We start from the raw sequence: 226900 nt of genomic DNA on the forward strand, positions 1-226900 counted from the left end.
TGGAAGTGAAGCAGAAAATCTCGGCCATGCACACGGTCCTGGACAGCGCGCTGACGCCCCAGGAAAATCTTTTTTAAACACCGGACCAAACCTGCTGCGCGTCGCGACTTGCGGCCTGCGATGCTCTCTGTGCATTCGCACAGTTGCGCTTCTCGACCACGATTCACTTCCGCTCGCTACGGTTTTGTTCGGTGTTATTAATTGGATTTTAAGCGGATACGGTACGATTTGTCTTTGCGATGCGCGATCAAAGGAGTAAACTTGCGTCTACCCTGCGGTGTTCGCGATTGCCATATATTCCTTGAACCATTTATGCGCATCGGTTGCGAATTTTGTTTGATGGGAGTGAGCGTCGCTCGTTCGACGAACCCGAAATTGAACTAACGTGACCACCTTGAACCGTTTGGTTCGGGATGCCGGCATAGCGGCACAGGCGGGGCCCAATTTGCAGTACAAAGAAAACGGTTGCAGCATCATGCTCAACCGTTTTTTTACGCCTGTTGCTTTTGATAGGGAGTGAACATGAAACAATACTGGCTGATGAAGTCCGAACCCGATGAAGTGAGCATCGACGACCTGATGGCCGCGCCCGCGCACACCATGCCCTGGTTCGGCGTGCGCAACTACCAGGCGCGCAACTTCATGCGCGACGGCATGCGCGTGGGCGACGGCGTGCTGTTCTACCATTCCAGCTGCCCGCAGCCGGGCGTGGCGGGCGTGGCCGAAGTGGCCAGTGCGGCCTATCCCGATCACAGCCAGTTTGAAGCGGGCGGTAAATATTTCGATGCCAAGGCTACGCCGGAACAGCCGCGCTGGATCAGCGTCGATGTGCGGGGCGTGAAGAAGACGGCGCTGCTGCCCCTGTCCGAGATGCGCCAGATGCCGGAGCTGGAAGACATGCTGCTGCTGAAGAAGGGCAGCCGCCTGTCCATCACGCCCGTGACGCCGGCGCAATGGAAGGTCATTACCGGCAAGCTGAAGGCCTAGTTCAGGCCGAATCCTCGATCCGGTTGCGGCCGTTCTGCTTGGCCCGGTACAGGGCCTGGTCGGCGGCCGCCAGCAGCTGTGCCGGCGTTTGAGCACCGTCGCTCAGGGCCAGGCCGATGCTGGCCGTCACCAGGCCGCCGCGCGACGGCGCGTGGGCGATGGCGGCAGCGGCGATCGCTTCCTGCATCTTGTGCGCCACGGCCAGCGCGCCCGCGCGGTCGGTGGCGGGCAGGATGGCGGCAAATTCCTCGCCGCCGAAGCGCCCCACCAGGTCGCTGGCACGGGGCAGCGCCGAATTCAGGGCCGCCGCGATCTGCACCAGGCAGGCGTCGCCATACGGGTGGCCGAAGGTGTCGTTGAGGCTTTTGAAGAAATCGATATCGATGATCAGCAGCGCCAGCGCTTGCTGGTTGCGCGCGGCGCGCTGCCACTCGGCCTGCAAGGCCTGGTCCAGGCAGCGCCGGTTGGCGATGCCCGTCAAGCCATCCGTCAGCGACAGCTTTTCCAGCTTGTCGTGCGCCGCCCGCAAGGCCAGTTCGCTTTGCATGTAGCGGCTTTGCAGGGTGGCCGAACGCAGCGCGTGGACGGCCAGCGCGACAAACAGGGCGCTGGCCGCCAGGTAGAAATGCTCGCGCAGCACGACGAATCCCAGACCCAGCAGGGCCGCCGTGAAGAAGATGGGACTGAAGTTGTCAATCAGCAAGGTCAACGGCCGCGGCGGCCGCGCCTCTTCCTCGCCCGGCTGCACGTGCATGGCCAGCACCGCCAGCAGCAGGAAAGGCAGGCTGGGCAGTATCTCGCTGGGGCCGGTTTCGGCCAGCGCATGCAGGGTCAGGTAGTTATAGGCGCCCGCGCAGGCCGCGTAGCACCACAGGAACACGCTGAGCAGCAGGTAGAAACGCCCTTGTGCCCCATCGCGGCGGTGCGCCAGCAGGCGCAGCGAGGCGCAGCAGGCCAGCACCAGGTTTTCCACGTTGTACGTCGTCACCAGCAGGCTGGCGGGTATCGGCGCGATCGAGCGCTGGTCGAAGGGCGAGACGGAAAAGATGGCTGTATAGGTCAGGTAGGCGGCCAGCAACACTTGCACGGCGTCCAGCCATTGCAGGGTGCGCGAAGGGTGGCGGTCGCTGACCGAGGAAATGGCCAGCAGCAAGGGCGCGCCATACATGAAGTAGGCAAAATCGGAGAAATACGTCGTGTCGGAAGCCACATGGCCGCTCAGGTCTTGCCAGGCGGACAGCGCCATGCCCCCGCTCCAGAACAGCATGGCGGCCGCAAACAGGCCCCAGCCCGTGCGCACGACGCCGGGCGCGCTCAGGCAGGCGTTGCGGCAGCAGGCGGCCAGCGCCAGCAGCGGCGCCGTCACGCCGAACAGATAGCTGACGGCGGGACCGTGCTTCCCGGCCCAGGCCGTCAAGGCCAGCTGCGCCAGCACATAGCCGCCCGCCAGCGCCAGCCAGAATGTCGTGGTCTTCCTCGCAAATTGCATGGATGGGACTCCCCGGCTCGAATTGCCAACACAGCATGAATGCATGCCCTGCTCTTGCTGCAGGGTAAAGCGATCATCGCGCTATCGCAAGCGAAGATTCATTCCGCAAGGAAATTATGCTGCTTTGAGGGAAAGGTTGCCAGGGGAGCGAGGATGGCGCGCCTGTCTGGAGCGCCATCGGGGGGAGCGGCGGTTTACGTGTTTGCCGGGCGGGTCTTGGTGGGCGGCGTGCCCATCACCTGGCTTTTATATGCCCACACGAGCAGCGCGATGGCGCCGACGATCATGGGCAAGGACAGCATCTGGCCCGACGTGATCGGTACGCCCAGCCACACGACTTCCCAGTCCGGCGTGCGGAAGTATTCCGTGAAGAAGCGCGCGCAGCCGTACAGCAGGGTGAACATGGCGCCCACGGCCATGCGCGGACGCTGCTTGCGCGCATACAGCCACAGGATGATGAACACGAGGATGCCGTCGACCAGCATCTGGTAGATGGGCGACGGGTGCACGGGATACGGAATGCCCGGCCATTGCATGGCCCAAGGCAGGGTGTCCGGCGCGATGCGGCCCGGCAGTTCGGCGTTGATGAAGTTGCCCAGGCGGCCGGCCGCGTAGCCGAGCGGCACCAGCGGGGCGATGAAGTCGAGCACGTCGAACAGGTTGCGGCCCGCCTTGCGGCTCCACAGGTACATGGCCAGGATGACGCCGAGGAAGCCGCCATGGAAGGACATGCCGCCATGCCACACCATGAAGATCTCGAGCGGATTGTGCATGAAGTATTCGGGGCGGTAGAACAGCACCTCGCCCAGGCGCCCGCCGATCACCACGCCCAGCATGCCGTAGAACAGCATGTCGTCGAGGTCTTCCTTCTTCCAGCCCAGCACGGCGATGTGCGGCTGCTTGATGCGCACGCGGCCCAGGATGATGAACAGGGCAAAGGCCAGCACATACATCAGGCCGTACCAGTGCACGGCGAGCGGGCCGATCTGGATGGCAATCGGATCGGGCATCGGGTGTATCAGCATGGGGTTTCTTTCTTTGTTTAAAGCTAAGGTTGCGTAGTATGGCGGCGCTGGCGGTTTTTTGCCTTAGCGGCCACTTAATTTAAGGGGCAGTACCGCCGATCTGCTTGCGCAGCAGCGCCAGAAAGCCCTGCAGCACGGCGGACGGATTGTCGCGGCGCCAGGCCAGGCCCGTTTCCACCAGCGGCGTAGCGTCCTGCAGCGGCCTGTATTCTACGCCCGGGCGCATCAGATTCGATACCGATTGTGGCACAAGCGCGATGCCCATGCCAGCCGAGACGAGGCTGACGATGGTTTGCATCTGGATCGCTTCCTGGCCGATCTGCGGCGTGATGCCGGCCGCGCGGAACACGCCGAGGATGGCGTCGTGCAGGGCGGGCGAGATCGCGCGCGGGAAGATGATCAGGGGCAGCGCCGGCAGGTCGCGCAGGCGCACGGGCCCTGGCGCCGTCAGCATGTCCAGGCCGGACGGCGCCGCCAGCACCAGCGGTTCGGCCAGCACGGGCAGGTAGTCGAGCGCCTCCTTCGATTTTTCGGGCAGGGGCGGGATCAGCAGGCCCGCATCCGTGCGCCCGGCCAGCAGTTCGTCCAGCTGCAGGTCGGACGTGGCTTCCTGCAGCGCGATCTGCACCTGCGGATAGGCCGTGCGGTAGGCGCGCAGCAAGGGCGGCAGCACGCTGTAGTCGGCCGAGGACACGAAGGCCAGGCTCAGACGGCCCGCTTCGCCCTGCGCGGCCCGCTGCACCAGCGCGGGCAAATCGTGCGCCTGCGCCAGCATCCGGCGCGCCTCGGGCAGCAGGGCGCTGCCGGCCGGCGTCAGCTGCACTTCGCGGCGCGTGCGCACGAACAGGGGCGCGCCCAGCAAGTCTTCCAGGGCCATGATGGTTTGCGACAGCGGCGGCTGCGTCATGTGCAGGCGCGCGGCGGCGCGGCCGAAGTGCAATTCCTCGGCGACGGTGACGAAATAGCGCAGCTGGCGCAGCTCAAGATTCATATGCGTTTCCATGTGGAATAAGTCCTGTGATACATAAAACGACTCACAGACACGTGCATCATATATTTGACAGTGGGGCGCGCGCAAGGCAATCTGGCGTACCCCCACTGCACGCAGGGTTTTGCCCAGGGCTCCCCGCCGCAGTCAGGCATCATTCATTTCTTGGAAGGTCCCCATCATGCCGCAATACCGCTCCCGCACCACCACCCACGGCCGCAACATGGCTGGCGCCCGCGCCCTGTGGCGCGCCACCGGCATGAAGGATGGCGACTTCGACAAGCCGATCATCGCCGTCGTCAACTCGTTCACGCAATTCGTGCCCGGCCACGTGCACCTGAAGGACCTGGGGCAGATGGTGGCGCGCGAAATCGAAGCGGCCGGCGGCGTGGCCAAGGAATTCAACACCATCGCCGTCGATGACGGCATCGCCATGGGCCACGGCGGCATGCTGTATTCGCTGCCTTCGCGCGACCTGATCGCCGACTCCGTCGAATACATGGTCAACGCCCACTGCGCCGACGCCATGGTGTGCATCTCGAACTGCGACAAGATCACGCCGGGCATGCTGATGGCCGCCATGCGCATCAATATCCCCGTCGTGTTCATTTCCGGCGGGCCGATGGAAGCGGGCAAGGTCGTCAAGGTCGTCAACGGCGCGCAGAAGATCATCAAGCTGGACCTGGTCGACGCCATGATCAAGGCGGGCGACAGCACGGTGTCCGATGCCGACGTGGCCGAGATCGAGCGTTCGGCCTGTCCGACCTGCGGTTCCTGTTCCGGCATGTTCACGGCCAATTCGATGAACTGCCTGACCGAGGCGCTGGGCCTGGCCCTGCCCGGCAACGGCACCATCCTGGCCACGCACTCGGACCGCCAGCAGCTGTTCCTGCGCGCCGGCCGTTTGATCGTCGACCTGGCCAAGCGCCACTACGAGCAGGACGACTATTCGGTGCTGCCACGCTCGATCGCCACCAAGGCCGCGTTTGAAAACGCGATGGCGCTCGACGTCTCCATGGGCGGCTCGACCAACACCGTGCTGCACTTGCTGGCCGCCGCGCACGAGGCGGAAGTGGCATTCACGATGGCCGACATCGACCGCATTTCGCGCAAGGTCCCATGCCTGTGCAAGGTGGCGCCGATGACGGACAAATACCATATCGAGGACGTGCACCGCGCGGGCGGCATCGTGGGCATCCTGGGCGAACTGGCGCGCGCCGGCCTGCTCAACACGACCCTGCCGACCATCCACGCACCCACCCTGGCCGACGCCATCGCGCAAAACGACATCATGTGCACGGACAATCCGGCCGTGCATGAACTGTTCCGCGCCGCGCCGGGCGGCGTGCCCACGCAGACGGCGTTCTCGCAGTCCGAGCGCTTCGCTGCCGTCGACACGGACCGCAGCACGGGCTGCATCCGCGACAAGGCCCACGCGTACTCGCAGGATGGCGGCCTGGCCGTCTTGTACGGCAACCTGGCGGAAAAGGGCTGCATCGTCAAGACGGCGGGCGTCGATGAAAGCATTTTGAAATTCTCGGGCAAGGCACGCGTGTTTGAAAGCCAGGATTCCGCCGTTGAAGCGATTTTGGCTGATACCGTGCATGAAGGCGACGTCGTCATCATCCGCTACGAAGGCCCGAAAGGCGGCCCCGGCATGCAGGAAATGCTGTACCCGACGTCGTACATCAAATCGAAGGGCCTGGGCAAGGCGTGCGCGCTGTTCACGGACGGGCGCTTCTCGGGCGGTTCCTCGGGCCTGGTGATCGGCCACGCATCGCCGGAAGCGGCCGAAGGGGGCGCCATCGGCCTGGTGGAAGAGGGCGATTTCATCGACATCGACATCCCCGAGCGCACCATCAACCTGCGCGTGACCGACGCCGAACTGGCTGCGCGCCGCGCCGCCATGGAAGCGAAGGGCGATGCAGCGTGGCTGCCCGTCAACCGCGACCGCTACGTATCGCAGGCGCTGCAGGCGTATGCGGCGCTGACGACGTCGGCCGACCGGGGCGCCGTGCGCGATCTCTCCCAGCTGAAGAAGCAGAAACGCTGATTTGTTGCATAAGTGCGACGGCCGGCCCCGTTTGACTGGACGGGGCCGGCCGTCGTTACATCACCTTACAAACAACATGGTCATGGCCGCGCAGTTGGGGCAGAATAGGACTGCCTGCTGACTACATTGCGTTACTACATTGAAACGCTTGATCTGGGCTCGTGGTGCATCTGCGGAAACACAGTAAAATGCCGCAGGAAGTAACTTTGGAGAAAAGACAATGAAACGTTTTATGTTGGTGAGTGTATTGGCCGTGTCGGCCCTGGCATCGCAAGCAGCGTTGGCCAATCCTGACCTGGCGAAAGCAAAGAACTGCATGGCATGCCACGCAGTGAGCACGAAACTGGTGGGCCCGGCGTTCAAGGACGTGGCTGCCAAGTATGCCGGTCAGAAAGACGCGGAAGCCAAGCTCGTGGCGAAAGTCATGAAGGGCGGTTCCGGCACTTGGGGCGCGATCCCGATGCCAGCCAACCCGCAAGTGAGCGATGCGGAAGCCCACACCCTGGTCAAATGGGTACTGGCACAGAAATAATCTGTGCCGTAGTACCTGCAATTAGCGCGCCGGCAATCCCGGCGCATTTTTTTTGTCCGCCGCCTTTTGCAGATTGCCCATGCCCTCCAGTGTCGCCCGCACCGCCTCGTCGAGCGGCGTATGCGGCTCCTGCCCCAGCACGGCCAGCAGTTGCGCGTTGTCCATGGACAAGGGCGTCTGCCATAAATAGCGCATCTCGCGCATTTCGCGCAGGGTCGCCACGAACGGCGACGCCAGCGCCACCAGCCACCACGGAAAGCGCCGGATGACGGGGCGCGTGCCCGACGCCTGTTCCACCACGCGGGCAATCGCCCCCGTCATTTGCTCGCCGTCGTGGTCCCAGTGGCCCGCCATGTGAAAGCGCGCAAACGGCGGCAGGGCGACGCGCATGGCCAGCAATTGCACCATCGTGCGCGCCACGTCGGGCAGGTAGGACCACTGGTGGCCCACGCCGGGCGCGCCCGGATACAGGATGCTGCGCACGGGCTGGCCAGGCTTGACGAGGCCCTGCGAAAACCAGTTATTGCCGGCGCGGGGACCGAAGAAGTCGCCCGCCCGCACGATCAGGACCCTGGCGCCCTGCGTGGCGGCCCGTTCCAGGCGCGCTTCCAGTTCCACGCGGATGGCGCCCTTGCGCGTCAGCGGGCGCTGCGGCGCGTCTTCCGCAAGTAAGTCTTCCGATGCGGGGAAGGCGTCGGGGCCGAAGTTGTACACGGTGCCCGGCAGCACGATAGTGGCGCCTTCGGCAATCGCTGCGGCGATGGTATTGTCCAGCATGGGCAGCACCAGCTGGCCCCAATGTCGGTAGCCGGGCGGGTTGACGGCGTGCACGATGACGGCGCAGCCCCGGGCTGCCGCCAGCACGTCCGCGCGCGACAGCGCATCGCCGCGCAGCCATTCGATGCGGTCGCCCCGCGGCGGCGGCGTTTCTCCCCGCGTCAGGGCGCGTACCTGCCAGCCCGCCGCCAGCAACTGGCGCACCATCTCGCCGCCGATGCCGCCCGTGGCGCCCAGTACCAATGCCGTGTTTTTCGTGTTTTCCATCCTGACCTCCGTGTGGTTGATGGCGCCAGTATCTGCCGCGCAAGGCTAATTGGGAATTGACGAACATCGCGTACAGGCTATACATTTATGTATGACTACCGCCATCGCCTGGGAATACTACCGTTCGCTGCTGGCCGTGCTGAGGCACGGCTCGCTGTCCGGCGCCGCCCGCGCGCTGGGCATCACGCAGCCCACTGCGGGCCGGCATATCGCCGCGCTCGAGCAGGCGCTGGGCGCGACCCTGTTCACGCGCTCCCAGTTGGGCTTGCTGCCCACGGAAGTGGCACTGGCACTGCGGCCCCATGCGGAAACCATGGAGCATACGGCAGCCCTGATGGAGCGGGCCGCCAGCAGCCAGGGGCAGGGCGTGGCCGGCGTGGTGCGCATCGCGGCCAGCGAGGTGGTGGGCGTGGAAGTGCTGCCGCCTATCCTGGCCCGCCTGCGCGCGCGCCATCCGGGTTTGACCATTGAATTGGTATTGAGCAATAAAGTACAGGATTTGCTGCGCCGGGAAGCGGACATTGCCGTGCGCATGCTGCGTCCCCGCCAGGAGCAGCTGGTGGCGCGAAAGGTGGGCGACATCGAACTGGGCCTGCATGCGCACGCAGACTATCTGGCGCGGCACGGCACGCCGCTGGCATTGGCGGACCTGGCGCACCACGCCGTCATCGGCTACGACGAGGCGAGCCCTTTCGTGCGCAACGCGGGCGCGGCCTTTCAGGGATTTGCGCGGGAAAACTTTGCCTGGCGCAGCGACAGCGACCTGGCGCAGCTGGCCCTGCTACGGGCGGGCGCGGGCATCGGCGTGTGCCAGGCGGGACTGGCGGCGCGCGATCCATCGCTGCGGCGCGTGTTGCAGCAAGCGTTTTCGCTGCCCATGGAAACGTGGGTCACCATGCATGAGGACTTGCGCGGCAGCCTGCGCTGCCGCGCCACCTTCGACGCGCTGGCCGAAGGGTTACTGGCTTACGTAGCCGGACAGCAAGAACCGTAGCGACCGGATGTGAGTTGTGGCCGAGAAGCGGAGCTGTGCGAATGCACAGTGAGCATCGCAGGCCGCAAATCGCGCCGCGCAGTAGGTTCTATTATTTGACCACTTCCATCTTGGTCTTCTTGCCATCGCGATACGTGAACAAGGTCAGCGCGCCATCCTTGATGTCGCCGTTGGCATCGAACGCAATCGGGCCCGTCACGCCCTGGTAGTGCACCTTGGCCAGGAAGGGCAGGTAGACGGACGGCTTCGACGATTTGGCGTCGGCCATGGCGGTGGCCATGGTCATCACGGCATCGTAGACGTAGGGCGCATACAGCTGCACTTCCATATTGTATTTCTGCTTGTAGCGGGCGCGGAAATCGTCCATGCCTTTTTGCTGCGCGCCCGTCACGCCGCCCGCTTCCGCGCAGGTGACCATGTTTTCGCCCACGGCGTCGCCCGCCAGTTGGCCCAGCGGTTCCGTGCACAGGCCGTCGCCGCCCATGAACTTGGCCTTGATGCCCAGCGCCTTCATCTGGCGCAGCATGGGGCCGCCCACGGAATCCATGCCGCCAAAAAAGATCAGATCGGGATTTTTTGACTTGATGCTGGTGAGAATGGCATTGAAGTCGGTCGCATTGGCATTGGTAAATTCCTTGCCGACGATTTGCACGCTAGGCGCCGCCTTCTTGGCGCCCTTGACGAACTGCTCCGCCACGCCCTGGCCGTAGGCCGTGCGGTCATCGATGACGGCGATTTTCTTCGCTTGCAGCTTGCCCACGGCATACGCGCCCAACGTCCCCCCCAGCTTGTTGTCGTTGGCCACCACGCGGAAGGCCGTGTTGAATTTCTGCTGGGTATAGGTCGGGTTGGTGGCGGCCGGCGAAATCTGCGGAATGCCCGCATTGAAGTAAATGCGCGAGGCGGGTATCGTCGTGCCCGAATTCAGGTGGCCCACCACGCCGTTGACCTTGGCATCGACCAGTTTTTGCGCCACGGCCGTGCCCTGCTTGGGATCGGCCGCGTCATCTTCGGGGACCAGCACGAATTTCACGGCCTTGCCGTCGATCTTGAAGCCTTTGGCGTTCAAGTCCTCGATGGCCATCTTGGCCGCGTTCTCATTATCCTTGCCCAGGTGGGAGCTGGCGCCAGAGACCGGGGCGACGTGGCCGATCTTGATGATTTCCTGTGCGCCCGCATGGCCGGCAAAGGCGAGGGCGAGGGCGAGAGGAAGGACTTTGGTCTTGAGCAGCATAAACATTCTCCAATGGATAAAGATACGGCGGCGTCTCGTGAAAACCGCTTCGAGGGGCGGTACGTGTGAAGAAGGTACAACAAAAAACAGGCGGCGCAAAGCCGCTTTTCGGGCTTTTTGCATTTTGTCGCAACAATCACCAAAGTGAGGCGCGATGCACCGATTTCGCAGGCGCGAGCGCACCAAAGAATGGCGTTGCAAGGGGGAAGGGTGTAAGAAAATCTGCGTTCTTCTACCCCAAAACGACATCCGGGGTCAGACCCTGAGGGTCTGACCCCAGCCGTTCGCTGTTTGGGGGTAAAAGTGAGGGGATTACAGCGAGGGGATTACGGCGCCGGCGGGTGCAAGTGCCCCAGCTCATGGCTCACCGCATGCGCGACGATCTGTTCCAGCGATTGCTGCAAGTCTTCGCGCAGGGCACCGCGCATGCCGATCAGGGCATTCTGCAGGGCCGTCTGCAGGACGTGGGCGATGCGCTCTTCCAGCAGGTGGTCGATCTTGCCCTGGACTTGATGCAGGATGCGCTGCGTCAGCCGCTGTTCGATGGCGTCCCAGTCGGGCTGCACGACGCTGGGCGGCAACGCTGGCGCTTGCCCGGCAGGCGGCGCTGCCGGGACAGGGGCCGCCGCCGGCACAACGGGTACCGCGGGCGCCGGCTCCGGCACATCCGGCCCCAGCAGCACCTCCGTCAGCAGGGGGATGCCCTGGTCGAATGGCTGCTGGCTCATGTCTTACCTGCAACGAAGTGGGTCGGCTGCACGTCCTGCTGGCGGTAGTGCAGGAAGCGCTGGCGGCCCGCCTGCGCATCTTGCTCATCCATGGAGACGATTTCGAAGACGCGCTGGAACTGCGCATAGTTGGCTGGCGGCAACTGCGACAGGTTGACGAGGATGTCGTGGTGCGGCACCTCCGCCGTCCCGTCATCGGTGAGGATGATGGGCGTCTGCGCCGCCAGCGGATCGCCGGCCAGCACGTGCGGCAGGAAATCCGTGGCGGAAAACGTCCACATGGCGCGGTTCAAGGCGTCGAGCTGGGCGCCGTCTTGCGCCAGTACGACCACCTTGTTGCCGGCCATATAGGCCTTGCGCGCCAGGCGGCAGGCGTAGGCCAGCTTGTCCGGCACGTTGCTGTGAAAATCGACGCGGCTCATGGCGGACTCAGGCGGCCATGCCGCTGTGGCGCAGCAGGGCGTCGATCGACGGTTCGCGGCCGCGGAAGGCCGTGAACGATTCCAGCGCGGGGCGCGAGCCGCCGACGGACAGGATTTCCTGCAGATAGCGCTTGCCCGCTGCCGTGGTGGCGGCCGGTCCCAGCGCGCGGGCTTCCTCGAACGCCGCATAGGCGTCGGCGGACAGCACCTCGGCCCATTTGTAGCTGTAGTAGCCGGCTGCGTAGCCGCCCGCGAAGATATGCCCGAAGGCATTCTGGAAACGGTTGAAGGCAGGCGGGATCAGCAGCGCGAACCTGGCGCGCACGCCGTCGATCAGCTGCTGCACGCTCTGGCCCGTGGCCGCGTCGTAGTCGTAGTGCAGATGCATGTCGAGCAAGGAAAACTCCACCTGGCGCAGGGTTTGCAAGCCGGACTGGAAATTCTTGGCCGCCAGCATCTTGTCGTACAGCGCGCGCGGCAGCGGTGCGCCCGTGACGGCATGGGCCGTCATGTGTTCGAGCACTTCCCATTCCCAGCAGAAGTTTTCCATGAATTGCGATGGCAGTTCCACGGCATCCCACTCGACGCCGGCAATGCCCGACACGCCCAGTTCGTCGACCACCGTCAGCATGTGGTGCAGGCCGTGGCCGAACTCGTGGAACAGGGTGATCACTTCATCGTGGGTGAACAGCGCTGGCTGGACTTGGCCGTCGACGACGGCCGGCTGCGTGAAGTTGCAGGTGAGATAAGCGATCGGCGTTTGCACGTGGCCAGCATCGGCGCGGCGGCCGCGCGCGTCGTCCATCCAGGCGCCGCCGCTCTTGCCCGCGCGCGCATACAGGTCCAGGTAGAACTGGCCCACCAGCTTGCCGTCGCGCTCGATGCGGTAAAAGCGCACGTCCGGATGCCAGACGGGCGCTGTATCGAGCTTGATCTCGACGGCAAACAGGTTCTGGATCTGGCGGAACAAGCCGTCGATCACCTTGTGTTCAGGGAAATACTGTTTCACTTCCTGGGCCGAGAACGCGTAGCGGCGCTCCTGCAGCTTTTCGGAGGCGTACGGCACGTCCCACGCCTGCAGCTCGGCGATGCCCAGTTCTTCGCGCGCGAACTGTTTCAGTTCGGCCAGGTCCTTTTCGGCGAACGGACGCGCGCGTTTGGCCAGGTCTTCCAGGAAAGCGATGACCTGTGCGGGCGACGTGGCCATTTTCGACACCAGCGACACTTCGGCGAAATTGGCGTAACCGAGCAGTTTTGCCTCTTCTTCGCGCAATTGCAACAGGGTGACGATGTTGTGCGTGTTGTCCCAGTCGTCTTTTTTGCTGAAGGCCTCGCCCTGGTCCGACGCCTTGGTGGCGTTGGCGCGGTAGATGGTTTCGCGCAGCGCGCGATTGTCGGCAAACTGCAGGATCGGGTAATACGAGGGGAAGTGCAGCGAAAATTCATAGCCTTGCTTGCCTGCCTTGTCGGCGGCGGCGCGCGCGGCGGCCTTCACGTCGTCGGGCAGGCCGGCCAGTTCAGCTTCGTTCTCGACCAGCAACTTGTAGTCATTGGTGGCGTCGAGCACGTTTTCGGAAAAGCGCGTCGACACGGCAGCGTGCTCTTCCTGGATGGCGCCAAAGCGCTCTTTCTTGTCTTCGGGCAACTCGGCGCCGCCCAGGCGGAAGTCGCGCACGGCATTGTCGACGATGCGCCGGCGCGCGGGCGACAGGCTGGCGAAATCGGCGCGCGCCTGCAGTTGCTTGTATTTGCCGAACAGGATTTCGTTCTGGCCCAGTTCGGTCCAGAATTCCGTCACCTTGGGCTGGTTCGCATTGTAGGCGGCGCGCAGTTCGGGCGTATCGACCACGCTGTTCAAGTGGTTGACGATGCTCCAGGCGCGGCCCAGGGTTTCGGCGATCTGGTCCTGGGGCGCGACGAAATTGTCCCAGCTCACTTCTTCCATGGGCGCTTCCAGCTGCGCCACCGTGGCGCGCGCCTGTTCCAGCAAGGTGTCGATGGCAGGCGTGACATGCTCGTGCGTGATCGCGTCGAAGCGTGGCAGGCCGGAAAAATCAAGCAGGGGATTGGTATTCATCGTCGGTTCGTCCATTCTGTCTTCATATATGGAGCGCCTGAAAAACGTTCAAGGCATGGCGCGGTGCTGAAGGCAGTACGAATAGTACGGCGAGGCACTGCAACGCAGCCATGGACGTTTTCTCAGGTGCTCCTCTTAAATGCGCTCTGCGGCCTCGACGGTATTCATCAGCAACATGGTAATCGTCATCGGCCCCACGCCGCCCGGTACGGGCGTGATGTGGGAGGCGATGTCTTTCACTCCGGCAAAATCCACGTCGCCGCACAGCTTGCCGTCATCGTCGCGGTTCATGCCCACGTCGATGACGATGGCGCCCGGCTTGACCATGTCGGCCGTCAGGGTGTTGCGGCGGCCGACGGCAGCCACGACCACGTCCGCCTGGCGCGTGTACAAGCCCAGGTCCGGGGTCGCACTATGGCAGATGGTGACGGTAGCGTTCGCTTGCAAGAGCAGCAGGGCCATCGGCTTGCCGACGGTGTTGCTGCGGCCGATGACGACGGCGTGCTTGCCGCGCAAGTCCACGCCCGTGCTTTCGATCAGTTTCATGCAGCCATACGGCGTGCACGGGCGGAAGCCGGGCAAGCCCGTCATCAGTTCGCCGGCGCTCAGCACGGAGTAGCCGTCCACGTCTTTCGTCGTGGCGATCGCTTCGATGACCTTGTGCGGGTTGATGTGCTTGGGCAAGGGCATTTGCACGAGGATGCCGTGGATGGCCGGGTCGGTATTCAGGCTGGCGATGCGTGCCAGCAAGTCCGCTTCGGACAGGTCCGCTTCATATTTTTCCAGCACCGAGTGAAAACCCACGTCGCCGCACGCCTTGACCTTGTTGCGGACATACACCTGGCTGGCCGGGTCTTCGCCGACGAGAATCACGGCCAGGCCGGGCTGGGTGCCCTTGGCTGTGAGGGCGGCGGCGCGGGTGGCGATTTCGCTGCGCAGTTTTTGGGAGAGGGCGATTCCGTCGATCAGTTGTGCTGGCATGGTAGGGAGGCTGAGAGCTGTGGGAGGAGAAAGTCAAATTATAAAGCCGGGCGGCGCAAAGGGGCGGTTTTGGCGCCAATCCGTTAAGTTAAGCAGTGCTATGCATTTAAAAGCGCAAGGCTTAACAACAGCGGGCCAGAGACGCGGGCCTGAGAAAATGCCGATGGCGGCGTTGCAGCTCCTTGCCGTACTGGCGTACTGTCTGCGTCGCTGCGCCTTGCCCTCGACATTTTTCAGGCCCGCTTGGCTCGGTATGCCTGTGCGGACGACTGGGGTGGTAATTCGGTTTGCTGATGTGCTCGTAGAGCAGGGGCGGCCAGGGTATGCAAGTTTTCCGGTTTCGCCGCTATTTGCTACTCTGCACATCCTAGTTTCCGGGCGGAATTTGCGGCACTGCAGCATAAATTTCATAGGGTAATTTCACAATGCGAAATGCTATATCGTAATTTGAAAAATAGTAAATACGCTGTTAGAATCCCCACACTAAACCGACTTAATAGTAAATAATCAGCGAAATACCGTCCGACAGCGATCCGGAAAATCGGGGTGGGGCGCTCACAAAGGAGACTCAACAGATGTCAGCTCAACTGAACCAGGTAACGACACAGATCGGCACCGACCCGGATATGCAGGAAACCAAGGAGTGGCTGGACGCGCTCGAAGCCGTACTGGAAAATGAAGGTCCGGAACGCGCGCATTACCTGATGGAGCGCCTGGTTGACCTGGCCCGCCGCCGCGGCGCCCAGATTCCATTCTCCAGCACCACCGCCTACGTCAATACCATCCCTACCAAACAAGAAGCACACTGTCCCGGCAACCTGGAATACGAAGAGCGCCTGCGCTCGTGGATGCGCTGGAACGCCATGGCCATGGTGGTCAAGGCCAACCGCGCCGACGGCGACCTGGGCGGCCACTTGTCCTCGTTCGCGTCGCTGGCGAACATGCTGGGCATCGGCTTCAACCATTTCTGGCATGCGCCAACGGCCGACCACGGCGGCGACCTGCTGTACATCCAGGGCCACTCCTCGCCCGGCGTCTACGCGCGCGCCTTCCTCGAAGGCCGCTTGACGGAAGAGCAAATGCTGAACTTCCGCAAGGAAGTTGACGGCAAGGGCCTGTCCTCGTACCCGCATCCGAAGCTGATGCCTGACTTCTGGCAGTTCCCGACCGTGTCGATGGGCCTGGGCCCGCACATGGCGATCTACCAGGCGCGCTTCCTGAAGTACCTGCACGCACGCGGCATCGCCAAGACCGACAACCGCAAGATCTGGGCGTTCTGCGGCGATGGCGAGATGGACGAGCCGGAATCGCTGGGCGCGATCGGCCTGGCCGCGCGCGACATGCTCGACAACCTGGTCATCGTGGTCAACTGCAACCTGCAGCGCCTGGACGGCCCTGTGCGCGGCAACACCAAGATCATCCAGGAACTGGAAGGCGAATTCCGCGGCGCCGGCTGGAACGTCGTCAAGGTCATCTGGGGCCCGGGCTGGGACGCCCTGCTGGCACAGGACAAGGAAGGCATCCTGCAGCGCGTGATGATGGAAACCGTCGACGGCGAATACCAGAATTACAAAGCGAAAGACGGCGCCTACGTGCGCAAGCACTTCTTCGGCAAGCATCCGAAGCTGCTGGAAATGGTTGCCAACATGACGGACGACGACATCTGGCGTCTGACCCGTGGCGGCCACGATCCGCACAAGATCTACGCGGCCTTCAAGATCGCCCAGGAACACAAGGGCCAGCCGACCGTCCTGCTGGTGAAAACCATCAAGGGCTACGGCATGGGCAAGTCGGGCGAAGCGCGCAACACGGCGCACCAGACGAAAAAACTGGACGACGAAGCCATCCGCGAAATGCGCGACCGCTTCTCGCTGCCGATCCCGGACGACAAGCTGGCCGACATCCCGTTCTTCAAGCCTGCCGACGATGCGCCGGAAATGGTCTACCTGCACGAGCGCCGCAAGGCCCTGGGCGGCTACCTGCCGCAGCGCCGCCAGAAGTCGGAAGAAACCCTGCCCGTGCCTGGCCTGGACGCGTTCAAGAACGTGCTCGAAGCCACGCCTGAAGGCCGTGAAATCTCGACCACGCAAGCATTCGTGCGCGTCATCTCGACCCTGCTGAAAGACCCGAACCTGGGCCAGCGCGTCGTGCCTATCCTGGTCGACGAGTCGCGTACCTTCGGCATGGAAGGCCTGTTCCGCCAGATCGGCATCTACAACCCGAAAGGCCAGTTGTACGAGCCGGTCGACAAAGACCAGGTCATGTACTACCGCGAAGACAAGGCTGGCCAGATCCTGCAAGAGGGCATCAACGAAGCGGGCGGCATGAGCTCGTGGATCGCCGCGGCGACGTCGTATTCGACCAACGACCGCATCATGATCCCGTTCTACACCTTCTACTCGATGTTCGGCTTCCAGCGCATCGGCGACCAGGTATGGGCTTCGGCCGACATGCGCGCCCGCGGCTTCCTGATGGGCGGCACGGCTGGCCGTACGACCCTGAACGGCGAAGGCTTGCAGCACGAAGATGGCCACAGCCATATCTTCGCCGCGACCATCCCGACCTGCATGCCGTACGATCCGACCTTCAGCCATGAAGTCGCCGTCATCATCCAGGACGGCCTGCGCCGCATGATCGCCAACCAGGAAGATGTGTTCTACTACATCACGATCATGAACGAGAACTACGCCCAGCCAGGCATCAAGCCAGGCCAGGAAGAAGGCATCCTGAAAGGCATGTACAAGCTGCAGGAAGGCCCGGCGGACGCCAAGCTGCGCGTACAGTTGATCGGTTGCGGCACCATCCTGCGCGAATCGATCTTCGCCGCCGAATTGCTTGCCAACGACTGGGGCGTGGCTGCGGACGTGTGGTCGGCGCCGTCGCTGACCCTGGTGGCCCGCGATGGCCAGGATGCGGAACGCTGGAACATGGTCAACCCGTCGAAAGAGCAGCGCGTGCCGTACGTGACGTCGCTGATGCAGGACACGGATGGCCCGATCGTCGCCACGACCGACTACATGCGCGCGTTTGCAGAACAGATCCGCGCCTTCATGCCGAAGGGCCGCACTTATAAAGTGCTGGGCACCGATGGCTTTGGCCGCTCGGACAGCCGCGCCAAGCTGCGCGAGTTCTTCGAAGTGAACCGTTATTATGTCACCGTGGCCGCGCTCAAATCGCTGGCTGACGAAGGCAAGATCGACGTGTCGGTGGTGGAGCAGGCGATCGCCAAGTATGGCATCGACGCCAACAAACCGAATCCGGTGACCCAGTAATCGTTGTGCGGACCCGATGATGCCAGGGCGGTGCGAAAGTGCCGCCCTGGCGTGTGTGCGGGTCCATCTGACAAATAAAATAACGGAGCAAGCTATGAGCATTGTGGAAGTCAAAGTCCCGGATATCGGCGATTTCAAGGAAGTCGAGATCATTGAACTGATGGTCAAGCCAGGCGATACGGTCAAGGTCGACCAGTCCCTGATCACGGTCGAATCGGACAAGGCCAGCATGGAAATTCCATCGAGCCACGCCGGTGTCGTCAAGGAATTGAAAGTCAACGTGGGCGACAAGATCGCCGAAGGCTCGCTGGTCCTGCTGCTGGAAGTGGCGGACGACGCCTCGGCCACGGCTGCCCCTGCGGCCGCACCGGCGCCAGCCGCTGCCGCCCCTGCACCGGCTGCCGAAGCTGCCCCTGCGGCCGCGCCAGCCGCCGCCCCTGCCGGCGCGCCGGCCCTGGTCGAAGTGACCGTGCCTGATATCGGCGACTTCAAGGAAGTCGAAGTCATCGAACTGATGGTCAAGGTGGGCGATGCGATCAAGGTCGACCAGTCGCTGCTGACGGTCGAATCGGACAAGGCCAGCATGGAAATCCCATCGAGCCACGCCGGTATCGTCAAGGAATTGAAGGTCAAGGTCGGCGACAAGGTCGCCAAGGGCTCGCTGGTGCTGGTCGTTGAAACGACCGGTGGCGCTGCCGCTCCTGCTGCAGCACCTGCCGCCGCACCGGCGCAAGCTGCCGCCGCGCCAGCTGCTGCCGTCGCGTCGGCGCCGGTCGCCGCTGCTGCCCCGGCGCCAGTGGCCGCCGCCCCTGCCGTCAATGGCAAGCTGGCGCACGCATCGCCGTCGATCCGCAAGTTCGCGCGCGAACTGGGCGTGGACCTGGCCCGCGTGGGCGGTTCCGGTCCGAAGGGCCGCATCACCCAGGAAGACGTGCAGAACTTCGTCAAGGGCGTGATGTCGGGCGCCGTCGCCGCGCCGAACGCTCCTGCCGCCAAGGCCGGTTCGGGTGTGGGCCTGGACCTGCTGCCATGGCCGTCGCTGGACTTCAGCAAGTTCGGCACGACCGAACTGCTGCCGCTGTCGCGCATCAAGAAAATCTCGGGTCCGAATTTGCACCGCAACTGGGTCATGATCCCGCACGTCACGCAGTTCGACGAAGCGGACGTGACGGACCTGGAAGCGTTCCGCGTCGACACCAATGCGGCCAATGCGAAGAACAAGGATGCGGCCAAGCTGACCATGCTGGCCTTCGTCATCAAGGCGTCCGTCGCCGCGCTGAAGAAATTCCCCGCGTTTAACGCTTCGCTGGATGCCAAGGGCGAAAACCTGATCCTCAAGCAGTACTACAACATCGGCTTCGCGGCCGACACGCCGAATGGCCTGGTGGTGCCCGTGATCAAGGGCGCGGACCAGAAGTCGGTCTCGCAGATCGCCCGCGAAATGACGGAACTGTCCTTGCAGGCACGCGAAGGCAAGCTGAAACCGGCCGACATGCAGGGCGCCAGCTTCACGATTTCGTCCCTGGGCGGCATCGGCGGCACGCACTTCACGCCTATCGTCAATGCGCCGGAAGTGGCCATCCTGGGCCTGTCGAAAGCCTCGATCAAGCCGGTATGGGATGGTAAGGCCTTCCAGCCGCGCCTGATGATGGGCACCTCGCTGTCCTACGACCACCGCGTGGTCGATGGCGCGATGGGCGCGCGATTCTCCGTGTACCTCGGCGAAGTCCTGGCCGACATGCGCAAAATTCTGCTGTAAGGAGCGATTGATGAGCACAGTAGAGGTAAAAGTACCGAATATCGGCGACTTCAAGGAAGTCGAAGTCATCGAACTGATGGTCAAGGTGGGCGATACCATCAAGGTGGACCAGTCGCTGATCACGGTCGAATCGGACAAGGCCAGCATGGAGATTCCATCGACCCACGCGGGCGTCGTCAAGGAATTGAAGGTCAAGGTCGGCGACAAGATCGCCGAAGGCAGCGCGCTGCTGGTGGTGGAAGCGTCGGAAGGCGCGGCTGCTGCTCCGGCTGCTGCCGCTGCGCCAGCTCCGGCCGCAGCACCTGCCGCCGCTGCGGCCCCGGCACCGGCGGCCGTCGCCGCCATCCCGGCCGGCAATTACAGCGGCCAGGTCGACATCGACGTCGACATGATGGTGCTGGGCGGCGGTCCTGGCGGCTATTCGGCGGCGTTCCGCGCGGCCGACCTGGGCATGTCCACGGTGATCGTCGAACGCTACGCGACCCTGGGCGGCGTGTGCCTGAACGTGGGCTGCATCCCGTCGAAGGCGCTGCTGCACGTCGCTTCCGTGATCGACGAGACGGCGCACATGTCCAACACGGGCGTGACGTTTGCCAAGCCGACCATCGACATCGACCAGGTACGCAAGTACAAGGAAGGCGTGATTTCGAACATGACGGGCGGCCTGGCCGGCATGGCCAAGGCGCGCAAGACGCAAGTGGTGACGGGCGTGGGCCAGTTCCTTTCCGCGAACCACATCGAAGTGACGGCCAATGACGGCACGAAGAAGGTCGTGCAGTTCAAGCAGGCCATCATCGCCGCCGGTTCGTCCGTGGTGAAACTGCCTTTCGTGCCGGAAGATCCGCGCATCGTCGATTCGACGGGCGCGCTGGAATTGCGCCAGATCCCGAAACGCATGCTGGTCATCGGCGGCGGCATCATCGGACTGGAAATGGCAACCGTGTATTCGACCTTCGGCGCGCGCATCGACGTGGTCGAAATGATGGATGGCCTGATGCAGGGCGCGGACCGCGACGCCGTCAAGGTGTGGCAGAAGTTCAATGAAAAACGCTTCGACAACATCATGACCAAGACCAAGACGGTAGCCGTCGAGGCACTGCCGGAAGGCATCAAGGTCACGTTCGAAGCAGCCGAAGCGGGTGCCACGGCACCGGCGCCGCAAGTCTACGACCTGGTGCTCGTCGCCGTGGGCCGCAGCCCGAACGGCAAGAAGCTGGCCGCCGACAAGGCGGGCGTGCAAGTGACGGACCGCGGCTTCATCAACGTCGACAGCCAGATGCGCACCAACGTGCCGAACATCTTCGCCATCGGCGACCTGGTGGGTCAGCCGATGCTGGCGCACAAGGCCGTGCATGAAGCCCATGTGGCTGCCGAAGCGGCCGCCGGCCAGAAGTCGCACTTCGACGTCAAGGTGATCCCTTCGGTCGCCTACACGGACCCGGAAGTGGCATGGGCCGGCATCACGGAAGACGAAGCGAAAGCCAAGGGCATCAAGGTCGAGAAGGGCCACTTCCCGTGGGCCGCTTCCGGCCGCGCCGTGGCCAATGGCCGTGCCGAAGGCTTCACCAAGCTGCTGTTCGATGCGGAGACGCACCGCATCATCGGCGGCACCATCGTCGGCACGCATGCGGGCGACATGATCGGTGAAATCGCGCTGGCCATCGAGATGGGCTGCGACGGCACCGACATCGGCAAGACCATCCACCCGCACCCGACCCTGGGCGAGTCGATCGGCATGGCCGCCGAAGTGTACGAAGGCGTGTGCACGGACTTGCCGCCGCCGCGCAAGCGCTGATAAAGAGTCAATTTTCAGTACAAAAAACCCGCAAGCGATTGCGGGTTTTTTTCATCCAGCACATCCGCTGTGGCGCCATCGTCGGCACGCATGCGGGCGACAGATGACGATGTGGCGGCGAGATCGCGCTGGCCATCAAGGAAGGGCGACGGCACCGGCATCGGCAAGACCATCGACCCGCACCCGACCCTGGGCGAGTCGATCGGCATGGCTGCCGAAGTGTACGAAGGCGTATGCACGGACTTGCCGCCGCCGCGCAAGCGCTGATAAAAAGTTAATTTTCAGTACAAAAAACCCGCAAGCGATTGCGGGTTTTTTATTTCCCTTGATCCTGGCAAGGTAAACCGCAGATGCAGCGTGGCGTATCCGCCCTATGTGAAAATTGGTGAGTATTGCCGTATGGAAAAAGTGGCAGAATGGAGGTCTGTAACCATGTTTTGCTTTTTGCTTCAACAGAAGCGTGTGATTTTTCCAGGAATGTTGCCAGCGTGGGTTTCGGTCAAGTTCCGCTGTACTGAGAGAGTTTTGCAACAATGAAAAAGTTTACCGCCCTTCATATTGCCGATGTCCGTCTGCGTCGGGCTGATGAGCAAGAGCAAGCCGTGATGCTGCATGCCTTGTACCAGGATGTGGCCGCTATCCTGGCCGCCGGCAAGCAGATCGATGCGATTTTCTTCACGGGCCAGCTGGTGGCGCCCGACGCCTGCGCCGGCACGACGCCCGTGTATGTCTATGAATACTTCCTGCGCCCCCTGCTGCAGGCGGCCAGCTTGCCCGGCGCGCGTTTCTACCTGGTGCCGGGCAGCCGCGTGCAGGGTGTGGCGGCCGCGGCGCTGGGCAATGCCGGTTTCAGCTTTTTCTCCGCCGATGAGCACGCCAGTGCCGAGCAGCGCGCGCACTACAAGAATATCCACGCCGTCTTCCATGGCCACCAGCATACGGGCGATGCCAGTTCGCTCATGAAGTCGCTGGGCATCCTGTTCAAGAGCAATCCTGGCAGCCTGTACGGTACGCATGGCCAGATGGCGGCGTTTTCCGTGCTCGAGTTCGGCACAGGCGCGGCCGATGGCGACGCGGCAGGCACGCAGTGGACCGTGTCCCTGCGCGAGTTCGACGAAGTGAGCAAGAACTTCGCCCTGTCGGTGCTGTACACGCCGAATGGCCAGGAAACGGGCCAGGTGGATGCCGAGTATGTGTTTGCCACCCTGCTGCCGGAACTGGCAGCCGAGTCCGCCTATTTCGATGGCTTGCTGGGCAGGGCGGGCGTGCCGCCGCGCGCGGACGCCGGCACGGCTGCCGATGCGCGCGAATTCCTGATCGAGCTGGCATTCGTGATGTTCGAAGCCAAGACGATGTTCCTGGGCGAGGCGGAACTGGAGCGTTTTGCCAGCGATTATTGTGGCGTGAAGGGCTGGACCATGGGGGCCGGGGACTGGCTGGCGCCGCTGTATGCGCACGGCTTGCTGCTGCGCGCCGATAGGCAGGTGGCGTTTGCCTTCGATTATTTCCGCACCTATTTCCTGGCGCAGCGCTTTGAAACTTCGTTCGACCTGATGCGCTATGGTCCGCAACGGTATGATGGCAGTGAGCCTTCACTCAGCCTCGAAGGCCCGTCGGCAGCCCAGCCTTTCCTGCGTGCGCTGGGCTTGGGCGATGGGCGTGCCGAAACGGTGTTGCAGGAAGCGGGCAGCCACCCTGGCTGAACCGCGCGTCAGTTCCCGAGTGGCTGGTGCAGGGTGCCGCGCAGGAACAGGTCGAGGCTGACCGCCACCTTGGCGCGCAGTTGCGCCACATCTGGTTGCGCCTGCGGCGGGAACAGCAGGCGCGACATCTGATCTCCCAGCAGGCAATTGAGCAGGTGCAGCGCCAGCATGGACGGCGTCAACTCGGCGCGGAACAGCGGCGCGATGTCGGGGCGGCTGAAAAACTTGACCAGCATCTCGCGTGTCTGTCCCGGTCCCACCTTGTAGAACGTTTCCGCCAGTTCCGGGTGCGTGGCCGCTTCGGCCACCACCATGCGATTGAGGCGGATGGCGGCCGGCATCGTAACGAGCTGCACGAATAGCAGGCCGAACTCGCCCAGGATGGTGGGCAGGGGCCGCATATCCGTTTCCAGCGCCGGCATGGTCGAGAAGTAGGCGGCGCGGCGCAGTTCCACCACGGCATTGAACAAGCCTGACTTGCCGCCAAATTTCACATAAATCGTGCGCACGGCCACATGGGCTTCGCGAGCGATCATTTCCAGGCTGACCTTTCCATACCCTTTTTCCAGAAACAGGCAACCGGCCGTGTGCAGCAGGTTTTCCATGCGCGCCTCCATGTCGGCTGCGCGCGGGCGGCCGGCTGGCTTGCCGCAGCAGGAAAGCTCCTGGGCGGCATCGCTGGATTCTTTATCGGTTGGCAAGGTATCGCTGAGGCCGGGATCGGGCATGGTCTGGGTCTCTTTATAAGTTGGAAGGTAAGTGATGGCTCACACTGTAGTGCAAATTAAAATGAAATGCAATCGTTTCATTTCTTGACTTTGGCTTTTCTTTGACCAATAATGAACCTATATCATTTCATTTTCGGAGCGAGTATGTCCAACCAGCCAGGCCAAGCAGAGCACAAGGTGCTTAGCGCCGTCCCACCCGCGGCCCCAGCCGCACCTTCCACGCCCGCCGCTTCCGCCAGCTCCGCCCCGCCGAACAACCGCGTGAAAATCATCGCCGGCCTGATCGTCCTCGTCGCACTGGGCGCCGGCGCGCGCATGTGGTACCGCAGCCACTATTTCGTGGAAACGGAAAACGCCTATGTCTCGGGCCACGTGCATCCCGTGTCGGCGCGCATTTCCGGCGTCGTCACCAAGGTTTTCATCGATGACAATCAAATGGTGAAAGAGGGCGACGTGATCGCCGAACTCGATCCCTTCGACCAGCGCGTGAAGACCGAACAGATCGCCGCGCAGATCGCCAGCGCCGAGCAGCAAGTGCTGCAGGCTGACGCGCAGATCGCGCAAGTGCAGGCGCAAGCGAGCGCCGCCCAGGCGCAAGTGGCGCAGGCGGACGCGCAGCTGCTGCGCGCGAAACAGGATGCGGAGCGCTATGGCCAGCTGTACACGAGCCAGATGAAAGCCGTCTCGAAAGCGGAAGTCGATGCGGCCAATGCGGCCCGCTCCAGCGCCGTGGCCGACCTGGCCGCCCGCCGCGACAGCGCATCGGCCGCCAAGGCGCAGATCGGTGCGGCGCAAGCTGCGCGCGACGTGGCCAAGGCCCAGGTAGCTGTGCTGCGCGTGCAATTGAAGGACGCGGAACAGCAGCTGCAATACAACCGCATCCTGGCTCCCGTCGCCGGCCGCATCGGCAAGCGCAACGTGGAAACGGGCATGCGCGTGCAGCCTGGCCAGCAACTGACGGCCATCGTACAGGACAACGTCTGGGTCACCGCCAACTTCAAGGAAACGCAGCTGGCCGACCTGCACCGCGGCCAGAACGTGCACGTGACGATCGACGCCATGCCGGGCAAGAAACTGGTGGGCACGGTCGACAGCTTCGCGCCTGCCTCGGGCGCGCAATTCGCGCTGCTGCCGGCCGATAACGCCACCGGCAACTTCACGAAGATCGTCCAGCGCGTGCCGGTGAAGATCGTCTTCCAGCCGGCAGACATCAAGGCCATGAACGGCCGCCTGGTGCCGGGCATGTCGGTGATCGCCGAAGTGGAAGTGAACCAGCCCGCGTCGGAAAATACGCAGCGCCACGCCGCCGCGCCAGCCGCTCCAGCCGTGCAGACCGCCGCCCGCTAAGCTTCCATGAGCAGCCCTTCCACCACACCGGCGGCATCGCCGGCGTTTCCCGTGATCAGCGAGAAAGTCTCCGGGCGTACCTGGCTGGCCGTCGCCGCCGGCATGCTGGGCGCCTTCATGGCGGTGCTCGACATCCAGATCACGAACTCCTCGCTCAAGGATATCCTTGGCTCGCTGTCGGCCACCCAGGAAGAGGGCTCGTGGATTTCCACGGCCTACCTGGTGGCGGAAATCATCGTCATCCCGCTCACCGCGCTGCTGGCGCGCGTGTTCGGCCTGCGCACCTACATGATAGGCACCACCGCTTTCTTCCTGCTGTTCTCCACGCTGTGCGGCACGGCCTGGAACCTGGAAAGCATGATCGTCTTCCGCATGCTGCAGGGCTTCACGGGCGGCGCCCTGATCCCCATGGCGTTCACCCTGGTGATGCTCAAGCTGCCCGCCTCGAAGCGCGCCGTCGGCATGGCCATCTTCGGCCTGACGGCGACCCTGGCGCCGGCCATGGGCCCGACCCTGGGCGGCTACCTTTCCGAGCTGTATGGCTGGCCCTCGATCTTCTACATCAACTGGGTGCCGGGCGTGCTGCTGATCGCCGGCATGATCTACGGCCTGGACAAGGAGCCGATGAAGCTCGAGATGTTCTGGAAAGCGGACTGGCTGGGCATCTTCTTCATGGCCCTGGGCCTGGGCTGCCTGACCATCTTCCTGGAAGAGGGCAATTCGAAGGACTGGTTCGACTCGGGTTTCATCATCACCTTCGCCGCACTGGCCCTGGTGGGCATCCTGGGCTGGGTCGTCACCAGCGCCACGCGCGCCGAACCGTTCGTCAACCTGGGCCTGTACGGCCAGCGCAACTTTCTGGTCGCCACCGTGCTGTCGGCAGTGACGGGCATGGGCCTGTATGGCTCGGCCTTCCTGCTGCCCCTGTTCCTGGGCCAGATCGCCGGCTATTCGCCCATGCAGATCGGTGAAGTCATCATGTGGGTGGGCTTGCCGCAGCTGTTCATCATGCCCTTTGTCGCCAAGCTGTCTTCCAAGGTGGACAACCGCATCCTGTGCTCGTTCGGCCTCTTGCTGTTCGGCGGTTCGTGCATGATGAATGCGTACATGGATGCGTCCACCGGCTACGATCAGCTGCTGTGGTCGCAGGTGGTGCGCGCGCTGGGCCAGCCCTTCGTCATGCTGACCCTGTCGAACTTCGCCATGAAGGGCATCGCGCCGAAGGACATGCCGTCCGCATCGAGCCTGTTCAACATGACGCGCAACCTGGGCGGCTCCATCGGCATCGCCCTGCTGGCCACGGCCCTGAGCACGCGCGAGCACTTCCACTCGCAGCGCCTGGGCGAAGCGATCAATGCGTATTCCAGCGCCACGCAGCTGCGCATCGACCAGCTGACGTCCTCGTTCATGGCCAAGGGCTATGACGCCGTCACGGCCGGCAACCAGGCCTTGCAGGCGATCGACGGCATCGTGCGCCGCGAAGCGTACGTGATGGCCTACAACGATGGCTTCTTCCTGATCGGCGCCATCCTGCTGGCCTGCATCGTGCCCTTGTGGCTGGCCGACAAACTCAAAGCCCCCGGTGGCGGTGGCGGCGGTCATTGACCGCCAACGCAAGCCCTTAAAGAACAAGAAGGTATACACCATGCAAACAGTATTGACGAAAATCGCGCTGGCCGCTTCCCTTGCCGTGGCGCTGTCCGCCTGCGGTACCGTGGGCCAGGATTTCACGGCCCCGGCAAATGTGGCCGGCATCGACAACGCCTCGTTCCGCCACGGCGCGGCCACGGCCGACGCCGCGCAGCTGCCGAAAGAGTGGTGGAGCATCTACGGCGACGCCACCCTGGACCGCCTCGAGCGCAGCGCCCTGCAGGACAATCCCAGTATCAAAGCGGCGGGCGAACGCCTGCTGCAGGCGCTGGCGCAAAGCGGCACGGCGCGCGCCAACCAGGGCCCGAGCGTGAACGTCAGCACGGGCATCTCGAACTCGCGCACGTCGGCCAACACCTCGCAGGGCCTGGCCCTGGGCAACCGCTCCATCAGCGGCAATAATTTTTCCGTGGGCGGTACGCTGTCGTACGAAGTCGACTTGCTGGGCCGCGTGAAACGCCTGGTCGAAGCGGCTGATGCGCAGGCGCTGGCGGCGCAGGCCGACCGCGATGGCGTGCTGCTGATGCTGTCGGCGCAAGTGGCCAGCAACTACTGGCAGCTGCGGGGACTCGATGCGGAAATGGCCATTTTGAATGGCGCGCTCGACACGCGCCGCGAATCGGCGCAGCTGGTCGAGGCGCGCTTCAATGCGGGCCTGACGAATGAGCTGGATCTGGCGCGCGCGAAAGTGGAACTGTCGAACGCGCAAGCCGACCTGCATGAAGTCAAGCGCCAGCGCAACCAGCTGGAAAACAGCCTGGCCACGCTGACGGGCAAGCCGCCATCGGCGCTGCAATTGCCGGTGGCCGCCGAGCCTTCCAGCTTGCCGCTGCCCCCGGCCATTCCCGTCGGCTTGCCGGCCAGCCTGCTGGCGCACCGCCCCGACCTGATCTCCAGCGTGGCGAACCTGCGCGCGGCAAACGCGCAGGTGGGCGTGGCCGAAGGCGCGTTCTATCCGTCGCTGCAATTGACGGGCAATTTCGGCTACGCGTCGGAAAAGCTGCGCGACCTGGCGCAGGGCGGTTCGCGCCAGTTCAGCTTTGGCCCGCTGGCCCTGTCGCTGCCCATCTTCGACGGCGGCCGCAACCAGGCCAACCTGGATTTGAGCAAGGCGCGCTATGGGGAAGCCGTGGCGAACCACGAAACGAAGCTGCTGACGGCGCTGCGCGAAGTGGAAGACGCCCTGTCCGACGTGGAGCAGCGCCAGTTGCAGGGCGATGCCCAGGCCCTGTCGCAGGCAGCGGCGGCGCGCGCCTACCTGGTGGCGCGCACGCGCTACGAGCGCGGCATCTCGACCTATCTTGACGTCACCGATGCGCAGCGCAGTTCGCTGGCAGCGGACCGCGCCGCCGTGCAGATCAAGACCCAGCGTCTGCTGGCGACGGTGGCCGTGGCCCGCTCCCTGGGCGCCGGCTGGCAGCCGGACGGCGAACTGGCGAAGCTGGCAAAGGCCCACTGAGTTCTCAGTTACGTGAGCGTGGCCGGCGGCGGTGTCGCCGCCGGCCCGTAGCGTTCCAGCATGAAGTCGATGAAGGTCGTCAGCTTCGGCGTGGGCTGGCGGTCGCGCGGATACAGCAGGTGCATCAGGCGCGGCGCCGGCACGTAATCGCGCAGCAGCGGCACCAGCCGTCCCGCCGCGATATCGTCGGCCAGCAGAATTTCCGCCTGCATCACGATGCCGAAACCGTGCAGGGCCGCCATGCGCAGGGCCTGCCCATTGTTCGAACGGAAGCGGCTCTCGACCGCGGCGCCATCGTGGCGCGCTTCCTTGCCGCTCAGGCGCCAGCGCATGTGGCGCGACCACTGCATGAAATCCACGCATTCGTGCCGCGCCAGATCGTCGGGCGTGCGCGGCGTGCCGTGTTTCGCCAGATAGTCGGGCGAAGCGCAGATCACCATCGCGTAATGCTGCAGGGGCCGCGCCACCATGCCGGAATCCTCGAGCGCGCCGATGCGGATGGCCGCATCGAATCCTTCCTCCACCAGGTCCACCATCCTGTCATTCAGATTGAGCTCCAGGCTCACGTCCGGGTAGGCCGCCAGGTATTCGGCCATCAGCGGCGCGATGCGTTCGCTGCCGAAGGACACGGGCGCCGTGATTTTCAGCTTGCCGCGCGGCGTGGCCCGCATCGCTTCCGCGCCCGTTTCGGCGGCCGCGATCTGCGCCAGGATCTGGCGGCATTGCTCCACATACTGCTGGCCGATTTCCGTCAGGCTCTGCCGGCGCGTGGTGCGCGCCAGCAAGCGCGTGCCCAGTCGCTCTTCCAGCTGCCGGATGTGCTTGCCCACCATCACGGGCGAGATGCGGAAGGTGTCGGCGGCGGCCGTAAAACTGCCCTGGTCGACGACGGAGACGAAGATTTCCATGCTGCGCAATTTATCCATACGCTTCGATTGCAAATTGTGGGTTAGTAATCTTGTAAATTCTAGCGTATTTATTCCTTTTTGGAAGCGGCGCATACTGGCTCCATCGTTCAACCCCAGACAAGGAAGCAGCATGAAAATCGTCATCATCGGTGCCAGCGGCACCATCGGCACGGCCGTCGCCGCACAACTGGCGCAGCGCCATGAAATCATCGCAGTGGGCAGCCGCAGCGGCACGCACCAGGCCGACATGGGCGACATCGCGCAAGTACGGGCCCTGTTCAAGCGCATCGGCAAGGTCGACGCCGTCGTCGTCACGGCCGGCAAGCTGCATTTCGGCCCCCTGGCGGAATTTACGCCTGAACAATTCCAGCTGGGCCTGGACAGCAAGCTGATGGGCCAGGTCAACGTGGCGCTGGTGGCGCAGGAATACCTGAACGACGGTGGCTCGATCACCCTCACCAGCGGCATCGTGGCCGAACAGCCCATCCGCTTCGGCGCGGCCGCCAGCATGACGAATGCGGCCGTGGAAGGCTTCGTGCGGGGCGCCGCCATCGAACTGGCACGCGGCGTGCGCATCAATGTCGTCAGCCCCACGGTGCTGGAAGAGTCGCTGGAGTCGTATGGCCCGTTCTTCTACGGCTTCGAACCGGCCGCCGCCAGCCGCGTGGCGCTCGCTTACAGCCGCAGCGTGGAAGGGGCGCAGACGGGGCAGGTGTACAGGGTCTGGTAAGCCGCTTGCCATGCCATGGGGCAGGTGGGACAATCGCAGGCTGAACAAGGAAGCGGCCGCGCCGTGATGGTGCGGGGCGCTTGCTTGCTGTGAACCATACACCGAGGCCCCATGAAAAACATCCTGATTCCCCTGCTGATGGCTGCCGCCGTCGGCAGCGCCTGCGCCGCGCCGCAAGCGGCAACGCCAGCCACCGCCGCGCAACTGACGGCCATGAGCGCCCGTTACGCGCCCGTCGAGCTGACTGCCGACACCACCCACCTGTCCGCGGGCGACCGCCAGGCCATCGCCAAGCTGGTCGAAGCGGCCAAGCTGGTCGACGTGCTGCAGCTGCGCCAGCGCTGGTCCGGCAATGAAGCCCTGTGGGCCGCCTTGAAGAAGGACAAATCAACGCTGGGCCAGGCCCGCCTGAATTATTTCTGGATCAACAAGGGCCCATGGTCCGTGCTCGATGCCCACGCCTCGTTCATGCCGGCCAGCTATGCAGGCATCGCCATTCCCGCGCACAAGCCGGAAGCGGGCAATTTCTATCCGCCGGGCGCCACCAAGGCCGGCCTGGAAACGTGGATGAACGGCCTGTCGGCGGACGACAAGCAGCAGGCGCAATGGTTCTTCACGACCATTCGCGCGGGCAAGGATGGCAAGTACCAGACCGTCAAGTATTCGGACGAGTACAAGGTGGAACTGAAGCAATTGGCCACGCTGCTCGACGAGGCGGCGGCCGCCACGGACAATGCGTCCCTGAAGAAATTCCTGACCCTGCGCGCCAAGGCTTTCCTCGACAACGACTACCTGCCGTCCGACTTTGCCTGGATGGACCTCGACTCGCCCGTCGACATCACCATCGGCCCGTACGAAACGTATAACGACGAGCTGTTCGGCTACAAGGCCGCGTTCGAGGCGTATGTGAACATCCGCGACCAGGCGGAAACGCAGAAGCTGAACTTCTTCGCCAAGCACATGCAGGAGCTGGAAGACAACCTGCCGCTCGATGCCCAGTACCGCAACCCGAAAGTGGGCGCGCTGGCGCCCATGGTGGTGGTCAACCAGGTGTATGGCGCCGGCGACGGCAACATGGCCGTGCAGACGGCCGCCTACAACTTGCCCAATGACGAGCGCATCATCAGCGCGCGCGGCTCGAAGCGCGTGATGCTGAAAAACGTGCAGGAAGCCAAGTTCAAGGCTACCCTGACGCCGATCTCGAAACTGGTGCTCACGCCCGAAGCGCAGCAGGATGTGGATTTCAATTCCTTCTTCACGCACATCCTCGCGCATGAAATCATGCACGGCCTGGGCCCGCATGCCACCGTCGTCGACGGCAAGCCATCGACGCCGCGCCAGGACTTGAAGGAAGCGTATTCGACCATCGAAGAAGCCAAGGCGGACATCACGGGCCTGTACGCGCTGCGCTACATGATGGACAAGGGCCAGCTCAACGACACCCTGGGCCAGGGCGACGTGGCCGAGCGCAAGCTGTACAACACCTTCCTTGCCTCCGGTTTCCGCACCCTGCATTTCGGCCTGACGGATTCGCATGCGCGCGGCATGGCCATCCAGATGAATTACATCCTCGACAAGGGCGGTTTTGTCTCGCTGGGCGACGGCAAGTTCGGCGTCGATTTCGGCAAGATCAAGCAAGCCGTGATCGACCTGGACCGTGAATTCCTGACCATCGAAGCGACGGGCGACTACGCGCGCGCGAAAGCGCTGATGACCAAGTACGTGGTTATCCGTCCTGACGTGCAGGTGGCGCTCGACAAGATGAAGGCCGTGCCGAACGATATCCGCCCGGCATTCGTCACGGCGCGCGCGCTGGACCAGGCGGCGAAGAAATAACTGCCTTGCTGGCTATTGTCAGTGTGAAAAGCCGGTGCTTGCACCGGTTTTTTTTCGCCTTTTTTTCTGAAAAGTTGCCAGTTTTTCCTTGCGGAAATATCTTTGCCGCTTACTCTGCAATGGTTGCTTTCCGCTTTCCTCTAGCCCGCCGATCCCATGCCGAATCGCCTCTTGCTGATGAGTTTGCTCATCGCTCTCTCTCCCTTTCCCGCCGCGGCCGCCGCCAGGCTCACGGATCTGGAAAACCGCTGGCTGCAGGCGGGCCAGCCCGTCATCGCGTTTGCGCGCGCGCAAGGTTTGCCCATCGATATCATCGTGCAGCCGCAGGACGCGCCCGGCGCCGTGCCGCTGGCGCTCGGTTACGAAGCCGGGCGCTGCAAGCTGGTGCTGTCGCTGCGCGGCAATGCGCAGGCGGAAGGCGTCTTGCAAGAGGTCTTGCCTGCGCGCCGGGGCGTGATGATGGAAGCGATGATGGCGCACGAGATCGGCCATTGCCAGCGCTATGCGCAGGGCGACTGGCATGCCTTGCCACGGGGCTTTGTCGAGCCGCCCAGCATGCAGCGTGGCAAGCAGGCACAGCTGGCGCAGGAGCTGCGCGAGACGCGCCGCGAAGAGGCGTATGCGGACCTGGTGGCCCTGGCCTGGATGCATGGGCGCCACCCCGGGCAATACCAGGAGGTGCTGGCCTGGATGCGCGGCGTGCGCGCCGGCGGCGACAGCGCGGGCGCTTCGCACGCCACGCAGGCATGGCTGGCGCTGGCCGATGGCGACGGCGCATTTGATGGGTCTGCTTCACCATTTGAACAGGCGCAAGTATTGTGGCGGAAGGGCTTGAGCGGCGACAAATAAACGCTGATTTATGCCTGGATGGCCTGTCAGCGTGTGCTGTCGCACGGAGCTTTGCGGCGGGCAGGGGTCTAATCTGGGCATCAACTAACCAGAGAGGAACCATCATGAACAAAATGATCGCACTCATGCTGGCCGCCAGTGCCAGCGCCTTGCTTGCCGCCACGCCCGCGTATGCGCAGGATGCCTCATACAAGAGTTTGACGGACAAGGCATCGGCCGACTACAAGCAGGCCAAGGCCGCCTGCGACAGCCACAGCGGCAATGCAAAAAAAGTCTGCGTGGAAGAAGCCAGGGTGGCGCGCGCCAAGGCCGATTCGGACGCCGTGGCCCAGTACCGCAACACGCCGCGCGAACTGGGCAAGGCCCGCAAGGATGTCGCCAATGCCGAGTATGACCTGGCCAAGGCCAAGTGCGGCGACCGCACGGGCGCTGATAAAACTACGTGCATGAACGATGCCAAGGCGGCGAAAACGGCCGCGCTGGCCGACGCCAGCACGGGCGCCAGGGCCGGCACCAACGTGGCGCAGAATCCGCCCGCCACGACGAAGGAAAACTGCGACGCCATGGATGCGACGGCCAAGGCTGCCTGCGTGACGCGCAATGCGGCCAGCAGCACCAAGACGGCCATGTCCGACTCCGTCATCACCACCAAGATCAAGGCAGACCTCGTCAAGGACAATGACTTGAAAGCGCTGGACGTGCACGTGGAAACGGTCAACGGCGTCGTCATGCTCAGCGGCTTCGTGCCTTCCCAGGCGCAAGTGAAAAAAGCGGCCGACCTGGCCCGTGGCGTGGAAGGCGTGACGGACGTGAAGAATGGCTTGAAAGTGAAGTAATGGAAGGGGGCGGACCCGCCGGCGGCATGCCTCCCGGTGGGATGCATTGCGATCACGCAGCGACTGCCCCCGTTTCAACCGCCTGACGCCAGGACGGGAGCCGCACGCAGCAGCGCGGCTCCCATTTTTTGATTGTATAAATTACGATCATCATATAACATGGAAAAAAGCCCGCCACCTGGTGGTGCCTTGGTATTCTTTTTTCATGAGGGCAGCATGCTTTCCTATCCTTTTTCGCAATGGCTGGACCGGCGCGGCATCCACTTTGCCTGGGTCATCGTCGCCATCACCTTCCTCACCGCCTTGACCTCGTCTGCAGCGCTGGGCTTGCCCGGGGCGCTGATGCAGCCCTTGAGCCGCGAGTTCGGCTGGGATGCCGAGCAGATTTCTTCGGCCCTGGCCGTGCGCTTCGTGCTGTTTGGCTTGATGGGGCCGTTTGCGGCCATCCTGATGGAGCGCTTCGGCTTGCGCAATATCATCTGCCTGGCCCTGGGCCTGATCGCCGCCGGCATGCTGCTGGCCACGCGCATGACGCAGTTCTGGCACCTGGTGGCCCTGTGGGGCATCTTGCTGGGGCTCGGGTCGGGCATGACGGCGCTGGTCTTGAGTGCCGTGGTGGCGAACCGCTGGTTCGAGACGCACCGGGGCCTGGTGGTGGGCGTGCTGACGGCCAGCTCGGCCACGGGCCAGCTGCTGTTCCTGCCCGTGGGCGCCTGGCTGATCGAGCATTTCGGCTGGCGCACGGCCGTCATGCCCGTGTTTGCCAGCTGCGCCATCGTCGCCTTGCTGGCCTTCCTGTGCATGCGCAACCGGCCGCAGGACGTGGCCTTGCGTCCGTATGGCGCCGACCCGGCCACGCCCCTGGAGGCGGCGCCGGCGGCAAAGATGACGTTTGCCACGCCGTTCGTGATTCTGCGCAGCGTGGCGGCGAACCGCACCTTCTGGATATTGTTCGGCACGTTTTTCATCTGTGGCCTCAGCACCAACGGCTTGATCCAGACGCATTTCATTTCGCTGTGCGGCGACTCGGGGCTGTCCGCCGTGCCGGCCGCGTCCGTGCTGGCCATGATGGGGGCGTTCGACCTGTTCGGCACGATCCTGTCGGGCTGGCTGTCGGACCGCTATGACAACCGCAAACTGCTGTTCTGGTATTACGGCTTGCGGGGCTTGTCCCTGTTCTGGCTGCCGTATTCGGAATTCACCCTGTACGGCCTGTCGCTGTTCGCCATGTTCTACGGCCTCGACTGGATCGCCACCGTACCGCCCACCGTGAAACTGGTGGGGGCCACGTTTGGGCGGGAGCGGGCGGGCATGGTGTTTGGCTGGATCTTCGCGGGCCACCAGCTGGGCGCCGCCGTGGCCGCGTATGGCGCGGGCCGCATCCGCACCCTGATGCTGACCTACAACCCGGCCCTGTTCGCAGCCGGCGCCGCCTGCCTCGTGGCCGCGCTGATGGTGCTGGCGATCCAGCGCCAGAAGGCGGCCGCACCCGCTGCCCAGCCTGCATGAAAAAAGCCAGGTCCGTGTGAGCGGAGCCTGGCTTTTTCAAGAACGCCTCAGAACACGTTCAGGGCAAGGCGCATTGCCGAAGGCAGTACGAATAGTACGACTAGGCAATGCAACGCCGCCACGGACTGTTCTGTGGTGTTCTTATTTCAAGTATTTGGCCAGCCAGCCTTCCACTTCGCTATAGAAGAAGCGGCTGTTCTCGCCCTTCAAAATCCAATGGTTTTCGTCCGGGAACACCAGCAATTTTGCCGGGACGTTCAGGCGCTGTTGCACAGCAAAGTTCATCAAGGCATTGTTGGCCGGCACGCGGTAGTCGAGTTCGCCCACGGTGATCAGGATCGGCGTGGTAAAGCCCGTGCCTTTTTCGTGGTTGCCCGCTTGCATGACGGGGCTTTGGTCGCGCCACACGGGCAGGTTCGACCAGACGGGGCCGCCTGCATTCGTTTCACGGCCGAAGCCGCCATCGCTGGTGCCCCACTGCATGATCAAGTCCATTTCGCCCGCGTGCGAGACGATGGCCTTGTAGCGCGTGGTGGTCGCCTGCAGCCAGTTGGCCAGGTGGCCGCCATAGCTGGCGCCGCCGGCGGCCAGTTTCGTGCTGTCGATAAAGGGATACTTCTTGATGGCTTCATCGACACCCTGGTTGACTTCGTCGCCGGGGCCCTTCAATGGGTCGAACTGAATCGAGCGCGCAAATTCCTCGCCATAGCCGGTGGAGCCCTTGTAGTCTGTCAGCAGTACGACATAGCCGGGCTTGGCCAGCAAGTGATAGTTCCAGCGCAGCACGAATTGGTCGCGCCACATGCTGGCCGCGCCGCCGTGGATGACGGTAAACAGCGGGTATTTCTTGTTCGGGTCAAAGTTGGCCGGCTTGACGAGCATATTGTGGATCTGGCGGCCGTCGGCCGTGGTGAACCAGAAGTGTTCGGGCGCTTGCCAGTCGATCTTGCTTGCCTTGTCCGTATTGAAGGCCGTCAGGCGTTTCGGCTGCTTGCCGTTGAACGCATAGATTTCCGGCGGGTTGATGGCGGATTCCCACACGCCCACCAAGGCCTTGCCGCCGCTGCTCAGCGAATTGATGGTACCCGTCGGCAAGGATGGTTCCTCGCGCACGTCGCCGCCGCTGGCATCGATCGAGTACAGCTTTTCCAGGCCCGCATGTTCATAGCTGAAGATGACGCGCTTGCCGCCTTCGGGCAGCACGAAGCGCGAAATTGAACGGTCCAGCTTGGCCGTCAGGATCGTTGGCGCAGGGTTGCTCATCGGCCAGGCAAAGCTGGCCAGGCGCTTCACGTCATATACTTTGCCCGGCGTTTGCGCGTCGCTCAGGGCAAACAGGGTCTTGCCATCGGCGGCAAATTTCAAGGAACCGTAGCTATGCTTGTCCTGCGTCAGGCGCTGCGCTTCGCCGCCGGCCACTGGCAGCAAGTACAGCTGCGAAACCACGGCTTCGCGCTGCGCCGCATCGCGGTTGGTGGCCGCGTTGAAGACGACGGCCTTGCCGTCCGGCGTCCAGACGGCGTCCAGCGATTGTCCCTCGTCGCCCTGGCCGCCGCCAAAGCCCGGCAGGGTGACCAGTTGCGTGCCCGACAGGATGTCGCGCGGCGTGTTTTCACCTTTCGTATCAGGCTGCACATCGACGATGAACAACCGCACCTGCTTGTCGGTCAGCCACTTGTCGAAATAGCGGGGCGCCGTCGTTTCATACGAACGGGCGCTGTACTTGCGGTCCTTGCGCTCTTTCGCGCTTTGCTTGACGTCGGCTTCCGTCTTGTTGCCTGGATAGATGTCGCTGATGAACAGCAACTGCTTGCCGTCCGGGCTCCATTTCGGCATGCGCGCGCCCAGGGTCAATGACGTCAGGCGCTGCGCTTCGCCGCCGCTGGCCACGTCGAGGCGGTAGATCTGGCCCGCGTCATCGCCGTCGCGCTTGGCGACGAACACCAGCTGGCGGCTGTCCGGCGACCAGGCCACGGCGCCTTCGCCGCCCTTGGAAAACGTCAGGCGGCGCGGGGCGCTGTCGTCAAGCAAGGACTTGATCCACAGGTCAGACCATTGGTCTTGGCTAGAGTAGGCGCTGTCGACAACGGAAAACACGGCCCACTTGCCGTCCGGGCTGGCGACGGGCGCGCCCACCCGTTTCATCAGCCACACGTCTTCATGCGTAATGGCGTGTTTGGCATTGGCTTGCGTGGCGGCAACTGGCGATGCCGGCGTGGTAGCGGCGGCATGGGCCAGCGAGGCGCAGGCTGCTGCGATCAGCAGGGAGCCGAGGGAACGGCGAAGACGGGGTAGGGTCATGGGCGTGGTCCGGGAAGTGAAAAAAGTACAGCGGGCAACATTATTGCCCATCGTTTCCTCCGCTGCCAAGGCCGTGTACCGTAACTTACCAGGCGGGACAGCCACGTATCGGGCGGGCGCGCCATGGCCGATCAGTTAAACTTGTTCTTTTACTGACGCTGGCGCTGGCCGACCATGAAATTTAGTCTACCCTTATTGAAAACGTTCCTGCTGGGCGCGAGCTGCCTGCTGGCCGCCCCGGTCTTTGCCGCTGCCGCCGCCCCGTACCCGAATACCAGCGCCATGGGCGTGGGCCACGCGGAAAGCACGGCCTGGTATGCGGGCTGCCTGAAGGTCAAGGATGCGGCGCCACCGCCGGCCGACCTGCCGGCGCCATCCGCCGTGGCGGCCTTGCAGCAGTGCCAGGCGACGGACCTGTATTACGATACCAAGAGTATGTCCTCGGCCAAGCCGGCCGACTGGCGTCCCGTGCGCCATTGCGCCATGGCCACGCACAACAGCGCCGTGCTGATGATGTTGTACCAGAATGGACAGGGCGTGCAGAAAGAGCCGCAGCTGGCGCTCAAGTATGCGTGCAGCATCGATGCGGCGCCGGCCGAGATGCAGGGCCGCATCGAGCACTTGCAGCAGATCAATGCCAGCGGGCGGGGCATGATCGACTTGTGCGACGACATCACCAGCGGCTACATGATGGGTGTGTGCAGCGCCATCGATGCGCGCCAGAAACAGCGCGTGCGCACGCAGGCGACAGGCAAGGCCAGCGACGCCATGCCGGCCGCGGCGCAGGCATCGCTGCAAAAGCTGCAGGCGGCCGTCAGCAAGTTTGCCGACGCGCGCGCGGCCAATGAAACGGATTTGAGCGGCACGGCGCGCGCCGCCCTGAGCATTGCCGCCCGCACGGCCGAACTCGATCTGCTGGCGCGGGACGTGCGCGAATACGAAGGAGGCAAGTTGCCGCCGGCCCTGTCGAAGGCGCAGCTGGCGGCGCTCGACAAGGAGCTCAACGCCATCTACGGCAAGCTGATGAAAAAACCGGCGGAACCCTATGCGGGCGCCGTGGGCAAGGATGGCATCCGCGCCACTCAGCGCCTGTGGCTGGCATACCGCGATGCCTGGATCAGCTTTGGCGCCGTGCGCTATCCGTCCGTCACCAGCGACACCTGGGCCGGCCTGCTGACGGCGCGGCGCAATGCACAACTGCAAGATTTGCTGGGGAATTAAGGCATGCGCGAAGCCTATTATCACGAAGATGATTTTTGCATGATTGAACTGCTGCCATTGGATAACTTGCAGCACTGCCTGAGCCAGATGGGCGAGCAGCAGGCGTTTGCCGATGCGCACCGCAGCGGCGCCGGCTGGACGGACATGTACGTGATCGAGGCACCGCCGTCGCCGCTGTCCGCCCTGGGCATGACGGCCGGGCAGCTGCGGCTGGCGCTGGCCGATGTCTTGCCGCCCTACGACGCCGTCTACACGGGCTACGGCAGTTACCGCGTGGCATGCAAGAATGTGCTGGCCTTCGGCGGCGACGGCACGGAAACCCTGTTTGCCGGCCTGGACGACAAGGGCATCGTGTGCGAGCTGTGGTGCAGCGACGGCATGCCCGGGCTGATGCTGCTGCCCCTGAAGGAACAGTTGCTGCTGGCGGACTGGGGCGCGGGGTTTGCCTGCCCGCTGGCCGATGGGGAACTGTTTGCCCGGTATCTGCAGGAATACGAACTGGGCTAGCGCTTATTCGCAGGCGATGGCGTTCGGTTGCGCCACTTTGACGACCGACGCCAGGCGCGCCATGTCGTTGCCGTCGCCTTGCTCCACATACGGTTGATACGTATCAATGATGATGCGCGCGCGGGCTTGCCAGCCGCAATTGTCGGCCTGGCGCGCAGGCACGCGCAGCAAGCGCCGCGCCTCGGCATCGTTGCTGAAGCAAAACCATGCATCGTGCGTGGGGGCAGGGCGGGGCAGGCGCCCCCACTGCGCCTTGTCGGGCGCGAAACAGACGCGCTTGCCGATGATCTCCAGGCTCATCTCGTCCGTGCGCGCGCTGTACTGGCCGTCGAGCACGATGGGCGATTGCGCCTGCGCTTGTCCCGGTAGCTGGCATAGCAGCGTGCCGACGGCGTAGGCCAGAGCCAGCCAGGCTTGTCTGTTTTTAGCGTGGGGTTGCTGTAAATGGTTCACGGTAGGTGGGCGATAGAAAGTATGAATCAGGCGGGTAAGGTGGCCGCGGCAGGTTTGGCGGCACCCCGCCGCAGGGTAGCGATACTTCAGTATAGCGTTTTTGATATTCTGTAGTTGTACATGCGCGTGTCCGATCCGTGACCCGTCAATGGTCTTCCAGAAGCGCGCCATGCTTGCGCCAATGCGCGTCAATGCGCATCGAGGCTTCCGGTGTAAATATATCCGTGCAGTTAATGATGGACACCACATCGAACTGATCGAGGAAGTAGCGGGCATTGTCGGTAGCTTGCTTGTCCGGATTAAATAATTTTTGATCCTCCGGCCCCCCTTTTATGATAAAGCCCAGATCAGTGCGCATGCTGATCTCATCATCGAGTCCATGGCAGATATTTTTCGTGGTGGTGATTTCGATATAGCAACGTTCCAGAGATTGCACGAAGGCGACGGAAGTCAGGTCCTTGCGCATGAAATTTTTATATTTTTTCATGAGCTGCGGAAGAAGCTCAATGGAGGTGATTCCATTCTTGCCCGTTTGTACGGCGCGTAGGGCCGCGTCCTTGTTCGTTTGCTCTACGGTCGCTTCCCATTTGTTTTTGCTGGCTTTGAGTTGGTCTTTTGTAATACCCAGGGTTAGTCCCGAACTGTGATGCGCGAGGTCATGGTCGTTCGGACATAGCACGATCAGATTCGCATAGCTATTGTCCTGGCTGATTTCGTATTCCTCGATGTGATGCACCACGTAGGCTACGCCCTTGTTGCCTTTGCACATACTGCAGACATAGTTGCTGTTGTCGAGAAGGCGGAACAGGGTGTCAGCAGGAATTTCTGTCCGCATCAGGGCTTGCTTGAGAAATTTCGCTTCAGCCTGACTGAAACCATAGGTATCGATCAGACTTTTCTGGCTGATGGCTCTGGTACTTGTGACGGTCAGGCCCGCAGTGACGGCTCTTTGCGCCAAATCTGACGCCACTCCATATTGCAGGAATTTTGCTACCTTACTCATTGCATCTCCGGTTGTCATGTCTCGGCAAAAAAATATGCGTGCGGCGCAGGATTGCCTGGGAGGTGTTCCCTCATGGTTTGCTTGCGGTAGTCTTAACTTACAAGATATGTGTGTTGATGGCAATTGCTGGTGTGTGCCGGGCGAGTGGTGCGCATGGTGTGATCGCACATGCGCGGAGGCGAGGCAGGCAAGCCGGATTGGAGCGGGGGATTTGTTGACTGCAGGTAGGCCTGATGCAAAAAAGCCAGGCTCAAGGCCTGGCTTTTCTGGTACTGCGCATTCGTGGTAGGCCGTGCGGGATTCGAACCTGCGACCAACGGATTAAAAGTCCGCTGCTCTACCAGCTGAGCTAACGACCCGAAAGAGGCCGCATTATATATCAGTTGAAAAAGAATGCAAAGCATTCATGCGAGAAAGTGCAAGCCCGCTAATGCAGGGCTGCCGTGAGCTTCAGCACTTCGTCGATGCTGGTCGTGCCGTCGACGATCTTGCGCGCGCCGGCGATGCGCAGCGGCGTCATGCCGTCGAGGATGCTCTGGCGGCGCAGCGCGTGCAGGTCGGCGCCTGCCTTGACCAGCTGGCCGAACGTTTCCGTCACGCTCAGCAGTTCATAGATGCCGGCGCGCCCCAGGTAGCCGCTGTGCCGGCACTGGGGGCAGCCGACGGCGCGGTACGTGGCTTCCGGCCGTTCCAGCTGGCCGCCCGTCAGGCGCTGCCAGGACGCGGCGCCCGGGGCAGCGTCCGGCTGCTTGCAGCCCGGACACAGGCAGCGCAGCAGGCGCTGCGCCAGCACGCCGACCAGGCACGCTTCCAGCAGATAGGCGGGCAAACCCAGTTCCAGCAGGCGCGTGACGGCCGAGGGCGCATCGTTGGTGTGCAGGGTCGACAGTACCAGGTGGCCCGTCAGCGCCGCCTGGATGGCCATCTCGGCCGTGGCCAGGTCGCGGATTTCGCCCACCATGATGATGTCGGGATCTTGCCGCATCAGCGCCCGCACGCCGTCGGCAAACGACAGTTCGATGCCGGCCTGGGTCTGCACCTGCATCTGGTTGAAGGCCGGCTCGACCATTTCGATGGGGTCTTCCACCGTGCACACATTGACTTCGCTGCCAGCCAGCGCCTTCAAGGTGCTGTACAGGGTACTGGTCTTGCCCGAGCCCGTGGGGCCCGTCACCAGCACGATGCCGTGCGTGCGCGCCGTCAATTGCCGCCAGCGTTCGGCGTCCGCGGGCGGAAAGCCCAGCTCGGACAGGCTCCTGACGGCGATTTCCGGGTCGAAGATGCGCATGACGAGCTTTTCGCCGAAAGCCGTGGGCAAGGTCGACAGGCGCAGCTCGATTTCCTGCCCCTGCGCGTTGCGCGTCTTGATGCGGCCATCCTGGGGGCGGCGCTTTTCCACCACGTCCATGCGCCCGAGCAATTTGATGCGCGCCGTCATGGCCAGCAAGACCACGGGCGGCAGCTGGTAGGCCTGGTGCAGGCGGCCGTCGATGCGCAGGCGCACGAGGCCCGCGTCGCGCTTCGGTTCCAGGTGGATGTCGGACGCGCGCTGGGCAAACGCGTATTGCCATAGCCAGTCGACGATGCGCACCACGTGCTGGTCGTTGGCGTCGAGGCTGGCCTTGTTGCGCCCCAGCTCCACCAGCTGTTCGAAATTGTGGCGCAGCGCCAGGTCTTGCGTGGAGGCCTGGCGGGCCACCTTGACGGAACTGGCCAGGCTGAAAAATTGCGCGATGGCATCGGCGATGTGCAGCGGATTGGCGATGACAAGGCTCAGCTTGCGCGGCGCCAGATTCCCCAGCTGCGCCTGCCAAGCGAGCGCGTAGGGCTGGGCTGTGGCGATGACGATGCGGTCATGCGTGTTTTCCACGGGCAGGATATTGAAGCGGGCCGCATAGCCGGCCGTCATGACGTCGGCCACCTGGCTGAAATCGATGTGCAAGGGATCGATGCGCAGATACGGCAGGCTGGCACGTTGCGCCAGCCACGCGCACAGGGTGTCGAGCGTCAGCGCGCCGTGGGCGATGCTGCATAGCGGATGCAGGGCAGGCGCCGGCAGCAGGGTGGCCTGCGCGCCGATGGCGGCCGCCTGCGCCGCATCGAGCAAGCCGTCTTCCTGCAGCCAGGCCAGCAGTTGCGGCAGTTCCAGCGGCGTGTCGGGAGAAGAGGGCGGGGAAGCGGGCATGGCCGGTGCCTTTCAGGGCTGCCGGCCTTGCATGGACGTGCCGGCGGTTACAGGGTGCTGGCGATGCCCTTGACCCAGGTCTTGGCGGGCAGCTTGGTCTCGGCGACGATCTGTTTGGCCCGTTCCAGCAGGACGGCTTGCGCTTCGGCATCGAGTGCCACTTTCGTCTTGAAAGCGATCGCCACCACGTTCCCATCATGGACTTCCGGCAGGCAGATCACCTGTTCAAACGCAAACTTCATCGCCTTGATGTTCTTTGCGTAGCTGGGATGGTCGCCAAACAGGTTGACCGTCATGATGCCGTGCGGCGCCAGGCAGGCGCAGCAGGCGGCATAGAACTCGGCGCTGTCGAGCACGGGACCGCGCGCCGTGGCGTCGTACAGGTCCACCTGCAGGGCGTCCAGAGTGCCGTGCTTGGCCTCGTCGTTGACGTAGTCGAGCGCATCCATCTCGCGCACGTGCAGGCGCTCGTCGTTGGGCGGCAGCTTGAACATCGATGCGCAGATGGTGATGACGGACGGGTTCAGTTCGATGGCCTCGACCTGTGCCTGCGGGAACTGGCGGTAGCAGAACTTGGTGAGCGCGGCCGTGCCCAGGCCCAGCTGGGCGAGGCGCTGCGGTTGCTCGATCCACAGCATCCACGCCATCATCTGCTGCGCGTATTCGAGTTCCGGCCAGTCCGGCTTGCGGATGCGCATGGCGCCCTGCACCCATTCCGTGCCGAAATGCAGATAGCGCACGCCATCCATTTCCGATAGGGTGACGGGGGCATAGCGGGGCTTGCGCGCAGGGCGCGAGGATTCGACTTGTTCGATGGATTTTCGTTTGATAAGCATAAGGCGGCCTGAAAGTGTGCCGCATTATAGCCCGCGCCGGGGCGCCATAAAAAATGCCGGCCCCATGGGAACGACTGGGACCGGCATTTTAAATTACTGTGCAACGACGCGCAGCAGCTGATGTCAGGCCTTACTGTTGAGCAGGCTCGATCGAGACGCGCAGGCGGATGCGCTCGCCCGGATCGTAGGACATGATGCTCGTGTAGTTGCGGCCGCGGTAGTCGTACGTGACCTGGTAGCCATTGTTGCGCGATTCCCAATGGTCGACCTGGCGGCATTGCTTGACGGCTTGTTCCTGCACGCCGCCCTGGTAATTGTTCTGGTTGTCGACGCGGTCGCCGACGACGGCGCCGGCAATCGCGCCAGCCGCGGCTGCGGCCGTGCGGCCATTGCCGCCGCCCACCTGGCTACCGAGCAGGGCGCCGGCGATGCCGCCCACGATGGAGCCGCCCGCGCTGCGCTGTTGCGGCGGCGCCTGCACTTGCACGTATTCCGTACGGCATTCCTGGCGTGGACGATTGATCTGTTCCACTTGCGGCACGACGCGCACGACCTTGCCGAAATCTTCAAAGTCGGCGGCCTGGGCGAGTGGCAATGCACCGATACAAAGGGCTGACATCATCAATTTGGCTTGCAAGTTCATTTCTAACCTCATTATGTAGAGAATCTTTCAGGGTATTTTTTACAACTTGGGACTATAGTAATCCCGCCAGCCTGCGGCAAGTGTTTCGCGTGGCAACAAAATGTAACAGCCCAAGCCCCTTGCCCCACAGTCTGTAACATGCACTTTCAATCGATACAAGATGTTGAAATGACTTGAAACCGGCGGTTTGTAACAAATCTTGCGTTTGACATCATATTCGGGTTGATTCATACAGGACAACACGTTACCCTAATACGCGTATGGCTTATATAAAATCGCACTGAATCGCATAAAAGTTGATACAGATCGAATCACCGCGTGCGCATTGACCCGCGTGCGGGGATGCAATAAGACGAGCAGCTAGAACAGATCCATACATAACAGGTCGATTTGAGGGAAAAATGAGTTTGTTACTAACCGTGCCGCCCAACCTTGTCCAGTCCATCCGTGCCTTTCGCGTGACCGAATTACAAGACGAGGCGATCCGTCTCGGGCAGCACTTTTTATATGCGCATTGCAACGCTGGACAGACCAAACAACAAGTCATCGGCATTATTGCAGAAGCATTCCTGTTTCCGAAGAATCTGGCGAAGAATTTCGATGCCCTGCGCCTGTGCCTGACGGACACCATGTACAAGGCGGGTCCGCAAACGGGTTTCCTGGTGGTGCTCGAGCAATTGCCAAATACGCAAAAATTCGACAAGGAAGCGCGCGAAATCCTGCTCGACGTATTCCGCGACGCGGCCGACTACTGGGCCGAGAAGAAAGTCCCGTTCCGCGTCTTCTATTCGTTCGAGTAAATACTTACTCTTGCCGCGGCGCCGTCAAACCGGCATGCCGCGCAGGAAAAAACCGGCATCGCCGGGCGGCTGCGGCGCGCCGGCGCTCATGTTGCGCCGCAACAATAATACCGGCCTTTCTAGATTCGCATCGCCATAGCGGGTACAATGCGCGCTATGAAAAATATCGTTATCCTCATTTCCGGACGCGGCAGCAACATGGAAGCGGTCGTCCGCGCGGCGCAAGCCGAGCAATGGCCAGCCCGTATTGCCGCCGTCATCAGTAACCGGGCCGACGCCCAGGGATTGATTTTTGCCGCGGAACATGGGATAGCGACGGCAGTCGTTGCCAACAAGGATTATGCCAGCCGCGAACAGTTCGATGCGGCGCTGCAAGCCGTGATCGACGGCTTCGCCCCCGACCTGGTCGTGCTGGCCGGTTTCATGCGCATCCTGACGCCGCCCTTCGTCGACCATTACGCGGGGCGCATGCTCAATATCCACCCGTCGCTGCTGCCGCTGTTCCCGGGCATGGCGACACACCGCCAGGCGCTCGAGGCGGGCGTGACGGAACACGGCGCGACCGTGCATTTCGTGACTGCCGAGCTTGACCATGGCCCGGCCGTGGCGAGCGCGACAGTCCCCGTCTTGCCGGGCGACACAGAAGACAGCTTATCGGCGCGCGTGCTGGTACAGGAACATCTGCTTTACCCGCGCGCCATCCGCCTGTTCATTGACGATAAACTGTCAGTCGAGCATGGCCAGGTCCGCGTGGACCCTCAATAAAATATTACAGGAAGAATAACAATGAGATTGCCACCAGCGATACTTGCCAATGCTGAAGAAGTATTGCGCGAAATTTTACGTTTCACGGCCCCGGCCGACACCACCCTGTCGCGCTATTTCCGCGACCATCCGCGCCTAGGTTCGCGCGAACGCGGCGCCATCGCCGAAGGCATTTATGCCGTCCTGCGCAACAAATCGTTCTTCACGGACTTCGCCGAAGCGGGCAGTGGCCCCACCATGCGCCGCCTGACCATCCTCGGCCTGGCCGAAGCGGTGGGCGCCGACTCCCTGGGCGGCCTGACGGAAGAAGAAGTGGAATGGCTGGAACGCATCACGCAGATCGACCGCAGCCTGATGCCGGCGAACATGCGCGCCAACATGCCGACCTGGCTGTTCGACAAGCTGATCGCACAGTTCGGCGAAGCGGAAACCATGAAGCTGGCCGATGCGCTGAACGCGCCGGCGCCGCTGGACTTGCGCGTCAACTCGCTCAAGGCCACGCGCGACGACGTGATGCTGGCCCTGGCCGAAGCGCCTATCCTCAGCACGCCGACGCCGTATGCCCCGCTGGGCTTGCGCGTGATCAAGAAGCCATCGTTGCAAAACCTGCCCCTGTTCCAGAGCGGCGCCATCGAAGTGCAGGATGAAGGCAGCCAGATCCTGTCGCAGATCGTCGGCGCCAAGCGCGGCGAGATGGTGGTCGATTTCTGTGCCGGTGCGGGCGGCAAGACCCTGGCGCTGGGCGCGCTGATGCGCAACACGGGCCGTCTGTACGCGTTCGACGTGTCGGAAAAACGCCTGGCCAAGCTAAAGCCGCGCATGGCCCGCAGCGGCCTGTCGAACGTGCATCCGGTGCAGATCGCGCATGAGCGCGATGCCAAGATCAAGCGCCTGGCCGGCAAGATCGACCGCGTGCTCGTCGATGCACCGTGCAGCGGCCTGGGCACCTTGCGCCGCAATCCGGACGTGAAATGGCGCCAGCAGCCGAACTCCATCGTGGAACTGCAAGCCAAGCAGGCCGCCATCCTGGCCGGCGCCGCGCGCCTGGTCAAGGGCGGCGGCCGCCTGGTGTACGCCACCTGCAGTTTCCTGAACGAAGAAAACGATCAAATTGCCGAGCAATTCCTGGCCGCCAATCCCGACTTCACCCTGGTGCCGATGCACAAGGTGCTGGCCGAGCAGAAGATCGAGCTGGAAATGGGCGACTATCTGAAATTGTTGCCGCACCTGCACCAGACCGACGGCTTCTTCGCCGCCGTGTTCGAGCGCAAGGTCATGCCGAAAAAAGTCTACGCCGATGAAAAGCCGGCCGACGACGTTGACGCCGACCAAGCCGAGTAAGCCGTCACCGGCCGCCGCTGCACCTTGCAGTGGCGGCTTTCAATGCCGCCAGCCCGCCTGGCGGCATGGGCCTAGCCCCTCCGTATCACCTCCGTCCCACCTTTCGGACCGCATCCGCCATGAATGAAACCCCGCTGCTCAACCTGATCACTGATTTTGTCAATGATTTCCGTCAACCGGCCATCCTGTGGCAAGCGCTGGTCATCGTCGCCTGCCTGGCCTTGAGCTGGCTGCTGGTGCGGCAGTTGCGCGTGTTCCTGCACAAGCGGGCGGAAGCGGCCACGGTCCCGGCCACGCCGGAAACCTTGCAGCGCACGGATAGCTTTATTCGCATCCTGACGCCCGTGCTGGCGGCCATGCTGCTGGGCATTGCGCAACATTTCCTGGCCAAGTTCCAGTCCGTGAACCTGCTCAGTATTGCCATTCCCCTGTGCACGTCGATGGCGCTGGTGCGCTTCGGGTTCTATGTGCTGCGCCGCATTTTTGCCCGTCACGGCGACATCAGCCCCACCATGTTGTTGCTGGAAAAGATCTTTACCGTTGTGGTGTGGGCCGGCATGGCCCTGTATATCACGGGCCTGTGGCCGGAACTGCATGAATTCCTGGAAAGCATCGTCGTGCCGCTGGGACGCAACAAGGTGTCCGTGGCTGCCATCTTGCAAGCCGCGATTTCGGTGGCCGTGCTGCTGGTGCTGGCCATGTGGGCGGGCACCTCGCTCGACGAGCGCCTGATGAAAATGCAGGGTCTGCACACCTCCCTGCGCGTGGTGCTGTCGCGCATGGGCCGCGCCGTGCTGATCCTCGTTTCTGTGCTGGTCAGCCTGTCGCTGGTGGGCATCGACCTGACGGTGCTGTCCGTGTTTGGCGGCGCCTTCGGCGTGGCGCTGGGCTTTGGCTTGCAAAAGATCGCCGCGAACTTCGTGTCCGGTTTCATCATCCTGCTGGACCGCAGCCTGACCATCGGCGACATGATTACGGTGGGTCAATTCACGGGCAAGGTCACGCAAATCAATACGCGCTATACTGTGTTATTGGGTGGCGATGGCGTGGAATCCATCGTGCCCAATGAAATGCTGATTTCCGGCGGCGTGCAGAACATGTCGCTGAGCAACCGCATGGTCTGGCTGTCGACGGCCGTGTCGGTTGGCTATGAAACGGATCTCGATGTCATCTTCCCCTTGCTGGAAGCGGCGACGGCCAAGGTGCCGCGTGTGTCGCAAAGCAATCCGCCATCGGCCACCCTCGTGCGTTTCGGCGCCGACGGCCTCGATGTGCAGATCGGCTTCTGGATCGCGGACCCGGAAAACGGCACCGGCGGCGTGAAGTCGAATGTGAACCGCGCCATCTGGCGCACCTTGCAGGAACATAAGGTCACTGTACCGTTTCCGCAACGCGAATTGCGTATTGTTGGTACGCCTCCTGCCCCGCTCGCTGGCGCGGCAGACGGTGAGTCCGCGCCCTCCGGCACCCAGCCTTAACCTCGCTGCCTGCCTCCGTTTTTGCCTGACCGCACCCATTAGGGCGTACAATCACGCCTAAAATTAACTCTGCCGGACCTCCAGAGTCACTGGAGCGACCGCGCGCTTGCCCTGTCCACTTGGAGTAGTAGTAATGACATTGAGTTCCGTTTTACACGACGTTTTGCAGTTCATGGCAACTGGCATTACCGATCTGTCCGCATGGCAAGTTTTCCTCTACACCATGGTGGTCACGCATATCACGATCGCCAGCGTCACGATTTACCTGCACCGCCACCAGGCCCACCGGGCGCTGGAATTGCATGCGATTCCCAGCCATTTCTTCCGTTTCTGGCTGTGGCTGACGACGGGCCAGGTCACCAAGGAGTGGGCAGCCATCCACCGCAAGCACCACGCCAAGTGCGATACGGAAGAAGATCCGCACAGCCCCGTGACGCGCGGCATCAAGAAAGTGTTCTGGGAAGGCGCCGAGCTGTACCGCGCTGAATCGAAGAACATGGAAACCATGGCCAAGTATGGCCACGGCACGCCGACGGACTGGATCGAGCGCAACCTGTACACCAAATACAGCTGGCTGGGCGTGGTCTCGCTGTTCGTCATCAATTTCATCCTGTTCGGCGTGATCGGCATTTCCGTGTGGGCCGTACAGATGATGTGGATTCCGATTACCGCAGCCGGCATCATCAACGGCATCGGCCACTACTGGGGCTACCGCAACTATGACTGCGCGGACGCGGCCACCAACATCATTCCCTTCGGCATCCTGATCGGCGGCGAAGAGTTGCACAACAATCACCACACGTATGCAACGTCGGCCAAGCTGTCGTCGAAATGGTATGAAATCGATATCGGCTGGGCGTATATCCGCGCGCTGGAAATGCTGGGCCTGGCCAAGGTGAAGAAGCTGGCGCCGGAACCGAAGTTCTCGCACGGCAAGCTGGAAGCGGACTTCGAGACCTTGCAATCGGTCATCGCCAACCGCTACGACGTGATGGCCAAGTATGCGAAATCGATCAAGCATGCCTGGAAGGAAGAGCTGGAGCACCTGAAGCACAAGGCCGAGCTGGAAAAGCGCTTCCTGAAATCGTCGCGCAAGCTGATGCAGCGCGAGCCGGGCAAGCTGGCCGATGCGCATCACGAGCAGCTGTCGGAATTGTTCCAGCACAGTAAGGCGCTGGAAACCATGCACCACATGCGCGTGGAACTGGGCGCCATCTGGGAGCGTTCCCACTTTACGCGCGAGCAATTGCTGCACAAGCTGCAAGACTGGTGCACGCGCGCCGAAGCGTCGGGCATCAAGTCGCTGCAAGACTTTTCACTGCGCTTGCGCAGCTATGCTTGATCGCGTGTTGATTTGAAACAGTGGCTCCGCTTGCGGGGCCATTTTTTTTGCCCTGGCTGGTTTGCTAAGATAGTAATTGTATGAAATACTTTCCTTGTAAATTAATCAAAATAGGAAAGTTTGCATGTTAATGTTGATGCGAAATGCAGTAATGGGATGTGTCGTTCTGGCGGCGCTCGCCGCATGTGGTGGCGGTTCCTCTTCGCCAGAGCCGATGAATCCCAATCCTGGCAATCCGAATCCCCCTCCCGTTGGGAAAAGCAGTCTCACGCTCAGCGGTACGGCGGCAACCGGTCTGGCGATCGTCGATGCATCGATTCAGGCGAAATGCCAGGCGGGCAGTGCGCAAGTGCTGAGCGGTCCCGATGGCACTTATAAAATGGAGATTGTCGAAGGAAAATTTCCTTGCGTTTTACAATTGACGACACCCGTCACTGGCGTCAGGCTGCATTCCGTCGTCGTAGGGACGGGCAATGCGGCAACGGTCCATATCACGCCACTGACCGACATGCTCACCGCACGGTTGTTTGGCCGCGATGTGGCTGGTTTGTTCCCGAACGTTGATGCGGCCTCGCTGGTCAATACGATCAATGCAGCCAATGTGCTTGCCGTACAGGCAGATGTGACCGCGCTACTGCAAGACCGGTTCAATATCAGCTTCTTGCAGGATTTTATAGGCGCGCCATTGAGGGCGGCCACCGCAGCCGACAAGGCAGGAGGGGATGCGCACGACAAGTTGCTCGATAAGGTCAGCGCTTATTTTAATCCCGTTCAGCTTGGACTGATTAACAAGGCGCTGGCATCGACTCAAACCGTTGCTGATATAAAAAAGCTGCTCGTTGAACTCAAGGCCGCACCCGTCGCCAATGCTGGCCTGCCGCAGGCGGTCGCAACGGGGGCGACAGTATTGCTCGATGCCAGTGCCAGCCAGGCCGCACCCGGTGTCGTGCCGAATTTTCGCTGGAAAATTATTGGCAAGCCGGCCACAAGTGTGGCGGAGTTGAGCTTGGCGAATACGGCGAAGCCAAGCTTTGTCGCGGATAAGCCCGGAAGCTACATGTTCAGTGTTATGGTCGATTATCCCGGCGAGCGTTATGCCAGCAGTGCCGTTGTTGAGGTAACGGCGCAGCTGGATGCGCCTTACCAGACCACGCCAGCCGTCAGCGGCGCGCCGAATGGTGGCGTGTATGGAGAATACTGGAAGCTGGAATTTAGCGGGACGAATACCGGTTTTTGCGACGTGCTGTCGGTCTCTCCCTCTGGCAGCAGCTATACGCCGGGTATGTGTATTTCCAACGGCAAACTGCTGGGCGACTTTGCACTGCACGGCGACGTGGAAAAAACTGGAAGCGTCACGCTGAATATGCAGGTCAATCCGCATCTCCCCGAAAGTACGCAAACTGCCGCCATCTTTCGTGGCGTATTCAGGCAGGACGGGACCGGAGCGGGAACCTGGGGCATTCCAAACAGTGCTGCAAACGGTGCCTGGACCGCAACGCGCTATATTGGCCGGCAGACCTATCGCAGCGTGACACTGGCAAATCCCGATGCGGGCTCATTCGCCTCAGGAGCCGATGGCGCGGCAGGTGTCTGGCGGCGCCCATCGACGAAAAACTATCCCGAATTCGCATTGATATTGCCCAATGGTGAAACGGCCTGGCAAACCGACTCGCCATTTTCAAGCGGGATGGTGCATGTATTTGGCGAGTTCCTCAGCGACGGTGCTACGTGGCAGCTTGGTAATAAGAGCACGGTTCATACCTCCACGTCGATTCAGGGCGTTCAGGCATCTGGCAGCATCGTGCCGAAAACGCGCATTGTGGGCACCATGTCTGCCGCTGCTGGCAAGACGGTGACCTTGTCCTTTGATTCTTATAGTATCGAGAATGCGCTGGCGTTGAGCCTGGCCGATATCAGCGGCACCTACGTTGCTGGCGGCGCCAGTTACATTGCGCCAGACGGCAGCATCAGCGGTACGACAGAGGCTGGCTGCCGGATCCAGGGGCGTATTGCCCCCGTTTCTCCCGATTCGAAGGCCAACCTGTTTCGCCTGAAGCTGACATTTTATGGCCCTGCGTCCAACCCGGCAGCGTGCTACGAAACGCAAATGGGGCCGGACTATGACGGTTATGCATTCATGACGGTATCGGAGGGCGAGCGCTATTTCTATACCTTGTTAAGGCCAAGCGGTGTACCTGTCGGCTATGCCACGCCAGCCGGTTTCTATCCACGCTATATTCTGGGCACGAAGATTCGCTAGCATCGGACTGCGGGGGGGGGAGGGGGGCGTACAGCGTATGTCCCCGCTTCGATGCGCGGTAGCTGCAGCCTGAGCGATTGGGCAATAAAAAAACCGCTCATCGGAGCGGCTTTTTCATCAGAGAACACAGTATCAATTACTTGATCTTGGTTTCTTTGTACGTTACGTGCTTGCGTGCTTTAGGATCAAATTTCATGATCTCCATTTTCGCAGGCGTCGTACGCTTGTTTTTGGTGGTCGTGTAGAAGTGACCCGTACCGGCGGTCGATTCTAACTTGATTTTGTCGCGGCCTGATTTTGCCATGATAGCTCCCTTATTCTGCTAATTAGACTTTTTCGCCACGAGCGCGCATATCGACCAATACGGCGTCGATGCCGACTTTATCGATGACGCGCAGACCGGCGTTGGACAAACGCAGGGAGACCCAGCGGTTTTCAGATTCAACAAAAATACGACGATTCTGCAAGTTAGGCAAAAAACGACGTTTGGTTTTGTTGTTTGCATGGGAAACATTGTTGCCGACCATCGGCTTCTTCCCAGTGACTTGGCAAACACGTGCCATGGCGCACTCCTTAAAGATATTCCAAATTGGAAAAACGAGAGTATATCCAAAATAAGCCGATTTATCAATGACTTGCGAAAAACAATTGTGTCATGTTGTATTGAAATAATTTAACAATTTGACTTTTCCCATTCTTCATAGGGGAAGGCACTGGTAAACGGCGCTGTTTACTGCTAGATAAGTGTCCCGCCAGCGTCACGTATGTCCTTGTTTACACATGGTTAACTGTTGCCGGGCCGGCGCCGGCCTAGATCTGGCCGTGTTCCGCGAACGAGTGCACTTGCCGGCCGGCCACGACGAAATGGTCGAGGATGCGCACGTCCACCAGCGATAGGGCTTGCACCAGCGCGCGCGTCAGCAGCAAGTCCGATTCGCTGGGCTCGGGTGTGCCGGACGGGTGGTTGTGTGCCAGCATGACGCTGGCCGCGTTGTGCAGCAGCGCCTGCTTGACCACTTCACGCGGATATACGCTCGTGTGGGTGAGGGTGCCGCGAAACATTTCCCGGGTCGCGATCAAGCGGTTCTTGACGTCTAAAAACAACACGTGAAACGCTTCATGCGCGAGGTTGCCCAGGGTCAGGCGCAAATAATCTTTGACGGCGTGCGGCGAATTGAGGGCCTGGCCCGTCTGCAAGTCCTCGATGATGGCGCGCCGCGCCAGTTCCAGCACGGCTTGCAGCTGGGCAAACTTGGCGCTGCCCATGCCGTGTACGGCGGAAAAACTCACGAGGCTGGCGCCAAACAGGCCCCGCAGGGAACCGAAGTGCTCGACCGTGTCGCGCGCCAGCTCCACGGCGCTCTTGCCGCGCACGCCCGTGCGCAGGAAGACGGCCAGCAATTCCGCGTCCGACAGCGACTGCGCGCCATCCTCGATCAGGCGTTCGCGCGGCCGTTCGCCGGCCGGCCAATCCTTGATGCCCATGCTGCCTCCCGTTCGCGCCCGGCTGGTCGTGGCGCCTGCCGACGATTGTCGCGCCTTCCCCGGGCGGCCATGCTGCGCTAGCTCGTCTTCACTGTAAATCGTAGTAAAAAAACAAAAGCCAAGATGCCCGGCCCACGCATTTTCAGGCGCTATCATTTGCCTGTCGTTGCACTTCATGCAAGTTGTAGCGGCGGGGAGTCAGGGCCCTGAACTCAATGTCTTCCACTTGTCTTACAGGAGTCGTCATGCCTTATATCAAAGTTATCAATGGAGTCATGCAAGAGTTCAACGCCGCCGGCGTCAACACGGGCAAGGTCAGCGGCATCGGCCTCAATGCGCACGCGTATCTGGAACACCGCAACTGGAGCGTTTCCGCACCGCTGACGCCGGACGTGAACAATCCCGATTACAGCACCGATTTTCCGTATCTTGCGGCCAACGGCTTCAAGTACCTCCAGGTGATGCTGGCGCCTTTCAACGGCAAGGATGGCGGTTGGAACTGGGGCGAGGTCGTTGGCAAGCCCGATTTCGCAAGCGACAACACGCTGACCGCACTCAATATCAAGCCAGAATACTGGGCCGCGATCCAGGCGCTGCTCGATTGCGCGCTGGCCAATGGCATCGGCATCATCGCCTGCCCATTCTGGAATCCCTACGCCGTGCCGCAACTGGTGGGCGAGGCGGGCCCTGCGGGCGCTACAAAAGACGAGCAGGCCGTCGCCGCGCGCGTTGCACTGGCCAATCCGCAGTCGAAAACGCGCCGCTACATGCGTGCTTTTGCGCAGGCTTTTGCGCAGCACTACAGCAACCACGCCGGCATCGCCGCCTGGATGGCAGCGCAGGAACTGAAGGGCGTGACGAAGATGAGCTTGAGCGTTTGTCGGGAAATCATCCAGGAGACGGCGCAATTGCTGCGTGATAACGATGGCCTGGCGCGCATGATTTCTTCCGGTAACGCGGGCATTGCCCATACTTCGCCCCGTCAAGGCTCCTTGCAGCAATACGTCACGGAAACCCTGCCATTGATGAATCCAGCCCCGGTCGACTGCCTTTGTGAAAACCTGTTTCCGGGTAATGAATATGTGAGCAGCGCCCTGGACAACAGCGCGGATCTGCCGGCCGACTTTGTCTCGTCTTCGCTCGCTTACCTGCAAGTGATGCAGCGCGCGGCCAAGGCCTTGGGCAAGCCGTATTACCTTGGCAGCTTTTGCCTGTCGGAAAAGCAGGAGCAGGCGTTGCAAGATACCGAACGGCAAGACAACTTGCACGCGTTGCTGAGCGCCATACGCCGTACGGGCGTGCAACTGGCATGCTATTGGGACTGGAACGGCGGCAAGTCCATGCAGGACGACGGCCTGAACCTGGTGGAGACACCGGCCTACAGCAACGGACGCAAGCCCGTCTGGGACGCCTTGCGCGGCGACGACGCCGTCCGTCAGGCGCCGCCCACGCCTTGCTCCGGCGTCAAGAAAACCTTGCAGTTCCAGCCTGGCCTCCTGCTCACCGTGCCGTCATCCGTGCGCTACGAGAGCGCCGATTTTTCGCTGTCGTATTGCATCCGGCAGCAGGCGTTTTCCACGATGGTGGGCCGGGGCGGGGCGTTTGTCGCGCGCCAGGCGAACCTGAAAGGATGGACGCTGCTGACGCAGGATATCCAGACGTTCCTGTTCCTGCGCAACAGTGCCGGCGCGGGCTTCAATAACAATGGTCACGGCGTGAACGTGGATAGCGCCAACCGCTGGTTTCGCTGCACCTACACCGTCAAGCATGATGGTTCCATCAGCCTGTACGTCGACGATTTCCTGATGTCGCAGGGCAGCAAGATGGCAACGCCATTCGTGCAGGCCATCGGCGCGCCCCTGGTGATCGGCCGCACCGTGGATGCGCTGGAGCAGGGTGCGCCCGCCTGGCAGTTGTCGGACGTCATCCTCTACGACCGCGTGCTGACGCCCAAGGAAGTGTATGACTATGGCCAGTACGGCATCGTGCACCGGCCCGTGGGGCGCTGGAAGCTCGATGGCAACCTGGAAGACAGCTCCGGCTTCGGCAATCATGCCAGCACGGCGGGCGGGTTGACGTACGTCAACGTCTGATTCGTTGATTCGCCGCCGGATGTGTTGCGCGGCCATGTTTTTTGACAAAAGCATGGCCGCGCCGAGATGGCATGGGGCGCGCTGGCTCAGGGTGGCTTACAATATCGTTTTGCACCAGTTACTTGAAAACTACTATGTCCAACGAGCAACCAGCAGTCGTCACCGAAGCGGCTTATCTCACCCTGCATTATCGTCTTGCCACTGTTGACGGTACTGACATTGTCACGACCTTCAGCGGCAATCCCGCGACCTTGATGCTGGGACAGGGCCAGCTGGCGCCGTTCCTCGAGCAGCGCTTGCTGGGCTTGCCTGAGGGCACGCACCAGACGTTCGAGCTGGCTGCCGGCGAAGGCTTCGGCGAACGCAATCCCGAGCTGGTGCAGTCCGTTTCGCGCGCTACCCTGGACGAAAATTCCGTGCCGGGCGCCGACTACAAGATCGGCGACTTGGTCGACTTCGCCGCGCCGGGCGGCGGCCGCTTTGCCGGCGTGCTGCGCGAAATGCGCGAGGACTCGGCCCTGTTCGACTTCAACCATCCGCTGGCTGGCCAGCCGCTGCGTTTTGAAGTTAAGCTCATTTCGGTGCTGTGAAGGAATAGCGATGGATAAAGAACTGTTACTGGCCCAGCCCCGCGGCTTCTGCGCTGGCGTCGACCGGGCGATCGAGATCGTCGAACGCGCCTTGCAGCAATTTGGCGCACCGATCTACGTGCGCCATGAAATCGTCCACAACGCCTATGTGGTGGCGGACTTGCGCAACAAGGGCGCCATCTTCATCGACGACCTCGATGATGTGCCTGCTGGCAATACGCTCGTGTTTTCTGCCCATGGCGTGTCGAAAGCCGTGCGCGCCGAGGCGGAATCGCGCGGCCTGAGCATTTTTGATGCCACGTGCCCGCTCGTCACCAAGGTGCACATGGAAGTGGGCAAGATGCGCCGCGAAGGCCGCGAGATCATCATGATCGGCCACGATGGCCATCCCGAGGTGGAAGGCACGATGGGTCAGGCCGACATGGGCATGCACCTGGTGGAAACGCTTGATGATGTGGCGAAACTGCAGGTTGCCAATCCGGACAGCGTGGCCTATGTTTCGCAAACAACGTTGTCAGTTGACGACACTCGCGACATTATCGAGGCCCTGAAGCAGAAATATCCGAATATCGCCGAGCCGAAAAAAGGCGACATCTGCTACGCCACCACCAACCGCCAGGAAGCCGTGAAATTCATGGCGCCGCTGGTGGAAGTGGTGATCGTCGTGGGCAGCCCGAACAGCTCGAATTCGAACCGCCTGCGCGAAGTGGCCGACAAGATGGGGACGCCGGCCTACATGGTCGACAATGCCTCGCAAATCGACCCTGCCTGGCTGGAAGGCAAGCTGCGCGTGGGTGTGACGGCCGGCGCCTCGGCGCCCGAGGTGCTGGTGCAAGCCGTCATCGACCGCTTGAAAGAGTGCGGCGTGAAGAGCGTGCGCCCGCTCGACGGCGTGCAGGAAGCCGTCACCTTCCCGATGCCGAAAGGCCTCGATGGCATCAAGCGCGACGTCGCCTGAGTCTGCATGGCTGCTGAGTATCGATGAAATAGTTACCTCAAAACCGAATTTAATTCGGAAATGATCGATTTATTCCAAGCTTAGTTTTTGCAAAAGATCGTTATGATTGCCTCAAGCTTGAATATGTTGTCGTTATGACTAAGCAAGGGTGCGCCCGTTTTTAGTGCGTGCACCATGCTGGTGAGAACGGTCCAGGGATGGCACTGCAGGAATTCTTCCTCCGGTGCCGTTTTTGTATCAGCGACCCATGTTCTGGTGGAAGTTGTTCCCGAAAAATGCATATTTGATAGGGCAATCATGGATACATTCATCCAGCAGATCATTAACGGCTTGGTGCTGGGCAGCATGTATGCCTTAGTCGCCCTCGGTTACACGATGGTGTATGGCGTCTTGAATCTGATCAACTTCGCCCACGGCGACGTACTCATGATCGGCGCCATGGTGGGCTTGACCATCCTCAAGCTGCTGGGCATTTATGTACCGGACTGGCCCGGCTACCTGAAACTGGCCACCGCCATCCTCGGCGCCATTCCCATCTGTATTCTGGTCAACATCATCATCGAGCGGGTCGCCTACCGCCGCCTGCGCAACGCCCCCCGCCTCGCCCCCCTGATTACCGCCATCGGCGTCTCCATCCTGCTGCAAACCTTTGCCATGATGATCTGGACGCGCAATCCCTTGCCCTTCCCGCAATTGCTGTCGACCGACCCCATCAACATAGGGGGGGCCGTGATTTCGCAAACGCAAGTGCTGCTGCTGGCCCTGGCCGCCCTGTCGATGGGGGGATTGGTGTTGCTGGTGGAAAAAACGAAAATGGGCCGCGCCATGCGCGCCACGGCGGAAAACCAGCGCGTGGCGGGCCTCATGGGCGTCGATTCCGACAAGGTCATCGTGGCCACCTTTGCCATCGGCGCAGCGCTGGCGGCCGTGGCAGGCGTGATGTGGGGCGCCAACTATGCGTCCATCCAGTTTTCCATGGGGGCCATCCCCGGCCTGAAGGCGTTTTGCGCGGCCGTGCTGGGCGGCATCGGCAATATCTATGGCGCCATGCTGGGCGGTATCTTGCTGGGCATTATCGAGAGCCTGGGCGCCGGCTATATCGGCGACATCACGGGCGGTTTCCTGGGCAGCCACTACCAGGATATCTTTGCCTTCGTCGTGCTGATCATCGTGCTGACCCTGCGCCCGTCCGGCATCATGGGCGAACGCGTAGCCGACCGTGCCTGATGTGAAACTGGGAGATTAAATCATGGCACTACTCGATTTCGACGCAAAAAAGAATCCCGCCAAGGCCTACGCCGGCATGCTGGGCCTGGCCGCGCTGCTGATGGTGTTCCCGTTTTTTGCCGCCCAGTTCGGCAACTCGTGGGTACGCATCATCGACATGGCCTTGCTGTACATCATGCTGGCCCTGGGCTTGAACATCGTCGTCGGCTTTGCCGGCCTGCTCGACCTGGGCTACATCGCCTTCTATGCCGTCGGCGCCTACCTGACGGCCTTGCTGGCGTCGCCCCAGTTCGCCATCCTGCTCGAATCGGTGGTGAATCAATATCCGGTGCTGGGCGAAACCCTGGTGCAACTGATGGGGCCGGAAATCCGCGAAAACGGCATCCATTTGTCGATCTGGCTCATCGTGCCGCTGGCCGCGGCCGTGGCGGGCCTGTTCGGCGCCCTGCTGGGCGCGCCCACCCTGAAATTGCGCGGCGACTACCTGGCCATCGTGACCCTGGGCTTTGGCGAGATCATCCGCATCTTCATGAACAATTTGAACGACCCGATCAATTTCACGAATGGGCCGCAAGGCATCAATTTGATCGATCCCATCCGCATCTTCGGCGTCAACCTGGCGGGCGAGGCAGGCACCAACAGCACCGTCGTGGTGGGCGGTTTTTCCATGCCGTCCGTGAACGCCTATTACTTTTTGTTCCTGTTCCTGTGCATCGCCGTCGTGTTCGTCACCAAGCGGCTGCAGCATTCGCGCCTGGGCCGCGCCTGGGTGGCCATCCGCGAAGACGAGATCGCCGCCAAGGCCATGGGCATCAACACGCGCAACGTCAAACTGCTGGCCTTTTCCATGGGCGCTTCGTTCGGCGGCGTGGCCGGCGCCATGTTTGCCTCGTTCCAGGGCTTTGTCTCGCCGGAATCGTTTTCCTTGACGGAATCGATTGCCGTGCTGGCCATGGTGGTGCTGGGCGGCATCGGCCATATTCCCGGCGTGATCCTCGGCGGCGTGATCCTTGCCTCGATACCGGAAGTGCTGCGCCATGTGGTGGAACCGGCCCAGCAGGCGCTGTTCGGCCATGTGGTGATCGAGGCGGAAGTGCTGCGCCAGCTGCTGTACGGCCTGGCCATGGTCTTGATCATGCTCAACCGTCCTGCCGGCTTGTGGCCATCGCCGAAGCACGAAGACCGGCCCGACCACGACGTCGACCAGCCGAACAAGTCAACCGGCGTCGTGTCCGCTTAAGGGAGGATAGTATGAGCGAACAGATCATTCTCAATATCGCCGGCGTGAACAAGCGTTTCGGCGGCTTGCAGGCGCTCACCGACGTGGGCATCACCATCCGGCAAGGCCAGATCTACGGCTTGATCGGGCCGAACGGCGCCGGCAAGACGACGTTTTTCAACGTGATCACGGGCTTGTACCAGCCCGACACGGGCACCTTCGAGCTGGCCGGCAAGCCGTATTCGCCGTCCGCGCCGCACAAGGTGGCCAAGGCGGGCATCGCCCGCACCTTTCAGAACATCCGTTTATTTGGCGACATGACGGCGCTGGAAAACGTCATGGTGGGGCGCCATGTGCGTTCGCACCAGGGCGTGTTTGGCGCCATCTTCCGCCACAAGGCGGCGCGCGAGGAAGAGGCGTCCATCCGCCGACGGGCCATGGAGCTGCTCGATTTTGTCGGCATCGCCCAGTTCGCCAACCGCACGGCCCGTTTCCTGTCGTATGGCGACCAGCGGCGCCTGGAAATCGCCCGCGCGCTGGCCACCGATCCGCAACTGCTGGCGCTCGACGAGCCGGCGGCCGGCATGAACGCGACGGAAAAGCTGGCCCTGCGCGAGTTGCTGGTGAAAATCAAGGCCGAAGGCAAGACCGTGCTGTTGATCGAGCACGACGTGAAACTGATGATGGGACTGTGCGACCGCATCACGGTGCTCGAGTATGGCAAGCGCATCGCGGAAGGCTTGCCGGCCGAAATACAACAAAACCAGGCCGTCATCGAGGCTTACCTGGGGGGATCGCACGCATGAGCAATATATTGAAGGTGGCGGGCCTGCACGTGGCCTACGGCGGCATCAAGGCGGTGAAAGGCATCGACCTGGAAGTGAACGAGGGCGAGCTGATCGCCCTGATCGGCGCGAACGGCGCCGGCAAGACGACGACCTTGAAAGCCATCACGGGCACTTTGCCTGAATGCAAAGTCGAAGGCACGATCAGCTACCTGGGCGAGTCGCTCAAGGGCACGAAGTCGTTTCACCTGGTGGAAAGAAAGCTGGCCATGGTGCCGGAAGGGCGGGGCGTGTTTACGCGCATGTCGATCCGCGAAAACCTGATGATGGGGGCTTACACGCGTACGGATGCGAGGGGCGTCGAGGAGGATATCGCCCGCTGGTTCGACGTGTTTCCCCGCCTGAAGGAACGGGCCGCGCAGATGGCCGGCACGCTGTCGGGCGGCGAGCAGCAGATGCTGGCCATGGCGCGGGCACTGATGAGCCATCCGAAGCTGCTGCTGCTCGATGAGCCATCGATGGGCTTGTCGCCCATCATGGTCGAGAAAATCTTCGAGGTGATCCGCAAGGTCTCGTCCGAAGGCATCACGATCTTGCTGGTCGAGCAGAATGCCCGCTTGGCCCTGCAGGCGGCGCACCGCGGCTATGTGATGGATTCCGGCCTGGTCACCATGGGCGGCAACGCGGCCGCCATGCTGGACGACCCGCGCGTGAAGGCCGCGTATCTGGGGGAGTAGGAAGGTGCGGGAAGCTTGCGGGCATAAAAAATGCCCCAGCTGGGCTGGGGCATAATGGCATCCGTCGGGGAAGTGCGGGATGGACGCCTGGAGGAGCTGGTAACAGCAGCCGCCGCAGCGGCCGTTTGGTAATTACTTGGCGGCAGCGCGCGGCACGACTTTTTCAGCTGCTTGCGTGAACTGGTTCACGGCCGATGCCAGGTTCGCTTCGATGGCTTCGACGGCTTGCTTGCTGGTTTTCGAGAATTGCTCGTAGCCTGCATTGGCGTTGCCGATGGCGCTTTTCAGGATGGCAACAGCGTTTTCCGAACCGGCTGGGGCATTCTTGGTGACTTCTTCCACCAGCGAAATGACTTTGCGGTTGGTTTCAGCGATTTGCGATTCAGCCGCTTTGCTGAATTCAGCTTGCGTGCCGGACGTGATGGCAGCCAGGTGGCGGCCGTAGGCGATGGCTTTTTCGGCGCTAGGCTGGGCTTGAGCGGCGCTCAGCGAGAAGAATTCTTGTGGATCTTTTGCCGACAGCAATTGCTTGGCGGCGGCGGTCGATTCTTCCAGGGTTGCCTTGGCAGCGGTCAGGTTCAGTTCGACGATCTTTTCGATGCCTTCGAAGGCCTTGCCCGTCAGCGACGAGAACAGGGCGAATTGGGCTTCCAGGTTGGCTTTGGTAGCGGACGAAAATTGCTCAGGAATTGAAAACATATAAATCTCCAAAAAATCGAAATCTGGTTAATTTGATGCTGCGTGTACCGTTTGGGAAAGCAGGTGAATCTAAATTTTTCAAGCTGAACAAGAATTGTGCAACGCAACAAACCCTATTCTACGGTTAAAAAAAACGAAGTCAAGCGATTCTTGTGCGATGCAACAATTGAATAGATTTGGGTCAAAAGCCATTGTTTCTAAAGAGAAATATTTGATTTCTGAGTGTTAATGGTTTAGCCCTAAACCATTATTTCCCCGCCTTTCAGGACGGGTGCGGCGCAGCATGCTAGACTTTGGCTCCCGCACCGGCGCACCGCCCCGGTGAGTATCCGTTTCCCGAGTCGATACCATGTCCAATCTTCCCGCCGCGGCTGGCGCCAGCGGCCAAGCCCCCAAAGCTTCTTTCCTGACCACCGTGGCGCCGATGGCCTTGCCCGCTTTCTTCGTGTTGTTATGGAGCACAGGTTTTATCGTGGCCAAGTTCGGCTTGCCATACGCGCCGCCGCTGACCTTTTTGCTGCTGCGCTTCCTGGGCGTGCTGGTCATTTTGCTGCCGCTGGTGCTGATCTTGCGCGCGCCGTGGCCCGTGGGGCAGTTCCGCCAGATCGCCGTGGCCGGCATTTTGATGCAGGCCGGCTACCTGGCCGGCGTCTGGTGCGCCATCAAGCTGGGCATGCCGGCCGGCCTCTCTGCGCTAATCGTCGGCATGCAACCCGTGCTGACGGCCTGCGCCGCGCCCCTGATCGGCGAATCCGTGCGCCCGCGCCAGTGGCTGGGCCTGTTCTTTGGCTTGCTGGGCGTGGCGTTGGTGGTGTACGCGAAGATCAACCTCGTGGGCCTGACCGTGGAAAGCGTGCTGCTGTGCGTGTTCGCGCTGCTGTCGATGACGGCCGGCACCATGTATCAAAAACGCCACTGCCCGCAGTTCGACTTGCGCACGGGCACGGTGGTGCAGTTTGCCGCCTCCATCGTCGTGGTGTTGCCATTTGCCCTGTATTACGAAGGGCTGGACCTGCATTTCAGCAATGTGCAATGGACGGCGAACTTCATCGGCGCCCTGCTGTGGTCGGTACTCGTGCTGTCCATCGGCGCCATCTTCCTGCTGTTTGCCTTGATCCGCCGCAGCGACGCGACGAAAGTGACGGGCTTGCTTTACCTGACGCCGCCCACGACGGCCGTGATGGCCTGGCTGATGTTTGGCGAAGCCTTTAATATGCTGGGCATCGCCGGCATGCTGGTGGCCGTGGTTGGCGTGGTATTCGTGGTCAAGAAATAGCGCATGACAGTCAGTCGAGAACAAGCAGGAGAGCAGGGCAGTGAACAAGCAAGCATCTGAAACACCGTCGGCGCAGCAAGCCGTCGACGCCGTCATCGTGTCGCGCCGGTCGGTGCGCGCCTTTTTGCCCACGCCGGTGGCGCAGGACGACATCGCGCGCATCCTGGAAGTGGCGGCGCGCGCGCCCTCGGGCGCCAACATGCAGCCGTGGAAAGTGTATGTGCTGTCGGGCGAAGCGCGCCTGCGCCTGTCGCGCCGCATCCTGGCTGCCTACGCCGCGCCCAAGGCACCCGATGCGCCCGCGCGCACGGCGTCGTATACTTATTACCCGCGCCAGTGGACGGCGCCATTCATCGAGCGCCGCCGCAAGATCGGCCTGGACCTGTATCAGCTGCTGGGCCTGGAGCGGGGCGACACGGCGGGCATGGCGGCCCAGCACGGACGCAATTTCCAGTTTTTCGATGCGCCCGTGGGCCTGATCTTCACCATCGAACGCGTGCTGGAACAGGGTTCCTGGCTCGATTACGGCATGTTCTTGCAAAACATCATGCTGGCGGCCCGTGCGCGGGGCCTCGATACCTGCCCGCAAGCGGCCTTCATCCATTACCATGACATCATCCGCGACGAACTGGGCGTGCCGGCCAGCGAAATGGTGGTGTGCGGCATGGCCCTCGGCTATGCCGACCCGGACAAGATCGAGAACCGCCTGAGCACGGAACGCGAGCCGCTGGCCGGCTTTGTTAAATTCATGGACAAATAGACATTGCCGCGATCGGCACAGGCAAACAGCTGGTTAAGGATGAGCTTGTTTGCTGATCGCCAACGATTTGTATTCCATTGCTGCAATAAATACTGTCCTAACTGTTAAATAGGCTTGCGATTGCTCTGCATTTCGCTACACTGCAATAAGGCAACAGCTTCACGGGGAATTATCGAATGGCTAAGTTTAAACTTGCGCTGGGTGTCCTGGCTTCCCTGCTGTTTGCGCTGGCGCCGGCTGCGGCCGTGCACGCCAAGGACGCGAACGGCAAATCCTCAGCCTCCAAGAAACACAATACCAAGAAAGTCAAAGTCGTGCTGCGCAAGGGCGCGACGGCCACGCCGCGCGAAAAGACCGTGCGCCGGGTCGTCATGGTGCGCGGCAAGCGCAAGGTCATCTATCAAAAAGTCAGCAGCGTGGCCGTGCCCATGGCGGCACCGATGCCCACCATGGGCGACCTGGCGGGCCTGAACCTCACGCGCGATCCGCTCGACCTGAAGTCCAGCGTGGCGCTGGTGCTGGACCAGGCCAATTCGGAAGTGCTGTTTGAAAAGAATTCCAATGTCGCCTTGCCCATCGCCTCCATCACCAAGATGATGACGGGCCTGGTGGTGGTCGAAGCGCACCAGGACATGGATGAAGTGCTGACGATCACGGACGAGGACGTCGACCGCGCCAAGTTCAGCAGCTCACGCCTGAAAGTGGGTTCGCAGTTGACGCGCGCCAATATGCTGCACATCGCCCTGATGAGTTCGGAAAACCGCGCTGCCTCGGCCCTGGGCCGCAATTATCCGGGCGGCTTGCCCGCGTTTGTCGATGCGATGAACAGCAAGGCGCGCCAGCTGGGCATGATGGATACGCATTACGTCGATTCCAGCGGCTTGTCGAAAATGAACGTGGCCAGCGCACGCGACCTGGGCAAGCTGGCCATGGCCGCATTCCGCCATCCGCTGCTGCGCGAGTACTCGACGGACCCGAAAGCCATCGTGGAAGCCAGCGGCCAGCCCATGCAGTTTGGCAATACGAATCACCTGGTCGCCAATCCCGGCTGGGAGATCGGCTTGCAAAAGACGGGTTTCATCAATGAGGCGGGACGTTGTCTAATGATGCAGGCCGTCATCGAAGGACGGGCCGTGATCATGGTCTTCCTCGATTCCAAGGGCAAACAGTCGCGCACGGCCGATGCAGGACGCATGCGCAAGTGGCTGGAGGCACTCAAGCCTGCCAACATGAGTCTGCCCGGCGGTTAATGCACAAGGCTATCGTTACGACGCCTGACAAAACCGTAGCGAGCGGTAGTGATTTGTGGCTAAGAAACGCAACCGTACTCTGTACGGGGGCGCCGAGCCGGTGAGCATCGCAGGCCGCAAAGCGCGCCGCGTAGCAGGTTTGGTCAGGCGTTCTCAGTCTTGGGGAATGAATCCCAAGGTCACGGAAATCTGGTTCGCCGTCTCGACCAGGTCCACCAGCCACTCATCCTGCAAGCGGTCGGCCGGTGCCGAGATCGACAGGCCGGCAATCAGCTTGCCGGAGTCGTCGCGGATGCCGGCGGCCATGCAGCGCACGCCCAGTTCCAGCTCTTCATTGTCGCGCGCATAGCCGCGTTCGCGCACCAGGCTCAGCTCGCGCTCGAGCTTTTGCAGATCCGTGATGGAATTCTTGTTGTGCCCGGCCAGGCCCGTGCGCGTGGCGTAGGCGCGGATGGCTTTCGGCTCGTCCACGGACAGGAACAGCTTGCCCGTCGAGGTCAGGTGCAGCGGGCCGCGCCCGCCGATGGCGCGCACCACCTGCATGCCCGAGCGCTCGGAAAAGGCGCGGTCGATGTAGACGATCTCGTCGCCCTGGCGCACGGACAGGTTGATCGTTTGCTGGGTTTTCTTGTGCAGCTGGCGCATGAAGTCCAGCGCCGCTTCGCGCACGCTGAGGCGGCTTTTCACCACATTGCCCAGTTCCAGCAGACGCATGCCCAGCCGGTAGGTGCCCGGTTCGATGCGGTCGACAAAGCGCGTCAGCACCATGTCGTTGAGGATGCGGTGCGCCGTTGAAGGGTGCAGCCCGGAAACTTTCGACAATTCCTTCAGGCTGACCGGGTCGGAATATTTGGCCAGGGCATCGAGCAGGGCGACCATGCGTTCGATCACCTGGATCGTCGTCTTCGGGGCAGCGACCGGTTCAATTTTCATGATGGATTTGGTGCAATGCAGTATTCATGCATCTTTATACCATGATGTGAAAAAATAGTGAAATGTTCCGAGATATTCAGCGAAAAAATTGTCACAATTCCTATTTCGGCCCCCATAATGTGAGCATCGCACTCGCTGGACACGTGGAAAACTATGCAACCTGTAAATGAATTCAAGAGTAAAAGTGGCTTGAAACGGATTTTTTCCGCCTTTTTCTACTCGCTCGATGGCTTGAAGGCGGCCTGGCGCGATGAACACGCGTTTCGCCAGGAGCTGGGCCTGTTCGTCGTCGGCACCGTGATCGCCTTGCTGCTGCGTATCTCCGCCTTTGAAAAACTGGTGCTGATCGGCGTGCTGCTGCTGGTCCTGATCGTCGAACTGATCAATTCCGCGCTGGAAGCCGTGGTCGACCGCATTTCGCTGGACCGCCATCCGCTGTCGAAAAACGCCAAGGACTTCGGCAGCGCCGCCGTGCTGCTCACCTGCATCCTGGCCTTCGCCACGTGGGCCGTCGTATTATTTAACCGTTTCTATTAACCGTTTCTATTAACCGCTTTATCTCCGTTGCGCGCCGTCCATATGCGAAAAATGTATATCAAACGGCGAAACGCTTCGTTCTCTTTACGGCCGTTGCGCCGTAATCTGGTGGCTCTGAAAGTTCAACCACACGGGGATCTTAGATGCTGTCGAAAAAAATCATCATTGCCGCCGCCATCAGCGCGTTTGCCATTCTGCAAACGGCGCAGGCTGCCGATATCACCCTGCTCAACGTGTCGTATGACCCGACGCGCGAGCTGTACCAGGATGTGAACACGGCATTTGCCAAGGAATGGAAAGGCAAGACGGGCGACAACGTCAAGATCAAGCAATCGCACGGCGGTTCCGGCAAGCAGGCGCGCGCCGTCATCGACGGCCTGGAAGCGGACGTGGTCACTTTGGCCCTGGCCTATGACATCGACGCGCTGGCCGAGCACAAGCTGCTGGCGGCCGATTGGCAAAAGCGCCTGGCGCACAACAGCTCGCCGTACACCTCGACCATCGTGTTTCTCGTGCGCAAAGGCAATCCGAAAGGCATCAAGGATTGGAACGACCTGATCAAGCCGGGCGTCTCCGTTATCACGCCGAATCCGAAAACCTCGGGCGGCGCCCGCTGGAACCACCTGGCTGCCTGGGGCTACGCGCTGCGCCAGCCGGGCGGCAATGAAGCGAAGGCCAAGGATTTCCTGGGCAAACTGTACAAGAACGTGCCCGTGCTCGATTCCGGCGCGCGCGGCGCCACCACCACGTTCGTCGAACGGGGCATCGGCGACGTGCTGATCGCCTGGGAAAACGAGGCTTACCTGGCCGTCAAGGAACTGGGCCCGACCAAGTTCGACATCATCACGCCTTCCGTCAGCATTCTGGCCGAGCCGCCCGTCGCCGTCGTCGATAAATTTGCCGACAAGCACGGTACGCGCAAGGTGGCCGAGGCTTACCTGAACTACCTGTACACGGACGAAGCGCAAGACATTATCGCCAAGAACTACTACCGTCCGGCAACGGACAAAGCGGCGAAGAAATACGCGTCCCAATTTGCCAAGGTCAACCTGTTCACGATCGAGCAAGTGGCGGGCGGCTGGACGGCCGCACAGAAGGCGCACTTTGCCGACGGCGGCATCTTCGACCAGATCTATCAGCCGAAGTAATCTTCACCGGCAGGCGGCAACGCTTGCCGGAATCGATCACGCAAGGACACATCATGGCGCTGCGCAGCTTTTCCGATTACCGGGTATTGATCGTGCCGGGCTTGCATAACAGCGGTCCCGAGCATTGGCAAAGCCGCTGGCAGCGCCTGTATCCGCAATTCGAGCGGGTCGAGCAGGATGACTGGAACGCTCCCGACCTGGCCACCTGGTCGGCGCGCCTGGACCAGGTGCGGCGCCAGGATGCGCGCCCGACCCTGATCGTCGCCCACAGCTTCGGCTGCCTGACGACGGCGCACAGCCTGGCCCGCGACCCGCAGGGCGTGGCCGGCGTGCTGCTGGTGGGACCGGCCGATCCGGACAAGTTCGGCGTGGCGAAGGCCTTGCCGCAAAAGCGCCTGCCTTGCCCCGGCATCCTGATCGCCAGCCAGACGGACCCGTGGATGACGGCCGAACATGCGGCCCAGTGGGCACGGCGCTGGAATTGCAAGTATATTGATGGCGGTGCGCTGGGCCATATCAACGCCGAGTCGCGCCTTGGCGACTGGGTCTACGGCCAGGCGCAGCTGCAAACGCTGTTTGATCTGGCGCAAAGCGACAAGCGCCACCGTCAGGCAGCCTGATACGACGAACATTCCGCTACACAAACCTCACAAGGAGATCACGATGACTTTACGCCTGGGCGATGTCGCCCCTGATTTTGAACAAGACAGCTCGATCGGCCCGCTCAAGTTCCACGTGTGGGCTGGCAATTCCTGGGTGGTGCTGTTTTCCCACCCGGCCGACTTTACCCCCGTGTGCACGACGGAACTGGGCTTGACGGCCAAGCTCAAGCCGGAATTCGACAAGCGCAACGTGAAGGCCATCGCCCTGTCCGTGGACGCGGCCGAGTCGCACAAGAGCTGGATCAAGGATATCGAAGAGACGCAGAACACGGTGGTGGGCTTCCCCATCATCGCCGACGTCGACAAGAAAGTGTCGGTGCTGTACGACATGATTCACCCGGAGCAATCCGTCACGGCCACCGTGCGTTCCGTGTTCATTATCGACCCGAACAAGAAAGTGCGGCTGATCCTCACGTATCCGCTGAGCACGGGCCGCAACTTCAATGAAATCCTGCGCGTCATCGACGCCCTGCAATTGACGGACGGCTATACCGTGGCCACGCCCGGCAACTGGAAAGATGGCGACGACGTCATCATTCCATTGACCGTGCAAGACCCGGACGTGATCAAGCAGAAGTATCCGAAGGGCTTTACGGCTGCCAAGCCATATTTGCGCCTGACGCCGCAGCCGAACAAATAATTGCACCGCAAGAACGGGGTCAGTTGCTTCGCATTCCCCCTCGTGGTCTGACCCCAGCATTTGTCTCGGGTATGAATATGTCTAAGAAGCAAAAACGCACCTGTCCGGTGCGTTTTTTTTCGCCCGTGCCATTTGCTGCCAAGTATGCAAAATCCATCTAAGCAAATGAGAAATGGTTAGTTCTTTTTATAACGATTGCATGTGAATATTGCAGTCTATAACTCAAAAATGTAATAAGAAGGAGTTTCTATGTCTGCAGTATCAGCATCAGCAGCGCCGCTCAAGGCGCGCGGCGCGCCGTTTCGGGTCATGCCGGGGTTTAAGCTGTCACTGGGCTTCACGCTCTTTTATCTGGCCCTGATCGTTCTCATTCCGCTGTCGTCGGTATTCCTGAAAACCTTCACCATGACGTGGGACGCCTTCTTCAGCGCCGTCACGTCCGACCGCGTGATGGCCTCGTACCGGCTGACGTTTGGCGCCTCGCTGATCGCTGCCCTGCTGAACGTGGTGTTCGGCGGCATCCTGGCCTGGGTGCTCGTGCGTTACAAATTCCCCGGCAAGCGCATCATCGACGCGCTGGTCGATTTGCCGTTCGCCTTGCCGACGGCCGTGGCCGGCATCACCCTGACGGCCCTGTATTCGTCGAACGGCTGGTTTGGCCAGTTCATCGAGGGCGTGCTGGGCATCAAGGTGGCGTTCACGCCGCTGGGCGTGGTGGTGGCGCTGACCTTCATCGGCTTGCCCTTCGTCGTGCGCACCGTGCAACCGGTGCTGGAAGACGCGGAAAAGGAACTGGAAGAAGCGGCCGCCAGCCTGGGCGCCAATTCCTTGCAAACGTTTATCCGTGTCATCTTCCCCACCATCCTGCCCTCCTTGCTGACGGGCTTTGCGCTGGCGTTTGCCCGCGCCACGGGCGAGTACGGCTCCGTGATCTTTATCGCCGGCAATATGCCAATGGTGTCGGAAATCACGCCGCTGTTCATTATTACCAAGCTGGAACAATACGATTACGCGGGTGCCACGGCCATTGCCGTGGTGATGCTGGTGGTGTCCTTCCTGCTGTTGTTGACGATTAACCTGCTGCAAGCATGGACGCGCGGAAAGGCGAAGAAATCATGAGTACGAATATTACTGCCGTCGCCAGCGCGGAAGATGCGCTGCCCAAAGCGGCGCGCCGTTTCGAGCCGAATGTCGGTCCCGTCGTGCTGGAACCGCTGTGGGTGCGCACGGTCCTGATCACCGTCGCCTTGTTGTTCCTGACGGCGTTCCTCATCGTGCCCCTGGTAGCCGTGTTTGCGGAAGCCTTCAAGAAGGGCTGGGAAGCGTACATCGCGGCCATCATCGATCCGGATGCGATTTCCGCCATTAAATTGACCCTGATCACGGCCGCCATCGCCGTGCCGCTGAACCTGGTGTTCGGCGTGGCTGCCTCGTGGTGCATCGCCAAGTTCGACTTCCGCGGCAAGAGCATCCTGCTGACCCTGATCGACTTGCCGTTTTCCGTCTCGCCCGTGATTTCCGGCCTGATCTATGTGCTGATGTTTGGCGCCCAGGGCTGGTTCGGTCCGTGGCTGCAGGCGCACGACATCAAGATCCTGTTTGCCGTGCCCGGCATCGTGCTGGCCACCATCTTCATCACCTTCCCGTTTGTGGCGCGCGAGCTGATCCCGCTGATGCAGTCGCAGGGCAGCGAAGAGGAAGAGGCCGCCATCGTGCTGGGCGCCTCGGGCTGGAACACCTTCCGTCGCGTGACCTTGCCGAACATCAAGTGGGGCTTGCTGTATGGCGTGATCCTGTGTAACGCCCGCGCCATGGGCGAGTTCGGCGCCGTGTCCGTGGTGTCCGGCCATATCCGCGGCGAAACGAACACCATGCCGCTGCAGGTGGAGATTCTGTACAACGAGTACAACTTCGCCGCCGCGTTTGCCGTCGCCTCCCTGCTGGCCCTGCTGGCCCTGGTGACCCTGGCCCTGAAAGCCTTTATTGAGTGGCGTTTGAACGAGAGCAACGCCGACGATTCCGCCTTACGTTCCACGGAGCACTGATCATGACCATCGCAGTTAAAAACATCCACAAGCGCTTCGGCGATTTCGTCGCCCTCGACAATATCTCGCTGGACTTTCCCGCCGGCGAACTGACGGCCCTGCTGGGCCCGTCCGGTTGCGGCAAGACCACCTTGCTGCGCATTATTGCCGGCCTCGAACATCCGGACAGCGGCCAGGTGCTGCTCGACGCGGAAGATGCGTCGAACCGCCACGTGCGCGAGCGGCAAGTGGGTTTCGTGTTCCAGCATTACGCGCTGTTCAAGCACATGACGGTGTTCGAGAACGTGGCATTTGGCTTGCGCGTGAAGTCGCGCAGCGAGCGCCCGTCGGAAGACCAGATCCGCCGCAAAGTGAAGGATTTGCTGGAACTGGTGCAGCTGGACTGGCTGGCCGACCGCTATCCGCCGCAATTGTCGGGCGGCCAGCGCCAGCGCATCGCCCTGGCGCGCGCCCTGGCCGTCGAGCCCCGCGTGCTGCTGCTGGACGAACCGTTCGGCGCCCTCGATGCCAAGGTGCGCAAGGAATTGCGCCGCTGGCTGCGCCGCCTGCACGACGACTTGCACGTCACCAGCATTTTCGTCACGCATGACCAGGAAGAAGCACTGGAAGTGGCGGACCAGGTGGTGCTGATGAACAAGGGCACCGTCGAGCAGCTCGGTTCGCCCGAGCAAGTCTACAACCACCCCGCGTCGCCGTTCGTGTATGGCTTCCTCGGCAACGTCAACCTGTTCCACGGCCGCGTGCATGACGGCGTGATGGCCACGGGCGACGCCAGCTTCGAGGTACCCGATTACGCGGGCGTGAGCGACAGCAAGGGCACGGCCTATGTGCGTCCGCACGACCTGGAAATCGACCGCTACACGCAGGGCGCGGAAGGCATCGTCGTGAAACTGAGCCGTGCCCATGCCATCGGCCCGCTGGCCCAGCTGGACTTGCAGCGCGTCGATAACAGCGAACTGATCGAAGCGGTGATGTCGAACGAGCGTTTCAGCCATCTGCAGCTGAAAGAGGGCGAGACCCTGATCGTGCGCCCGAAACGATTACACGTGTTCGTCGAACCGACAAGAACCTAAAGGCTGGAACCAATATGAACTTTCAACAACTGCGATCGATCCGCGAAGCGGCCCGCCGCGGCTATAACCTGACGGAAGTGGCCAACGCCCTGTTCACGTCGCAGCCGGGCGTGAGCCGGCAGATCCGCGAACTGGAAGACGAGCTGGGCGTGGTCATCTTCGAGCGCAACGGCAAGCGATTGACGGGCTTGACGGAACCGGGCAAGGGCATCCTGAAAATCGTCGACCGCCTCTTGATCGAAGCGGAAAACCTGCAGCAGGCCAGCCTCGAATACAGCGGCCAGACCAGCGGCACCCTGTCCGTGGCGGCCACGCACACGCAGGCCCGTTATGCGCTGCCGAAAGTGGTGCAGGGCTTCCGCGCCGCCTTCCCCGACGTGCGTATTGCGCTACAACAAAGCGCGCCCGAGCACATCGCGGAATGGGTGTTGTCGGGCAAGACCGATATCGGCATCGCCACGGAAGGCTTGAGCCAGTTCCCCGACCTCGTGTCGTTCCCGTGCTACCGCTGGAGCCATCTGATCGTCGTGCCGGACGGCCACCCGCTGCTCGAGCATTCGCCCATCCGCCTGGAAGACCTGGCGAAATATCCCTTGATTACCTACGACAAGGGTTTCACGGGCCGTGGCCATATCGACGATGCGTTCGCCAAGGCGGGCGTGGCCACCGACATCATCCTGACGGCCATGGATTCGGACGTCATCAAGCAATACGTGGCGCTGGGCCTGGGCGTGGGCATCGTCGCGTCCATGGCCTTCGACCACGGCCGCGACAAGGGGCTGCGGGCCGTGGAAGCGTCGCATCTGTTCGCCACTAACACGACGCGCCTGGCCGTGCGCCGCGGCGCCTACCTGCGCGCGTATGCCTACGAGTTCATCCTGCAACTGGCGCCGGATCTGACGCGCGAAGACATCGACCGCGCCATGGCGGGCGAAGAGCCGCTTTAAGCTGACGCGAGCGCGGCCCGCTGCGCGCGCGTCAGGCTGGCCACGGCGCGCGCGTGGGAATCCTGCAGCAGTTCCAGCAGGTAATCGGCGGGGAAGCGCGCCACGTCGACGATGGTCACCCAGTGAAAGCGGCCCATGTAGCGGGCCGGCTTGACGCCCGGCATGTCCGTCAGTTCGATGAAGCGCTCGGCGCTGGCGCGCAGGCTGAAGCGCCACTGCTCGGGGGCGCTGGTCTTAAAATAGGCAAACTTCTTGCCGCTCACTTCATACACGAGGATGTTCGACGGCGGGCCGTACAGCACGGCTTGCGCGCCGGGCAGGGCCGCGCAAACGTCTTTCAGTTCATCACTTGTCATTCGTCAACCGCCATGAATTGTTGGGTGTTATGGTCGAAGGCATAGGCCGCGCCGGTGGGAGCGTCCAGCAGCGCAATGAAACGGTCATCCACGCTGAGCACGGCGCCCAGCGACACGAGGGCCACGTTGGCGCTGTCGTTGATGTAGTCGTCGCTTTCGTCGTTGGCCGTGAAGCGCCAGCCGCTGTCGTCGGCGGTGTCCGGTTCCTCGCGGTACAGGTAGCCGACGGGCGCGCCGTCTTCCAGCACTCTTTTCGTGACGAAGCACAGGCCCGCGTAGCGGTTGACGAGGTTATCGTCATCGTCGTGCTGCGTATTGATGATGTGGCGTGCCGCGAAGGCGATGGGGTCTTGCGCGTGCAGGTCGCGGATGTAGCCGGGCGTGTTGTCGAGCTTGCCCGTGAATTGGCCGCCGGCGTCCACCGTATCGACCAGCACCCACATGCGCTCGGCGCCCGGCGCGTGCGGATCGTCGCTGTGGAAGGCGAAGATCAGCTTGACCACGTCGCCGGGGCGCACCTGGGCGATGGCCTCGGGCGGCGATTTATAGAAGGTGTAGGGATGGCGCGCCGCCAGTTCGGCTGCGTCGGCCAGGTGCCAGCTGGGCATGGTGATCCGTCGTCAGGAAAGAAAGCCCATGGTAGCCGATTGCACGCCTGAAAGCACGCCGCGCGCGCAAGCCGTATGATGGCCGTTCCCCCTCTCACACAAGGACAGGCATGACGGACGCAACGATCCCCCATTTACCCCTCAACGATGGCCGGCGCATCGCGCAGATCGGCTTTGGCACCTGGCCGCTCGACGATGCGCAGGCGGAGACGGCCGTGCAGGCGGCGCTGGCCTGCGGCTACCGCCTGATCGATACGGCGGCCCGCTACGGCAATGAAACGGGCGTGGGCCGCGGCATCGCCGCCAGCGGTCTGCCGCGCGGCGAGGTGGCGATCACCAGCAAGCTGCGCGGCAGCGAGCACGGTTACGAGACGACCTTGCGCGCCTTCGACGCCACCATGGCCGCGCTGGGCACCGATTACCTCGACCTGTACCTGATCCATTGGCCGCTGCCCATGCGGGACCTGTATGTGGACACGTGGCGCGCCTTCGTGCGCCTGCGCGAGGAAGGGCGCATCCGCTCGATCGGCGTATCGAATTTCCAGCCCGCGCATATCGAACGCCTGCTGGCGGAGACGGGCGTGCTGCCCGCCGTGAACCAGCTCGAGCTGCACCCGGACTTCACGCAGGCGGCCTTGCGCGCCTGGCATGCGCGGCAGGGCATCGTCATCGAGTCATGGAGTCCGCTGGGACGCGGCGCGCTGCTGCAGGACGCCACCGTGCTGCGCCTGGCGCAGAAGCACGGGCGCTCGGCCGCGCAAATCCTGCTGCGCTGGCATGTGCAGCACGGCCTGGTGGCGATCCCGAAATCGCAGGACCCGGCGCGCATGGCACAAAACCTGGCCGTCTTCGACTTTGCCCTCGACGGTGACGACCTGGCGGCGCTGGCGCTGCTCGACGGCGATCATCGCCAGGGCGGCGATCCCGATACCAACGACGAACGGTAAACGAAAAAAGGGAGGCGCGAGGCCTCCCTTTGCATTGCTGCGGCAGCGCTTACCAGCTGTAGCCGGCCTTGGCGTAGTAGTAGCGGCCGTTGAAACCGTTCGGCGCGAAGATGCTGTAGGGCTGCGTGCCGTTGACGTTCAGGTTGCCGTTGCTGGTCACTTGCGCCGGGTAGCGGTTGGTGACGTTGTCGATGCCGGCCACCAGGCGCCAGTTCTTGTCCAGCTTCACGGAACCGGACAGGTCCAGCACCCATTGCGGGTCATACGTCTGGTCCAGCTTGACGTCGTTTTGCGGCACGGTGAAGCTGCCGTAGCGCGTCACGACGCCGTGCGCATTCCAGATGCCGAAGCTGTAGTCGGCGGCCAGGCTGAACTTGTCCTTCGGCGACGCCACCGTGATGCGGTCGATGCTCTGGCGGTCGATCAGTTTCAGGTTGTTGGCCGTCAGGATGGCCGGATTGTCGGCGATTTTTTGTACCGTGCTCTTGTTGTGGTTGTACGCCGCGGTGAGGTCCAGGCGGTTCTTGTCCTGCAGGTCGATGCGGTAGGTGCTGACGATGTCCACGCCTTCCGTGCGCGTATCGACGGCGTTGGTGAAGTAGCGCGCCGCGCCCACGGGCGTGCCTTGCGCCGCCAGCTGGCTCTTGAGCTTGTCGTTCAGCGCCAGGTTGGCCGAGAACAGGATGCGGTTGTCGATGTCGATGCGGTAGGCGTCGATGCTGGTGGTGAAGTTGCGGTTGGGCTGGAACTGCAGGCCCAGGCTGTAGTTGCGGGCCTTTTCCGGTTTCAGGTCCTGTGCGCCGAGGGCGCGCGCCTGCGGCGTGTTGACGGCAAAGGTGCCCGTCTCGATGGCCGTATTGGTGCCATTGACCACCTGGAAGTTGGTGGTGGTGATGGTGTAGTACTGCTGCGCCAGCGACGGTGCGCGGAAGCCGCTCGACACGGTGCCGCGCAGGGACAGGGCGTCCGTGAACGCGTAGCGGGCCGAACCCTTGGCCGAGGTGGTGCTGCCGAAGTCGCTGTAGCGCTCATGGCGCAAGGCCACGCCGCCGGACAGATTTTTCGTCGCTTCCGCTTCCAGGTTTACGTAGATCGATTCGTTGTGGCGCGAATGGCTGCCTGCGTTGGCAGGACGGAAGCCGGCAAAGCCTTGCGAGCCGCCACCCGTGTACGACGCTGCGTCGCCGGCGCCGATGCTGTATTTCTCATGGCGCGCTTCGGCGCCCACGGCTACCGTCAGCGGGCCGGAGAAGGCGGCGACAGGGAATTCGCGCGCCGCATCGAGGTTAAAGACGGTCTGCTCGTTTTTCAGCGAACCGGCATAGAAATGCGTGGGGCTGTTCGCGCCCAGCGACTGGTTGACCGTGTTGTCCAGGTCCAGCTCGAACTTGTTGCTGCCGTAGTTCAGGCTGGCATCCCAGCGCCAGCCGGCCGCTTCGCCGCGCAAGCCCGTGACGAGGGACTGGTCCGTCAGCGTGCTGTTTTGCAAAGGCAAAAAGCCTTCCGGGAAGAGCGGCGTGCGCTGCACGAACAGCTTCGCATTGTTCGGGTCCGGGATCAGGGCCGTGCGCCACGTGGCGGCGGCCGAGGTGTCGCGCTTGCCGTAATTGCCGAAGGCGTACCAGTCCACACTGTCATTGATGCGGTATTCGCTGTTGAGGAAAATCGTCGCCGGCTTGCTTTCCGGGTCGCCATAGCGCTGGTTGACCTTGCCATAGCGCGGTTCCAGCGGATTGCGGAAATCGGCGCCGGCGCGGTTGGTCGGATCGCGTTCCGCCACTTCGGCCGAGACGCGCACCCAGCCGTCGTCGCCCAGCTTGAAGCCGGCCGAACCCTTGATGGACTTTTGCTTGCCGTCGCGTTCCTGCGTCTGGCCATAGCCCACTTCGATATCGCCGCCGGCCGCGCCTTTTTTCAGGATGATGTTGATCACGCCGGCAATCGCGTCGGAGCCGTACTGGGCCGCGGCGCCGTCGCGCAGCACTTCCACGTGGTCGATGGCGGCCAGGGGAATGGCGTTCAGGTCGACGGGCGCCGAGCCGCGGCCCAGCGAACCGTTGACGTTGACGACGGCCGAGGTATAGCGGCGCTTGCCGTTCACCAGCACCAGGGTCTGGTCGGGCGACAGGCCGCGCAGCTGGGCCGGACGCACGGCGTCGCTGGCGTCGGCGCCTGTGGCGCGGGCAAAGTTCAGCGATGGCAGCAGGCGCGCCAGCACGGTGGCCAGTTCGGCCGAACCCGTGCTTTGCAGGTCGCGCGAGGTGAGGATGTCGATCGGCGATTCGGAATCGATGGTGCGGCGGTTCTTGGCGAAGGTGCCGGTGACCACCACCGATTGCAATTCGCCTTCGGCCGGCAGCTCTTGCTGCGCTTGCGCCTGCATGGGCAGGCTGAAGCAGGCGATCAGGCTGGCGGCGATAACGGTTTTCACGGGCAGGGCGGGAAGCTGGGAGCGGACAGTGCTTGAACTCATCGACGATATCTCTTCGGTTAGGGGATGCACGGACCATGGCGGTCCGGTGATGAAATCAGATTAACAGCGGGCACGTGGCGTGCTTACGAATCCTTATGTCTATCGATATGCAATAAATATCTGATACACGTAGAAATGACGCGAGTAGCGCATATGGCCTCGTTTCCAGCATACGACCGGGCATGGCAAGGCTGCAATGCTGCACAGCAGTAAATTGCCAGCTGTTGTATAAATACGACTATCTGCGATGAGAGTGGGTAGCCTGGCGGCGGCGTGCGCCGCCAGGCGGTGGGCGGCTACTGGCCCGGATTGGGTATCTGGGCGTGGATGGCGTCGACGGCCGCCACCAGTTCCGGCGACAGCGTGAGCTGGTGGGCGTCGATATTTTGTCGCAACTGTTCGACGCTGGTGGCGCCGATGATGGTCGAGGCGACGAACCAGCGCGTATAGCACCAGGCCAGCGCCAGCTGCGCCGGCGTCAAGCCATGCGCGCGGGCCAGCGCCGCATATTGCGTGGCCGCTTCGATGGTGGCGGGGCGCACGTAGCGGGGACTCCAGCCGGCGGGGAAGCGCGTCAGGCGGCCCTGGGCTTGCGGATCGTCGATGTATTTCGCCGTCAGCTGGCCGAATGCCAGGGGGCTGTAGGCCAGCAAGCCCACATTTTCCCGGTGGCAAGTCTCGTCCAGCAAGCTCGTTTCGAAATGGCGCGCCGTCAGGTTGTACAGGTTCTGGATCGAGGCGATGCGGGGCAAGCCTTTCAGCTCGGCCTGCTTGATGAACTCGCACACGCCCCACGACGATTCGTTCGACACGCCGATGTGGCCGATCTTGCCTTCGTCGACCAGCTTGCCCAGCACGGCCAGGGTGTCTTCGATGGCGACCGAGGCGTGCTCCTTGCGGGGGTTGTACACGCTGGCGCCGAAGATGGGCAGGTTGCGGCTGGGCCAGTGCAGCTGGTACAGGTCAATGTGCTCCGTCTGCAGCCGGCGCAGGCTGTCTTCGACGGCGGCGCGGATGTTGGCCGCGTCGTGGTTCGTCTTGCCCTTGCGTATCCAGTGCATGCGCGAGTTCGGCCCGGCCACCTTGCTGGCCAGCACGATGTCGCCGCGCCTGCCGCTTTTCTTCAGCCAGCTGCCGATATGGCGTTCCGTGCTGCCCTGCGTCTGCGCGCTGGCCATCACGGGATACATCTCGGCCGTGTCGATGAAGTTGATGCCCCGTTCCAGCGCGTAATCGAGCTGGCTGTGCGCTTCGGCTTCCGTGTTCTGTTCGCCGAAGGTCATCGTGCCCAGGCAGATCCGGCTCACTTCCAGGCTGCTGGCGCCCAGCTTGATCTTTTCCATGCGCCGTCCTTAGCGTGCCTGCTTGCCGCGCAGCGCGCGCGCGCAATCCTTGATCAGCGCGGGACCGGCGTAAATCAGGCCGCTGTACAGCTGCACCAGCTGCGCGCCCGCCTCGAACTTGGCCACGGCGTCGCTGCCCTGCATGATGCCGCCCACGCCGATGATGGGCAGCGCGTCGCCCAGTTCCGCCTTCAGCAGGCGGATCACATTGTTCGACAGTTCGAACACGGGCGCGCCGGACAGGCCGCCCGCTTCCGCGCCGTGCGGCATGCCTTCCACGGCGCTGCGCGACAGGGTCGTGTTGGTGGCGATGACGCCGTCGATCTGGTGGCGCGTGAGCGACTCGGCGATGCTTTTCACCTGTTCGCCATCCATGTCCGGCGCGATTTTCAGGGCCAGCGGCACGTAGCGTTTGTGCTTGTCCGCCAGGCGCGCCTGGGCATCTTTGAGCTGCGACAGCAGGGCGTCGAGTTCCGACGCGCCCTGCAGCTGGCGCAGGTTTTTCGTGTTCGGCGACGAGATGTTCACCGTCACATAGCTGGCGTAGGGATAGACTTTTTCCAGGCACAGCAGATAGTCGTCGGCCGCCCGCTCGATGGGCGTGTCGGCGTTCTTGCCGATGTTCAAGCCCAGCACGCCGGCGCGGTCCTGGTAGAACTTCGACGCCTGCACGTTGGCGACAAACGCGTCCACGCCGCCATTGTTAAAGCCCATGCGGTTGATGATGCCCTGCGCCTGCGGCAGGCGGAACATGCGCGGTTTCGGGTTGCCCGCCTGTGCGCGCGGCGTGACGGTGCCCACTTCGATGGAGCCAAATCCCAGGTCGGCCAGCGCGTCGATGTAGGCGCCATCCTTGTCCAGGCCGGCGGCCAGGCCCACGGGATTGGGAAAGGTGATGCCCATCACCGTGCGCGGGTCGGCTGCCGGTTTGCCGGCCAGCTTCGTCAGGCCCAGCGCGGCGGCGCGTTTCAGGGCGGGCAGGGTGAGATGGTGGGCCGCTTCGGCATCCATCGAAAACAGCAGCGGGCGGGCGAGGGAGTACAGGAATTTTTCAGACATGGGGCGCTTTGAGTAGGTGTGCGGGCCGCCGGGAACGGCTGGCGGCGCGCGGAATAAGTGCCGTATTTTACCGTGTTCCACGCAGCGGTCGGGTGTATAGTTCTTGTTGGCTAAATGCAATATTGATCCATTGATAATCCGCATCCGGCCTTGGACTTTCCTGTTTCTTCTCTGTTCTGTTTACTTCATAAGCGAGACATCGATTGAAAAAGACACGCATCTTGACGGCCATCGCAGCCGCCAGCGCACTGCTGCTGAGCCACCCGGCCCTGGCACTGCCCAATACGCAAGACACCCGCATGCTGAGCGAACCGGCCGTCTCCAGCCGCCACATCGCCTTCATCTATGCGGGCGACCTGTGGCTATCGAACCTCGACGGCGGCGGCGCGCGGCGCCTGACCTCGGACCTGGGCGACAAGTCCAACCCCGTCTTCTCGCCCGACGGCAGCCTGATCGCGTATAGCGCGAACATCGACGGCAATGTGGACGTGTACGTGATCGCGGCGGCGGGCGGCGTGCCGCGCCGCCTGACCTTCCACCCGGGCGCGGACCTGGCGCAGGCCTTCACCCCCGATGGCAAGGCCGTGATGTTTACCTCTCCGCGCGCCGCCTTCAACAACCGCTTCCAGAAGCTGTTTACGGTGCCGGTGACGGGCGGCGTGGAAACGCAGCTGGAAATCCCCAATGCCTCGCGCGCCGCCTATTCGCCCGACGGCAAGCGCATCGCCTACAACCCGCTGGCGCCCGCCTTCAAGCAGTGGAAGCGCTACCGTGGCGGCACCAATTCCTGGCTGTGGCTCTTCTCGTCGGCCGACAAATCCATCGAAAAAATCCCCCAGCCCACCACGCGCTCGAACGACGTCGACCCCATGTGGCTGGGCGATACCGTGTACTTCCGCTCGGACCGCAACGGCGAATTCAACCTGTTTGCGTATGACGTGAAGACGAAGGCCGTGCGCCAGCTGACGCAGCACACGGATTTCCCCGTGCTGAACGCCTCGGCGGCGAACGGCACGATCGTCTACGAGCAGGCCGGCTATTTGCACGCCTTCGATATCGCCAGCGGCCAGGCGCACAAACTGGCCATCGCCGTGGCCAGCGACCTGGGGCAGACGCGCCCCCGCTGGGTCAAGAACGCGAAATACATCCGCGATGCGTCGATCTCGCCCTCGGGTGCGCGCGTGGCATTCGAGTACCGGGGCGAGATCGTCACCATCCCCGCCGACAAGGGCGACGTGCGCAACCTGACGCAGACGGCCGGCGCCCACGAGCGCACGCCCATCTGGTCGCCCGATGGCCGCTCGGTCGCGTATTTTTCGGACGAGTCGGGCGAGTATGAATTGCACGTGCGTTCGCAGGACGGCAAGGGGGCGGTGAAGAAACTCAAGCTCAATGGCAGCGGCTTCTATGACAATGCCGTCTGGTCGCCCGACAGCAGGAAGATCGCGTTTGCCGACAATGGCTGGAGCATGTACGTGATCGACGTCGGCACGGGCAAGGTGCAAAAAATCGCCACGGAGCCGATGTATGGCGTGGACAAGAGCATGCGCGCCTCGTGGGCGCCCGACTCGCGCTGGCTGGCCTACACGCTCAATTCGCCCACCTACACGCGCAGCGCCTATATCTATTCCGTCGAACAGAACAAGTCGATGCCCGTGACCGATGGCTTGTCCGACGTGGCCCAGCCCGTGTTCGACAAGAGCGGCAAATACCTGTACTTCTTCGCCTCGACCAATGCGGGGCCCAGCAACAACTGGTTCTCGCAGCAGAACGAAGACAACCTGGTGACGCGCACCGTGTGGATGGCCGTGCTGCGGCGCGACTTGCCGTCGCCGCTGATCAAGGAAAGCGACGAGGAAAAGGCGGCCGGCGCGGAGAGCCGGAAGGAGTCGGCCAAGGCCGAAGCCGAGTCGAAAAACGATGCGAAGAACGAACCGAAGATCGATCCGAAGACGGGCCGCGACGACCCGAAAGTCACGGTGGCTCCCGTGGCGCCGATTGCCATCGATTTCGACGGCATCGCCACGCGCATCGTCGACCTGCCGCTGCCAGCCGCGCAGTTTTCCAACCTGACGGCCGGCGCTGCGGGACAGATCTTTCTGCTGCGCGAAAGCGATGGCAAGAAGGCCGTGCAGCGCTTTGATTTAAAGGAGCGCAAGGCGGAAACGGTGGTGGCGGAGGCGGACGATTTCGAGGTCTCGGCCGATGGCAAGAAGCTGCTGTACCGCCAGAAGGACAACTGGGCCATGGGGTCGGCCACGGGCAAGCTGCTGGCGCCGGGCGAGGGCAAGATCAAGGTCGATGCCATCGAAGTGAAAGCCGATCCGCGCGCCGAGTGGACGCAGATTTTCAATGAGGTGTGGCGCATCAACCGCGATTATTTCTATGACCCGGGCATGCACGGCGTGGACTGGAAGGCCATGCGCGACAAGTACGCCGTCTTCCTGCCCGAGCTGTCCAGCCGCGCCGACCTGAACCGGTTGATCCAGTGGATGTGCAGCGAGCTGGCCGTGGGCCATCACCGCGGTGGCGGCGGCGACGATTTCATCGAGGCGAAGAAGGTGCCGGGCGGGCTCCTGGGCGCCGATTACGAGGTGAGCGACGGCCATTACCGCTTCAAGAAGGTGTATGGCGGCTTGAACTGGAATCCCGCCCTGCGCGCGCCGCTGACGGAGCCTGGCCTGAACGTCAAGGCGGGCGAATACCTGCTGGCCGTCGACAGCCGTCCTTTGCTGCCGCCGACGAATCTCTACAGCGCCTTCGAGAACACGGCCGGCAAGGCCATCGACCTGACCGTGGGGCCATCGGCCGACGGCAAAGGCGCGCGCACGATTACCGTGGTGCCCGTGCCCACCGAGGATGCCTTGCGCAACCGCGACTGGATCGAAGGCAATATGCGCAAGGTGAATGCGGCGACGGGCGGCAAGGTGGCCTACGTGTACGTGCCCAATACGGCGGGCCTGGGCCACACCTACTTCAAGCGCTACTTCTTCCCGCAGGCGGACAAGCAGGCCATCATCGTCGACGAGCGTTTTAATGGCGGCGGCAGCGTGGCCGATTACTACATCGAGATCCTGCAGAAGAAGGAAATCGCCTGGTGGACCATGCGCTACGGCGCCGACATGAAGACGCCGTCGGCTTCCATCCAGGGGCCGCGCGCCATGCTGATCGACGAGACGGCCGGTTCGGGCGGCGACCTGCTGCCGTGGATGTTCCGCAAAAACAACATGGGTCCGCTGATCGGCAAGGCGACCTGGGGCGGCCTGGTGGGCATCCTCGGCTTCCCCGTGCTGATGGATGGCGGTTTCATCACGGCGCCCAACCTGGCGTTCTGGACGCGCGAGAACGGCTGGGGCGTGGAAAACGAAGGCGTGCCGCCCGATATCGAAGTGGAACAAACGCCGGCCGACGTCATTGCCGGGCGCGATCCGCAGCTGGAAAAGGCGATTGAGGTGATCCAGGCCGAGCTGGCGAAGAACCCGCCCGTGCGGCCTGCGCGTCCGGCGTTTCCGGACAAGAGCAAGTAGGTCGGATCAGGGGCGATGAAGGGCAGGGGGCAGACCCTCTCGATTGTTAGCTCCGAGCTTGGCGCTAACGCTCGCGGGGGTCTGACCCCGGCATTACATGCTGGGTTTGATTTACATCACCACCCACTGCCCCTTGATGCGCGCTTCCAGGGGCTTGAAGTTGATCTTGTAGGCCATTTTCGGGCTTTGCGCGATCCAGTAGCCCAGGTAGATGTAGGGCAGGCCCAGTTCCTGCGCCTGGGCGATTTGCCACAGCACGTTGTAGGTGCCGTACGAGGCGCCCGCCACGTCCGGGTCGAAGAACGTGTAGACGGACGACAGGCCATCGGCCAGCACGTCGATGATGCTGACCATGCGCAGGATGCCTGCGGCATCGCGGAATTCCACCAGGCGCGTATTGACCCGGCTTTGCAGCAGGAATTGCGCGTACTGGTCGCGGCTGTCCTGGTCCATGCCGCCGCCCGCATGGCGCGTGCTCTGGTAGCGCAGATACAGTTCGTAGTGCTCGTCGAGGAAGGACAGGCTGGCCACGCCCGCCTGCAGGTCGGCGTGCCGGTTCCACGCGCGGCGCTGGTTGCGGTTGGGCGTGAAGGACTGCGCCACCACGCGCACGGGAATGCAGGCCTGGCAGCCGTCGCAGTACGGGCGGTAGGTAAAAATGCCGCTGCGGCGAAAGCCGTTGCGCACCAGTTCCGAATACACGTCGCTGTTGATCAGGTGCGAGGGCGTGGCCACCTGCGAGCGGGCCTGGCGGTCGTCCAGATAGCTGCACGGGTAGGGCGCCGTCGTGTAGAACTGCAGGGTGGCAAACGGTAGTTCGTTCAGGTGCGTCATGCTGATCCTGTCTGGTCTGTCCGCGGCAATGAAGGTCTGCCTGAAGATATCATAGCTTTTTTATGCGGATGGCGCAGCTCGCCAATCGGTGATTTGCGCTGCTTCAATAGCGACGCGTACGTGGGCCAGGAAGCGCGCGCGCGAAATGGGCGCCGCGCCCAGCGAGGCCAGGTGTTTTGTTTCCTGCTGGCAGTCAATCATGGCCACGCCGCGCGCCTTCAAAAAGCGCACCAGCTGCGCCAGCGCGATCTTCGAGCCATCCGTGACCCGCGCGAACATCGATTCGCCATAGAACATGCGCCCGATCGATACGCCATACGCGCCGCCTACCAGTTCGCCATCGAGCCACAGTTCCGACGAGTGCGCGTAGCCCAGCTTGTGCAAGCCCGTGTAGCCGGCGATGATCTCGTCCGAGATCCACGTGCCCGGGCCATCCTTGCGCGGCGCCGCGCAGGCGCGCATGACGGCTTCGAAGTCGCCGTCGAAGCGCAGCTGCCAGCGCCCGTCCGTGGCGGCGCTGCGCTCGACCCTGCGCAGCGCCTTGGCCAGGCTGTCGGAGACCTTGAAGTCTTCCGTCATCAGCACCATGCGCGGATCGGTGCTCCACCACAGGATGGGCTGGCCTTCGGAAAACCAGGGGAAGATGCCGCGCCGGTAGGCGTCGAGCAGGCGCGCGGGCGACAGGTCGGCGCCGGCCGCCAGCAGGCCGGGCGCCTCGTCGGTCAGCGCGCGCGAAACGTCGGGAAACGGGGTGTGGATGTCGAGCCAGGGAATCATGCTGTGTCGGCGTGGACGGGGTCAGGAAGCTTGCTCGGCATCCGTGCGCGCCATCGGGCGCGTGATGTCGCCCGTATGGAAACCGTAGCTGCCGCCTTCGCGGATTTTCACGCGGTCGGCAAAGAACAGTTCCAGGGTGGCGCGGATGGTGGGGAAGGCCAGGTCATCCCAGGGAATCTGCGCTTCCGTAAACAGCTGCACTTCCAGGCTTTCGATGCCGGGCGCGAAATCGAGGTCGCGCAGGCGCGCCAGGTAGAACAGGTGCACCTGGTGCACGCGCTGCACGTTCAGCAGCGAAAACAGGGGGCCCAGTTCGATATGCGCGCCCGCTTCCTCCACCGTTTCGCGCTCGGCCGCGTCGGACGTCGTTTCGTCGTTTTCCATGAAGCCCGCCGGCAGGGTCCAGTAGCCCAGGCGCGGTTCGATGGCGCGCTTGCACAGCAAGACCTGCAGCTGTCCATCCTCTTCCCAGACGGGGATGGAGCCGACCACCATTTTCGGGTTCTGGTAATGGATGGCGTCGCAGTTGGCGCAGACATAGCGCGGACGGTTGTCGCCTTCCGGAATGGACAGGCTGACAGGGTGGGCGCATTCGGAGCAGAATTTCATGGGCGGGCTTAGGAAAAGAATGATGTCTAGTGTAACGCTTACTGTACACCGATTGCGTGCGGCGTGGCGTGACGGGCGGACACTATGCCAAGCGGCAATTGGGCGGATTTTTAATTAAATGGTTCTATTGCAGCGGAAGTTGAGATAGCTATTGCCTAAGCCACCTGTTTTCCCTTATAATTCTTGTGCGGGGTGGAGCAGTCTGGCAGCTCGTCGGGCTCATAACCCGAAGGTCACAGGTTCAAATCCTGTCCCCGCAACCAATACCGAAAGCCGCCGACTCTTGCAAAAGACCGGCGGCTTTTTCATTTCTGCCGGAATTTACCCAGCGGCCAACTCCGGCAGGCGGGGCAGGAATGACATTGTCAAATCATGCCCTTTACGCCGCGCAACAATTTGGTATATAATTCTTGTGCGGGGTGGAGCAGTCTGGCAGCTCGTCGGGCTCATAACCCGAAGGTCACAGGTTCAAATCCTGTCCCCGCAACCAATTCGAAACCGCTGGTTCCTCGCAAGAGGGCCAGCGGTTTTTTCTTTTAGGGGGCGATATCCTCTGTCAATTGGCGCGCATACACGACCAGCCGCAAGTGGCGGTCCGCATCGATGGTCAGCGAGGTGTGTTCATAGGCCAGTTCCGCGCCGTCGACGTGCAGGCGGCGCACGCCGGCGCACGGTGCGTGCACGTCGTGGCGGCGCCACCACTGCTTGAATTCCGGCGATACTTTTTCCAGTTCTTCCACCAGCGCGTGGATATCGGCTTCCTGCGTGGCGCGTGCGTAGTCGCGGCGAAAGCTCGACAGTATCAGCGGCGCCTGCTCTTCCCAGCCGATGAAGCGTGAGCGCAGCAGCGGATCGGTAAACAGCAGCCACAGCAGATTGCGCCGCGCCGGCACATGCGCGCCGAAGCCGAACAGGGCATCGGCGCCACCATTAAACGCCAGCACGTCCCAGCGCAGGTTGAGCACATACGCCGGATGCGCCAGTTCGTGCATCAGGCGGCGCACCATCGGCGGCACCACGCAATACGTCTTGCCCTCTTCGGCCGGCGGACGCGCATGCGCCAGCAGGAACAGGTGGCGGCGCTCGCCCGCGTCCAGCTTCAGCACTTCGGCCAGCTTGTCGAGGAAGGCGCTGGAGACGCCGATGTCGCGCCCCTGCTCCAGCCAGGTGTACCAGGTCAGCCCCACGCCGGCCAGCGCCGCCACTTCCTCGCGGCGCAAGCCCGGGGTCCTGCGCCGCCCGCCGCCGGGCAAGCCCACGTCTTCCGGGGACAGCCGCGTGCGGCGCGCCTGCAGGTAGGCGGCCAGTTCGTGGCGGGTACGGGCCAAAGTGCGCATGGTGCGGTATTTCCTGTGAGTCTGTTGCTATCAGTAATAGCATAAACAGTTAAATTGTAATTGTTTATATTGTATTCCAGAATGCCTGTTTTCTTCCTGAAGGCTGCTCCATGCTTGATTCTTCCTCTCCCAGCGGCCCTGACGTGGCCGCCACCGCCGCGCTGCCCGCCACCGTCTACCTGATCGCCGTGGGCGCGTTCGCGCTGGGCATGGCCTCGTATGTGACGGCGGGCTTGATGCCGATGATTGCCAGTGCCTTTGCCGTTTCCGTGGCGATGGCCGCGCAGCTGGTGACGGCGTTTACCCTGGCCTATGGCCTCGGTTCGCCGCTGCTGGTGGCTTTGCTGCCGGCGCGCGCGCAGCGCTCCGGCCTCTTGATCGCCCTGGGCGTGTTCGTGCTGGCGAACGGGGCCAGCGCGCTGGCGCCCGGCTTCAGCAGTTTGCTGGCATGGCGGGCCATCGCCGGCATCGGTGCGGGCGTCTACCTGGCGCTGGGCATTGCGGCCGCGGCCGGCGTATCGGCGCCGCAGCAGCGGGGCAAGGCCATCGGCGCGATCATGGGCGGCATGGCGGGCGGCACGGTGCTGGGCGTGCCCCTGAGCCTGTTGCTGGCGCAGCAGCTGGGCTGGACCGCGGCCCTGTGGCTGGTGGCCTTGCTGGGCGCGCTGGCGCTGGCGGGCTTGCTGTGGAAGCTGCCCGCGCTGCCTGCCGCATCGTCCGCGCCGGCCATCTCGCTGCGCCGCAAGCTGGCCTTGCTGGCCGACGGCCGGGTGCTGGCCATCCTGCTCGTGTCCCTGCTGGCGGCCATCGCCAGCCTGGGCATGTACACCTTCATCGCGCCGCTGCTGGCCTGGTCGGCGCAGGACGCAGCAATGTCCAGCACGCCCTTTCTGTGGGCCTGGGGCGTGGGGGGGATCGTTGGCAGCGTGCTGGTCGGGCCATGGGCGGACAAGGTGGCGGCGCCGAAGCTGACCCTGTTCATCCTGGCGCTGCTGGCGCTGGCCTTGTGCGCGCTGCCGCTGGCGGCCGGCTGGTCGGCGTGGCTGATGCTGGCGCCCATCGTGCTGTGGGGCGCGGCTGGGTGGGCCCTGCAAGTGCCGCAGAACCAGCAACTGCTGGCCGTGCGCGCGCGGCAGGGCGACGGCAACCTGGCCATCGCCCTCAACGAATCGGCGTTGTACCTGGGCAGCGCCATCGGCGCCGCCACGGGCGGGGTGCTGCTCCTGCTGGACTGGCCCATGTGGTTGCTGGGGGCCAGCGCCGCCCTGGTTGCCGCCGCCGCGCTGCTGCTGCAGTCCGGCCTTGCGCGCCGCAGTTAGCGCTTCTTCGCCAGTTGCATGCCCACGGGCAGGGCGCGGATGCGCTTGCCCGTGGCGGCGAAGATGGCGTTGCACAGGGCGGGCGCGATGGGCGGCGTGGCCGGCTCGCCTACGCCGCCCAGCTCCATGTCCAGGGTGCCCGGCACCAGATGCGTGTGGATCGCGCGTGGCGCGTCGGCGGCCCGCAGTACGGCGTAGTCGTGGAAATTGCTTTGCTCGACCCGGCCATTCTTGAAACTGATCTCGCCGCTCATGGCCAGGGACAAGCCCATGATGCAAGCGCCTTCGATCTGCGAGCGCACGCGGTCCGGGTTGATCTGCGGTCCGCAATCCATGGCGATATCGACGCGCGGCACGATGACTTCGCCGGCCGCGTTGATTTCCACTTCGATCACGGCCGCCACATAGGTAACGAAACTGTAGGATACGGCCAGGCCCAGTCCCCGCCCCTTGGGCAGCTTGCGGCCCCAGCCCGCCTTGGCGGTCGCCAGCTCGATCACGTGGCGCATGCGGCTGATGTCGACCGGATACTTCGCCGGGTCTTCGCCATAGTTCCAGCCGTCGGACAGGTCGGAAGGGTTGATCATGCGCGCCGGTCCCAGGAGCGCCAGCAGGTAGTCGCGGTGGTCCTTCTTCGCCGCGTGCGCCAGTTCGGCCGTGAACGACTGGATGGCGAAGGCATGCGGGATGTTCGACACGGAACGGAACCAGCCGATGCGCGTATGGGCCGGCACTTCTGGCACCTCGACGCGGATGTTCGCGATCGCATACGGCACGTTGATGGCCGACATGCCCAGCTCGAACGGCGCCTGCTTGTTCGCGCCGGCGGCAAAGGTCGAGGTGATGGTGGGCGCCGCCGTGCGGTGCAGCCAGGCCGTCGGCATGCCTTGCGCGTCCAGCGACGCTTCCAGCCGTTCGACGGATACCGTGTGCAGGTAATCGTGCTGCAGGTCGTCGTCGCGCGTCCACGTCAGCTTGACGGGCGCGCCATCCATGGCTTTCGACAGTAGCGCCGCCTCGACGGCGAAATCGGGTTTCGATTTGCGCCCGAAGCCGCCGCCCAGCAGGGTCACGTGGACGGTCACGTCGTCATACGCCAGGCCCAGGGCCTTGGCCACGTTGCTGCGCGTCGCTTGCGGCGCCTGCACGCAGGCCCACACTTCGGCCTTGCCGTCGGCGATGCGCACGGTGGCTGCGGGCGGCTCCATGGTGGCGTGGGCCAGGTGGGGCAGATAGTATTCGGCGCTGAACTTGCGCGCGGCGGGAGCGGCGGCCAGGGTGGCCACCGTCTTGCCCTGGTCGCGCGCCGGGCTGGCCGGCTGGCGCACGGCCGCTTCCAGGGTCTTGCGGAAGGCGGCCGAATCGTAGCCGCCGTTCGGGCCATCTTCCCATTCCAGCACCAGCGCTTCGCGGCCCTTGATGGCGGCCCAGGTGTTCCTGGCGATGACGGCCACGCCGCCCAGCGGATTGAACATGGCCGGCGGCGGACTGCCTGCCAGTTCGACGATGCGCAGCACGCCAGGCACCTTCAGGGCCGCCGTCTTGTCCACGCTTTTCAGCTTGCCGCCAAACACGGGCGGACGGGCGATGACGGCATACGCCATGCCGTCGAGGCGCGTGTCGATGCCGAAGTGGGTATTGCCCGTGACGATGTCGTGCAGGTCGATGCCGCGCGTACTGGTCTGCCCGATGTAGCGCAGCTCGCCCGCCGTTTTCAGGCTGATGCGCGCGCGCGGCGGCACCGGCAATTTGGCCGCTTCCCCGGCCAGCGCGCCGAACGACAGCGAACGCCCGCTGGCCGCGTGCACGACCGCATGGTTGACGGCTTTTACCTCGGTGACGGGCACGTCCCAGCGCACGGCGGCCGCCGTTTCCAGCATCAGGCGCGCCGTGGCGCCCACGTGGCGCATGGCGCGGAACGAGTGGCGCATGCTGCGCGAACCGTCCGTATCCTGGCTGCCGTAGCGCGCTTCGTCGGCGGGCGCCTGCTGCACGCGCACCTGCGCCCAGTCGGCGCCCAGTTCGTCGGCCGCCACCATGGGCAGGCTGGTGCGGATGCCCTGGCCCATTTCGGAGCGGTGCGCCACGATGGTGACGATGCCGTCCGCGCCGATCGACAGGAAGACCAGGGCGTCGTCGACCACGCCGCCGGCCATCTTATCGCCGCCGTATTTGACGGCGTCGGCCGCCATCACGAGGCCGGAAGGGCCGGCCACCAGGGTCAGGCCGGCCAGTGCGCCGGCGGCCTTGAGCCAGCTGCGCCGCGCAGGCGAAGCGGGGGAGGACAGCGTGTCGAGAGTGCTCATTTGGCCGCTCCTTTGGCGTTGATGCTGGCCGAGGCCTGCTTGATGGCCGCGTGGATGCGCGTGTAGGTGCCGCAGCGGCAGATATTGCCGCTCATCGCTTCGCGGATCTGCTGGTCGTTCGGTTTTGGGGTCTTGTGCAGCAGCGCCGTGGCCGACATGATCTGCCCCGCCTGACAGTAGCCGCATTGGGGCACGCCGTGCTCCTGCCACGCCTGCTGCAGCGCCAGGCCGACGTGGTCTTCACCCACCGCTTCGATGGTGGTGATGCGCTTGCCGGCAGCGGCCGACATGGGCGTTACGCAGGAGCGGATGGCTTCGCCATCGAGGTGGACGGTGCAGGCGCCGCACAGGGCCATGCCGCAGCCGAATTTGGTGCCGGTCATGCCCAGTTCGTCGCGCAGGGCCCACAGCAGGGGCGTGTCTTCAGGCAGGGCAAGGTCATGCTGCTTGCCATTGATGGTCAGGGTCGTCATGTTTATTCCTCGGAGTGGGGTGGTGCGAAGAAGCGTGACGGCCGTCCGTCAGGCGGATTGGCGCATCAGTATGGGATGGTAGCACCAGCCGGCATGCGCTGCAGGTCAGGCCAGCACATGCCGGCACAGGTTCTTCTATACTGCGGGTCCAGACAGGGAGAATTTTTTATGGAACACGTCACACCGGCAGCAGGCTTGCCCGATATCCTCGCTCCCGGCTTGCAGGTGGTTTTTTGCGGCCTCAATCCCGGCGTGGATGCGGCGGCGGCCGGCCACCATTTTCTCGGCCGCGGCAACCGCTTCTGGCCCGTCTTGCACCTGGCCGGCTTCACGCCGCACCTGGTGGCGCCGCAGGACGATCGAAGCGTGCTCGGTTTCGGACTGGGCCTGACGGCGGCTGTCGGGCGTCCGACCCGCCGCGCGGACCAGGTGGAGGAGGACGAATTCGCACAGGCGGAGGCGGGCCTGCTGCACAAGCTGGCATGGGCGCAGCCCCAGTGGATCGCTTTCCTGGGCAAGGCCGCCTACGCGGCCATGACGGGAAAACGCCGACTGGACTGGGGCGAACAGCCGGAACGCTTCGGCGGCGCGCGCGTGTGGATACTGCCCAACCCCAGCGGACTCAATCGCGGCTATTCAAAGGAACGGCTGGTCGACGCCTATGCGGAACTGCGGCGCGCTCAGATGGCGTCCAGCTGACGCGCGCGCAGGCGCGGCGTGACGAAATCGAGAAACGCGCGCAATTTCAACGGCAGCGGCGCCTGGCCCTTGTGCAGCAGGCTGACGGACAGGGGCGCCGCTTCGAACGGTGCGAGCACGATGCGCAGCGCGTCGCTGCGCAGGGCGTCCATGACCTGATACGACAGCACGCGGATCACGCCCACGCCCAGGGTCGCGGCGGCAATCGCCGCGTCCACCGTGTTGACGGCCAGCCGCGCATGCACGGGCACGGACTGCGCCGATTTGCCCGTGCCGAAGACCCAGGCGCGCCGCGATTCCAGCACTTCAAAACTGATGCAGTCGTGCGCGGCCAGGTCACCCGGCGCGAGCGGCACGCCATGCGCGGCCAGGTAGCCGGGACTGGCGCAGACGACGCGGCGCACCGTGCCGACGCGCGTGGCGATGAAGCTGCTGTCGGGCAGGTCGCCGATGCGCACGGCCACGTCGACCTGCTCGTCCATCAGGTGCACGACGCGATCGGTCAGCACCAGCTTGATCTCGATTTCCGGATACTGGGCGAGAAACTCCGCTACCACGGGCACGATGTGCAGGCGCCCGAACACGACGGACGCGGTGACCGTCAGCTCGCCTTTGGGCGCCACGTATTCGCCCGTTGCCGTGCGCTCCGCTTCCGCGATCTCCTCGAGGATGCGGCGGCATGCGGCCACGTAGGAACCGCCCGCCTCCGTCAGTGCCAGCTGGCGCGTCGTGCGGTGCAGCAGGCGCGTGCCGAGGTGCGTTTCCAGCGCCGCCACCTTGCGGCTGACGGTGGCCAGCGGCATGCCGAGATGGCGCGCGGCGGCCGACAGGCTGCCCGCGTCCACCACCGCCAGCAGGATGGTCATGGATTCCAGCCTATCCATGGAGCGTTGCCATGTAAATCCTATCAAATTATGGAAGAATGATTTTCAATCTTATGGGATTCTCTTTGCTGGTGCAAGTACGTAAGCTGGTCTCCTTCGCCGCGGCATGTTGCCGCGCCACCCTGAAAGGAGAGCGCCATGCGCCCCACGCCCGTTTCCGCCACGCCCGTTCCCCCCGCGCCCGTTCTTCCCCTTGAGACGCCTGCCGCGGCGCCTGCGCCGCGCGGCAAGATCCTCATCATGGCCGTCATCGCCGGCGCCGTGATCACCAACATCTATTGCACCCAGCCGATCCTGCCCTTGATCCAGGCGGACCTGGGAGTGGGTCTGGCGGCCGTCGATCTCGTCGCCGGTGCTGCGCTGCTGGGTTTTGCGACGGGGCTGGCCTTGCTCCTGCCGCTGGGTGACCGTTACGACCGGCGCAAGCTGGTGCTGGGCCAGATCGCGCTGGCCTTCGTCTGCGCGCTGGCGGCGGCGCTGGCGCCCGGCATCTGGGCATTGATCGGGGCGTCGTTTGGCCTGGGCATCGTCAGCTGCGTGCCGCAGCAACTGGTGCCGTTCGCCGCGCTGATGTCGCCGCCCGGCGAGCGTGGCCGCTCCGTGGGAACGGTGGTTGGCGGCATCATGGTGGGCATCCTGCTGGGACGCACGGTAGCCGGGGTGGTGGGCGAGGCCTGGGGCTGGCGCGCCGTCTACGCCATGGAAGCGGCGTTCATGGTGCCCGTGTGGATCGCGGCCGCCGCCCTGCTGCCGCAAGGCAAACCCGGCACGCAGCTGTCCTATGCGCGGCTGCTGGCGTCGCTGTGGCCGCTGGCCCGCGACCATCGGCCCATCCGTGAAGCCATGCTGGTCCAGTCGCTGTTGTGGGCTTGCTTCAATGCGTTCTGGGTCAACCTGGCGTCGCTGCTGGCCAACGGTCCATGGCACCTGGGCAGCGCCTGGGCTGGCGGCTTCGGCATCATCGGCGCAGCGGGCGCGCTGGCCGCCACCCTGGGAGGCCGGTTTACCGACAAGCTGGGACCGCGCAGTGTCGTCTGCGCCAGCATCGGCATCGTGACGCTGGGCTACCTGCTGCTGGCGGGCGCCGAGTCTTCGCTGATCCTGCTGGTGGCCGGCGTCATCGTGCTCGACATCGGCGTGCAGGCGGGCCTCGTATCGAACCAGACGCGTGCCTTTGCCGTCGATCCGGCCGCACAGGGCCGCATCAACAGCCTGTACATGACGGCCACTTTTCTCGGCGGCGCCGCCGGCGTGGCGGCCAGCGGCTGGCTGATGACGCACTTGGGCTGGACGGGCGTGGCCGCCTTTGGGCTCGTCCTGTGCCTGTGCGCCAGCCTGATCCACCTGGCCGGCTGGCGCGCAGCGGCGCCGCAATAGCGCTTATCCGTGGCTCAGCGATGTGCTTCCAGCTGCGCATACACGGCGTCGGCGATCTTGCCCAGCTCGGCTTTCGGCAGCCTGGCCGACAGGGCGTAGCCCATCTGGCCATCGATCCAGTAAAACACGCCCAGTTCCTTTTCCTGCGTGTAGCGGAACGCCGTTTCCTGCCGGCCGGCCCGCTCCCTGGCCACGTACAGGGTCAGGCGCTTGCCGCTGCCATCTTCGTACATGAACTGCGCTACGGGGCCGTCGCCGTCGCCGGGCAGCAAACGCCCGCCGATCAAGCGGTAGCCGAGCGGCGACAGCACGGGCGGCTGCAGGGTGCTGCCCAGGCGTTTCGACAGCCATTGCACCAGGTGCGCCTCCTGCTCGACGCCCACTTCCACGGGGTGGCGCACTTCGGGCGTGTAGACGGCGTGGGCGATGGCGGCGCTGCGCGCCAGGGCCAGGGGGCTGGCGCTGGCCGTCCGCAGGTCGCCGCCAGCGTCGCCGTCGCCGCGCAGCAGCCAGCCGCCCATGCCGCCGGCGAGCAGCAGCACGACGGCGGCCGCCGCCTGCATGGCGGGGCGGCGCCATGCACCGTTCGCGGCCGGCGGGCTTGCCGCCTGCAGCAGCGGGGGCGGCACGGCGTCGTCCAGCACGGGGTCGAACAGGGCGCGCAATTGCCGGTTTTGCTCGCGCCAGGCAGCCACCCTGGCAGCGTCCTGCGGATGCGCGTGCAGGTAGGCGTCGACGGCCGCGCGCTCGCCTTCCGGCAGCACGCCGTCGGCCAGGGCGTGCAATTGCGCTTCGCTGATGGCTTGCGTTGTCATTTCACGACTTTCAGGGTGGGTGGGCCGCTGCCCTGGCTACCGGCAGGGCGGCCATCGAGCAGGGTGCGCAGCTTGTCGCGTCCGCGCGACAGGCGCGACATCACGGTGCCGACGGGGATGTCCAGGGTGGCCGCCACCTGCTCGTACGGCATCTGTTCGAGCGCGACGAGCAGGATCACTTCGCGCTGCCCCAGCGGCAAACGGGCCAGCGCCGCATCCATTTCGCCGATGGCGATGGCTTGTCCCGGCGCGCGCTCGGGCGCGGGCAGCACGGCGTCGTCGTCGAGCTCCTGCAGCGCCAGGCCGGGGCGGCGCAGCTGATCGACGTGCAGGTTGTGCATGATGGAAAACAGCCAGGGACGCATCCCGGCGCCCCGCTGCCATTGCTCCAGCCGGCGCCAGGCCCGCTCCACGGTATCCTGCACCAGGTCGTCCGCGTGCACTTCACCGACCAGCGCGCGCGCATAGCGGCGCAGGCCGGGCAGGCACGCTTGCAGCAGGCGGCTGTCGTCAGGCACGGTCATGGCGGCGCGGCGGCAGGCGGCAGGCGGCTTACGGCTTGACGACGTGCCACACGTTCTTGAAGTTGTCGCCGGCCGCGTCGCCCGGCTTCTTGTCTTCCTTGTACAGGTACAGCGGTTTGCCCTTGTAGGTCAGCTGCATGGCGCCGTTGTCTTCGCGCTTGATGCTGCCGTACGGGGCGGCGGGCGAAGCTTCGGTGGCGATGACGGCGGGCCAGGCCACCAGGCAGCCGCCGCTGCAGGCGCTCTTGCCGCTGTCGGCGACATCCTTGTCGAATACATACACGGTCATGCCGCTGGCGTTGACCAGCATGCCGTTGGCGGGCATGACGTCGGCGGCGAAGGCGAGCGGGGCGGACAAGGCGGTGAAAAGGGCGGTGGCGGCAAAGGTGGTGGTCAGGCGCATGATGGTCTCCTTGAGGTTTTGGGGGCTTGCAAGGGATAGACGCGTGCCGCCCGCCGTTTATTCCACCGCTTGCGAATTATTTTTTTCCGGCGCATGCAGGCTGGCCCACAGGTGGGCGGCGGCCATGGTGCGGTGCGGCGCATACTGGCGCAGCCACTGCTCCGTACGCGCCATGTCCGGCTTGCTCTCTTCGCCGAGCAGTTTTTGCAGGGCGGCGCGGATGGCCACGTCGCCGTGCAGCGAGCAGTCGGCGTAGCCGTAGCCGCGCAGCAGCGCGTAATTGACGGTCCACGGGCCGATGCCCTTCACGGCCAGCAGCGCCTGCGAGATGGCCGCCACGTCGCCGGACGGGGGCAGCTCCAGCGACAGGGCTTCCTCGTCGACCAGGCGCGCCAGGCGCAGCACGGTTTCCGCCTTGGCGCGCGAGAATTTGCGGCTGGTCAGTTCTTCCACGGACAGGCGTGCCACGTCGCGCGCCTCCGGGTAGCACCACAAGCCGCTGCCGTGCCGGCGCCCCGCCTGCACAATGAAGCTGCGGCGCAGGGAAATGGCGAACGACAGGTTGATCTGCTGGCCGATGATGGCCCAGGTCAGCGCCTCGAACGGGCTGGCCGACTGCACGATGCGCAAACCGGGATTGACGCGGATCAACGGCGCCAGCAGCGGGTCGCCGGCGGCCAGCAGCGCGAACGGCTGCGGGTCGATGCGCAGGCCGAGGATATTCAGGAGGGCGCCGTGCAGGGGCGTTTGCAGGCCGGCGAAGCCATCGTCATTGCCGTCGATATCTGCCTGGCAGATGGCGGTATCGTCCGTGAAGGCCACGTCCAGTACGACGGGCACGCCGGCAAGCAGGATGCCCTTGCGCAGGCCAGTCGGCGTGACCTGTTCCGCCACGGCTTGCGTATCCCGGCCGTGGAAGGCGATGACATCGTCGCGGCGGTAGCCGGCGGGCAGGGGGAGGGTCCAGTGCAGCAGGGTCATGGCGGGCCAAAGTCAGGGAAGGTATCAGGGGGGCGATGCTGGCGCATCCCGTTTCTTGCTTTCGGCCTAGCGCGCGCAGATATCGGTGCCGGGAGGGCTCAGGGCCGCCGCGTGCTGGATCTGCAGCGCGTCGGGCACGCCGTTCTTGACGGCCGTCAGCTCGGCCAGGATGGAAATGGCGATTTCGGCCGGCGTCTTGCTGCCGATGTACAGGCCGATGGGGCCATGCAGGCGCGCCAGCTGTTCCGCGCTGACGTCGAACTGCAGCAGGCGCTCGCGGCGCCTGGCATTGTTGGCGCGCGAGCCGATGGCGCCCACATAAAAGGCCGGGGATTTGAGCGCTTCCATCAGGGCCAGGTCGTCGAGCTTGGGATCGTGCGTGAGGGCGACGACGGCGCTGCGGCTGTCGAGCTTTAATTCCAGCACCAGGTCGTCGGGCATGGCATGCAGCAGGGGCACGCCCGGCACGTTCCAGCCGCTGCGGTATTCCTCGCGCGGGTCGCAGACGATGACGTGGTAATCCATGGCCGTGGCGATTTGCGCCACGAAGCGCGACAGCTGGCTGGCGCCGATGATCAGCAAACGCCAGCGGGGGCCATGCTGCGTGGTGAGTACGCCATCTTCCAGGACCAGCACGGCGCCCGGCACGGCGCGCTGCAGGGTGACGGCGCCGCTGCGCAGGTCGAGGCGGCGCTCGACCAGTTCATGCGCTTCCAGGCGCGCCAGCAGTTCTGCCACGCGGCTGCCCGCATGCAGCGGCTCGATGGCCAGTTCGATGGTGCCGCCGCAGGGCAGGCCGAAGCGGTGCGCCTCGTCGGCGCTGATGCCGTAGCTGACGATTTCCGGCAGCGTGCGCACGATACCGTGCACGCGGACGGTGTCGATCAGGTCATCTTCGATGCAGCCGCCGGAGACGGAACCGACGACCGTGCCATCGTCGCAGATGGCCAGGGTGGCGCCCACGGGACGGGGGCTGGAGCCCCAGGTCTTGATGACGGTGACGAGTTCGCAGCGGTGCCCGGCAGCGAGCCAGGCGGCGCTGGTTTTCAGAACTTCTAGGTCGATGCTGTCCATGGCGGGCACGGGTTGCATGCCGCATGTTTGCGGCAAAGTATGGAATAGTATTCAAGATTGTGGATATACTACCTGTTCCACCACCCTGCGGAGAATTTTCATGTCAAATGAAGTCAAGACGCAAGAAGAGGGTATTCCCAAGTTCGGCAAGCTGCTCGTTGTCCTGTTTCTTGCCGTGGTGTTCTGCGGCGCCCTGACCTGGATCATGGGCACCTATTTCCCGAACTTCCCCGGCACCTGAGCAAACCTGCTGCGCGTCGCGCTTTGCGGCCTGCGATGCTCACCGTACTGGAGTACGGTTGCGCTTCTTAGCCACAAATCACTGCCGCTCGCGACGGTTTGGTCAGGCGCCTCCCTTTGTCAGGATTAAGGCTTGAGTGGTTTCTTGGCCGCCTGCTTGGCGCGCACGTCGGTGACGGCGCGGTTGATGGCCGCCATGCGCGAGTTGGTGCCCGGGTGCAGGGCCGTGTAGCCGTTGGCCACCGTGGCCGGCACTTGCGTGGCCAGGCGCTGCCAGAAGCTGGCGGCGTTGTCGACGTTGTAGCCGGCGCGCGCCAGCAGGTAGATGGCCAGGGTGTCGGCTTGCACGTCGAGTTCCTGCGGCATGGCCTTGATGCCGGCGGCGCCCGTCAGCATCGATACGTCGGGCTGCACGGCGCCCAGGCTGTCGATGATGCTGCCGGCCGTGCCGGCGGAACGCTGGCTGCGCGCGTGGTCGAGGATGTTGTGCGCCATTTCGCGGGCGATCACGAAGGCGATGCCTTCGTCGTTTTGCGCCGCATTGACCATGCCGCGCGTGAGCATGATGCGCGCGCCGTCCGAATACGCGTTGACATTGTCCGCATTGCCCAGGGCGACGCGGAAGGCGCAGGCGCGCGTGACGGGAATCTTCAGGTCCTGCTGCTGGCCGTCGCGGGCGATGGTCATGTTCAGGCTGGCGCTCTTGGACGCCAGCGGGCCGACGATGGCGCCGAACGGGCCTTCCGCCTTGGGACCGGCGGGCAGCGGCTTGCCTTCCGCAGCCACCAGGCCGTCGCCCTTGCGCAAGCCGGCGCGCGCGGCGCCGCTGCCCGGCAGCACGCCCGATACCTGCATCTGTTCGCCGTAGCCGAGCGCCGCCTGCGCCGCATCGGCATAGATGCCCGGATACGAGTATTTGTTCTGCGCCGTGAAGCCCAGCAGGTTGCGCGCATACGTCTTGCACAGGTCCGCATTGTTGATCAGCAGGGGCGCCGAGACTTTCGACAGGCGGTCCTGCAGCGCCACCATCTTCACCAGTTCTTCCTGCGCCGCCTTCTGCTGCGCCGTCAGGGCCGGCGCGTCGGGCGCCGGCACCACGTTGAACGGGCCGCTGACATGCGTCGCCGGCGTCGTGCAGCCGGCCAGCAGGGCCGCGCCGGCCAGCAGGAGGGGAGTGGCCAATCGGCGCAGCGGAGTTGGGGCTGAGATCAGATGGCGAAAACCTGGCATGGACTATTCCTTCTTGTAACGCCTGACAAAACCTGCTGCGCGGCGCGATTTGCGGCCTCCGATGCTCACTGTGCATTCGCACAGCTCCGCTTCTCAGCCACAACTCACATCCGCTCGCTACGGTTTGTCAGTCGCTGTTAATGTTTGCCGGTGCTGCCGAAACCGCCAACACCGCGTTCGCTGTCGCCGAATTCCTCGACGACGTTAAAGCCCACTTGCAGCACCGGCACGATGATGAGCTGCGCCAGGCGTTCCATGGGGGTGAGCGTGAAAGCGCTCTGGCCCCGGTTCCAGGTCGATACCATCAGCTGGCCCTGGTAATCGGAGTCGATCAAGCCTACCAGATTCCCCAATACGATGCCGTTTTTGTGGCCCATGCCGCTGCGCGGCAGGATCATGGCCGCATACGAGGGGTCGCCGATGTGGATGGCCAGGCCCGTGGGAATGAGCACGGTCTGGCCCGCTTCGATGGTGATGGCTTCGTCGATGCAGGCGCGCAGGTCCAGGCCGGCGCTGCCTGGGGTGGCGTAGGCCGGCAGCAGTTCCTGCATGCGGGCGTCGAGGATCTTGATGTCGATATTTTTCATTGAAACTAAAGCGTATAAAAAAGGGTTATTTGAGCAGAGAGTTCCTGGCGAGCCGCTTCGAGATTTCCGAAATCAGCTGGCGCGCCAGGTTCAGTTTCGAGGCGCGCGGCAGCACGGTATGGCCCTCTTCGTCGAACAGGATGATGGTGTTGTCGTCCTGGCCAAACGTGTTTTGGCCGATATTGCCGACCAGCAGGGGAATGCCTTTTTTCTCGCGCTTGGTCGAGCCGAATTCCACCAGGTTTTCCGATTCGGCGGCAAAGCCCACGCAGTACGGATAGCCGGCCAGGTTGGTGCGGGCCGCCACGGTGGCCAGGATGTCGGGATTTTGCACGAACTGCAGTTCGGGCACGGAGCCGTCAGCCTGCTTTTTCATTTTCTGTTCGCTGGCGTTGGCCACGCGCCAGTCGGCCACGGCGGCGACGGCGACGAAGACATGCTGGCCGTCCACGTGGGCCAGCACCGCATCATGCATCTGCTGCGCGCTTTGCACATCGATGCGGCGCACGCCGAACGGCGCGTCCAGCGCAGTGGGGCCGGAAATGAGCAGCACCTCGGCGCCCGCTTCGCGCGCCGCGCGCGCCACCGCATAGCCCATCTTGCCCGAGGACAGATTGGTGATGCCGCGCACGGGGTCGATGGCTTCGAAAGTGGGACCGGCCGTGACCAGCACGCGCTTGCCCGCCAGGACTTTCGGCTGGAAGGCGGCGATCAGCTCCGTCAGCAGCTGTTCCGGTTCCAGCATGCGGCCCAGGCCAACTTCGCCGCACGCCTGTTCGCCGGCAGCCGGGCCAAACAGCTTGATGCCGTCGTCGCGCAGCTGCTGCACATTGCGCTGCGTGGCGGGGTTCTGCCACATTTCCACGTTCATGGCGGGCGCCACCAGCAAAGGCAGGTGGGAGGGGCGGGCCAGGCACAGGGTCGACAGCAGGTCGTCGCACACGCCGTGCGCCAGCTTGCGCAGGAAGTCGGCCGAACACGGCGCGATCAAGATCGCGTCCGCATGGCGCGTCAAATCGATATGCGCCATGTTGTTGGCTATGCGCGCATCCCACTGGCTCGTGTGCACGGGGTGGCCGGACAGGGCCTGCATCGTCACGGCCGTGATGAAGTGGCTGGCCGCATCCGTCATCACCACCTGCACCGAGGCGCCGGCCTTTGTCAGCGCGCGGCACAGTTCCGCCGCCTTGTAGCAGGCGACGCCGCCCGAAAGTCCCAGGACGATTTTTTTGCCGGACAATTCCATGCCGTTCTCCCGCTTGTTTATTTGTTTACCCGGCGCAGTTCATCGATGATGAACAGGGCCGCGCCGATGCAGATGGCGCTGTCGGCGATATTGAAAGCGGGGAAATGGCCCCAGCTTTTCCAGTGAAAGTCGAGGAAATCGACCACGTGGCCGTAGATCAGGCGGTCGATGGCGTTGCCCAGCGCGCCGCCCAGGATCAGCGACAGGGCCCAGCAGAACATGCGCTGGCCCGCGTGCTTTTTCAGCAGATAGATGATGTAGATGGCCGCGCCCAGGGCGATGGCGGTGAAGAAATAGCGCTGCCAGCCACCCTGGTCGGACAGGAAGCTGAACGCGGCGCCCTTGTTATACGCGAGCACCAGGTTGAAATACGAGGTGATGACCATCTCCTGCGCATAGCGGAAGGTTTTCAGGATGGTGATCTTGGTGATCTGGTCGAACAGGATGACGATGGCGGCAATGCCCAGCCAGGGCACCAGCGACGCTGAGGACGACGATTTCGATGAAAAACGGTTTTTGGTGGCCATATTTTTCCAGGGAAGATAATGCCGCCGCCTGGCAGCAGGCGGCGGTGGGACTGATAGCATACAACGGCGGGCTAAATCGTAGCGTGCGGCAGTGGTTTGTGGCCGGGAAGCGCAGCCGTACCGCAGTACGGTGCGCATCGCGGGCCGCAAACCGCGGCGCGCAGCAGATCCTGACGCCGCTGTCTAGGCGAAGCGGCGAACCTCGCCCTTGCCAAACAGGTTGCTGACGCAGCGGCCGCACAGGGTGGCATGCGCGGCGTCCGTGCCCACGTCGCTGCGGTAGTGCCAGCAGCGCTCGCACTTCGGCGCTGTCGACGCGGCCACGACCACCTCTTCGGCCGCTTCGTCGGCCACTTCGGCCACCGTTGCCTGCGAGGTGATGAAGACGAATTTCAAGTCGTCGCCCAGGGTCGTCAACAGCTTGTACTTCATCGGCGCGGCCTTGATCGTCAGCTCCGCCTGCAGCGAGGAGCCGATGGCGCCCGAGGTGCGCAAGTCTTCCAGCTGCTTCGTCACGTCCGTGCGCACGGCGCGCAGGGCCGTGTATTTCTCCAGCAGGCCGGCCGCGTCCGGGACTTCCGGCAGCTGCCACCAGGTTTGCGTGAAGATGGTTTCATCGCTGGCGGCATACGCTTCCGGTCCGGCGAAGACGGCCCATGCTTCTTCGGCCGTGAACGACAGGGCCGGGGCCATCAGGCGCAGCAGGCTTTGCGTGATGTGCCACAGGGCCGTCTGCGCCGAGCGGCGCGCGTGCGACGTCAGGCCGGAGGTGTACAGGCGGTCCTTCAGGATGTCCAAGTAGAAGCCGCCCAGGTCTTCCGAGCAGTACGTCTGCAGCTTCGACACCACCGGGTGGAATTCGTAGCGCGCGTAGTTGTTCTCGATCTGCTGCTGCAGCGACGCCATGTTGGCCAGCGCATAGCGGTCGATTTCGAACAGTTCGGCCACCGGCACGGCGTCCGTGGCCGGATTGAAGTCCGAGGTGTTCGCCAGCAGGAAGCGCAGGGTGTTGCGGATGCGGCGGTACGATTCCGTCACGCGCTTGAGGATCTCGTCGGAGATCGACAGCTCGCCCGTGTAGTCGGTCGAGGCGATCCACAGGCGCAGGATGTCCGCGCCCAGGGTGTCCGAGATCTTTTGCGGCGCCAGCGTGTTGCCCAGCGACTTGGACATCTTCTTGCCTTCGCCATCGACCGTGAAGCCGTGCGTCAGCAGGGCTTTATATGGCGGACGGCCGTTCAGCATCGACGACACCAGCAGCGACGAGTGGAACCAGCCGCGATGCTGGTCCGAGCCTTCCAGGTACAGGTCGGCTGGGAATTGCAGCTGCGTCGAGTGCGAGCCGTGCGCCTGCGGGCCGCCCAGCACCGTCTGGTGCGTGGCGCCGGAATCGAACCACACGTCCAGGGTGTCCTTGTTCTTCGCGTAGATGGCCGCTTCGTCGCCGATCAGGTCTTTCAAGTCCAGCGCCTGCCAGGCCTCGATGCCGTCCTTCTCGATCAGTTTGGCCACTTGCTCCAGCAATTCCGGCGTGCGCGGATGCAGGTCGCCCGTTTCCTTGTGCACGATGAAGGCCATCGGCACGCCCCACTGGCGCTGGCGCGACAGGGTCCAGTCGGGACGGTTGGCGATCATGCCGTGCAGGCGTGCCTGGCCCCAGTCCGGGAAGAACTCGGTGTCGGCGATGCCTTGCAGTGCCGTCTCGCGCAGGGTCGCGCCGCCGTCCTTCGGCGTCACGTCCATGCCGGCGAACCACTGCGAGGTGGCGCGGTAGATGATCGGCGTCTTATGGCGCCAGCAATGCATGTAGCTGTGGTCGAACATCTTGACTTCGAACAGCGCGCCCGCTTCGCGCAGGGCGGTGCAGATCGGCTTCGACGCTTCCCAGATGGTCATGCCGCCGAACAGCGGCAGGGTGGAGGCGAACTTGCCGTCGCCCATGACGGGCTTGATGATGTCGTCGTCCTTCATGCCGTGCGCCTTGCACGAGATGAAGTCGTCCAGGCCGTAGGCGGGCGCCGAGTGCACCACGCCCGTGCCGCTTTCCGTGGTCACGTATTCGGCCAGGTACAGGGGCGACAGGCGGTCGTAGAACGCATCGCTGGCATGCAGCGGGTGGCGGAAGCTGATGCCGGCCAGGGCTGCGCCGTCGCAGGTGGCGATGGTCGTGCCGTCCAGCTTGAAGCGCGCCAGGCTGGCCACGACCAGGTCCTGCGCCAGGATCAGCAGCAGCGGCTGGCCATCGCGCTCGGCTTTCACCAGCGCGTACTTGACTTCCGGGTGCACGTTCAGCGCCTGGTTCGACGGGATGGTCCACGGCGTGGTGGTCCAGATGACGATGAAGCCGTTATCGGTCGGCAGCGATGGCAGGCCGAAGGCAGCCGCCAGTTTTTCCGGCTCGGCGAACTTGAAGCCGACGTCGATGGCAGGATCGCGTTTTTCCGCGTATTCCACTTCCGCCTCGGCCAGCGCCGACTGGCAGTCGAAGCACCAGTTGACGGGTTTCAGGCCGCGGTAGACGTAGCCTTTTTCCAGCAGCTTGCCCAGCGCGCGCAGTTCGTCCGCTTCGTTGCCGTGCGCCATCGTCAGGTACGGGTTGTCCCACTCGCCCAGCACGCCCAGGCGGATGAAGTCCTTCTTCTGGCGCTCGACCTGCACGTTGGCGTAGGCGCGGGCCTTTTCCAGCACTTCGGCCGTCGGCAGGTTCTTGCCGTGCAGTTTTTCGATCTGGATCTCGATCGGCATGCCGTGGCAATCCCAGCCCGGCACGTAGGGCGCATCGAAGCCGGACAGCGAGCGCGACTTGACGACCATGTCCTTCAGGATCTTGTTGACGGCGTGGCCCAGGTGGATGTCGCCATTCGCGTACGGCGGGCCGTCATGCAGGATGAATTTCGGACGGCCGGCAGCTGCCTTGCGCACGCGCTCGTAGATTTTCTTGTCTTGCCATTGCTGTACCCATTGCGGCTCGCGCTTGGCCATGTCGCCGCGCATGGGGAACGGGGTTTCCGTCATGTTGACCGGATATTTGCTTTCAGGCTTCTTGTTCTGCTTGGGCGTGGCTGGCTTGTTTTGATCGGACATAATCTTCTTTAATGATATTGAATGGTTTGCGGCGGCAGGAGCCGCCAGGCGGCGGAGTTGGCCGGCGTCAAATTCGGTCGGTGGCCGTAATGGCACCGCTGCGCTGTTCGAAATAAGCGCGCGCCTGGTTCGAGTCGCGCTCGATGGCGGCCGTCAGGGTGGGCAGGTCGTCGTACTTTTCTTCGTCGCGCAGCTTTTCCAGAAACTCCACGCGCACCAGCTTGCCGTAGCAGGACTGGGCGAAATCAAACAGATGCACTTCCAGCAAGACGCGGCCGCTGTCGTCGACCGTGGGGCGCACGCCCAGGCTGGCCACGGCGGGCAGCGGCTGCGGCGCCAGGCCGTGCACCTGCACGATGAAGACGCCGGACAGGGCGGGGCGGTGCGCCACGCGCAGGTTCAAGGTGGGGAAACCCAGGGTGCGGCCCAGCTTCTGACCGTGGATCACATGGCCGGAAATGGCGTACGGGTGGCCCAGCAACTGCGTCGCCAGGGGGAAATCGCCGGCAGCCAGGGCCAGGCGCACGGCGGAAGACGAGATGCGCGTGCTGCCATTCATCACCGTCGGCAAGGTTTCCACGTGGAAACCATACTTTCGGCCCGCTTCCTGCAGCATGGCCACGTCGCCGGCACGCCGGGCGCCATAGCAGAAATCGTCGCCCACCATCAGCCACTTCACGTGCAAGCCGTCGACGAGGACTTTTTCCGTGAATTCCTGCGGCGTCAAGGCGGCGAACTGGGCGCTGAAGTGCTCGACGACGACGCGGTCGATGCCGGCGTCGTCCAGCGATTGCAGCTTGTCGCGCAGGTTGGCGATGCGTTGCGGCGCCTTCGACAGGTCGCCCGCGCGCTGCGCGAAGAATTCGCGCGGATGCGGTTCGAACGTCATCACGGCCGCTTCAATGCCGAGTTCGGTCGCCGCGCCGCGCACGCGCGCCAGCAAGGCTTGATGGCCGATGTGGACACCGTCAAAATTGCCGATGGTCAGAGCGCAAGGCGCTCGTGCCTGGGCATTGGGAAGTCCGCGGAATACCTTCATAGGAATCTGATGAAAAACTGTGCCAAAAGGGGGATTATACGGACTGTTTCAGGGATGCACACCCGGCAGGGCGGGCGCAGGGCGAATTTCACTGCTGAAATAACAAAAAGCGTTGCCAGCGGGTGAGCTGGCAACGCTTCAGTGCTGATTCAATGCACTCTCAACGTCGAACCCGGGTGCGGCAAGCAGCCGCCGCCTGGGTCCGATGTCGATTACTTGTTCATCAAGGTCCAGTAACGGGCCAGGTCAGCCGCGCCATCCGTACCCTTGACGGCCTTGAATGCCGTCGTGGCATTGGCTTTCTTGCCAGCGTGAATGTAAGCGATGCCCAGGTGCAGCTTGGCTTCTTCCGGATACTTGGCAGTGCCCAGTTTCACGGCATCGTTCATCAAGCCCAGGCCCTTGTCGGCCTGGCCGTCGTAGACCAAAGCAAAGCCCAGCTTGCTCAAGCTGTCGGCGTCCTTGTTCTTCACGTATTCCGCTTCCGACTTGGCAGCGCTGGCTTTCAGGTCAGCCTGGGTTTTCAGGGCCAGGTCTTTCAGGCGCTGGTGACGCGGCGCATCGGCGCCCGTGCCCAGCACGCCTTTTTTGTAGCCCTGGTCGATGATGCTCAGCGCTTCACCCGGATTGCCTGCTTGCAAGGCCAGCTGGCTGATTTCCATGTATTCGGACGGCTTGGTGAACAGGCCATTGGCCAGGCGCAGGCGCTGTACGTCCAGGCCCAGGCGTTGCGAGAAGCCAGGCTTGCCCGAAACGCGGTTCAGCAGGTCGGCCCAGTAGCTGGTCTTTGGATAGCTGCCAGCCAGTTTTTCCAGGGTGGCCACGTAGCCGGCCTTGTCGTTCTGCTTCAACTGGATGTTGGCCAGCATTTGCAGGCTCGCTTCCGAGTTGCCGCCGCGTGCTTGCAGTTCTTTCGCTGCCGCCGCGTAGTTGCCGCTCGAATAGTAGGCCTGGATCAGGTAGTCGCGCGTTTGCTGATCGTCCTTGTCTTTCAGAGAGCGGTTGAACCAGGTGATGGCGTTCGGCCAGTCCTTGGCGCGGTAGTACATGCCGGCCAGGCCTTGCGTGAATTTGGGGGATTCGGCGGCGCTCAGGCGGCCCGAATTGATGACGGCTTCAAAGGCCTTGATGGCGGCACCGGTATCGCCGGCGCCAGCAGCGGCCGAAGCGCGTACGCGTTCGATCTGGTAGCTTTCAAAGGCAGTCTTGCCGCCGACGCTGTCAGCTTCGCGCAGCTTGGCCAGCGCTTCCTTGTTTTTGCCGCTGCTAGCGAGTTTCTGCGCTTCTTGCAGTGGCTTGCCCACTTCGGCACGCACGGTGTCCGCGGCGTATGCCAGCGAGCCCAGGCCGATTACGGGAGTTGCTGCGGTAAAACCGATAGCGGCCATGACGAGGCCGAGATGAGCGAGACGAAACTTGGACATAAGAAAGTCTTTCAGTAAAAAGCGAATAGGCAGGAAGTCCTGCCTATTCGGATGTAAAGAGAACCTGATTGCTGCAGCTTACTGGAATTGTTCGTTGCCGACCAGACCGATTTTGGTCACGCCCAGACGCTGCGCCGACGCCATCACACCGGCGACGACTTTGTATTCCACCAGCTTGTTCGGACGCAGATGCACTTCCGGCTGGTCTGCTTGCGCAGCAACGTTGCTCAGCTTGGCTTCCAGCGAAGCGCGGTCAGGAATGACCTGATTGTCCCACAGGATCGTACCGTCAAAATCGACATCGATGGTGACGACCACTGGTTCGGTTGTCGGTGGCGGCGGGGTGCCGACCGGCATGTTCAAGTTCACCGAGTGGTTTTGCTTAGGAATCGTGATGATCAACATGATAATCAGCACCAGCATCACGTCGATGAGGGGCGTCATGTTCAGTTCCATCATTGGTTCCGGATCCGCGCCTGCTGCGCTTCCCGAACCGACATTCATACTCATAGTGTTTCCTTTAAGAAGTCCAACGAAGCACCGGGCGAAACTACCGCCCGGTCAGCTTCCGGCAGTGACATCCCCATGTTGCCGGGACGTCGCTGCCAGTTGCTATCAGCCCTTGTCAGGTGGTTCGGTGATGAAGCCGACCTTCTGGATCCCGGCACGTTGGGTCGTGTAAATAACCCGGCCGATCGATTCGTAGCGTGTTTCTTGGTCGCCACGAACGTGTACTTCCGGCTGCGGTACTTTCACTGCTTCAACTTTAAGATAATCGAACAGTTCGTTCGTGTCTTTCAGTTTGGTCTGGCCCAGGTAGATCTCGCCGTCCTTGTTAACAACGATGTTAACGTTCTCTGGTTTGGTTTGCAGGGCTTGATTGGCCTCAATCGGCAGATCGATTTTCTGCAGCTTGAGGACAACCGGACTCGTGATCAAGAAAATGATCAGCAAAACCAACATGATGTCGACGAGCGGCGTCGTGTTGATTTCTGACATTACTTGATCTTCATCTCCGCTGTCGGAGCCGACGGACATCGACATGATTCTTATCCGATCTTTTTAGCGCCGGCAGCACGGCCAGCTTCGCTGGTCGACATTACGCCGGAAACCAGAACCGAGTGAACGTCGGCGCTGAACGAGCGGATGTCTTCCATTGCGGATTTGTTACGACGAACCAGCCAGTTGTAACCCAGAACGGCAGGAACGGCGACCAGCAGACCGAAAGCGGTCATGATCAGTGCTTCACCAACTGGACCTGCAACTTTGTCGATCGATGCGTTACCGGTCATGCCGATAGCGGTCAGCGCGCCGTAAATACCCCAAACGGTACCGAACAGACCGATAAACGGTGCGGTCGAACCAACGGTTGCCAGGAACGACAGGCCATCTTGCAGACGCGATTGGACTTTGTCCGAAGCGCGCTGGATCGACATCGTCACCCAGGTCGACAGGTCGATCTGTTCCAGCAGGGCGCCGTCATGGTGAGCCGTTGCTTTGGTGCCCGATTCAGCGATGAAGCGGAATGGCGAGCCTTCGCTCAGGGTTGCCGAACCAGCAGCGATCGAAGGAGCTTTCCAGAATTTGGAAGCGGCTTCTTTGGCTTGCTTGAAGATCTTCATTTGATCCAGCAGTTTCGTGATGATGATGTACCAGCTGCCGATCGACATGATGGACAGGATGATCAGGGTAGCGCGTGGCACGAAACCGCCGTCCCATACTGCGGACAGGCCGAACGGGTTGTGCACTTCTTCGGTTTTGGCTGGAGCGGCTGCGTCAGCGGCTGGAGCTGCTGCGTCTGCTGCTGGAGCGGCTGCATCTGCGGCAGCTGGTGCTGGTGCAGCGTCTGCCGCAGGAGCCGAAGCGGCAGCCGATGCTGGCGCGTCAGCGAATGCCGGTGCTGCTACCAGAGCGGTAGTAGCGGTGACGGACAACAGAACCGCGGCAAAAAATGCGGACAAACGGGTATTCTTAAACATGCTTCCTCCAAAATTAAAAATAACAGATCGCTGAACGTAATGACAACGAAATCATGGTGTGAGACAGGGGATAACTGTCTCGGGTTTTAATCCAGCGACCAAACGTATTGCATTTGCTGCCAGCCTTGTTCCGGCTTGCCGTCTACTGTTGCCGGCTTAAATGTACAGCGGCTGATACCTTGCACCGCAGCTTTGTCCAGGTCTCTGAAGCCGCTGGACTTCACGATCTTCGAATCAGCGACCTTGCCGTCTACACCGATCAGGAACGACAGTGTCACCACACCGGTTTCCTCATTGCGCTGCGACGACTTTGGATAAGCCGGTTTTTCGCAGACACTGAAGTCAACCACGGCCGGCGTACGCACCGATTTGGCTGGTCCAGGAGTTGGCGCAGGCTGTGCAGGCGGTGCTGGCGGTGCCAATACATTCGTGGCTGGCTTCACAGCAGTCGTATTTGCAATCACGTTCTGTTGTGGTGGCGGCTGCTGCACGTTCACCTCGACTGGCGGAATGAATGGCGGCGGTGGCGCCTTCATTTCTGGCGGCGGTGGTGGCGGTGGAAGATCCTTCGGTGGAGGCGGTTTGACTTCCTCGATAATCTTGGTTTCAACCGGTTCCATCATTTTGGTAACTAACCGCTTGCCCAAGCCCGTCGCGATCCCGTAAGCCGCGAGAACGTGCAGCAGGACAACGACAGTTATGCCTGTGTAGTTCTTGGGACTTTTCTCGTTCGAAAAATTCATGCCTGCTTTCTCCAAATACCATCTCTTGTCTTGCAACTGAACCCCAAAATGACGACACAAAGCTCCAGCCGTATCCGGGACGTCGCCGAATTATACATACGAATTCTTTATTTTACACAGATTTTTAACGCCTAAAACCGGTTAAATTTTTGGCGCTTTTGCGCCCTGAAAACGTACTTGCTTATGTCATCTTTGCACGCTTTCGGACATAAAAAAAGGCGGTCTTATCTGTTTTTTACAGCCGTTTTGGGCTACTACTGCTAAGTTCTTCCATGTGCCCATATGGCGGAATTATATTTCGTGATATTCAATATGGAAACTGCTAAATTTGGAGGAAAATCTTTCTTTTTGGAAATGTTTTGCCTCGGAACCAGACCACTTAGCCTTGCACACGCACCAAACGGGTGCGAAAGGAACTTCATCCAGGTCAAAAAAGACGGCCCCGGCGGCCGTTTTGACGCCGCCAGGCCATATTGAATTCCTATGTAGGCATAGGATGCGCTTATATTCTTGCTAAAATTCTTGCCAAGAAGATCATGTTATGGCCGTGCCGGCGGATCGTCGCGCCGGTTGCGCTTCTCGCGCCGGCAATTCAAGGTGCCCAGGACCACGCCCTCGGGATCGACCGTATCGAGGTGCACATCGAAGCCCCATAGCCTTGCCACGTGTTTGATCACTTCCGCCGCCTGCTGGTTCAATGGACGGCGCTGGAATTGGGTATGGCGCAAGGTCAGTGCGCGGTCGTCGCGCGTATTGACGGACCAGACCTGGATGTTGGGCTCGCGGTTGCCCAGGTTGTACTGCTCGGCCAGCTGCTGGCGCACGTAGCGGTAGCCGGCATCGTCGTGGATGGCGGAAATGGCCAGTTTCTCATTCTTGTCGTCGTCGAGCACGGCAAAGAAATGGAATTCGCGGATCAGCTGGGGCGACAGGTACTGGGCGATGAAGCTTTCATCCTTGAAATTGCGCATGGCAAAGTCCAGGCTCTTGCGCCAGTCGGTGCCGGCCATGTCGGGGAACCAGGCGCGGTCTTCGTCGGTCGGGTGCTCGCAGATGCGGCGGATGTCGCTCATCATGGCAAAACCGAGCGCATACGGGTTGATACCGCTGTAATGGGGACTGTCGATGGGCGGCTGGTAGACCACGTTGGTATGGCTTTTCAGAAACTCCATCATGAAGCCGTCACCCACCACGCCTTCGTCATACAGCTGGTTGAGTATCGTGTAGTGCCAGAACGTGGCCCAGCCTTCGTTCATCACCTGGGTTTGCCGCTGCGGATAGAAGTACTGGGATATCTTGCGCACGATGCGCACCATCTCGCGCTGCCAGGGTTCCAGCAACGGCGCATACTTTTCAATGAAGTACAGCAGGTTTTCCTCGGGTTCGGGCGGAAAGCGGGGCGCCGCCTTGCGCTGTTCGCCGTCGTCCTCGTCCTCGTCGCGCCGGGGCAGGGTGCGCCACAGCTGGTTGATCTGCGACTGCACGTATTCTTCGCGCTCCTTCTGGCGCGCATATTCCTTGGCCATCGACAGTTTCGCGGGGCGCTTGTAGCGGTCCACGCCATAGTTCTGGATGGCGTGGCAGGAATCGAGCAGCAATTCCACGGCGTCGACGCCATGGCGCTGTTCGCATTCGCTGATGTAATTCTTGGCAAACACCATATAGTCGATGATGGCGTCCGCATCCGTCCAGGCGCGGAACAGATAGTTGCCCTTGAAGAAGGAGTTGTGGCCGTACGCCGCATGCGCGATCACCAGCGACTGCATGGTCAGGCTGTTTTCCTCCATTAAATAGGCGATGCACGGGTTCGAGTTGATGACGATCTCGTAGGCCAGGCCCATCTGCCCCCGCTTGTAGCTTTTCTCGGTCGACAGGAAATGCTTGCCGAACGACCAATGGTTGTACGAGACGGGCATGCCGACCGAGGTGTAGGCATCCATCATCTGCTCGGCCGTGATGATTTCCAGCTGGTTCGGATAGGTGTCGAGGCCGAACTGTTTCGCCACCCGGCGGATTTCCTCGTGGATTTGCTCGATCAGTTCGAACGTCCATTCCGACTGCTCGGGCAGGGCGTTCGGATGGCGCAGGCGCACGAACGGTTCGCCCGGGGTGTTGCTGGCGCGGTCAAAGGCTGCACTCATCATTTCACCTGTTTCTTGAACAGTTCGCGGAAGACCGGGTAGATATCGGCCGGCGTGACGATCTTTTGCATGGCGAAATGGGCGTGGTGGTCGAGCACGCCCGCGTACTGCTCCCACAGGTTTTGCTGCGGGCCGTCCGTGATCTCGACATAGGTGTAGTACTGCACCTTGGGCATGATGGTGTTGATCAGCAACTGGCGGCACAGCACGGAGTCGTTGTCCCAGTTGTCGCCGTCGGACGCCTGCGCCACATAGCTGTTCCACTGCCCGGCGCCATAGCGTTCGTCGATGATGGTATTGAGCAAGTGCAAGGCGGAAGACACGACGGTGCCGCCCGACTCGCGCGAATTGAAGAATTCATGCTCGCTCACTTCCGCCGCGGCCGTATGGTGGCGGATGAAGACCACCTCGATCTTGTCGTAGGCGCGCTTGAGGAACAGATACAGCAGGATGAAGAAGCGCTTGGCCGTATCCTTGCGCGACTCGTCCATGGAACCGGACACGTCCATGATGCAGAACATCACGGCTTGCGTCATGGGCTTGGGCACCTTGATGCGGTTGCTGTAGCGTAAGTCGAACGGGTCGATGAAGGGGATGGCCAGCAGGCGCGTGTGCAGGTGGTGGATCAAACGGCGCAATTCCACCACGAGGGGATCGCTGTCGGGCACGCCTTCGTGCAGCAGTTCGGCCAGCTCTTCCTCGGCGCGCGCCAGTTGCTTGCGGGCGCCGCCGCCGACGGCGATGCGTCGGCCCAGCGCGCCGCGCAGGGAACGCAGCACATGGATGTTCGATGGCGTGCCCGACATATTGTAGCCGGCGCGCTGGTTCTTGAACTCCGTCGTGGCCGTCAGCTGGGTTTTCACCATGTGCGGCAACTCCAGGTCCTCGAAGAAATAATTCATGAATTCTTCGCGCGACAATTCGAAGATGAAGTCGTCTTCCGTCGTCTCGTCGCTATTGCCCGCCTTGCCCCGTCCGCCGCCACCGCCACCTTTCGGGCGGGCGATCTGGTCGCCTTTCAGGTATTCCTTGTTGCCGGGATTGACCACTTCCCATACGCCGCCATGCGCGTGGCCGAACGCGGGTTCGCCCACGTCCTTGACGGGGATGCTGACCTTCTCGCCATTCTCGACGTCCGTGATCGAGCGCCCCTTGATGGCGCGCCCCACGGCATCCTTGATCTGGCCCTTGTAACGCCGCAGGAAACGCTCGCGGTTGACGGCGGATTTGTTCTTGCTTTGCAAGCGCCTGTCGATGAGGTATGTCAAAGGGTGCCTCCTTGCTTCTCGTCTTGCGCGCCCCGCCCGTCGCCGGACGGGAGCGCGCCCGCTGTCCGCGCTAGGATGACTTGCGTACGCGCAAGTACCATTCGCATAACAGGCGTACCTGCTTGGCCGTGTAGCCTTTTTCCACCATGCGGGCCACGAAGTCGGCGTGCTTGTTGGCATCGTCGGCGCTGGCCTTGGCATTGAAGGAAATCACGGGCAGCAATTCCTCCGTATTCGAAAACATTTTCTTCTCGATCACGGTGCGGAACTTTTCATAACTGGTCCAGGCGGGATTCTTGCCGCCGTTCGACGCCCGCGCGCGCAGCCCGAAATTCACGATTTCATTGCGGAAGTCTTTCGGATTGGAAATGCCCGCCGGCTTCTCGATCTTCTCGAGTTCATTGTTCAGCGATTCGCGGTCGAAGCTTTCGCCCGTGTCCGGATCGCGGTATTCCTGGTCCTGTATCCAGAAATCGGCAAACGTCACGTAGCGGTCGAAGATGTTCTGGCCGTATTCCGAATAGCTTTCCAGGTAAGCCGTCTGGATCTCCTTGCCGATGAATTCCACATAGCGCTGCGCCAGGTGCTCTTTTATATAGGAGAAGTAGCGCTGCTCGAGTTCCGGCGCGAACTGCTCGCGCTCGACCTGCTGTTCCAGTACATATAATAAGTGCACAGGATTGGCGGCCACTTCGGAATTGTCAAAGTTGAACACTTTCGACAGGATCTTGAAGGCAAAGCGCGTCGACAGCCCGTTCATGCCCTCGTCCACGCCCGCGTAATCGACGTATTCGTGCATGGACTTGGCTTTCGGGTCCGTATCCTTGAGGTTTTCGCCATCGTAGACGAGCATCTTCGAGAAGATGCTGGAGTTTTCCGGGTCTTTCAGGCGCGACAGGATGGCGAACTGCGCCATCATGCGCAGGGTGCCGGGCGCGCACGGGGCCTTGACCAGCGAGGAGTTGGCCACCAGCTTGTCGTAGATCTTGATTTCATCGGACACGCGCAGGCAGTACGGCACCTTGACTATATAGATACGGTCAAGAAACGCCTCGTTGTTGCGGTTGTTCTTGAACGTCTTCCATTCCGACTCGTTCGAGTGGGCCAGGATGATGCCGTCGAACGGAATGGCGCCGAAACCTTCCGTGCCCTTGTAATTGCCTTCCTGCGTGGCCGTCAGCAAGGGGTGCAGCACCTTGATGGGGGCCTTGAACATTTCCACGAATTCCATCAGGCCCTGGTTGGCCAGGCACAGGCCGCCCGAATAGCTGTAGGCGTCCGGGTCGTCCTGCGCATAGTCTTCCAGCTTGCGGATGTCGACCTTGCCCACCAGCGAGGAAATATCCTGGTTGTTTTCATCGCCCGGTTCCGTTTTCGAGATGGCGATCTGTTTCAGCACGGATGGATAGCGCTTGACGACGCGGAACTGGTTGATGTCGCCATTGTATTCATGCAGGCGCTTGACGGCCCACGGGCTGGGGATGTTGCGCAGGTAGCGGCGGGGGATGCCGTAATCCTCTTCCAGGATGGTGCCGTCCTCTTCCTCGTTGAACAGGCCCAGCGGCGATTCGTTGACGGGCGAGCCTTTCAGGCAATAGAAGGGCACGTGTTCCATCAGCGACTTGAGCTTTTCCGCGATCGACGACTTGCCGCCGCCGACAGGCCCCAGCAAATACAGGATCTGCTTGCGTTCTTCCAGGCCTTGCGCCGCGTGGCGGAAGTAGGAGACCACCTGCTCGATGACTTCCTCGGTGCCGTAGAACTCGCGGAAGGCGGGGTAGATCTTGATGATCTTGTTGGCGAAGATGCGCGACAGGCGCGTATCGTTGCGCGTGTCGACCAGCTGCGGCTCGCCGATGGCGGCCAGCATGCGTTCGGGCGCGCTGGCATACGTCAGCTTGTCCTTCTTGCACAGGGCCAAGTACTCGGTGAGCGACATTTCCTCTTCGCGGGTGCGCTCGTAGCGTGCTGCATAGTTATCAAAAATGGTCATGTCAATGTCCTTTAATGTAAACCTGAACTGCCAGTCACCATGGCCGCCCGCCTGCCACTCGCCTGGGCTTGCCGTCTGAACTTTTCCTGTACCCCGTATCGATTTTTATTGTTGTTTCAAGCCCGGCTGTCTTTGCGAGTCCGGATTGCCCGGACCAAAAAACTGGCGCTTGATGCCGTGTGCTGACGTGGCCAGCCGGCTTTTTTTCACTGTTGATAGCGCTTGTTGCACCTACTTTTACCCCATGAAATTTATTATTGCTCTAAAGGATCAGGAAGTCAAAAGATATGTCAGCATATCCTTAATACTTGTTTGTAAATTGTTGATTTAATTGGATAAAACATCAAATTTTCCAGCGATTTCAATGAACCTTTTTGTGCCTTTTTAACCATCATACGACAATTCGCTGGTGCGTGCCGGTGCCGGCCATGGCGCTGCCGCAGCCAGCGCCGTGGCGCCCGGGCGCCGGTGAGGCGGGCCATCTTGCGCTAAGATGCCTGCATGTTTGATGGCCCTGTGCGCCCCGCGCGCCTGCCAGCATTGTTATCGACACCCTATAAGGAACACCCATGATGAACCCACAATTGCGCGCGATCGTACGCGGCATGCCGAAGGCCGAGCTGCATATCCATATCGAAGGCTCGCTGGAACCGGAATTGATTTTCGCACTGGCCGAACGCAATGGCGTGCCACTGGGCTATGAATCGGTGGAACACTTGCGCGGCGCCTATGCTTTTACGGATTTGCAGTCTTTTCTCGACATTTATTACGCTGGCGCAAGCGTGCTCTTGAAAGAGCAGGATTTCTACGACATGACGCGCGCCTACCTGCTGCGCGCCGAGGCCGATAACGTCTTGCACACGGAAATATTCTTCGACCCGCAAACGCACACGGCGCGCGGCGTGCCCATCGCCGACGTGATCAACGGCATCTACCGCGCCTGCCAGGACAGCCCCGTCAGCGCGGCCCTGATCCTGTGCTTCCTGCGCCATTTGAGCGAAGCGGAAGCCATCGAGACCCTGGAAGACGCCTTGCCGCACCGCGACAAGTTCATCGGCATCGGCCTCGATTCCTCGGAAGTGGGCAACCCGCCCGAGAAATTCTCGCGCGTGTTTGCCCGCTGCCGCGAGCTGGGCCTGCACCTGGTGGCCCACGCGGGCGAGGAAGGCCCGCCTGCCTACATCCGCACGGCGCTCGACGACCTGCAAGTCGAACGCATCGACCACGGCGTGCGCTGCCTGGAAGACGCGGAACTGACGGCCCGCCTGGCGCGCGAACAGGTCGCGCTGACCGTGTGCCCGCTGTCGAACACCAAGCTGCGCGTGTTCGACCAGATGCATGACCATAACCTGGTGCAACTGCTCGACGCGGGCCTGCTGGTGACGGTGAACTCGGACGATCCCGCGTATTTCGGCGGCTACATGAACGACAATTTCGACGCCATCTTCGATGCCTTGCCGCTGGGCCTGTCCCACGCGCAGCGCCTGGCGCGCAACGGTTTCATTGCCGCCTTCCTGCCGCAGGCGCAGAAAGACGCTTTCCTCGCGACCGCCGATGCGTATTTCGCGCAGCACGCCGCCGCCCACGGCAGCGCGCAGTAACTCAGTAACTCTATAAAGACCCGCCGCCCATGCTCCGCCTCTCCCTGAAAATGACCGGACGCGACTGGCGCGCCGGGCAACTGCGTTTCCTGCTCGTCGCGCTGATCGTGGCCGTGGCGGCCCTGTCGGCCGTGGGCTTTTTCGTCGACCGCCTGCGCGCGGGCCTGAACCGCGACGCGCACCAGCTGCTGGGCGCCGACCTGGTCATCAGCGCCGACCAGCCCGTCAATGCGGCATGGCGGGCCGAGGCGCAGAAGCGCGGTTTCATCCTGGCCGACACGGTGACGTTTCCCAGCATGGCGCAGGCGGGCGAGGGCGAACAGTCGCTGTCGCAGCTGGCGTCCATCAAGGCCGTCTCGCCCGGCTACCCGCAGCGGGGCAAGCTGAAAATCACGACGAAGCCGAGCGAGGCGCAGGATGCCGTGGGCCAGCCCACCAGCCTGGTGCCGGCGCCGGGCACCGTGTGGGTCGATGCTGCCATCCTCTCCAGCCTGAAGGCAAAGCTGGGCGACACCCTGACCCTGGGCGACAAGGCATTTACCGTCACGCAACTGATCGCCAGCGAACCGGACCGCGGCGCCTCGTTCCTGAATTTCGCTCCCCGCGTGATGCTGCCCTTGAGCGATTTGGCCGCCACGGCGCTGGTGCAGAACGGTTCGCGCGTGTCCTATCGCTTGCTGCTGTCGGCGCCGCCCGCCAAGGCGGCCGAGCTTGCGCAATATCAAGGCTGGCTGGAAAGCCAGATCAAGACGCAGGCCATCAAGGGCGTGCGCATCGAATCGCTGGAATCGGGCAGCCCGCAGATGCAATCGACCCTGGACCGCGCCGACCGTTTCCTGTCCCTTGTGGGCTTGCTGTCGGCCATGCTGGCTGCCGTCGCCGTGGCCATGGCGGCGCGCCGCTTCATGCTGCGCCACCTGGACGCCTGCGCCATGCTGCGCTGCCTGGGCCTGACGCAAAACCAGGTAACGGCCATGTACGTGATCGAATTTTTGCTCGTCGGCCTGGCCGGCAGCGTGGTGGGCGTGGCCGTGGGTTTCGGCGGCCACCTGGTATTGCTGGAATTGCTGGGCAAGCTGGTGCAGAGCGACTTGCCGCCCGTCTCCATGTTGCCCGCGCTGCAAGGCGTGGCCACCGGCATGCTCTTGCTGTTGGGCTTTGCACTGCCGCCGATTCTGCAGTTGCGCAATGTTCCCCATAACCGGGTCATCCGCCGCGAACAGGAGCCGCCGCAGGCGCTGGCCCTGGCCACCTACGGCCTGGGCATTGCCGCCTTCGTCGTGCTGCTCTTGTGGCAGGCGGGCGACGTGAAGCTGGCCTTGCTGACGGCGGCCGGCTTTCTGGGCGGCTTCGCCCTGTTCGGCCTGGCCGGCTGGCTGGGCATCAAATCGCTGAAAACCCTGCGCGGCGCCTTCAACCACCAGGGCTGGCGCTTTGCCGTCACGTCCTTGCAGCGGCGTCCGGGCGCCACCGTCATCCAGGTGGTGTCGCTGGCCCTGGGTCTGATGGCCTTGCTGCTGCTGACGGTGGTGCGGGGCGACTTGATGGTGGCCTGGCGCAACGCCACGCCGCCCGATGCGCCGAACCGTTTCATGATCAATATCCTGCCCGAGCAGAAAGACCCGATTGCCGCGCGCCTGGCCCAGGCCGGCGTGGCCAACGCGCCTTTGTATCCGATGATACGGGGGCGCCTGGTGGCTGTGAACGGCAATGCCATCACGGAAGAGACCTACCAGGACGACCGCGCCAAGGGCCTGGCCGACCGCGAATTCAACCTGTCGACGATGGCCGCCATGCAGGAAGAAAACAAGCTCGTTGCCGGCAAGTGGTTCAGCAATGCAGCGGGCGCACCTGCCGAAGCGTCGGTGGAGGAGGGCATCGCCAAGACCTTGAAGCTGAAGCTGGGCGACAAGCTGCGCTTCGACATCGCGGGCCAGCCCGTGGAGGCGGCCATTACCAGTTTGCGCAAGCTGGAATGGGGTTCGATGCGCGTCAATTTCTTTGTCATCATCAACCCGGCCGCCATGGCGGACACGCCGCAGACGTGGATCACGGCTTTCCACCTGCCGCCCGCGCAGGCAGACCTGGGCAACGCCCTGCTGCGCGACTATCCGAACCTGACGGTGGTGGACGTGGGCGGCGTGCTGAAACAGATCCAGGGCGTGCTGGACCAGGTGGTGACGGCCGTGGAATTCCTGTTCGCCTTCACCCTGGCGTCGGGCTTGCTGGTGCTGTATGCGGCCCTGATGGGTTCGCAGGACGAGCGCACGCGCGAAGCGGGCCTGCTGCGCGCGCTGGGCGCCACGCGGCGCCAGCTGGCGCAGGCGCAGCTGATCGAATTTTCGCTCGTGGGCGCCCTGGCCGGCTTGCTGGCGGCCACGGGCGCGGCCGCCATGGGCTGGGCCCTGGCCACCTACCAGTTCAAGTTTGCCTGGAGCTTCGCCCCCGGCGTGTGGGCCTTCGGCCTGCTGGCCGGCGCCCTGTGCGCGATCGCCGGCGGCTGGCTGGGCTTGCGCAATGTCTTGAAGCATCCGCCGCTGCAGACCCTGCGCGAAGGCTGATGTACCGACTACGCGCTGACGCTGTCGCCCGCACCTGCGCGCAGAAATTGCGCGTAGGACATGACCGGCTGCCCCAGCTGGTGCGCGGGCACGTCGAACAGGGCCCAAAAGTAGGTCACGCGGCCCAGGCAGATGGTGGGCGCGGCGCAGTAGCGGAACCAGTTTTCGCCGATCTGCGCCGCATACATGCCGTCGCTGTCGGCGTCGGAAAAATACGGAATCACGCGCATTTCCAGCAGGGCCAGCAGCAGTGACTCGGGCGCATCGCTGTCGCGCGCCATTTCGTACTGCGTGTGCAGGCTGCGCTCCGTCTCGATGATCATCAGCTTGGCGTGGCCGTCGCGCGTGAAGAACAGGATGCCGCTGGGATTGGGGAAAATATAGTATTCGACAAAACCATGGCGCTGGCACAGCTCGTGCACGACGGCGGCCAGCGCTTCGTCTTGCAGGAAACTGTAGTCGTGCAGCATCAGCAAGTCGCGCACGGTCTCCGACTGCTGCAGGAAGAACTCGCGCTGCAGCGCATGGATTTCCTGTTCCAGGATGTCGAGCGCATCGTCGTCGCTCTTCTTGATGTAGCGGTCGATCAAGCCCCGGTTGAAGGCCGTCACGGCCACCTTTTCATCGGCTGCGCCCGTAAATAGAATCTTCTTGCACGGCAAGTCGCGCACGGCCTGGCAGAATTCCAGGCCATTCATCTGCGGCATCGAATAATCGATGACCAGCACGGACGGCACGGCAAAGCGCTGCGCCTGGCCGCTGATGCGCCAGATGCGTTCGATGTCGAGCGCCACATTGCACTGGTCGGGCGGCAGGTTTTGCGTGTCGAAGTTGACGTGCAGGGGCGTTTCGCCCAGCTGCGTGCTGTGGCGCAGCCAGTGCAGCGCGCTGCTCGTGTCGTGGAAGGTCTTGCGCGCCAGGCCAGGATCGAGCTGGAACGCCAGGCTTTTCAGGAAGGAATCGCTGTCGTCGATCAATACGGTCAGGGTCGGATGGGTGTAGACGGGCAGTTGCATGCGTCACCTCGCGCGTTGGATGGATGGAAAACGGTGGTGCGTGGGCACGGGCTGGGGAAACTCCAGCACGAAGATGGCGTAAGCGCCTTCGCGCGCGACGCAGCGGATGCGCGCCTGCCAGGCTTGCATGATTTGCCGGCACAGGGCCAGGCCGATGCCGCTGCCATTGTGCGCGGGATACGAATAGAAGCGGTCGAAGATCAGCGGCAGGCGGCTGGCCGCGATGCCGCAGCCCGTGTCGATGAACAGCAGGCGCGGCACGGGATGGGCGCCGTCGATGATGATACGCACGCGCCCCTTGCCCGCGCGCTGGATGCTTTTCAAGGCATTGCGCAGCAGGTTCAGCAGGATCACCACGCACAGTTCGGACTGGCCCGGAAACTGGAAATCGGCGCGCACGTCGACCTTGACGATGTCGCGCTGCGCCGTGCTGGTAAACGGATAGCGGCGCAGCACGGCCGCCACGCTGTCGTGCATGGCCACCGTTTCATTGGCTTCGAGCTTGCGGTTGACGGCGCTGGCGCTGAGCAGGAACAAGTCGATCATGTGGTGCATATGGCGCACTTCGAACTGGATGCGCGCCAGCGCTTCCACGCTGGCCGCGTCGGGCGGCGGGCTTTCCCCATCGCGCTGCAGTCCGCGCTGCAGCCCGCGCACATTCGCTTCGACGCTGACCAGCGGCGTGCGCAATTCGTGCGCCACGCTGCCCAGGCCGGCCGCCAGCCCGGCCAGTTTTTCCTGCGCGCCCACATGGCGCCCCACCTTGACCACGGACAGCACGGCCAGCGTGAACCAGTGCACGGGCAACTGCTGCAAGACTTCGCGGCTGAGCAGGAAGTCCGGATCGCCGGCCATGGCAAACGCCAGGCAGGCCAGCAGGGTGCCGCTCAGGTAGGCGAGCATGGCGATGCGCGTATCGAAGTGGAACAGCACGATCAGCGCCACCAGCAGCGAATGCGCCCACATGGCCGAGGCGTGGTTCATCAGGAACATATACGTGAAGAAAAACGGCAGTTCGAAGGTCAGCCCCAGGAACAGGTAAAGGCTGAACCAGGTATTGCTGAAGCGGCCAGGCCATAGCGCAGGCAGGAACAGCAATGCCGCCACGGTGCGCAGCAGCAGCGATTCATATTCTTGCGGAAAGAGGTATTTCCACAGCGCGTAGTACAGGGGCATGCCCAGCGCGCCGATGACGGCCAGCGTGCGCACCTGGGCGCGCCGCACGGGCGTGTGTTCGATGGCGTCGTGGAAATGCAGGAAAGGCTGGAGCAGCCTGCCTTGCCAGCGGGTTCCGGAGGGGGACTGCACGTGCATCATGGTCAGGGGATGTGTTCGTTGAGGCGTGTCAATACAACATGATCGGCGGGTTCCCTCGCGGTCAGCACAATATCGGCATAACTGTTGAGCTGTATCAATCTCTTGCCGAATGGCTCGCGCATGTTGGACGCGGTAGTTCCCCCGCAACCAATCAGGAGTTCCCATGCCACACGCCCATTTCCCCCTGACATCGAGTGCTGTCCCCGCCGAACAACAACTGCCTGCCTTCGTGCGCGCGCGCATGGACGAACATTACGTCGAACGCATCGACAAGCTGCTTGGCGGCGAACATCTGCATGCATGGCAAGCCATGCCGGCCGATGCAGTCATGCTTGCTGGCAATGACTATCTGCACATCGCGGGCGAGCCGGCGCTGCTGGCGGCCCAGGCCCGCGTCTTGCAGGGCGGCGGCGCCATGCTGATGTCGTCCGTGTTCCTGCAGGAAGGCAGCCGCCAGCACCGCCTCGAACACACGCTGGCGGATTTTCTCGGCAGCGAGGCATGCGTGCTGGCGCAATCAGGCTGGGCCGCCAACGTGGGCTTGCTGCAAAGCCTGGCCGGCCCCGGCATGCCCGTGTACCTGGACATGCTGGCGCACGCTTCGCTGTGGGAGGGCGTGCAGTCGGCGCAAGCCGTGCCCGTGGCATTCCTGCACAACGATGTCGCCCATCTGCAGCGCCAGCTCGACAAGCATGGCCCCGGCATCATCGTCGTCGACGCGCTGTACAGCACGAATGGCAGCGTGGCGCCGCTGCTGGAGATGGTGGAGATCGCCGAGCGCAGCGGCAGCATGCTGATCGTCGACGAATCGCACTCGCTGGGCACGCACGGCCCGCAGGGCGCGGGCCTGGTGGTGGAGCTGGGCCTGGCCGGGCGCGTGCATTTCCGCACGGCCTCGCTGGCCAAGGCGTTTGCGGGCCGGGCAGGGCTGATCACCTGTTCCGCCCGTTTCAAGGGTTACTTCTTGTCCGCCTCGCGGCCCGCCATCTTCAGTTCCTGCCTGCTGGAACACGAGCTGGCGTGGTTCGACGCGGCGCTCGCTTTCATCCGCACGGCCGATGCCCGCCGCGCCGCGCTGCGCCGCCACAGCGTGCAGCTGCGCCAGGGGTTGATGGATCTCGGCTACAACGTCAGCGACGGCACGGAGCAGATCATCGCGCTGGAAGCGGGCAGCGAACCCGATACCCTGGTCCTGCGCAAGGCGCTGCAGCGGCACGGCATCTACGGCGCCGTCTTCTGCGCGCCGGCCACGCCGAAAAACCGTTCGCTGGTGCGCCTGACCCTGAACGCGGGCTTGCGCGACGACGAGTGCGCGCGCGTGCTGGCCGCCTGCGCCGCCATCCGCGATGAAACGGGCATGGCGCGCTGGCCGTCGACGCGGCGCTTGCGCAAGCTGGCGCTCGTGTGAGGGAGAATATCAGCCGTTGGCGGGCTGATTGCCGGCGATGGCGCCCAGCAGCATGGACAACGGCGCCAGCTGCTCCGCGCTGGCATTGCCCAGCAATTCCTGGCCCAGCGTCTGCGCCGTCGCATGCGCGTGGACCAGCAGCGCTTGTCCTGCCGCCGTGATGACGGCGTAGCCGACGCGGGCATCGCGCGCATCGGCCTGGCGCGCCACCAGGCCGATTTTTTCCAGCGGCATCAGCGAGCGCGTGATGCCGGACGCCGTCAGCGCCAGGCGTTCGGCCAGGTCGATGCGGCGCAGGCGGCCGCCCGGCGCACGCTGCAACTGGAACAGCAATTGATAATCGCTGAAGCTCAGGCCGTGCAAATTGCCCAGGATGCTGTCGAAGCGGCGCACCAGCACGGCCTGGGCGCGCGCCAGGCGCAGGCAGAAGTCCAGGGCGCTGGCGCCGTCCGGCGGCGGGGGAGTGGAATCGGTCATGGTTTTCTTTGAGTTGACTGCGCAGTGCTTGAGTGCGCAAGTGTAACGCATGGCTGCTCAATAGCGTGTCCGTCCTTGCTCCAGCAACTGCTCCTGGTGCAGCGCCAGCAGGGCGTCCAGTTCGGCGTCCGCATCGAAGGCGGGATCGTCGGGCACCGTGACGGCATCGAGCAGCTCGAAGCGGAAGGCCCCTTCTCCATCGCGCCGCCAGTCCGCCTGCAGGCGGGCGTTGCGGTGCGCGCCCAGAGTCAGTTCGAAGCGGTGGCGGTTCAGTGCACCGGGTGCGTTGCGGCTGCGTTCAAGCAGGGTGCGTCCGCTGGGCACGTGGCGCAGCGCGATGATGCCCAGCGCTGGCGCTTGTTGCCGGTAGGCCGCTTTCAGGGCCGCTTGTCGTGTTTTATCCATGGGGAGCTTTCTCAAGGTGATGTTACGGAGGTGATACTACGGAAGTGCTGCCCGCGATGCGGGGGATGTCCGTCCACAGGACGGCGGCCACGGCGGCGGCCAGCAGCATGGCGCCGCCGGCGCAGAACAGTTCGCCCACGCTCAGGCGGCGCAGCAGCGCGCCCGTGGCCGCTGCCGACAGGGGCGCCAGGCCCAGGAAGATGGCCATGAACAGGGCCATCGCCCGGCCCAGCATGGCGGGCGCCACGCGCCGCTGTATCCACGTAAAGATGGCCACCTGCACATAGCCGCCCAGCAGGCCGGTGACGGCCAGCAAGGCCGCGCCTTGCCAGGCAGTGCCGATCTGTCCCAGCGCCATCAGCAGCACGCCCACGACGGCATCGACGAGCAGCAGGGTGGCGCCGAAATGGCGGCGCAGCCAGGCGCCGCCCAGGCCGGACGCCAGCATGCCGGCCAGGGTGCCCGCGCCATGCGCGCCCATCAGCAAACCCAGGGCCGCAGCGCCGTGCAGGCGCTCGCTGGCCAGCACGGGCAAGGCCACTTGCAGCGGTCCCATGACGAAGAATGCCACCACGGCCCAGTAGATATAGCAGCTGCGCAAGGGCAGGTCGCGCCACACCATGGCCAGGCCCGCCGCCATGTCGCGCCACATGGCTTGCGGGGCGCCGGCCGCTGCCGGAGGACGCAGCCTGACTTGTTGCAAGGTCCAGGCGGAGAACGCAAACGTCAGCGCATCGATGGCAAAGGCGGCGGCCAGCGCCGCCATGCCCGTGCGCTGCGCGCCAGCGTGGGCGCCCAGCACGAGCGCCGCCAGCAGGGGACCGGCCAGCAAGGATAGCTGGCGCGCGCCCATCTGCAGGCTGTTGGCCGTCTGCAGCGCTTGCGGCGGCACGGCTTGCGGCAGGATGGCCGTACCGGCAGGAATGGCGAAGGCGGAAGCGATGCCCAGCGCCAGCGCGGCTGCGTACGCCAGTGCCAGGCTGGCCTGGCCCAGCATCAGCAGCCCGGCCAGGGCCAGCAGGATGGCGGCATTGGCCAATTTGCTCGCCAACAGCACGCGCCGCGGCGAGTAGCGGTCGGCAACCGTGCCGCCCAGCAAGATGAGCACGGCGCGCGGGGCGCCCATCAGGGCGACGGCGATGCCCAGGCTGAGGCTATCGCCCGTCAGGCTCAGCACCAGCCAGGGCAGGGCCAGCATGCTGAACTGGTCGCCCAGCATGGACACGAGGCCGCCGCCCAGCAGCCAGCGGAAGTTGGTATTGCGCATCAAGTGGGGTTGGGCGGTGGTCGGCATGTTTTTTTGTCCGTATTTAAAAATTGCATAGTAGTTGATAAAAGCTTGAGTAGTCAAGTATATTGCCATTTATTGCGGCAGTGAGAGCGGCGCGGCGTGGGGCGCCGGCGCTTGCGCTATCATGGCGGCCATGACTGATACCACTGCCCCCACCCTGTACGAGACCATCGGCGGCGCCCCCGTGCTGCGCGACATGGTCGACCGTTTTTATGACTTGATGGAACTGGAACCGGAGTTTGCCGGCATCCGCGGCATGCATCCGCCGTCGACGGATGGTTCGCGCGACAAGCTGTATTTCTTCCTCACGGGCTGGATGGGCGGGCCGGATCTGTATATCGAGAAATTCGGCCACCCGCGACTGCGCGCGCGCCACTTGCCCTACGCCATAGGCACCAGCGAGCGCGACCAGTGGCTGCGCGCCATGGCCTGGGCCATGGAAGATGCGGGCATCGAAGAGTCCTTGCGCGTGCGCCTGATGGAGTCGTTCTATCAGACGGCCGACTGGATGCGCAACAAACCGGACTGATTCCATGAGCCCAATCGAGTTTTACAGCCTGCTGGGCGCCGCCATCGTCGCCATCGTCTTGTTGATCCTGATCTTGCTGCGCCCCCGTGGCGCGGCCGGCGATGGCGCCACCACCCTGGCGCTGGTGCAGCAGCACCAGCAGCAAAGCCTGGAGCGCATCGACCGGGTCGAACGCGAAGTGCGGCTGCAGCTGCAGGCGTCGGCGCAGGCCACGCGGCAAGACCTGGCCACCAGCCTGGCGCAATTCCAGGCGGCGACCCTGCAGCAGCTCGACAGCCTGCGCACGCAGATGCAGGCGCAGGGCAAAGTCGGGCGCGAGGAACAGGCGCAAAGCCTGGCGCGCTTTGCCGACAGCACCAACCAGACCCTGGCGCAGCTGACGGAATCGAATGCGCAGCGCATGCTGGAAGTGCGCGCCACCCTGGAAAACAAGATCCGCGACTTGCAGGCCGACAATGGCGCGCGCCTGGAAGAAATGCGCAAGACGGTCGATGAAAAGCTGCACGCCACCCTGGAGACGCGCCTGACTGCCTCGTTCCAGCAAGTATCGGAGCGGCTGGAAAAAGTCCACCAGGGCCTGGGCGAGATGCAGCAGCTGGCGCTGGGCGTGGGCGACCTGAAGCGGGTGCTCACCAACGTCAAGACGCGGGGCACGTGGGGCGAAGTGCAGCTGGAAATGCTGCTGGAGCAGGTACTCACTGTCGACCAGTACGCAAAGAACGTGGAAACCGTGCCGGGCAGCGGCGCGCGCGTGGAATTCGCGCTGAAGCTGCCGGGCCTTGCCGACGGTGGGCCGCCCGTGTGGATGCCCATCGATGCGAAGTTTCCCAAGGAACAGTACGAACGCCTGGTCGAGTCGGCCGAGCGTGCCGATGCGGAAGGCGTGGCCCTGGCCGGGCGCGAGCTGGAACGGGCCGTGCGGGGCGAAGCGAAGACCATCGCGGACAAATACCTGGCGCCGCCGCAGACGACGGATTTCGCCATCCTGTTCCTGCCCACGGAAGGCCTGTATGCGGAAGTGCTGCGCCGCCCGGGCCTGGCCGACGAATTGCAGCGCGTGCACCGGGTCAGCATTGCGGGGCCATCGACCCTGACGGCCCTGCTGAACAGCCTGCAGATGGGTTTCCGCACCCTGGCGCTGGAAAAGCGCTCGTCCGAAGTGTGGCAGGTGCTGGGCGCCGTCAAGACGGAATTCGGCAAGTTCGGCGACGTGCTGTCGCAAACCCGGCTGACCCTGGAAAAGGCGGCGAAGAATATCGAAAACGCGGAAGTGCGCAGCCGGCAGATGGCGCGCAAATTGAAATCCGTGGAAGCCTTGCCGGGCGAGGCGGCCGCCTTGCTGCTGGGTAAGGCGGACGCGGGGCTGTCCGCCGAGGCGGACGACGGCCAATAGCGCCGTCGCCGTTCATGCTGCTGCCCGGCGGCGCAGCCTGGCACCGGCCAGCAGCGCCAGTCCGGCCAGCAGCATGGCCCAGGTTTGCGGTTCCGGCACGGCCGGCAGCACGCTCGAGCCCGTAGGCGGCATCATGGGCAGGATGACGATGGGCGTATACGGCTCGATGATGCTGCTGCCGCGCGGTGCGGGTCCGCCGCCGCCGCCGCTGCGTCCATCGCCCAGGCTCGATGGCAGCGCCGGGTTGTTGGCGGGATGCACCAGATCGAAGGCCAGCAGGGGCACGCCGGCCACCACGGCCGGCGGGGCCGGGCCCGTGAGCGAGCCGCCGTGCGCGGCGCCGGGATACTCGATGACGGGTACGCCTGCCGCCGCCGGTGCCGGGGGGGCTGCGGCCACCGGCGCCGCGCCGCCTGGCGCACCGCCGCCCGGCACCCCGCCAGCGCCGGCGCCGCGCGGTCCGGCTGCCGCCGCCTGCGTGATGCGGCTGACATTGCGGCACACGGTGGGCACGAGGATGCAGGCGCCCTGCACGCAGTACACGAGACCCCTTTCCTGCATCTGCTCGCTCCAGCCTGAGCGCGTCACATTGCGGCAGACGCGGCCCGGCCCGAAATGCATGTCGCTGATGCGCGCATCGTAATTGCCCTTGCCGCGGATGGCGTCGCGGCTGATCACCACGATTTCATCGTACTGGCGCGCACGCATGCGCGCCTTCAATTGTTCGCGCACCTGCGGCGCGATGTCGGGATACCGGTCCACGGCGGCAACCACATCGCCCATGAACGGGTCGGCCCCCGGGCGGTTCCAGCTGCAGTGTTCCAGTACGTCGGCCCGTGGGGCCCCTTTGGCGTAGGCGGGCAGCGGCGCTACGGACAATATGCCCAGCAGGAATGCCGCTCCCAGCATGCCGGCGCCCGCGATCCATGCGCTATGTCTCATCGCTAGTTTCCTCGGGAAAATAATATCAAAATTGAACTTTTATGTGAATTCTGATGTTATCACCGAAGAAACTGTAGTATCAACAAATAAATAAAATAATTACAATTTGTGTTGTGTTTGTTGTTACGTTATTTGAAGAAATAATTAATATTTTTATCTCGATAGGCGAGCGCTTGCTGCGCAGGGGAAATTGATTGTGGAGGGGCAATGCGAGCGGCCCGCCCAGGGTAGGGCGGGCGCCGCGGCAGGGAGCTTGAACGGGGTGGCGCCGAGGCGCCGGTGGTTGGACGCGCTAGAAAATGCCCGGGCAGGCAAGTGCGTCGAAGCGGGGATAGCCGATGGCTGGCAGCTTGTCCAGCCAGGCGAGCATGGCAGTGTGCGCGCCTTGCGCAGCGCGTGGCTGCCCGTCGCGCTGCAGTTCCGCGGCGATCATGGCCAGTTCCGCGCAGATGGCTGGCTGGCCGGCCTGGGCCGCCAGCAGGGAGGCCAGCAGTTCCGGTAGCACGGCGGCGGCCGGCGCCGCCTGGCGCGTGGCGCGGTAGTGCCGCCAGTAGCGTTCGGCGGCTTCGCCATCGAAGCTGGGTACAAAGCCGAACGTGGCCCCATCGTGCCGCAAGCGGTAGACGGTGAGAAAGTAATGGGGACCCGTCAGTTCGCCGGGAAACAGGTCGCGCCGCACGACGTCGACGGCCAGCGATCCGTCCCGTTCCATGCGCACGGGACTGGGCGCATCGAACTGGTCCACGCTGGCCATGAGCGGCACATTTCCCTGCAGCGCAATGATTTTTTGCGTGTAATGGCGCCCGCCCAGGTGGCCGCATGTGGCCACGATACTGTCGTGGATGGCGGTGACGGGCGCGATGGCGCCGCAGCCGGGGCGCAGCGCCGTGTTTTCCTGCCACACGGGCGCCTGATCGGCGGCGCGCACGATGCTGATGCGGCCCACGGTGGCGCCATGCAGGTCGCCTGGCGCCGTTTCGATGCGCTCGTCGAAGCGTACGCCGTAGCCGTTGGCGAGCACCTCGCCCGCCTGCGCGGCGCCCATGCCCGACAGCAAGCCCAGCGCCAGAACCAGGGGCCGCATCAGGTCAAGCCATGGAACAGCACGATATCGACGAGGTCGCCTGCGGCCACGTGGCCTTGCGCTTCGTGCAGCACGATCATGCAATTGGCTTGCGTCATCGAACGCAGGATGCCCGAGCCTTGCGCGCCCGTCACGCGCACGTGCTGGCGGCCATCCGCGTCCCGCTCGACGATGCCGCGCTGGTATTCCGTGCGGCCCCGTTTCTTGCGGATGGGCGCTTGCGCCGCCACCTGCAGCAGGGGCAGGCTGGCCGTGTCCGCATCGGCGCCCATCAGGCGCAGCAGGGTGGGACGCGCGAGGAAATAGAATGCCGCCATCACGGCCACGGGATTGCCGGGAAGGCCCAGCAGCAGTGCCGATGCGCCCTCGCTGGCGATCCGGCCAAAGGCCATGGGGCGGCCCGGACGCATGTTGATTTGCCAGAAGGCGACGTCGCCGAGGCGCGCGAGGATGTCGCGCGTGAAATCGGCCGCGCCGCTGGACACGCCGCCCGAAGTGACGATGACGTCGGCCGACGCGCAGGCGCCGCGCAGGGCCGCTTCCAGCGCTTGCGGATTGTCCTTGACGATGCCCATGTCGAGCACGTCGCAACCGAGGCGCGTGAGCATGCCCAGCAGGGTGTAGCGGTTGCTGTCGTAGATGCAGCCCGCGTCCAGCGGCTCGCCGATCGAGCGCAATTCGTCGCCCGTGGAAAAGAAGGCCACGCGCAGCCGGCGCCGCACGGACACCGTGGCGATGCCCAGCGAGGCCAGCAGACCCAGCTCGGCCGGACCCAGTCGCTTGCCTTGCAGCAGGGCCGGCTGACCCTGCATCAAGTCTTCGCCCTTGAAGCGGCGGTTGTCGCCGGCCCGGATGCAGTCCGGCGCGATGGTGATGGCGTGCTCGCTGGCCTGCTGCACCAGCTCCTGCGGCACCACGCTGTCGCAGCCGTCCGGCATGACGGCGCCCGTCATGATGCGCGCGCATTGCCCGCGCTGCACGGCCACGGTGCCGGGACGCCCGGCCAGGATGGTGTCGACCACGGCCAGGGTCACGGGCGTGTCGCCGCCCAGGTCGGCGCCATGCAGCGCGTAGCCATCCATGGCGGAATTGTCGTGCGCGGGCACGCTGATGGGCGAGATGATGTCGGCTGCCAGGATGCGCTCGAACGCCTGCGGCAGCGGCAGTTCTTCGGTCTCGGCGACGGGGGCGACGGTGCCGGCCAGGATGGCTTGCGCCGCCGGCACGGACAGGCCCTGCGCCTGCAGGGTAGCCAGCTCGTCCGGCGTATTGATATTGCCGAACGGGGTGCCATCCTGGAACAGCACTTCGGCCAGTTTCAGGGGGCCGTGCCACGTGCGCATGCGGCGTTCGCCGCCGCGCAGATAGGCATCGAGCTGGGGCAGGGCCGACGTTTTTACCAGGCAAAAGACGGGGTGGGGGCGGCGCACGGCCGTTCCCGTTGCCGCATCGATGTCTTCGGTGACGGCGATGGCCAGGTCGGCATCGTGTTCCACGAGGCCGGCGGCCAGGCGCGCTGCCAGGTCGGACGGCAGCAGGGGCGAATCGCAGGGCACGGTGAGCAGGTATGGGGTGGTGGCGCGCTGCATGCCGCTATGCAAGCCGGCCAGCGGACCCAGCTGGCCCGGCAGCAGGTCCGGCCACGTGGGCAGGCCGAAGCGCGCGTAATCTCCGGCATCGGCGTGGACACTGATGGCCAGCTGGCCCACTTGCGGCGCCAGGCGCTGCAGCACGTGGCGGGCCAGGGGCTGGCCATGCAGGGGCAGCATGCCCTTGTCGCGCCGGCCCATGCGCGTGCCCAGGCCGCCGGCCAGGATCAGGCCGGTAATGTCTTGTTTGTTGATCATGTCAGGTAGGAAAATTGATGCATGCGCCATGGTAGCAGCGGCGGGCGCGCGCTGCGCCCGATTCAGCCGCCGATATACGACATTTCCACTTTCTTTTTGCCATGGTCAAGCGTGGTGCCCGTCAAGTCCGTCTGGCTGGTGCGCAATTGCGAATAGCGGTCGGCGCGGCCGCGCCACAGCTGGGCCACGGCCGAGGAAATTTCCGCATCGCTGCGGCCGCCGCGCAGCAGGCTGCGCAAGTCGTGGCCGCTGCTGGCGAACAGGCAGGTGTACAGCTTGCCCTCGGTCGATAGGCGGGCGCGGCTGCAGTCGGCGCAGAACGCTTGCGTGACGCTGGAAATGAGGCCGATTTCGCCGCTGCCATCGGCATAGCGCCAGCGCGCCGCCGTCTCGCCCGTGTAGTTCGGATCGATGGGCAACAAGGGCATGTGCGCGGCAATGCGCCGCACCACTTCCGCGGAAGGGATGACTTCCTGCAGGTTCCAGCCGTTCGAGGCGCCCACGTCCATGTATTCGATGAAGCGCAGGATGTAGGGCGTGCCCTGGAAATGGCGCGCCATGGGCACGATTTCCTGCTCGTTCATGCCGGCCTTGACGACCATGTTGATCTTGATGGGGCCCAGGCCCGCCGCGTGCGCCGCATCGATGCCGTGCAGCACGTCGGCCACGGAAAAGTCCACGTCGTTCATGCGCTTGAAGGTGGCGTCGTCGAGCGAGTCGAGCGACACGGTGACCCGGTTCAGGCCCGCGTCCTTCAGCGCTTGCGCTTTTCGCGCCAGCAAGGAGCCGTTGGTCGTCAGGGTCAGGTCCAGCGGCTGGCCCGACGGCGTGCGCAGGGCGGCCAGCATGGCGACGAGCTTTTCGATATTCTTGCGCAGCAGCGGCTCGCCGCCCGTCAGGCGGATCTTTTCCACGCCATGCGCGACGAACAGGCGCGCGATGCGCGTGATTTCCTCGAACGACAGCAGATCCGTGTGCGGCAGATACACGTGGTTCTTGTCGAACACGTCTTTCGGCATGCAATACACGCAACGGAAATTGCAGCGGTCGGTAATCGAGATGCGCAGGTCGTGCAGGGGCCGGCCCAGGCGGTCGGCCACGTTGCCGCTAGGACTTTCCAGGCGGTCGGGGATCGCCGGCACCCCATTGCGGGCCTCGGCGAGGTAGATAATCTTGTCAGCCATAAAAGTGATGCCACTTGCCAGTTACTAGTTACATTAGGTCGTTCAAGGCAGATACGATAGCACGAGGCCGAAGATGGCACAGGCGAGCAGCAATTTGATGGTGTCCATTTGAAACTTGATCAGCGCCACGCCGGCCGCCAGCGCGATGGCGATGGCCAGCCAGTCCCAGTGCGGCAGCGCATTTGCCTGCCAAAACACATGGCGGCCAAAGAACAGGGCCAGGCTGGCGATGACGCCCACCACGGCCGCCGAGATGGCCGTCAGGGGCGCGCTCAGGCGCAGGTTGCCGCGCGACGCTTCCACCAGGGGGCCGCCGGCCAGGATGAAGATGAACGAGGGCAGGAAGGTGAACCAGCTGGCGACGAGCGCGCCGCACACGCCCGCCAGCCACAGCTGGTCGCCGGCGATGCCTGCGGCGTGGCTCCAGCCGCCCACAAAACCGATGAAGGCGACGATCATGATCAGGGGGCCGGGCGTCGTTTCGCCCAGCGCCAGGCCATCCATCATCTGTGTGCTCGTGATCCAGTGGTAATGGTCGACGGCGCCCTGCACCAGGTAGGGCAGCACGGCATACGCGCCGCCGAACGTCAATAGGGCCGCCTTGCTGAAAAATACGCCCATCTGCGCCAGCGGCCCGTCCGCGCCGCCCGGCAGCGCCAGGGCCAGCCAGGCGAGGAAAGCCAGCGCCAGGCCCAGCGCGCAGGTGGCCAGCAGGCGAGGCCAGCTAAAGCGCGCGTGCTCCGGCGTGGGCGTGTCGTCGTCGATCAGGGCGGGGCCGTAGCGGGCCGCGCCGCCATGGCCCGTGGCGCCCGCATGGAATTGACTGGGCAGCCAGTGGCCGCCCGCCATGCCGAGGATGGCGGCGGCGAGCACGATCAGCGGAAATGGCAGCCGTAGCACGGCGATGGCGACAAATGCGGCAGCCGCAATGGCGATCAGGCCGGGACTGCGCAAGGTGCGCCGGCCCAGGCGCCAGGCAGCCGCCAGCACGATGGCGACGACGGCCGGCTTGATGCTGTACAGGATGCCGGCGATGGCGCCCACGTGGCCATACGCCATGTACAGCCAGGACAGGACGATCAATACCAGCAGCGAGGGCAGCAGGAACAGCAGGCCCGCCATCAGCGCGCCGCGCGTGCGGTGCATGAGCCAGCCGATATAGATGGCCAGCTGCGTCGCTTCCGGTCCCGGCAGCAGCATGCAGTAGTTCAAGGCGTGCAGGAAACGCTGCTCGGAAATCCAGCGCCGCTTTTCCACCAGTTCCGCATGCATCATGGCGATTTGCCCGGCCGGGCCGCCAAAGCTGACGCAGCCCAGCTTGAACCAGTAGCCGAAGGCGCTGCGCAGGCTGACGGGGGAGGGGCGGGGAGTATTGACGTTCTCGTGCATGGCGGCTGGCTGGCAAGGAATGGACATAAAAAAAGGGGAAGCCTGAGCTTCCCCTTTCATCATTGGCGGCTGGGCGAACCCGGCGCGCTTATGGACGCTGCGTGTTGACCTGGATCAACGGCTCATCCGATTGCGGCGGCAATGGCTTGCGTTCGCGTGGCTTGCGTACCGGAGCGACAGCCTTGGCCGCCGCTTCCTGCGCCAGGCGCAGTTTTTCCGGATCGGTGGCCGCCAGGGTCAGGCCGGCGGAGCCGAGCACGGCGTTCAAGTCCAGCGGCGCGGCGACCGGCGCGGCAGGAGCAGGAGCAACGACGGGAGCTGGTGCAGGAGCAGGAGCAACGTCGGCAACCACCGCAGCGGCTTCCACCACGGCAGGTGCTGCTTCGGCCACTGGCGCAACGGCTTCCTCGATCACGGCGACGGCTTCGACCAGCGGTGCAGCTTCCACCACCGGTGCGGCTTCCACGACGGCGACAGGCACGGCTTCGACGATGATTTCCGCCGGCGCTGGCGCTGGAGCGGCTTTCTCGGCAAAGCTGTACTCGGCGGCTGGTGCCGGCTCGGCAGCGGCTGGTACAGCTTGCGCTGCAGCAACGACGGCTTCGGCCGGGGCTTCCGGCACGATGACCGTGGCAGCTGGCGCGGCTTCGGCAACGTCGGCTGGCGCAGCTTCCACCGCAGGTGCAGCTTCAACGGCAGGAGCGGCTGCTTCGGTCTTGGCGATGTCCACGACCTTGGCTACTTCCACCACTTCGACGACTTCAGCCACGACGACTGGTGCGGCGGCAGCTTCCACTGGCGCGGCAGCGACGGCCACGACGGCGGCGGCAGCCACGACGGCGACCGGTGCGCTGGCATCGGCTTCGGTGGCAGGCGCTACCGTAAAGCTGATCACGGGCGCGTCCTGGCCTTCGTTCTCGCCATTTGCCGATTCGATCAGCTCGCCCGTTTCACGGTCGCGGCGGTTGCGGTTGCGGCCACCACGACGGCGGCGGCGGCGCGGTTCTTCGCCTTCCACGTCGTTTTCCGTCTCTTCGCCTTCCGGGCCGGCATTGGCCGGCGCTTTCAGCAAGTTCGCCGGTGCGGCGTCGGATTCAGGGCCGTTTGACGGCACGACCACGTTGACGGCGGTGGCGCTGGCGCCCACCAGGGCCAGCTCTTCAGTTTTCACTTCAGCAACAACAGCCTTGTCGGCGCGTGGTTCGCGGCCTTCGCGTGGCTGGCGTGGCGGACGCTCGGCGCGCTCCGGGCGCTCCGCACGTTCCGGACGCTCGGCGCGTTCAGGGCGTTCACCGCGTTCGCGCGGTGCTGCTGCCGTGTCGCCATTTTCGCGCGCTTCACGCGGTTCGCGTGGCGGACGTGGCGGACGCGGAGGACGGGCTGCTTTTTCCAGTGCTTCCGCTTCTTTTGCGGCATCGTCCTGGGCTGGGCGGCCCTGGCCCGGTTCGCGTTCTTCGCGGCCAGGCTTGCCGTTGCGGCCACGGCCACGGGGGCCACGGCTGTTGCGATCGCCGCGGTCGGCGCCGGCCGGCTTGGCCGGGGCGACAGGGGCGGGCGCTGGCGCCACCGGTGCCGGAGCGCCGGTGAAGAAGCTGATGATCTTGGCGATCAGGCCTTGCGGCGCGGCAGGTGCAGGCGCCGGGGCGGCCTTGACTTCCACGGGCTTGCGCTCGACCAGCGGTGCCGGCTGGTCAGGGGTGATCGTCTTGACGACGGCTTCCTGGCGCGGCTTGGCTTCTTCCTTCTGGCGCTTGCTGTAAGCCATGTCCGTTTCAGCGCTTTCGGCCAGGTTGTAGCTGGCCTGGCTGTCTTCCAGGCGGGGATCGTCGTGCTTGATGCGTTCCAGCTTGTAGTGCGGCGTTTCCAGATGCTTGTTCGGGATCAGGATCACGGCGATGCGGTGGCGGTTCTCGATTTTCAGCACTTCGCCGCGCTTTTCGTTCAGCAGGAAGGCGCCCACGTCCACGGGTACTTGCACGTGGATGGTGGCCGAATTTTCCTTCATCGCCTCTTCCTGGATGATGCGCAGCACCTGCAGGGCGGACGATTCCGTATCGCGGATGTGGCCCGTGCCGGAGCAGCGCGGGCACGTCACGTGCGAGCCTTCGGACAGCGAAGGGCGCAGGCGCTGGCGCGACAGTTCCATCAGGCCGAAGCGGGAAATCTTGCCCATTTGTACACGGGCACGGTCATGGTGCAGCGCATCTTTCAGGCGCTGTTCCACTTCGCGCTGATTCTTTGCCACTTCCATGTCGATGAAGTCGATGACGATCAGGCCGCCCAGATCGCGCAGGCGCAGCTGGCGGGCCACTTCTTCGGCCGCTTCGCAGTTGGTGTTGAAGGCGGTCGTCTCGATGTCCGAGCCGCGCGTGGCGCGCGCCGAGTTGACGTCGACGGAAACCAGCGCTTCCGTGTGGTCGATGACGATGGCGCCGCCCGATGGCAGCGGCACGGTGCGGCTGTACGCCGTTTCGATCTGGTGTTCGATCTGGAAGCGCGAGAACAGCGGCACGTCGTCGCTGTAGCGTTTTACGCGGTGCACCATGTCGGGCATCACGTGGCTCATGAACTGGTGCGCCTGGTCGTAGATCTCGTCGGTGTCGATCAGGATCTCGCCGATGTCGGGCTGGAAGTAGTCGCGGATGGCGCGGATGACGAGCGACGATTCCTGGTAGATCAGGAAAGCGCCGTTGGCCGACTTGCCGGCGCCTTCGATGGCGCGCCACAGTTGCATCAGGTAATTCAAGTCCCACTGCAGTTCATCGACGTTGCGGCCGATGCCGGCGGTGCGGGCAATCACGGACATGCCAGCTGGCAAGTCCAGTTTATCCATGGTTTCGCGCAATTCCTGGCGCTCTTCACCTTCCACGCGGCGCGATACGCCACCGCCACGCGGGTTGTTCGGCATCAATACCAGATAGCGGCCGGCCAGCGAGACGAACGAGGTCAGGGCGGCGCCCTTGTTGCCGCGCTCTTCCTTTTCCACCTGCACCATGATTTCCTGGCCTTCGCGCAGCGCTTCCTTGACGGAAGCGTTACGGACGTCCACGCCTTCGCGGAAATACGTGCGAGCAACTTCCTTGAAAGGCAGGAAGCCGTGGCGGTCTTCGCCATAGCTGACGAAGCACGCTTCGAGCGATGGCTCGATGCGCGTGATCACGCCCTTGTAGATGTTGGATTTGCGCTGTTCGCGCCCGGCTGTCTCGATATCGATGTCGATCAGTTTTTGTCCGTCGACAATCGCTACGCGCAGTTCTTCTTGCTGCGTGGCATTAAACAACATGCGTTTCATTTTTATAACTCCGCGACCCGTAGGCCATCTCAAAGCCGCTTCCGGGGAAGCGGCGAAGTACAGGGATATATGCGAGAACGGGAGTGCTGGCGGGGGAAATGCCTTAGCGTGCGGAGCAACAACGCGTACGAGGTATACGTTACGGCCGCAACAGGCGCGGTGAGGTCGATCGTCATGCCGAGTGCACAGGACACCTGCAACTCATCTGAAACAGCCCGGATGCCGGGGGCAGAGAATGCAGGTGGTCAGCAAATTCAGAGCCAAATCGTAAGCCGGCTCATTACAGGGATCGCGATGGCGAGGCTTGGCCTCAGCCTATTCATCGACAACCCTCAGTATTGTGGCCTCATACGGGGTTTGGCGAAAACGGCAAGCGTTATCAACTTCATCAACCCGCGAGCCCGACTCGATAAGTCGCGCTAACGGGTACTTATCCTTATAATCCAATACACTCACTTCAGCATCTCCACGCGTTATCCGATTACAACTACGGTGCAACCTTGATTCGCGCAGCGATGGTGCATATACATTTTTTTCCACCGAATTTGCAATTTGGCGAGGCCGGTGGAGACGCCCCTGTGTAAAATGTGCTTTTATTCTTACACTCGCAGCAGCCAGGGCCGCAGCAAAAACAATTATATATTCAAAATGAAGGACTTAGAGAGATTTCTGGGAAGACATAGTAAATGAAGAGTCAAAATGATGTTGTTCCCCCTTCAACACCCCCGGTTCAGCCGCAAGCCCAATTCGTAACGATCGCCGAGGAAGAAGCAGGCCAGCGCATCGACAACTACTTATTAAGAGTGTGCAAGGGAGTGCCTAAAAGCCACATCTACCGGATCTTGCGATCGGGAGAAGTGCGGGTTAATAAAGGCCGTATCGATCAGCTATACCGTCTCGCCGCCGGCGACGTGGTGCGCATTCCACCCGTGCGCGTGGCCGAAAAGGCCGCCACGGGCGCGCCGGCCGCCGAATTCAAGATCATCTTCGAAGATGCGCAGCTGCTCGTCATCGACAAGCCGGCCGGCGTGGCCGTGCATGGCGGCTCGGGCGTGTCGTTCGGCGTGATCGAGCAATTGCGCGCTTCGCGCCCCGACGCCAAGTTCCTGGAACTGGTGCACCGCCTGGACCGCGACACGTCCGGCTTGCTGTTGCTTGCAAAGAAACGTTCCGCCTTGACGAATCTGCACGAACAGATGCGCGACGGCGTCACGGACAAGCGCTACCTGGTGCTGGTGGCCGGCGACTGGAAGAATGCGCGCCAGCATATCAAGTTGCCATTGCATAAATATACGACGGCCGAAGGCGAGCGCCGGGTGGCCGTGCAGGCCGACGGTCTGGCGTCGCACACGGTGTTTTCGCTGTTGCATAAATATCACAACTTCGCCTTGCTGGAAGCGGAATTGAAGACGGGCCGCACGCACCAGATCCGCGTGCACCTGTCCTCGTCCGGTTTCCCCATCGCCGGCGACGATAAATATGGCGACTTTGCCCTCAACCGTGCCCTGCTGAAAGCGGACAGCACGCGCGGCGCCCTCAAGCGCATGTTCCTGCATGCGCACCAGATCACGTTCACGCATCCGGAAACGGGCAAGACGATGACCCTGAATGCGCCGCTGGCTGCCGAATGCGAGCGTTTCTTGGTAAGCTTGGGCAAACCATTGGCCGTTGCCGCACGCTAAAGATCCAACGTGCGCGCGACACTACTCACAAGGTAGTCAGTCGCCATCATTTATTCTCAAGGAGCCGGCGGCTATGCCGTCGGGAAACATGGCAAGAAAGCAATTTGATCTGATCGTCTTCGATTGGGACGGTACCCTGATAGACAGTACCTCGACCATCGTCAAGTGCATCCAGGCTTCGGCCAAAGACCTGGGCTTGCCAATTCCCACCGAGTTGCTGGCTTCGCATGTGATCGGCCTGGGCTTGCAGGAAGCCATGCAGCTGGTGATGCCCGACGTGGAGCCGAAATACCATGCGCGCATGGCGGAACGCTACCGCTATCACTATCTGTCGCGCGACCACGAACTGGCTCTGTTTCCCGGCGTACATGAAATGCTGCAGGAATTGTCGCAGCAGGCGTACTTCCTGGCCGTCGCCACGGGCAAGAGCCGTGTCGGCCTGAACCGCTCCTTGAATGCCGTCAAGCTGCTGTCCCTGTTCGATGCGACGCGTTGCGCTGACGAAACCTTTTCCAAGCCCCATCCGGCCATGCTGCAGGAACTGACGCGCGAACTGGGGCAGGATATGCGCCGTACCGTGATGATCGGCGACACCAGCCATGATTTGTTGATGGCAAGCAATGCCGGTGCGGCCAGTATTGCCGTAGAGTATGGGGCGCATCCCGTGGAGCAGCTGCAGGCGTGCAAGCCCCTGTATTCGGCCCCCACGGTGGCCGACCTGCATCAATGGCTGAGCGAGCACGCATGATGAGCGATGTTGTCGATGTATTCATTTGTGCCGCCGATGCCGTGGCCGATGGGGGCAAGGGCGTGCGCTTTCCCGTGTCGGCCGGCGGCGAAGCGACTACCGGCTTTGTCGTGCGCCATGGCGGCAAGGCGTATGGCTACCTGAACCGCTGTGCCCACGTACCCATCGAACTCGATTGGGCCGAGGGCGAGTTTTTCGAATCGAGCGGCTTGTACCTGATGTGTTCGACGCATGGCGCCATCTATGTGCCGGAGAGCGGCTACTGCGCGGGCGGTCCCTGCAAGGGCGGCCGCTTGCGTCCGATTCCCGTGAGCGAGCGCGACGGCCAGCTGTACTGGCAACCCGATGAGTATGTCCAGCCGCCGACGGCCTGAGGCCGGATATCGGCCTTATTGCAATTTAAACAAAGTGAACCATGAGCGATAACACGAATGACAAGCTGGACAGCAGCGCGCCAGCCGCCGGCAGCGGCGCCCCTGCGGGGAACTGGGAGCGCGACGTGCTGGAAAAGCTGGTATTTGCCACTTTGCAAGAGCAACGCGCGCACCGCCGCTGGAGCATCTTCTTCAAGGTCTTCAGCCTGCTGATCGTGATGTTCGCCCTGTGGGTGTTTTATGACTACAACACGGCCGACGACAGCGAAACCCTGGGTCGCCACACGGCCCTGATCGACATCAGCGGCGCCATCGAGTCCGAAGGCAGCGGCTCGGCCGCCGTCGTCATCCCTGCGCTGGACAAGGCCTTTTCCGATGCCGGTTCCGTGGCCGTGGTGCTGCATATTAATAGTCCGGGCGGCAGTCCCGTGCAGGCCGGCATGATCGTCGACGAGATGCAGCGCCTGCGCAAGGGCTATCCGGACAAGCCCCTGTACGTGGTGGTCGATGAAATGTGCGCCTCGGGCGGCTATTACATCGCCGCCGCCGCCGACCGCATCTACGTCAATAAGGCCAGCGTGGTCGGTTCCATCGGCGTGCTGATGGATGGCTTCGGCTTTACGGGCGTGATGGAAAAGGTGGGCGTCGAGCGCCGCCTGCTGACGGCGGGCGAGAACAAGGGTTTCATGGACCCGTTCAGCCCCCTGACGGAAAAACACAAGGCGTATGCGCAAGGCATGCTCAATGAAATCCACCAGCAATTCATCGAGGTGGTGCGCGCGGGACGGGGCAAGCGCCTGAAGGAAACGCCCGATACCTTCTCCGGCCTGTACTGGACGGGCGCGAAAGCCGTGGAAATGGGCCTGGCCGACGATTTCGGCACGGTCGACAGCGTGGCGCGCGACGTCGTCAAGGCGGAAGACATCGTCGACTACACGCAGCATGAAGGCTTGCCGGAACGGGTGCTGAAGAAATTTGGCGCGGCCATGGGCGCCGGCGCCATGAAGGCGGCCGTGCAGCAGTCACAACCGGCGTTGCGCTGAGGACATCACTCTTGGCTGGCAGGCAAGCCAGTCGAGAATGATTTTCAATAAGGTGGTAAATTGGCTTGAAAAAGGGGCTGCTTGGGCTATAGTGAAACCGTAGTTCTTTTCAAGGAGGGGCGATATATCAACTATGTTGTCAGTACTAACTTGATTGGCAGGTCTTGGAACTACTCGCCGCATCGCAGATGTGGTTTTGAGTGAATTTACATTCCTCACTAAAGTCCCGTTGGGGCTTGGGAACGGCGGCGCAATGCCGCCGTTTCCTTTTGTGCGTCGTTTTCGATGGGGCTGTAGCCGTGACAGGCTGGTGCTGCACGGTCTGGGCAGGCTGGCAAGAGAAGCATGCAAGGGCAGGGCATGGCTGGTCCGCTGGCGCCGCTCAGACGACGCAGCCGTTGCAGTGCGCGGGCAGGGACAAGGGGGCCGCTTGCCGGGCCGGCGCCGTTGCTGTGGCGGTGTCGGGCAGTGCATCGGCCATGGCGGGCGCGGCCGCGTTTTCGCTTGTCGCATCCGCATGCGCAAAACCGCCCAGTTCCAGCCAGCACATGAAATGGCATTGCGCCTCGGCATGCCACTGCGCTTGACGGGCTGGCGATGGCGGCACGTCCGCCTCCTGCGCTCCGGGGGCGTTTCTCCAGCGCGCCACGCCAAGCTTGACCTTGTGCATGGCCGCCTGTTCTGCAGCGATGCGTTTGCGCATGTCGGCGATGCTGCCTTGTAAGGCGATGGTGTCGGTATGCTTCATACGATGTCCTTGTGAGAGGTGGCGACTGCCACAATTCCTAAAGTACATTAGGCGGATTCCTAACGAAGTTTCAGTCTATCAACGCGATATTCCGAGCGCTTGATATATCTCAAAGGAATTGGCCATTTATATCGAAATCTCACCTTGTACTTCCGCGTATCTGTGCGTGCGCAAGGTAAGTGCGCGCTCCGCGGCCGGCGCAGGCGGCGCGCGCCGCCGCTTCACGCTGCCAGCCGCTTCTGGTAAAGTCACGCCCATGAGTAAATTATCCCTAGACCGCATCCTGCAATCGCAGGGTTTTGGCACCCGTAAATACTGTCGTTCCCTGATCGAGGATGGCGATGTCGTCATCGATGGCGTCACCCAGACCAATTACCGCACCACCGTCGAGACCGACGGCCTGGTGCTGCACGTGTTCGAAGAAGAGTGGGTGTACCGCGCACACCTGTACCTGGCGCTGCACAAGCCCGCCAACTTCGAATGCTCGCGCAAGCCCAGCCATCATCCTGGCGTGCTGACCCTGCTGCCGGAACAGTTCACCTGGCGCGAAGTCCAGCCCGTCGGCCGGCTCGACCACGACACGACCGGCATGCTGCTGATGTCGGACGATGGCCCGTTTATCCATGCACAATCGTCGCCGAAGCGTCACGTTCCCAAGATTTACCAGGCCACCACGCAAGAGCCGGTGACCGATGAACTGGTGGCCCTGCTGCTGGCCGGCGTGCAATTGCACGATGAGCCGGCCCCGCTGGCGGCCCTCGTCTGCGTCAAGCGCGGCGAGCACCAGCTGGAAATCGTGCTCGAGCAAGGCAAATACCACCAGGTCAAGCGCATGCTGGCCGCCGCCGGCAACCATTGCAGCGCACTGCACCGTTCCGCCATCGGCAGCCTGACCCTGGAGTCGCTGGGCATCGCCGAAGGCGAGTGGTGCTACCTCACGCCGGAGCAGATCGCGCTGCTGGCCTGAACCTCTCGCTGACCGCCAAAGCCGGGGATTTCCCGGCTTTTTGGCGTCTTTGGCTTCCTATTGCCTGCATTTGACGAAGTTTCCCTCGACATGAAATTAGCTACCCTGAACGATGGCACGCGCGACGGCCAGCTGGCTGTCGTCTCGCGCGACCTGAAAACGGCCCACCTGGCCGATGGCATTGCCTCGACCCTGCAAAAGGCGCTCGACGACTGGAGTTTCATCGCGCCCCAGCTCGATTTGCTGTACCAGACCATCAATAGCGGCCGCGGCCATCGCGCCTTCGAATTCGACCCCGCCAACTGCATGGCGCCCTTGCCGCGCAGCAGCCTGCGCGTGGCCGGCGCCTCGTATCTGCAGCAGATCGAGCGGGCCTGCAAGGCGGCGGGCAGCGAGGCGCCCGCCAATCTGCGCGAGGCGCCGCGCCTGTACCAGGGCGCCAGCGACGATTTTATGGGGGCTCACGATGCGATCGCGCTGGCGCACGAACAGTGGGGCATCGACTACGAGGCCGGCATCGCCGCCATCACGGACGACGTGGCCATGGGCTCGACGCCGGACCAGGCGCACCTGAACATCAAGCTCCTGATGCTGGTCAACGACATCACCTTGCGCAACCTGGCGCCGGACGAGCAGGCCGGCGGCTACGGCTTTTTGCAGGCGAAACCGGCCATGGCGTGCTCGCCTGTCGCCATCACGCCCGACGAGCTGGGCGATGCCTGGCGCGGCGGCAAGGTGCATTACGCGCTGCGCTGCAGCCTGAACGGCAAATTGACGGGCCAGCCCCACGCGGGCGCCGACATGGCCTTCAATTACCCGCAGCTGCTCGCCCATCTGTGCCAGACGCGCAACGCGCGCGCCGGCAGCGTGGTCAGCGCGGGTGGTGTCGCCAACAAGGAAGCCAAGAAGGGGTTTTCCAGTATTTTTGAGCGACGTAACCAGGAGATGATCGCCGATGGCGTGGCCAGTACGCCTTATCTGCTGTTTGGCGACGTTGTTCGTCTGGAAATGCTGGGTGATGACGGCAAGTCCTTGTTTGGCGCCATCGAGCAGACGGTGAAGCAGGCGGAAGCTCGCAAGACCCGCTAAGGTTTCTGGGGAGCAAAGGAAAAGCAGGGGATTCGCCCTCCTTTTCCCTTGATGGCGTTGCCGCCATTGAACCGATAATGCTCCATGCCCAGTCCGTATTGCGCCTAGCCAGGCTGCAGGACTTCACCGGAGTTGATTGATGTCGGAAGACAGCGACGCAGAAAAGACCGAAGCCGCGTCACCGAAGCGCCTCGAGCAGGCGCGTGAGGAAGGCGACGTTCCGCGATCGCGTGAAGTGGCAACGTTTACGGTGCTGATGGCGTCCGGCTGCTGCCTGTGGTTTGCCGGCGACGCCATCGTGCGGCGGCTGACGGCCGTCATGGTGTCCGGCCTGAGCCTGGACCGGGAGCAGATACTCAATCCCGACGCGATGATGTTGCGCATCGGCTACGACGTGGGCTCCGTCCTGCTGACGTGCCTGCCGTATGCGCTGGCCATCATGCTCGTCGCCCTGGCCTCGCCCGTGCTGGTGGGCGGCTGGCTGTTCAGTTCCAAGGCGTTCACCCCCAATTTTGGCAAGCTCAACCCGATTCGCGGCCTGGGCAATATGTTTTCGAAGAATGCGCTGGTGGAGTTGCTCAAGGCCATAGCCAAGACCCTCGTCGTGGGCGTCGTCGCCTGGATGGTGATGCAGCACCAGAAAGACGCCGTGCTGGGCCTGTCGGTCGAATCCCTGCGTGCCGGTTCGGCCCATCTGATCAGCCTCTTGATCACGGCGTTCCTGCTGATCGTGGGCGCGCTGGGCCTGATCGCCGCCATCGACGGGCCGTACCAGATGTGGCACTACGCCAACAAGATGAAAATGTCCTTGCAGGAAGTCAAGCAAGAGTCGAAGGAGTCGGACGGCAATCCGCAGATCAAGGCGAAGATACGCCAGATGCAGCATGAAATGTCGCGCCGCCGCATGATGGCCGACGTGCCGACGGCCGACGTGGTGGTGACCAATCCTACCCACTACGCGGTGGCCTTGAAGTATGGCGAGAATTCGCGCGGCGCGCCGCAGGTGGTGGCCAAGGGCGTCGACGAGGTGGCGGCAAAGATCCGCGAACTGGCGGGCGAGCACAAGGTCGCCATCCTGGAAGCGCCGGCCCTGGCGCGCGCGCTGTACAAGCACACGGATATCGGCGACGAAATTCCCGAGGCCCTGTACGGCGCCGTGGCCGAGGTGCTCGCGTATGTGTTCCAGCTGCGCAGCTATGGCAAGGGCCAGGGCGAGCGTCCGGACAAGCCGAAGAAACTGGACGTGCCGCCCGAGCTCGACCCGCAAAACCCCGCATCGCAGACACCGCCGGCAGCCGGCGCAGCAGACAAGAATAAAGGAAGTACACCATGAACGGCCTGAGAATGCCAGCCTGGCTCAGTGGAATGGGCAACAACGCCAGCAAGGGCATCGCCGCGCCGGTCATCATCATCATGCTGCTGGCAATGATGGTACTGCCGCTGCCCGCCTTCATCCTCGACATCTTCTTCAGTTTCAATATCGCGCTGTCCATCATCGTGCTGCTGACGGCGCTGTACACGGTCAAGCCGCTCGATTTCATGGCTTTCCCCACCATCCTGCTCGTGTCGACCATGCTGCGCCTGTCGCTGAACGTGGCGTCCACGCGCGTGGTGCTGACGGAAGGCCATACGGGCGCCGACGCGGCCGGTAAAGTGATTGAAGCGTTTGGTCACTTCCTGATCGGCGGCAACTACACGGTCGGTATCGTGGTGTTTATCATTTTGACGATCATCAACTTTACCGTCGTGACCAAGGGTGCGGGCCGTATCGCCGAGGTGGGCGCCCGCTTCGCGCTGGACGCCATGCCCGGTAAGCAGATGGCCATCGATGCCGACCTGAACGCGGGCCTGATCGGCGAAGACGAAGCGCGCCGCCGCCGCACGGAAGTGGCGCAGGAAGCGGAATTCTATGGCGCCATGGACGGCGCCAGCAAATACGTGCGCGGCGACGCCATCGCCGGCATCATGGTCACCGTCATCAATATCGTCGGCGGCCTGCTGGTGGGCCTGCTGCAGCACGACATGGGCTTTGCCGATGCGCTCAAGAACTACACCTTGCTGGCCATCGGTGACGGCCTGGTGGCGCAGATTCCTTCGCTGATCATTTCCACGGCCGCCGGTATCGTCGTCTCGCGCGTGGCCAGCGAACAGGACATCGGCACCCAGCTGGTGGGGCAATTGTTTGCGAAACCGCAAGTGCTGTACATTACCGCCGGCATCATCGGCGGCATGGGCTTGATCCCCGGCATGCCGAACATGGTCTTCATCCTGCTGGCCTCGCTGCTGGCCGGTTCCGCCTATCTGATCAGCAAGAAGCGCACGCAGGAAAAAGCGGCGGCCGAAAAGCCGGCCGAAGTGCCGCAAGCCACGGTGGCGCCCGAGCAGGAAGAAGCCAGCTGGCAAGATATCATGCCCGTCGATACCCTGGGCCTGGAAGTGGGCTACCGCCTGATTCCCCTCGTCGACAAGACGCAGGGCGGCGAATTGCTCAAGCGTATCAAGGGCATCCGCAAGAAATTCGCCCAGGAAGTGGGTTTCCTGGCGCCGCCCGTGCATATCCGCGACAACCTGGAATTGAAACCGTCCGCCTACCGCATCACCCTCAAGGGCGTGGAAGTGGGCGTGGGCGAAGCGTTCAACGGCCAGTTCCTGGCCATTAATCCCGGCATGGCCAGCGGCACCTTGCCGGGCCTGACCACGAGCGACCCCGCGTTCGGCTTGCCCGCCACCTGGATCGACGCCAGCTTGCGCGACCAGGCGCAATCGATGGGCTACACGGTGGTCGATGCGGGCACCGTGGTGGCCACGCACCTGAACCACCTGATCACCTCGCACGCTTCCGAACTGCTGGGCCGCGCGGAAGTGCAGTCCCTGCTCGATCACCTGGGCAAGGAGTCGCCGCGCCTGGTGGAAGACCTGGTGCCGAAGATGCTGTCCCTGTCGACCCTGCAAAAAGTGCTGCAGAACCTGCTGGCCGAGGGCGTGCACATCCGCGACATGCGCACCATCATCGAAACCCTGGCCGAGCATACGGTGCAGACGCAAGACCCGAACGACTTGACGGCGCTGGTGCGCGTGGCCCTGGGCCGCGCCATCGTGCAGCAACTGTTCCCCGGCGCGGCCGAACTGTCCGTGATGACCCTGGACAGCCGCCTGGAACGCCTGCTGATGCAGGCCATGGGCAATGGCGGCGATGGGGCCGGCATCGAGCCGGGCCTGGCCGACACTATCGCCCACCAGGCGGGGCTGGCTGCCCAGCAGCAGGAAGCGCTGGGCCTGACGCCCGTGCTGCTGGTGCCGGCGCCGCTGCGGGCCCTGCTGTCGCGCTTCCTGCGCCGCGCCTTGCCGCAGCTGAAAGTGCTGTCGCATGCGGAAGTGCCGGAAACCAAGACGATACGGGTGACGAGCCTGGTGGGGGCGCAATAGTTGGCTTTGTCAATGCCGGGGTCAGACCCTCAACACCGCCAACAGCAAGGTCATTGCCAACGTGTACGGGGGTCTGACCCCAGCCTTCGCTTGGCGCTTGCTTTTGGTCAAATAAACATCAATTTCCTGCCGGCAAACTGAATAACGGGTACTTTCCCGTCCTGTTCCTTCGATCATTTCCTCCAAGCATCGCTAATAATGGAAACTGTCCGGGTGATCTGTGTCCATGTGGAAGACAGCACTCAAGCAACAGGAGTCGATGATGGTCACACAGTTCAGCCAATATTGCGCCACCCCCGCCTTGGGAGGCCGGTCATGAATGTGAAGAAATTTACGGGCGCCTCGTCGCGCGATGCGCTGCGCAAGGTGCGCGAAGCGCTGGGCCCCGATGCCGTGATCCTGTCGAACCGCCAGGCCGATGGCGTGGTGGAAATCCTCGCGCTGGCCAATGACGATGCCGCTTCGCTGGCCTCGCCGCCGGCCGCCTCCGAAATGGCCCAGCCCCGTCCCCAGTTGCAGACCCAGTTTGCCACGCCGCCGCGCGCGGCCGCTCCGGCCCAGCGCCCCGCCGCGCCGCGCCAGCCCGCGCCGCGCCAGGCTTCCTCCGAGCCAGTGGACATGGCCCGCATGCAGCAGATGATGGCCAGCGCGCTGGCGCACGTCAAGGAAAACGCCGCTGCCGAAATGAGCGGCATGATGAATGAAATCCGCGCCATGCGCGGCATGATGGAAACCCAGCTGGCGGAAATCTCGTGGGGCTCGACGCAGCAGCGCGAGCCGCAAAAGGCCGTGGTGCTGCGCGAAATGCTGGCAGCCGGCTTCTCGGCCAGCCTGGCGCGCTACCTGATCGACAAGCTGCCCGCCGGCCTCGATGGCGCGCAAAGCATGCGCTGGATCAAGACGGTCCTGAGCCGTAACCTGAATACCGTGGCCAATGAAGACGCCATGCTGGAGCAGGGCGGCGTGTTCGCCCTGGTCGGCCCGACCGGCGTGGGCAAGACCACCAGCACGGCCAAGCTGGCCGCCCGCTGCGTGATGCGCCACGGCCCGGAAAAGCTGGCCCTGATCACCACCGATGCCTATCGTATCGGCGCGCATGAACAGCTGCGCATCTACGGCAAGATCCTCGGTGTGATGGTGCATTCCGTGAAGGACGAGGCGGATCTGCGCATCGCCCTGAAGGAATTGAAGAACAAGCACACGGTGCTGATCGATACGGTGGGCGTGAGCCAGCGCGACCAGATGGTGACGGAGCAGGTGGCCATGCTGTCGGGCGCCGGCGCCGATGTGAAACGCCTGCTGTGCCTGAACTCGACGGCTACCCAGGAAACCCTCAATGAAGTGGTGCGCGCCTACCAGGGCAGCGGCCTGGCCGGCTGCATCATGACCAAGCTCGATGAAGCGGCGTCGATCGGCAACGTGCTCGACGTGGTGATCCGCCAGAAGCTGAACCTGTTCTATGTGTCGAACGGCCAGCGCGTGCCGGAAGACCTGTACCTGGCCGACCGCGGCTACCTGATCGACCGTGCCTTCAAGCTCAAGCGCGATGCGGCGGCCACGCAGTTTTCCGATGCCGAACTGCCGCTGCTGATGGCGCAGGCAGCTGCCCGCAACAATGAAGCGCGCGGGGTGCACCTTGGCTAATTTCGATTTCGACCAGGCCGAAGGCTTGCGCCGCATGCTGGCCGGCCCGCAGCCGCGCGTCATGACGTTCCTCTCGGCCACGCCGCAGGACGACAAGGGCGCCATGCTGGTCAACCTGGGCGCGTCGCTGGCCTATGGCGGCAATGACGTGCTGCTGCTCGACGCCAGCGGCGGCAGCGATGGCGTGGCATCGCGCCTGGGACTGGCGCATGGCGCCAGCCTGCGCGACGTGGCGCGCCAGCAGTGCGGCCTGAACCAGGTAATCCACCAGGTGCCGCAAGGCTTCGGCGTGGCCAGCCTGGGCGCGCGCAACCACCTGATGGACAGCATGGACTATGCGGGCGCGGACGAACTGCGCCGCCTGGGCAAGACCTTCGAGGTGCTGGCGCGCCAGAGCGGCATCGTGCTGGTCGACGGCGTCATGGCCGACGAGGGCGACTGCTTCCCCGTGCCCCTGATGGCCTCGTCCGACATCGTCGTGCAGGTATCGACCAGCGCCACCTCGATCAAGGCGGCGTACTGCCTGATCAAGCGCCTGAGCCAGGAACTGGGACGGCGTCCGTTTGGCATTCTTGTCACGGGCGCTTCCGAATCCGAGGCAAAAGTGGTATACGATAATATGGCGCAGGCGGCGAGCCGCTACCTGGCCGTGAAACTGACTTCGATGGGGTCGGTGCCTGCCGATGAGTACCTGCACCGCGCGGCGCGGCTGGGCCGCAGCGTGGTCGATGCGTTTCCGCTGGCGGGAGCCTCGGTGGCGTTTCGCGGACTGGCCGAGCGGCTGGCCCGTTCGGCGGCGCCGGTGCTGGGCGGTACCTTGTGCCAGACGGGGAGCGCACACCATTTCAGCGCCTGAATGCAACCGTAGCACCAGATAAGACGAGAAAACAATAAGCAGCCTATGTACACGGTCAAAGGGAAATCGAACAAGGACCATTTGCTGACGGAACACATTCCGCTGGTGAAGCGTCTGGCGCACCATATGAAGGCGAAATTGCCGCCTTCGGTCGAGGTCGATGACCTGATCCAGGCCGGCATGATCGGCTTGCTGGATGCCATTACCCGCTATGAAGAGACGCATGGCGCGCAGTTCGAGACATATGCCGTGCTGCGCATCCGCGGCGCCATGCTCGACGAATTGCGCACCAGCGACTGGCTGCCGCGCAGCATGCGCCAGAACATGCGCAAGATCGAAGAGGCGATGAGCATCCTGCAGCAGCGCCTGGGCCATCCGCCGACGGAATCGGAAGTGGCCAAGCTGCTCAAGATGTCGCTGGCCGACTACCAGGAAATGCTGGGCGACGGCGGCGGTCACCAGCTCGTGTACTACGAAGATTTTCATGACCCGGACGGCAATGACAGCTTCCTCGACCGCCACTGCGTGGACGAGGACAGTGACCCCTTGCGTTCCCTGCTCGATACCGATTTCCGGCAATCCGTGATCGATGCCATCGATGCGCTGCCGCCACGCGAGAAAATACTCATGGGCCTGTACTACGAAGAAGAGCTGAACCTGAAGGAGATCGGCGCGGTGATGGGCGTGTCGGAATCGCGCGTCTCGCAGCTGCATACCCAGGCCGTCGCGCGCCTGCGCGCAACCTTGAGGGAGCAGGCGTGGACTGGTCCAGCGTAATCGGGCTGGCGCTGGCGCTGGCGGGCCTGCTGGTCGGCCAGGCACTGGAGGGCGGCAAGATGGCCTCCCTGCTGCAGCCGGCCGCCTTTGCCATCGTCATCGTCGGCACCTTCGGCGCCGTGCTGCTTCAAACGCGGCTGCGCACCTTCGTGCGGGGCCTGGAAATGCTGCGCTGGGTCTTCCTGCCGCCGGCCGACACGCGCGCCGCGCTGGCGCGCGACATCGGGCAATGGAGCCTGACGGCGCGCCGCGACGGCCCGCTGGCCCTCGAGCGCCTGATGGAAAACACGGCCGACCGCTTCAATGCCAAGGGCTTGCGCATGATCGTCGACGGCATCGCGCCCGACAAGCTGCGCCAGCTGCTCGACGTGGAAATCTCCGCCTATGAAATGGCCGAGCGCCAGGCCGCCAAGGTGTGGGAATCGGCGGCCGGCTATTCGCCCACCATCGGCATCCTGGGGGCCGTGCTGGGCCTGATCCACGTGATGGAAAACCTCACCGACCCCAGCAAGCTGGGCGGCGGCATCGCCGTGGCGTTCGTGTCGACCATCTACGGCGTCGGCCTGGCCAATCTGCTGTTCCTGCCGGTGGCGAACAAGCTCAAGGCCATCGTTTCGCGCCGCGTGCTGCAGTATGAAATCACGGCCGCCGTGCTGTACGACATCGCCACGGGCGACCATACGCGCATCATCGAAGAGCGCGTGTCCAGCCTGCTGCACGAGCACTGACCATGATGCGGCGCGCGCGCAGGAAGTATGACGAGGAACCGGACAATCAGGACCGCTGGCTGATTTCGTACGCCGACTTCATCACCCTGCTGTTCGCCTTCTTCGTCGTCATGTATGCGATTTCGCAAGTCAACGAAGGCAAGTACCGCGTCTTCCAGAACGCCATCGGCCAGGCCTTCAGCCTGGAAAAGGGCGCGCCGCCCATCGTCATGGAAGCGCCGCAAGCCATCCCGCTGCCCAATCCCGCCCTGAAACGCCGCACGGAAGCCATCCGCCGCGAGCGCGAACACATGACGCGCCTGGCGCAGGACCTGACGTCCACCCTGGCGCCGCTGGTCAAGGAAGGCAAGGTGCGGGTGACGCAGACGAGTCGTGGCGTCAGCGTGGAAATCAATGCCAGCGTGCTGTTCGACCCGGGCGCGGCGCGCCTGACGGCGGAATCGGACCAGGCCCTGCGCGCCGTGGCCGTGCTGCTCAAGGACGACACGCACGACGTGCAGGTGGAAGGGCATACGGACGTGCAGCCGATCAGCAATTCGAATTTTGCCTCGAACTGGGAACTGTCGGCCGCGCGCGCCAGCGCCGTCGTGCGCCTGTTCATCGCCAGCGGCGTCAAGGCTGCGCGCCTGACGGCCGTGGGCCACGCCGACAACATCCCCGTGGCGCCCAACACCACGCCGGAAGGGCGCGCGCGCAACCGCCGCGTGGCCGTGACGATCCTGTCGGGCATCCCCGAAACGGTGACGGAAGTGCCGACGGCGCCCGTGGCGCCGGCCAACTGAGCTCGTCAACTGCGGACTGCCGCTTGGTACAATCGCGTTTTCTTCCTTTTTATCTTTCCCCTCATGAAAAGCAGCTCCCTGGGCGGTCTCGTCTATTCCACCGAAACGGGCCGCATGTGCCCCGCGTGCCGCCAGCCGCTGGCGCAATGCGCGTGCAAGGCGCAAGCGAAGGCGGCGCCTGCGGGCGACGGCGTGGTGCGCGTGTCGCGCCAGACCAAGGGCCGTGGCGGCAAGAGCGTCACCGTGGTCAAGGGTTTGCCGCTGGACGCCATCGCGCTGGCCCTGCTGGGCAAGCAGCTGCGCACGCAGTGCGGCTCGGGCGGCACGGTCAAGGATGGCGTGATCGAAGTGCAGGGCGACCATGTCGACACCATCGTCGCTGCGCTGACCAGGCTGGGCCACCAGCCGAAAAAGGCGGGCGGCTAGCGGGGCCGCGTGCGTGCGGCACGGTGCCGCGCGCCTGTGGTAACGTGCGTTTCCTTTTATGCGCCACCTCACATGAATAACAAACTGACCGGCATCTCCATCGCCGCCGCCATCGCGGCAGCGCTGGCGTTCGTGTACTGGCCGGCGCCCGACGGCGGTGCGCCCCAGGTGGCGGCCGGTGGCCCAGCCGCACCGCAGGGCCGCAGCCTGGCCTCGTATTTCAATCTGGATGCCGCGCCCGTGCCCGCCGCGGCGCCCGTGCCCGTCACCCTGGCGCAGCAGCTGGCACGCCTGGCGGCCAGTGGCAAGCCGGAAGACGCGTATGCGGCGTATAACCTGCTCGACGATTGCATCGTCTTCCAGCGCGAAGGCCGCTTGCCGGGGCTGGAATTCGAGCTGGGACGCGAGATGACGGTGGAAGAAAAAGCCGCCCAGCAGCAGCTGTGCGCGGGCCTGACGCAGCGCCAGCGCGAGGACCGCCTCGGCTACCTGGCCGCCGCCGCGCAAGGCGGCGTGCCGGGTGCGGCCACCATCTTCCTGTCGGAAGGGCCGTTCGGCGACCGCAGCGCGCTGCGCAACCGTCCCGACGATCCGCTGGTGCAGGCGTGGAAGCGGCAAGCCATCGCCCAGCTGAAGGCGCAGGCGGACGAGGCGGAGCTGACCAGCGTGTCGACCCTGATGATGGCGTATCTGCGCGATGGCGAGGTGGTGCAGAAAGATGCGCCGCAAGCGTATGGCTACCTGCTGGCGCTGCGCCAGGTCTACGACGACATCCTCGCGCCCGGCGTCACGAATCCCTACCAGGATGAGTACTGGCACTGGCTGCAGGCGGAACTGACGCCGGAGCAGCAAGCGGCCGCCGCCGCGAAGGCGCAAGCCATCGTGGCGAAATACCGCCAGCATACGGGGCGTCCCGCGCACGGCTGAAGGGCAGCGCGGCTGCGCCTTGCCAGGGGATGGCTGTTAATTAGGGGGAATCAGCCGATGACGACGCGGCGGCTGGCCGTGTTCGTTGTCGGTTGGCCGCTGGGGCCGTAGAAATTGCCGCTCTGGGCCGTGGGGCGCATGGCGTTCAGCGCGCCTTGCGTGTGCAGCATGTGCTTGTTGACGAGCAGGCTGTTCAGGCGGTTCTGCTCTTTCGCTTCGCGCGTGGTCTCGAGCAGGGCTTTCCACAGCGATGCCGCCTCGGCCTCGCTGGCGCCGACCAGCCAGTCTTCCATGCCCGCTTCGGCGGCCGTAAAGCCGGCTGCCGCCAGCGTCTGGTGGCGTTGCGCCGCCAGCTGGCTCAATTGTCCCACCAGTGCCGTCTTGCGTACGGTGAGCTCCGCGATTGCATCGATGTCAGCGGCAACCAGATGCCGCTGTTCTTCTTTCATCAATGCCAGCAATGTGGTCATGAGCTGTTGCTCGTCGCGCAGGCTGGAAAACGGAGTCACTGATTGCATGAGGGAACCTATCTATTTCGTGAGTGCAGCAAGTCCTTGACTGTGTCGAGGAGACCGTCCGCCACTTTTTCAGAGTTGACCTGGAACTGGCCGTCGGCGATCGCCAGCTTGATGCGCTCGACTTTTTTCGTGTCGAACACGGCGCCGCTGCCGGCAGTTGCACTGGCCGCTAATGCCTGTCCTTGCGGCGACAGGCGTACATTGTCCGACGTCGTCGGTGTTGCTTGGGCTTTCTCGGCATTCCGGGCGCCGGAGGTACTCGCGGGCGCCACCGGCAGGCCGGGATTGCTTTTAATGGTGTTGTCGGTAATTTTCACAGCGTGATCCTCGTCTGGTCGAAGTCAAAAAACTCCGGGATATGTGTCATTATCGGCACCTTCTTCCGAAACTTTAGTGCGCCAGACCACAATATCGCTGTCCATCCGTGTTTAAAAAGCGACCTCCACCATGCCTCCAGCCCGCGCCACGCCGCTGATCTGCTGGCCGCTTTGCGTGCGTACCTGCACCGTCTGACCGTCGCCGGCGCTGCCGATGGCGCGTCCTTCTGATGCTACTTGGAAACCGTTGCCACTGGAAACGACGCGTACCAGCTGGCCCTGCATCACCACGGGCTTGCGGCGCAGGGTATCGAGGCGCATCGGCGTGCCTGGCGGCAGGGAAATATTCGTGCTGGCGCCCACCACCTGGGCCATGTCGGTGGCGATGCCTGCCGGCAATGCGGCCAGGTCGCCCTGCATCGTCACCAGCTGGCTGGCGTCGATGGCTTGCCCTTGCGCCAACGGTACGGCGCTGGCCACGTAGTCGCCCACGACGGCCACGTTGGCTTGCAGGTAGATCGTCCAGTTGCTTGGTGCCGTGCAGCGCACGCCCACGGTGGTCTTGCCCCAGGCGCGGGCGCCCGGCGCCATGAACGCCTGCGGCGCGGGGCAGGCGGCCAGGTTCAGGCGCGGATCGACGGCACCGACGGTGATCGTCACCTTGCCCGGCAAGCCGTTGCTCTGCACCTGCAGGAACTGTTCCACGCTGTTGCGCAGCGCTTCCGGCGTTTGCCGGCCGGCGTTTTGCGCCTGGGCCAGCAATGGCAGGGCGGCGAGGGCAAGAAGGAAAGCAAGCGGTGTTTTCATGGTGATAGGCCTCTGGAATACTGCCATGATAGTGCGCGCCGCCCCGTTCGAAGCGCCGATTAAGGGGTAAAAGTACGGTCTGATCCGGCGATGGCCGTGCCGGTGCGCGCCGTACTATGTTTCCTGTCATCACTATACCGCCATCCTTCCGCCATCTCGGGCGCCAGTGGCAGATCTTTCCGGAGCCTGACATGATAGGGAAACTCGACGATTACATGCGCTTCAACGAGACGGCGCTGAGCCTGCGCTCGACGCGCCAGGAATTGCTCGCCTCGAATATCGCCAATGCCGACACGCCCAACTACAAGGCGCGCGATGTCGATTTCGCCGCCGCGCTGAAGGGCGCGATGGCGCGCAAGGACGGCGTGCCGCCCGCGCTGAAGGGCACGGCGCCGCAGCATATGCCGGGCAAGGGCGTGGCCGCAGCTGCGGGCGCACCCGGTGGCGGCAAGGTCGAGACCCTGGCCGACGGCACGCCGCTGCTGTACCGCGCGCCGGCCCAGGGCGCCGTCGATGGCAATACGGTGGACATGGACCTCGAACGCAACGCCTTTGCCGACAACGCCATCCGCTACGAGGCGGCCGTGACGTTCCTCAACTCGCAGATCAAGGGCATGTTGACGGCCATCCAGGGAGGACAATAATCATGTCGCTATTTAATATCTTCAATGTTTCCGGTTCGGCCATGAGCGCTCAGGCGCAGCGCCTGAACACAGTGGCCAGCAACCTGGCCAATGCCGACAGCGCCACCAGCGCCACGGGCGAAGCCTATCGCGCCAAGCAGGTGGTGTTCGAGGCCGTGCCCATGGCCAATGGCGCCACGGCCGTCAAGGTGCAGAAGGTGATCGAAGACCCGTCGCCGATGAAGCTGGTCTACGACCCGAAGAATCCGCTGGCCGACGAGAAGGGCTACGTCACCATGCCCAACGTGAATACGGTCGACGAAATGGTCAACATGCTGTCGGCCTCGCGCTCGTACCAGACCAACGTGGAAACCATGAACGCGGCCAAGTCGCTGCTCCTGAAAACCCTCACCCTCGGCCAATAAGGCTGATTGATCATTATGGCAACCATCGATACGAGCAACACCGTCACCACCGACCTGATGGCGACGATGAATCCGAAGAAGACGACGGCCGAGGCAGGCAGTGTCGAAGCGGAAACGAATAAATTCCTCACCCTGCTGGTCACCCAGCTGAAAAACCAGGACCCGATGAATCCGCTGGACAATGCGCAGCTGACCAGCCAGCTGGCACAGCTGTCCACGGTGACGGGCGTCAACAAGCTCAACACGACACTGGAAACCCTGAAGGCCAGCTACCAGCAAGCCGAATCCATGCAAGCGGCCAACATCATCGGCCATGGCGTGTTGACGGCAGGTAAGGACATCAACCTGAGCAAGAGTGCCGCGCTGCTGGGCGTGGACCTGGCCACGGCTGCCGACAAGGTCAAGGTCACCATCTACAAGGATGGCAAGGAAGTCCATTCCATCGACCTGGGCGCGCAGCCGGCGGGCACCTTGCCGCTGGGCTGGAACGGTTCCACCGCCGACCTGGACAAGGATGGCAAGCCCATCGTGCTGGCCGACGGCGCCTACACCTTCGCGGTGGAAGCCACGCGCGGCGGTACCAAGCTCAAGGATGCGACGGCGCTGATGTTCGGTTCGGTCGCCAGCGTGTCGACGGGCGCCAATGGCGTGAAATTGAATGTGCCGGGCGTGGGCAGCATCACCATGGCCGACGTGAAACAGATTCTGTAAGCCGCTTCCCCTTAGCGTGACCCTCTACCCCTAATTTCTACCAGGAGAACACAATGTCTTTCCAACAAGGCCTGAGCGGCTTGAATGGCGCCGCCAAATCGCTGGACGTCATCGGCAACAACATCGCCAACTCGTCGACCGTGGGTTTCAAGCAGTCGCAGGCCCAGTTCGCCGACATTTATGCCAACTCGCTGTATGGCGTGGGCGGCAACCAAGCGGGGATCGGCGTGTCGGTCTCGCAAATCGCCCAGCAATTCAACCAGGGTAACCTGGAAACGTCGTCGAATCCCCTGGACATCGCCATCAATGGCGGCGGCTTCTTCCGTACCAGCGTCAACGGCGCCGTCCAGTACTCGCGCAATGGCCAGTTCCAGGTCGACAAGAGCGGCTTCATCGTCAACGCCCAGCTGGCGCAACTGACCGGCTATGCGGCCGACGCCAACGGCAAGATCGTGGCCGGCGCCGTCGTGCCCCTGCAGATCGACCAGTCGGACATGAAGCCCCAGGCAACGACCAAGATCGACACGCAAGTCAACCTCAATTCGAACACGGCCATGCCGACCACGGTGCCGTTCAAGTCGACGGACGACACGTCGTACAGCAAGTCGTTCCCCGTCGAAGTCTTCGATTCGCTGGGCAATTCCCACATCATGTCGAATTTCTACGTCAAGACGGGCACCAACACCTGGGACGTCTACTCGGCCGTTGACGGCACGGAAGTAACCAGCATGAAGGCTGCGGCCGCCCTGCAGACGGACCCTGCCTCGCTGGCCGCGCGCGCCGCCTACCAGGCCGCCGCCACGGCCGTGCCGCTGGTGCCGGCCAACGTGACGGCCGCCGCCGTCGCCTATGGCAATGCGGTCGGTGCCGCCGTCTCGGCTGCTGCCGCCGCCGCGGGCGCCACGCCGGCGCAGCTGGCCGCCATCGCCGCCACCTACGGCAGCGCCGTGCCGAACGGCGTCAACTCGAGCCGCACGCCCGACCAGATCGATGCTGCCATCCGCGCCGTGACCGTGGTGCCAGCCATCAAGACCGGTTCGCTGGTCTTCAACACGGTCGGCAGCCTGGACCGGGCCGCCATGCTGGCCCTGACGCCGCCGCAAACCTTGCCCGTCACCGTCAACCTGCCGATCTTCCCCGCCACGGGCGCGAATGCGACCCTGTCGGTGCAGGTCGATTTCAGCAAATCGACCCAGCTGGGCACGGCCACGGCGGAAAAGAAAACGGAAGCGGACGGCTACAAGGCGGGTCAATTGAGCCAATTCATCGTCGGCGACGACGGCGTCATCCAGGGCCAGTACAACAATGGCAAGACGCGCGCGCTGGGCCAGGTGGTGTTGAGCAACTTTACCAACCCGAACGGCCTGGAACCGCTGGGCAACAACGCCTGGGTGGAAAGCTCGGCTTCGGGCAAGCCCATCACGGGCGAGCCGAAGACTGGCACCCTGGGCAACTTGCGTGCCTCGGCCGTGGAAGTGTCGAACGTCGACCTGACGGCAGAGCTGGTCAACATGATCACTGCCCAGCGCGCCTACCAAGCAAATGCGCAGACCATCAAGACGCAGGATTCCGTCCTGCAAACCTTGGTCAACCTGCGTTAATAGTACCGGGGTCAGACCCGCCGGGTCTGACCACAGCTTTCTGCCTTGGGTTGAAAGCAACAGGAGAAATAAAACATGGACCGTCTCATCTACACCGCCGGCTCGGGCGCCAAGCACATCCTGGACAAGCAGGCGACCACCGCGAATAACCTGGCGAACGCCACCAGCACGGGTTTCCGTGCTCAGCTCGACTCGTTCCGTGCCGTGCCCGTGGTGGCCGACGGCATGATGCCCACGCGCGCCTTTGTCGTCGATTCGACGGTCGGTTCCGATTTCACGCAAGGTCCCATGCAGCACACGGGCCGCGCGCTCGACGTGGCCGTGGAAAACGGCGGCTGGATCGTCGTGCAGTCGGCCGACGGCTCCGAAGCCTACACGCGCAACGGCGCCTTGAAGCTCAATGAAAACGGCATGCTGCAGACGCAGTCGGGCCTGATGGTGCAGGGCGATACGGGCCCGCTGGCCATCCCGCCCGGCGTGACGGTGGCCATCAGCGGCGACGGCACGGTGGGCACGATTTCCACGGACGTGCCGCCGGGGCCGTCGACGGTGCTGGGACGCATCAAGCTGGTCAACCCGCCCGAGCAGCAGCTGGTGCGCGGCGACGACGGCTTGTTCCGCCTGAAGGATGGCACGGTCGCGCAGGCGGACCAGGCCGTCAAACTGACGACGGGCGCGCTGGAAGGCAGCAATGTCAGCCCCGTCGATTCCATGGTCAGCATGATTGCCCTGGCGCGCCAGTTCGAAACGCAAATGAGTTTATTGAAGAATGCCGAGAATAACGCGGCGAAAGCCACCCAGATCCTCGCTTTGAATTGATAGGGGCCACCGCATAATGGTCACATAGAAATAGTCTACAGGGCTGACTAGCGCTGTTATTGGAGAAAAATCATGATTCGTTCCCTTTGGATTGCCAAAACCGGCCTGGAAGCGCAGCAGACGCAGATGGACGTGATCGCCAATAACCTGGCCAACGTCAGCACCACGGGCTTCAAGAAGTCGCGCGCCGTGTTTGAAGACTTGCTGTATCAAAATGTGCGCCAGCCGGGCGCGCAATCGTCGCAGCAAACCCAGCTGCCATCGGGCTTGCAGATCGGCACCGGCGTGCGCACGGTGGCAACCGAACGCATCCATACGCAAGGCAATCCCCAGGCATCGGGCAATTCGCGCGACGTGATGGTCAACGGCACGGGTTTCTTCCAGGTGCTGATGCCGGACGGCGCCACCGCCTACACGCGCGACGGCTCGTTCCAGACGGACAGCAATGGCCAGCTCGTCACTTCCGAAGGCTTTGTCATCCAGCCCGCCATCACCGTGCCCACCAATGCGCTGAGCCTGACCGTGGCGCGCGACGGCACCGTTTCCGTCACCTTGCCCGACACCGTGGCGCCATCGCAGATCGGCTCGCTGCAACTGACCACCTTCGTCAATCCGGCCGGCCTGGAATCGAAGGGCGAAAACCTGTACATGGAAACGGGCGCCTCCGGCGTGGCGCAAACCAACACCCCGGGCACCAACGGCGCCGGCGTGCTGATGCAGGGCTATATCGAAACCTCGAACGTCAACGTGGCCGAGGAAATGGTCAACATGATCCAGACGCAGCGCGCTTACGAGATCAACAGCAAGGCCATCACCACATCCGACCAAATGCTGCAGAAACTGTCGCAACTTTAATTTTCATAGTCGTCATGCCATCCGCCGCCGGATGGCAGCGGAGGTCCGTCATGCAATACCCCATCATCGCCCTGTTGTCCGCAGTCCTGTTGTCCGGCTGCGCCATCACGCCCACCTCGATCGTGCAATACCCGACCACCACGCGCGCGCCGATGCCGGAACCCGTGGTCGTCAACAACGGTTCCATCTACCAGCCGTCGACCTACCGTCCCGCCTTCGAAGACCGCCGCGCGCGCCACGTGGGCGACACCATGACGATCGCCATCACCGAGCGCACGAATGCCGTCAAGGCGGGCGCCAGTTCCGGCAACAAGTCGGGCAGCGTGGGCTTCAGTACGCCCGGCATCGCCCAGGGCCGCTTCGGCGGCACCGTGGCGGCAAATGGCGCCACCAAATTTGCCGATGGCGACAACCAGTCCGCCAGCAATACCTTTTCCGGCACCATCGGCGTGACGGTGATCGAGGTATTGCCTAATGGTAATCTCATCGTCGCCGGCGAGAAACAGATCGCCATGAACAAGGGCACGGAATTCATCCGTTTCTCGGGCATGGTCAATCCGGACACGATCGGCATCGGCAACGTCGTGCCGTCGACCCAGGTGGCCGATGCGCGCGTCGAGTACCGCACCAACAGCCAGATCGACCGTGCGGAAATGGCGTCGATGGCTTCGCGCTTCTTCCTCAGCCTGCTGCCGTTCTGATCATGGCGACCTCGACCTTTCCCCGTTTCCTGGCCATCGCCGGCCTCGCTTGCGCCCTGCTGGCGCCCGTGGCGCAGGCCGAGCGCATCAAGGACCTGGCCAGCATCGCCGGCGTGCGCCAGAATCAGCTGATGGGCTATGGCCTCGTCGTCGGCCTCGACGGCAGCGGCGACCAGACCACGCAAACCCCGTTCACCATCCAGAGCGTGGCCGCCATGTTGCAGCAGCAGGGCATTAACTTGCCGCAAGGCACCAGTTTGCAGCTGAAAAACGTGGCCGCCGTGATGGTGACGACGGCCTTGCCCGCGTTTGCCCAGCCGGGCCAGTTGCTCGACGTGACGGTCTCGTCGATGGGCAATGCGAAAAGCTTGCGCGGCGGCACTTTGCTGATGACGCCGCTGAAAGGTGCCGATGGCCAGGTGTATGGCATGGCGCAAGGCAACGTGCTGGTGGGCGGCGTGGGCGCGCAGGCGGCCGGCAGCTCCGTCGTCATCAATCACCTGAGCGTGGGCCGCATCTCGGGCGGCGCCACCGTCGAGCGCACCGTGCCCACGGTACTGGGCGCCAACAATACGATACGCCTGGAATTGAACGCCACCGATTTCGCCACCGCCAGCCGCGTGGTCGACGCCATCAACAGCCGCTATGGCGCCGGCACGGCTGCCGCGCTCGACGGCCGCGTGATCCAGGTGCAGTCGCCCGGCGGCAGCGACCAGCGCGTGGCCTTCCTGGGCCAGCTGGAAAGCATCGAAGTCAATCCGGCCCGCCTGGCCGCCAAGGTCATCATGAATGCGCGCACGGGTTCCGTCGTGATGAACCAGTCCGTGACCCTGGAAACATGCGCCATTTCGCACGGCAACCTGTCCGTCACCATCAATGTGGAGCCGCAGGTGAGCCAGCCGCCGCCATTGTCGGGCGGGCGCACGGTGGTCACGCAGACGGCGCAGATCGATATCAAGAAGGAACCGGGCAAGGTCATGCTGGTCAAGGGCGGCGCCTCGCTGTCGGACGTGGTGAAAGCCCTCAATGCCATCGGCGCCTCGCCGCAAGACTTGCTGGCCATCCTGCAGGCGATGAAGGCGGCCGGTTCGCTGCGCGCTGAACTTGAAATCATTTGATGGACACGCCATGATCAGTCAAACCGACCTCAGCAATACCGCCGCCTATGACGTGAAAGGCATGGATGGCTTGCGCCAGTCCGCCAAGGCGAAGGACCCTGCCGCCCTGAAAGAGGCAGCCACGCAATTCGAAGCCATGTTCATCAACATGATGATGAAAAGCATGCGCGAAGCCACGCCGCAGGACGGCATCATGGATAGCCAGCAAAGCAAGATGTACACCTCGATGCTGGACCAGCAGACGAGCCAGAACCTGGCCAAGCGGGGCACGGGCCTGGCGGACGTGCTGATCCGCCAGCTGTCGTCGTCGAACCAGGCGCTGGCCGCCGATGGCGCCGAAGCGCCGTCGCCCCGCTCGTCGAGCATGGCGCAGGCACTGGCGGCGTTTCGCCAGCAGCAGGGCGCCCTGGGCGACGGCGCAGCCGGCGCCACCACCGGTAAGACCTTGAGCGACAAGGCCAACGCCACGCAGGCGCCGCATGTGCGCGCCTTCCAGGAAAAGCTGGGCGTGCATGCGGAAGAAGCCAGCCGCACCACCGGCATCCCGGCCAAGTTCATGCTGGGCCAGGCGGCGCTGGAAACGGGCTGGGGCAAGCGCGAAATCATCAGCCGCGACGGCAGCAGCAGCCACAACCTGTTTGGCATCAAGGCGACAAGCGACTGGAAGGGCAAGGTCACGGAAGCCGTCACCACCGAATATGTAAATGGCAAGGCGCAGCGCAAGGTGGAAAAATTCCGCGCCTACGACAGCTACGCGGACAGCTTCAAGGATTATGCGCAGTTGATTACCAACAACAAGCGCTACGAGAAAGTATTGGCCAGCGCGGGCGACGCCAGCACATTCGCCCAGGGCTTGCAGAAAGCCGGCTATGCGACGGACCCGAATTATGCTGCCAAATTGACAAAGATTATCAAGAATTCGCTGGTCGGCTGACGCCCCGCCGTGCCCCCGTGCAGGCCGCGCGCTTCAAGTTTTCGCCGCGGCTGCCGTAAATACTTTTGACGGTAACCAATAAGACACCATGACTTCGAATCTACTCAGCATCGGTAAGAGCGGTTTGCTTGCAGCGCAGGTGGGCCTGTCGACGACCGGGCATAACATCACCAATGCCAACGTGGACGGCTACAACCGCCAGGTGGTGCTGCAGCAGACGGCGCAGTTCAACAATGCCGGGTATGGCTTTGTGGGCAATGGTACCGAGGTATCGCAAGTCAAGCGCCAGTACGACGGTTTCATGGCGGCCCAGGTGAATGGCGCGCAGGCGACCACCAGTTCGCTCGACGCCTATTACACGCAGATCACCCAGATCGACAATATGCTGGCCGACCCCACGGCCGGGCTGTCGCCGGCAATGGCCGATTTTTTCAAGGGCGTGCAGGATTTCAGCTCGAATCCCTCGTCCGTCTCGTCGCGCCAGGCATTGCTGTCGAGCGCAAATTCGCTGACCGCGCGCTTCCAGGGCCTCAGCGCGCGCCTGACGGAAATCGGCGACGGCGTCAATTCGCAGATCACCTCGAACGTGAAGGTGATCAACTCCTACGCCAAGCAGATCGCGGAACTCAATACGGCGATTACCAACCTGACCGTGAATGAAAGCAATCAGCCCAACGATCTGCTGGACCAGCGTGACCAGCTGATCACGGAGCTGAACAAATACGTCAAGGCAACGGTCCAGCCGGGCGCCGGCAACACGATCACCGTCTCGATCGGCTCGGGCCAGCCGCTGGTGGTGGGCGACAAGAATTTTGAACTGGCCACCACGCCATCGCCGACGGACCCGAACCGCCTGGACGTGGGCTATGTGACGGGCACGAGCGTCACCAAGCTGTCGGAAAGCTCCCTCAGCGGCGGTGCGCTGGGCGGCTTGCTGGAATTCCGCAGCGGCAGCCTGGACCGCATCCAGAATTCGCTGGGCAAGGTCGCCATCGCGCTGGCCTCCACCTTCAACGAGCAGCACAAGCTGGGCCAGGACTTGAATGGCGACATGGGGGGCGATTTCTTCAAGGTGCCCGATCCCGTCATCGGCGCCGACTACCGCAACAACGCGACCAGCACGACGGCGCTGTCGGCCAAGGTCAGCGATCCGACCAAGCTGACGGCCAGCGATTACGCCGTCAAGTACGACGGCACGAATTATGTGGTGACGCGCCAGAGCGACGGCGCGAAAACGACCATCAATCCGTATCCGCAAACGGTGCCGCAAACCATCGACGGCGTGGATTTCTCGATCACGGGCACGGCTGCCGAAGGCGACAACTTCATGGTCCGGCCCACGGCCCACGGCGCTTCCGACCTGGCCGTGGCGATTACCGACCGCAACAAGCTGGCCGCCGGCGCCCCGATCGCCACGGGTGCGCCCGTCAGCAACACGGGCAGCGGCAAGCTGGGTGCAGGCAGCGTGGACAAGGCGTATTTGACGCCGGGCAACGCCTTGACGGGCACCGTCACCTTGACATACGACAAGGCGACCACTTCGCTGTCCGGTTTTCCTGCGGGCCAGGCCGTGACGGTGAAAGGCTTGAACGGCGCCACCACCACGTATCCGGCCGGCACGGCGAATATCCCGTACACGGAAGGCGACAGCTTCAGCTTTGGCGGCATCAACGTCAACCTGACGGGTGCGCCCGCGCAGGGCGATAAATTCACCATCGCGCCGAACGCGGGCGGCGTGGGGGACAACCGCAATGCGGCCTTGCTGGCGGGCTTGCAGACGAAAAACATTCTCGATGGGGGCAAGGCCACGTTCCAGGGTTCGTACGCGGAAACCGTCAGCTATGTGGGCAACAAGACGCGCGAAGTGCAGGTCAGCGGCCTGGCCAGCATGGCCTTGCTGCAGCAGACCAGCACGCAGCAGCAGGCCGTCTCCGGCGTCAACCTCGATGAAGAGGCGGCCAACCTGCTGCGCTACCAGCAAGCCTACCAGGCTTGCGGCAAGGTCATGCAGATCGCCAGCACCCTGTTCGACGTGGTCATCGGCCTCGGACGTTAATTATTCAAGCGGCGGCGCCTGGCGCCCCGCCGCCATCAGGAAGGGCAGCATCATGCGCATCAGTACCAAAATGATCTATGACGCGGGCAGCACGCAGCTGAACAATCTGCAGGGCGCGCTGAACCGCACTCAAATGCAACTGTCGGCGAACCGCCGCAACCTGACGCCGGCCGACGACCCGATCGCGTCGGCGCGCGCGCTGGAAGTGACGCAGTCGCAATCGATCAATACGCAATTCGTGACGAACCGCTCGAACGCCAAGAATTTCCTGTCGCAGGAAGACCTGGCGCTGGCCAGCACCACCTCGCTGATTGCCGACGTGCAAGAGCTGGTGTTGAAGGCTGGCAATCCGGCATTGAAGGATATCGACCGCCAGAGCCTGGCCACGGAGCTGAAGGGACGCCTGACGGACCTGATGGGCATCGCCAACACGTCCGACAACGCGGGCGGCTATCTGTTCGGCGGCTACAAGTCGACGACGCAACCGTTCAGCCAGACGCCGGGCGGCGCCACCTATGTGGGCGATCAGGGCCAGCGCGAGCTGCAGGTGGGCTCGGCCCGCTACCTGGCCACCAGCGACTCCGGCGCGGCCGTGTTCGAGAACAATTTGACGGGCAACGGCAAGTTCACCACGGCGGCCGATCCGGGCAACTTTACGCGTGGCGGCGCCGGCATCATTTCCGGCGGCACCGTGACCGACCCCACCAAGTTGACGGGGCATAAGTACTCGATCGATTTCCAGGTGACGGGTACGGGCAACGCTGCCGTCACGACCTATACCGTGACGGACGTAACCCTGGGCCAGACCATCCCGAATCCGGCCGTGCCCGTGCCCTACAAGTCTGGCGATGCCATCAACTTTGACGGCCAGCAAGTCAATGTCGCGGGCAAGCCGGCCGACCTGGACAAGTTCACCCTGGAGCCCAGCAGCAAGGAATCGATCTTTACCACCATCACCAACTTGATCGGTGCACTGGGCCAGCCGGCCTCGGGCGACGCGGGGCAGGCGCGCCTGACGGCCAGCCTGAACGCGGCGCACGATATCCTCGATACGGCCTACGACAATGTGCTGTCCGTGCGCGCGGAAGTCGGTTCGCGGCTGAAGGAACTGGACACGCTCGACAGCGCGGGCGACGACCTCGACCTGCAATATGCGAGCACCCTGTCGGGCTTGCAGGACCTGGACATGGTGAAGGCGATATCCCTGTTCAGCCAGCAGCAGATCACCTTGCAGGCGGCGCAGAAATCGTTCACTTCCATGTCGGGCCTGTCGCTGTTCAATTACATCAGCTGAGCGGTCCGCACTCTTAGAATGACCGGCAAGCCGGGGCAGGGAGCCGTCTCCCGCCCCGGCTTTTTTGCGCCCGCAAGATGGTCATTCTGCCAATGTATGCAGGCAAACTGTGCAGTTTACCTGTATATCTGTTATAGTAGAGGCCGTTGATCCACCATACGGCGAGCATGAGCACCCCACAAGAAGACCACGACGGCCACGAACAGGTACTGCAACTGGCCGGCGAATTGCGCATCCTCATCGGCAAGTTGCGTCGCCGCCTGCGCGAGGAATCGCACCTGGGCGATGTCAGCATGTCGCAGGCATCCGTGCTCAGCCGTCTCGAACGCGACGGCCCGGCCACGGTCAGCAGCCTGGCGCGCGCCGAAGGCATGCGGCCCCAGTCCATGGCCGCCACCGTGCTGGCGCTGACCGAGGCGCAGCTGGTGACGGGCTCGCCCGACCCCGCAGATGGACGCCAGACGATATTGACCCTGACGGACAGCTGCCGCATCTGGATCGCCGCCAGCCGCGCCGCGCGCGAGGACTGGCTGGCGCGCACCATCGAAACCCGGCTCACGCCGGACGAAGTCGCCGAACTGAACCATGCGGTGGCATTACTCAAACGCTTGGCGGAATGATCCGCTGATGTATCCCACAACCCGGCAAGGAGCCCGCACGCCCAGATGAACAACACATTCCGTTCGCTACGCATACCCAATTACCGTATCTGGGCCGGTGGCGCCCTCGTGTCGAATATCGGCACCTGGATGCAGCGCACGGCGCAGGATTGGCTGGTGCTCAGCGAATTGACGCAGCATAATGCCAGCGCCGTCGGCATCGTCATGGCCTTGCAATTCGGCCCGCAGCTGCTGTTGCTGCCTTTGACGGGCATGGCGGCCGACTTGCTGGACCGCAGGAAATTGCTGCTGTTCACGCAGGCGGCCATGGGTTTGCTGGCGCTGGGCCTGGGCTTGCTGTGCATCAGTGGCCTGGTTCAACTGTGGCATGTGTATGTGTTTGCTTTCCTGCTGGGCTGCGTGACGGCCTTCGATTCGCCCGTGCGCCAGACGTTCGTGGCCGAAATCGTCGGCGAGGAAGACCTGACGAATGCCGTGGCCCTCAATTCCACCTCGTTCAATGCGGCGCGCATGCTGGGCCCGGCCGTGGCCGGCTTGCTCATCAGCAGCGTCGGCAGCGGCTGGGTCTTCATCATCAACGCCGTCTCGTTTGCGGCTGTGATCGGTTCGCTGTTGCTGCTGCGCGTGGAATTGCTGCGCCGCGCGCCGCGCCTGAAGGCCACGCGGGCCAGCCTGGGCGACGGTTTCCGCTACGTACGCCAGCGGCCCGACCTGATGGCCATCCTGCTGATGCTGTTCCTGATCGGCACCTTCGGCTTGAATTTCCCCATCTTCCTGTCGACCATGTCCGTGACGGCCTTCCATGCGGGCGCGGGCCAGTATGGCGTGCTCAGTTCCGTGATGGCTTGCGGCTCCGTGGCCGGCGCCCTGCTGGCGGCGGGGCGGGGCCAGCCCACCCTGGCCTTGCTGCTGGGAGCGGCAGCGCTGTTCGGCCTGGCTTGTGCGCTGGCTGCCGTGATGCCCAATTACTGGCTGTTCGGCATGATGCTGGTGGTCATCGGCATCGCCGCGCAAACGTTTACCACCAGCGTCAACAGCAGTGTGCAACTGTCGACGGCGCCCGCCATGCGGGGCCGCGTGATGGCCATCGTGCTGGCGATCTCGGCGGGCGGCACGCCGCTGGGCGCGCCTGTCGTGGGCTGGGTGGCCGACACCTTCGGCCCCCGCTGGGCGCTGGGCATCGGCGCCTTGTCTGGCCTGGCGGCCGCGCTCGTCGGCGTGCGCTACCTGGTCAAGCATCAGCAGTTGCGCTTGAATTTCGATCCGCGGCGCTGGCGCGTGGCGCTGGGCACCGACCAGCGCTGAGTTAGCGCGCCGGCGCGGCCGGCGGCGCGGGCCGCAAGGGATTGGGCGGCGCGGGCGGGGGCGGCCGGTCGCGCGTGGCAAAGCCGCGCGGCAGCAGGCGCGCCGTTTCTATGCCGCGCAAGAACATGTTCTGGAACGGTGTGGCCAGGTAGGGCAGGACCATGCTGATCACCAGCAAGCCCACGCCCAGGGTGACGGGGAAGCCGATACCGAAAATGTTCAGCTGCGGCGCGGCCCGCGTCAGGATGCCCAGCGCCACGTTGGTCAGCAGCAGGGCGGCGATGATGGGCAGCGAAATTTGCAGGCCGGAACGGAAGATCTCGCCGCCCCACGCCGCCAATTGCTGGAAGCCGCCGCTGCTGATGGGGCTTGATGAAATCGGCAGGCTGACAAAGCTTTCCGCCAGCGCCGCCAGCAAGACCAGGTGTCCATTGACTGTCAAAAACATCAACGTGGCCAGCATGACGAGGAACTGGCTGATGGCGGAAGACCTGCCCTTGGTTTGCGGGTCGAAGAACGAGGCGAAGCCCAGGCCCATGGTCAGGCTGCTGATCTCGCCCGCCATTTCGATGGCGGAAAACACGATGCGGATGGAAAAGCCCATGGCCAGGCCCACCAGCATCTCTTGTGTGAGGATCAGCAAGCCGGGCAAGGACATTGGGTTGACGGCAGGCAAGGCCGGCACGGTGGGGGCGATGATCATGGCCAGCAGCGCGCCCAGCGCCACCTTCACGCTGGCCGGCACGGCCGCGTTGCCGAACAGGGGGGCGGCCGCAATCAGGCCGAGGATGCGGCTAAGCGGCCACAGCAATGCTGCGATCCACGTGTTCAGTTCGATGCTGGACAGGGTCAGCATGGCAACGGTTGCGGCACTAGCCCACCAGGTTCGGGATGCCCGTGAAGACCTGGCGCATGTAGTCGAGCATGACGGACAGCATCCAGGGGCCCGCCACGACGATGGCGACAAAGATGCCGACCAGCTTGGGGATGAAGGACAGGGTCGCTTCGTTGATCTGCGTGGCCGCCTGGAAAATACTGACGATCAAGCCGATGATGAGGGCGACCAGCAGCATGGGCGCGGCCACCATCAAGGTGATTTCCATCGCATGGCGGCCCAGGGTCATGACGCTTTCGGGTGTCATCTATTTCCCCTAGTAAAAACTCTGTGACAATGAGCCCAGCAGCAACTGCCAGCCATCGACGAGCACGAACAGCATCAGCTTGAACGGCAGCGAGATGGTGGCCGGCGACATCATCATCATCCCCATCGACATCAGCACGCTGGCGACCACCATGTCGATGATCAGAAACGGGATGAAGATGGCAAAGCCGATCTGGAACGCCGTTTTCAGTTCGCTGGTGACGAAGGCGGGCACGAGGATGCGCAGCGGCACGTCTTCCGGGCCTTGCAGGGCCGGCGAGCGCGACATCTTGGCGAACAGAGCCAGGTCGGCCTGGCGCGTCTGCTTGAGCATGAAGGTTTTCAGGGGATCGACGCCCTTGTCCATCGCCTGCTGCATGCTGATCTTGTTTTCCTGGTAAGGCAGATAGGCATCCGTGTAGATCTTGTCGAACACGGGGCCCATGACGAACAGGGTCAGGAACAGGGCCAGTCCCACCAGCACCTGGTTGGGCGGCGCCGACTGCGTGCCGATGGCCTGGCGCAGCAGGGACAGCACGATGATGATGCGCGTAAAGCAGGTCATCATCAGGAGGGCCGCCGGCAGGAAAGTCAGCGACGTCATCAGGATGAGCGTCTGCACGGGCAGCGAGTAATTCTGGCCGCCGCCCGGCGCCGGCGTGCTGGTGAAGGCCGGGATGCCCGGCTGCGCCAGGGCCCACAGCGGCAAGGCCAGGGCGGCGATGGCCAGCAGCCAGGTCAGGGGAGTCTTGATATTGCTTAATGCCATCGTCCGCTGCGTCATTGCCGGCTTATTTCCCATTGCGTTTTTCGATGGTCTGTTTCAGCCATTCGGAAAAATTGGCGGCCGCGGGGCCGTTTTGCGCCGTGGCCAGTTGCGGCAGTTCGCTTTCCTGGCGCGGCAGGGTGGCCAGCGCGTTCACGCGGCCGGGCGAAGCGCCGACGACGATCCACTGGTCCGCCACTTCGACGAGGACGATGCGTTCGCGTCCGCCCAGGCTGAGCGAGCTGACGACGCGCATTTTGCTGTTGCCGCCCATGACCTTGGGGCCATAGCGCTTCATGAACCAGGCCAGGCCGATCAACAGGGCCAGCACGAAGACGAGCGCGAAGATGGTTTGCAGCAAGCTGCCGGCCGATGTCGTCGGCGCCATCGTCATGGGCGCGCCGGGCGGCATGGCGGGCAGGGCGGCGGCAGGTGCCGGCGCTGCCTCGGCGGTTGCCGCGGGTTTTTCGGTAACTGCTTCGGCCGGCGCGGATGCCGGCGCGGACGCCGTGACGGCAGCCGATGCCGTTGCAGGAGCCGCCGGCGCCGGCGCCGCCTGGGCGATGCAGCAGGCTGCCGCCAGCGGCAGCACAGTGGAAATCAACAGGCCAGGCTTCATTTATTCAATTTTCGGATGCGTTCGGAAGGTGTGATGATGTCCGTCAGGCGGATACCGAACTTGTCATTCACCACCACCACTTCGCCCTGGGCGATCAGGCAGCCGTTGACCAGCACGTCCATCGGTTCGCCGGCCAGGCCGTCGAGCTCGACCACGGAACCCTGCGCCAGTTGCAGCAGGTTCTTGATGGCGATCTTGGTACGGCCCAGTTCGACCGTCAGCTGCACGGGGATATCGAGGATGAAATCGATATCGTTGTGCGTTTCCGACTTCGACGCCTGCTTGGAAAAGTCCTTGAACACGGCGGCGCTGGCCGCGCTGGCCGTATTGGCGGCCTGGTTCTGCAGCGCTTCCGCTTCCGCCTTGGCCTGCTCGGCAATGGCCGCGCCCCAATCGTCTTCCGCGCTTTGGTCGTCTTGGTTGTCAGACATGTGTTTCTCCTGTTGTACAGATGCGGGCCGCAGCGCGGCCCGTATATTTCTTAATGGTTGTTCATGTTATCGGCATTGGCGAGGAGTTTCTCCACCTTCAATGCATATTGTCCGTTCAATACGCCGTACGTGCAATCCATCACGGGCACGCCGTCGACGGTGGCGGCGATCAGTTCCGGGATGTTCAGCGGGATGATGTCGCCCACCTTCATGTTCAGGATTTCATCGAACGACACGCGGGCCGTGCCCAGCGAGGCCACCAGCTCCACTTCGGCGATCTGGATCTGCTGCGTCATCAGGCGGATCCAGCGCTTGTCCACTTCCAGCGCCTCGCCCTGCAGGCTCGAGGTCAGCGAATCACGGATCGGCTCGATCATCGAATACGGCATGCAGAAGTGGATTTGTCCGGAAACGGAGCCCAGTTCCACCGTAAACGTGGAGGCGACCACCACTTCGTTGGGCGTGGCGATGTTGGCGAACTGCGTGTTCATTTCTGAACGGATATATTCAAACTCGACGGGGAAGACCGGTTCCCACGACTTGGTATAGGCTTCAAAGACGATATCGAGGATGCGCAGGATGATGCGCTGCTCCGTCTGCGTAAAGTCGCGCCCTTCGACGCGCGTGTGGAAGCGTCCGTCGCCGCCGAACAGGTTGTCGACCAGCAGGAAGACGAGGCCCGGATCGAAGACCATCAGCGCCGTGCCGCGCAGCGGCTTCATGTGCACCAGGTTCAGATTGGTCGGCACCACCAGGTTGCGGATGAATTCGCTGTATTTCGAGACGCGCACGGAGCCGACGGACACTTCGGCGCTGCGGCGCAGGAAGTTGAACAGGCCTACGCGCAGCAGCCGGGCGAAGCGCTCGTTGATAATTTCCAACGTTGGCATCCGGCCGCGCACGATGCGCTCCTGGGTTGCCAGGTTGTAGGTACGAACTCCCGTGACATCTTCCGGCGCCTGCGCGTCGTCCTGGTCTCCGTTGACGCCCTTCAGAAGGGCATCGACTTCTTCCTGGGAGAGGAAATTATCGGCCATGGCTGCTTATTGAATGATGAATGCGGTAAATAATACGTCCGTCACGTCCTGCTCCGGCCCTTTGTCCTCGAACGGCTGGTTCACCTGATTGATGATTTCGGCCGCCAGTTGCTGCTTGCCTTCCACGGTGTTGAGTTCCGATGCTTTCTTGCCGGACAACAGCAGCAGCAAGCGGCTGCGCACCTTCGGCATGTTGAGCTTGATGCTATCCATTTCTTCGGGGCTGCTCACCTGCAGGGTGAATGCGATCTGCAGGTATTGTTCGCCATTTTCCGGCTGCAAGTTGACGGTGAAGGCATCGACGGGTACGAAGACGGGCGGACCGGCCTTCGAGGCAGCATGTTTTTTCTTGCTGGGCGCCGATTCTTCTTTATCGGCCTTGCCATGCAAGAAATACCAGGCGGCACCGCCACCGACGCCGCCGGCCACCAGCACCGAGGCCAGCACTATGATCAGAAGCTTCTTTTTCGAGGCGCCGGCGGGGGCCAGGCCTGCATCTGCTTTCGGATCTGCTTTCATTTTTGGATTTGCTTTCAATGGTACTCGAGTGCATGGAAGTGGATCACGACGCCATTATGTCATTATCGGCAAATTCTGCGCAGAAGGATGCAGTGAAAAGAGGGCGGAAGCGCCCTCAACTCGCTGTTTTTATACGAAAAGTTACGCTGCGGGGCGCGCCTGTGGCCAGAGGACGACGAATTGGCCTCAGGCAAAGGTATCCACGGCGCTCAGGCTGGCCCGGCTGCGTCCGCCTGCTGCCGGCGCGATGGCGATCTCGCCGCCCGCTACGCCGCCGCCCTGGCTATTGCCGCGGCGCTCGCCCGAGGCGGCACGCTCGCCATTGTTTTGCTGTTCCGGCGTGCCGGCCGAGACGGTGGCGCTGCCGAAGGCGATGCCCGCTTCGCTCATCATTTCGCGCAGGCGGGGCATGGCCGCTTCCAGCGCCTGGCGTACTTCCGGCTGGGCCGACATGAACGCGGCATCGGCCTGGTCATTGGTGACCGTCAGGACCACTTGCAGGGGGCCCAGGTCCGGCGGATTCAGGGTCAGGGTGGCGCTCTGGTCGCCGCCGGCCGCCATCCACACGACTTTCTGTCCCAGTTGCTGGTCCCAGGCAGGTGTACCCACCCGGCCAGCCAGCTTGTCTGCCGGCACGGCTGCGGCGGCCGCCGCCTGCTGCAGCGCGCCCGGCTGCAACTGGGCCGCCAGGCGGCTCAGGTCGGCAGGTGCCTCCTTGAGGATCGGTTCGGCCATGGCCGTGCCCGCCTTGGCGGTGGCGGCCAGCTGCGCATCGATGGCCAGCTTGCCCGGTTCGGCCTTGCCGGCTGGCAAGCTGGCGCCTGGCGTGGCGCTTGTCTTGCCCTGGGCCTGGCCCAGGCTGTCGGCAAAGTCGCCGCTGTCCGCTTGCGCGGCGACCGTGGCGGTGGCTTTGCCGCTGCCCTGGGCGGCTGCCAGCAAGGGGCCCGTCGCCAGGCTCTTGCCATCGGCCTTGCCGCTGGTGCGTGCGGGCAGTTCCGGCACGGCCTTGGCGGCTGCCGCCGGCGGCTGGATGGCCAGCTGGATGCTGCCCACCAGGGCCAGCATTTCGGCGGCCGGATCGGCTGGCGGCGCCACTGTCGCGGCAGGGACGGCGGGCACGCTGGCCTCGGCTGTGGCGCTGCCGTCGGTGGCGGGCGTGGCTGCCTCGGCAGCTGGCGCGGGCGGCTGCTCGCTGCTGGCGGCCTGTTCGGTGCCTGCTGGCGCCGGCTTTGCTTCGGCGGCGGGCGCCTGGGCGGGTGCTTGCGCGGCGGCAGGGCTGGCGGGGCGGGCCGCTGGCGCTTGCGCCATATTGCGGCTGGCCTGGCGTTGTTCGATCTGGCGGTTCAGGGTGCGCTGGAAGTCGCCCGCCGCGCCGCTGGTGGACGGCTGGCTGCGGTTGGCGGCGCCCGGCGTGGCGTTCGGCGAGACAATCTGGGAAATCGGGGTTGGCTGGGTTTGCATGATACTGCCTCAGTGTTGCTTAGCGTTTGTAATAGGCTTGTCGCGCCGCGTGCTCATCCATTGCTTTCTGGTCGCGCTTGTTTTCCAGTTTCAGCGCCTGTTCCTGCGCCCGGTTGTTCAGGGTGGTGTACGACATGCGCTTGCGTTCGGCATCCTGCCAGCGCAGCTTTTCCTGTTCGCTGCGCGCCTGCGCATGGTTGACCACCTGCTGCTGGCCCATGATGGCGCTGTCGAGCTTGACCATGAAGGCCTGGAAATTGCGGTAGGCCATGGGCGTAATGCCGCTGCTCATGGTGGTCTCGAAGCGCTTGGCATAGTCGTCGCGGTAGCCGGACAGCATGTCGAGCTTCTGGCGGCAATCGTCGAGCGCTTTCAGGGCCGCGCCCAGGCGCTTGGCGCAGTCATCCGTTTCGCGCTGGGCAAGGTCGATCAGGGTTGCAAGTTGGGAAGGAGAAGCCATGGCTGATTATATTCCCGCTATGCAAGCCCTAATCAGTCGAATAGAGCGGTAAGTTGCCCCAAGCTCTCGTCCATGCTGACCCGCTCCGTGATCTGCTGTTGCAAAAATGCTTCGATCTTTTCATGCAGGGCGATGGCCTGGTCCAGCACGGGGTCCGTGCCGGCGCTGTAGGCGCCCACGCTGATCAGGTCGCGGCTGCGTTCATAGCGCGAATACAGTTGCTTGAGCTTGCGCGCCTGCTGCTGGTGTTCATGCGTGGTGATCGAGTGGGCGGCGCGCGAAATCGATTGCTCGATGTCGATGGCCGGGTAGTGGCCCGCCTCGGCCAGGCGCCGGTTCAGCACGATATGTCCGTCGAGAATCGCGCGCGCCGAGTCGGCGATCGGGTCCTGCTGGTCGTCGCCCTCCGTCAGCACGGTATAGAAGGCCGTGATCGAGCCGCCGCCTTCCTCGCCATTGCCGGCCCGTTCCACCAGCACGGGCAGCTTGGCGAAGACGGACGGCGGATAGCCCTTGGTGGCGGGTGGCTCGCCGATGGCCAGGGCGATTTCGCGCTGCGCCATGGCATAGCGGGTCAGCGAATCCATGATCAGCAGCACGTTCTGGCCCTGGTCGCGGAAGTGCTCGGCAATGGCCGTCGCATACGCGGCACCCTGCAGGCGCATCAGCGGCGGCGTGTCGGCCGGCGCCGCCACGACGACGGAGCGGGCCAGGCCCTCGGCGCCGAGGATTTGCTCGATGAATTCTTTTACCTCGCGGCCCCGTTCGCCGATCAGGCCGACGACGATCACGTCCGCCTCCGTGTAGCGGGCCATCATGCCCAGCAGCACACTCTTGCCCACGCCGGACCCGGCGAACAGGCCCATGCGCTGGCCCCGGCCCACGGTCAGCATGGCATTGATCGAGCGCACGCCCACGTCCAGGGTGTCGACGATGGGCGCGCGGCCCAGGGGATTGGCGGGGCGTACATTGATGGGGGCGCTGTCGACCGTGTGCAGCGGACCGAGCTGGTCGAGCGGGCGGCCCGCGCCGTCGAGCACGCGGCCCAGCAGTTGCGGGCCCACAGGCAGGTGGCGCGCGCGGTCGCTGGGGCGGCGGCGCGGATGCGCCACGCTGCCGGGGCGGGGGATGGCCGGTTCGACGGAAAACACGCGCGTGCCGGGCACGATGCCTTCGACATCGCTTTGCGGCATCAAAAACAGGCGTTCGCCTTCAAAGCCCACGACTTCCGCCTCGACCCGGCCGCCATTGGGCAGGGGCACGGTGCAGGCGGCACCCACGGCCAGGCGCAGGCCCACCGCTTCCATCACCAGGCCCGCCACCCGCGTGACCCGGCCCGATATCTGCATCGGTTCGACAAAGCCGACCACGGCCGTACAGTCGCTCAGGTAGGCGCGCCAGCGCGCCGCATGGGCAGTGGGGCCTTTGACGGATTCGCTCACGGCGCCAGCCAGTCCAGGTCCTTGCCCAGCGCATGCGTCAGGCGGTGCCAGCGGGTAGAAGTCTGTGCATCGATCTGGTTGCTGGCCGTGTCGATCTTGCAACCGCCGCGTTCCACGCTGGGGTCTTCGATGACGCGCCAGCCACCCTTGTCGAGCTCATCGCCGATGCCGTCGCGCACCACTTGCGCATCGTCGGGATTGAGCATCAGCAAGGCCGGTTGTTGCAGCACAGGCAGGTATTCGATGGCTTCGCGCACCATCGGCAGCATCAGTTCGGGGCGCACGGGCAAGGCCGTCTTCAGCATGCCCTTGGCCAGCTGCAGGGCCAGTTCCATCACGTCGTTGGCGATCAGTTCGTCGGCCTGATGCACGGCCGTGCCGAAATCGACGGCGATGGTTTGCAGATGCGCCAGTTCCACGGCGGAGGCTGCCTTGCCTTCCGCATACGACTGGGCGTGGCCGTCCGCGTGTCCGGCCGCATGGCCTTCCGCATAGCCGGCCGCGCGGCCTTCCTCGAAGGCGGTGGCGCGCGCTTCCTCGCGGATGGCGTCCAGTTCTTCCTGCGTCGGATATTCGAGCGGCGGCGCCAGCTCTTCGTCGTGCAGCTCGCCGTAGGGATCGGCTTCCGGGTCGATCTCGGGTTCGGGGTCCGGTTCCAGCAGCTTGCGCGCCGCCACCACGCTGGGGCGCTCGTCGCCAAACGAGGTCATTTCCCAGCGCTGGTAGGCCGTTTGCTGCTCTTTGGGAATCAAGTTAGACAAACGAATCCTCGCCTTTTCCGCCTAAGACAATCTGCCCTTCGTCCGCCAGGCGGCGCACGATCTGCAGGATCTGTTTCTGCTGCGATTCCACTTCCGACAGGCGCACGGGGCCTTTCGATTCCAGGTCTTCGCGCATCATCTCGCCGGCGCGCTGCGACATGTTCTTGAAGATCTTGTCTCGCAGCTCCTGCGAGGCGCCTTTCAGGGCGATGATCAGCATTTCCGACTGCACTTCGCGCAGCAGCAGCTGGATGCCGCGGTCGTCGATATCGATCACGTTGTCGAACACGAACATTTCGTCCATGATCTTCTGCGCCATGTCGTTGTCGTAGTTCTTGATATTGTCCATGACGGAGCCTTCCTGCTCGCCGCTCATGAAGTTCAGGATCTCGGCCGCGGCGCGCACGCCGCCCAGCGACGATTTCTTGATGTTTTCGTTACCGGACAGCAGTTTCGTCAGCACGTCGTTGAGTTCGCGCAAGGCGGCCGGCTGCACGCCGTCCAGGGTGGCGATGCGCAAGACCACGTCGTTGCGCAGGCGGTCCGTGAAATGGCCGAGGATTTCGCAGGCCTGGTCGCGTTCCAGGTGGACGAGGATGGTGGCGATGATCTGCGGGTGCTCGTTGCGGATCAGCTCGGACACGGATTGCGAATCCATCCACTTCAGCGATTCGATGCCGGACGCATCCTTGCCGCCCAGGATGCGCGACAGCAGCACGGACGCCTTGTCGTCGCCCAGCGCCTTGGTGAGGACCTGGCGGATGTATTCGTCCGAATCGAGGCCGACGGTGGAATTGAGTTCCGTCTGCGCGCGGAAGTCGTCGAGCACCTCGACCACCTGTTCGTGCGCGATGCCCTTCATGGTGGCCATGGCGGCGCCCAGCTTCAGCACTTCGCGGGGGCCGAGGAATTTCATCACTTCGGCCGCTTCGCTCTCGCCCAGTGCCAGCATCAGGATCGATGCTTTTTGCAATCCCGTTGTCTCAGTCATTATTGCCTATCCATGCTTTGATTACGTTGGCCACCACGCGTGGGTCTTCCTGTGCCAGTTTCCTGGCCATCGCCAGGTTTTCGCGGTAGCCGCGGGCCGTGTCTTCTTCCAGCTCTTCCAGTTCGGCTTCGCTGAGCAGGACTTCGTTTTCTTCGCCATCCTTGCTCAGTTCCGGCTCGATGACGGGCGGCGGGGCGCCGAAATCGTCGATCTTGCGCATCACGGGGCGCAGCATCGGGCGCACGATCTTGATGAAGATATACAGCAGGATCAGGGCCGTGATGAGGAATTTCGCCAGTTCCTTGGCCAGCGGCAAGTTAGCGGGGTCGCGCCACCACTCGAGCTTGCCTTCGGGCGCGCGGTCGATGCCGTCGAACGGCGAGTTGGCCACGCTGAAGCTGTCGCCGCGTTCCTTGTTGTAGCCCATCGCTTCCTTGACCAGATTGTTGATCTGGACCATTTCTGCAGGGGAAATCGGCTTGACCGTGACCTTGCCATCCTTGTCGAAGCTGCGGCGGTAGTTGACGACGACGGCTACCGACAGGCGGCGCAAGCCGCCCATGGATTTCTGCTCGTAGCGCACGGTCTTATCAACTTCATAATTCGTCGTCGATTCCTTCTGGGTTGGTGCCGTGGGCGCGCCGCCCGGGGCGCCGGGCGCCTCGGCCGTCAGCGGCGCCGTGGCCACGCCAGGCGGCTGGTTCGACAGGGCGCCCGGCACGCCGGACGGGTTGGCATTGCCGGCGCCCGTCGATTCGCTCGTTTGCTGGCTGCGGATGGTGGATGCTTCCGGTGGCGAGTTCGGCTTGTAGGTTTCGGCCGCCTGTTCGCTTTGCGAGAAATCCACGTCGGCCGTCGCTTCGGCGCGCACATTGCCTTCGCCGACGATGGGCAGCAGGATCGATTCGACTTGCTTGATCACGCTTTGCTGCAGCTGCTGCACGTACTTCAGCTGGTTCGGGTCCAGGCTCTTGATGCCGTTGGCGCGGTCCTTGTCCTTTTCCTGGTTCGACAGCAAGGTGCCGGCCTGGTCGACGACGGTGACATTGATTGGCAGCAATTCCGGCACGCTGGACGCCACCAGGTGCACGATGGCGCTCACCTGCAATTGGTCCAGGCCGCGGCCAGGATGCAGGTTCAGCAGCACGGACGCCGTGGGTTTTTGCTGTTCGCGCACGAAGACGGACGGTTTGGGCAAGGCCAGGTGGACACGCGCCGTATCGACGGCGGACACCGATTCGATCGATTTGGCCAGTTCGCCTTCCAGCGCGCGCTGGAAATTGACCTGTTCCAGGAATTGCGACACGCCCAGCTTCTGGTTTTCCATCAGCTCGAAACCCACATTGCCGCCCTTCGGCAAGCCTTGCGCGGCCAGTTTCAGGCGCGCATCGTGGACTTGTTCGGATGGCACGAGAATGGCGCCGCCGCCCTCGGAAAACTTGTGCTTGATGCCCAGCTGGTCCAGCGAAGCCGTGATGGCGCCGCCGTCGCGGTCCGTGTAGTTGGAAAACAGGACCTTGTACTCGGGCGGCTGGTTCCACATGTACAGGGCCACGCCGATGGCAATCAGTGCCGCCACGCCCAGGCCGCGCAGGAAATTCTTGCCCATCGGCGTCTTGGCGAACGCTTGCACGGACTCCACGGGTGAGCGGGCAGGCGCCGGTTCCGGCGGTATGCGGTTCACATCGATTTCTTCGGCTACAGCCATGATTGCCTTCCGGGGCGCGTATGTTTGCTAATGAGTGGGGGCCGCTTCCACTGGAGGAGGGGGCGATATGCAGAATTATCCGCCACTGTCACGCGCTTCAATCGTCCAAATAGAAGGCGCTTTTGCCGCCTGCTCGGCCGAGCGGCTGGCGTTGGCGCTGGTATTGTGGAACCCTGGCAACATGTGACGGAAGTTATTGTACCCGTCGTTGCCTTGCAAGCCAGAGTTTTGTTCTCTGGGTGCAACAGGCAGGAATAGACCAGAATCGGGAGGCAAAGTGAAAACAGGCGGTATCGATAGCAGCAGGATCGAGGCGATGATCGCGCAACTGAAGTCGGCGGCCACGCGGCCGGAGGCGAAAATACCGGCGATCCAGACCGAGGCCCCGGCAGCAAAGGTGAATTTTGCCGATGCCTTCAAGAGCGCGCTCGATTCCGTGAGCAGTTCGCAAAAGGAATCGTCGGCCATGGGCCAGCGCTTTACCATGGGCGACGAAAAGGTCAGCCTGTCGGACGTGATGGTGTCGATGCAAAAGTCCAGCATCGAATTCCAGGCGACGGTGCAGGTGCGGAATAAATTAGTTTCTGCATATCATGAAATCATGAATATGCAAGTTTGATACAGGCAAGTGTATTGGTATGTCACGAACGCCTTACAAACCGTAGCGAGCGGAAGCCAGTTGTGGCCGAGAAGCGGAACTGTACTCTAGTACAGTGAGCATCGCAGGCCGCAAATGGCGACGCGCAGTAGGTTTGTAAGGTGTTAACCTAACCCCGCCATGCGTGCATTGCGCTCGCGTTCGAGACGCGTGATATAGCGCTGCACGTGCGCCAGCATGCTGCGGGGCAGGTCGACGAACTGGCAGCCCAGGCGGCGGTTCAGCTTGTTGTTCAGCAGGGTCATGTCCAGCGAATTGCGGATTTGCAAGGTGGCGGTGACTATGCCCACGTCGGGCAAGTCGATGCGGCAGCCCGGGTAGTCGCGGCCGATGGTTTCGCCCAGCATCAGCTTGTTGTCCAGGATGGCGATGCCGCCGCAGCTGATGTCGGCCAGCGGGAACAGGGTGTCGGCGCCGCCCAGCGCGGGCGGCAGGGGAATCGAGACGCGCACGGGATTGCTCACGGGCGTGGTCATGCGGTAGTACTCGCGCCGCTGCAAGCGGATCAATGTTTCTGGAATAGCAATTTTCAAGGCAGGCGTGCCATCGTAATGGCACTCTTCCACCAGGGCGCTGCTGAACAGGATGCGGATCTTGTCGAGCGACGTTTCAAACGAGATGCCGGTGGCGGCCACCATGCGGCGGTTCTGGTCGGCGTTCACGGAACGGTCGAGGATGACGGTATCGCGTTCCGCATCGACTTCCAGGATGGAGGTGACGCACACATCGGATTCACCGTGGATCAGCATGCGGATCAGCTGGTTCTTTTCACTGATGCTGCGCAGCAAGGCGATGATTTCCCGCCGCGATTCCACTTCAAAGTCATGCCAGTTTTCGAGGCCGGAATCCATAATATGTGCTTGCATTGATGCCTGTCTATGTATCGGTGAGGTTGACGCTGGTGTCGGGCGGCGGCGGGATGGGCCCGCCATTCGCAGATTCAATATGATATAACCAGGCCAGCAGTTCCGCAATCGCCCGATACAGGCCCGGAGGAATCTGGCGGTCCAGGTCGACATCCATCAGCAGCGCCACCAATTCCTTCGATTCATGCACGAAGACGCCGTGTTCGCGCGCCGTGCTGATGATCTGGTCCGCGATCAGGCCGCTCCCCTTGGCCACCACCTTGGGCGCCGGCGTGCCGCTCTGGTAGGCCAGGGCGACGGCCGTCTGCGGCACCTTGCGCTTGGTGTCGTCAAGCATCGCCTGCTCCCGCTTCCGCTGCCGGCGGCTCTTCCGCGTCCGGCTTGCCGGCAATGCTCAGCGACGACAATGGCCAGCCGGCCGCGTCCAGCGACGCTTCCAGCTGCGGGGCATGCTGGCGCAAGGTGTCGGCGCTGCCTTCGCTGCCCGCCTGCAGCTGGATGTGCACGCGGCCGCCCTGCAAGACCACGTGCGCGGCCAGATCGCCCAGCAGGGGAAACTGGAAGCGCACGTTGCTGCGCCAGGCCGTCGCTTCCTCGTCGCCGTCGCGGCCGTCGTGCTGCTGGCTTTCCGGCGCATCCTTGCTGATATCCCACTGCATCTTCTGGCCAGGCCACGCTTCGCCCTGCCATTGCACGCGCGCCTGTTCGTGCGTATGCAGCTGCAAATTGATCAGCTGCGCCGAGGCCAGGTCGGTGCCTGTCCTGGCCGTTTCGCTTGCCTGGGGCTTCTGCATCTGCGGTTCCAGCAGCAGCGAGGCAAGCGGCCGCTTGCCTTCGGCCCATTCCGCCACATGCGATTCATAGAACAGGCCGCTGCTGCCCACTGCCTCGTGCAGCTTCTGCGCCACCTGGGCGGGATTGGCGCCCGGCGTGGCCATCAGCGGCGTCTTGCCGACCAGCGCCAGGGGCGCGCCGGGCACGCTTTCCGCCTGGCTCAGCACGCTGCTGATGGCGCGCGCGGTGGTGCTCAGCTCGGGCGCGGGCGTGTCGCCTGCCAGGGCGGGCAATAAATTGGCTGGAGTCAGCGGGGCGCGGCTGAGCAGGGTGGCGGCCGTGCTGCTGGCGCGCGTGCCCGCCTGGGTGGCGCCGGCCTGGGGGCCGCGGGTCTCGGCGGCGCCGGGTTCGGCTTCCGCGTCCGCATACGTGAGCAGGGGATGGGCGGCCTGGTCGCGGTTATTGCCGATCTGAAAAGAGGGGCGGGGATTGATGCCGATCAAGGTCAGCGGGATTTCCGTGCCCGGCTGGGCGCCGGCGGGCAGCTGCATGCGGGCCGGCGTGCCGGCCACGCGCACGAGATAGCTGCCGTCGCCCATGCGGGCCAGCACCTGTCCCTGCATGGATTTGCCGATCAGTCCCTGCAGCGAGCGCTGGAACTCGGCCTGGCGCGGGTCGGCGACGGTGTCGGCCGGGCGCGTGCCCTTGATCGGGGTCAAGGGCGTCATGCCGATCGCATCCATCTTCGGCAACATGGCGCCCCCGTGTGTGTTTACGCGCCGTAGGCGTTGGCCAGGCGCCGCTCGGTACCGGTGCTGTTGATCAGCTTGGACAACTGCGCCATCCACGGCATGGTCAGGTCGCGGATCTTGCGGTCGTCTTCCAGGATCTGCTTGATCAGGGCGACCTTGCGCAAGCGGCCGGCGCTTTCCAGCACGACTTTTTCTTCATTCGCCTTCAGCGCGGCCACATGCGCGCCGATGCGCTGTTCCAGCTCTTCCAGCGCGTCCCAGTCGGCGTTGGTGGCGGCGGTGACCATCTGGCCCGTCAGGGTCTGCATGGCTTCGTAGGTGGTCAGGACTTCTTGATTCGTCATCATGGGTCAGGCGCTCGCAAGGCTGGGCATACGTTTCAAATCGGCGCCAGGCATGGCGGCGGGGGTGGCGCCTATGGCGTTCCACGTTTCGCGCAGGTCGGTCAGCAGGCGCTGCACTTCTTCCAGCATGCCAAGATCGTTGCGGATATTGGCCGCCAGCAGACGCGCGCTCATGTATTCATACAGGGCGTCGAGGCCTTCGGCGATCTGGCCGCCCGCTTCCTTGTCCAGGCTGGCGCGCAAGCCATTGTCGATGATCTGGATGGCTTTCGAGATGGACTTGCCTTTTTCCGGCACATTGCCCGATTTCATGTGCACTTGCGCGCTGAGCACGGCCACCAGGGCGCCGTCGTACAGCATCACGATCAGCTTGTGCGGCGAGGCCGAGACGATACCCGTTTCCAGGCCGACCTTGGCATAGGCATTGACGCCGCGTTGTTGGGTTCCAAACATTTAATTCTCCTGATGATTGGGCTTAACGGTTGGCGGCGATGGCGGCCAGCTGCTGGGTCAAATAGGTTTGCGTGGACTGCATTTTGTTCAGCGTCACGTCCAGACGCGTGTATTGGGCGCGGTAGCGCGCTTCGATGTCGGTCAGCTTCGCGCTGAACTTGTCGCGTTGCGCTGCCACCGTTTTCAGCGATTCATTGATGCCGTTCGTGCGCCCGGTGATCATGCCGCCCGTGCCCAGGAACGAGGTGGCCAGGTTGTTTAACTGGTAGGCATACCCCTGCGAAAAGCTTACCGTGCCGCGTGAGCCGGTGGTGCCGCCAGTCACTTCAATTTTCAAGCCTTCAGCTGGCGAGCCAGGGGCGCCCGTCAGGGTCTGGCCGGAGCCGACGATCGGTTGTCCGCCCAGCGTACCGGCCACGTCGGTGCCCTTGAGCGGCTTGGCTGCACCAAACAGGCTTTCCATGCTGGTTCCCGTGCCGCTGCTGAGGGCCAGATTCGAGACGGAGCCATAGCGGCTTGAGGAAAGGACCAGTTTGCCCGTGCCATCGATCGCAGCCGATACCGTCGAGCCGCCGTCCGCAAAAGCCTTTACACCGTTGATCGATGACTGCACAAGCGATGCCAGCTGCGTAGGAGTGTAGGTGCCGGCCGGAATTGTCACGACGGCCGTGTTCTTTGCTGCGGAAGGATCCGTGTCGTTGAGAGTGACGTTCCAGGTGGTGTCGCTGGCAATAGTGGTGCTGGCGGGCAGAACCGCATCCGACGTGAGCGAGCCTTGGCTGGCCATCGTGGAGATCGTGAGGTCATAGGTGCCGGGCTGGGTGGCGGCCGTCGAACCGCTAAATGTGACGTTGCTGTCGCTGGCCTTGCCGATGGCCGAGAACAGGCCGGCGATATCGCCGAAATTGGCACTGATAGCTTTGTCGAGCTTGCTTGTATCCAGTGTCAGGCTGCCATCCTTCTGGAAGGAGATGCCCACCTGGCTTAAATTGCTCATGCCGCTGCTCAAGCCCGTAATTGGTGCGCCCAGCTGTCTGCGCAACTGGCTCTGGATTGACTGTACCGTTGAATCACCTTGCAGGACGGCTCCCGACTTGGTATCGGGATTGTAGGCCGTCATTTTCCCGATCGAGGTGTTCAGATCGTTATAGGCCTTGACGAAGGCGGTGATGCTGGTTTTGACTGTAGTAGTATCTTTGGCGACCGACAAACTGCTGATGCCTGTCTTGGTAATGTTCAGTGAGACACCTTCAATTGCCGTATCGACACTGTTCGAACTGCTGGTGATGGCAATGCCGTTGACGCTGAACATGGTGTTTTGCGCCGCGCTGTTCTGTTTCAAGTTTTGTGCGCCAGCCACATCGTAGGCCAGCAGGCCGCTCAAGGCGCTGTCGGCGGGCTGGCCATCGCTGCCGCTGAGCGTGATTTTCATGGCTGAATTGGCGCCCGTCTTTGTCGAGCTGAGCACCAGGTGATACGGCTTGTCGCTACCGTCGGAGACAATGCTGGCGGTAACGCCGAGGCCCGCGTTATTGATGGCGTCGCGGATGCCTTGCAGGGTGTTGTTGGTGGCATCGATCACCACCGACCCCGTGGCCTGCGTGCCATCCTGGGTGAAGCCCGCATTCATGTAAGCACCGCCCGTGCCTGCCGTCAGCCCGGCTGCGGCCGGATTGCTGCCGGCAATGGTGATGGGGCTGGCGTTGCCCGAGGCCAGGGTGATCGAACTGGCAATCGTCACATTCGAGCCGTCGTTGACGGAATTGGCGGCATGGCCGATGCCGCCCGTGACGCTGCCTGTGACCACTTCCTCGATATTGATATTGGAGCCATCGGCACGCGTAAATTGCAGGTTGCCGCCAGCTGCCGTGCCGGTGACGGTGATATTTGCCGCCGCCAGTGCGTTCGAGACGGCATTCGGGCCAGCAAGTGTCGTATCCAGCGAGGCAGCCGTGATGCCGCTTCCTGCGGCGACGCCGTTGCCTTGCGTAACGATCTCGATACCGCCCACCGATAGCGAATAGGTGCCGTCCGCGCCGGTGGCAATGTTGCCGAAACCGGTGAACATGTTGGCGTTGCTGGCCGTTGGCTGGGCCGTGGCCGTCACGCCCGTGGTGCTGCTCTTGGCATTGATGGCGTCGGCCAAGGCGCGCGCGCTCTTGGTGCTGGCATCCGTCGGGATGGCCGTGCCATTAAGAATCAGCGAGCCGTTGCTCACGCCCGTGAGCAGTGTGCTGCCGCTCAGCGTCGTGCCAGTCAAGCCAAAAGTGCCGCCGGCTAGCGAGCCCAGCTGGAAGGAAACCGTCGTCTTGGCACCGCTGCCGATGGTCGACAGCTTGCTGGCCATGCCGCCCGAGGTCAGCGTCTGCGCCTGGGCCAGCTGGGAAACGTTGATGTTGTAGCTGCCAGCGACGGCCTTGGCGCCGGCACTGGCCGACAGCACCAGCGGGTCAGATGGTGTTGCGCTGACAGCGCGGAAATTGTTGGAATTCGTTAGCCCCGAAAGGGAACTTTGGAACGTGCTGACGGATCCGCTCAGGGCTCCCAGCGCGCTGAGCTTGGCCTGGTAGGACGCTGTTTTTTTGTCATAGAGATTCAGCGGCGCAGCTTCGGCCGCCATCAGCTTGTCGATGATAGCGTTCACGTCCAAGCCGCTGGCGCCGGCGCCGATGCCAGGCGATGATATTGTAGGGGTGATGGCCACTGAATACTCCTAGGAAAACACTAATATAAGCTGTTATCGGCAGAATCAATCAGGACTTGAGAGGGGGATTTACCGCGCTGTTTTCAGAGGGAGCAGAAAATCGGGGGGAGAGACAGAAGGGTGTTATTTTATCTTTAATAAAAAGACGGGGCCAGATAGCCAGGCTATCGGGCCCCGTGGTCATGCCGATGCATACTGTTCCAATGTCGCATGTCCGTGGACGAAGTCATCTTATGCGCTTTGACTGATCAGCGAACCTTTGGCCGAATCAAAAGTCTTGGCCAATTCCAGCGCTTCCCGGGTCGGAATCTGGCGCAGCACTTCCTTGGTTTCCTGGTCAATGACCTTGACGACCGTGCGCTGGCTGTCCTCGTCGATGGAAAATTCAATGCCTTGCGTTTTTATTTGCGACGACTGGTTCAGCTCAGATACCGCCTTGTTCAACTGCTCGCGGCTGGGTTCCTTGCTGGCTTGCTGTGGTGTAACTGTGTCGTTTTCCGTCGTCGTGCGTGGCGCTGCCGGGCGCGCCGCCGACGTATCCGTCGCGGTGTAACTCTTGTCTATCCTGGCCGCGGAGGCGGCCGCTATCGTGTCGATAGTCATGGTGCTCTCCTAGTGAAAATTCCCCGGCCGAAAAAATCCGGCAGGGGAATCAGAGTCCTACGCTGTTGTCTGACTAATCGGAGATTAGCCGCGCAGCAGGCTCAGGACGCCGTTTGGCAGCGAGTTCGCTTGCGCCAGCATGGCCGTACCAGCTTGTTGCAGGATCTGGCCGCGGGTCAAGTTGGCCGTTTCCGACGCGAAGTCCGTATCGACGATGCGGCTGCGCGAGGCGGACAGGTTTTCCGTCGTCGATTGCAGGTTGGCGATGGCCGACGAGAAGCGCGATTGCAATGCACCGTACTGGGCGCGTTGGCTGTTGACCGTCGACAGGGCGGCATCGGTGATCTTCAGGGCCAATTGGGCACCGGCGAACGACGTAACGTCAATCGATGCGACCGATTTCAGTTGCGAACCCTGGTTCGTGGTGGCTGCTGCTGCCGCACCGAGGCCCAGGCCGGATCCGGCATCGCTGACCGAGAAGCTGCTGTCGGAGTCGAACGTCACGGTACCGTTGGCGGTGGCGGATGCACCTTTGGCATCGGCGCCCGCAACGATGCCGCCGGCCGTCGTATAGGTGTTCACTTTCAGTTGCTGTGTATTGGCAGCATTGCTGTCGATGATCTGAATGTCGGAGCCGCTGGAATTGCTCAGCTTGATGCCGCCATTCGTTGCGTCGAACTGGGCGGTAACGCCGGTTTTGGCCGTCTGCGCATTGATCGCATTGATGCCGGCGGCAAAGTCTGTTGCCGTCGTCGCGCCGCCTGTGACAGCGAACGATACCGTTACTGGGTTGGTCCCGTTGCTATTGTCAGATGCGATATTGAACGAGTACGAACCATTGACCAGGCCCAGATTGGCTTCGGTTTTCGCCGTTGCCGTCACGCCGGTGCTGGCTGTTTTCTGGTTGATGCCTGCGGCGATCGATTTTGCCGTGTCGGTAGCTGTGGTGGTATAGGTTGCCGAACCTACTTTGCCGCTGATGACGACATCTTTTGCGGCGACAACGTTGCTTACCGGGGCGGCGATGGTGCCAACTTTCGATGCAACCGCATTGTTTTCCACGCGGTTATTACCGTAGGTATTGGTCAGGAAGTTCGCGCCATTGGCCGAGATCAACTGGTTGGCGTCAGCGCCGACTTGGAAGTTGGCCGTGCCCATGGTGCCGTCCAGCAGCGCCTGGCCGTTGAACGAGGTAGTGGTTGCGATGCGGTTCAATTCCGAACCCAGTTGGCCCACCTCGGTTTGCAGCGCCTGGCGGTCGCTGGCCGAGTTGGTGGAGTTCGACGATTGCACGGCCAGTTCGCGGATACGCTGCAGGATGTCACCCGAGCTTGCCAACGCGCCTTCAGCCGTTTGGGCCAGCGAGACACCGTCATTGGCATTGCGGGTGGCTTGGGTCATGCCGCGGATTTGCGAGGTCATGCGGTCGGAAATCGCCAGACCAGCAGCATCGTCCTTGGCGCTGTTGATGCGCAGGCCGGAAGAAAGACGTTGCAGCGAGGTGCTAAGGGAGGATTGCGAAGTCGACAGGTTGCGTTGCGAATTCAGGGACGAAATATTGGTATTAATTACTGCAGCCATGATGTTTCTCCAAACAGGTACTACATTGCGCTATGTGCTAGTCACTTTGGCCTGCCCCGCTGTTCCGGGACAATCAAGCCGCTGTTGTTTAGGGTAACGGTTGCTCTGCGGGAAAATTTATGGCGAAAAACGCTTTAAATTTTAATTTTCAGCCCTTCAGTTTGCCGCTGGCCGCGCGCTAAACGACATGATTTAAAGAAACTTGAGGGTAAAAATAGTTTTATTTTTATATGCTGCGCAGGCTGAGGCGCTGCAGGAGGGGGAGGGATTGTTGTTCTTTTTGTCATGAAAAATGCCGTCCGGCCGGGGGCGGGACGGCATGGCGTGAAGCGGGTCGGGTCTAATCGGCCACCACCACGCGGTTCTTGCCCGTCTGCTTGGCCTGGTACATGGCGCGGTCGGCGCGCTTGACCAGCTCGGCCTGGTCTTCGTTGGGCAGGCGCAGGGCCACGCCGGCGGAAAAGGTGATCAAGACTTTTTCGTTGTCGTGCAGGAAGAAATGCCGGGTCAGCTCGCGCTGCAAGCGCGTCATCGTCGACGAGGCTGCCTCGACCGTGGTTTCCGGCAGCAGGATGAGGAATTCCTCGCCGCCGAAGCGGGCGATGACGTCCATCGAGCGCAGGGTTTCCTTGACGATCTTCACCAGGTGTTTCAAGGCGGCATCGCCGGCCAGGTGGCCATAGGTATCGTTCAGGCGCTTGAAATCGTCCAGGTCCAGCATGGCGATGCACAGGGGCGTGCCGCGGCGGTCGGAACGGGCCGTTTCGCGCTCGAACACGTCGTCCAGGCCACGGCGGTTCAGGCTGCCAGTCAGCTGGTCTTCGCGCACCAGTTCGCTCATATGCTGGAGCTTGGCTTCCAGGGTGTGGATGCGCTGTTCCGCATCCTGCACTTCCTGGCGCGCCAGCACCATTTTGTCGCGTGCGCGCAACGCCTCGTTCTGCACCATGCGCGTTTCGCGCAAGACTTCGTCGAGAACGTTGTTCAGTTCGCTGATGTTTTCCGCCTGGCTGATCTTTTCCGAATAGCCGCCGATCTTTTCGTGGAAGTCGCCCGTGCTGGCGGCCACCTGGCCCAGGCGGTCGATGAAGGTCATCATCATGTTCTTCACCGTCAGCTTGACGTCGGACAGGCTGTGCTTGAGCTGGCTCTGCTTGTAGATGACTTCCTTCAGGCTGCGCGTGGCGTCTTCCAGCGCGCGCTGGTCGAGGGGGCCGGCAATCAGGTTTTGCACGGCGTCGACCTGGCCGCGCAGCCAGCTGTCGTCGTCCAGCAACTGGCTGACGTTATCGAGCAGCAGCTTGAACAGGCGCAGCAGCAATTCCTGCTGTTCGGCCGTGTCGCCGCTCTTCAGTTCGATCTGGTAGCACAGCTGCTTCAGGCGCAGGGCCGCTTCGTTCAGCGCTTCTTCCGTATGGGCCTGCTTGATGGCCGCGCCCAGCGATTCGGCCTCTTCCACCAGTGCCGGCGTGCCCGTCAGCAGGGTGGCGACGGCAAAGCCCAGGGTGCGGCTGAGCAATTCGCGCAGGGTGCGCGTCTGCTCGCCGTCCGGCAGCGGAGGCAATTCGATGCCGCCGCCTTTCTTGACCTGTTTTTCCGCCAGTTGCGCCAGCGTGCGCGCATAGCTGTCCCAGTCGCGCGCTTTCAGAGCGCGCTGGAAACGGCGGCCAAAGTCGCCCAGTTCGCCGGCCGATTCGCTCATCTTGACGGCAAACTGCGTCAGGACGTTTTCCGCGCCGCCGTCCGGCGGGGCGCTGGCGGCCAGCACGGCTCCCGGCACGGCCGGGCTGTCCGCGGCTTCGCTGATGCCCGCGATTTCATTGTAGATGTCGCGGTAGGCGCTGGGCGTGGGGGCGATGCGGCGCGTGGCCAGGCGGCGAAACGCCTCGCGGGCGATATCGGCCGGGTTCATCGCCGCAGCGGCGGCATTATTCGTGGCGCCAGCGGGAGCGCTTGCTGGTGAAGAGGGCAATTTACTGGACATGTAGGCACAGCCTTTTTAGATATTTCTAATTATCCTCATGATATGCGAGTTGGCAAAGAACTTATTGTGCGAGAAGCAAGGAGAAGTCCTGTCAATTCGCCCGATGCCAGCGGGCATGCCGCTTTGCCGTCAATCCACCAGCTGGTTGCGGATGGCGTAATGCGTCAGTTCGGCGCTGTTCTTGAGCTTCATCTTGACCAGCAGGCGGGCGCGGTATTCGCTGACGGTTTTCACGGACAATTTGAGCTCTTCGGCGATGGCGCCCACGGCCTTGCCCGAGGCGATCATGACCAGGGTCTGGTATTCGCGGTCCGACAAGGTGTCGTGCAAGGCCGTTTCGTGGTCTTCGCCCACCGTGTTGGCCAGTTCCTGCGCCAGCGAGGCGCTGATGTATTTCAATCCTTGCGCCACCTGGCGGATGGCCGTGACCAGTTCGCGCGGCGCACTCTGTTTCGTCAGGTAGCCGGCCGCGCCCGCCTTGAGCGAGCGGATCGCGTACTGGTCTTCGCGGTGCATGGAGAGCATCAGCACGGCCAGTTCCGGCTTTTCCTTCTTGATCTGCTTGAGTACCTCGATGCCGCTGCGGTCGGGCAAGGAGATGTCGAGCAGCAACACCTGGCATTTCGAGCCACGGAACAGCTTGATGGCGTCGTGGCCATTTTCGGCTTCGCCGGCAACGATGATGTCGCGCGTATCGGCGAGGATTTGCTTCAAGCCTTCGCGCACGATCGCATGATCGTCGGCGATGAATACCCGGATGGTGGCTTTTTCTTTCATGACTGCGTTGTTTCCTATCTGAATCCCTGCGCCCGGCGGCGGCCCTGTGGCCTCACGGCGGACCGCTTTGCGCTGGTGCGCTGGCTGCAGCCGCTATTATCGCCTCTCGCGGCGTGGTCAGCCGGATTTTTATGCTCAGGATGGTGCCGCCGCCGGGCCCGTCGGCCAGGCTCAGGGTGCCGCCCAGCGCGCTGGCGCGTTCGGCCATGCCGCGGATGCCGAACGATTGCGGCTTGGCCCGGTCGGACAGGCGCATGCCCACGCCATTGTCGGCTATCGACAGGCTGATGTGCTGGCGCTGCCGGGCCAGGCGCACGCTGACCTTGCTGGCCTGCGCATGCTTGGCGATATTCGTCAGCGCCTCCTGGGCAATGCGGAACAGGCTGGTTGCCTGGTCCAGCTCCAGTTCGATATGCTGGCGGTTCGAAATGAACTGGCACTCGATGCCGGCCTGGCGCGCGAACTCCTTCACCTGCCAGTCCAGCGCGGCGACCAGGCCCAGGTCCAGCATGGACGGGCGCAAGTCCAGCGAAATGCGGTGCACGGCATCGATGCTGCGGTCGACCAGGGCGTCGACATAATCGGCCTTTTCCTGCAGCAGCGGGTCGTCCGGCGGCAGGCGACGCGCCAGCATGGCCAGCGCCATCTTGATCGCCGTCAAATTGCCGCCCAGGTCATCGTGCAGTTCGCGCGCCAGGCGCGTGCGTTCGTGTTCCTTGACCTTGTCGATATGCGCCGTCAGCTCGGCCAGGCGGGCGCGCGACTGGCGCACTTCGATCTGTTCCAGCCGGCTTTCAGTGATATTCGTCATGATGCCTTCCCACTGCACCGTGCCGTCGGCCAGCGCGCGCGGCGTGGAGCGCAGGTTGATCCATTTGACGTCTTTCCAGGCATCGATCCAGATGCGGCCTTCCCAGTTCCAGCTCCACAAGGCGTTCTTTGAGGCCAGCATCGACTCCAGGTACGAGGCGCGGTCGTCGGCCAGGATCAGCTGGTAGAACAATTCCGGGCGCGCGTGCAGCTGTGCCGGCCCCAGACCCAGCAGGGCCTGGCAGCCATCGCTGAGGTAGGGGAAGGCGGCGCGGCCATCCGCGTGCAGGCAGAACTGGTACACGAGGCCCGGCGTATTCGAGACGATGGCGTTGAAGCGCGACTGCACCTGCGCCAGGGCGGCGGCCGTTGCCTGCGGCGTGCGCAAGTCCTCGCCCTCGGCCAGGAGCAGGGCGCGTCCCTGGCGGCTGGCGCGCGACAGGTGCAGGCTGAGCGAATACAGGCTGCCATCGCGGCGCCGCTGCTGCACGTGCAGCAGGGTTTGCGCGCCGATGCTGTCGTCCAGGCCCGCCAGCACGGCGGCCAGCTGCTGCGCGTCGAGCTGCGGCGCCAGGGTGAACGGCGTCATCGTCCGCAATTCCTTGCGCGTATATTGCAAGTTGTCGCAGGCGGCATCGTTGGCATCCAGCAATTGCAAGCTGGCCGCGTCGTACAGGTAGATTTCCGGTGCCGCCGCGCGCATGGCGGGCGCCAGCCGGGGAGTGTCGTGCATGGAGTGGCCTTTCTTCATCAGCGGCGGGCGCGCCAGAAGGCGGCAAAGCGGCGCAGCACCCGTGCCGGGCGGGAATTATGGCGGCCTGGCGTGCCCTTGCGCAGGCGCTGCCACCAGGCGCGGCGGGCACGGCCCAGCGCGGCCGACAGGCGGCTGACGCGGCGCCATGGGCGCGTGGCGCGCAGGCGGGCGATCCAGCGGTCCTTGGTTTCCATGAACAGGCCATGCCAGCGCGCAAACCACGGCAAACTGAGCAGGGTGGGGCGCGTCAGGCTGTACAGGCGGGCCACGGCGGCCGCGCCGCCCAGCTTGGCGACGATGATCACGCCGATGCCGGAAAACGCATGGCCGCGCGCGATCGCCAGCAGGGCCAGCAGCTTGACGGGAAACAGCAGCACGGCCGGCAGCACGAAGATGGCCAGCGCCCAGTACGGCGGCAGGCGCTTGATCCACGCTTCCAGCGCATGCAGGGGCGGAAATTGCGCCACTACCTGCATGATGCGCGCGCCCGTCGCCCACAGCCATTCCTCGATCAGCAGGAAGATGGCGGCCAGGTAGACCAGCGGCGCGAACAGCCAGCGCCTGACTCTGTAGAATTTTTTCATCCGTCTCCGTGTGCGGCGCAGGTTTGCCGCGATTGCCACGATGATACGTCAAAAAAGCCCGTTTGCCCCCGCATTGGGTGTGTCCGAGCCTCGCTGGCGGGGCTACAATAGGCAGATGAATAAAGCCTTTGTAAAAGAATCGGACAACGACGACGATGAGGAAGCGGCCGCGCTGGCGCTGGCCATTCCCGCGGGCGCCAAGAACTACATCACGCCGGCCGGCTACCAGCGCATCAAGGATGAGCTGCTGCAGCTGATCGACGTCGACCGTCCGGAAGTGGTGCGCATCGTGCATTGGGCGGCGTCGAATGGCGACCGTTCGGAAAATGGCGACTATATCTACGGCAAGCGGCGCCTGCGCGAAATCGACCGCCGCATCCGTTTTCTCACCAAGCGCATGGACCTGGCCGCCATCGTCGACCCCAGCGTGCACCATGGCAACGACCAGGTGTTTTTTGGCGCCACCGTAACCTACCGCACCAGCGACGGCGAAACGCACACCATCACCATCGTCGGCATCGATGAATTCGATCCCCTGAACGGCAAGATCAGCTGGGTCTCGCCCATGGCCCGCACCATCACCAAGGCGCGCGAAGGCGACGTGATCACCCTCAACACGCCGCTGGGCGAGCAGGAGCTGGAATTGCTGGAAGTGACGTATCCGGCGCCGGGGGAGGGGTAGTTTGCGGTGGCGCAGTGTGCCGGAGGCGCGCGCAGGCACACTGGACAGTCAGAGTCGGTATCAGGAGTCGCCATGCCACGCCGCCGTCGCCTCGTCATGCCCGGTGTGCCCTTGCATGTGGTGCAGCGCGGAGTGAATCGCCAGGCGTGCTTTTTTGATGGGCAGGATAAACAGCGTTATCTTGATTATCTGCGCGGCTGTTTGGCGCTTGTGCCATGCCATCTGCATGCCTATGTGCTGATGAGTAATCATGTGCATCTCTTGCTGTCCACGCAAAGCACAGCCTCCCTGTCGTTGCTGATGAAAATGCTGAACCAACGTTATGGACAGTATTTCAACTGGCGTCATGGCCGCACGGGCAGCTTGTGGGAGGGCCGCTACAAATCCTGCCTGGTGCAGGGCGAGCGTTATTTATTGATTTGCCAGCGCTATATCGAACTGAATCCCGTCAGGGCAGGTATTGTGACGTTGCCTGGACAATATTGCTGGTCCAGCTATCGGAGCAATGCGCAGGGGATGCATGATGATCTGCTGTCTCCGCACTCCTTGTATTTAATGCTTGGAAGTAATGCGCTTGAACGGCAAAAAACATATCAAGTCTTATTTCAAGATGAAATAGGCGAGCGTTGCGTTGGGCAACTGCGAGAAGCAATCAATGCTGAATTTGCGGTAGGAGATCAGGTGTTTCTGCGGTGTGTTACGGAAATGAGCCGGTAGCCAGCAGCGGAAAACTGGGGTCAGACCCGGCGGGTCTGACCCCGGCTCTTTGCCAACGATGTTAATTACGTTCGCGCAAGATGCGGTTGACGCCGGCGACGCGGCGCACGTTGCGCAGCAGGGCGGCCAGGTGGACGCGGTCCTTGACTTGCACGGTGAAGCGCAGCTGGTCGAGGACGTTGTCCTTGTCTTCGTCCATGCCCACATAGATGATGTTGGCGTCCGATTCGCCGATTTCGGCGGCGACTCTAGCCAGGATGCCCCGTTCGCTGTTGATCAGCACCTTGATGCGGCAGTCGAAACGGCGGTTCAGTTCGGTTCCCCAGCGTACGGCGATCCAGCGGTCCGGTTCCTTGGCGCGCTGGCGCTTGGCCTGCGAGCAGTCGCTCGTGTGCACGAGCAAGCCCTGGTCGCGGCGCAGCTGGCCGATGATCTGGTCGCCCGGTATCGGCAGGCAGCACGGCGCCAGCTGCACGGACACGCCTTCGCTGCCGCAGATGGTGACAGGGTCGAGTTCGCTGCCGCTATTGTGTTCCACGGGCATGCTGGCCGCTTCGCCGCCGATCAGGCCGAAGATGTGGCGCGCCACCAGGGTGGCCATGCGCTTGCCGATGCCGATGTCCGCGTACAGCTCGTCCATGGAATTGGCGCTCGATTCGTTGAGCAGGCGTTCAACCAGCGGCGCCGGCAGGTCGGCGTCGATGTTCAGGGTTTGCAGCGCCTGCGACAGCAGTTGCTGGCCCAGCGCGATCGATTCAGGCAGGTTGATCGTGCGCAAATGGTGGCGGATGGCCGAACGGGCCTTGCCGGTGCGCACGAACGACAGCCACGTGGGGCTGGGGCGCGACGAGGAATCGGTGATGATTTCCACGATGTCGCCATTGTGCAGCTCGGTGCGCAGGGGCGAAGTTTCGTTGTTGATCTTGACGGCCACCGTCTGGTCGCCGATGCCCGTATGGATCGAATAGGCGAAGTCGATGGCCGTGGCGCCGCGCGGCAGGGCGATGATCTTCGACTTTGGCGTAAACACGTAGACGGAATCGGGGAACAGGTCGACCTTGACGTGTTCGAGGAATTCGGCCGAGTCGCCCGTCTGCTGCTGGATGTCGAGCAGGGATTGCAGCCAGGCATGCGTGCGCTGCTGCAGGTCGGACGGGTTCGATTCGCCGCTCTTGTACAGCCAGTGCGCCGCCACGCCCGATTCGGCCGTGCGGTGCATTTCCTGCGTGCGGATCTGGAATTCGACGGGCGTGCCGTAGGGACCGATGACGGTCGTGTGCAGCGACTGGTAGCCGTTCAGCTTGCGGATCGCGATGTAATCCTTGAACTTGCCCGGCATGGGCTTGTACAGGCTGTGCAGGGTGCCCAGGGTCACGTAACAGTCGGCAAAGCTGCCCACCACCACGCGGAAGCCGTACACGTCCAGCACTTGCGAGAACGACAGATGCTTGCTGCGCATCTTTTTATAGATGTCGTACAGGGTCTTTTCGCGGCCCGTGACGTCGGCCTCAAGCTCGGCCATGGACAAGGTGCTTTTCACCGCTTCCATGATCTTGTTGACCACTTCGCGCCGGTTGCCGCGCGCCGCCTTGACGGCTTTCGCCAGGGTGCGGTAGCGCATCGGATACAGGTGCGAGAACGACAGGTCCTGCAGTTCGTGATAAATATTGTTCAGGCCGAGGCGGTGCGCGATCGGCACGTACACTTCCATGGTCTCGCTGGCGATGCGGCGCTTTTTTGCCGCCGTCATGAAGTCCAGGGTGCGCATATTGTGCAGGCGGTCGGCCAGCTTGATCAGGATCACGCGCACGTCGGAGGCCATGGCCAGCAGCATCTTGCGGAAGTTTTCCGCCTGCGCTTCGATCTGGCTCTGGAATTCGATCTTTTCCAGCTTCGACAGGCCGTCGACCAGGTGCGCCACGGGCGCGCCGAAGCGCTCGATCAATTCTTCCTTCTTGACGTCCTGGTCTTCCATGACGTCATGCAGCAGGGCGGCCATGATGGCTTGCGCGTCGAGCTTCCAGTCGGCGCAGATTTCCGCGACGGCGATCGGATGCGAGATATACGGCTCGCCCGAGCGGCGCATCTGGCCCAGGTGCATCTCGTCGGAGAAGCGGTAGGCTTCCTTGACTTTTTTCAGGTCGGCGGGAGACAGGTATTCGGCCAGCTTGTCGGCCAGGTGGCTGACGGAAGCGACGCCCAGCGCTGGCGCTGCGGGAGTGCCGCCTGCGGGGACGCTGGCGGCGGACGTGCCGGCACCGGGCGCGGAAGCACCCTGTGGTTTTGCCGCCTGGCGCGGGGCCAGGGGCGGCAGTGCTGCAGAAGTCGTGTCGGCTGGGGTCAGACTCATAAAACGTCGCGTTGCTTCACAGTGTGAATAAAGGATACGGTAGAACCAGGGGTCAGCACTGTTCCGGCACGCGGCTTCCCAATTACATCGGGACCTTTTTCAGCATTTCGATGCCGACTTTACCGGCAGCGATTTCACGCAGTGCGACAACGGTAGGCTTGTCCTTGGCTTCCACCTTAGGGGTGTGGCCTTGCAACAACTGACGTGCGCGGTACGTTGCAGCCAGGGTCAGCTGAAAGCGGTTAGGGATCTGTTTCAGGCAATCTTCGATGGTGATACGGGCCATAGTAACTCCTAATAGTGGTGCGTGGCGCTGTGTGAACTGGCGTGCCGAGACGATTATTCTGCGTGCAGGCCCAGCTGGGCGAATAGCGATGCGTTGCGGGCCGCTTGTTGCGCAAACCGGCAACGGGCCGCTCTCACGATCGCGCTCAGTTCGGACAAAGCGACCGTAAACTCTTCATTGATAATAACATACTCGAACTCGGGAGCGTGTGCGATTTCGCCGCCGGCCGCCAGCAGGCGGCGCGTGATCACGTGCGGCTCGTCCTGGCCGCGCTTGTTCAAGCGTTCTTCCAGCGCATCGATCGACGGCGGCAGGATGAAAATGCCGGCCGCGCGGGGGAATTGCTTGCGCACCTGGCGCGCGCCCTGCCAGTCGATTTCCAGCAGGATATCGGTGCCGGCCAGCATCTGCTGTTCCACCATGATGCGCGAGGTGCCGTAGTAATTGCCATGCACTTCCGCCCATTCCAGGAATTCGCCCTGGTCGGCGCGCGCGACAAAGTCTTCCGCTGTCGTGAAGTAGTACTCGCGGCCGTGCTGCTCGCCCGGGCGGGGCGCGCGCGTGGTGGTCGAGATCGATAATTTGATGCCGGGCTCTTGCGCCAGCAATGCATTGACCAGTGTCGATTTGCCGGCGCCCGATGGCGCGGCGACCACGAACAGGCTGCCGGAGAAGGCGGTAGGGTGGCTCATGCGGATCTTTCCATATGCGTGTGATGGCGGCGCCTGCGCTTGCGTGGGCGCCGCCCAATTCGGTATTTTACCAAGAGGCAAGGCAGCGAGCCAGTCCCGCGATGCGCATTGCCGCCCCGCTTGCGCATATTTTGCTTGTTATCCTGAAGAAATAGTTATTTAATTTGGAATGGTTTTTTCTTAATAATTATTTGAACGACAGGATCAACGCATGAAAAATTTCCCGTTCCTCAGTCCTGCCCAGGCCATGCTCCTGCTGCGCGTGGCCATTGCCGTGATGTTCATGGCGCACGCGATCACGCGCATCGCCAATGGCACCATTCCCCGTTTTGCCGGTTTCCTGGAAGACAAGGGTTTTATCTATGGCCTGGCCGTCGTGTGGGCGATTACCGTCGTCGAGATCGTTTGCGGCAGTTTGCTAATCGCCGGCAAATACACGCGCTGGGCGGCGGCCGGACTGATGGTGATCTGCATCGGCGGCATCGCCATCGTGCATGCGGCCAAGGGCTGGTTCGTGGGCGAGCATGGCGCCGGCGGCGTGGAATACAGCATCGTGCTGTTTGTTGCCTGTGTCGTCATCGCCGCCGCCGACAAGGGGCGCGCGGGAATGCGCCTGGCCTGACGCCGGGCTTGCGCATCCTTGCCTGCCCTTAGCGGGGCAGCCGGCCCAGCGCGATTTCGCCCGCGTTGAGGACGATGACCCGTCCGTTCACGTCGGTGCAGTCGCGGTTGTTGAGGCGCACAATGGCGCTGTCGACCGACACTTCCGCGCCCAGGTTGCTGCGCGAGCAGATGCGGTAGGAAGCGGCGTCGGCGCCCGTGTAGATGGCGGCGCCCCGCTCCTTGAGGGCGAAGCACCCGGACGCGCAGCCTTCGATCGCATATGGCGACAATTGCTGCACCGCCTGTACCGGTTGCGCCTGCGTGCCGGCCGCCAGCAGGGCCAGCACGGCGGCGCAGAGCATCGATGGACGTCGTGCGGCCATGCTTATTCCAGGTTCTGCACTTGTTCGCGCATCTGCTCGATCAGCAGCTTCAAGTCCATCGACGCGTCGGCCAGTTCCTTGACGGACGCCTTGGCGCCCAGCGTATTGGCTTCGCGGTTCAGTTCCTGCATCATAAAGTCGAGGCGCTTGCCCACTTGTCCGCCCTTGGTGAGGATGTGGCGCGTTTCGCCCAGGTGGGCCGACAGGCGCGCCAGTTCTTCCGACACGTCGATGCGGATGCCGTACAGGATGACTTCCTGGCGGATGCGTTCCATGGCGTCCTGGCGTGACAGGGCCGAATTCGAGCCCTGGCTGGCCAGGCCCAGCGCGTCCTGCATGCGCTCGATGGCTTTTTGCTGGAAGGCCGCCACCACTTGCGGAATCAGGGGCGTGATGCGCTTGACGATGGCTTCCATCGCTTCGATGCGCGATACCAGCACGGCTTCGAGCGCCGCGCCTTCGCGCTTGCGGCTGTCGACGAAGGCGGCCACCGTGCGCTTGGTCAGCGCGCCCACATCGGCTTGCAGGGATTCCTGGCCCACTTGCGCTTCTTCGATGACGCCGGGCCAGCGCAGCAGTTCAGCCACCGTCATGACGGGGGCGGACACAAAATGCTGGCCCACTTCGTTTTGCAGGCGCGCCAGTTCGGCCAGCAGGGGCAGGTTCAGCGCCTGCGTGCCGGCCGTCGCGGCCTTGCGGCCAAAGCTCAGGCGTACTTCGACCTTGCCGCGCGTGATGGCGGACATGACGGCGGCGCGCAAGTCAGGCTCCAGGGCCCGCAGATCGTCGTTGATCCGGAATTGCAGGTCGAGAAAGCGCGAGTTGACGCTCTTGATTTCAATTGTCAGTGTGCCTGCAGCACCTTCGCTGGTGGCAACCGCGTAGCCTGTCATGCTTGAAATGCTCAAAGGATTCCCCGATTTGATCTTGTATACAGTCACTTATACACTTAATCAGCCAGCGCAGGCAATACCGCCCGCGCCGCAAAACAGGACCGAAGAGCACGATGGCCTGAAAATTGCTGAATAGTGTGCGTTTTACGGCATTGTAAAGAAAATTGTGTTTGGCGGGGCAGGATTGTAGGGATCATGTGTGCACCGCCCGCCATTGCGCCCTGCGCTGTTGCATGACTGCAAATAGACGGGCGCGCGATGGTAGAATCGCTGCCGCAACCCCAATCACACAGGACACTCCCATGACATTTGAATCCCGCCCGAGCGGCCGCGCCGTCGATGCGCTGCGCGCCATCCGCATCACCCGCCAGTACACCAAGCATGCCGAAGGTTCGGTGCTGATCGAATGCGGCGACACCAAGGTCATCTGCACCGCCAGCATCGAAGACAAGGTGCCGGGTTTCCTGAAAGGCAAGGGCCAGGGCTGGTTGACGGCCGAGTACGGCATGCTGCCCCGCTCGACGCACACGCGCATGGACCGCGAGGCGGCGCGCGGCAAGCAGTCCGGCCGCACGCAGGAAATCCAGCGCCTGATCGGCCGCTCGCTGCGCGCCGCCTTTGATTTGCAGGCCTTCGGCGAACGCACCCTGCACCTCGATTGCGACGTGATCCAGGCCGATGGCGGCACGCGCACGGCCTCGATCACGGGCGCCATGGTGGCCGCGTATGACGCGTTTTCCCAGCTGCAGGCGCGCGGCGCGATTGCCGCCATCCCCGTGAAAAGCTTTGTCGCCGCCATCTCGGTGGGCGTCTACCAGGGCATGCCGGTGCTGGACCTGGACTATGTGGAAGACTCGGGCTGCGACACGGACATGAACGTGGTGATGACGGAAGCGGGCCACTTCATCGAAGTGCAGGGCACGGCCGAAGGCGCCGCGTTCGACCGCGTGGGCATGAACCGCTTGCTGGACCTGGCGCAGGGCGGCATCGCCGACCTGATCGTCATGCAGAAGCAGGCGCTGGGCCTGTAATCTTTACGTAGATTTACACAGTGCTGCCCGCCGCGTGGGGCAAATAGCCCACAGCTGCCGCTTCCGATGGCGGCGGCGGGGCGCGGTGAGGGGGGCGCAAAAGGTTTACAATGTCGGCACTTCATGCCGCCACCGAACGGGTGGCCGCTCAACCGGATATTGCCCCATGACCCAACGCCTCATTCTCGCCTCCAACAACGCCGGCAAGCTCAAGGAATTCAACGAGCTGCTCTCGACCATCGGTTTTTCCGTCCACGCCCAGGGCGAGTACGACGTCCCGGAAAGCGAGGAACCGTTCCACACCTTCGTTGAAAACGCGCTGCAAAAGGCGCGCCATGCGGCTCGCCTGACGGGCTTGCCGGCGCTGGCCGACGATTCCGGCGTGTGCGTCAACGCGCTCGGCGGCGCCCCCGGCGTGTACTCGGCCCGCTATGCAGGCGAACCGAAATCGGATGCCGCCAACAGCGCCAAGCTGATCGCCGACCTCGAGGCGCATGCCGACAAGTCCGCGTATTACTACTGCGTGCTGGTCTACGTGCGCCATGCGGACGACCCGCAGCCGGTGATCGCCGACGGCCGCTGGAATGGCGAAATGATTGCCGCGCCGCGCGGCCAGGGTGGCTTCGGCTACGATCCGCATTTCTATATCCCTGCGCTGGGCAAGTGCGCGGCCGAACTGACGTCCGATGAAAAGAACGCGCTGTCGCACCGCGGCCAGGCCCTGCGCGCGCTGGTGGAAAAGCTGCGATGATCCCGATCAAACTGGTGGGCGCCGTTGCCAAGTCGGCAGCCAAGCCGGGCGTTTCGCCCGCGCCGCAGGACGGCATTTCCGGCGCGGCGGGCGCGGCGCTGAAGTATCTGCAGCCGGGCGCGCTGAACCTGGCGGCCCTGCCGCCGCTGTCGCTGTACATTCATTTTCCGTGGTGCGTGAAAAAATGCCCGTACTGCGATTTCAATTCGCATGAAGTGCGCGGCAGCTTCCCGGAAGCCGAATACCTGGCCGCCCTGCGCCTGGACCTGGAAATGGCGCTGCCGCTGATCTGGGGCCGCAAGATCCACACCATCTTCATCGGCGGCGGCACGCCCAGCCTGATGTCGGCGGCGGGTCTGGACCGGCTGATGTCGGACGTGCGCACCTTGCTGCCGCTGGAGCCCGATTGCGAAATCACCATGGAAGCCAATCCGGGCACGTTTGAAACGGAAAAATTCAAGTCCTACCGGGCCAGCGGCATCAACCGCCTGTCGATCGGCATCCAGAGCTTCAATGGCCGCCATCTGCAGGCGCTGGGACGCATCCATGACGACGCCGAGGCGCGCCGCGCGGTGGAGATCGCGCACGCCCACTTCGATAATTTCAACCTCGACCTGATGTACGCGCTGCCCACGCAAACCTTGGCCGAGGCGCAGCAGGACCTGGAGACGGCGCTGTCGTTCGCGCCGCCGCACCTGTCGCTGTACCACCTGACCCTGGAGCCGAACACCCTGTTCGCCAAGTACCCGCCCGTGCTGCCGGACGATGACGAGAGCGCCGACATCGCCGACATGGTGGCCACGCGCGCGGCGCAGGCCGGCTATGGCCGCTATGAAGTGTCGGCCTACGCGCAGCCGGGCCACCAGGCCAGGCACAACCGCAACTACTGGGAATTCGGCGACTATCTGGGCATCGGCGCGGGCGCCCATTCGAAGATCTCGTTCCCGCACCGCGTGCTGCGTCAGGCCCGCTACAAGCAGCCGAAGGCCTACATGGATGCGGTCATCGCCGGCAACCCCGTGCAGGAAGAGCGCGAACTGGCGCGCGAGGAGATGGGTTTCGAGTTCATGCTCAATACCCTGCGCCTGACGCAGGGCTTTTCGCCCAACCTGTTCGCCGAGCGCACGGGGCTGGCCATCAACGCCATCGAGCAGCCGCTGAATGCGGCCGAAGCGAAAGGCTTGCTGTACCGCGACCACCAGATCATCCGCCCGACGGAACTGGGATTGCGCTTCCTGAACGACCTGCAGCAGATGTTCCTGGAAGATTAGTGCGTGGCGGCGCGCAGGCGCTGCAGCTTGGCCGCGTACAGCCCGTGATCGCTGCGCGTGGTGCTGTTTTCCAGCGCCAGTTCCAGCTGCCTGCCCGCCTGCGCCGTCTGCCCCAGACGGGCATACGCCTGCGCCAGCCAGAAGTGGAATTCGTGGTAGTACGGATCGCGCGCAAGTTCACGGCTGAACAGCCGCGCGGCTTCCTGGTACTCGCCTTTCTGCATGGCTGTCTTGCCCATGTTGAAGTAGTGGAACGGCGGTTGCGGCTGCAAGGCCAGCAGGCGCCGGCGCAGGGGCAGGGCTTCTTGCGCCATGCCCGACGCTTCCAGCGCCTGCGCCAGGTTCGACAGCAGCACCGTATTGTCCGGCGAGCGCGTCAGCGCATGGGCCAGGGTGCGCCGCGCCGCCGCCAGGTCGCCATGACGGAACTGGATCACGCCCAGGGTGTTGTAGGCGCCGCTGAACGACGGGTCCTGCCCGATGGCGGCCCTGGCCCACCAGTAAGCCTGGTCCAGCTGGCCTTCGCTCATGGTCTCGGCGGCGCGGTTGTTCATGTACATGGCAACGATGGTTGCCTCGTCGAGTTCGCGCGTGCGATAGCTGCCCATCTCCCCGGACGGCAGGAAATCGATCACCATCATGCCCTTGGCATCGTACCTGCCGGACTTGTCGTCCAGCCGCTGGCCCAGTACGAGGTTGACGTGGCCGGCGACAAAATACATGTCGCCGCTGCGGCTCCAGCTTTCCTCGCCCAGCACTTCCTGGTAGCGCACGGTCAAGCCCATTTCATGCGCCAGCGCCGCCGTCATGATCACCAGCGACAGGCAGTTGCCCTGGCGTGCGGTAAACGTTTCGCGCGCATTGCGGGTCAGCTCCGCATCGTATTCCAGTTGCAGCCGGGTCTTGTCGTACAGCGCGTCGTAGAGCGCCGCGCGGTCATTCTTGTGGCGCGCTTCGCGCCGCACTTCCGTGCGCACATACTGCCGCATGGTGTCGTCGAGGGCAAAGACCTGGCGGGCGTCGATGGCGGCGGCCGGCGCGAAATCGGCGTCATTGAAGATGGGGGGCACGCTGGCGGGCGGCGTGGCGGCGCAGGCTGCAAGGGCGGCGCAGAGCAGGGCGGCGCCCACGCGCATGAGGCGCTGGGCGGTAACAAGATAGGGGCGCATGGTCTCTCCCTGGAGGCGCCGGCTTGTGCATGTCGCGGTGGCGCGCCAGTCCCACCTGAAACCAGTATCGGCGCGCCTGGCGCCGCTGTCAAATACTTTGCTGGCCTGGCCGTGCGCCAGTCCTAGAACTCTTCCCAGTCCTGGTCGCCGGCGATATGGGCTGGCGTTTTGTGCGGTGCAGCACCAGCCGTCCTGGCAGGGGCTGGCGTGGGGGCCTTGGCCAGCGGCTTGCGTTGCGGCGCCAGGCGCGGGGCCGGCGATGCACTGGATGCGGCGGGCCTGGCCGGCCGTGGCGCGCGGGCCGGCGCCGCGGCTGCCACGTGTTCGAGCTGGAAGCCGGCCGCCACTTGCGCCAGGCGCGCCGCCTGGTCCTGCATGCTTTCGGCCGCCGCTGCCGCTTCTTCCACCAGGGCCGCATTTTGCTGCGTCACCTGGTCCATCTGCGCGATGGCCTGGTTGACCTGGTCGATGCCCATGCTTTGCTCGGCGCTGGCGGCAGTGATCTCGGCCATGATGTCGGTGACGCGGCGCACGCTATCGACCACTTCGCCCATGGTGCTGCCGGCCTGCTGCACCAGCCGGGTGCCGTTGTTGACCTGTTCCACGGAGTCGCCGATCAGGGTCTTGATTTCGCGCGCCGCCGCGGCCGACCGTTGCGCCAGGCTGCGCACTTCCGTGGCGACGACGGCAAAGCCGCGTCCCTGCTCGCCGGCCCTGGCCGCTTCGACGGCCGCATTCAATGCCAGGATATTCGTCTGGAAGGCGATGCCGTCGATGACGCCGATGATGTCGACGATCTTGGTCGATGCCGTGTCGATGGCGCCCATGGTGTCGACCACCTGGCTGACGATGCTGCCGCCCCGTTCGGCCACGCCGGAAGCGGCTACCGCCATCTGGTTGGCCTGGCGCGCATTGTCGGCATTCTGCTTCACGGTGCTGGTCAGTTCTTCCATCGACGACGCCGTCTCTTCCAGCGAACTGGCCTGCTGCTCCGTGCGCGCCGACAAGTCCTGGTTGCCCGCAGCGATTTCGCCCGATGCCGTGGCAATCGCATTGGTGCCCGTCTGTACTTCCGACACCACCTTGCGCAGTGCCTCGTTCATGCCGTGCAGCGCGCGCATCAAGTCGCCGATTTCATCGCTGGCAGGCGCGCCGAAATGCGTGCGCAGGTCGCCGTCGGCCACCGTTTCTGCCACTTTCACGGCCGCCTGCAGCGGCACGGTGATGGAGCGGGTGATCAGCCAGGCGCAGACGCTGCCCAGCGCCACCACCAGCGCGCACAGGGTCAGCAGCAGGGTGAAGCTGCGTTCATTGGCTGCTTCGATGGCTTGCGCCGTGGCGTCGATGGCCTTGCGCTGCTGCGCCAGCAGGGCCTTGACGTTGTTCTGGTAATTGGTAGCGGCCGGCGCAAAGCTGTCGCGGTAGGTGCTTTCCGCCTGCGCCGCGTTGCCCGCCTTGCGCGCATTCATGACCAGGGTCTTGGCATCCTGGTACTTGACGCGCTCGGCGATGGAGGCCTTGAAGATACTTTTTTCTTCATCGCTGTCGAGCAGTGCCTCGATCTTCTTCAGCAGTTCGCTGCCCTGTTTCGTGCTGTCGGCGATGGTGTCGGCAAATACGTTCGACAGCGTTTCATCGGTGCTCCTGGCGATCATCGAGGTGCGCGCGATGGCCGAGTAAATCAGCACATACCAGTCCGACACCAGGCGTTCCTTGGCCAGCGGTTTTTCCATCATTTGCCGGGTCGCTTCCGCATTCACGTGGGCGCTGTACAGCGCGTACGAGGTGGAGATCACGGACAGCAGCAGCACCAGCGCGAAGCCTGCAGCCAGGCGCGTGCCGATACGAAGGTGGGAGAGGGCGTGCATGGTGGGACTCCTGTCGCAAGGGGAATTGAATTGCCTGTGCGACATAGTATGCACTGATTAGTGACCAATAGGCGAGGGAAAAGCGCGCTTGTTTCGGCGCCTGTTGCAGCCACGCCCGTGCTACAGATCGCCCGCCTGGCGCAGGTCCGGCTGCTCTGCCCAGCGGGCGAAGGCGGCGGCCATGCGCTCGCTTTCCGCGATGGCGCGGCGCCAGTCGCGCATGCGCGCCGCGTGGTCCTGGCCGTAATGGGGAAAGTCGCGCCGGTCCGGCAGTTTGCCATTGGGCAAGCTGGCCACGAAGGCGGGCGAGGGCGAGACGAGGATCATGTTGTCGAGCGCGCTGTCGCCGCTGCGGGCTCGGCGCCAGGGCATGGCCTTGTCCAGCCAGCCCGGCACGATATGGTCGGCAAAGTGCGGGTACAGCACCAGGTCCGGTTCGCGCTGGTAGGGCAGGTGCAAATGGTAGTCGACCAGGCCGCCGTCCCAGTAGCGTCCCGGCGGCGCGCCGGCGATGTCCGTGACCGCGTCGAGCACCAGCGGGATGGAACCGGAGGCCAGCAGCGCGTCGCGCAGGTTGTCCTGCGCCAGCGGCACGAAATGGGAATGAAAGGCGTCGAAGCGCGAGCGCAGCCAGCTGGCGCCATCGGGGCCCGCATGGAACACCGCGCGCTCGAGCGACGCGGCCAGGCGCGCGCGCGCCACGGCATTGCCGGCGGCGGCCAGCAGGAAGCCGCGCCGGTCGCGCCATTTTCCCGGTTGCGCCAGGGCGCCGATGCCGCGCACGGCCAGTACCGACAGGCTATGCCGCGCGTGCTGCAGCAGTTGCGCATCCTGGCCATCGAGGACGGCGTCGAGCAGGGCGCGGCACGTGCGGCTGACGTGCGCCGCATCGGGTTTGTCGGGGTAGCGCTGGCCCACGTATTCGCGCACCAGGCGGCGCTGCGCGGCGACCGGGTCCGGGAACACGGCGGCGGCCATGCGCCAGGCGCCGATCGAGGCGCCGACAAACTGGCGCGCACGGGGCGCCTGCGGCAGAAAGTCGCCGAACAGCCAGCAATCGAGCTGGTGCAGGATCAAGCCTTTCGGCCCGCCTGCCGCGGCGGGAACGATGGCGACGTCAAGCGCGCGCAAGCCGTTTTCGGCGATGCGGGCGCGGGCGCGGCGGCCCAGGCGGATGGTGATTGGCGATTGCATGGGCGATGGAATAGGCAAGCGGAAAGTAGGAAGCGGCAAGCGGACTGTAGCCTTGTATTCTACCTTCAGCATGGTGCCGCGACACAGTTGCGCGCGCGATAGTCACATTGTTGGTATTAGTTATTTTCTTTTGGGCAAGCATTCTCTTGAGAAATATTGCATAATACTCGGCGTTAAGTTTTTGGCATGTGCCAAGGATGTGTCACGCCTTTTTTACTGGAATAGTATGCAATTGAATCACGCTTTTGTTTTGACCCTCATCGCCGGCTCCCTCGTTGCCTGCGGCGGTGGCGGCTCGTCCTCCCCGGCCGACCCGGTAGTGGCCGTGAATCCGCCCGTCGTGCCCGTCACGCCGCCCGTGGTACCGGTCACGCCGACTGCCACCGGCGAAGACACGGGCTCCGTCAGCGCCCGTTTCGTCAATGGCGACAACAGCCGTTTCGTCTTTACGTCGATCGGCTTGCAGAGCAATGGCAAGGCCAGCACGCTGGTGCAGGACACCTCCGGCGCCTTGAGCACTATCGGCAGCATCGTCCTGACGGGCAATCCGTCCGTGACGCGTGACATCAGCGGCGACGCCGCCTTCGCGCAGGGCCGCTGGTTCAAGGGCGCGTTCAGCAATATTTCCGGCGCCACGACCTTGACCGGCAACAATGCCAGCGCGCATTACGTCGCCTATAACGTGCTCGCCGCACTGCCAGCGAGCGGCACGTTCACCTGCGATGCGGGCGCGTTCACGTCGCCAAGCTATACGGGCGGCAGCAGCGTCCCGTCGAGCGCCAACTTCGGCACGGCCAGCGGCAATGCCAGCCTGTCCTTCGATGGCTCCGGCGCCAAGGTGGCACTGACCATCGACGCCAGCGCCGGCGGCAGCACGGGCAAAGTGACGGCGACCACCACCCTGGCTTCGGCAGCGTCGAGCAGCATCACCGGCGGCTATCTGTCGAATGGCACGGGCGCGCAGCTGATGCTGGGCGACGGCGGCACCGGCCGCTATCTGCTGCTGGCAGCCTACAAGGCGCAGCTGGCCAACGGCGCCAATTACCAGGGCGTAGCGACCTTCCGTTGCTCCTGATCGTCCGGGCATGAAAAAAGCGGCGCCGTGCACTGCACGGACGCCGCTTTTTTACGCCTGTCGAAATGAAACGATCAGCGCAGCGCCGCGATCATCTGTTTCAGCTTGCCGGAATCGACGCAGAAGGCGCGGATGCCTTCGGCCAGTTTTTCCGTCGCCATCGCGTCTTCGTTCATCATGAAGCGGAAGGCTTCTTCGTTCAGCGACATTTGCACGATGTTGGTCGACGGCGCCGCTTCGGCGCTCAGCTTGCGCTCCACCGGCGCATCGCTGTCGGCCAGCTTTTGCAGCAGGTCGGGGCTGATGGTGAGCAGGTCGCAGCCGGCCAGTTCGAGGATTTGCGAGGTGTTGCGGAAGCTCGCGCCCATCACCTCGGTCTTGTAGCCGAACTTGCGGTAGTAATTGTAGATGCGCCGGACCGATTGCACGCCCGGGTCTTCCGCGCCCACGTAGTCGATGCCCGTCGATTTCTTGTACCAGTCGTAGATGCGGCCGACGAATGGCGAAATCAGCTGCGCACCCGCTTCGGCGCAGGCGATGGCCTGGGCCAGCGAGAACAGCAGGGTCATGTTGCAGCGGATGCCTTCTTTTTCCAGGATGGCGGCGGCGCGGATGCCTTCCCAGGTGGAGGCGATCTTGATCAGCACGCGCTCGCGCGCAATGCCCGCGTTCGAATACAGGGCGATCAGGTCGCGGCCCTTGGCGACAGTACCTTCCGTGTCGAACGACAGGCGCGCATCGACTTCGGTGGAGACGCGGCCGGGGATGGTTTGCAGGATTTCCACGCCAAACGCGATCAGCAGGCGGTCGATGATTTCAGCGGTGGAGGCGTTCGGATGGTCGCGCACGGCCTTTTCCAGCAGCGGCTTGTATTCATCCTTCTGCACGGCCTTCAGGATCAGCGACGGATTCGTCGTCGCATCGCGCGGCGTGTAAGCCTGGATCGATTGGAAGTCGCCGGTGTCGGCCACCACGGTAGTAAATTGCTTCAGTTGTTCGAGTTGGTTCATGGCTGCACGGGAAAGAGTGAAAGGGCTTGCCGGGCTATTGTACCGAATCCACTGCATGAAGCATCCACTATTGTCTGCCCCGCGCACTACTTGCTCAATTGAATCTTGCTTTTTTGAGAACTCGCGCATAATTGTCCGGACTTGTTTAATTTGCACATTGTTCTGATGGCGAATGTACGGCGCCACCAGCCACTATCCAGATGAAGAGCATCCTTTGACACAAGAGATCGTTAGCGCCCTGGCCGCCTTCAACGGCGCGACCAGGCTATATGCATTGTCCATCGGCGGCCAGGGGCAGGAAGCGGACGCCGCCGATTTGCTGGTCGAAGCGTTTGCCAGCGACGAGCGGCTGCAGGCGGTCGGCGCGCGCGACATCATCGCCCTGTCCACCAGCGCCCATGTGGCGCTGGCGTCGCTGCTGGGCCAGCCGGCCAGCCTGCACATCAGCCTGGCCGACGGCACGCGCATGCCGTTTTCCGGCTATATCAGCGAAGCGGCCATGCTGGGCAGCAATGGCGGCCTGGCGCGCTACCGGCTGCGCCTGACGCCGTGGCTGTGGCTGCTGACGCAGGTGCGTAACAGCCGCGTCTGGCAAGACAAGAGCGTGAGCGCCATCGTCGACGAGGTATTCTCAGCCTATGCGCCGCACGCGCGCTGGCGCTGGAGCGATGAATCGGGCCCGTTCATGCAGGACGCGGGCGAGCGCAGCTATTGCTGCCAGTACCGCGAATCCGATTTCGACTTTGTTCGCCGCCTGTTGAGCGAAGAAGGGCTGGCCTGGCGCTTCGAGCAGCAGGAGAGCGAACAGTGGCTGGTGTTGTTCGCCGACAGCAGCCAGACGTGCGCCACGCCGGAAGACGCCAGCAGCGCGCAAGGGGGCGGCTTGCGTTTTCACGGCGCCAGGGTCGGCGAGCCGGGCGATACGGTGCAAGCCGTGTATGCGCGGCGCAGCCTGCATGCGGGAATCTCCACCGTGCTCAGTTATGACTACAAGGCCAAGAAGGCCGTGGCGGCCAGCGTGCCGGCCAGGCAGGCCGTTGGCGGCCAGAACGCGCCCGCGCTGGAAAGCTATGATGCTCCTGGGCAATATTGGTATGCGAACGGGGCCCAGGCCCGGCGCTACGCCGAATTGCAGATGCAGTCGCACGAAGCGCGCGCCCACGTGTGGCATGCGCGCTCCACCGTGCGCACCCTGCGCGCCGGCACCCGTTTTACCTTGACGCAGGGGCCCTTGCAGCAAGCTGGCGATGCGTCGCCCGCCTATGTCGTGCTGCGCGTGGCCAGCGTCGGCGTCAACAATCTGCCGTCGGCCGCGGCTGCCGGACTGGCTGAACTGTTTGGTCCCTTGCCGCCATTGCTGGAAGAAACGATGCCCGATCTGGGGCAGGGTTTGCCCGACTTCCCCGCTGTCATTGCGCAGGCGCAAGCCAGCGGTTATGCCAACGGCGTCGAGATGATAGCCGCGGCTACGCCATGGCGGCCAGGCGGTGTGGACGGCGATGCGCGCCATCACCCGAAACCCACGGCCTTCGGCAGCCAGAGCGCCATCGTGGTGGGGCCCGATGGCGGTGCGCGCGCCAGCGGCGGCAGCGAGATCCATTGCGACAGGCTGGGCCGGGTGCGCATCCGCTTTCACTGGCAGCAGGACGGCAACGCCACCTGCTGGGTGCGCGTGGCGCAGCGTTCGGCCGGCGGCGGCATGGGCAGCCAGTTTTTGCCGCGCATCGGCCAGGAAGTGCTGGTGCAATTCCTGGAAAACGATATCGACCGCCCCATCATCGTCGGCGCCCTGTACAACGGACAGGGCGAGGGCGGTGTCGCACCGACCCCGGGCGGCGTGGCCGATCAGTCGTCCGATGCGGGCGTATTCGACCCCGCGCGCGACCATGTCCCGTCGGCGCAGGGCAATGTGGCGGGCGGTAACAGTCCCTTGTGGCATGGCGCGGCCGGCGGCGCCGCCAGCCACCGCAACGGCGCGGCGCAATGGGGCATCCGCAGCAAGGAATTCGGCGGCGCCGGCGCCGGTGCCGGCTACAACCAGCTGCTGTTCGACGACACGGACCAGCAGGGCCGCATCCAGCTCAAGAGCAGCCATGGCGCAAGCGAACTCAATCTTGGCCATCTGGTGCATGCTGCCGACAATTACCGGGGCAGCCTGCGCGGCACGGGCGCCGAGCTGCGCACCGACGATTACGGCGCCGTGCGGGCCGGGGCCGGACTCCTGATCTCCAGTTATCTCGTCAACCATGACGCGCAGGCGCGCGACCCGGCCGGCGACAATGCGCCCGGCATGGTCTTGCTCAAGCAGGCGGCCAAGCTGGGCGCAACCTTCAGCGCCGCCGCCGTCACGCACGAGACCGTGGCGTATGCGGGCCACCTCGGCGCGGCCAAGGCCGATGCCAGCGTGCTCGACGAGGAGGCGGCGCCCTTGGCCGCGTTCCTGACGACAGCCTCGGGCATGCTGAGCCAGGACGATACGGCCGCCGCCAGGCGCGACGCGGCCGCCAAACCCACCACTCCTGGCGACGACAAGTTGCCGCACAGCAGCGACGCCATCATCGCCATCGCCGCCCGCGCGGGGCTGGGCGTGTTGGCCGGCAAGGACATCCAGTTGGCGAACGGCGAAACCGTGTCGCTGATGAGCGGCCTCGATACGCAATTTGTCGGTGGCGGCCAGCTGCGCGTGCACGCGGGCCAGGCCATCGGCACCCTGGGCGGCGTGGTCAAGGCGGGCGAAGACAATATCGGCCTGCAGCTGATCGCCGCCAAACAGGCCATCGACCTGCAGGCGCAGGCGGACGTGCTCAAGGTGCAGGCGCGCGACGACGTCCATGTGGTCAGCGCCACGGCGCACATCGATTGGGCGGCGGCAAAAAGCATCCGCCTGTCGACGGCGGGCGGGGCGAATATCACGATCGAGGGCGGCAACATCACGATTCAGTGCCCGGGCAAGATCACGGTGCATGCCGGCAAGAAGAGTTTTAGCGGGCCGGAGCGGATGGCTTATCCGTTGCCCAGATTTTCCCGTTCCATATGCAAACGATGCAGGCTTAATGCCGCCAAATCAGGTTCGCCTTTTTCCATGGTGGAAGAGTGAATAAGCAAAAACAATCGTTAGAGGAGCATGACTAAGTGGGTATTAATATGTTTCCCTCTGACTGGAAAGCATCATTGCATATGCGCCTGAAGGCATTTCGCTGTCAGTTTCCCGAGGCGTATATTTATGCGTTGATCGATGGTGTTTTTGACGAGTCGTGTTATCCATTGCTGAAGCGCGCAAAGCATCTGCGATATGAGGCGTTGTTTGCCGGTACGCCAGGTGCGAATAAAGAAACTTTGTCCATCTCGCCGCTGCTGGTTGAATTTGGCGATACAGGTCGTTCCATTTGGGAACGGCTGCTTGAAAAAACCAATGGTCATCCGGCGCTCAGTTTGATTGTCTCGCCTGAGCCGCTGAATCAACTGGCGGCCCGCTTGGCGCCCTGGTGCATCGTCGATGCCGCAGACTATACGGTGGCGTTGTCGTTCGCCGATACCCGCATTTTGCCGCAACTTTTCAAGACCTTGACGGCGCAGCAGTTGGGCCAGCTTTGTGGGCCGGCACACCATTGGCAATATGTCACGCGCAAAGGCGACTGGAGTAATTTGACGTTGCCTGCTGAAGTGCTTCCGGCGGCGGTTGGCATATCGTTAAGCGAGCAGCAATGCGCTCAACTGATGCGTGCGGCGGAAGGCGACGGTATCCTGTTCCAAGTGCGCGCGACTAGCCCTCGCTTGTTAGAACCTTATACTGCAGAACACGCCCATGCCCTGGTCGAATATTGGCTGGATTGTGCAGATCATGCACGGCTCGAAGCACCGCCAGACCGATTTGACGTATGTATATTTGGCCTCGAAAATCCAGGCCTGCGAGCACGGCCGCAACTTGCGTCCTGGCTAGCTGAACCTGCACAGGCACAAGTGCCAGCTGCATTGTTTGAACGATGGCTGGCAGAGCAATACTCTGTCGATGTGTCGACGTTATCGGTGGAGACAAAGTCATGATTGTCTTGTTCAGGCAGTGGCTGTGGCGAGGCCTCCTGCTGGCCGCGTGTTTACCCTGCCTCGCCATGGCCGCGAGCATCCAGGCGCTGAATTACTCTTCGCGCGAAGTCGATTACATCGCGGTTGAAAATCCTGGCAATACCAACAGCGGCGGCGGTGGCGATTCGATCCGTCCATACGGGCAGGGCGGATCGATATGCTGTTTCAGCGTGCCGGAAAAGTGGCATGCGGATTTGAAGGTGGTGGTGGTCTATCAGTTGTCCCCGGACCCGACCTTTCATCGCGAGACGGTCAGCATTCCACCGTATCCGGATGGGAAGGGAGGTGATATCTGGCTGATCGTCTATGAAGATGGCAGCGTGGGTGCCGTGGTGTCGCTTTACGGACCGAGCCGACCGGAGTGGCCGGGAAAAATCAAGGGGTATCCGGTGCCGACGAAGGAGTATCGGGATGAGCGTCGTAAGGATAAATTAAAGAGAGAGAAAAATACGCTCGATTTTTTGGAAAAAAGATTACAGCGTGATTTTTATACTCTGTCAGATGAAAAGATAAAAGAAGAAAAAGAAATTATTGAATTTCAAAAAAAAATTGTCCAAAGTTTAGAAGGAAATGTGCGATGACGGGATGTGGCGTTTCATTCGCACAGCAACGTGGCGCGCTTGTATCGTGCATTTTCCGGTGGTAAAGATACGCATGGCAGTGACGCCAGGCTATGCAAACTGGATACGCAACTGACCGTTAGTAAGGGCGTCAAGGCACGCGCGCTGAGTCTTGGCCATTTATGCATAGGAATATAACCATGAATACGTTACTCAAGAGCCAACTATGGCGAGGTCTTTTGCTGGCCGCATGCTTACCCGGCGTCGCCATGGCCGCGAGCATCCAGGCGCTGAATTATTCTTCGCGCGAAGTCAACTACATCGCGGTTGAAAATCCGGGCAATACCAACAGCGGCGGCGGTGGCGATTCGATCGATCCATATGGGCAGGGTGGCACGATATGCTGTTTCAGCGTGCCGGAAAAATGGCATGCGGAGTTGAAGGTGGTGGTGGCCTATCAATTTTACCCGGACCCGACCCTGCATCGCGAGACGGTCAGCATCCCGCCGTATCCGAATGGGAAGGCCGGTGATATCTGGCTGATCGTCTACGAAGATGGCAGCGTGGGAGCCGTTGTGTCGCATTACGGACCGAGCTTGCCGGAGTGGCCGGGGAAAATCAAGGGGTATCCGGTGCCGACGAAGGAGTATCGGGCACAGCGTCGTAAAGCAAAAATAGAATTGGAAAAAAAATGGTTAGATACTATGGAAAAAGGATTGGCGCGTAATAGTAATAAGATGACGGTCACTGAAATTGATGAATTAAAGGATGTAATTGAGTATAAGAAGAAACTCATTCAGAGCCTTGAGGGAATGCATCCATGACTGCATTTTTGGCCACTATTTATTCTGCTGAGAAAAATGAACCTGCAGATTCAGCTAAATTTTTTGATGATGAGACGGAACTGAAAATATTGGGTGATTTAGTCAAAAAAAGGGAATGTCCGGTCCCAGGATTTCCCCCCTCATGCGATGCGAATCTGTTCTTTGGCTTCTTCTTCGACGGCACCAACAATAATATGAAGAGGGATGTACCGCTTCATTCGCACAGCAACGTGGCGCGCTTGTATCGTGCATTTCCCGGGGGCAAAGACACGCATGGCAGCGAGGCGTGGCCGGACTTGGAGACAAAATATCACAAGAGTTACTTTCGCACCTACGTTCCGGGAGTAGGCACGCGGTTCGACGAGGTTGGCGATACGGGAGAGGGATTTAGCGCTCTCACCAGCGACCGGGCGCGCGGCCTGGCCTTTGCCTACAAGGGAGAAAATCGCATCATCTGGGCATTGGTGGAAGCATTGAATAATGTGCACAGATATTACACCGATGCTCCCCTGGTGGATGACAAGACGTTTAAACAGGACTTCAATACGCTCAGTTTGCCCAGCAAAGTGCAGCCTTCACAGGCGCTGGTGAACGCTTTCACGCAGGCCTTGCAAAAGTTGCACAGCAATTTGCGGCCATTTGTGCCAACCGATGCGCCGGCGAAAAGCGTCAATAAAGGCAAGGTGCTCAATATCTTCGTGTCGATGTTCGGTTTCTCGCGTGGCGCAGCCGAAGCGCGCTCGTTTGCCAACTGGTTCATCTGGTTATGCAAGCTCGATGCGCAACTGACCGTTAGCAAGGGCGTCAAGGCTCGCCAGTTAAGTATTGGCACTATCGAGGTGACCTTCGACTTCATGGGCCTGTTCGATACCGTCGCTTCGGTTGGCTTGGCGGCGTCAGTACCCCTCCCGAACAGGATGGTGGATGGACATGGTGGCTGGGCCGACGCCGAAGTGTCGCTCAGAATACCTACGTCACCGGGACCAAGCCAGTGCCTGCATCTGGTGTCGGCGCATGAAGTGCGCCGGTCTTTTCCCTTGGACTCCGTTGCTCACCTGGGCAATATTCCCCCTAATTGCAGGGAAATTGTTTTTCCTGGTGTTCATTCGGACATCGGAGGCGGCTATCTGCCGCAAGAACAAGGGCGCGGTACAGATCCAAGTGGTGGCGATTTGATGTCGCGCATTACGTTGGCCACGATGTACCGGGCTGCCCGCCTGGCCGGGGTGCCGCTGAAGCTGGAAGAGGCCAGTGAAGCGACGAAGCGGGCCTTTCGCATCGATCCGCGGACTATAACCACCTTCAATGCGTATATCGGCTTTTGCCATGCGCAGCAAGGCGCTGAACCCTCATTGCGGCTACATAGGATCATGGAATTCCAGCACATGCTGTACATACAGTGGCGCAAGAAAATGCTAGGCAAGATGGGAGATTTACCGAATGTCAAGAATTTGGCAACAAGCTATAAAAGCGGGAAATTTGATTTTACTGATCTCACGATGGCGGACAAAGAGCTGGAAGAAGAGGTTGCGAGCTTTGAAAAGTGGCGCGCCGGTCACCGGACGACCAGCAGCAGAGGGCGGCCCCGTAATCCCGAATGGGAACCTATCGCTGAATTTTGGGATAAGCCGGTACCACCCGTCGAAGTAAGCAACTTTTTTGAGCAGTTCGTGCATGACTCGCGCGCATGGTTCAAACCGTTGGGGAAAGACATTCCCGACTTGTGGTATGCGCTGGAATTGCTTGTGGCTCAGGAAGAGCGAGCCCGTGAATGGGAGAGTGGTCCGGAGGCAGACCCTGGAAAGCCCAATCCCTATAGCTTGAGCACGAAAGAAAAAGAGCAATTGCTGCGATACAAAGCGGTCAAAGGCACCGAAAATGAAATGGATGCGATCGAGCCGGACAAGGGCGGACGCGAGAACAGACTCCTGGGAGGTGGTTATTTGCGTTTCCGCTCAATTTACATGGGATCGGATACCTTCAAGCCGTTAGGCGCTCAGTATGCGGGCATGCTGCCTGTTTTGCACAAGGAACAGCGCGGTATGGCAATCGCCCATCACGGATCGTCCGATGCGGTAGAGCAGGCGAAGACGGTGTAAGTCAAGCTAAGTCCTTGAGCTACCCGTGCGCTGGGCCGATCCTTGTTCATTCAAGTGATTACTTTGATGAAAGAAAAACAATGAAATGGATGATGTATCTTGGCATTGCCTTGCTGCTGAGCGGCTGTGCGTTCAAGGCCAGGCAGCTTGAGCAAGCGGGTCCAAGTCCTACCGCGACGGCGCAGGTGGGCATCGTCAATCATACGGGGAAGTATATTTACTCCGCATCGGTGGATGGGGCGGGAGGGGGAAATATGGCCAGATGGGGGGCGGGACTTGCCAATATTTGCTGCACATCCATTCCTCGTGTGTGGTATCCGGGAATGAACGTCCTGGTGCGGTGGGATATGCCGGACGGACTACAGCATATTATTAAAGAAAAAATGGTGGAAGTGGAAAAATACGATAGGCCAGGAGATATCTATATGCATTTTTTTGCGAATGACGAGGTGAGAGTGGTTGTGTCAAATGCCGGAGGGCCTAGCAAAATTCATCCTATTCTCCATTCGGGAAAACCGGCCGATATGCCTTGATGTCTCTGGTGAACGGGAGGGGCGCCAGCGAGGCTGGCGCCGAGGGCGATCAGCCGATGAAGGAGTCGAACTGCATGTCGAATTCCTGCAGCGCCTTCTGCGCATTCTGCATCTTCTTGCGGAATTCCGGGCCCCGTTGCAGGGCCAGGCCCACGGCCAGCACGTCGATCACCACCAGGTAGGCCAGGCGCGCTGAAATGGGCGTGTAGGGATCGGTGTTGAAGACCAGGTCGATGGGAATCAGCACGGTGGCCAGGTCGGCCAGCGGCGTGCCCGATGGGGCCAGCACGACGACGTCGGCGCCGCCGCGGCGCGCCAGTTTCACGGAGCGGACCAAGGCGGGGCTGTTGCCGCGCTGCGAGATGGCCACCAGGCAGTCGCCGCCGCGCAGCAGGGCCGCCGCGATGCTGTGGATGTTCGGATCGCTGTAGGCCACCGTCGGCACGCCCGAGCGGAAGAACTTGTGCTGCGCGTCGGCCGCCACGATGCCCGACGTGCCCTGGCCATAGAATTCGATCTTGCTGGCGCGCGACAGGATGTCGAGCGCGCGCTGGATCGCTTCCGGGTTCAGGTTGTTGCGCAGGTCGAGCAGGGTGTTGATCGAGCGGCTGCAGATTTTATTCACGAGGTCGGCCGCCAGGTCGTCCTGCGCCGGCTGCTCGTTCGCGCCCGGCATGGCCAGGGCCAGACCCTGCGCCAGCTTCAGCTTGAATTCGTGCCAGCCGTCGTAGCCCAGCGTACGGCAAAAGCGCACCACGGTCGGTTCCGACACCTGTGCGCTCTTCGCCAGCGCCGTGATGTTCTGGCTGACCGTCTGGTTCGGCTGGTCAAGCACGGCCAGCGCGACCTTCTTCTCCGACTTGGAGAGCGAATCGAGCTGGGTGCGGATGGAGTCAAGTAGCATTGATTAATCTTCTATCGGTAACGCTGTTAAGTTCGCGTCCTTTTCACCCCAACGGCAAACTTCCTTGGTCGCACCCTCAGGGTCCGACCCCGGTATTTTCGCTGTTCGGGGTAAGCGCCAAATGCTCCTGGGGGCTTAGCGCAACGGCCATGCCTTGCAAGGCATGGCTCCTTGCCCTGCCAGCTTAGTCTTCCGGCAATGCCTCTTCACGCCACTGCAAGCCATCGCGGCCGATCAGGGCGCTGGCTGCGGCCGGGCCCCAGGTACCTGCCGTGTATGGAATCGGCGCGCTGTCGTTCTGTTCCCAGTTGTCGAGAATCGGTTCGACCCATTCCCAGGCCGCTTCCAGTTCGTCGCCGCGCATGAACAGGGTCAGCTGGCCGCGCAGCACGTCGAGCAGCAGGCGCTCGTAGGCGTCCATGCGCGGCGTCTTGAACGATTCGCGGAAATCGAGTTCCAGTTCCGCCGGTTTCAGGCGCATGCCATCGCCCGGGGTCTTCGCCATCAGGTTCATGCGCAAGCCTTCGTCGGGCTGCAAACGGATCACCAGGCAGTTCGGCTGGAAGCTGGACGTGGGCTGGTTGAAGATCGAGTGCGGGATCTGCTTGAAGCGCACGACGATCTCGGCCAGGCTGTCGGCCATGCGCTTGCCCGTGCGCAGGTAGAACGGCACGCCGGCCCAGCGCCAGGTGTCGATTTCCGCCTTCAGCGCCACGAAGGTCTCGGTGCGCGAATGTTCTGGCGCATCGGGCTCGTCGCGGTAGCTCGGCACGGTGACGCCGTCCACGTGGCCGGCGCGGTACTGGCCGCGCACGATGTTTTGCGCCAGCGTGGTGGGCGTGAATTTTTTCAGCGAACGCAGCACTTGCAGCTTTTCATCGCGCACGGCGTCCGGCGCGATCGAGGTCGGCGGTTCCATGGCGACGATGCACAGCAGTTGCAGCAAGTGGTTTTGCAGCATGTCGCGCAGCGCGCCCGACGTGTCGTAGTAACCCATGCGGTTGCCCACGCCCAGTTTTTCAGCGATGGTGATCTGCACGTCGGAAATCCACTCGCGGCGCCACAGCGGCTCGAACAGCACGTTGCCGAAGCGCAGGGCCAGCAAGTTCTGCACGGTCTCCTTGCCCAGGTAATGGTCGATACGGTAAATCTGCGATTCCTGGAAGACCTTGCCCACTTCGGCATTGATCTGCTTGGCGCTGGCCAGGTCGCGGCCCAGCGGTTTTTCCAGGACCACGCGCGAATTCGGCGTCACCAGGCCATTGTCTTCCAGGTTGTCGCAGATCAGCGCGAACAGGTGCGGCGGCGTGGCCAGGTAGTACACGCGCGTCAGGTCGGCATCGCCGCGCAGCGCTTCGACCAGTGGCGCGTACGTTGCCGCATCGCTGGCGTTGAGCGACACATACACGATGCGCGCGCAGAACTTGCTCCAGGTGGCGGCATTCAGGGTGCTGGCCTTGATGTGGGGACGCGAGTTGCTTTCCACCATTTTCAAGAAGGCTTCCTGGCCGCTGTCCTGGCGGCCCACGCAGATGATGCGCGCCGTCGGCGGCAAATCGTTCGCGACGTCGCGCGCATACATCGCAGGCAGCAACTTGCGCATTGCTAAATCGCCGCTGCCGCCAAACAGGACCAGGTCAAAATCGGTAAGTGCCATAAGTGAGTGTCGTCGCAAAAGTAAAAGAGCCGGAGCGGGGAGGAGGCCGACCGGAAGTGCCAGTCTGTCGCTACTATAATCGGTGGTGTAAATTTACTACGTAGAACAGGCAATTGCAAGAAATTTTACTACATTCCATCCGCTGCCGTCGCAGTTTTGCCCAGTCTTCTTGCCAGCGGCGCCGCGAGGGTCATTATATGCCGTTCGCCGGTCCCGGCGCAGGGTCCTGCTTGTCGTGGGCTTTTCAAAGCAACCATGGTTGCCTGGGAAATTTCCCGTTCTCTCCGTCATCATTTGCGCTGTAGCAACAAGCAAGTCAAGAAATGCTGCCAGGATAGCCGTTGGCAGCGTAAAGTAGCTTTGAAGAAAGTAAAAAACCGTATAATTCAAGCTGAAATCGATAGCAACTATTGGTTGTAAGAAATTGTACGATATACACTGCACCGTTAGCGCCGGCCATGCCCCGAACCCGCCATCCGACGTCCATGCGACGTGCAGTCCGCACTGCCCGCAGCATCACGGGCAGGCGACTTAACTTTACAAGACGGCTCAAGGGGACACAATGAATTCAATGCAGCAAGATGTCGATGAACGCACGAGCCTGACAGGCAATAACAAATTCGAACTGTTCCTGTTCAAACTGGGCACCAGCGATCACTCGACGAGCCGCGAACTATTCGGCATCAATGTGTTCAAAGTACGTGAAATCATGGAAATGCCGGCCATCACGGCGGTGGCTGGATCGCACCCGCACATGTTGGGCGTGGTCAATATCCGCGGCCAGATCGTGCCCGTGATCGACTTGCCGATGGCGGTCGGCTGCAAGAGCAATGGCTTGAAAATCCTGATGGTGACGGAATTTGCCCGCTCGACCCAGGCGTTTGCCGTGGAAGAGGTCGATGAAATCGTGCGCCTGGAATGGAACCAGGTCTTGTCGGCCGAATCGAGCGTCGGTGGCGGCCTCGTCACCAGCATCGCGCGCCTCGATGGCGACACGGACAAGACGCGCCTGGCACAAGTGCTGGACGTGGAACAGATCCTGCGCAACGTGCTGCCGTCGGGCGATCCCGATGTGGACGAAAACAGCATCGGTCCGCAAGTGCGGCTGCCTGCCGGCGCCGTGATCCTGGCCGCCGACGATTCCTCGCTGGCCCGCTCGCTGATCGAGAAGGGTCTCGAAGCGATGGGCGTGCCTTTCATCATGACCAAGACGGGCAAGGAAGCATGGGAGCGCCTGCAGGCGATCTCGGCCCAGGCGGCAACGGAAGGCAAGACGGCAAAAGACAAGGTGGCGCTGGTGCTGACCGACCTGGAAATGCCGGAAATGGATGGCTTTACCTTGACGCGCAACATCAAGAACGATGGCCGCTTTTCCAGCATCCCCGTGGTGATCCACTCGTCGCTGACGGGCTCGACCAACGAAGACCACGTCAAGGGCGTGGGCGCCGATGGTTATGTGGCGAAATTCGTCGCGGCGGAACTGGCGGAAACCATCCGCAAGGTGCTGGCGCGGTAAGCTGAAGCAACCGTAGGTCGGATTAGCGGCGTACGCCGCGTAATCCGACGCCACCATGGCCCACACTGTTGTCGGATTACGCGGGGCCTTGCCCCGCTAATCCGACCTACGTGAGCGTAAAAAAGCGCCGGACCCTAGCGGGTTGCGGCGCTTTTTTATGCTTGCAACGATTACGCCTGGTACGGCGTTTCCGGCTGCCCTGCCACGTCCACACGCACGGACAGCACGTGGCCCGTCAGCGGGTAGTCGGCGATCTCGGCAGCCGAGCGGTTGTGGCTGGCGCTGGTGATGTACAGGGTGCGCAGGTCGGGACCGCCAAACGTCACCATGGTGGGGCAGCGCACGGGCACGGTAATCTCGCCCAGCAGATTGCCATCGGGGGCGAAGCGTAAAATCTTGCCGCCTTCAAACATGGCCGACCAGTAATTGCCTTCGCTGTCGACGGCCGCGCCATCGGGGCGCCCGCCGTAATCAAGCGCTTTCTTGTCCATGGAAAAGCGCTGGAACGGCTGCGGTTCGGAAATGGCGCCCGTTGCTGCGTCGAAGTCGAAGCGGTCGATGCGGTGCGTGGTGGTATCCGAGTGGTACATGGTGCGCTTGTCCGGGGAAAAACCCAGGCCGTTCGACACCGTCATGCCGCCCGACCACACCTTGCGCACATGGCCCTTTTCCAGCACGAACATTTCTGCAGCGTCAGCGCTGCGCGGCTCGAAGATGGTGCCGACCCAGAAGCGGCCGGCGGGATCGACCTTGCCATCGTTGAAGCGCGTGGTGGCCATGTCGAACGGCGCCGGAGCGATTTCCGCCAGGCTGCCCGTCTTCGTGTCGAGGTGGGCAAAGCCGCTGCGCAGGGCGACGATCAGGCCGCCTCCGGCATTGATGGCCAGGGCCGACGGTTCCGTCGGCATGCTCCATTGCTCGTGCTTGCCGCTGGCCGGGTGCAGGCGGTGCACGGCGCGGCCATCGATGTCGACCCAGTACAGGGCCGCTTCCTTGCCATGCCACAGCGGACATTCGCCCACTTGCATGGGCTGGTCGCTGACTACCTTGATTTCGTAAATATTCATTGATCTCCTTAATACGCGGCCTTGGCTGCGCGCGCCAGCGCGATCAAGCCATTGGTCGAGCTGTCATGGTGGTCGGGACGGGCTTCGCCCGTCAGTTCGGCCTGGATTTTCTTGGCCAGCACCTTGCCCAGTTCCACGCCCCACTGGTCGAAACTGTTGACGTTCCACAAGACGCCCTGCACGAAGGTCTTGTGTTCGTACAGCGCGATCAGGGCGCCCAGCGTGGTCGGGGTCAGCTGGTCCATCAGGATGGTGTTGCTGGGGCGGTTGCCGGGGAACGTCTTGTGCGGCACGAGCGCCGCGATTTCGCTTTCCGGCAAGCCTTGCGCCTGCAAGTCCTGGCGCACTTCCTCGCCCGTCTTGCCCGTCATGAAGGCTTCTGACTGGGCAAAGCAGTTGGCCAGCAGGGCGTCGTGATGGCCAGGCAAGTCGTGCGTGGCGCGCAGGGCGGCGATGAAGTCGATGGGCGTGATGTCCGTGCCCTGGTGCAGCAGCTGGAAATACGCGTGCTGCGCATTCGTGCCGCAGTCGCCCCAGATGACGGGACCCGTGGGCACGTCGACGGGCTGGCCATCCTTGGTGACGCGCTTGCCGTTGCTTTCCATGTCCAGCTGTTGCAGGTAGGCGGCAAAGCGGCTCAGGTCCTGGTGGTAGGGCGCGATGGAGACGGAGCCGCAGTCGAGGAACTGGCGGTTCCAGAAACCCACCATGGCCAGCACCACGGGCATGTTCTGTTCCAGCGGGGCCTGGCGGAAATGCTGGTCCATCGCATGCGCGCCGGCCAGGAAATCGCTGAAGTATTCGAAGCCCACGGACAGGGCCACGGCCAGGCCGATCGAGGACCAGACGGAATAGCGGCCGCCGACCCAGTCCCAGAACGGGAACATGTTTTCCGGCGCAATGCCGAAGTCGACGATCGCTTGCGTGTTGGTCGAAACGGCCACAAAATGCTGGGCCAGATCTTTTTCTTCGCCTTCGAGCAGGAACCAGGCGCGCGCCGTGTTGGCGTTGAGCATGGTTTCAGCGGTGACGAAGGTTTTCGAGGCAACGATGAACAAGGTCGTTTCCGGATCGACTTTGGACAGGGTCGCTTCCATGTCGTGGCCGTCGACGTTGGATACGAAGTGCATTTCCAGGCCCGGGTTGGCGTAGGAGCGCAGCGCCAGGCAAGCCATCTTCGGGCCCAGGTCCGAGCCGCCGATGCCGATATTGACGATGTCGCAGATCGGCTTGCCCGTGTAGCCGAGCCAGCTGCCATTGCGCACCTTGTCCGTGAATGCCTTCATGCGTTGCAGCACATCTTGCACGTCGGCATCGATATCCTGGCCATCGACGACCAGCTGCGTGCCGCGCGGCGCGCGCAAGGCCGTATGCAGAACGGCCCGATGTTCGGTAAGATTGATTTTCTCGCCCGTAAACATGGCTTCGCGCTGCGCTTCCACGCCGCGTTCGCGGGCCAGATCCATCAGCAGGGCCATGGCGGTGGCGTCGACGCGGTTCTTCGAGTAATCGAGCAGCAGTCCTGCCGCATCGACTGTCATGCTGGAGAAACGCGCGGGATCGGCGGCGAACAGCTGGCGCAGATGCACGTCGCGCAGGCTGGCGCCATGCGCTTGCAGGGACTGGAAACTGGCGGTGGCGGTGATGGCAGGAGTAGGTGCTGGCTGGCGCATGGCGGTCGGCTTGGGTGCTTGTCTCGGTTGAAAGGAGCGCGGCGCGTTCATCGTGGCGAACGGGGTGCCGGCATTGGTATGAGAATAATACATCAGAAAAACGTAATTTCACTACAGTTTGTGTCGTGACGCTGATTTTGTTGTGCTTTTTTTAGCGATTGTGCCAGTGGCTTATAAGGAAGGGGTGGGCGGGTGCCGCTACGCGATATTGCCCGGGTTTGCTCTGAAAAGCCCCAATCCGTGGCTTATTTGTGTTGTTGGCCCATGCAAGAGTGCTTCTTCTTCACCGTTTTGTAGTAAAATTTCACGAAATACTCATTTTTAAGGAAATCCCATGACGCTGCATCCAGTAGTCGACTCCGTAACAGCGCGCATCATCGCGCGCAGCCGGCCATCGCGCGGCGCCTACCTGGCGCATCTGGATGCGGCCCGCATCCAGGGCGTGCAGCGCGGCGCCCTGTCGTGTACCAACCTGGCGCACGGCTTTGCCGCCTTTCCCGCCAACGACAAGCTGTCGCTGAAGGAATACAAGAAGCCTTCCGTGGCCATCGTATCCTCGTACAACGACATGCTGTCGGCGCACCAGCCGTTTGAAGGCTTCCCGCAGATCATCAAGCAAGCCGTGCGCGAAGTGGGCGCCGTCGCCCAGTTCGCCGGCGGCGTGCCCGCCATGTGCGATGGCGTGACGCAAGGCCAGCCGGGCATGGAACTGTCGCTGTTTTCGCGCGACACCATCGCCATGTCGACGGCCGTGGCGCTGTCGCACAATATGTTCGACTCGGCCCTGTACCTGGGCGTGTGCGACAAGATCGTGCCGGGCCTGCTGATCGGCGCGCTGCACTTCGGCCACTTGCCTGCCGTCTTCGTGCCGGCCGGTCCGATGACGTCGGGCCTGTCGAACCAGGAAAAAGCCAAGGTGCGCCAGCTGTATGCGCAAGGCAAGGCCACGCGTGAAGACTTGCTCGAAGGCGAGTCGAAAGCCTACCACGGCGCGGGCACCTGTACCTTCTACGGCACGGCCAACAGCAACCAGATGCTGATGGAAGTGATGGGCCTGCACTTGCCGGGCGCCGCCTTCATCACGCCGAACACGCCGCTGCGCGATGCGCTGACAAAAGCTGCCGCCCAGCGCGCCGCCGGCATCACGGCGCAAAGCGCCAATTACTTGCCAGTGGGCCATATCGTCGACGAGAAATGTATCGTCAACGCCCTCGTGGGCTTGCTGGCCACGGGCGGTTCGACCAACCACACCCTGCACCTGGTGGCCATTGCCAAGGCGGCCGGCATCGTCATCGACTGGAACGATTTCAATGAACTGTCGGCCATCGTGCCTATGCTCACGCGCATCTATCCGAACGGCGACGCCGACGTGAACCATTTCCACGCGGCCGGCGGCACGGGCTATCTGATCCGCGAACTGCTGGACGCGGGCTTGCTGCACGAAGACGTCAATACCATCCTGGGCCACGGCTTGCGCGCGCACTGCATGGAACCGTTCCTGGGCGAAGACGGCAAGGTCTTCTGGAAGGATGCGCCGGCCGCCAGCGCCGACGAAAGCGTGCTGCGTCCCGCCTCGAACCCGTTCGCGCCGGACGGCGGCATGGTCCTCGTGGCCGGTAACCTGGGCCGCGCCGTGATGAAGGTGTCGGCCGTCAAGCCGCAGCACCGCACGGTGGAAGCGCCTGCCCTGGTATTCAATTCGCAGGAAGATTTCATGGCCGCCTACAAGGCCGGTTCGCTGGACCGCGACTTCGTTGCCGTGCTGCGCTTCCAGGGCCCGCGCGCCAACGGCATGCCGGAACTGCATGCGCTGACGCCGGCGCTGGCCAACCTGCAGGATGCGGGCCGCCATGTGGCGCTGGTCACCGATGGCCGCATGTCGGGCGCGTCGGGCAAGGTGCCTGCCGCCATCCACGTATCGCCTGAAATCCTCGCCGGCGGCCCCCTGGGCCTGGTGCGCGACGGCGACATCATCCGCCTCGACGCCTTTACGGGCGTGCTCGAAGCGCTGGTGCCGGCCGACGTCTGGCATGCCCGTTCGCTGGTCACGGCAGATCTGTCGCCGAACCACATCGGCATGGGCCGCGAGCTGTTTTCCATGTTCCGTTCCACCGTCAGCGCGGCGGAAGAGGGTGCCACCACCTTCGGCCTGCCGTCGCCGATTCCCACCACCGTCGCCTTGCACGACGCCGACAATGTCGGCGATACTGTGCCCGGTTCCGATGAAGACTTTTTGGCTAGGAAATAAGAGATGACCATGACACTACTGGAAATTATGCGCACCTCGAGCGTGATCCCCGTGATCGCGATCGACGACCCTGACCACGCCGTACCGCTGGCGCGCGCGCTGGTGGCGGGCGGCATCCGCGTGCTGGAAGTAACCTTGCGTACCAAGCACGGCCTGGAAGCGATCCGCGCCATGTCGGAAGTGCCGGGCGCCATCGTCGGCGTGGGTACCTTGACGCGTCCCGAGGAATTTGCCCAGGCGCGCGATGCGGGCGCCGTGTTCGGCGTCTCGCCTGGCCTGACGTCCGCCCTGGTGGCGGCGGCGAAAAGCAGCGGCCTGCCCCTGCTGCCAGGCGTGATGACGCCCGGCGAAGTGATGGCGGCGCGTGAAAACGGCTTCCAGCAGCTGAAGCTGTTCCCGGCCGTGCCGGCCGGCGGCATCGGCATGCTCAACGCCATCTACGGCCCCCTGCCGGACGTGACGTTCTGCCCGACGGGCGGCATCTCGCAAGAGACGGCGTCGCAGTTCCTGGCGTTGAAGAACGTCGCCTGCGTGGGCGGTTCGTGGCTGACGCCGAAAGACGCGATCGCGGCCGGCAACTGGGACCGCATCACGGAAATCGCCAAGGCAGCCAGCGGCCTGCGCTCGGTCTAATCGGTACCGGCGCGGCAGGCTTGCATGCCTGCCGCGCTTTCTTTTTCTCTTCGCATGCGCGTCTTGCGCCGCCCCCTGACCATCGGCGAAACCGCCATGGCCCGCAGCGTCTTTCGCGACGCCATCGACTA

General features: G+C 63.1%; 207 protein-coding genes, 3 tRNA genes, 1 other RNA gene and 1 pseudogene (2 of these 212 only partly in view). 104 read left to right on the top strand and 108 right to left on the bottom strand.

Annotated elements, in window-relative coordinates; translation table 11 throughout:
* From VPH41_RS03745 to VPH41_RS03755, 3 genes are all read left to right on the top strand, one after another.
* A protein-coding gene (locus VPH41_RS03745) for a cell division protein ZapA (RefSeq protein ID WP_034747344.1) crosses the window boundary here: on the top strand, positions 1-77 show its 3' end. 235 nt of this gene lie to the left of the window's left edge; only the last 77 of its 312 coding nucleotides appear in the window; its start codon lies off the left edge, out of view; it ends in the stop codon at positions 75-77.
* A 189-nt stretch (positions 78-266) separates the two neighbouring features.
* Positions 267-444, top strand: a non-coding RNA gene (ssrS, locus tag VPH41_RS03750) — 6S RNA.
* 78 nt (positions 445-522) lie between these two features.
* A complete protein-coding gene (locus VPH41_RS03755; protein ID WP_328569014.1) occupies positions 523-987 on the top strand; it encodes an EVE domain-containing protein in 465 nt (154 codons plus the stop codon).
* Position 988: 1 nt separating this feature from the next.
* On the opposite strand, the gene VPH41_RS03760 is transcribed toward VPH41_RS03755, so the two are convergent.
* The 3 genes from VPH41_RS03760 to VPH41_RS03770 form a co-directional block, all read right to left on the bottom strand.
* Positions 989-2476, bottom strand: coding sequence for a GGDEF domain-containing protein (locus VPH41_RS03760; RefSeq protein ID WP_328569015.1), 1488 nt, complete (start codon positions 2474-2476; stop codon positions 989-991).
* Positions 2477-2670: 194 nt separating this feature from the next.
* The gene (gene lgt / locus VPH41_RS03765) at positions 2671-3501 is read right to left on the bottom strand and encodes a prolipoprotein diacylglyceryl transferase (protein WP_305052984.1); all 831 of its coding nucleotides are present in this window, start codon (positions 3499-3501) and stop codon (positions 2671-2673) included.
* A gap of 79 nt (positions 3502-3580) precedes the next feature.
* Complete coding sequence (locus VPH41_RS03770; protein WP_328569016.1) at positions 3581-4492, bottom strand: LysR family transcriptional regulator; 912 nt, start codon at positions 4490-4492, stop codon at positions 3581-3583.
* Between the two features lie 178 nt (positions 4493-4670).
* On the opposite strand from VPH41_RS03770, the gene ilvD reads away from it, so the two are divergent.
* Positions 4671-6542, top strand: coding sequence for a dihydroxy-acid dehydratase (ilvD, locus tag VPH41_RS03775; RefSeq protein WP_328569017.1), 1872 nt, complete (start codon positions 4671-4673; stop codon positions 6540-6542).
* Between the two features lie 220 nt (positions 6543-6762).
* The gene (locus VPH41_RS03780) at positions 6763-7074 is read left to right on the top strand and encodes a c-type cytochrome (protein WP_034786554.1); all 312 of its coding nucleotides are present in this window, start codon (positions 6763-6765) and stop codon (positions 7072-7074) included.
* A gap of 21 nt (positions 7075-7095) precedes the next feature.
* Here VPH41_RS03780 and VPH41_RS03785 read toward each other — a convergent pair whose 3' ends face one another.
* The gene (locus VPH41_RS03785) at positions 7096-8118 is read right to left on the bottom strand and encodes an NAD-dependent epimerase/dehydratase family protein (RefSeq protein WP_328569018.1); all 1023 of its coding nucleotides are present in this window, start codon (positions 8116-8118) and stop codon (positions 7096-7098) included.
* Between the two features lie 91 nt (positions 8119-8209).
* Between VPH41_RS03785 and VPH41_RS03790 the strand changes: the two genes are divergently transcribed.
* A complete protein-coding gene (locus VPH41_RS03790; protein WP_328569019.1) occupies positions 8210-9112 on the top strand; it encodes a LysR family transcriptional regulator in 903 nt (300 codons plus the stop codon).
* Between the two features lie 91 nt (positions 9113-9203).
* Here the strand turns inward: VPH41_RS03790 and VPH41_RS03795 are convergent, their stop codons facing one another.
* The 5 genes from VPH41_RS03795 to folD form a co-directional block, all read right to left on the bottom strand.
* Complete coding sequence (locus VPH41_RS03795) at positions 9204-10346, bottom strand: branched-chain amino acid ABC transporter substrate-binding protein (RefSeq protein WP_328569020.1); 1143 nt, start codon at positions 10344-10346, stop codon at positions 9204-9206.
* A 326-nt stretch (positions 10347-10672) separates the two neighbouring features.
* Positions 10673-11074: a hypothetical protein gene (locus VPH41_RS03800; RefSeq protein ID WP_328569021.1), complete on the bottom strand. Its 402-nt coding sequence runs from the start codon at positions 11072-11074 to the stop codon at positions 10673-10675.
* Positions 11071-11496, bottom strand: a complete 426-nt coding sequence (locus VPH41_RS03805) for a DNA polymerase III subunit chi (protein ID WP_328569022.1) — start codon at positions 11494-11496, stop codon at positions 11071-11073. Before VPH41_RS03805 ends, VPH41_RS03800 begins: the two co-directional genes overlap by 4 nt.
* Positions 11497-11503: 7 nt before the next feature.
* Positions 11504-13588: a M3 family metallopeptidase gene (locus tag VPH41_RS03810; protein ID WP_442906214.1), complete on the bottom strand. Its 2085-nt coding sequence runs from the start codon at positions 13586-13588 to the stop codon at positions 11504-11506.
* A 120-nt stretch (positions 13589-13708) separates the two neighbouring features.
* Positions 13709-14554 (bottom strand): bifunctional methylenetetrahydrofolate dehydrogenase/methenyltetrahydrofolate cyclohydrolase FolD, encoded by an 846-nt coding sequence (gene folD, locus VPH41_RS03815; RefSeq protein ID WP_152283314.1) that lies wholly within the window; start codon positions 14552-14554, stop codon positions 13709-13711.
* Between the two features lie 575 nt (positions 14555-15129).
* Between folD and aceE the strand changes: the two genes are divergently transcribed.
* From aceE to VPH41_RS03840, 5 genes and pseudogenes are all read left to right on the top strand, one after another.
* The gene (gene aceE / locus VPH41_RS03820) at positions 15130-17826 is read left to right on the top strand and encodes a pyruvate dehydrogenase (acetyl-transferring), homodimeric type (RefSeq protein WP_152257524.1); all 2697 of its coding nucleotides are present in this window, start codon (positions 15130-15132) and stop codon (positions 17824-17826) included.
* A gap of 94 nt (positions 17827-17920) precedes the next feature.
* Positions 17921-19585, top strand: a complete 1665-nt coding sequence (gene aceF / locus VPH41_RS03825) for a dihydrolipoyllysine-residue acetyltransferase (protein ID WP_152283315.1) — start codon at positions 17921-17923, stop codon at positions 19583-19585.
* Positions 19586-19595: 10 nt separating this feature from the next.
* Positions 19596-21380 carry a dihydrolipoyl dehydrogenase gene (gene lpdA, locus VPH41_RS03830; RefSeq protein WP_328569023.1) on the top strand — a complete coding sequence of 595 codons (1785 nt, stop codon included), beginning with the start codon at positions 19596-19598 and terminating at the stop codon, positions 21378-21380.
* A gap of 71 nt (positions 21381-21451) precedes the next feature.
* Positions 21452-21647: pseudogene (locus VPH41_RS03835) on the top strand (dihydrolipoyl dehydrogenase); the annotation flags it as partial.
* Positions 21648-21982: 335 nt separating this feature from the next.
* The gene (locus tag VPH41_RS03840) at positions 21983-23083 is read left to right on the top strand and encodes a hypothetical protein (RefSeq protein WP_328569024.1); all 1101 of its coding nucleotides are present in this window, start codon (positions 21983-21985) and stop codon (positions 23081-23083) included.
* Between the two features lie 8 nt (positions 23084-23091).
* Here the strand turns inward: VPH41_RS03840 and VPH41_RS03845 are convergent, their stop codons facing one another.
* On the bottom strand, positions 23092-23811 hold the full coding sequence (locus VPH41_RS03845) for a TetR/AcrR family transcriptional regulator (RefSeq protein WP_328569025.1): 720 nt from the start codon (positions 23809-23811) through the stop codon (positions 23092-23094).
* Positions 23812-23955: 144 nt separating this feature from the next.
* Between VPH41_RS03845 and VPH41_RS03850 the strand changes: the two genes are divergently transcribed.
* Genes VPH41_RS03850 through VPH41_RS03860 form a run of 3 tightly spaced genes read left to right on the top strand, consistent with a single transcriptional unit; the run spans position 23956 to position 28267 of the window.
* Complete coding sequence (locus VPH41_RS03850; RefSeq protein ID WP_287779845.1) at positions 23956-25158, top strand: HlyD family secretion protein; 1203 nt, start codon at positions 23956-23958, stop codon at positions 25156-25158.
* 6 nt (positions 25159-25164) lie between these two features.
* Complete coding sequence (locus tag VPH41_RS03855) at positions 25165-26763, top strand: DHA2 family efflux MFS transporter permease subunit (protein ID WP_152257518.1); 1599 nt, start codon at positions 25165-25167, stop codon at positions 26761-26763.
* Between the two features lie 40 nt (positions 26764-26803).
* On the top strand, positions 26804-28267 hold the full coding sequence (locus VPH41_RS03860; protein ID WP_328569026.1) for an efflux transporter outer membrane subunit: 1464 nt from the start codon (positions 26804-26806) through the stop codon (positions 28265-28267).
* Positions 28268-28275: 8 nt separating this feature from the next.
* Here the strand turns inward: VPH41_RS03860 and VPH41_RS03865 are convergent, their stop codons facing one another.
* Entirely contained in the window at positions 28276-29193 is a 918-nt protein-coding gene (locus tag VPH41_RS03865; protein WP_328569027.1) for a LysR family transcriptional regulator, read from the bottom strand.
* Positions 29194-29305: 112 nt separating this feature from the next.
* Here VPH41_RS03865 and VPH41_RS03870 point away from each other — a divergent pair, with 112 nt between their 5' ends.
* The 5 genes from VPH41_RS03870 (at position 29306) to VPH41_RS03890 (ending at position 34935) form a co-directional block, all read left to right on the top strand.
* On the top strand, positions 29306-29905 hold the full coding sequence (locus VPH41_RS03870) for a short chain dehydrogenase (protein WP_287779851.1): 600 nt from the start codon (positions 29306-29308) through the stop codon (positions 29903-29905).
* A gap of 111 nt (positions 29906-30016) precedes the next feature.
* Entirely contained in the window at positions 30017-31741 is a 1725-nt protein-coding gene (locus VPH41_RS03875) for a dipeptidyl-peptidase 3 family protein (protein ID WP_328569028.1), read from the top strand.
* A 156-nt stretch (positions 31742-31897) separates the two neighbouring features.
* Positions 31898-32590 carry a hypothetical protein gene (locus VPH41_RS03880; protein ID WP_328569029.1) on the top strand — a complete coding sequence of 231 codons (693 nt, stop codon included), beginning with the start codon at positions 31898-31900 and terminating at the stop codon, positions 32588-32590.
* Positions 32591-32694: 104 nt separating this feature from the next.
* Entirely contained in the window at positions 32695-33426 is a 732-nt protein-coding gene (locus VPH41_RS03885; protein ID WP_152283324.1) for a BON domain-containing protein, read from the top strand.
* Between the two features lie 216 nt (positions 33427-33642).
* Entirely contained in the window at positions 33643-34935 is a 1293-nt protein-coding gene (locus VPH41_RS03890; RefSeq protein WP_328569030.1) for an MFS transporter, read from the top strand.
* A 141-nt stretch (positions 34936-35076) separates the two neighbouring features.
* Here VPH41_RS03890 and VPH41_RS03895 read toward each other — a convergent pair whose 3' ends face one another.
* Positions 35077-37236, bottom strand: a complete 2160-nt coding sequence (locus VPH41_RS03895) for a dipeptidyl-peptidase 5 (RefSeq protein ID WP_328569031.1) — start codon at positions 37234-37236, stop codon at positions 35077-35079.
* A 174-nt stretch (positions 37237-37410) separates the two neighbouring features.
* Here VPH41_RS03895 and VPH41_RS03900 point away from each other — a divergent pair, with 174 nt between their 5' ends.
* Both VPH41_RS03900 and VPH41_RS03905 read left to right on the top strand, forming a co-directional pair.
* Positions 37411-38457 carry a lysozyme inhibitor LprI family protein gene (locus VPH41_RS03900; protein ID WP_328569032.1) on the top strand — a complete coding sequence of 349 codons (1047 nt, stop codon included), beginning with the start codon at positions 37411-37413 and terminating at the stop codon, positions 38455-38457.
* A 39-nt stretch (positions 38458-38496) separates the two neighbouring features.
* Positions 38497-38964: a hypothetical protein gene (locus VPH41_RS03905; RefSeq protein WP_328569033.1), complete on the top strand. Its 468-nt coding sequence runs from the start codon at positions 38497-38499 to the stop codon at positions 38962-38964.
* 3 nt (positions 38965-38967) lie between these two features.
* On the opposite strand, the gene VPH41_RS03910 is transcribed toward VPH41_RS03905, so the two are convergent.
* From VPH41_RS03910 to VPH41_RS03935, 6 genes are all read right to left on the bottom strand, one after another.
* On the bottom strand, positions 38968-39417 hold the full coding sequence (locus tag VPH41_RS03910; RefSeq protein WP_328569034.1) for a hypothetical protein: 450 nt from the start codon (positions 39415-39417) through the stop codon (positions 38968-38970).
* Between the two features lie 145 nt (positions 39418-39562).
* Complete coding sequence (locus tag VPH41_RS03915) at positions 39563-40420, bottom strand: HNH endonuclease signature motif containing protein (RefSeq protein ID WP_328569035.1); 858 nt, start codon at positions 40418-40420, stop codon at positions 39563-39565.
* 283 nt (positions 40421-40703) lie between these two features.
* Positions 40704-40779, bottom strand: a tRNA-Lys gene (locus tag VPH41_RS03920).
* A 68-nt stretch (positions 40780-40847) separates the two neighbouring features.
* Complete coding sequence (locus VPH41_RS03925; protein WP_328569036.1) at positions 40848-42605, bottom strand: GspE/PulE family protein; 1758 nt, start codon at positions 42603-42605, stop codon at positions 40848-40850.
* A 47-nt stretch (positions 42606-42652) separates the two neighbouring features.
* Positions 42653-43441: a spermidine synthase gene (locus VPH41_RS03930; protein WP_328569037.1), complete on the bottom strand. Its 789-nt coding sequence runs from the start codon at positions 43439-43441 to the stop codon at positions 42653-42655.
* 130 nt (positions 43442-43571) lie between these two features.
* Positions 43572-44084: a glycine zipper 2TM domain-containing protein gene (locus VPH41_RS03935; RefSeq protein ID WP_034747447.1), complete on the bottom strand. Its 513-nt coding sequence runs from the start codon at positions 44082-44084 to the stop codon at positions 43572-43574.
* Positions 44085-44485: 401 nt separating this feature from the next.
* Here VPH41_RS03935 and VPH41_RS03940 point away from each other — a divergent pair, with 401 nt between their 5' ends.
* From VPH41_RS03940 to VPH41_RS03965, 6 genes are all read left to right on the top strand, one after another.
* Complete coding sequence (locus VPH41_RS03940; RefSeq protein ID WP_071322292.1) at positions 44486-44884, top strand: barstar family protein; 399 nt, start codon at positions 44486-44488, stop codon at positions 44882-44884.
* 156 nt (positions 44885-45040) lie between these two features.
* Complete coding sequence (gene purN / locus VPH41_RS03945) at positions 45041-45649, top strand: phosphoribosylglycinamide formyltransferase (RefSeq protein WP_152283332.1); 609 nt, start codon at positions 45041-45043, stop codon at positions 45647-45649.
* A 21-nt stretch (positions 45650-45670) separates the two neighbouring features.
* Positions 45671-46990 carry an RsmB/NOP family class I SAM-dependent RNA methyltransferase gene (locus VPH41_RS03950; RefSeq protein ID WP_152283333.1) on the top strand — a complete coding sequence of 440 codons (1320 nt, stop codon included), beginning with the start codon at positions 45671-45673 and terminating at the stop codon, positions 46988-46990.
* 119 nt (positions 46991-47109) lie between these two features.
* Positions 47110-48468 (top strand): mechanosensitive ion channel family protein, encoded by a 1359-nt coding sequence (locus tag VPH41_RS03955; RefSeq protein ID WP_328569038.1) that lies wholly within the window; start codon positions 47110-47112, stop codon positions 48466-48468.
* 172 nt (positions 48469-48640) lie between these two features.
* Positions 48641-49810 (top strand): DesA family fatty acid desaturase, encoded by a 1170-nt coding sequence (locus tag VPH41_RS03960; RefSeq protein ID WP_442906215.1) that lies wholly within the window; start codon positions 48641-48643, stop codon positions 49808-49810.
* Positions 49811-49934: 124 nt separating this feature from the next.
* On the top strand, positions 49935-52070 hold the full coding sequence (locus tag VPH41_RS03965; protein ID WP_328569040.1) for a PKD domain-containing protein: 2136 nt from the start codon (positions 49935-49937) through the stop codon (positions 52068-52070).
* Positions 52071-52206: 136 nt separating this feature from the next.
* On the opposite strand, the gene rpmG is transcribed toward VPH41_RS03965, so the two are convergent.
* From rpmG to radC, 3 genes are all read right to left on the bottom strand, one after another.
* Positions 52207-52374, bottom strand: coding sequence for a 50S ribosomal protein L33 (rpmG, locus tag VPH41_RS03970; RefSeq protein WP_010400929.1), 168 nt, complete (start codon positions 52372-52374; stop codon positions 52207-52209).
* A gap of 22 nt (positions 52375-52396) precedes the next feature.
* Positions 52397-52633 (bottom strand): 50S ribosomal protein L28, encoded by a 237-nt coding sequence (gene rpmB / locus VPH41_RS03975; protein ID WP_010400928.1) that lies wholly within the window; start codon positions 52631-52633, stop codon positions 52397-52399.
* A gap of 247 nt (positions 52634-52880) precedes the next feature.
* Positions 52881-53555, bottom strand: a complete 675-nt coding sequence (gene radC / locus VPH41_RS03980) for a RadC family protein (protein ID WP_328569041.1) — start codon at positions 53553-53555, stop codon at positions 52881-52883.
* Positions 53556-53830: 275 nt separating this feature from the next.
* Here radC and VPH41_RS03985 point away from each other — a divergent pair, with 275 nt between their 5' ends.
* From VPH41_RS03985 to VPH41_RS04015, 7 genes are all read left to right on the top strand, one after another.
* Entirely contained in the window at positions 53831-55648 is a 1818-nt protein-coding gene (locus tag VPH41_RS03985) for a LamG-like jellyroll fold domain-containing protein (RefSeq protein ID WP_328569042.1), read from the top strand.
* A gap of 134 nt (positions 55649-55782) precedes the next feature.
* Positions 55783-56238 (top strand): FKBP-type peptidyl-prolyl cis-trans isomerase, encoded by a 456-nt coding sequence (locus VPH41_RS03990; RefSeq protein ID WP_070224501.1) that lies wholly within the window; start codon positions 55783-55785, stop codon positions 56236-56238.
* A 10-nt stretch (positions 56239-56248) separates the two neighbouring features.
* Positions 56249-57196 (top strand): 4-hydroxy-3-methylbut-2-enyl diphosphate reductase, encoded by a 948-nt coding sequence (ispH, locus tag VPH41_RS03995; RefSeq protein ID WP_152257499.1) that lies wholly within the window; start codon positions 56249-56251, stop codon positions 57194-57196.
* Between the two features lie 297 nt (positions 57197-57493).
* A complete protein-coding gene (locus tag VPH41_RS04000) occupies positions 57494-58423 on the top strand; it encodes a branched-chain amino acid ABC transporter permease (RefSeq protein WP_328569043.1) in 930 nt (309 codons plus the stop codon).
* Positions 58424-58445: 22 nt separating this feature from the next.
* On the top strand, positions 58446-59663 hold the full coding sequence (locus VPH41_RS04005; RefSeq protein ID WP_152283340.1) for an ABC transporter permease subunit: 1218 nt from the start codon (positions 58446-58448) through the stop codon (positions 59661-59663).
* 11 nt (positions 59664-59674) lie between these two features.
* Complete coding sequence (locus VPH41_RS04010; RefSeq protein ID WP_152283341.1) at positions 59675-60448, top strand: ABC transporter ATP-binding protein; 774 nt, start codon at positions 59675-59677, stop codon at positions 60446-60448.
* On the top strand, positions 60445-61164 hold the full coding sequence (locus tag VPH41_RS04015) for an ABC transporter ATP-binding protein (protein ID WP_328569044.1): 720 nt from the start codon (positions 60445-60447) through the stop codon (positions 61162-61164). Before VPH41_RS04010 ends, VPH41_RS04015 begins: the two co-directional genes overlap by 4 nt.
* A gap of 132 nt (positions 61165-61296) precedes the next feature.
* Here the strand turns inward: VPH41_RS04015 and VPH41_RS04020 are convergent, their stop codons facing one another.
* Positions 61297-61863: a phasin family protein gene (locus VPH41_RS04020; RefSeq protein WP_046685995.1), complete on the bottom strand. Its 567-nt coding sequence runs from the start codon at positions 61861-61863 to the stop codon at positions 61297-61299.
* A 349-nt stretch (positions 61864-62212) separates the two neighbouring features.
* Here VPH41_RS04020 and VPH41_RS04025 point away from each other — a divergent pair, with 349 nt between their 5' ends.
* The 3 genes from VPH41_RS04025 (at position 62213) to pbpG (ending at position 65149) form a co-directional block, all read left to right on the top strand.
* On the top strand, positions 62213-63139 hold the full coding sequence (locus VPH41_RS04025) for a DMT family transporter (RefSeq protein WP_152283343.1): 927 nt from the start codon (positions 62213-62215) through the stop codon (positions 63137-63139).
* Positions 63140-63179: 40 nt separating this feature from the next.
* Positions 63180-63899 (top strand): nitroreductase, encoded by a 720-nt coding sequence (locus VPH41_RS04030; protein ID WP_328569045.1) that lies wholly within the window; start codon positions 63180-63182, stop codon positions 63897-63899.
* Between the two features lie 176 nt (positions 63900-64075).
* A complete protein-coding gene (gene pbpG, locus VPH41_RS04035) occupies positions 64076-65149 on the top strand; it encodes a D-alanyl-D-alanine endopeptidase (protein WP_328569046.1) in 1074 nt (357 codons plus the stop codon).
* Between the two features lie 153 nt (positions 65150-65302).
* Here the strand turns inward: pbpG and VPH41_RS04040 are convergent, their stop codons facing one another.
* Positions 65303-66082 (bottom strand): IclR family transcriptional regulator, encoded by a 780-nt coding sequence (locus VPH41_RS04040; RefSeq protein ID WP_046685991.1) that lies wholly within the window; start codon positions 66080-66082, stop codon positions 65303-65305.
* A gap of 153 nt (positions 66083-66235) precedes the next feature.
* Here VPH41_RS04040 and VPH41_RS04045 point away from each other — a divergent pair, with 153 nt between their 5' ends.
* The 8 genes from VPH41_RS04045 (at position 66236) to VPH41_RS04080 (ending at position 73134) form a co-directional block, all read left to right on the top strand.
* Positions 66236-66619: a diacylglycerol kinase gene (locus VPH41_RS04045; protein ID WP_328569047.1), complete on the top strand. Its 384-nt coding sequence runs from the start codon at positions 66236-66238 to the stop codon at positions 66617-66619.
* 143 nt (positions 66620-66762) lie between these two features.
* A complete protein-coding gene (locus VPH41_RS04050; protein ID WP_152283347.1) occupies positions 66763-67767 on the top strand; it encodes a sulfate ABC transporter substrate-binding protein in 1005 nt (334 codons plus the stop codon).
* 53 nt (positions 67768-67820) lie between these two features.
* Positions 67821-68387 (top strand): RBBP9/YdeN family alpha/beta hydrolase, encoded by a 567-nt coding sequence (locus tag VPH41_RS04055; RefSeq protein ID WP_034747509.1) that lies wholly within the window; start codon positions 67821-67823, stop codon positions 68385-68387.
* Between the two features lie 43 nt (positions 68388-68430).
* Positions 68431-69069, top strand: coding sequence for a peroxiredoxin (locus VPH41_RS04060; RefSeq protein ID WP_328569048.1), 639 nt, complete (start codon positions 68431-68433; stop codon positions 69067-69069).
* A 249-nt stretch (positions 69070-69318) separates the two neighbouring features.
* A complete protein-coding gene (gene cysT / locus VPH41_RS04065; protein WP_152257489.1) occupies positions 69319-70188 on the top strand; it encodes a sulfate ABC transporter permease subunit CysT in 870 nt (289 codons plus the stop codon).
* Positions 70185-71114, top strand: a complete 930-nt coding sequence (cysW, locus tag VPH41_RS04070) for a sulfate ABC transporter permease subunit CysW (RefSeq protein WP_152283348.1) — start codon at positions 70185-70187, stop codon at positions 71112-71114. The genes cysT and cysW overlap by 4 nt, the downstream gene beginning before the upstream one ends.
* Positions 71115-71116: 2 nt before the next feature.
* Complete coding sequence (locus VPH41_RS04075; protein WP_328569049.1) at positions 71117-72187, top strand: sulfate/molybdate ABC transporter ATP-binding protein; 1071 nt, start codon at positions 71117-71119, stop codon at positions 72185-72187.
* Positions 72188-72201: 14 nt separating this feature from the next.
* On the top strand, positions 72202-73134 hold the full coding sequence (locus tag VPH41_RS04080) for a CysB family HTH-type transcriptional regulator (RefSeq protein ID WP_152257486.1): 933 nt from the start codon (positions 72202-72204) through the stop codon (positions 73132-73134).
* Here the strand turns inward: VPH41_RS04080 and VPH41_RS04085 are convergent.
* Together VPH41_RS04085 and VPH41_RS04090 are read right to left on the bottom strand one after the other, a co-directional pair.
* Positions 73131-73490, bottom strand: a complete 360-nt coding sequence (locus tag VPH41_RS04085; RefSeq protein WP_328569050.1) for an MmcQ/YjbR family DNA-binding protein — start codon at positions 73488-73490, stop codon at positions 73131-73133. The two genes, VPH41_RS04080 and VPH41_RS04085, sit on opposite strands and share 4 nt — an antisense overlap.
* A complete protein-coding gene (locus VPH41_RS04090; protein ID WP_328569051.1) occupies positions 73487-74098 on the bottom strand; it encodes an immunity protein Imm33 domain-containing protein in 612 nt (203 codons plus the stop codon). The genes VPH41_RS04085 and VPH41_RS04090 overlap by 4 nt, the downstream gene beginning before the upstream one ends.
* A 110-nt stretch (positions 74099-74208) precedes the next feature.
* Here VPH41_RS04090 and VPH41_RS04095 point away from each other — a divergent pair, with 110 nt between their 5' ends.
* Positions 74209-75045, top strand: a complete 837-nt coding sequence (locus VPH41_RS04095; protein ID WP_328569052.1) for an aldo/keto reductase — start codon at positions 74209-74211, stop codon at positions 75043-75045.
* A gap of 49 nt (positions 75046-75094) precedes the next feature.
* On the opposite strand, the gene VPH41_RS04100 is transcribed toward VPH41_RS04095, so the two are convergent.
* The 3 genes from VPH41_RS04100 to VPH41_RS04110 form a co-directional block, all read right to left on the bottom strand.
* Entirely contained in the window at positions 75095-77518 is a 2424-nt protein-coding gene (locus VPH41_RS04100) for a TonB-dependent receptor plug domain-containing protein (RefSeq protein WP_328569053.1), read from the bottom strand.
* Between the two features lie 296 nt (positions 77519-77814).
* Positions 77815-78861: an aldo/keto reductase gene (locus VPH41_RS04105; protein WP_328569054.1), complete on the bottom strand. Its 1047-nt coding sequence runs from the start codon at positions 78859-78861 to the stop codon at positions 77815-77817.
* 9 nt (positions 78862-78870) lie between these two features.
* Positions 78871-79920 (bottom strand): quinone-dependent dihydroorotate dehydrogenase, encoded by a 1050-nt coding sequence (locus VPH41_RS04110; RefSeq protein ID WP_328569055.1) that lies wholly within the window; start codon positions 79918-79920, stop codon positions 78871-78873.
* Positions 79921-80141: 221 nt separating this feature from the next.
* On the opposite strand from VPH41_RS04110, the gene VPH41_RS04115 reads away from it, so the two are divergent.
* Entirely contained in the window at positions 80142-83447 is a 3306-nt protein-coding gene (locus VPH41_RS04115; protein ID WP_328569056.1) for a S41 family peptidase, read from the top strand.
* A 111-nt stretch (positions 83448-83558) separates the two neighbouring features.
* On the opposite strand, the gene VPH41_RS04120 is transcribed toward VPH41_RS04115, so the two are convergent.
* From VPH41_RS04120 to VPH41_RS04130, 3 genes are read right to left on the bottom strand one after another with little or no spacing between them, the layout of a single operon-like run.
* The gene (locus VPH41_RS04120) at positions 83559-84281 is read right to left on the bottom strand and encodes an arginyltransferase (RefSeq protein ID WP_287779387.1); all 723 of its coding nucleotides are present in this window, start codon (positions 84279-84281) and stop codon (positions 83559-83561) included.
* Between the two features lie 60 nt (positions 84282-84341).
* Positions 84342-85058, bottom strand: coding sequence for a leucyl/phenylalanyl-tRNA--protein transferase (aat, locus tag VPH41_RS04125; protein WP_152283357.1), 717 nt, complete (start codon positions 85056-85058; stop codon positions 84342-84344).
* Between the two features lie 21 nt (positions 85059-85079).
* Entirely contained in the window at positions 85080-85667 is a 588-nt protein-coding gene (locus VPH41_RS04130) for an NUDIX hydrolase (RefSeq protein WP_152283358.1), read from the bottom strand.
* Positions 85668-85853: 186 nt separating this feature from the next.
* On the opposite strand from VPH41_RS04130, the gene VPH41_RS04135 reads away from it, so the two are divergent.
* A tRNA-Met gene (locus VPH41_RS04135) sits at positions 85854-85930 on the top strand.
* A 150-nt stretch (positions 85931-86080) separates the two neighbouring features.
* A tRNA-Met gene (locus VPH41_RS04140) sits at positions 86081-86157 on the top strand.
* A gap of 46 nt (positions 86158-86203) precedes the next feature.
* Here VPH41_RS04140 and VPH41_RS04145 read toward each other — a convergent pair.
* Complete coding sequence (locus VPH41_RS04145; RefSeq protein WP_328569057.1) at positions 86204-87004, bottom strand: helix-turn-helix transcriptional regulator; 801 nt, start codon at positions 87002-87004, stop codon at positions 86204-86206.
* A gap of 110 nt (positions 87005-87114) precedes the next feature.
* Between VPH41_RS04145 and VPH41_RS04150 the strand changes: the two genes are divergently transcribed.
* The gene (locus VPH41_RS04150; RefSeq protein WP_328569058.1) at positions 87115-88323 is read left to right on the top strand and encodes an MFS transporter; all 1209 of its coding nucleotides are present in this window, start codon (positions 87115-87117) and stop codon (positions 88321-88323) included.
* Here VPH41_RS04150 and VPH41_RS04155 read toward each other — a convergent pair.
* Positions 88320-90629, bottom strand: coding sequence for a xanthine dehydrogenase family protein molybdopterin-binding subunit (locus VPH41_RS04155; protein WP_328569059.1), 2310 nt, complete (start codon positions 90627-90629; stop codon positions 88320-88322). The two genes, VPH41_RS04150 and VPH41_RS04155, sit on opposite strands and share 4 nt — an antisense overlap.
* The gene (locus tag VPH41_RS04160; protein ID WP_328569060.1) at positions 90626-91102 is read right to left on the bottom strand and encodes a (2Fe-2S)-binding protein; all 477 of its coding nucleotides are present in this window, start codon (positions 91100-91102) and stop codon (positions 90626-90628) included. The genes VPH41_RS04155 and VPH41_RS04160 overlap by 4 nt, the downstream gene beginning before the upstream one ends.
* A 168-nt stretch (positions 91103-91270) precedes the next feature.
* On the opposite strand from VPH41_RS04160, the gene mug reads away from it, so the two are divergent.
* The gene (gene mug, locus VPH41_RS04165; protein ID WP_328569061.1) at positions 91271-91801 is read left to right on the top strand and encodes a G/U mismatch-specific DNA glycosylase; all 531 of its coding nucleotides are present in this window, start codon (positions 91271-91273) and stop codon (positions 91799-91801) included.
* Here the strand turns inward: mug and VPH41_RS04170 are convergent.
* A complete protein-coding gene (locus VPH41_RS04170) occupies positions 91783-92685 on the bottom strand; it encodes a LysR family transcriptional regulator (RefSeq protein ID WP_328569062.1) in 903 nt (300 codons plus the stop codon). The two genes, mug and VPH41_RS04170, sit on opposite strands and share 19 nt — an antisense overlap.
* Positions 92686-92823: 138 nt before the next feature.
* Between VPH41_RS04170 and VPH41_RS04175 the strand changes: the two genes are divergently transcribed.
* Positions 92824-94062 carry an MFS transporter gene (locus VPH41_RS04175; RefSeq protein WP_328569063.1) on the top strand — a complete coding sequence of 413 codons (1239 nt, stop codon included), beginning with the start codon at positions 92824-92826 and terminating at the stop codon, positions 94060-94062.
* Between the two features lie 14 nt (positions 94063-94076).
* Here the strand turns inward: VPH41_RS04175 and VPH41_RS04180 are convergent, their stop codons facing one another.
* From VPH41_RS04180 to VPH41_RS04200, 5 genes are all read right to left on the bottom strand, one after another.
* The gene (locus VPH41_RS04180) at positions 94077-94877 is read right to left on the bottom strand and encodes an anti-sigma factor family protein (protein ID WP_328569064.1); all 801 of its coding nucleotides are present in this window, start codon (positions 94875-94877) and stop codon (positions 94077-94079) included.
* Positions 94874-95401, bottom strand: a complete 528-nt coding sequence (locus VPH41_RS04185; protein ID WP_193317246.1) for an RNA polymerase sigma factor — start codon at positions 95399-95401, stop codon at positions 94874-94876. Before VPH41_RS04185 ends, VPH41_RS04180 begins: the two co-directional genes overlap by 4 nt.
* A gap of 28 nt (positions 95402-95429) precedes the next feature.
* The gene (locus VPH41_RS04190) at positions 95430-95804 is read right to left on the bottom strand and encodes a COG4315 family predicted lipoprotein (RefSeq protein WP_328569065.1); all 375 of its coding nucleotides are present in this window, start codon (positions 95802-95804) and stop codon (positions 95430-95432) included.
* Between the two features lie 57 nt (positions 95805-95861).
* Entirely contained in the window at positions 95862-96785 is a 924-nt protein-coding gene (locus VPH41_RS04195; RefSeq protein ID WP_328569066.1) for a DNA-3-methyladenine glycosylase family protein, read from the bottom strand.
* A gap of 66 nt (positions 96786-96851) precedes the next feature.
* Complete coding sequence (locus VPH41_RS04200; protein ID WP_328569613.1) at positions 96852-97859, bottom strand: XdhC family protein; 1008 nt, start codon at positions 97857-97859, stop codon at positions 96852-96854.
* 100 nt (positions 97860-97959) lie between these two features.
* Here VPH41_RS04200 and VPH41_RS04205 point away from each other — a divergent pair, with 100 nt between their 5' ends.
* Positions 97960-98100 carry a hypothetical protein gene (locus VPH41_RS04205; RefSeq protein WP_193317245.1) on the top strand — a complete coding sequence of 47 codons (141 nt, stop codon included), beginning with the start codon at positions 97960-97962 and terminating at the stop codon, positions 98098-98100.
* Between the two features lie 125 nt (positions 98101-98225).
* Here the strand turns inward: VPH41_RS04205 and VPH41_RS04210 are convergent, their stop codons facing one another.
* The 14 genes from VPH41_RS04210 to VPH41_RS04275 form a co-directional block, all read right to left on the bottom strand.
* Positions 98226-99329: a M48 family metalloprotease gene (locus tag VPH41_RS04210; protein WP_442906216.1), complete on the bottom strand. Its 1104-nt coding sequence runs from the start codon at positions 99327-99329 to the stop codon at positions 98226-98228.
* Between the two features lie 137 nt (positions 99330-99466).
* Positions 99467-99916 carry a dUTP diphosphatase gene (gene dut / locus VPH41_RS04215; protein ID WP_328569068.1) on the bottom strand — a complete coding sequence of 150 codons (450 nt, stop codon included), beginning with the start codon at positions 99914-99916 and terminating at the stop codon, positions 99467-99469.
* Positions 99917-99941: 25 nt separating this feature from the next.
* Positions 99942-101162 (bottom strand): bifunctional phosphopantothenoylcysteine decarboxylase/phosphopantothenate--cysteine ligase CoaBC, encoded by a 1221-nt coding sequence (coaBC, locus tag VPH41_RS04220; protein WP_328569069.1) that lies wholly within the window; start codon positions 101160-101162, stop codon positions 99942-99944.
* 17 nt (positions 101163-101179) lie between these two features.
* Complete coding sequence (gene lspA, locus VPH41_RS04225; protein ID WP_152259155.1) at positions 101180-101689, bottom strand: signal peptidase II; 510 nt, start codon at positions 101687-101689, stop codon at positions 101180-101182.
* A gap of 183 nt (positions 101690-101872) precedes the next feature.
* Complete coding sequence (gene ileS / locus VPH41_RS04230) at positions 101873-104773, bottom strand: isoleucine--tRNA ligase (protein WP_328569070.1); 2901 nt, start codon at positions 104771-104773, stop codon at positions 101873-101875.
* A 67-nt stretch (positions 104774-104840) separates the two neighbouring features.
* Positions 104841-105812, bottom strand: coding sequence for a bifunctional riboflavin kinase/FAD synthetase (locus VPH41_RS04235; protein WP_287779188.1), 972 nt, complete (start codon positions 105810-105812; stop codon positions 104841-104843).
* Between the two features lie 212 nt (positions 105813-106024).
* Entirely contained in the window at positions 106025-107236 is a 1212-nt protein-coding gene (locus VPH41_RS04240; protein ID WP_152285026.1) for a tetratricopeptide repeat protein, read from the bottom strand.
* Between the two features lie 78 nt (positions 107237-107314).
* A complete protein-coding gene (locus VPH41_RS04245; protein ID WP_177886013.1) occupies positions 107315-107746 on the bottom strand; it encodes an ExbD/TolR family protein in 432 nt (143 codons plus the stop codon).
* Between the two features lie 105 nt (positions 107747-107851).
* The gene (locus VPH41_RS04250; RefSeq protein ID WP_152285027.1) at positions 107852-108280 is read right to left on the bottom strand and encodes an ExbD/TolR family protein; all 429 of its coding nucleotides are present in this window, start codon (positions 108278-108280) and stop codon (positions 107852-107854) included.
* Positions 108281-108285: 5 nt separating this feature from the next.
* Complete coding sequence (locus VPH41_RS04255) at positions 108286-109215, bottom strand: MotA/TolQ/ExbB proton channel family protein (protein ID WP_226941586.1); 930 nt, start codon at positions 109213-109215, stop codon at positions 108286-108288.
* Positions 109216-109301: 86 nt separating this feature from the next.
* Positions 109302-109958: an energy transducer TonB gene (locus VPH41_RS04260; protein WP_034785244.1), complete on the bottom strand. Its 657-nt coding sequence runs from the start codon at positions 109956-109958 to the stop codon at positions 109302-109304.
* A 539-nt stretch (positions 109959-110497) separates the two neighbouring features.
* Entirely contained in the window at positions 110498-112099 is a 1602-nt protein-coding gene (locus tag VPH41_RS04265; protein WP_328569614.1) for a SpoVR family protein, read from the bottom strand.
* Positions 112099-113367: a YeaH/YhbH family protein gene (locus VPH41_RS04270; protein ID WP_152259151.1), complete on the bottom strand. Its 1269-nt coding sequence runs from the start codon at positions 113365-113367 to the stop codon at positions 112099-112101. The genes VPH41_RS04265 and VPH41_RS04270 overlap by 1 nt, the downstream gene beginning before the upstream one ends.
* A 70-nt stretch (positions 113368-113437) precedes the next feature.
* Positions 113438-115360, bottom strand: coding sequence for a PrkA family serine protein kinase (locus VPH41_RS04275; RefSeq protein WP_034785249.1), 1923 nt, complete (start codon positions 115358-115360; stop codon positions 113438-113440).
* A 569-nt stretch (positions 115361-115929) separates the two neighbouring features.
* Here VPH41_RS04275 and VPH41_RS04280 point away from each other — a divergent pair.
* Together VPH41_RS04280 and VPH41_RS04285 are read left to right on the top strand one after the other, a co-directional pair.
* Positions 115930-116961, top strand: a complete 1032-nt coding sequence (locus VPH41_RS04280; protein ID WP_328569071.1) for an adenosine deaminase — start codon at positions 115930-115932, stop codon at positions 116959-116961.
* A gap of 29 nt (positions 116962-116990) precedes the next feature.
* A complete protein-coding gene (locus VPH41_RS04285; protein WP_328569072.1) occupies positions 116991-119522 on the top strand; it encodes an ABC transporter permease in 2532 nt (843 codons plus the stop codon).
* Positions 119523-119530: 8 nt separating this feature from the next.
* On the opposite strand, the gene VPH41_RS04290 is transcribed toward VPH41_RS04285, so the two are convergent.
* On the bottom strand, positions 119531-120538 hold the full coding sequence (locus VPH41_RS04290; RefSeq protein ID WP_328569073.1) for a response regulator: 1008 nt from the start codon (positions 120536-120538) through the stop codon (positions 119531-119533).
* A gap of 3 nt (positions 120539-120541) precedes the next feature.
* Positions 120542-121852 carry a sensor histidine kinase gene (locus VPH41_RS04295; protein ID WP_442906235.1) on the bottom strand — a complete coding sequence of 437 codons (1311 nt, stop codon included), beginning with the start codon at positions 121850-121852 and terminating at the stop codon, positions 120542-120544.
* A gap of 166 nt (positions 121853-122018) precedes the next feature.
* On the opposite strand from VPH41_RS04295, the gene cqsA reads away from it, so the two are divergent.
* The gene (cqsA, locus tag VPH41_RS04300; RefSeq protein WP_328569075.1) at positions 122019-123263 is read left to right on the top strand and encodes an alpha-hydroxyketone-type quorum-sensing autoinducer synthase; all 1245 of its coding nucleotides are present in this window, start codon (positions 122019-122021) and stop codon (positions 123261-123263) included.
* 9 nt (positions 123264-123272) lie between these two features.
* On the opposite strand, the gene VPH41_RS04305 is transcribed toward cqsA, so the two are convergent.
* Genes VPH41_RS04305 through VPH41_RS04315 form a run of 3 tightly spaced genes read right to left on the bottom strand, consistent with a single transcriptional unit; the run spans position 123273 to position 125439 of the window.
* A complete protein-coding gene (locus VPH41_RS04305) occupies positions 123273-123740 on the bottom strand; it encodes a MarR family winged helix-turn-helix transcriptional regulator (RefSeq protein WP_328569076.1) in 468 nt (155 codons plus the stop codon).
* 57 nt (positions 123741-123797) lie between these two features.
* Positions 123798-124145 (bottom strand): GIY-YIG nuclease family protein, encoded by a 348-nt coding sequence (locus tag VPH41_RS04310; protein ID WP_328569077.1) that lies wholly within the window; start codon positions 124143-124145, stop codon positions 123798-123800.
* A 22-nt stretch (positions 124146-124167) separates the two neighbouring features.
* Positions 124168-125439, bottom strand: coding sequence for an MFS transporter (locus VPH41_RS04315; RefSeq protein ID WP_328569078.1), 1272 nt, complete (start codon positions 125437-125439; stop codon positions 124168-124170).
* A gap of 130 nt (positions 125440-125569) precedes the next feature.
* Here VPH41_RS04315 and VPH41_RS04320 point away from each other — a divergent pair, with 130 nt between their 5' ends.
* Positions 125570-125965 carry a group II truncated hemoglobin gene (locus VPH41_RS04320; RefSeq protein ID WP_152259143.1) on the top strand — a complete coding sequence of 132 codons (396 nt, stop codon included), beginning with the start codon at positions 125570-125572 and terminating at the stop codon, positions 125963-125965.
* A gap of 4 nt (positions 125966-125969) precedes the next feature.
* A complete protein-coding gene (gene rmuC / locus VPH41_RS04325) occupies positions 125970-127358 on the top strand; it encodes a DNA recombination protein RmuC (protein WP_328569079.1) in 1389 nt (462 codons plus the stop codon).
* A gap of 12 nt (positions 127359-127370) precedes the next feature.
* Here rmuC and VPH41_RS04330 read toward each other — a convergent pair whose 3' ends face one another.
* The 6 genes from VPH41_RS04330 to VPH41_RS04355 form a co-directional block, all read right to left on the bottom strand.
* Complete coding sequence (locus tag VPH41_RS04330; protein ID WP_328569080.1) at positions 127371-128300, bottom strand: MHFG family PEP-CTERM protein; 930 nt, start codon at positions 128298-128300, stop codon at positions 127371-127373.
* 292 nt (positions 128301-128592) lie between these two features.
* The gene (locus tag VPH41_RS04335) at positions 128593-129384 is read right to left on the bottom strand and encodes a hypothetical protein (protein ID WP_328569081.1); all 792 of its coding nucleotides are present in this window, start codon (positions 129382-129384) and stop codon (positions 128593-128595) included.
* Positions 129384-131231, bottom strand: a complete 1848-nt coding sequence (gene moeA / locus VPH41_RS04340) for a molybdopterin molybdotransferase MoeA (RefSeq protein ID WP_328569082.1) — start codon at positions 131229-131231, stop codon at positions 129384-129386. Before moeA ends, VPH41_RS04335 begins: the two co-directional genes overlap by 1 nt.
* Positions 131232-131293: 62 nt before the next feature.
* The gene (gene moaA / locus VPH41_RS04345) at positions 131294-132415 is read right to left on the bottom strand and encodes a GTP 3',8-cyclase MoaA (RefSeq protein WP_287779220.1); all 1122 of its coding nucleotides are present in this window, start codon (positions 132413-132415) and stop codon (positions 131294-131296) included.
* A 42-nt stretch (positions 132416-132457) separates the two neighbouring features.
* Positions 132458-133804, bottom strand: a complete 1347-nt coding sequence (chrA, locus tag VPH41_RS04350) for a chromate efflux transporter (protein ID WP_328569083.1) — start codon at positions 133802-133804, stop codon at positions 132458-132460.
* 88 nt (positions 133805-133892) lie between these two features.
* The gene (locus VPH41_RS04355; protein ID WP_328569084.1) at positions 133893-137096 is read right to left on the bottom strand and encodes an Rne/Rng family ribonuclease; all 3204 of its coding nucleotides are present in this window, start codon (positions 137094-137096) and stop codon (positions 133893-133895) included.
* 686 nt (positions 137097-137782) lie between these two features.
* Here VPH41_RS04355 and VPH41_RS04360 point away from each other — a divergent pair.
* The 4 genes from VPH41_RS04360 to VPH41_RS04375 all read left to right on the top strand — a co-directional run bounded on the left by VPH41_RS04360 (position 137783) and on the right by VPH41_RS04375 (position 140943).
* Complete coding sequence (locus VPH41_RS04360) at positions 137783-138778, top strand: RluA family pseudouridine synthase (protein ID WP_077407877.1); 996 nt, start codon at positions 137783-137785, stop codon at positions 138776-138778.
* A gap of 88 nt (positions 138779-138866) precedes the next feature.
* Entirely contained in the window at positions 138867-139526 is a 660-nt protein-coding gene (locus tag VPH41_RS04365; RefSeq protein WP_287779228.1) for an HAD-IIIA family hydrolase, read from the top strand.
* Positions 139523-139900, top strand: coding sequence for a Rieske (2Fe-2S) protein (locus VPH41_RS04370; protein ID WP_328569085.1), 378 nt, complete (start codon positions 139523-139525; stop codon positions 139898-139900). The genes VPH41_RS04365 and VPH41_RS04370 overlap by 4 nt, the downstream gene beginning before the upstream one ends.
* Positions 139901-139941: 41 nt before the next feature.
* Positions 139942-140943, top strand: a complete 1002-nt coding sequence (locus VPH41_RS04375) for a S49 family peptidase (RefSeq protein WP_328569086.1) — start codon at positions 139942-139944, stop codon at positions 140941-140943.
* Positions 140944-141325: 382 nt separating this feature from the next.
* On the opposite strand, the gene VPH41_RS04380 is transcribed toward VPH41_RS04375, so the two are convergent.
* Positions 141326-141691: a hypothetical protein gene (locus tag VPH41_RS04380; RefSeq protein ID WP_328569087.1), complete on the bottom strand. Its 366-nt coding sequence runs from the start codon at positions 141689-141691 to the stop codon at positions 141326-141328.
* Positions 141692-141947: 256 nt separating this feature from the next.
* On the opposite strand from VPH41_RS04380, the gene VPH41_RS04385 reads away from it, so the two are divergent.
* The 11 genes from VPH41_RS04385 to VPH41_RS04435 all read left to right on the top strand — a co-directional run bounded on the left by VPH41_RS04385 (position 141948) and on the right by VPH41_RS04435 (position 153313).
* Positions 141948-142658, top strand: coding sequence for a pseudouridine synthase (locus VPH41_RS04385; protein WP_230539695.1), 711 nt, complete (start codon positions 141948-141950; stop codon positions 142656-142658).
* A gap of 90 nt (positions 142659-142748) precedes the next feature.
* On the top strand, positions 142749-143747 hold the full coding sequence (locus VPH41_RS04390; protein ID WP_328569088.1) for a fumarylacetoacetate hydrolase family protein: 999 nt from the start codon (positions 142749-142751) through the stop codon (positions 143745-143747).
* Between the two features lie 139 nt (positions 143748-143886).
* Positions 143887-145080, top strand: coding sequence for a flagellar biosynthesis protein FlhB (gene flhB / locus VPH41_RS04395; RefSeq protein ID WP_152284895.1), 1194 nt, complete (start codon positions 143887-143889; stop codon positions 145078-145080).
* The gene (gene flhA / locus VPH41_RS04400; protein ID WP_152284896.1) at positions 145077-147173 is read left to right on the top strand and encodes a flagellar biosynthesis protein FlhA; all 2097 of its coding nucleotides are present in this window, start codon (positions 145077-145079) and stop codon (positions 147171-147173) included. Before flhB ends, flhA begins: the two co-directional genes overlap by 4 nt.
* 315 nt (positions 147174-147488) lie before the next feature.
* Positions 147489-148817, top strand: a complete 1329-nt coding sequence (gene flhF / locus VPH41_RS04405; RefSeq protein WP_328569089.1) for a flagellar biosynthesis protein FlhF — start codon at positions 147489-147491, stop codon at positions 148815-148817.
* A complete protein-coding gene (locus tag VPH41_RS04410) occupies positions 148810-149673 on the top strand; it encodes a MinD/ParA family ATP-binding protein (RefSeq protein ID WP_328569090.1) in 864 nt (287 codons plus the stop codon). The genes flhF and VPH41_RS04410 overlap by 8 nt, the downstream gene beginning before the upstream one ends.
* A gap of 45 nt (positions 149674-149718) precedes the next feature.
* Positions 149719-150450, top strand: coding sequence for an RNA polymerase sigma factor FliA (locus VPH41_RS04415; protein WP_152259072.1), 732 nt, complete (start codon positions 149719-149721; stop codon positions 150448-150450).
* On the top strand, positions 150432-151178 hold the full coding sequence (locus tag VPH41_RS04420; protein ID WP_328569091.1) for a flagellar motor protein: 747 nt from the start codon (positions 150432-150434) through the stop codon (positions 151176-151178). Before VPH41_RS04415 ends, VPH41_RS04420 begins: the two co-directional genes overlap by 19 nt.
* Positions 151179-151183: 5 nt before the next feature.
* Entirely contained in the window at positions 151184-151960 is a 777-nt protein-coding gene (gene motD / locus VPH41_RS04425) for a flagellar motor protein MotD (protein ID WP_328569615.1), read from the top strand.
* A 63-nt stretch (positions 151961-152023) separates the two neighbouring features.
* Complete coding sequence (locus VPH41_RS04430) at positions 152024-152386, top strand: translation initiation factor Sui1 (protein ID WP_152259070.1); 363 nt, start codon at positions 152024-152026, stop codon at positions 152384-152386.
* 72 nt (positions 152387-152458) lie between these two features.
* On the top strand, positions 152459-153313 hold the full coding sequence (locus tag VPH41_RS04435) for a hypothetical protein (protein WP_328569092.1): 855 nt from the start codon (positions 152459-152461) through the stop codon (positions 153311-153313).
* A 50-nt stretch (positions 153314-153363) separates the two neighbouring features.
* On the opposite strand, the gene VPH41_RS04440 is transcribed toward VPH41_RS04435, so the two are convergent.
* The 3 genes from VPH41_RS04440 to flgA all read right to left on the bottom strand — a co-directional run bounded on the left by VPH41_RS04440 (position 153364) and on the right by flgA (position 154955).
* Positions 153364-153831: a flagella synthesis protein FlgN gene (locus VPH41_RS04440; RefSeq protein ID WP_328569093.1), complete on the bottom strand. Its 468-nt coding sequence runs from the start codon at positions 153829-153831 to the stop codon at positions 153364-153366.
* A gap of 8 nt (positions 153832-153839) precedes the next feature.
* On the bottom strand, positions 153840-154148 hold the full coding sequence (gene flgM, locus VPH41_RS04445) for a flagellar biosynthesis anti-sigma factor FlgM (RefSeq protein ID WP_034787161.1): 309 nt from the start codon (positions 154146-154148) through the stop codon (positions 153840-153842).
* Between the two features lie 111 nt (positions 154149-154259).
* A complete protein-coding gene (flgA, locus tag VPH41_RS04450) occupies positions 154260-154955 on the bottom strand; it encodes a flagellar basal body P-ring formation chaperone FlgA (protein ID WP_287779249.1) in 696 nt (231 codons plus the stop codon).
* A 191-nt stretch (positions 154956-155146) separates the two neighbouring features.
* Between flgA and flgB the strand changes: the two genes are divergently transcribed.
* From flgB to VPH41_RS04515, 13 genes are all read left to right on the top strand, one after another.
* Positions 155147-155599, top strand: coding sequence for a flagellar basal body rod protein FlgB (flgB, locus tag VPH41_RS04455; protein ID WP_099666855.1), 453 nt, complete (start codon positions 155147-155149; stop codon positions 155597-155599).
* 2 nt (positions 155600-155601) lie between these two features.
* Positions 155602-156003: a flagellar basal body rod protein FlgC gene (flgC, locus tag VPH41_RS04460; RefSeq protein WP_071075845.1), complete on the top strand. Its 402-nt coding sequence runs from the start codon at positions 155602-155604 to the stop codon at positions 156001-156003.
* 15 nt (positions 156004-156018) lie between these two features.
* On the top strand, positions 156019-156714 hold the full coding sequence (locus tag VPH41_RS04465; protein WP_152284902.1) for a flagellar hook assembly protein FlgD: 696 nt from the start codon (positions 156019-156021) through the stop codon (positions 156712-156714).
* Between the two features lie 53 nt (positions 156715-156767).
* Entirely contained in the window at positions 156768-158315 is a 1548-nt protein-coding gene (locus VPH41_RS04470) for a flagellar hook protein FlgE (protein ID WP_152284903.1), read from the top strand.
* Between the two features lie 75 nt (positions 158316-158390).
* Positions 158391-159134, top strand: coding sequence for a flagellar basal body rod protein FlgF (locus tag VPH41_RS04475; protein ID WP_328569094.1), 744 nt, complete (start codon positions 158391-158393; stop codon positions 159132-159134).
* A gap of 72 nt (positions 159135-159206) precedes the next feature.
* Complete coding sequence (flgG, locus tag VPH41_RS04480) at positions 159207-159989, top strand: flagellar basal-body rod protein FlgG (protein ID WP_071322383.1); 783 nt, start codon at positions 159207-159209, stop codon at positions 159987-159989.
* 50 nt (positions 159990-160039) lie between these two features.
* Entirely contained in the window at positions 160040-160690 is a 651-nt protein-coding gene (locus VPH41_RS04485; protein ID WP_152259063.1) for a flagellar basal body L-ring protein FlgH, read from the top strand.
* A gap of 2 nt (positions 160691-160692) precedes the next feature.
* Positions 160693-161808, top strand: a complete 1116-nt coding sequence (locus VPH41_RS04490; RefSeq protein WP_152259062.1) for a flagellar basal body P-ring protein FlgI — start codon at positions 160693-160695, stop codon at positions 161806-161808.
* 10 nt (positions 161809-161818) lie between these two features.
* A complete protein-coding gene (flgJ, locus tag VPH41_RS04495) occupies positions 161819-162742 on the top strand; it encodes a flagellar assembly peptidoglycan hydrolase FlgJ (protein WP_152259061.1) in 924 nt (307 codons plus the stop codon).
* Between the two features lie 88 nt (positions 162743-162830).
* Positions 162831-164798, top strand: a complete 1968-nt coding sequence (flgK, locus tag VPH41_RS04500) for a flagellar hook-associated protein FlgK (RefSeq protein ID WP_328569095.1) — start codon at positions 162831-162833, stop codon at positions 164796-164798.
* 52 nt (positions 164799-164850) lie between these two features.
* Positions 164851-166092: a flagellar hook-associated protein FlgL gene (gene flgL / locus VPH41_RS04505; protein WP_328569096.1), complete on the top strand. Its 1242-nt coding sequence runs from the start codon at positions 164851-164853 to the stop codon at positions 166090-166092.
* A gap of 167 nt (positions 166093-166259) precedes the next feature.
* Complete coding sequence (locus VPH41_RS04510; RefSeq protein WP_328569097.1) at positions 166260-166712, top strand: MarR family winged helix-turn-helix transcriptional regulator; 453 nt, start codon at positions 166260-166262, stop codon at positions 166710-166712.
* A 45-nt stretch (positions 166713-166757) separates the two neighbouring features.
* On the top strand, positions 166758-168017 hold the full coding sequence (locus VPH41_RS04515; protein WP_328569098.1) for an MFS transporter: 1260 nt from the start codon (positions 166758-166760) through the stop codon (positions 168015-168017).
* A gap of 1 nt (position 168018) precedes the next feature.
* Here VPH41_RS04515 and fliR read toward each other — a convergent pair whose 3' ends face one another.
* The 14 genes from fliR to VPH41_RS04585 all read right to left on the bottom strand — a co-directional run bounded on the left by fliR (position 168019) and on the right by VPH41_RS04585 (position 179821).
* Entirely contained in the window at positions 168019-168873 is an 855-nt protein-coding gene (gene fliR / locus VPH41_RS04520; RefSeq protein ID WP_328569099.1) for a flagellar biosynthetic protein FliR, read from the bottom strand.
* A gap of 16 nt (positions 168874-168889) precedes the next feature.
* Positions 168890-169159, bottom strand: coding sequence for a flagellar biosynthesis protein FliQ (fliQ, locus tag VPH41_RS04525; RefSeq protein ID WP_034754044.1), 270 nt, complete (start codon positions 169157-169159; stop codon positions 168890-168892).
* Between the two features lie 9 nt (positions 169160-169168).
* Complete coding sequence (gene fliP / locus VPH41_RS04530; RefSeq protein ID WP_152259681.1) at positions 169169-169927, bottom strand: flagellar type III secretion system pore protein FliP; 759 nt, start codon at positions 169925-169927, stop codon at positions 169169-169171.
* 22 nt (positions 169928-169949) lie between these two features.
* Entirely contained in the window at positions 169950-170543 is a 594-nt protein-coding gene (gene fliO / locus VPH41_RS04535) for a flagellar biosynthetic protein FliO (protein ID WP_328569100.1), read from the bottom strand.
* On the bottom strand, positions 170540-170974 hold the full coding sequence (gene fliN, locus VPH41_RS04540) for a flagellar motor switch protein FliN (RefSeq protein WP_034754038.1): 435 nt from the start codon (positions 170972-170974) through the stop codon (positions 170540-170542). Before fliN ends, fliO begins: the two co-directional genes overlap by 4 nt.
* Positions 170975-171024: 50 nt before the next feature.
* Positions 171025-172011, bottom strand: coding sequence for a flagellar motor switch protein FliM (gene fliM, locus VPH41_RS04545; protein WP_034754035.1), 987 nt, complete (start codon positions 172009-172011; stop codon positions 171025-171027).
* 6 nt (positions 172012-172017) lie between these two features.
* Positions 172018-172530: a flagellar basal body-associated protein FliL gene (fliL, locus tag VPH41_RS04550; RefSeq protein WP_152285345.1), complete on the bottom strand. Its 513-nt coding sequence runs from the start codon at positions 172528-172530 to the stop codon at positions 172018-172020.
* Between the two features lie 186 nt (positions 172531-172716).
* Positions 172717-173991 carry a flagellar hook-length control protein FliK gene (locus VPH41_RS04555; RefSeq protein ID WP_328569101.1) on the bottom strand — a complete coding sequence of 425 codons (1275 nt, stop codon included), beginning with the start codon at positions 173989-173991 and terminating at the stop codon, positions 172717-172719.
* A gap of 19 nt (positions 173992-174010) precedes the next feature.
* Positions 174011-174451: a flagellar export protein FliJ gene (gene fliJ, locus VPH41_RS04560; protein ID WP_152284686.1), complete on the bottom strand. Its 441-nt coding sequence runs from the start codon at positions 174449-174451 to the stop codon at positions 174011-174013.
* Between the two features lie 32 nt (positions 174452-174483).
* The gene (gene fliI, locus VPH41_RS04565) at positions 174484-175800 is read right to left on the bottom strand and encodes a flagellar protein export ATPase FliI (RefSeq protein ID WP_226939268.1); all 1317 of its coding nucleotides are present in this window, start codon (positions 175798-175800) and stop codon (positions 174484-174486) included.
* A gap of 89 nt (positions 175801-175889) precedes the next feature.
* Positions 175890-176603, bottom strand: coding sequence for a flagellar assembly protein FliH (locus VPH41_RS04570; RefSeq protein WP_287779323.1), 714 nt, complete (start codon positions 176601-176603; stop codon positions 175890-175892).
* A 43-nt stretch (positions 176604-176646) separates the two neighbouring features.
* A complete protein-coding gene (gene fliG, locus VPH41_RS04575) occupies positions 176647-177645 on the bottom strand; it encodes a flagellar motor switch protein FliG (RefSeq protein ID WP_034787109.1) in 999 nt (332 codons plus the stop codon).
* A complete protein-coding gene (gene fliF / locus VPH41_RS04580) occupies positions 177638-179353 on the bottom strand; it encodes a flagellar basal-body MS-ring/collar protein FliF (protein WP_152284687.1) in 1716 nt (571 codons plus the stop codon). Before fliF ends, fliG begins: the two co-directional genes overlap by 8 nt.
* A gap of 75 nt (positions 179354-179428) precedes the next feature.
* Positions 179429-179821: a hypothetical protein gene (locus VPH41_RS04585; RefSeq protein WP_287779324.1), complete on the bottom strand. Its 393-nt coding sequence runs from the start codon at positions 179819-179821 to the stop codon at positions 179429-179431.
* Between VPH41_RS04585 and fliE the strand changes: the two genes are divergently transcribed.
* Positions 179724-179972 (top strand): flagellar hook-basal body complex protein FliE, encoded by a 249-nt coding sequence (gene fliE, locus VPH41_RS04590; protein ID WP_264372564.1) that lies wholly within the window; start codon positions 179724-179726, stop codon positions 179970-179972. The two genes, VPH41_RS04585 and fliE, sit on opposite strands and share 98 nt — an antisense overlap.
* Positions 179973-180115: 143 nt before the next feature.
* On the opposite strand, the gene VPH41_RS04595 is transcribed toward fliE, so the two are convergent.
* From VPH41_RS04595 to VPH41_RS04650, 12 genes are all read right to left on the bottom strand, one after another.
* The gene (locus VPH41_RS04595; protein WP_152284688.1) at positions 180116-180862 is read right to left on the bottom strand and encodes a flagellar brake protein; all 747 of its coding nucleotides are present in this window, start codon (positions 180860-180862) and stop codon (positions 180116-180118) included.
* Positions 180863-180887: 25 nt separating this feature from the next.
* Complete coding sequence (locus tag VPH41_RS04600) at positions 180888-181214, bottom strand: EscU/YscU/HrcU family type III secretion system export apparatus switch protein (protein ID WP_035821344.1); 327 nt, start codon at positions 181212-181214, stop codon at positions 180888-180890.
* Positions 181207-182406, bottom strand: a complete 1200-nt coding sequence (fliK, locus tag VPH41_RS04605; protein WP_328569102.1) for a flagellar hook-length control protein FliK — start codon at positions 182404-182406, stop codon at positions 181207-181209. The genes VPH41_RS04600 and fliK overlap by 8 nt, the downstream gene beginning before the upstream one ends.
* Before the next feature lie 17 nt (positions 182407-182423).
* Entirely contained in the window at positions 182424-182750 is a 327-nt protein-coding gene (locus VPH41_RS04610; protein ID WP_328569103.1) for a flagellar protein FliT, read from the bottom strand.
* Positions 182751-182753: 3 nt separating this feature from the next.
* Positions 182754-183200 carry a flagellar export chaperone FliS gene (fliS, locus tag VPH41_RS04615; protein ID WP_152284691.1) on the bottom strand — a complete coding sequence of 149 codons (447 nt, stop codon included), beginning with the start codon at positions 183198-183200 and terminating at the stop codon, positions 182754-182756.
* A 22-nt stretch (positions 183201-183222) separates the two neighbouring features.
* Positions 183223-185904, bottom strand: coding sequence for a flagellar filament capping protein FliD (fliD, locus tag VPH41_RS04620; RefSeq protein WP_328569104.1), 2682 nt, complete (start codon positions 185902-185904; stop codon positions 183223-183225).
* Positions 185905-186135: 231 nt separating this feature from the next.
* Positions 186136-186507 (bottom strand): flagellar protein FlaG, encoded by a 372-nt coding sequence (locus VPH41_RS04625; protein ID WP_328569105.1) that lies wholly within the window; start codon positions 186505-186507, stop codon positions 186136-186138.
* A gap of 84 nt (positions 186508-186591) precedes the next feature.
* Positions 186592-188088 carry a flagellin N-terminal helical domain-containing protein gene (locus VPH41_RS04630; protein WP_328569106.1) on the bottom strand — a complete coding sequence of 499 codons (1497 nt, stop codon included), beginning with the start codon at positions 188086-188088 and terminating at the stop codon, positions 186592-186594.
* A gap of 340 nt (positions 188089-188428) precedes the next feature.
* On the bottom strand, positions 188429-190000 hold the full coding sequence (locus VPH41_RS04635; protein WP_152258741.1) for a GGDEF domain-containing protein: 1572 nt from the start codon (positions 189998-190000) through the stop codon (positions 188429-188431).
* A gap of 201 nt (positions 190001-190201) precedes the next feature.
* Positions 190202-190849, bottom strand: coding sequence for a response regulator (locus tag VPH41_RS04640; RefSeq protein ID WP_152284694.1), 648 nt, complete (start codon positions 190847-190849; stop codon positions 190202-190204).
* A gap of 52 nt (positions 190850-190901) precedes the next feature.
* Positions 190902-192392: a sensor histidine kinase gene (locus tag VPH41_RS04645; RefSeq protein ID WP_328569107.1), complete on the bottom strand. Its 1491-nt coding sequence runs from the start codon at positions 192390-192392 to the stop codon at positions 190902-190904.
* Between the two features lie 17 nt (positions 192393-192409).
* Positions 192410-192997 (bottom strand): hypothetical protein, encoded by a 588-nt coding sequence (locus tag VPH41_RS04650; protein ID WP_328569108.1) that lies wholly within the window; start codon positions 192995-192997, stop codon positions 192410-192412.
* A 115-nt stretch (positions 192998-193112) separates the two neighbouring features.
* Here VPH41_RS04650 and greB point away from each other — a divergent pair, with 115 nt between their 5' ends.
* Positions 193113-193679 (top strand): transcription elongation factor GreB, encoded by a 567-nt coding sequence (gene greB, locus VPH41_RS04655; RefSeq protein ID WP_092710976.1) that lies wholly within the window; start codon positions 193113-193115, stop codon positions 193677-193679.
* A 72-nt stretch (positions 193680-193751) separates the two neighbouring features.
* A complete protein-coding gene (locus VPH41_RS04660; protein ID WP_328569109.1) occupies positions 193752-194396 on the top strand; it encodes a transposase in 645 nt (214 codons plus the stop codon).
* Positions 194397-194457: 61 nt separating this feature from the next.
* On the opposite strand, the gene VPH41_RS04665 is transcribed toward VPH41_RS04660, so the two are convergent.
* From VPH41_RS04665 to gmk, 3 genes are all read right to left on the bottom strand, one after another.
* Complete coding sequence (locus tag VPH41_RS04665; protein WP_328569110.1) at positions 194458-196746, bottom strand: RelA/SpoT family protein; 2289 nt, start codon at positions 196744-196746, stop codon at positions 194458-194460.
* Between the two features lie 82 nt (positions 196747-196828).
* The gene (rpoZ, locus tag VPH41_RS04670; protein WP_010400723.1) at positions 196829-197032 is read right to left on the bottom strand and encodes a DNA-directed RNA polymerase subunit omega; all 204 of its coding nucleotides are present in this window, start codon (positions 197030-197032) and stop codon (positions 196829-196831) included.
* Positions 197033-197085: 53 nt separating this feature from the next.
* Complete coding sequence (gene gmk / locus VPH41_RS04675) at positions 197086-197724, bottom strand: guanylate kinase (protein ID WP_077407781.1); 639 nt, start codon at positions 197722-197724, stop codon at positions 197086-197088.
* A gap of 211 nt (positions 197725-197935) precedes the next feature.
* Here gmk and VPH41_RS04680 point away from each other — a divergent pair, with 211 nt between their 5' ends.
* Entirely contained in the window at positions 197936-198346 is a 411-nt protein-coding gene (locus VPH41_RS04680) for a DoxX family protein (protein ID WP_287779306.1), read from the top strand.
* A gap of 28 nt (positions 198347-198374) precedes the next feature.
* Here VPH41_RS04680 and VPH41_RS04685 read toward each other — a convergent pair whose 3' ends face one another.
* Complete coding sequence (locus tag VPH41_RS04685; protein ID WP_328569111.1) at positions 198375-198710, bottom strand: hypothetical protein; 336 nt, start codon at positions 198708-198710, stop codon at positions 198375-198377.
* A 2-nt stretch (positions 198711-198712) separates the two neighbouring features.
* Positions 198713-199603, bottom strand: coding sequence for a YicC/YloC family endoribonuclease (locus VPH41_RS04690; RefSeq protein WP_035821322.1), 891 nt, complete (start codon positions 199601-199603; stop codon positions 198713-198715).
* A gap of 302 nt (positions 199604-199905) precedes the next feature.
* Here VPH41_RS04690 and rph point away from each other — a divergent pair, with 302 nt between their 5' ends.
* The 3 genes from rph to hemW all read left to right on the top strand — a co-directional run bounded on the left by rph (position 199906) and on the right by hemW (position 202656).
* Positions 199906-200634, top strand: a complete 729-nt coding sequence (gene rph / locus VPH41_RS04695) for a ribonuclease PH (protein ID WP_328569112.1) — start codon at positions 199906-199908, stop codon at positions 200632-200634.
* A 166-nt stretch (positions 200635-200800) separates the two neighbouring features.
* Positions 200801-201385, top strand: coding sequence for an RdgB/HAM1 family non-canonical purine NTP pyrophosphatase (rdgB, locus tag VPH41_RS04700; protein ID WP_152284700.1), 585 nt, complete (start codon positions 200801-200803; stop codon positions 201383-201385).
* Entirely contained in the window at positions 201382-202656 is a 1275-nt protein-coding gene (gene hemW, locus VPH41_RS04705) for a radical SAM family heme chaperone HemW (RefSeq protein WP_328569113.1), read from the top strand. Before rdgB ends, hemW begins: the two co-directional genes overlap by 4 nt.
* On the opposite strand, the gene VPH41_RS04710 is transcribed toward hemW, so the two are convergent.
* The 3 genes from VPH41_RS04710 to VPH41_RS04720 form a co-directional block, all read right to left on the bottom strand.
* A complete protein-coding gene (locus tag VPH41_RS04710; protein WP_328569114.1) occupies positions 202653-203825 on the bottom strand; it encodes a tetratricopeptide repeat protein in 1173 nt (390 codons plus the stop codon). The genes hemW and VPH41_RS04710 overlap by 4 nt on opposite strands.
* Before the next feature lie 122 nt (positions 203826-203947).
* Complete coding sequence (locus tag VPH41_RS04715; protein ID WP_328569115.1) at positions 203948-205693, bottom strand: methyl-accepting chemotaxis protein; 1746 nt, start codon at positions 205691-205693, stop codon at positions 203948-203950.
* A 120-nt stretch (positions 205694-205813) separates the two neighbouring features.
* A complete protein-coding gene (locus tag VPH41_RS04720) occupies positions 205814-206887 on the bottom strand; it encodes a patatin-like phospholipase family protein (RefSeq protein WP_152284703.1) in 1074 nt (357 codons plus the stop codon).
* Between the two features lie 226 nt (positions 206888-207113).
* On the opposite strand from VPH41_RS04720, the gene VPH41_RS04725 reads away from it, so the two are divergent.
* A complete protein-coding gene (locus tag VPH41_RS04725; RefSeq protein WP_328569116.1) occupies positions 207114-207962 on the top strand; it encodes a hypothetical protein in 849 nt (282 codons plus the stop codon).
* Between the two features lie 74 nt (positions 207963-208036).
* On the opposite strand, the gene tal is transcribed toward VPH41_RS04725, so the two are convergent.
* Positions 208037-208972: a transaldolase gene (gene tal, locus VPH41_RS04730; protein ID WP_099666887.1), complete on the bottom strand. Its 936-nt coding sequence runs from the start codon at positions 208970-208972 to the stop codon at positions 208037-208039.
* A gap of 214 nt (positions 208973-209186) precedes the next feature.
* On the opposite strand from tal, the gene VPH41_RS04735 reads away from it, so the two are divergent.
* The 6 genes from VPH41_RS04735 to VPH41_RS04760 all read left to right on the top strand — a co-directional run bounded on the left by VPH41_RS04735 (position 209187) and on the right by VPH41_RS04760 (position 217071).
* Complete coding sequence (locus VPH41_RS04735) at positions 209187-212069, top strand: type VI secretion system Vgr family protein (protein ID WP_328569117.1); 2883 nt, start codon at positions 209187-209189, stop codon at positions 212067-212069.
* 47 nt (positions 212070-212116) lie between these two features.
* Complete coding sequence (locus VPH41_RS04740; protein ID WP_328569118.1) at positions 212117-213016, top strand: DUF4123 domain-containing protein; 900 nt, start codon at positions 212117-212119, stop codon at positions 213014-213016.
* Complete coding sequence (locus tag VPH41_RS04745) at positions 213013-213636, top strand: DUF3304 domain-containing protein (RefSeq protein WP_328569119.1); 624 nt, start codon at positions 213013-213015, stop codon at positions 213634-213636. The genes VPH41_RS04740 and VPH41_RS04745 overlap by 4 nt, the downstream gene beginning before the upstream one ends.
* Before the next feature lie 179 nt (positions 213637-213815).
* On the top strand, positions 213816-214439 hold the full coding sequence (locus VPH41_RS04750) for a DUF3304 domain-containing protein (RefSeq protein WP_328569120.1): 624 nt from the start codon (positions 213816-213818) through the stop codon (positions 214437-214439).
* Positions 214436-216538 carry a T6SS phospholipase effector Tle1-like catalytic domain-containing protein gene (locus VPH41_RS04755; RefSeq protein WP_328569121.1) on the top strand — a complete coding sequence of 701 codons (2103 nt, stop codon included), beginning with the start codon at positions 214436-214438 and terminating at the stop codon, positions 216536-216538. The genes VPH41_RS04750 and VPH41_RS04755 overlap by 4 nt, the downstream gene beginning before the upstream one ends.
* 80 nt (positions 216539-216618) lie before the next feature.
* A complete protein-coding gene (locus VPH41_RS04760) occupies positions 216619-217071 on the top strand; it encodes a DUF3304 domain-containing protein (RefSeq protein WP_328569122.1) in 453 nt (150 codons plus the stop codon).
* 49 nt (positions 217072-217120) lie between these two features.
* On the opposite strand, the gene VPH41_RS04765 is transcribed toward VPH41_RS04760, so the two are convergent.
* Together VPH41_RS04765 and zwf are read right to left on the bottom strand one after the other, a co-directional pair.
* On the bottom strand, positions 217121-217975 hold the full coding sequence (locus tag VPH41_RS04765; RefSeq protein WP_034750862.1) for an SIS domain-containing protein: 855 nt from the start codon (positions 217973-217975) through the stop codon (positions 217121-217123).
* A 184-nt stretch (positions 217976-218159) separates the two neighbouring features.
* Entirely contained in the window at positions 218160-219632 is a 1473-nt protein-coding gene (gene zwf / locus VPH41_RS04770; protein ID WP_152258718.1) for a glucose-6-phosphate dehydrogenase, read from the bottom strand.
* Positions 219633-220194: 562 nt separating this feature from the next.
* On the opposite strand from zwf, the gene VPH41_RS04775 reads away from it, so the two are divergent.
* On the top strand, positions 220195-221148 hold the full coding sequence (locus VPH41_RS04775; protein ID WP_152258717.1) for a chemotaxis protein: 954 nt from the start codon (positions 220195-220197) through the stop codon (positions 221146-221148).
* Positions 221149-221318: 170 nt separating this feature from the next.
* On the opposite strand, the gene VPH41_RS04780 is transcribed toward VPH41_RS04775, so the two are convergent.
* Entirely contained in the window at positions 221319-222215 is an 897-nt protein-coding gene (locus VPH41_RS04780) for an SMP-30/gluconolactonase/LRE family protein (protein ID WP_328569123.1), read from the bottom strand.
* Positions 222216-222223: 8 nt separating this feature from the next.
* The gene (gene pgi, locus VPH41_RS04785; RefSeq protein WP_152284712.1) at positions 222224-223888 is read right to left on the bottom strand and encodes a glucose-6-phosphate isomerase; all 1665 of its coding nucleotides are present in this window, start codon (positions 223886-223888) and stop codon (positions 222224-222226) included.
* Between the two features lie 334 nt (positions 223889-224222).
* Here pgi and edd point away from each other — a divergent pair, with 334 nt between their 5' ends.
* From edd to VPH41_RS04800, 3 genes are all read left to right on the top strand, one after another.
* Positions 224223-226136: a phosphogluconate dehydratase gene (gene edd / locus VPH41_RS04790; RefSeq protein ID WP_328569124.1), complete on the top strand. Its 1914-nt coding sequence runs from the start codon at positions 224223-224225 to the stop codon at positions 226134-226136.
* A 3-nt stretch (positions 226137-226139) separates the two neighbouring features.
* Positions 226140-226769: a bifunctional 4-hydroxy-2-oxoglutarate aldolase/2-dehydro-3-deoxy-phosphogluconate aldolase gene (locus VPH41_RS04795; protein ID WP_152258713.1), complete on the top strand. Its 630-nt coding sequence runs from the start codon at positions 226140-226142 to the stop codon at positions 226767-226769.
* 63 nt (positions 226770-226832) lie between these two features.
* Positions 226833-226900, top strand: the 5' end (the start) of a protein-coding gene (locus VPH41_RS04800) for a hypothetical protein (protein WP_152284714.1). Its footprint extends 445 nt past the window's final position; only the first 68 of its 513 coding nucleotides appear in the window; its start codon is at positions 226833-226835; its stop codon lies beyond the right edge, outside the window.

The organism is Janthinobacterium sp. P210006 (assembly GCF_036231885.1).
Taxonomy (GTDB): Bacteria; Pseudomonadota; Gammaproteobacteria; order Burkholderiales; family Burkholderiaceae_D; genus Janthinobacterium; species Janthinobacterium violaceinigrum.

Excerpts from the sequence above, each read along its gene's own strand:
- VPH41_RS03885 (WP_152283324.1), top strand. The coding sequence starts at position 32,695 with ATGAACAAAATGATCGCACTCATGCTGGCCGCCAGTGCCAGCGCCTTG.
- VPH41_RS04245 (WP_177886013.1), bottom strand. The coding sequence starts at position 107,746 with ATGAGTATGAATGTCGGTTCGGGAAGCGCAGCAGGCGCGGATCCGGAA.
- VPH41_RS04305 (WP_328569076.1), bottom strand. The coding sequence starts at position 123,740 with ATGACCGATTCCACTCCCCCGCCGCCGGACGGCGCCAGCGCCCTGGAC.
- ileS (WP_328569070.1), bottom strand. The coding sequence starts at position 104,773 with ATGTCCGATCAAAACAAGCCAGCCACGCCCAAGCAGAACAAGAAGCCT.
- VPH41_RS03855 (WP_152257518.1), top strand. The coding sequence starts at position 25,165 with ATGAGCAGCCCTTCCACCACACCGGCGGCATCGCCGGCGTTTCCCGTG.
- VPH41_RS04795 (WP_152258713.1), top strand. The coding sequence starts at position 226,140 with ATGACCATGACACTACTGGAAATTATGCGCACCTCGAGCGTGATCCCC.
- VPH41_RS03760 (WP_328569015.1), bottom strand. The coding sequence starts at position 2,476 with ATGCAATTTGCGAGGAAGACCACGACATTCTGGCTGGCGCTGGCGGGC.
- VPH41_RS04740 (WP_328569118.1), top strand. The coding sequence starts at position 212,117 with ATGTTTCCCTCTGACTGGAAAGCATCATTGCATATGCGCCTGAAGGCA.
- VPH41_RS04335 (WP_328569081.1), bottom strand. The coding sequence starts at position 129,384 with ATGCGGCCCCTGGTTCTGGCGCTGGGCTTGCTGTCGGGCATGGGCGCC.
- VPH41_RS04025 (WP_152283343.1), top strand. The coding sequence starts at position 62,213 with ATGTCCAATCTTCCCGCCGCGGCTGGCGCCAGCGGCCAAGCCCCCAAA.
- aceE (WP_152257524.1), top strand. The coding sequence starts at position 15,130 with ATGTCAGCTCAACTGAACCAGGTAACGACACAGATCGGCACCGACCCG.
- VPH41_RS04060 (WP_328569048.1), top strand. The coding sequence starts at position 68,431 with ATGACTTTACGCCTGGGCGATGTCGCCCCTGATTTTGAACAAGACAGC.
- fliL (WP_152285345.1), bottom strand. The coding sequence starts at position 172,530 with ATGAAAGCAGATCCGAAAGCAGATGCAGGCCTGGCCCCCGCCGGCGCC.
- flgA (WP_287779249.1), bottom strand. The coding sequence starts at position 154,955 with ATGAAAACACCGCTTGCTTTCCTTCTTGCCCTCGCCGCCCTGCCATTG.
- pbpG (WP_328569046.1), top strand. The coding sequence starts at position 64,076 with ATGGCTAAGTTTAAACTTGCGCTGGGTGTCCTGGCTTCCCTGCTGTTT.
- VPH41_RS03900 (WP_328569032.1), top strand. The coding sequence starts at position 37,411 with ATGAAATTTAGTCTACCCTTATTGAAAACGTTCCTGCTGGGCGCGAGC.
- fliG (WP_034787109.1), bottom strand. The coding sequence starts at position 177,645 with ATGACTGAGACAACGGGATTGCAAAAAGCATCGATCCTGATGCTGGCA.
- fliP (WP_152259681.1), bottom strand. The coding sequence starts at position 169,927 with ATGGCATTAAGCAATATCAAGACTCCCCTGACCTGGCTGCTGGCCATC.
- VPH41_RS04485 (WP_152259063.1), top strand. The coding sequence starts at position 160,040 with ATGCAATACCCCATCATCGCCCTGTTGTCCGCAGTCCTGTTGTCCGGC.
- VPH41_RS04685 (WP_328569111.1), bottom strand. The coding sequence starts at position 198,710 with ATGGCCGCACGACGTCCATCGATGCTCTGCGCCGCCGTGCTGGCCCTG.
- rpmB (WP_010400928.1), bottom strand. The coding sequence starts at position 52,633 with ATGGCACGTGTTTGCCAAGTCACTGGGAAGAAGCCGATGGTCGGCAAC.
- VPH41_RS04100 (WP_328569053.1), bottom strand. The coding sequence starts at position 77,518 with ATGAGTTCAAGCACTGTCCGCTCCCAGCTTCCCGCCCTGCCCGTGAAA.
- rdgB (WP_152284700.1), top strand. The coding sequence starts at position 200,801 with ATGACCCAACGCCTCATTCTCGCCTCCAACAACGCCGGCAAGCTCAAG.
- gmk (WP_077407781.1), bottom strand. The coding sequence starts at position 197,724 with ATGAGCCACCCTACCGCCTTCTCCGGCAGCCTGTTCGTGGTCGCCGCG.
- VPH41_RS04010 (WP_152283341.1), top strand. The coding sequence starts at position 59,675 with ATGAGCGAACAGATCATTCTCAATATCGCCGGCGTGAACAAGCGTTTC.
- VPH41_RS04105 (WP_328569054.1), bottom strand. The coding sequence starts at position 78,861 with ATGGAAAAGATCAAGCTGGGCGCCAGCAGCCTGGAAGTGAGCCGGATC.
- VPH41_RS03935 (WP_034747447.1), bottom strand. The coding sequence starts at position 44,084 with ATGAACTTGCAAGCCAAATTGATGATGTCAGCCCTTTGTATCGGTGCA.
- VPH41_RS04745 (WP_328569119.1), top strand. The coding sequence starts at position 213,013 with ATGATTGTCTTGTTCAGGCAGTGGCTGTGGCGAGGCCTCCTGCTGGCC.
- VPH41_RS03905 (WP_328569033.1), top strand. The coding sequence starts at position 38,497 with ATGATTGAACTGCTGCCATTGGATAACTTGCAGCACTGCCTGAGCCAG.
- VPH41_RS03950 (WP_152283333.1), top strand. The coding sequence starts at position 45,671 with ATGAGATTGCCACCAGCGATACTTGCCAATGCTGAAGAAGTATTGCGC.
- rpmG (WP_010400929.1), bottom strand. The coding sequence starts at position 52,374 with ATGGCAAAATCAGGCCGCGACAAAATCAAGTTAGAATCGACCGCCGGT.
- VPH41_RS04005 (WP_152283340.1), top strand. The coding sequence starts at position 58,446 with ATGGCACTACTCGATTTCGACGCAAAAAAGAATCCCGCCAAGGCCTAC.
- VPH41_RS04635 (WP_152258741.1), bottom strand. The coding sequence starts at position 190,000 with ATGAACCCGGCCGATATCGCCCGCGAGGCGTTTCGCCGCCTGGCCACG.
- VPH41_RS04640 (WP_152284694.1), bottom strand. The coding sequence starts at position 190,849 with ATGAAAGAAAAAGCCACCATCCGGGTATTCATCGCCGACGATCATGCG.
- VPH41_RS04290 (WP_328569073.1), bottom strand. The coding sequence starts at position 120,538 with ATGCAACTGCCCGTCTACACCCATCCGACCCTGACCGTATTGATCGAC.
- aat (WP_152283357.1), bottom strand. The coding sequence starts at position 85,058 with ATGATTCCCTGGCTCGACATCCACACCCCGTTTCCCGACGTTTCGCGC.
- flgK (WP_328569095.1), top strand. The coding sequence starts at position 162,831 with ATGACTTCGAATCTACTCAGCATCGGTAAGAGCGGTTTGCTTGCAGCG.
- VPH41_RS04205 (WP_193317245.1), top strand. The coding sequence starts at position 97,960 with ATGTCAAATGAAGTCAAGACGCAAGAAGAGGGTATTCCCAAGTTCGGC.
- VPH41_RS04725 (WP_328569116.1), top strand. The coding sequence starts at position 207,114 with ATGCAATTGAATCACGCTTTTGTTTTGACCCTCATCGCCGGCTCCCTC.
- VPH41_RS04585 (WP_287779324.1), bottom strand. The coding sequence starts at position 179,821 with ATGGCCGACGATTCCTTTTGCGAACTGCTCACGGAATCGAGCGCGCTC.
- VPH41_RS04180 (WP_328569064.1), bottom strand. The coding sequence starts at position 94,877 with ATGACAACGCAAGCCATCAGCGAAGCGCAATTGCACGCCCTGGCCGAC.
- flhA (WP_152284896.1), top strand. The coding sequence starts at position 145,077 with ATGAACGGCCTGAGAATGCCAGCCTGGCTCAGTGGAATGGGCAACAAC.
- VPH41_RS04515 (WP_328569098.1), top strand. The coding sequence starts at position 166,758 with ATGAACAACACATTCCGTTCGCTACGCATACCCAATTACCGTATCTGG.
- VPH41_RS04710 (WP_328569114.1), bottom strand. The coding sequence starts at position 203,825 with ATGCGCCCCTATCTTGTTACCGCCCAGCGCCTCATGCGCGTGGGCGCC.
- VPH41_RS03960 (WP_442906215.1), top strand. The coding sequence starts at position 48,641 with ATGGCAACTGGCATTACCGATCTGTCCGCATGGCAAGTTTTCCTCTAC.
- greB (WP_092710976.1), top strand. The coding sequence starts at position 193,113 with ATGAATAAAGCCTTTGTAAAAGAATCGGACAACGACGACGATGAGGAA.
- VPH41_RS03875 (WP_328569028.1), top strand. The coding sequence starts at position 30,017 with ATGAAAAACATCCTGATTCCCCTGCTGATGGCTGCCGCCGTCGGCAGC.
- VPH41_RS04760 (WP_328569122.1), top strand. The coding sequence starts at position 216,619 with ATGAAATGGATGATGTATCTTGGCATTGCCTTGCTGCTGAGCGGCTGT.
- VPH41_RS04755 (WP_328569121.1), top strand. The coding sequence starts at position 214,436 with ATGACTGCATTTTTGGCCACTATTTATTCTGCTGAGAAAAATGAACCT.
- VPH41_RS04285 (WP_328569072.1), top strand. The coding sequence starts at position 116,991 with ATGCTCCGCCTCTCCCTGAAAATGACCGGACGCGACTGGCGCGCCGGG.
- VPH41_RS03780 (WP_034786554.1), top strand. The coding sequence starts at position 6,763 with ATGAAACGTTTTATGTTGGTGAGTGTATTGGCCGTGTCGGCCCTGGCA.
- VPH41_RS03895 (WP_328569031.1), bottom strand. The coding sequence starts at position 37,236 with ATGACCCTACCCCGTCTTCGCCGTTCCCTCGGCTCCCTGCTGATCGCA.
- moeA (WP_328569082.1), bottom strand. The coding sequence starts at position 131,231 with ATGATCAACAAACAAGACATTACCGGCCTGATCCTGGCCGGCGGCCTG.
- VPH41_RS04240 (WP_152285026.1), bottom strand. The coding sequence starts at position 107,236 with ATGTCCAAGTTTCGTCTCGCTCATCTCGGCCTCGTCATGGCCGCTATC.
- VPH41_RS03990 (WP_070224501.1), top strand. The coding sequence starts at position 55,783 with ATGTCCAACGAGCAACCAGCAGTCGTCACCGAAGCGGCTTATCTCACC.
- VPH41_RS04055 (WP_034747509.1), top strand. The coding sequence starts at position 67,821 with ATGGCGCTGCGCAGCTTTTCCGATTACCGGGTATTGATCGTGCCGGGC.
- VPH41_RS04095 (WP_328569052.1), top strand. The coding sequence starts at position 74,209 with ATGACGGACGCAACGATCCCCCATTTACCCCTCAACGATGGCCGGCGC.
- VPH41_RS04630 (WP_328569106.1), bottom strand. The coding sequence starts at position 188,088 with ATGGCTGCAGTAATTAATACCAATATTTCGTCCCTGAATTCGCAACGC.
- mug (WP_328569061.1), top strand. The coding sequence starts at position 91,271 with ATGGAACACGTCACACCGGCAGCAGGCTTGCCCGATATCCTCGCTCCC.
- moaA (WP_287779220.1), bottom strand. The coding sequence starts at position 132,415 with ATGGCTGACAAGATTATCTACCTCGCCGAGGCCCGCAATGGGGTGCCG.
- VPH41_RS04195 (WP_328569066.1), bottom strand. The coding sequence starts at position 96,785 with ATGACCCTGCTGCACTGGACCCTCCCCCTGCCCGCCGGCTACCGCCGC.
- fliM (WP_034754035.1), bottom strand. The coding sequence starts at position 172,011 with ATGGCCGATAATTTCCTCTCCCAGGAAGAAGTCGATGCCCTTCTGAAG.
- VPH41_RS03940 (WP_071322292.1), top strand. The coding sequence starts at position 44,486 with ATGAGTTTGTTACTAACCGTGCCGCCCAACCTTGTCCAGTCCATCCGT.
- VPH41_RS03925 (WP_328569036.1), bottom strand. The coding sequence starts at position 42,605 with ATGCCCGCTTCCCCGCCCTCTTCTCCCGACACGCCGCTGGAACTGCCG.
- motD (WP_328569615.1), top strand. The coding sequence starts at position 151,184 with ATGCGGCGCGCGCGCAGGAAGTATGACGAGGAACCGGACAATCAGGAC.
- VPH41_RS04200 (WP_328569613.1), bottom strand. The coding sequence starts at position 97,859 with ATGGACAGCATCGACCTAGAAGTTCTGAAAACCAGCGCCGCCTGGCTC.
- VPH41_RS04355 (WP_328569084.1), bottom strand. The coding sequence starts at position 137,096 with ATGAAACGCATGTTGTTTAATGCCACGCAGCAAGAAGAACTGCGCGTA.
- fliJ (WP_152284686.1), bottom strand. The coding sequence starts at position 174,451 with ATGGCTTCTCCTTCCCAACTTGCAACCCTGATCGACCTTGCCCAGCGC.
- VPH41_RS04155 (WP_328569059.1), bottom strand. The coding sequence starts at position 90,629 with ATGAGCACTCTCGACACGCTGTCCTCCCCCGCTTCGCCTGCGCGGCGC.
- VPH41_RS04175 (WP_328569063.1), top strand. The coding sequence starts at position 92,824 with ATGCGCCCCACGCCCGTTTCCGCCACGCCCGTTCCCCCCGCGCCCGTT.
- VPH41_RS04255 (WP_226941586.1), bottom strand. The coding sequence starts at position 109,215 with ATGTTTAAGAATACCCGTTTGTCCGCATTTTTTGCCGCGGTTCTGTTG.
- VPH41_RS04090 (WP_328569051.1), bottom strand. The coding sequence starts at position 74,098 with ATGCCCAGCTGGCACCTGGCCGACGCAGCCGAACTGGCGGCGCGCCAT.
- VPH41_RS03850 (WP_287779845.1), top strand. The coding sequence starts at position 23,956 with ATGTCCAACCAGCCAGGCCAAGCAGAGCACAAGGTGCTTAGCGCCGTC.
- VPH41_RS04665 (WP_328569110.1), bottom strand. The coding sequence starts at position 196,746 with ATGAGTCTGACCCCAGCCGACACGACTTCTGCAGCACTGCCGCCCCTG.
- VPH41_RS04470 (WP_152284903.1), top strand. The coding sequence starts at position 156,768 with ATGTCTTTCCAACAAGGCCTGAGCGGCTTGAATGGCGCCGCCAAATCG.
- fliI (WP_226939268.1), bottom strand. The coding sequence starts at position 175,800 with ATGCAGATATCGGGCCGGGTCACGCGGGTGGCGGGCCTGGTGATGGAA.
- tal (WP_099666887.1), bottom strand. The coding sequence starts at position 208,972 with ATGAACCAACTCGAACAACTGAAGCAATTTACTACCGTGGTGGCCGAC.
- VPH41_RS03810 (WP_442906214.1), bottom strand. The coding sequence starts at position 13,588 with ATGGACGAACCGACGATGAATACCAATCCCCTGCTTGATTTTTCCGGC.
- fliS (WP_152284691.1), bottom strand. The coding sequence starts at position 183,200 with ATGTTTGGAACCCAACAACGCGGCGTCAATGCCTATGCCAAGGTCGGC.
- VPH41_RS04610 (WP_328569103.1), bottom strand. The coding sequence starts at position 182,750 with ATGATGACGAATCAAGAAGTCCTGACCACCTACGAAGCCATGCAGACC.
- VPH41_RS04440 (WP_328569093.1), bottom strand. The coding sequence starts at position 153,831 with ATGCAATCAGTGACTCCGTTTTCCAGCCTGCGCGACGAGCAACAGCTC.
- ilvD (WP_328569017.1), top strand. The coding sequence starts at position 4,671 with ATGCCGCAATACCGCTCCCGCACCACCACCCACGGCCGCAACATGGCT.
- VPH41_RS03770 (WP_328569016.1), bottom strand. The coding sequence starts at position 4,492 with ATGAATCTTGAGCTGCGCCAGCTGCGCTATTTCGTCACCGTCGCCGAG.
- VPH41_RS03785 (WP_328569018.1), bottom strand. The coding sequence starts at position 8,118 with ATGGAAAACACGAAAAACACGGCATTGGTACTGGGCGCCACGGGCGGC.
- VPH41_RS04310 (WP_328569077.1), bottom strand. The coding sequence starts at position 124,145 with ATGGATAAAACACGACAAGCGGCCCTGAAAGCGGCCTACCGGCAACAA.
- flgG (WP_071322383.1), top strand. The coding sequence starts at position 159,207 with ATGATTCGTTCCCTTTGGATTGCCAAAACCGGCCTGGAAGCGCAGCAG.
- fliR (WP_328569099.1), bottom strand. The coding sequence starts at position 168,873 with ATGCTGACCCTGTCCAGCATCGAACTGAACACGTGGATCGCAGCATTG.
- VPH41_RS04650 (WP_328569108.1), bottom strand. The coding sequence starts at position 192,997 with ATGAAAAAATTCTACAGAGTCAGGCGCTGGCTGTTCGCGCCGCTGGTC.
- VPH41_RS04150 (WP_328569058.1), top strand. The coding sequence starts at position 87,115 with ATGCTTGATTCTTCCTCTCCCAGCGGCCCTGACGTGGCCGCCACCGCC.
- edd (WP_328569124.1), top strand. The coding sequence starts at position 224,223 with ATGACGCTGCATCCAGTAGTCGACTCCGTAACAGCGCGCATCATCGCG.
- pgi (WP_152284712.1), bottom strand. The coding sequence starts at position 223,888 with ATGCGCCAGCCAGCACCTACTCCTGCCATCACCGCCACCGCCAGTTTC.
- VPH41_RS03865 (WP_328569027.1), bottom strand. The coding sequence starts at position 29,193 with ATGGATAAATTGCGCAGCATGGAAATCTTCGTCTCCGTCGTCGACCAG.
- VPH41_RS04320 (WP_152259143.1), top strand. The coding sequence starts at position 125,570 with ATGACTGATACCACTGCCCCCACCCTGTACGAGACCATCGGCGGCGCC.
- VPH41_RS03880 (WP_328569029.1), top strand. The coding sequence starts at position 31,898 with ATGCCGAATCGCCTCTTGCTGATGAGTTTGCTCATCGCTCTCTCTCCC.
- VPH41_RS04085 (WP_328569050.1), bottom strand. The coding sequence starts at position 73,490 with ATGACAAGTGATGAACTGAAAGACGTTTGCGCGGCCCTGCCCGGCGCG.
- VPH41_RS03985 (WP_328569042.1), top strand. The coding sequence starts at position 53,831 with ATGCAAGAGTTCAACGCCGCCGGCGTCAACACGGGCAAGGTCAGCGGC.
- fliQ (WP_034754044.1), bottom strand. The coding sequence starts at position 169,159 with ATGACACCCGAAAGCGTCATGACCCTGGGCCGCCATGCGATGGAAATC.
- coaBC (WP_328569069.1), bottom strand. The coding sequence starts at position 101,162 with ATGGAATTGTCCGGCAAAAAAATCGTCCTGGGACTTTCGGGCGGCGTC.
- VPH41_RS04330 (WP_328569080.1), bottom strand. The coding sequence starts at position 128,300 with ATGAGACATAGCGCATGGATCGCGGGCGCCGGCATGCTGGGAGCGGCA.
- flhB (WP_152284895.1), top strand. The coding sequence starts at position 143,887 with ATGTCGGAAGACAGCGACGCAGAAAAGACCGAAGCCGCGTCACCGAAG.
- VPH41_RS03870 (WP_287779851.1), top strand. The coding sequence starts at position 29,306 with ATGAAAATCGTCATCATCGGTGCCAGCGGCACCATCGGCACGGCCGTC.
- flgB (WP_099666855.1), top strand. The coding sequence starts at position 155,147 with ATGATAGGGAAACTCGACGATTACATGCGCTTCAACGAGACGGCGCTG.
- VPH41_RS04365 (WP_287779228.1), top strand. The coding sequence starts at position 138,867 with ATGGCAAGAAAGCAATTTGATCTGATCGTCTTCGATTGGGACGGTACC.
- VPH41_RS03890 (WP_328569030.1), top strand. The coding sequence starts at position 33,643 with ATGCTTTCCTATCCTTTTTCGCAATGGCTGGACCGGCGCGGCATCCAC.
- VPH41_RS04235 (WP_287779188.1), bottom strand. The coding sequence starts at position 105,812 with ATGAAGGTATTCCGCGGACTTCCCAATGCCCAGGCACGAGCGCCTTGC.
- lpdA (WP_328569023.1), top strand. The coding sequence starts at position 19,596 with ATGAGCACAGTAGAGGTAAAAGTACCGAATATCGGCGACTTCAAGGAA.
- flgC (WP_071075845.1), top strand. The coding sequence starts at position 155,602 with ATGTCGCTATTTAATATCTTCAATGTTTCCGGTTCGGCCATGAGCGCT.
- VPH41_RS04690 (WP_035821322.1), bottom strand. The coding sequence starts at position 199,603 with ATGACAGGCTACGCGGTTGCCACCAGCGAAGGTGCTGCAGGCACACTG.
- VPH41_RS04490 (WP_152259062.1), top strand. The coding sequence starts at position 160,693 with ATGGCGACCTCGACCTTTCCCCGTTTCCTGGCCATCGCCGGCCTCGCT.
- VPH41_RS04170 (WP_328569062.1), bottom strand. The coding sequence starts at position 92,685 with ATGGATAGGCTGGAATCCATGACCATCCTGCTGGCGGTGGTGGACGCG.
- lgt (WP_305052984.1), bottom strand. The coding sequence starts at position 3,501 with ATGCTGATACACCCGATGCCCGATCCGATTGCCATCCAGATCGGCCCG.
- VPH41_RS04315 (WP_328569078.1), bottom strand. The coding sequence starts at position 125,439 with ATGCCGACCACCGCCCAACCCCACTTGATGCGCAATACCAACTTCCGC.
- VPH41_RS04210 (WP_442906216.1), bottom strand. The coding sequence starts at position 99,329 with ATGCCAGGTTTTCGCCATCTGATCTCAGCCCCAACTCCGCTGCGCCGA.
- VPH41_RS04360 (WP_077407877.1), top strand. The coding sequence starts at position 137,783 with ATGAAGAGTCAAAATGATGTTGTTCCCCCTTCAACACCCCCGGTTCAG.
- VPH41_RS04265 (WP_328569614.1), bottom strand. The coding sequence starts at position 112,099 with ATGAGTGCAGCCTTTGACCGCGCCAGCAACACCCCGGGCGAACCGTTC.
- VPH41_RS04020 (WP_046685995.1), bottom strand. The coding sequence starts at position 61,863 with ATGTTTTCAATTCCTGAGCAATTTTCGTCCGCTACCAAAGCCAACCTG.
- VPH41_RS04080 (WP_152257486.1), top strand. The coding sequence starts at position 72,202 with ATGAACTTTCAACAACTGCGATCGATCCGCGAAGCGGCCCGCCGCGGC.
- VPH41_RS04765 (WP_034750862.1), bottom strand. The coding sequence starts at position 217,975 with ATGCTACTTGACTCCATCCGCACCCAGCTCGATTCGCTCTCCAAGTCG.
- VPH41_RS04555 (WP_328569101.1), bottom strand. The coding sequence starts at position 173,991 with ATGCAAACCCAGCCAACCCCGATTTCCCAGATTGTCTCGCCGAACGCC.
- VPH41_RS04160 (WP_328569060.1), bottom strand. The coding sequence starts at position 91,102 with ATGACGACCCTGACCATCAATGGCAAGCAGCATGACCTTGCCCTGCCT.
- VPH41_RS04275 (WP_034785249.1), bottom strand. The coding sequence starts at position 115,360 with ATGACCATTTTTGATAACTATGCAGCACGCTACGAGCGCACCCGCGAA.
- VPH41_RS04775 (WP_152258717.1), top strand. The coding sequence starts at position 220,195 with ATGAATTCAATGCAGCAAGATGTCGATGAACGCACGAGCCTGACAGGC.
- radC (WP_328569041.1), bottom strand. The coding sequence starts at position 53,555 with ATGGGCATCAAGGATTGGCCGGCCGGCGAACGGCCGCGCGAACGCCTG.
- fliK (WP_328569102.1), bottom strand. The coding sequence starts at position 182,406 with ATGTTGCCGAAGATGGATGCGATCGGCATGACGCCCTTGACCCCGATC.
- folD (WP_152283314.1), bottom strand. The coding sequence starts at position 14,554 with ATGCCAGCACAACTGATCGACGGAATCGCCCTCTCCCAAAAACTGCGC.
- VPH41_RS04385 (WP_230539695.1), top strand. The coding sequence starts at position 141,948 with ATGAGTAAATTATCCCTAGACCGCATCCTGCAATCGCAGGGTTTTGGC.
- VPH41_RS04680 (WP_287779306.1), top strand. The coding sequence starts at position 197,936 with ATGAAAAATTTCCCGTTCCTCAGTCCTGCCCAGGCCATGCTCCTGCTG.
- VPH41_RS03955 (WP_328569038.1), top strand. The coding sequence starts at position 47,110 with ATGAATGAAACCCCGCTGCTCAACCTGATCACTGATTTTGTCAATGAT.
- VPH41_RS04510 (WP_328569097.1), top strand. The coding sequence starts at position 166,260 with ATGAGCACCCCACAAGAAGACCACGACGGCCACGAACAGGTACTGCAA.
- flgL (WP_328569096.1), top strand. The coding sequence starts at position 164,851 with ATGCGCATCAGTACCAAAATGATCTATGACGCGGGCAGCACGCAGCTG.
- VPH41_RS04370 (WP_328569085.1), top strand. The coding sequence starts at position 139,523 with ATGATGAGCGATGTTGTCGATGTATTCATTTGTGCCGCCGATGCCGTG.
- VPH41_RS04045 (WP_328569047.1), top strand. The coding sequence starts at position 66,236 with ATGCAACCTGTAAATGAATTCAAGAGTAAAAGTGGCTTGAAACGGATT.
- VPH41_RS04660 (WP_328569109.1), top strand. The coding sequence starts at position 193,752 with ATGCCACGCCGCCGTCGCCTCGTCATGCCCGGTGTGCCCTTGCATGTG.
- rpoZ (WP_010400723.1), bottom strand. The coding sequence starts at position 197,032 with ATGGCCCGTATCACCATCGAAGATTGCCTGAAACAGATCCCTAACCGC.
- VPH41_RS04050 (WP_152283347.1), top strand. The coding sequence starts at position 66,763 with ATGCTGTCGAAAAAAATCATCATTGCCGCCGCCATCAGCGCGTTTGCC.
- VPH41_RS04750 (WP_328569120.1), top strand. The coding sequence starts at position 213,816 with ATGAATACGTTACTCAAGAGCCAACTATGGCGAGGTCTTTTGCTGGCC.
- VPH41_RS04465 (WP_152284902.1), top strand. The coding sequence starts at position 156,019 with ATGGCAACCATCGATACGAGCAACACCGTCACCACCGACCTGATGGCG.
- VPH41_RS03930 (WP_328569037.1), bottom strand. The coding sequence starts at position 43,441 with ATGCTTATCAAACGAAAATCCATCGAACAAGTCGAATCCTCGCGCCCT.
- VPH41_RS04415 (WP_152259072.1), top strand. The coding sequence starts at position 149,719 with ATGTACACGGTCAAAGGGAAATCGAACAAGGACCATTTGCTGACGGAA.
- VPH41_RS04595 (WP_152284688.1), bottom strand. The coding sequence starts at position 180,862 with ATGGATTCCGGCCTCGAAAACTGGCATGACTTTGAAGTGGAATCGCGG.
- ispH (WP_152257499.1), top strand. The coding sequence starts at position 56,249 with ATGGATAAAGAACTGTTACTGGCCCAGCCCCGCGGCTTCTGCGCTGGC.
- VPH41_RS03805 (WP_328569022.1), bottom strand. The coding sequence starts at position 11,496 with ATGAGCCGCGTCGATTTTCACAGCAACGTGCCGGACAAGCTGGCCTAC.
- VPH41_RS04435 (WP_328569092.1), top strand. The coding sequence starts at position 152,459 with ATGAATAACAAACTGACCGGCATCTCCATCGCCGCCGCCATCGCGGCA.
- VPH41_RS03795 (WP_328569020.1), bottom strand. The coding sequence starts at position 10,346 with ATGCTGCTCAAGACCAAAGTCCTTCCTCTCGCCCTCGCCCTCGCCTTT.
- VPH41_RS04715 (WP_328569115.1), bottom strand. The coding sequence starts at position 205,693 with ATGCACGCCCTCTCCCACCTTCGTATCGGCACGCGCCTGGCTGCAGGC.
- VPH41_RS04375 (WP_328569086.1), top strand. The coding sequence starts at position 139,942 with ATGAGCGATAACACGAATGACAAGCTGGACAGCAGCGCGCCAGCCGCC.
- lspA (WP_152259155.1), bottom strand. The coding sequence starts at position 101,689 with ATGGCCACCAAAAACCGTTTTTCATCGAAATCGTCGTCCTCAGCGTCG.
- VPH41_RS04475 (WP_328569094.1), top strand. The coding sequence starts at position 158,391 with ATGGACCGTCTCATCTACACCGCCGGCTCGGGCGCCAAGCACATCCTG.
- flgJ (WP_152259061.1), top strand. The coding sequence starts at position 161,819 with ATGATCAGTCAAACCGACCTCAGCAATACCGCCGCCTATGACGTGAAA.
- VPH41_RS04295 (WP_442906235.1), bottom strand. The coding sequence starts at position 121,852 with ATGCACGTGCAGTCCCCCTCCGGAACCCGCTGGCAAGGCAGGCTGCTC.
- VPH41_RS04015 (WP_328569044.1), top strand. The coding sequence starts at position 60,445 with ATGAGCAATATATTGAAGGTGGCGGGCCTGCACGTGGCCTACGGCGGC.
- VPH41_RS04280 (WP_328569071.1), top strand. The coding sequence starts at position 115,930 with ATGATGAACCCACAATTGCGCGCGATCGTACGCGGCATGCCGAAGGCC.
- chrA (WP_328569083.1), bottom strand. The coding sequence starts at position 133,804 with ATGCACGAGAACGTCAATACTCCCCGCCCCTCCCCCGTCAGCCTGCGC.
- VPH41_RS04260 (WP_034785244.1), bottom strand. The coding sequence starts at position 109,958 with ATGAATTTTTCGAACGAGAAAAGTCCCAAGAACTACACAGGCATAACT.
- VPH41_RS04120 (WP_287779387.1), bottom strand. The coding sequence starts at position 84,281 with ATGACGCACCTGAACGAACTACCGTTTGCCACCCTGCAGTTCTACACG.
- VPH41_RS04645 (WP_328569107.1), bottom strand. The coding sequence starts at position 192,392 with ATGCACGACACTCCCCGGCTGGCGCCCGCCATGCGCGCGGCGGCACCG.
- VPH41_RS03860 (WP_328569026.1), top strand. The coding sequence starts at position 26,804 with ATGCAAACAGTATTGACGAAAATCGCGCTGGCCGCTTCCCTTGCCGTG.
- cysW (WP_152283348.1), top strand. The coding sequence starts at position 70,185 with ATGAGTACGAATATTACTGCCGTCGCCAGCGCGGAAGATGCGCTGCCC.
- cqsA (WP_328569075.1), top strand. The coding sequence starts at position 122,019 with ATGCCACACGCCCATTTCCCCCTGACATCGAGTGCTGTCCCCGCCGAA.
- zwf (WP_152258718.1), bottom strand. The coding sequence starts at position 219,632 with ATGGCACTTACCGATTTTGACCTGGTCCTGTTTGGCGGCAGCGGCGAT.
- VPH41_RS04780 (WP_328569123.1), bottom strand. The coding sequence starts at position 222,215 with ATGAATATTTACGAAATCAAGGTAGTCAGCGACCAGCCCATGCAAGTG.
- VPH41_RS04600 (WP_035821344.1), bottom strand. The coding sequence starts at position 181,214 with ATGCTTGACGACACCAAGCGCAAGGTGCCGCAGACGGCCGTCGCCCTG.
- rmuC (WP_328569079.1), top strand. The coding sequence starts at position 125,970 with ATGAGCCCAATCGAGTTTTACAGCCTGCTGGGCGCCGCCATCGTCGCC.
- aceF (WP_152283315.1), top strand. The coding sequence starts at position 17,921 with ATGAGCATTGTGGAAGTCAAAGTCCCGGATATCGGCGATTTCAAGGAA.
- VPH41_RS04430 (WP_152259070.1), top strand. The coding sequence starts at position 152,024 with ATGAAAAGCAGCTCCCTGGGCGGTCTCGTCTATTCCACCGAAACGGGC.
- VPH41_RS04130 (WP_152283358.1), bottom strand. The coding sequence starts at position 85,667 with ATGAAATTCTGCTCCGAATGCGCCCACCCTGTCAGCCTGTCCATTCCG.
- VPH41_RS04040 (WP_046685991.1), bottom strand. The coding sequence starts at position 66,082 with ATGAAAATTGAACCGGTCGCTGCCCCGAAGACGACGATCCAGGTGATC.
- VPH41_RS04625 (WP_328569105.1), bottom strand. The coding sequence starts at position 186,507 with ATGACTATCGACACGATAGCGGCCGCCTCCGCGGCCAGGATAGACAAG.
- VPH41_RS03965 (WP_328569040.1), top strand. The coding sequence starts at position 49,935 with ATGTTAATGTTGATGCGAAATGCAGTAATGGGATGTGTCGTTCTGGCG.
- rph (WP_328569112.1), top strand. The coding sequence starts at position 199,906 with ATGACATTTGAATCCCGCCCGAGCGGCCGCGCCGTCGATGCGCTGCGC.
- hemW (WP_328569113.1), top strand. The coding sequence starts at position 201,382 with ATGATCCCGATCAAACTGGTGGGCGCCGTTGCCAAGTCGGCAGCCAAG.
- VPH41_RS04250 (WP_152285027.1), bottom strand. The coding sequence starts at position 108,280 with ATGTCGATGTCCGTCGGCTCCGACAGCGGAGATGAAGATCAAGTAATG.
- fliO (WP_328569100.1), bottom strand. The coding sequence starts at position 170,543 with ATGAAGCCTGGCCTGTTGATTTCCACTGTGCTGCCGCTGGCGGCAGCC.
- VPH41_RS04110 (WP_328569055.1), bottom strand. The coding sequence starts at position 79,920 with ATGTCTGAAAAATTCCTGTACTCCCTCGCCCGCCCGCTGCTGTTTTCG.
- VPH41_RS03790 (WP_328569019.1), top strand. The coding sequence starts at position 8,210 with ATGACTACCGCCATCGCCTGGGAATACTACCGTTCGCTGCTGGCCGTG.
- flhF (WP_328569089.1), top strand. The coding sequence starts at position 147,489 with ATGAATGTGAAGAAATTTACGGGCGCCTCGTCGCGCGATGCGCTGCGC.
- cysT (WP_152257489.1), top strand. The coding sequence starts at position 69,319 with ATGTCTGCAGTATCAGCATCAGCAGCGCCGCTCAAGGCGCGCGGCGCG.
- dut (WP_328569068.1), bottom strand. The coding sequence starts at position 99,916 with ATGAAAAATATCGACATCAAGATCCTCGACGCCCGCATGCAGGAACTG.
- VPH41_RS04570 (WP_287779323.1), bottom strand. The coding sequence starts at position 176,603 with ATGACCTCGTTTGGCGACGAGCGCCCCAGCGTGGTGGCGGCGCGCAAG.
- VPH41_RS04145 (WP_328569057.1), bottom strand. The coding sequence starts at position 87,004 with ATGCGCACTTTGGCCCGTACCCGCCACGAACTGGCCGCCTACCTGCAG.
- VPH41_RS03845 (WP_328569025.1), bottom strand. The coding sequence starts at position 23,811 with ATGCCCGATCCCGGCCTCAGCGATACCTTGCCAACCGATAAAGAATCC.
- VPH41_RS03755 (WP_328569014.1), top strand. The coding sequence starts at position 523 with ATGAAACAATACTGGCTGATGAAGTCCGAACCCGATGAAGTGAGCATC.
- VPH41_RS04720 (WP_152284703.1), bottom strand. The coding sequence starts at position 206,887 with ATGCAATCGCCAATCACCATCCGCCTGGGCCGCCGCGCCCGCGCCCGC.
- fliF (WP_152284687.1), bottom strand. The coding sequence starts at position 179,353 with ATGGCTGTAGCCGAAGAAATCGATGTGAACCGCATACCGCCGGAACCG.
- VPH41_RS04390 (WP_328569088.1), top strand. The coding sequence starts at position 142,749 with ATGAAATTAGCTACCCTGAACGATGGCACGCGCGACGGCCAGCTGGCT.
- VPH41_RS04190 (WP_328569065.1), bottom strand. The coding sequence starts at position 95,804 with ATGCGCCTGACCACCACCTTTGCCGCCACCGCCCTTTTCACCGCCTTG.
- VPH41_RS03915 (WP_328569035.1), bottom strand. The coding sequence starts at position 40,420 with ATGAGTAAGGTAGCAAAATTCCTGCAATATGGAGTGGCGTCAGATTTG.
- VPH41_RS04185 (WP_193317246.1), bottom strand. The coding sequence starts at position 95,401 with ATGACCGTGCCTGACGACAGCCGCCTGCTGCAAGCGTGCCTGCCCGGC.
- fliN (WP_034754038.1), bottom strand. The coding sequence starts at position 170,974 with ATGTCTGACAACCAAGACGACCAAAGCGCGGAAGACGATTGGGGCGCG.
- VPH41_RS04380 (WP_328569087.1), bottom strand. The coding sequence starts at position 141,691 with ATGAAGCATACCGACACCATCGCCTTACAAGGCAGCATCGCCGACATG.
- VPH41_RS04075 (WP_328569049.1), top strand. The coding sequence starts at position 71,117 with ATGACCATCGCAGTTAAAAACATCCACAAGCGCTTCGGCGATTTCGTC.
- VPH41_RS03800 (WP_328569021.1), bottom strand. The coding sequence starts at position 11,074 with ATGAGCCAGCAGCCATTCGACCAGGGCATCCCCCTGCTGACGGAGGTG.
- VPH41_RS04000 (WP_328569043.1), top strand. The coding sequence starts at position 57,494 with ATGGATACATTCATCCAGCAGATCATTAACGGCTTGGTGCTGGGCAGC.
- purN (WP_152283332.1), top strand. The coding sequence starts at position 45,041 with ATGAAAAATATCGTTATCCTCATTTCCGGACGCGGCAGCAACATGGAA.